At 64.7% G+C, this 230686-nt stretch carries 194 protein-coding genes, 1 tRNA gene, 1 other RNA gene, 2 pseudogenes and 1 riboswitch (1 of these 199 cut by a window edge); of the genes and pseudogenes, 64 read left to right on the top strand and 134 right to left on the bottom strand.

Features of this window, described 5'->3' with window-relative positions; genetic code table 11:
* Window positions 1–346 precede the first annotated feature (346 nt).
* Window positions 347–934: a carbonate dehydratase gene (gene can, locus ABFD92_06130; GenBank protein MEN6504098.1), complete on the bottom strand. Its 588-nt coding sequence runs from the start codon at window positions 932–934 to the stop codon at window positions 347–349.
* A gap of 4 nt (window positions 935–938) precedes the next feature.
* Window positions 939–2279 (bottom strand): chorismate synthase, encoded by a 1341-nt coding sequence (locus ABFD92_06135; GenBank protein ID MEN6504099.1) that lies wholly within the window; start codon window positions 2277–2279, stop codon window positions 939–941.
* 141 nt (window positions 2280–2420) lie between these two features.
* On the opposite strand from ABFD92_06135, the pseudogene ABFD92_06140 reads away from it, so the two are divergent.
* The 3 genes and pseudogenes from ABFD92_06140 (at window position 2421) to ABFD92_06150 (ending at window position 4255) form a co-directional block, all read left to right on the top strand.
* Window positions 2421–2543, top strand: a pseudogene (locus tag ABFD92_06140) (type II toxin-antitoxin system HigB family toxin).
* On the top strand, window positions 2540–2962 hold the full coding sequence (locus tag ABFD92_06145) for a transcriptional regulator (protein ID MEN6504100.1): 423 nt from the start codon (window positions 2540–2542) through the stop codon (window positions 2960–2962). Before ABFD92_06140 ends, ABFD92_06145 begins: the two are co-directional and overlap by 4 nt.
* Window positions 2963–3112: 150 nt before the next feature.
* Window positions 3113–4255 carry an ATP-binding protein gene (locus ABFD92_06150; protein MEN6504101.1) on the top strand — a complete coding sequence of 381 codons (1143 nt, stop codon included), beginning with the start codon at window positions 3113–3115 and terminating at the stop codon, window positions 4253–4255.
* 524 nt (window positions 4256–4779) lie between these two features.
* Here the strand turns inward: ABFD92_06150 and ABFD92_06155 are convergent.
* The 4 genes from ABFD92_06155 to ABFD92_06170 all read right to left on the bottom strand — a co-directional run bounded on the left by ABFD92_06155 (window position 4780) and on the right by ABFD92_06170 (window position 8878).
* Entirely contained in the window at window positions 4780–5691 is a 912-nt protein-coding gene (locus ABFD92_06155; GenBank protein ID MEN6504102.1) for an SUMF1/EgtB/PvdO family nonheme iron enzyme, read from the bottom strand.
* A gap of 589 nt (window positions 5692–6280) precedes the next feature.
* A complete protein-coding gene (locus ABFD92_06160; GenBank protein MEN6504103.1) occupies window positions 6281–7435 on the bottom strand; it encodes a hypothetical protein in 1155 nt (384 codons plus the stop codon).
* Between the two features lie 18 nt (window positions 7436–7453).
* Window positions 7454–8209: a HEAT repeat domain-containing protein gene (locus ABFD92_06165; GenBank protein MEN6504104.1), complete on the bottom strand. Its 756-nt coding sequence runs from the start codon at window positions 8207–8209 to the stop codon at window positions 7454–7456.
* Between the two features lie 252 nt (window positions 8210–8461).
* Window positions 8462–8878 carry a transcriptional regulator gene (locus ABFD92_06170; GenBank protein MEN6504105.1) on the bottom strand — a complete coding sequence of 139 codons (417 nt, stop codon included), beginning with the start codon at window positions 8876–8878 and terminating at the stop codon, window positions 8462–8464.
* Between the two features lie 102 nt (window positions 8879–8980).
* Between ABFD92_06170 and ABFD92_06175 the strand changes: the two genes are divergently transcribed.
* Together ABFD92_06175 and ABFD92_06180 are read left to right on the top strand one after the other, a co-directional pair.
* Window positions 8981–12979 (top strand): PQQ-binding-like beta-propeller repeat protein, encoded by a 3999-nt coding sequence (locus tag ABFD92_06175; protein MEN6504106.1) that lies wholly within the window; start codon window positions 8981–8983, stop codon window positions 12977–12979.
* Window positions 12980–13101: 122 nt separating this feature from the next.
* Window positions 13102–13791: a DUF2461 domain-containing protein gene (locus ABFD92_06180; GenBank protein ID MEN6504107.1), complete on the top strand. Its 690-nt coding sequence runs from the start codon at window positions 13102–13104 to the stop codon at window positions 13789–13791.
* A gap of 598 nt (window positions 13792–14389) precedes the next feature.
* Here the strand turns inward: ABFD92_06180 and ABFD92_06185 are convergent.
* The 3 genes from ABFD92_06185 to ABFD92_06195 all read right to left on the bottom strand — a co-directional run bounded on the left by ABFD92_06185 (window position 14390) and on the right by ABFD92_06195 (window position 16227).
* A complete protein-coding gene (locus tag ABFD92_06185) occupies window positions 14390–15025 on the bottom strand; it encodes a hypothetical protein (GenBank protein ID MEN6504108.1) in 636 nt (211 codons plus the stop codon).
* Between the two features lie 14 nt (window positions 15026–15039).
* Window positions 15040–15468 carry a hypothetical protein gene (locus tag ABFD92_06190; GenBank protein ID MEN6504109.1) on the bottom strand — a complete coding sequence of 143 codons (429 nt, stop codon included), beginning with the start codon at window positions 15466–15468 and terminating at the stop codon, window positions 15040–15042.
* A 252-nt stretch (window positions 15469–15720) separates the two neighbouring features.
* Window positions 15721–16227 carry a hypothetical protein gene (locus tag ABFD92_06195; protein MEN6504110.1) on the bottom strand — a complete coding sequence of 169 codons (507 nt, stop codon included), beginning with the start codon at window positions 16225–16227 and terminating at the stop codon, window positions 15721–15723.
* A 275-nt stretch (window positions 16228–16502) separates the two neighbouring features.
* Here ABFD92_06195 and ABFD92_06200 point away from each other — a divergent pair, with 275 nt between their 5' ends.
* From ABFD92_06200 to ABFD92_06210, 3 genes are all read left to right on the top strand, one after another.
* Entirely contained in the window at window positions 16503–17381 is an 879-nt protein-coding gene (locus ABFD92_06200; protein ID MEN6504111.1) for an alpha/beta fold hydrolase, read from the top strand.
* A gap of 480 nt (window positions 17382–17861) precedes the next feature.
* A tRNA-Thr gene (locus tag ABFD92_06205) sits at window positions 17862–17933 on the top strand.
* 72 nt (window positions 17934–18005) lie between these two features.
* Complete coding sequence (locus ABFD92_06210; GenBank protein ID MEN6504112.1) at window positions 18006–18806, top strand: PhzF family phenazine biosynthesis protein; 801 nt, start codon at window positions 18006–18008, stop codon at window positions 18804–18806.
* Between the two features lie 438 nt (window positions 18807–19244).
* Here ABFD92_06210 and ABFD92_06215 read toward each other — a convergent pair whose 3' ends face one another.
* From ABFD92_06215 to ABFD92_06235, 5 genes are all read right to left on the bottom strand, one after another.
* Entirely contained in the window at window positions 19245–20255 is a 1011-nt protein-coding gene (locus tag ABFD92_06215; GenBank protein MEN6504113.1) for a hypothetical protein, read from the bottom strand.
* A 46-nt stretch (window positions 20256–20301) separates the two neighbouring features.
* Window positions 20302–20643 carry a P-II family nitrogen regulator gene (locus ABFD92_06220; protein ID MEN6504114.1) on the bottom strand — a complete coding sequence of 114 codons (342 nt, stop codon included), beginning with the start codon at window positions 20641–20643 and terminating at the stop codon, window positions 20302–20304.
* A gap of 43 nt (window positions 20644–20686) precedes the next feature.
* Entirely contained in the window at window positions 20687–22105 is a 1419-nt protein-coding gene (gene amt, locus ABFD92_06225) for an ammonium transporter (GenBank protein MEN6504115.1), read from the bottom strand.
* Between the two features lie 230 nt (window positions 22106–22335).
* Complete coding sequence (locus tag ABFD92_06230) at window positions 22336–22677, bottom strand: P-II family nitrogen regulator (protein MEN6504116.1); 342 nt, start codon at window positions 22675–22677, stop codon at window positions 22336–22338.
* Between the two features lie 34 nt (window positions 22678–22711).
* Complete coding sequence (locus tag ABFD92_06235; protein ID MEN6504117.1) at window positions 22712–24046, bottom strand: ammonium transporter; 1335 nt, start codon at window positions 24044–24046, stop codon at window positions 22712–22714.
* Window positions 24047–24412: 366 nt separating this feature from the next.
* Between ABFD92_06235 and nifA the strand changes: the two genes are divergently transcribed.
* Together nifA and ABFD92_06245 are read left to right on the top strand one after the other, a co-directional pair.
* Window positions 24413–25987, top strand: coding sequence for a nif-specific transcriptional activator NifA (gene nifA / locus ABFD92_06240; GenBank protein MEN6504118.1), 1575 nt, complete (start codon window positions 24413–24415; stop codon window positions 25985–25987).
* Between the two features lie 116 nt (window positions 25988–26103).
* Entirely contained in the window at window positions 26104–27102 is a 999-nt protein-coding gene (locus ABFD92_06245; protein ID MEN6504119.1) for a Gfo/Idh/MocA family oxidoreductase, read from the top strand.
* Window positions 27103–27979: 877 nt separating this feature from the next.
* Here the strand turns inward: ABFD92_06245 and ABFD92_06250 are convergent.
* Both ABFD92_06250 and ABFD92_06255 read right to left on the bottom strand, forming a co-directional pair.
* Window positions 27980–29971, bottom strand: coding sequence for an ABC transporter ATP-binding protein (locus ABFD92_06250; protein ID MEN6504120.1), 1992 nt, complete (start codon window positions 29969–29971; stop codon window positions 27980–27982).
* Window positions 29968–31911 (bottom strand): ABC transporter ATP-binding protein, encoded by a 1944-nt coding sequence (locus ABFD92_06255; protein MEN6504121.1) that lies wholly within the window; start codon window positions 31909–31911, stop codon window positions 29968–29970. Before ABFD92_06255 ends, ABFD92_06250 begins: the two co-directional genes overlap by 4 nt.
* 242 nt (window positions 31912–32153) lie before the next feature.
* Here ABFD92_06255 and ABFD92_06260 point away from each other — a divergent pair, with 242 nt between their 5' ends.
* The 3 genes from ABFD92_06260 to ABFD92_06270 all read left to right on the top strand — a co-directional run bounded on the left by ABFD92_06260 (window position 32154) and on the right by ABFD92_06270 (window position 34735).
* On the top strand, window positions 32154–33158 hold the full coding sequence (locus tag ABFD92_06260) for an alpha-L-fucosidase (protein ID MEN6504122.1): 1005 nt from the start codon (window positions 32154–32156) through the stop codon (window positions 33156–33158).
* A gap of 69 nt (window positions 33159–33227) precedes the next feature.
* On the top strand, window positions 33228–34001 hold the full coding sequence (locus ABFD92_06265) for a hypothetical protein (protein MEN6504123.1): 774 nt from the start codon (window positions 33228–33230) through the stop codon (window positions 33999–34001).
* Window positions 33998–34735 (top strand): hypothetical protein, encoded by a 738-nt coding sequence (locus ABFD92_06270; protein ID MEN6504124.1) that lies wholly within the window; start codon window positions 33998–34000, stop codon window positions 34733–34735. The genes ABFD92_06265 and ABFD92_06270 overlap by 4 nt, the downstream gene beginning before the upstream one ends.
* A 198-nt stretch (window positions 34736–34933) precedes the next feature.
* On the opposite strand, the gene ABFD92_06275 is transcribed toward ABFD92_06270, so the two are convergent.
* The 8 genes from ABFD92_06275 to ABFD92_06310 all read right to left on the bottom strand — a co-directional run bounded on the left by ABFD92_06275 (window position 34934) and on the right by ABFD92_06310 (window position 42676).
* Window positions 34934–36283, bottom strand: a complete 1350-nt coding sequence (locus tag ABFD92_06275) for a carbohydrate ABC transporter permease (protein MEN6504125.1) — start codon at window positions 36281–36283, stop codon at window positions 34934–34936.
* A gap of 1 nt (window position 36284) precedes the next feature.
* Window positions 36285–37220: an ABC transporter permease subunit gene (locus ABFD92_06280; GenBank protein MEN6504126.1), complete on the bottom strand. Its 936-nt coding sequence runs from the start codon at window positions 37218–37220 to the stop codon at window positions 36285–36287.
* Window positions 37217–38935 (bottom strand): extracellular solute-binding protein, encoded by a 1719-nt coding sequence (locus ABFD92_06285; protein MEN6504127.1) that lies wholly within the window; start codon window positions 38933–38935, stop codon window positions 37217–37219. Before ABFD92_06285 ends, ABFD92_06280 begins: the two co-directional genes overlap by 4 nt.
* 227 nt (window positions 38936–39162) lie before the next feature.
* The gene (locus ABFD92_06290; protein ID MEN6504128.1) at window positions 39163–39990 is read right to left on the bottom strand and encodes an MBL fold metallo-hydrolase; all 828 of its coding nucleotides are present in this window, start codon (window positions 39988–39990) and stop codon (window positions 39163–39165) included.
* Window positions 39983–41017: an ATP-binding protein gene (locus tag ABFD92_06295; protein ID MEN6504129.1), complete on the bottom strand. Its 1035-nt coding sequence runs from the start codon at window positions 41015–41017 to the stop codon at window positions 39983–39985. The genes ABFD92_06290 and ABFD92_06295 overlap by 8 nt, the downstream gene beginning before the upstream one ends.
* Complete coding sequence (locus ABFD92_06300; protein MEN6504130.1) at window positions 41014–41862, bottom strand: ATP-binding protein; 849 nt, start codon at window positions 41860–41862, stop codon at window positions 41014–41016. Before ABFD92_06300 ends, ABFD92_06295 begins: the two co-directional genes overlap by 4 nt.
* A 47-nt stretch (window positions 41863–41909) precedes the next feature.
* Window positions 41910–42236: a DUF5320 domain-containing protein gene (locus ABFD92_06305; GenBank protein MEN6504131.1), complete on the bottom strand. Its 327-nt coding sequence runs from the start codon at window positions 42234–42236 to the stop codon at window positions 41910–41912.
* Between the two features lie 11 nt (window positions 42237–42247).
* A complete protein-coding gene (locus ABFD92_06310; protein MEN6504132.1) occupies window positions 42248–42676 on the bottom strand; it encodes a NifB/NifX family molybdenum-iron cluster-binding protein in 429 nt (142 codons plus the stop codon).
* Between the two features lie 179 nt (window positions 42677–42855).
* Here ABFD92_06310 and ABFD92_06315 point away from each other — a divergent pair, with 179 nt between their 5' ends.
* Window positions 42856–44226, top strand: coding sequence for a sigma 54-interacting transcriptional regulator (locus ABFD92_06315; protein MEN6504133.1), 1371 nt, complete (start codon window positions 42856–42858; stop codon window positions 44224–44226).
* A gap of 77 nt (window positions 44227–44303) precedes the next feature.
* Here the strand turns inward: ABFD92_06315 and ABFD92_06320 are convergent, their stop codons facing one another.
* The 13 genes and pseudogenes from ABFD92_06320 to ABFD92_06380 all read right to left on the bottom strand — a co-directional run bounded on the left by ABFD92_06320 (window position 44304) and on the right by ABFD92_06380 (window position 58793).
* The gene (locus tag ABFD92_06320; GenBank protein MEN6504134.1) at window positions 44304–45791 is read right to left on the bottom strand and encodes an NADH-quinone oxidoreductase subunit N; all 1488 of its coding nucleotides are present in this window, start codon (window positions 45789–45791) and stop codon (window positions 44304–44306) included.
* On the bottom strand, window positions 45788–47260 hold the full coding sequence (locus tag ABFD92_06325) for an NADH-quinone oxidoreductase subunit M (GenBank protein MEN6504135.1): 1473 nt from the start codon (window positions 47258–47260) through the stop codon (window positions 45788–45790). The genes ABFD92_06320 and ABFD92_06325 overlap by 4 nt, the downstream gene beginning before the upstream one ends.
* The gene (gene nuoL, locus ABFD92_06330; GenBank protein ID MEN6504136.1) at window positions 47257–49134 is read right to left on the bottom strand and encodes an NADH-quinone oxidoreductase subunit L; all 1878 of its coding nucleotides are present in this window, start codon (window positions 49132–49134) and stop codon (window positions 47257–47259) included. Before nuoL ends, ABFD92_06325 begins: the two co-directional genes overlap by 4 nt.
* 1 nt (window position 49135) lies before the next feature.
* Complete coding sequence (gene nuoK, locus ABFD92_06335; protein ID MEN6504137.1) at window positions 49136–49447, bottom strand: NADH-quinone oxidoreductase subunit NuoK; 312 nt, start codon at window positions 49445–49447, stop codon at window positions 49136–49138.
* On the bottom strand, window positions 49444–49965 hold the full coding sequence (gene nuoJ, locus ABFD92_06340; GenBank protein ID MEN6504138.1) for an NADH-quinone oxidoreductase subunit J: 522 nt from the start codon (window positions 49963–49965) through the stop codon (window positions 49444–49446). Before nuoJ ends, nuoK begins: the two co-directional genes overlap by 4 nt.
* Window positions 49966–50091: 126 nt before the next feature.
* Window positions 50092–50607 (bottom strand): NADH-quinone oxidoreductase subunit NuoI, encoded by a 516-nt coding sequence (gene nuoI, locus ABFD92_06345; GenBank protein MEN6504139.1) that lies wholly within the window; start codon window positions 50605–50607, stop codon window positions 50092–50094.
* A gap of 3 nt (window positions 50608–50610) precedes the next feature.
* Window positions 50611–51564, bottom strand: coding sequence for an NADH-quinone oxidoreductase subunit NuoH (gene nuoH / locus ABFD92_06350; GenBank protein MEN6504140.1), 954 nt, complete (start codon window positions 51562–51564; stop codon window positions 50611–50613).
* The gene (nuoG, locus tag ABFD92_06355) at window positions 51561–54287 is read right to left on the bottom strand and encodes an NADH-quinone oxidoreductase subunit NuoG (protein ID MEN6504141.1); all 2727 of its coding nucleotides are present in this window, start codon (window positions 54285–54287) and stop codon (window positions 51561–51563) included. Before nuoG ends, nuoH begins: the two co-directional genes overlap by 4 nt.
* Before the next feature lie 2 nt (window positions 54288–54289).
* The gene (locus ABFD92_06360; protein ID MEN6504142.1) at window positions 54290–55573 is read right to left on the bottom strand and encodes an NADH-ubiquinone oxidoreductase-F iron-sulfur binding region domain-containing protein; all 1284 of its coding nucleotides are present in this window, start codon (window positions 55571–55573) and stop codon (window positions 54290–54292) included.
* The gene (gene nuoE, locus ABFD92_06365; GenBank protein ID MEN6504143.1) at window positions 55566–56030 is read right to left on the bottom strand and encodes an NADH-quinone oxidoreductase subunit NuoE; all 465 of its coding nucleotides are present in this window, start codon (window positions 56028–56030) and stop codon (window positions 55566–55568) included. The genes ABFD92_06360 and nuoE (ABFD92_06365) overlap by 8 nt, the downstream gene beginning before the upstream one ends.
* Before the next feature lie 8 nt (window positions 56031–56038).
* The gene (nuoC, locus tag ABFD92_06370; protein MEN6504144.1) at window positions 56039–57772 is read right to left on the bottom strand and encodes an NADH-quinone oxidoreductase subunit C/D; all 1734 of its coding nucleotides are present in this window, start codon (window positions 57770–57772) and stop codon (window positions 56039–56041) included.
* A gap of 38 nt (window positions 57773–57810) precedes the next feature.
* Window positions 57811–58365 (bottom strand): annotated as a pseudogene (locus ABFD92_06375) (NADH-quinone oxidoreductase subunit B family protein).
* Between the two features lie 71 nt (window positions 58366–58436).
* Entirely contained in the window at window positions 58437–58793 is a 357-nt protein-coding gene (locus ABFD92_06380; protein MEN6504145.1) for an NADH-quinone oxidoreductase subunit A, read from the bottom strand.
* 295 nt (window positions 58794–59088) lie between these two features.
* On the opposite strand from ABFD92_06380, the gene ABFD92_06385 reads away from it, so the two are divergent.
* On the top strand, window positions 59089–61779 hold the full coding sequence (locus tag ABFD92_06385; GenBank protein MEN6504146.1) for a hypothetical protein: 2691 nt from the start codon (window positions 59089–59091) through the stop codon (window positions 61777–61779).
* Here the strand turns inward: ABFD92_06385 and ABFD92_06390 are convergent.
* Genes ABFD92_06390 through rimO form a run of 3 tightly spaced genes read right to left on the bottom strand, consistent with a single transcriptional unit; the run spans window position 61738 to window position 64353 of the window.
* The gene (locus ABFD92_06390) at window positions 61738–62235 is read right to left on the bottom strand and encodes a phosphatidylglycerophosphatase A (protein ID MEN6504147.1); all 498 of its coding nucleotides are present in this window, start codon (window positions 62233–62235) and stop codon (window positions 61738–61740) included. The genes ABFD92_06385 and ABFD92_06390 overlap by 42 nt on opposite strands.
* Window position 62236: 1 nt before the next feature.
* Entirely contained in the window at window positions 62237–62959 is a 723-nt protein-coding gene (locus ABFD92_06395) for a CDP-alcohol phosphatidyltransferase family protein (GenBank protein ID MEN6504148.1), read from the bottom strand.
* A gap of 14 nt (window positions 62960–62973) precedes the next feature.
* Window positions 62974–64353 (bottom strand): 30S ribosomal protein S12 methylthiotransferase RimO, encoded by a 1380-nt coding sequence (rimO, locus tag ABFD92_06400; protein ID MEN6504149.1) that lies wholly within the window; start codon window positions 64351–64353, stop codon window positions 62974–62976.
* A gap of 132 nt (window positions 64354–64485) precedes the next feature.
* Between rimO and ABFD92_06405 the strand changes: the two genes are divergently transcribed.
* Window positions 64486–64770, top strand: a complete 285-nt coding sequence (locus tag ABFD92_06405; GenBank protein MEN6504150.1) for a DUF2442 domain-containing protein — start codon at window positions 64486–64488, stop codon at window positions 64768–64770.
* A 163-nt stretch (window positions 64771–64933) separates the two neighbouring features.
* Entirely contained in the window at window positions 64934–65269 is a 336-nt protein-coding gene (locus ABFD92_06410) for a YlbF family regulator (GenBank protein ID MEN6504151.1), read from the top strand.
* Window positions 65270–65390: 121 nt separating this feature from the next.
* Here ABFD92_06410 and ABFD92_06415 read toward each other — a convergent pair whose 3' ends face one another.
* From ABFD92_06415 to ABFD92_06505, 19 genes are all read right to left on the bottom strand, one after another.
* Window positions 65391–66848, bottom strand: coding sequence for a glycosyl hydrolase family 57 (locus ABFD92_06415; protein ID MEN6504152.1), 1458 nt, complete (start codon window positions 66846–66848; stop codon window positions 65391–65393).
* 75 nt (window positions 66849–66923) lie between these two features.
* The gene (gene glgP, locus ABFD92_06420; GenBank protein ID MEN6504153.1) at window positions 66924–69065 is read right to left on the bottom strand and encodes an alpha-glucan family phosphorylase; all 2142 of its coding nucleotides are present in this window, start codon (window positions 69063–69065) and stop codon (window positions 66924–66926) included.
* A 127-nt stretch (window positions 69066–69192) separates the two neighbouring features.
* Entirely contained in the window at window positions 69193–69882 is a 690-nt protein-coding gene (locus ABFD92_06425; GenBank protein ID MEN6504154.1) for a glycosyltransferase, read from the bottom strand.
* Window positions 69883–70080: 198 nt separating this feature from the next.
* A complete protein-coding gene (locus ABFD92_06430; protein ID MEN6504155.1) occupies window positions 70081–71781 on the bottom strand; it encodes a 1,4-alpha-glucan branching protein domain-containing protein in 1701 nt (566 codons plus the stop codon).
* Window positions 71778–73499, bottom strand: a complete 1722-nt coding sequence (locus tag ABFD92_06435) for a glycosyltransferase family 4 protein (GenBank protein ID MEN6504156.1) — start codon at window positions 73497–73499, stop codon at window positions 71778–71780. The genes ABFD92_06430 and ABFD92_06435 overlap by 4 nt, the downstream gene beginning before the upstream one ends.
* A gap of 94 nt (window positions 73500–73593) precedes the next feature.
* Window positions 73594–74889, bottom strand: coding sequence for a glycosyltransferase (locus ABFD92_06440; protein MEN6504157.1), 1296 nt, complete (start codon window positions 74887–74889; stop codon window positions 73594–73596).
* 169 nt (window positions 74890–75058) lie between these two features.
* Window positions 75059–75334 (bottom strand): DUF2934 domain-containing protein, encoded by a 276-nt coding sequence (locus ABFD92_06445; protein MEN6504158.1) that lies wholly within the window; start codon window positions 75332–75334, stop codon window positions 75059–75061.
* A 161-nt stretch (window positions 75335–75495) separates the two neighbouring features.
* Window positions 75496–76665, bottom strand: coding sequence for a Rid family hydrolase (locus tag ABFD92_06450; GenBank protein MEN6504159.1), 1170 nt, complete (start codon window positions 76663–76665; stop codon window positions 75496–75498).
* A 392-nt stretch (window positions 76666–77057) separates the two neighbouring features.
* Window positions 77058–78296 (bottom strand): [FeFe] hydrogenase H-cluster maturation GTPase HydF, encoded by a 1239-nt coding sequence (gene hydF / locus ABFD92_06455; protein ID MEN6504160.1) that lies wholly within the window; start codon window positions 78294–78296, stop codon window positions 77058–77060.
* Window positions 78293–79702 (bottom strand): aspartate ammonia-lyase, encoded by a 1410-nt coding sequence (locus ABFD92_06460; protein MEN6504161.1) that lies wholly within the window; start codon window positions 79700–79702, stop codon window positions 78293–78295. The genes hydF and ABFD92_06460 overlap by 4 nt, the downstream gene beginning before the upstream one ends.
* Before the next feature lie 107 nt (window positions 79703–79809).
* Window positions 79810–81231, bottom strand: a complete 1422-nt coding sequence (hydG, locus tag ABFD92_06465; protein ID MEN6504162.1) for a [FeFe] hydrogenase H-cluster radical SAM maturase HydG — start codon at window positions 81229–81231, stop codon at window positions 79810–79812.
* Window positions 81231–82301, bottom strand: coding sequence for a [FeFe] hydrogenase H-cluster radical SAM maturase HydE (hydE, locus tag ABFD92_06470; GenBank protein ID MEN6504163.1), 1071 nt, complete (start codon window positions 82299–82301; stop codon window positions 81231–81233). The genes hydG and hydE overlap by 1 nt, the downstream gene beginning before the upstream one ends.
* Window positions 82301–83443 carry an ATP-binding protein gene (locus ABFD92_06475; GenBank protein MEN6504164.1) on the bottom strand — a complete coding sequence of 381 codons (1143 nt, stop codon included), beginning with the start codon at window positions 83441–83443 and terminating at the stop codon, window positions 82301–82303. The genes hydE and ABFD92_06475 overlap by 1 nt, the downstream gene beginning before the upstream one ends.
* Before the next feature lie 97 nt (window positions 83444–83540).
* Window positions 83541–85562 (bottom strand): [Fe-Fe] hydrogenase large subunit C-terminal domain-containing protein, encoded by a 2022-nt coding sequence (locus ABFD92_06480; protein MEN6504165.1) that lies wholly within the window; start codon window positions 85560–85562, stop codon window positions 83541–83543.
* A 33-nt stretch (window positions 85563–85595) separates the two neighbouring features.
* Entirely contained in the window at window positions 85596–86009 is a 414-nt protein-coding gene (locus ABFD92_06485; protein ID MEN6504166.1) for a response regulator, read from the bottom strand.
* 18 nt (window positions 86010–86027) lie between these two features.
* Window positions 86028–87776 carry an NADH-dependent [FeFe] hydrogenase, group A6 gene (locus ABFD92_06490; GenBank protein MEN6504167.1) on the bottom strand — a complete coding sequence of 583 codons (1749 nt, stop codon included), beginning with the start codon at window positions 87774–87776 and terminating at the stop codon, window positions 86028–86030.
* Between the two features lie 22 nt (window positions 87777–87798).
* Complete coding sequence (locus tag ABFD92_06495) at window positions 87799–91092, bottom strand: NADH-ubiquinone oxidoreductase-F iron-sulfur binding region domain-containing protein (protein ID MEN6504168.1); 3294 nt, start codon at window positions 91090–91092, stop codon at window positions 87799–87801.
* Entirely contained in the window at window positions 91085–91561 is a 477-nt protein-coding gene (nuoE, locus tag ABFD92_06500) for an NADH-quinone oxidoreductase subunit NuoE (protein MEN6504169.1), read from the bottom strand. Before nuoE (ABFD92_06500) ends, ABFD92_06495 begins: the two co-directional genes overlap by 8 nt.
* On the bottom strand, window positions 91558–92202 hold the full coding sequence (locus ABFD92_06505) for a redox-sensing transcriptional repressor Rex (GenBank protein ID MEN6504170.1): 645 nt from the start codon (window positions 92200–92202) through the stop codon (window positions 91558–91560). The genes nuoE (ABFD92_06500) and ABFD92_06505 overlap by 4 nt, the downstream gene beginning before the upstream one ends.
* Before the next feature lie 317 nt (window positions 92203–92519).
* Here ABFD92_06505 and ABFD92_06510 point away from each other — a divergent pair, with 317 nt between their 5' ends.
* The 4 genes from ABFD92_06510 (at window position 92520) to ABFD92_06525 (ending at window position 96020) form a co-directional block, all read left to right on the top strand.
* Window positions 92520–93356: a sulfide/dihydroorotate dehydrogenase-like FAD/NAD-binding protein gene (locus tag ABFD92_06510; protein ID MEN6504171.1), complete on the top strand. Its 837-nt coding sequence runs from the start codon at window positions 92520–92522 to the stop codon at window positions 93354–93356.
* Entirely contained in the window at window positions 93353–94768 is a 1416-nt protein-coding gene (gene gltA, locus ABFD92_06515; GenBank protein MEN6504172.1) for an NADPH-dependent glutamate synthase, read from the top strand. The genes ABFD92_06510 and gltA overlap by 4 nt, the downstream gene beginning before the upstream one ends.
* Before the next feature lie 304 nt (window positions 94769–95072).
* Window positions 95073–95567 carry a hypothetical protein gene (locus ABFD92_06520; protein MEN6504173.1) on the top strand — a complete coding sequence of 165 codons (495 nt, stop codon included), beginning with the start codon at window positions 95073–95075 and terminating at the stop codon, window positions 95565–95567.
* A gap of 24 nt (window positions 95568–95591) precedes the next feature.
* Complete coding sequence (locus ABFD92_06525) at window positions 95592–96020, top strand: hypothetical protein (GenBank protein MEN6504174.1); 429 nt, start codon at window positions 95592–95594, stop codon at window positions 96018–96020.
* Window positions 96021–96027: 7 nt separating this feature from the next.
* Here the strand turns inward: ABFD92_06525 and ABFD92_06530 are convergent, their stop codons facing one another.
* From ABFD92_06530 to ABFD92_06550, 5 genes are all read right to left on the bottom strand, one after another.
* Complete coding sequence (locus ABFD92_06530; protein ID MEN6504175.1) at window positions 96028–96501, bottom strand: hypothetical protein; 474 nt, start codon at window positions 96499–96501, stop codon at window positions 96028–96030.
* A gap of 80 nt (window positions 96502–96581) precedes the next feature.
* Window positions 96582–96773 (bottom strand): type II toxin-antitoxin system VapB family antitoxin, encoded by a 192-nt coding sequence (locus ABFD92_06535; GenBank protein MEN6504176.1) that lies wholly within the window; start codon window positions 96771–96773, stop codon window positions 96582–96584.
* A gap of 112 nt (window positions 96774–96885) precedes the next feature.
* Window positions 96886–98082: a glycoside hydrolase 100 family protein gene (locus ABFD92_06540; protein ID MEN6504177.1), complete on the bottom strand. Its 1197-nt coding sequence runs from the start codon at window positions 98080–98082 to the stop codon at window positions 96886–96888.
* A gap of 17 nt (window positions 98083–98099) precedes the next feature.
* Window positions 98100–99332, bottom strand: a complete 1233-nt coding sequence (locus tag ABFD92_06545; GenBank protein ID MEN6504178.1) for a glycosyltransferase family 4 protein — start codon at window positions 99330–99332, stop codon at window positions 98100–98102.
* On the bottom strand, window positions 99329–99940 hold the full coding sequence (locus tag ABFD92_06550; protein MEN6504179.1) for a PIG-L family deacetylase: 612 nt from the start codon (window positions 99938–99940) through the stop codon (window positions 99329–99331). Before ABFD92_06550 ends, ABFD92_06545 begins: the two co-directional genes overlap by 4 nt.
* Window positions 99941–100141: 201 nt before the next feature.
* On the opposite strand from ABFD92_06550, the gene ABFD92_06555 reads away from it, so the two are divergent.
* Window positions 100142–101296: an MFS transporter gene (locus tag ABFD92_06555; GenBank protein MEN6504180.1), complete on the top strand. Its 1155-nt coding sequence runs from the start codon at window positions 100142–100144 to the stop codon at window positions 101294–101296.
* A 13-nt stretch (window positions 101297–101309) separates the two neighbouring features.
* Here ABFD92_06555 and ABFD92_06560 read toward each other — a convergent pair whose 3' ends face one another.
* From ABFD92_06560 to ABFD92_06590, 7 genes are all read right to left on the bottom strand, one after another.
* On the bottom strand, window positions 101310–102824 hold the full coding sequence (locus ABFD92_06560; protein MEN6504181.1) for a cobyric acid synthase: 1515 nt from the start codon (window positions 102822–102824) through the stop codon (window positions 101310–101312).
* A 5-nt stretch (window positions 102825–102829) separates the two neighbouring features.
* Window positions 102830–103621: an ABC transporter ATP-binding protein gene (locus ABFD92_06565; protein MEN6504182.1), complete on the bottom strand. Its 792-nt coding sequence runs from the start codon at window positions 103619–103621 to the stop codon at window positions 102830–102832.
* Window positions 103618–105378: an iron chelate uptake ABC transporter family permease subunit gene (locus tag ABFD92_06570; protein ID MEN6504183.1), complete on the bottom strand. Its 1761-nt coding sequence runs from the start codon at window positions 105376–105378 to the stop codon at window positions 103618–103620. Before ABFD92_06570 ends, ABFD92_06565 begins: the two co-directional genes overlap by 4 nt.
* 127 nt (window positions 105379–105505) lie before the next feature.
* Window positions 105506–106396, bottom strand: coding sequence for an NAD(P)H-hydrate dehydratase (locus tag ABFD92_06575; protein ID MEN6504184.1), 891 nt, complete (start codon window positions 106394–106396; stop codon window positions 105506–105508).
* The gene (larB, locus tag ABFD92_06580) at window positions 106371–107165 is read right to left on the bottom strand and encodes a nickel pincer cofactor biosynthesis protein LarB (protein ID MEN6504185.1); all 795 of its coding nucleotides are present in this window, start codon (window positions 107163–107165) and stop codon (window positions 106371–106373) included. The genes ABFD92_06575 and larB overlap by 26 nt, the downstream gene beginning before the upstream one ends.
* Window positions 107166–107300: 135 nt before the next feature.
* Window positions 107301–108326: a glycosyltransferase family 2 protein gene (locus tag ABFD92_06585; GenBank protein MEN6504186.1), complete on the bottom strand. Its 1026-nt coding sequence runs from the start codon at window positions 108324–108326 to the stop codon at window positions 107301–107303.
* A gap of 16 nt (window positions 108327–108342) precedes the next feature.
* Window positions 108343–109200, bottom strand: a complete 858-nt coding sequence (locus ABFD92_06590) for a ChbG/HpnK family deacetylase (GenBank protein MEN6504187.1) — start codon at window positions 109198–109200, stop codon at window positions 108343–108345.
* Window positions 109201–109514: 314 nt separating this feature from the next.
* On the opposite strand from ABFD92_06590, the gene ABFD92_06595 reads away from it, so the two are divergent.
* Complete coding sequence (locus ABFD92_06595; protein MEN6504188.1) at window positions 109515–109988, top strand: hypothetical protein; 474 nt, start codon at window positions 109515–109517, stop codon at window positions 109986–109988.
* Window positions 109989–110172: 184 nt separating this feature from the next.
* Here the strand turns inward: ABFD92_06595 and ABFD92_06600 are convergent, their stop codons facing one another.
* The 18 genes from ABFD92_06600 to ABFD92_06685 form a co-directional block, all read right to left on the bottom strand.
* Complete coding sequence (locus ABFD92_06600; GenBank protein ID MEN6504189.1) at window positions 110173–112167, bottom strand: glycosyltransferase family 39 protein; 1995 nt, start codon at window positions 112165–112167, stop codon at window positions 110173–110175.
* Window positions 112168–112186: 19 nt separating this feature from the next.
* Window positions 112187–113224 carry an FHA domain-containing protein gene (locus ABFD92_06605; protein MEN6504190.1) on the bottom strand — a complete coding sequence of 346 codons (1038 nt, stop codon included), beginning with the start codon at window positions 113222–113224 and terminating at the stop codon, window positions 112187–112189.
* Complete coding sequence (locus tag ABFD92_06610; GenBank protein ID MEN6504191.1) at window positions 113224–114153, bottom strand: type II secretion system F family protein; 930 nt, start codon at window positions 114151–114153, stop codon at window positions 113224–113226. Before ABFD92_06610 ends, ABFD92_06605 begins: the two co-directional genes overlap by 1 nt.
* Before the next feature lie 192 nt (window positions 114154–114345).
* Window positions 114346–114618 (bottom strand): four helix bundle protein, encoded by a 273-nt coding sequence (locus tag ABFD92_06615; protein ID MEN6504192.1) that lies wholly within the window; start codon window positions 114616–114618, stop codon window positions 114346–114348.
* 51 nt (window positions 114619–114669) lie between these two features.
* Entirely contained in the window at window positions 114670–115548 is an 879-nt protein-coding gene (locus tag ABFD92_06620; GenBank protein ID MEN6504193.1) for a type II secretion system F family protein, read from the bottom strand.
* On the bottom strand, window positions 115548–117419 hold the full coding sequence (locus ABFD92_06625) for an ATPase, T2SS/T4P/T4SS family (protein MEN6504194.1): 1872 nt from the start codon (window positions 117417–117419) through the stop codon (window positions 115548–115550). The genes ABFD92_06620 and ABFD92_06625 overlap by 1 nt, the downstream gene beginning before the upstream one ends.
* 207 nt (window positions 117420–117626) lie before the next feature.
* A complete protein-coding gene (locus ABFD92_06630; GenBank protein MEN6504195.1) occupies window positions 117627–118442 on the bottom strand; it encodes an RcpC/CpaB family pilus assembly protein in 816 nt (271 codons plus the stop codon).
* Between the two features lie 267 nt (window positions 118443–118709).
* Window positions 118710–119309 (bottom strand): hypothetical protein, encoded by a 600-nt coding sequence (locus ABFD92_06635; protein ID MEN6504196.1) that lies wholly within the window; start codon window positions 119307–119309, stop codon window positions 118710–118712.
* Window positions 119310–119316: 7 nt separating this feature from the next.
* The gene (locus tag ABFD92_06640) at window positions 119317–119946 is read right to left on the bottom strand and encodes a TadE/TadG family type IV pilus assembly protein (GenBank protein ID MEN6504197.1); all 630 of its coding nucleotides are present in this window, start codon (window positions 119944–119946) and stop codon (window positions 119317–119319) included.
* Between the two features lie 84 nt (window positions 119947–120030).
* Window positions 120031–122115 carry a Tad domain-containing protein gene (locus ABFD92_06645; protein ID MEN6504198.1) on the bottom strand — a complete coding sequence of 695 codons (2085 nt, stop codon included), beginning with the start codon at window positions 122113–122115 and terminating at the stop codon, window positions 120031–120033.
* Between the two features lie 301 nt (window positions 122116–122416).
* Entirely contained in the window at window positions 122417–125128 is a 2712-nt protein-coding gene (locus ABFD92_06650; GenBank protein MEN6504199.1) for a protein kinase, read from the bottom strand.
* Between the two features lie 281 nt (window positions 125129–125409).
* A complete protein-coding gene (locus tag ABFD92_06655) occupies window positions 125410–126261 on the bottom strand; it encodes a TadE family protein (protein MEN6504200.1) in 852 nt (283 codons plus the stop codon).
* Between the two features lie 101 nt (window positions 126262–126362).
* Window positions 126363–127028: an A24 family peptidase gene (locus ABFD92_06660; GenBank protein ID MEN6504201.1), complete on the bottom strand. Its 666-nt coding sequence runs from the start codon at window positions 127026–127028 to the stop codon at window positions 126363–126365.
* Window positions 127029–127061: 33 nt separating this feature from the next.
* Window positions 127062–127268 (bottom strand): hypothetical protein, encoded by a 207-nt coding sequence (locus tag ABFD92_06665; protein ID MEN6504202.1) that lies wholly within the window; start codon window positions 127266–127268, stop codon window positions 127062–127064.
* A gap of 47 nt (window positions 127269–127315) precedes the next feature.
* Window positions 127316–127495: a hypothetical protein gene (locus ABFD92_06670; GenBank protein ID MEN6504203.1), complete on the bottom strand. Its 180-nt coding sequence runs from the start codon at window positions 127493–127495 to the stop codon at window positions 127316–127318.
* Window positions 127496–127627: 132 nt separating this feature from the next.
* Entirely contained in the window at window positions 127628–128737 is a 1110-nt protein-coding gene (locus ABFD92_06675; protein MEN6504204.1) for a CpaF family protein, read from the bottom strand.
* A 365-nt stretch (window positions 128738–129102) separates the two neighbouring features.
* On the bottom strand, window positions 129103–130650 hold the full coding sequence (locus ABFD92_06680) for an FAD-dependent oxidoreductase (GenBank protein ID MEN6504205.1): 1548 nt from the start codon (window positions 130648–130650) through the stop codon (window positions 129103–129105).
* Between the two features lie 263 nt (window positions 130651–130913).
* Window positions 130914–132086, bottom strand: a complete 1173-nt coding sequence (locus tag ABFD92_06685; protein ID MEN6504206.1) for a site-2 protease family protein — start codon at window positions 132084–132086, stop codon at window positions 130914–130916.
* 287 nt (window positions 132087–132373) lie between these two features.
* Between ABFD92_06685 and ABFD92_06690 the strand changes: the two genes are divergently transcribed.
* Window positions 132374–132775, top strand: coding sequence for a hypothetical protein (locus tag ABFD92_06690; protein MEN6504207.1), 402 nt, complete (start codon window positions 132374–132376; stop codon window positions 132773–132775).
* A 3-nt stretch (window positions 132776–132778) separates the two neighbouring features.
* Here the strand turns inward: ABFD92_06690 and ABFD92_06695 are convergent, their stop codons facing one another.
* Window positions 132779–133891 (bottom strand): glycoside hydrolase family 99-like domain-containing protein, encoded by a 1113-nt coding sequence (locus ABFD92_06695; GenBank protein ID MEN6504208.1) that lies wholly within the window; start codon window positions 133889–133891, stop codon window positions 132779–132781.
* A gap of 134 nt (window positions 133892–134025) precedes the next feature.
* On the opposite strand from ABFD92_06695, the gene ABFD92_06700 reads away from it, so the two are divergent.
* The 4 genes from ABFD92_06700 (at window position 134026) to ABFD92_06715 (ending at window position 137794) form a co-directional block, all read left to right on the top strand.
* A complete protein-coding gene (locus ABFD92_06700) occupies window positions 134026–134313 on the top strand; it encodes a DUF1330 domain-containing protein (GenBank protein MEN6504209.1) in 288 nt (95 codons plus the stop codon).
* A gap of 224 nt (window positions 134314–134537) precedes the next feature.
* Window positions 134538–134942, top strand: coding sequence for an Rrf2 family transcriptional regulator (locus ABFD92_06705; protein ID MEN6504210.1), 405 nt, complete (start codon window positions 134538–134540; stop codon window positions 134940–134942).
* 471 nt (window positions 134943–135413) lie between these two features.
* Window positions 135414–137297 carry an anaerobic carbon-monoxide dehydrogenase catalytic subunit gene (gene cooS, locus ABFD92_06710; protein ID MEN6504211.1) on the top strand — a complete coding sequence of 628 codons (1884 nt, stop codon included), beginning with the start codon at window positions 135414–135416 and terminating at the stop codon, window positions 137295–137297.
* Window positions 137294–137794, top strand: a complete 501-nt coding sequence (locus tag ABFD92_06715) for a 4Fe-4S dicluster domain-containing protein (protein ID MEN6504212.1) — start codon at window positions 137294–137296, stop codon at window positions 137792–137794. Before cooS ends, ABFD92_06715 begins: the two co-directional genes overlap by 4 nt.
* A gap of 189 nt (window positions 137795–137983) precedes the next feature.
* Here the strand turns inward: ABFD92_06715 and ABFD92_06720 are convergent, their stop codons facing one another.
* Window positions 137984–138304, bottom strand: coding sequence for a GYD domain-containing protein (locus ABFD92_06720; protein ID MEN6504213.1), 321 nt, complete (start codon window positions 138302–138304; stop codon window positions 137984–137986).
* An 86-nt stretch (window positions 138305–138390) separates the two neighbouring features.
* Here ABFD92_06720 and ABFD92_06725 point away from each other — a divergent pair, with 86 nt between their 5' ends.
* From ABFD92_06725 to ABFD92_06740, 4 genes are all read left to right on the top strand, one after another.
* Window positions 138391–140061 (top strand): NAD(P)/FAD-dependent oxidoreductase, encoded by a 1671-nt coding sequence (locus ABFD92_06725; protein MEN6504214.1) that lies wholly within the window; start codon window positions 138391–138393, stop codon window positions 140059–140061.
* 41 nt (window positions 140062–140102) lie between these two features.
* The gene (locus tag ABFD92_06730) at window positions 140103–141266 is read left to right on the top strand and encodes a Fic family protein (protein ID MEN6504215.1); all 1164 of its coding nucleotides are present in this window, start codon (window positions 140103–140105) and stop codon (window positions 141264–141266) included.
* The gene (locus tag ABFD92_06735; GenBank protein MEN6504216.1) at window positions 141266–142228 is read left to right on the top strand and encodes a tetratricopeptide repeat protein; all 963 of its coding nucleotides are present in this window, start codon (window positions 141266–141268) and stop codon (window positions 142226–142228) included. Before ABFD92_06730 ends, ABFD92_06735 begins: the two co-directional genes overlap by 1 nt.
* Window positions 142229–142377: 149 nt before the next feature.
* Entirely contained in the window at window positions 142378–143643 is a 1266-nt protein-coding gene (locus tag ABFD92_06740) for an alpha-L-fucosidase (GenBank protein ID MEN6504217.1), read from the top strand.
* A gap of 522 nt (window positions 143644–144165) precedes the next feature.
* Here ABFD92_06740 and ABFD92_06745 read toward each other — a convergent pair.
* Window positions 144166–145266: a uroporphyrinogen decarboxylase family protein gene (locus ABFD92_06745; GenBank protein ID MEN6504218.1), complete on the bottom strand. Its 1101-nt coding sequence runs from the start codon at window positions 145264–145266 to the stop codon at window positions 144166–144168.
* A gap of 160 nt (window positions 145267–145426) precedes the next feature.
* On the opposite strand from ABFD92_06745, the gene ABFD92_06750 reads away from it, so the two are divergent.
* The gene (locus ABFD92_06750) at window positions 145427–145615 is read left to right on the top strand and encodes a hypothetical protein (protein MEN6504219.1); all 189 of its coding nucleotides are present in this window, start codon (window positions 145427–145429) and stop codon (window positions 145613–145615) included.
* Window positions 145616–145872: 257 nt separating this feature from the next.
* Here ABFD92_06750 and ABFD92_06755 read toward each other — a convergent pair whose 3' ends face one another.
* Window positions 145873–146610 carry an SIMPL domain-containing protein gene (locus ABFD92_06755; GenBank protein ID MEN6504220.1) on the bottom strand — a complete coding sequence of 246 codons (738 nt, stop codon included), beginning with the start codon at window positions 146608–146610 and terminating at the stop codon, window positions 145873–145875.
* A gap of 202 nt (window positions 146611–146812) precedes the next feature.
* On the bottom strand, window positions 146813–147937 hold the full coding sequence (locus ABFD92_06760) for a uroporphyrinogen decarboxylase family protein (protein ID MEN6504221.1): 1125 nt from the start codon (window positions 147935–147937) through the stop codon (window positions 146813–146815).
* 244 nt (window positions 147938–148181) lie between these two features.
* Between ABFD92_06760 and ABFD92_06765 the strand changes: the two genes are divergently transcribed.
* The 3 genes from ABFD92_06765 (at window position 148182) to ABFD92_06775 (ending at window position 153183) form a co-directional block, all read left to right on the top strand.
* Window positions 148182–149537, top strand: a complete 1356-nt coding sequence (locus ABFD92_06765; GenBank protein ID MEN6504222.1) for an alpha-L-fucosidase — start codon at window positions 148182–148184, stop codon at window positions 149535–149537.
* 21 nt (window positions 149538–149558) lie between these two features.
* Entirely contained in the window at window positions 149559–151718 is a 2160-nt protein-coding gene (locus ABFD92_06770) for a glycoside hydrolase family 95-like protein (GenBank protein MEN6504223.1), read from the top strand.
* 106 nt (window positions 151719–151824) lie between these two features.
* Window positions 151825–153183 carry an alpha-L-fucosidase gene (locus ABFD92_06775; protein ID MEN6504224.1) on the top strand — a complete coding sequence of 453 codons (1359 nt, stop codon included), beginning with the start codon at window positions 151825–151827 and terminating at the stop codon, window positions 153181–153183.
* A 5-nt stretch (window positions 153184–153188) separates the two neighbouring features.
* Here the strand turns inward: ABFD92_06775 and ABFD92_06780 are convergent, their stop codons facing one another.
* On the bottom strand, window positions 153189–154139 hold the full coding sequence (locus ABFD92_06780) for a magnesium transporter CorA family protein (protein MEN6504225.1): 951 nt from the start codon (window positions 154137–154139) through the stop codon (window positions 153189–153191).
* A 172-nt stretch (window positions 154140–154311) separates the two neighbouring features.
* Between ABFD92_06780 and ABFD92_06785 the strand changes: the two genes are divergently transcribed.
* Together ABFD92_06785 and ABFD92_06790 are read left to right on the top strand one after the other, a co-directional pair.
* Window positions 154312–156522: a pyruvate formate lyase family protein gene (locus ABFD92_06785; protein MEN6504226.1), complete on the top strand. Its 2211-nt coding sequence runs from the start codon at window positions 154312–154314 to the stop codon at window positions 156520–156522.
* A gap of 55 nt (window positions 156523–156577) precedes the next feature.
* Window positions 156578–157744 (top strand): uroporphyrinogen decarboxylase family protein, encoded by a 1167-nt coding sequence (locus ABFD92_06790; GenBank protein ID MEN6504227.1) that lies wholly within the window; start codon window positions 156578–156580, stop codon window positions 157742–157744.
* On the opposite strand, the gene ABFD92_06795 is transcribed toward ABFD92_06790, so the two are convergent.
* A complete protein-coding gene (locus ABFD92_06795) occupies window positions 157701–158345 on the bottom strand; it encodes a hypothetical protein (GenBank protein ID MEN6504228.1) in 645 nt (214 codons plus the stop codon). The genes ABFD92_06790 and ABFD92_06795 overlap by 44 nt on opposite strands.
* A gap of 92 nt (window positions 158346–158437) precedes the next feature.
* Here ABFD92_06795 and ABFD92_06800 point away from each other — a divergent pair, with 92 nt between their 5' ends.
* A complete protein-coding gene (locus ABFD92_06800; GenBank protein MEN6504229.1) occupies window positions 158438–159418 on the top strand; it encodes a uroporphyrinogen decarboxylase family protein in 981 nt (326 codons plus the stop codon).
* 70 nt (window positions 159419–159488) lie between these two features.
* Window positions 159489–159959, top strand: coding sequence for a hypothetical protein (locus ABFD92_06805; GenBank protein ID MEN6504230.1), 471 nt, complete (start codon window positions 159489–159491; stop codon window positions 159957–159959).
* Here the strand turns inward: ABFD92_06805 and ABFD92_06810 are convergent.
* The gene (locus ABFD92_06810; GenBank protein ID MEN6504231.1) at window positions 159935–160675 is read right to left on the bottom strand and encodes a hypothetical protein; all 741 of its coding nucleotides are present in this window, start codon (window positions 160673–160675) and stop codon (window positions 159935–159937) included. The two genes, ABFD92_06805 and ABFD92_06810, sit on opposite strands and share 25 nt — an antisense overlap.
* A gap of 126 nt (window positions 160676–160801) precedes the next feature.
* Between ABFD92_06810 and ABFD92_06815 the strand changes: the two genes are divergently transcribed.
* Together ABFD92_06815 and ABFD92_06820 are read left to right on the top strand one after the other, a co-directional pair.
* Entirely contained in the window at window positions 160802–161140 is a 339-nt protein-coding gene (locus ABFD92_06815; protein ID MEN6504232.1) for a hypothetical protein, read from the top strand.
* On the top strand, window positions 161137–161454 hold the full coding sequence (locus ABFD92_06820) for a hypothetical protein (protein MEN6504233.1): 318 nt from the start codon (window positions 161137–161139) through the stop codon (window positions 161452–161454). Before ABFD92_06815 ends, ABFD92_06820 begins: the two co-directional genes overlap by 4 nt.
* A 13-nt stretch (window positions 161455–161467) precedes the next feature.
* On the opposite strand, the gene ABFD92_06825 is transcribed toward ABFD92_06820, so the two are convergent.
* Window positions 161468–161947, bottom strand: a complete 480-nt coding sequence (locus tag ABFD92_06825) for a hypothetical protein (protein MEN6504234.1) — start codon at window positions 161945–161947, stop codon at window positions 161468–161470.
* Between the two features lie 88 nt (window positions 161948–162035).
* Between ABFD92_06825 and ABFD92_06830 the strand changes: the two genes are divergently transcribed.
* Window positions 162036–163931, top strand: a complete 1896-nt coding sequence (locus tag ABFD92_06830) for a right-handed parallel beta-helix repeat-containing protein (protein ID MEN6504235.1) — start codon at window positions 162036–162038, stop codon at window positions 163929–163931.
* A 71-nt stretch (window positions 163932–164002) separates the two neighbouring features.
* On the opposite strand, the gene ABFD92_06835 is transcribed toward ABFD92_06830, so the two are convergent.
* A complete protein-coding gene (locus ABFD92_06835; GenBank protein ID MEN6504236.1) occupies window positions 164003–165316 on the bottom strand; it encodes an endo-1,4-beta-xylanase in 1314 nt (437 codons plus the stop codon).
* Between the two features lie 79 nt (window positions 165317–165395).
* On the opposite strand from ABFD92_06835, the gene ABFD92_06840 reads away from it, so the two are divergent.
* Window positions 165396–166145: a hypothetical protein gene (locus ABFD92_06840; protein ID MEN6504237.1), complete on the top strand. Its 750-nt coding sequence runs from the start codon at window positions 165396–165398 to the stop codon at window positions 166143–166145.
* Window positions 166146–166324: 179 nt separating this feature from the next.
* Here ABFD92_06840 and ABFD92_06845 read toward each other — a convergent pair whose 3' ends face one another.
* Complete coding sequence (locus ABFD92_06845; protein MEN6504238.1) at window positions 166325–167434, bottom strand: AAA family ATPase; 1110 nt, start codon at window positions 167432–167434, stop codon at window positions 166325–166327.
* 307 nt (window positions 167435–167741) lie between these two features.
* Between ABFD92_06845 and ABFD92_06850 the strand changes: the two genes are divergently transcribed.
* Window positions 167742–168296: a hypothetical protein gene (locus ABFD92_06850; protein ID MEN6504239.1), complete on the top strand. Its 555-nt coding sequence runs from the start codon at window positions 167742–167744 to the stop codon at window positions 168294–168296.
* A 16-nt stretch (window positions 168297–168312) separates the two neighbouring features.
* On the opposite strand, the gene ABFD92_06855 is transcribed toward ABFD92_06850, so the two are convergent.
* From ABFD92_06855 to ABFD92_06930, 16 genes are all read right to left on the bottom strand, one after another.
* Window positions 168313–168843 carry a type II secretion system protein gene (locus ABFD92_06855; protein MEN6504240.1) on the bottom strand — a complete coding sequence of 177 codons (531 nt, stop codon included), beginning with the start codon at window positions 168841–168843 and terminating at the stop codon, window positions 168313–168315.
* Complete coding sequence (locus ABFD92_06860; protein ID MEN6504241.1) at window positions 168840–170204, bottom strand: hypothetical protein; 1365 nt, start codon at window positions 170202–170204, stop codon at window positions 168840–168842. Before ABFD92_06860 ends, ABFD92_06855 begins: the two co-directional genes overlap by 4 nt.
* On the bottom strand, window positions 170201–170710 hold the full coding sequence (locus ABFD92_06865; GenBank protein ID MEN6504242.1) for a prepilin-type N-terminal cleavage/methylation domain-containing protein: 510 nt from the start codon (window positions 170708–170710) through the stop codon (window positions 170201–170203). Before ABFD92_06865 ends, ABFD92_06860 begins: the two co-directional genes overlap by 4 nt.
* Window positions 170711–170736: 26 nt before the next feature.
* Window positions 170737–171870 (bottom strand): type II secretion system F family protein, encoded by a 1134-nt coding sequence (locus tag ABFD92_06870; protein ID MEN6504243.1) that lies wholly within the window; start codon window positions 171868–171870, stop codon window positions 170737–170739.
* The gene (locus ABFD92_06875) at window positions 171871–172944 is read right to left on the bottom strand and encodes a type IV pilus twitching motility protein PilT (protein MEN6504244.1); all 1074 of its coding nucleotides are present in this window, start codon (window positions 172942–172944) and stop codon (window positions 171871–171873) included.
* A 114-nt stretch (window positions 172945–173058) separates the two neighbouring features.
* Window positions 173059–174834 (bottom strand): ATPase, T2SS/T4P/T4SS family, encoded by a 1776-nt coding sequence (locus tag ABFD92_06880; protein ID MEN6504245.1) that lies wholly within the window; start codon window positions 174832–174834, stop codon window positions 173059–173061.
* A gap of 2 nt (window positions 174835–174836) precedes the next feature.
* Complete coding sequence (locus tag ABFD92_06885; protein ID MEN6504246.1) at window positions 174837–175487, bottom strand: hypothetical protein; 651 nt, start codon at window positions 175485–175487, stop codon at window positions 174837–174839.
* The gene (gene pilO, locus ABFD92_06890) at window positions 175484–176050 is read right to left on the bottom strand and encodes a type 4a pilus biogenesis protein PilO (GenBank protein ID MEN6504247.1); all 567 of its coding nucleotides are present in this window, start codon (window positions 176048–176050) and stop codon (window positions 175484–175486) included. The genes ABFD92_06885 and pilO overlap by 4 nt, the downstream gene beginning before the upstream one ends.
* On the bottom strand, window positions 176047–176751 hold the full coding sequence (locus ABFD92_06895) for a PilN domain-containing protein (protein ID MEN6504248.1): 705 nt from the start codon (window positions 176749–176751) through the stop codon (window positions 176047–176049). The genes pilO and ABFD92_06895 overlap by 4 nt, the downstream gene beginning before the upstream one ends.
* Window positions 176752–176853: 102 nt before the next feature.
* Window positions 176854–177900, bottom strand: a complete 1047-nt coding sequence (pilM, locus tag ABFD92_06900) for a pilus assembly protein PilM (protein ID MEN6504249.1) — start codon at window positions 177898–177900, stop codon at window positions 176854–176856.
* A 157-nt stretch (window positions 177901–178057) separates the two neighbouring features.
* Window positions 178058–178133, bottom strand: a riboswitch (cyclic di-GMP riboswitch).
* Between the two features lie 81 nt (window positions 178134–178214).
* Complete coding sequence (locus ABFD92_06905) at window positions 178215–178541, bottom strand: 2Fe-2S iron-sulfur cluster-binding protein (GenBank protein MEN6504250.1); 327 nt, start codon at window positions 178539–178541, stop codon at window positions 178215–178217.
* 24 nt (window positions 178542–178565) lie between these two features.
* Window positions 178566–178952, bottom strand: a complete 387-nt coding sequence (locus ABFD92_06910) for an iron-sulfur cluster assembly scaffold protein (GenBank protein MEN6504251.1) — start codon at window positions 178950–178952, stop codon at window positions 178566–178568.
* A gap of 188 nt (window positions 178953–179140) precedes the next feature.
* Window positions 179141–180328, bottom strand: coding sequence for an IscS subfamily cysteine desulfurase (locus ABFD92_06915; GenBank protein ID MEN6504252.1), 1188 nt, complete (start codon window positions 180326–180328; stop codon window positions 179141–179143).
* A gap of 11 nt (window positions 180329–180339) precedes the next feature.
* Complete coding sequence (locus tag ABFD92_06920; protein ID MEN6504253.1) at window positions 180340–180780, bottom strand: Rrf2 family transcriptional regulator; 441 nt, start codon at window positions 180778–180780, stop codon at window positions 180340–180342.
* A gap of 135 nt (window positions 180781–180915) precedes the next feature.
* On the bottom strand, window positions 180916–181326 hold the full coding sequence (locus ABFD92_06925) for an Rrf2 family transcriptional regulator (protein ID MEN6504254.1): 411 nt from the start codon (window positions 181324–181326) through the stop codon (window positions 180916–180918).
* A 124-nt stretch (window positions 181327–181450) separates the two neighbouring features.
* Window positions 181451–183304, bottom strand: coding sequence for a hypothetical protein (locus tag ABFD92_06930; GenBank protein MEN6504255.1), 1854 nt, complete (start codon window positions 183302–183304; stop codon window positions 181451–181453).
* Window positions 183305–183379: 75 nt separating this feature from the next.
* Here ABFD92_06930 and ABFD92_06935 point away from each other — a divergent pair, with 75 nt between their 5' ends.
* The 4 genes from ABFD92_06935 to ABFD92_06950 all read left to right on the top strand — a co-directional run bounded on the left by ABFD92_06935 (window position 183380) and on the right by ABFD92_06950 (window position 188951).
* Complete coding sequence (locus tag ABFD92_06935) at window positions 183380–184750, top strand: lactate racemase domain-containing protein (protein ID MEN6504256.1); 1371 nt, start codon at window positions 183380–183382, stop codon at window positions 184748–184750.
* 307 nt (window positions 184751–185057) lie between these two features.
* Complete coding sequence (gene coaE / locus ABFD92_06940; protein ID MEN6504257.1) at window positions 185058–185684, top strand: dephospho-CoA kinase; 627 nt, start codon at window positions 185058–185060, stop codon at window positions 185682–185684.
* Window positions 185685–185880: 196 nt separating this feature from the next.
* Window positions 185881–187548: a transcription termination factor Rho gene (rho, locus tag ABFD92_06945; GenBank protein ID MEN6504258.1), complete on the top strand. Its 1668-nt coding sequence runs from the start codon at window positions 185881–185883 to the stop codon at window positions 187546–187548.
* A 626-nt stretch (window positions 187549–188174) separates the two neighbouring features.
* Window positions 188175–188951 carry a GDSL-type esterase/lipase family protein gene (locus tag ABFD92_06950; GenBank protein ID MEN6504259.1) on the top strand — a complete coding sequence of 259 codons (777 nt, stop codon included), beginning with the start codon at window positions 188175–188177 and terminating at the stop codon, window positions 188949–188951.
* A 134-nt stretch (window positions 188952–189085) separates the two neighbouring features.
* On the opposite strand, the gene ABFD92_06955 is transcribed toward ABFD92_06950, so the two are convergent.
* Entirely contained in the window at window positions 189086–192916 is a 3831-nt protein-coding gene (locus ABFD92_06955; GenBank protein ID MEN6504260.1) for a PQQ-binding-like beta-propeller repeat protein, read from the bottom strand.
* Window positions 192917–193151: 235 nt separating this feature from the next.
* On the opposite strand from ABFD92_06955, the gene ABFD92_06960 reads away from it, so the two are divergent.
* On the top strand, window positions 193152–195065 hold the full coding sequence (locus ABFD92_06960; protein ID MEN6504261.1) for a heparinase II/III family protein: 1914 nt from the start codon (window positions 193152–193154) through the stop codon (window positions 195063–195065).
* The gene (locus ABFD92_06965; GenBank protein ID MEN6504262.1) at window positions 195062–197476 is read left to right on the top strand and encodes a BNR-4 repeat-containing protein; all 2415 of its coding nucleotides are present in this window, start codon (window positions 195062–195064) and stop codon (window positions 197474–197476) included. Before ABFD92_06960 ends, ABFD92_06965 begins: the two co-directional genes overlap by 4 nt.
* Window positions 197477–197704: 228 nt before the next feature.
* On the opposite strand, the gene ABFD92_06970 is transcribed toward ABFD92_06965, so the two are convergent.
* Complete coding sequence (locus tag ABFD92_06970) at window positions 197705–198640, bottom strand: tetratricopeptide repeat-containing protein (protein ID MEN6504263.1); 936 nt, start codon at window positions 198638–198640, stop codon at window positions 197705–197707.
* A gap of 388 nt (window positions 198641–199028) precedes the next feature.
* On the opposite strand from ABFD92_06970, the gene ABFD92_06975 reads away from it, so the two are divergent.
* Complete coding sequence (locus tag ABFD92_06975; protein MEN6504264.1) at window positions 199029–201197, top strand: glutamine synthetase III; 2169 nt, start codon at window positions 199029–199031, stop codon at window positions 201195–201197.
* 425 nt (window positions 201198–201622) lie between these two features.
* Here the strand turns inward: ABFD92_06975 and ABFD92_06980 are convergent, their stop codons facing one another.
* Together ABFD92_06980 and ABFD92_06985 are read right to left on the bottom strand one after the other, a co-directional pair.
* The gene (locus tag ABFD92_06980; protein ID MEN6504265.1) at window positions 201623–203083 is read right to left on the bottom strand and encodes an RtcB family protein; all 1461 of its coding nucleotides are present in this window, start codon (window positions 203081–203083) and stop codon (window positions 201623–201625) included.
* Window positions 203084–203192: 109 nt separating this feature from the next.
* Window positions 203193–203609 carry an archease gene (locus ABFD92_06985; GenBank protein MEN6504266.1) on the bottom strand — a complete coding sequence of 139 codons (417 nt, stop codon included), beginning with the start codon at window positions 203607–203609 and terminating at the stop codon, window positions 203193–203195.
* A gap of 164 nt (window positions 203610–203773) precedes the next feature.
* On the opposite strand from ABFD92_06985, the gene ABFD92_06990 reads away from it, so the two are divergent.
* A complete protein-coding gene (locus tag ABFD92_06990; protein MEN6504267.1) occupies window positions 203774–204643 on the top strand; it encodes a deoxyribonuclease IV in 870 nt (289 codons plus the stop codon).
* Between the two features lie 137 nt (window positions 204644–204780).
* Here ABFD92_06990 and ABFD92_06995 read toward each other — a convergent pair whose 3' ends face one another.
* Window positions 204781–205614 carry a sulfite exporter TauE/SafE family protein gene (locus tag ABFD92_06995; GenBank protein ID MEN6504268.1) on the bottom strand — a complete coding sequence of 278 codons (834 nt, stop codon included), beginning with the start codon at window positions 205612–205614 and terminating at the stop codon, window positions 204781–204783.
* Window positions 205615–205750: 136 nt separating this feature from the next.
* On the opposite strand from ABFD92_06995, the gene rsgA reads away from it, so the two are divergent.
* The 5 genes from rsgA (at window position 205751) to ABFD92_07020 (ending at window position 210261) form a co-directional block, all read left to right on the top strand.
* Entirely contained in the window at window positions 205751–206875 is a 1125-nt protein-coding gene (gene rsgA, locus ABFD92_07000) for a ribosome small subunit-dependent GTPase A (protein MEN6504269.1), read from the top strand.
* 103 nt (window positions 206876–206978) lie between these two features.
* A complete protein-coding gene (locus ABFD92_07005; protein MEN6504270.1) occupies window positions 206979–207947 on the top strand; it encodes a hypothetical protein in 969 nt (322 codons plus the stop codon).
* Between the two features lie 35 nt (window positions 207948–207982).
* On the top strand, window positions 207983–208765 hold the full coding sequence (locus ABFD92_07010) for a sugar phosphate isomerase/epimerase family protein (protein ID MEN6504271.1): 783 nt from the start codon (window positions 207983–207985) through the stop codon (window positions 208763–208765).
* A gap of 104 nt (window positions 208766–208869) precedes the next feature.
* Window positions 208870–209574, top strand: a complete 705-nt coding sequence (locus ABFD92_07015) for a zinc ribbon domain-containing protein (protein MEN6504272.1) — start codon at window positions 208870–208872, stop codon at window positions 209572–209574.
* A gap of 24 nt (window positions 209575–209598) precedes the next feature.
* Window positions 209599–210261 carry a hypothetical protein gene (locus ABFD92_07020; protein MEN6504273.1) on the top strand — a complete coding sequence of 221 codons (663 nt, stop codon included), beginning with the start codon at window positions 209599–209601 and terminating at the stop codon, window positions 210259–210261.
* 536 nt (window positions 210262–210797) lie between these two features.
* Here the strand turns inward: ABFD92_07020 and ABFD92_07025 are convergent.
* The 5 genes from ABFD92_07025 to rpoN form a co-directional block, all read right to left on the bottom strand.
* Window positions 210798–211769: a Gfo/Idh/MocA family oxidoreductase gene (locus ABFD92_07025; GenBank protein ID MEN6504274.1), complete on the bottom strand. Its 972-nt coding sequence runs from the start codon at window positions 211767–211769 to the stop codon at window positions 210798–210800.
* Window positions 211770–211865: 96 nt separating this feature from the next.
* Window positions 211866–213002 carry a uroporphyrinogen decarboxylase family protein gene (locus ABFD92_07030; protein ID MEN6504275.1) on the bottom strand — a complete coding sequence of 379 codons (1137 nt, stop codon included), beginning with the start codon at window positions 213000–213002 and terminating at the stop codon, window positions 211866–211868.
* A gap of 69 nt (window positions 213003–213071) precedes the next feature.
* Window positions 213072–213563: a putative toxin-antitoxin system toxin component, PIN family gene (locus ABFD92_07035; protein ID MEN6504276.1), complete on the bottom strand. Its 492-nt coding sequence runs from the start codon at window positions 213561–213563 to the stop codon at window positions 213072–213074.
* Window positions 213560–213781, bottom strand: coding sequence for a CopG family transcriptional regulator (locus ABFD92_07040; protein ID MEN6504277.1), 222 nt, complete (start codon window positions 213779–213781; stop codon window positions 213560–213562). The genes ABFD92_07035 and ABFD92_07040 overlap by 4 nt, the downstream gene beginning before the upstream one ends.
* Window positions 213782–213910: 129 nt before the next feature.
* Window positions 213911–215401 carry an RNA polymerase factor sigma-54 gene (rpoN, locus tag ABFD92_07045; GenBank protein MEN6504278.1) on the bottom strand — a complete coding sequence of 497 codons (1491 nt, stop codon included), beginning with the start codon at window positions 215399–215401 and terminating at the stop codon, window positions 213911–213913.
* A gap of 218 nt (window positions 215402–215619) precedes the next feature.
* Here rpoN and ABFD92_07050 point away from each other — a divergent pair, with 218 nt between their 5' ends.
* The 4 genes from ABFD92_07050 to ABFD92_07065 are packed head-to-tail and all read left to right on the top strand — an operon-like array spanning window position 215620 to window position 218737.
* Entirely contained in the window at window positions 215620–216615 is a 996-nt protein-coding gene (locus tag ABFD92_07050) for a hypothetical protein (GenBank protein ID MEN6504279.1), read from the top strand.
* Window positions 216608–217108 carry a hypothetical protein gene (locus ABFD92_07055; protein MEN6504280.1) on the top strand — a complete coding sequence of 167 codons (501 nt, stop codon included), beginning with the start codon at window positions 216608–216610 and terminating at the stop codon, window positions 217106–217108. Before ABFD92_07050 ends, ABFD92_07055 begins: the two co-directional genes overlap by 8 nt.
* On the top strand, window positions 217101–217559 hold the full coding sequence (locus ABFD92_07060) for a hypothetical protein (protein MEN6504281.1): 459 nt from the start codon (window positions 217101–217103) through the stop codon (window positions 217557–217559). The genes ABFD92_07055 and ABFD92_07060 overlap by 8 nt, the downstream gene beginning before the upstream one ends.
* On the top strand, window positions 217556–218737 hold the full coding sequence (locus ABFD92_07065; GenBank protein ID MEN6504282.1) for a radical SAM protein: 1182 nt from the start codon (window positions 217556–217558) through the stop codon (window positions 218735–218737). Before ABFD92_07060 ends, ABFD92_07065 begins: the two co-directional genes overlap by 4 nt.
* A gap of 99 nt (window positions 218738–218836) precedes the next feature.
* Here the strand turns inward: ABFD92_07065 and ABFD92_07070 are convergent, their stop codons facing one another.
* From ABFD92_07070 to ffs, 7 genes are all read right to left on the bottom strand, one after another.
* Window positions 218837–219286, bottom strand: a complete 450-nt coding sequence (locus tag ABFD92_07070; GenBank protein ID MEN6504283.1) for a hypothetical protein — start codon at window positions 219284–219286, stop codon at window positions 218837–218839.
* Window positions 219250–219669, bottom strand: coding sequence for a UbiA family prenyltransferase (locus ABFD92_07075; protein MEN6504284.1), 420 nt, complete (start codon window positions 219667–219669; stop codon window positions 219250–219252). The genes ABFD92_07070 and ABFD92_07075 overlap by 37 nt, the downstream gene beginning before the upstream one ends.
* Window positions 219663–220490, bottom strand: a complete 828-nt coding sequence (locus tag ABFD92_07080) for a methyltransferase domain-containing protein (protein MEN6504285.1) — start codon at window positions 220488–220490, stop codon at window positions 219663–219665. Before ABFD92_07080 ends, ABFD92_07075 begins: the two co-directional genes overlap by 7 nt.
* Window positions 220491–220688: 198 nt before the next feature.
* Window positions 220689–221288, bottom strand: a complete 600-nt coding sequence (gene recR, locus ABFD92_07085) for a recombination mediator RecR (protein MEN6504286.1) — start codon at window positions 221286–221288, stop codon at window positions 220689–220691.
* Between the two features lie 101 nt (window positions 221289–221389).
* Entirely contained in the window at window positions 221390–221719 is a 330-nt protein-coding gene (locus ABFD92_07090) for a YbaB/EbfC family nucleoid-associated protein (GenBank protein MEN6504287.1), read from the bottom strand.
* Window positions 221720–221746: 27 nt separating this feature from the next.
* On the bottom strand, window positions 221747–223564 hold the full coding sequence (dnaX, locus tag ABFD92_07095) for a DNA polymerase III subunit gamma/tau (protein ID MEN6504288.1): 1818 nt from the start codon (window positions 223562–223564) through the stop codon (window positions 221747–221749).
* A 114-nt stretch (window positions 223565–223678) separates the two neighbouring features.
* An RNA gene (ffs, locus tag ABFD92_07100) (signal recognition particle sRNA large type) lies at window positions 223679–223964 on the bottom strand.
* A 310-nt stretch (window positions 223965–224274) separates the two neighbouring features.
* On the opposite strand from ffs, the gene ABFD92_07105 reads away from it, so the two are divergent.
* Together ABFD92_07105 and ABFD92_07110 are read left to right on the top strand one after the other, a co-directional pair.
* Window positions 224275–226407 carry an alpha-L-fucosidase gene (locus ABFD92_07105; protein ID MEN6504289.1) on the top strand — a complete coding sequence of 711 codons (2133 nt, stop codon included), beginning with the start codon at window positions 224275–224277 and terminating at the stop codon, window positions 226405–226407.
* A 112-nt stretch (window positions 226408–226519) separates the two neighbouring features.
* Complete coding sequence (locus ABFD92_07110) at window positions 226520–227623, top strand: uroporphyrinogen decarboxylase family protein (GenBank protein MEN6504290.1); 1104 nt, start codon at window positions 226520–226522, stop codon at window positions 227621–227623.
* 498 nt (window positions 227624–228121) lie between these two features.
* On the opposite strand, the gene ABFD92_07115 is transcribed toward ABFD92_07110, so the two are convergent.
* A protein-coding gene (locus ABFD92_07115; GenBank protein ID MEN6504291.1) for a hypothetical protein crosses the window boundary here: on the bottom strand, window positions 228122–230686 show its 3' portion. 222 nt of this gene lie beyond the right edge of the window; the window shows 2565 of its 2787 coding nt (coding positions 223–2787); the start codon falls outside the window, past its right edge — the gene reads right to left on this strand; the stop codon is at window positions 228122–228124.

Consider the following 230686-nt stretch of genomic DNA (forward strand, 5'->3'; position numbering starts at 1 on the left):
CCGGGCGTACGTTGGAGGAACTCATTGGTGTGATCGGCCAAGCTCTCAGGGCCGTGAGCGCGGAGGAGTGCCAAGGCTACTTCCGTAGCTGCGGATACGCTACAGATGATCGCTAGATGCTCTAAGAGGATTAAAAACAAGGACAGGGACTGGCAGTGTCGCGGGCGTCTCGCCCGCGCGTTGCGAGGGCATCTTGCCCTCGCCGCTTCTCCGCGGGCGAGACGCCCGCGGTACTCGCGGACGAGACGTCCGCGACACGAAAACTTTCGTCCTCGTCTCGTCCTCGTCCTCGTCGTTGGTTGTTTCTTCAGAGGCCAGGGACGGGAAGTGCGGCATATCACGAGGGTCAATCAATAGCCAAATCGTGCAGCAGTCCGTCGCGGATGTCGTACACCCAGCCATGCACGCGCACGGTCTGGCCGCGCCGGCGGGCGTCTTGCACTACCGTGGTGCGGCAGACGTTGCGCACCTGGTGGGCGATGTTCAGCTCGCAGAAGCGGCGGTTGCGCTGCACCGGGTCGGCGATAGCTGACAGCGCCGCCTCGTGCTGCTCGTAAAGGTCGCGGATGTGCCCCAGCCAGTTGTCGATGAGGCCGTGCGACTTCGCCGACAGCGCCGCCTCCAGACCGCCGCAGTGGTAATGCCCGCAGACGATCACATGCCCCACGCGCAGCACGTCCACGGCATACTGCAGAACCGACAGGCAGTTCAGGTCCGTGTGGATCACCAGATTGGCCACGTTGCGATGCACGAACAACTCGCCCGAACGCAGACCCACGATCTCGTTGGCTGGTACGCGGCTGTCGCTGCAGCCGATCCACAGGTACTGGGGCTTCTGCTGGGCCGCCAGCTGGGCGAAAAATCCCGGTTCGCGCGACTCCATGTCGGCCGCCCAGCGGCGGTTGTTGGCGAACAGGTGGTCCAGCGTCGGCATGGGATTACCGCCCGCCGGCGGCGATGCGCTCTTTGGCCGCCTGGTACCCCAGGTGCATCAGCAGGTGGTCCAGCAGCACGATGGCCGTGTAGCTCTCGGCCACCGGCCAGATGCGCCCGACGATGGTGGGGTCGCGGCGCGTGATGGCCGCGAGCTGCTTGTTCTCCAGCGTGTACTTGTCGACGGTGTGCTGGGGCTTGTCGATGGTGGGCGTGGGCTTGACCGCCAATCGCACGACGATCGGCTGGCCGCTGGCCAGGCCGCCGGTGATGCCGCCGGCCTGGTTGGTGTCGAACTCGACCCGCCCGTCGCGGCTTTGCATCGCGTCGTTAGACTGGATTCCGGTCATGTCCTTGACGGCAAAACCGGCGCCGACCTCGACGCCCTTGACGGCGCCCAGACCCAGCAAGCGTCCCAGTTCGGCGTCGAGCTTGTTGAAGACCGGCTCGCCCAGGCCCGTCGGCACGCCGGTGGCGACGACCTCGACGACGCCGCCGGAGGAATCGCCCGTGGCGGTGATTTTATTGGCCGCGTCGAGCATGGCCTGTGCGGCCGCGACGTCGGGGCAGTTGACCACGGCGTGGACGCCGTACTTGTCCAGGACGGCCTTGGGGGAGACGTTGGGCGTCTTGGCGCGGATGGCGTCGATCTCGTTTTCGATCTGCGCGAAGACGGCGGCCTTTTCGAGGAACCGCATGTCCGGGCGGATGCGCCCCTTGACGTAGACTTCCTGATAGAACGGGTCGGTGTCGTGGCGCATCGTCTTGTAGCGATTGACGCTGTCGAGGGCGGCGGCGTGGTCGGGCTGGTCGCAGCGGACGCCGGCCATCTCGCGAATGTACGAGAACACCTCGATGCCGAATGCCTTGAGCACCTGTCGGGCGACGTGCCCGGCGGCCACGATCGTGCAGGTGTATCGCCCGCTGAAGATGCCCGCGCCGATGGCGTCGTCGTCGGGACCGTACTTGGCGAAGGAGGCGTAGGAGGCGTGGCCGGGTCGCGGGGTGCGGTTGGTGTCCTGGTACTGCTTGACGTGGATGAAGTGGCGATCGAGATTGGGGATCAGGATCGTCAGCGGCGTGCCGTTGGTGTGATTGGCATTTCCGGCGCCTTCAATGGTGTCGGCGGCGTTAACGCCCGTGTAGAGGATCGGCAGGTCCGGCTCCTTGCGCGGCGAGGAGAGCTCGTCGGCGCCGGGCTTGCGCAGCAGCAGGTCGCCGTAAATGTCCTGCTCGGTCAGCAGCATCCCCGGGGGCACGCCCTGCAGGACAGCCATGAGGCCTTCCTGGTATGATCCGCCCGCGACAGTCACTTGAAACAACCGGCCTACGTGACATCCGTACATGTTGGCTCCATTCCTGTTTTGGGGCAAAAATAATCGCACAAAAGAGGCCTCCCGTCAAGGCTTCGCTGCAGAAAGCGACAGCCCCAATTGCCCTTCGCCATGGCCGGACGGAAATCGCGAAAGTTTCCCTTGCCTGGCGCCAATATCGCCGGCAATAAGTACCGTCTGATAACGGCGATTCATTACAACCGGCAACTGGCGTTCACGCTGATGGTCCTTACGCACGCGGAGTACGCCAAAGGGAAGTGGAAGGACGTGCTATGAGCAACACCGCGACAAAGAGCGACTTCCGGCGGCTGCCCAAAACCTACGATGCGCTGGTGACCATGCTGCCCCCGCGCCCGATCCATGATGACGTTGACCTCGCCAACGTCACGGAAATGATTGACCGCCTGGCGGGCTTCGACCTCAATCAAGACCAGGAAGATTATCTTGAGGCGTTGTCGACCTTCGTGGAAGCGTACGAGGCCGCGCGATTCCCGATTGACGATTCGCAGATCAGCCCCCTCGACGCGCTCAAGGCTCTGCTGGAAGACCACGGGATGACCGCCTCGGACCTGGGCCGGCTCCTGGGCAACCGGACCCTGGGCCCGGCCATCCTGTCCGGCCGGCGAAATCTGAGCAAAGCAGCCATCAAGACGCTAGCCCAACACTTCAAGGTGGAACCGGGCCTGTTCCTGTAATCGGAACCCCCAAAGCGGACAACAGCGACGACGGAGGCTTGCGGCGACGAAAAGCGGCCGCCGATCGCCGACTGGTCGAAGGCTGGTGGACTGAAGGGTGCCGCGCACAAAAAGTCTTGCAATATCGGAATGGATTCCTAAAATGCAAGAATGATCCAGCGAGAACATACGAATCTGATCCGCCAGAGGTTGAAGAAGTTCCCGGCGGTCGCCATCCTCGGGCCGCGCCAGTGCGGCAAGACCACGCTGGCCCGGCAGATCGGCGGAGCGTATTTTGACCTGGAACAGGAAGGCTCCAGAGCCCGGTTGGATGCACAGTGGAACACGCTGATGGCCGGGCGCGAGTTGATCATCCTGGACGAGGCGCAATCTGCCCCGGCGGTTTTCTCCCGGCTGCGCGGCGCGATAGACGAGCATCGCAAGCATCACGGGCGGTTTCTGCTTCTGGGCTCGGTATCCCCCACGCTGATGAAGAACGTCTCCGAATCGCTGGCTGGCCGATTGGCCGTGGTTGAGCTTTCTCCCTTCATCCTGCCCGAGCTGCCCGCCAGTCGTATGGACGATCTATGGCTCTACGGGGGATACCCCCAGGGCGGCATTCTGGACAAGGCCATGTTCGGACCATGGCAGGACTCCTACATGAAGGTGCTGATCCAGCGGGACCTGCCCGCCTGGGGCCTGCCCGCCAAGGTCAAGACCACCGAACGTCTGGTGCGCATGCTCGCGGCGCTGCATGGCCAGATCCTCAACGCCTCCCAGCTTGGCTCGGCGTTGGCGCTGGACAGCAAGACCGTCGCCGGCTACTGCGACTACCTGGAAGGCGCGTTCCTCATCCGCCGCCTCCAGCCGTACTTTGCCAACATCCCCAAGCGGCTGGTCAAGTCGGCCAAAGTCTTCTGGCGGGACTCCGGGCTGATGCATTCTTTATCCGGCATCGGCGACATCGAGCAGCTTTTCTCTCAACCGTGGGTCGGCCATAGCTGGGAAGGATTCATCATCGAGCAGACGCTGGAGACCCTCGCCGCCGTCGGAAAGCGGGCACAGGCTTTCTTCTTCCGCACTTCCGACGGATACGAACTGGACCTCGTGCTGGATTGGGGAACCGCGCGATGGGCCGTCGAGATCAAACTGACCTCCAACCCTTCGCCCGACATGATCGCCCGGCTCAACAAGACCGCCGACATGATCGGCGCGGCCCGGCGCATCCTCATTTGCCGCACCGCGCAACCCATCGAGACCGACACCCTGCTCGTCGCCAACCCGGCCGATTGGCTGAAGAAGATCGTTGCGTGATGGGGCCGCCCCGGAAAGCGGACTGGTCGAAGGCTGGTGATCTGAGATATCCAATTTCCAATTGAAGAACACCAGCGATCACAGCGGCACGGAGTCCCCTCAGATTTAGCAGGACTCTAATTTGTTCGCGTTAGCGGCGGAGCTTGCTCCGCGCGGTTGTTTCCCGGCGCCGCTGGCGGAACGGGGAGTGCGGGATTACGCGGATTAAAGGCATTAAGAGGATTGGGAAAAAGTTAGCGGTCGAGCTTGCTCGACGCGGTTGTTGCACGCCGCGGTCGAGGCCCTGAAGAAGATGAAGATCGTCCACGAGATCACCGGCAAACGCCGTGACCGCCTGTACGCCTACCAACAATACATGAAGGCCCTCGACGAAGGCACAGAGCCGCTGCCGCATTGACTCACCTGCCATTTGATCCCGTGTTTGGGCAGAGCCCGGGATATGGGTACAAAAGCTATAAGGCATCCCCGGATTCAGCCCGTCCCCGGTCAGCCAGGCGTCCCCGGATTCCGCCCGGATTCCGAGGTTATTTCCTCATTTTCCTGGCAAGTATCCCCAACCCGACCACCAGCAACCCCATCGTGCTGGGCTCAGGGATGGAAGCAACGCGAAAACCAGTGCCACGGAATTCACTTCCTGATCCAACATCGCCGCGGTTTGCGAGCGAAAGGAATGACTGGTCGTTTTGATATGACCCACCTCTCGTCATATGAAGAATGTATTCTATGTAATCGTTAGCGTACCAAGAGCTCTCAGTCCACTCGAAGACGTTGCCCATCATGTCATATGTTCCATTAAGTTCCCGACTGCCGCTTCCGACGTTCCATGGGCCATGAGAATCCGTGGCATAAGCACCTGACCAAGACATATAGTTCCACCCCGTTCCGTCTAGTCCGTTGCCTTGAGTGACGCTCTCCCCAGGACGGGTCGCATAGTCCTGCATGGTCGTTCCGTTCCAGTAAGCAGCCTTCACCCACTCATCCTCTGTAGGAAGAAAATAGTAGGCGTCTTTGTGACGGCGGAGATTAACCCCACCGGCCGCCTCGGCTGCCGTCCAATTTGCATATGTGTAATCATCCTGACCTTGAGTGCCAGTGAATTTGTAGGCCGCGTGGTGTCCTGTAGAGATGTTCAACCAGTTGACGAACTGTGCCGCCTCATACCAACTCACCATGTTTGTCGGGCAGTCATCACCTCCCCAAACCAAGGAGGTTCCATCATAAGCGCCCGTGGGATAACCTTTAACTGGACCGTACTCGGCCTTAAACTTGTTCCACTGTCCATTGGTGATCTCAAAGACACTTGTTCGGTAATCAGTCAGAACAATGCCTCGCCCACTGACAGGATTAGTGGCATTCGATATTACAACAAAGTCAATCGTGAACTGGTTAGCTCCTGTACCAAAGACATCCGCCTGCGCTCCGGAACCGGTGGCCAATACAACGATTATATATATATATATATATATATATATCCAAAATGGAAACTGGGTTTTCCCACTTTTTGCTCCTTATTCGAAATTCCTCAACGGACCTATCTATCCTGAGAGGCAAAAGCGTCTTCTTCAACTTAATGTACCAACTTCCGGTGCATTGTCAACAACTTTCCTTTGTGCGTGCTGATGTGCTGATGTGTCCGACCAAGAACAGAGCGTTGGAGGAATGAAACCGAGCGATGCTGAGAAGGGCCGGTCTGCATGAATCACCAAGGGCACGCACAACTCCGTTGTGCGTGCCGCGCGAGCGGTCCGCGCCGGTTATCCTGGCGCTGGAAGACGGAGGATTCCCCGCGCGCTCGCCCCTACAGCAAAGCGGCGGGATTGAGGCTGAAGTGCTCGGCCAGGATGCGGATGTGCGCCTTGCTCAGGCCGGGGACCGGTTAAAAGCGTCGTCGGCAACATCGAGTTTGGTTGCGGCCAAAGGCCGTGCCGGGTGCTCTGTGGCAAAGTTGTTTACACCGCCTGATGCCGCCCGTGACAGGACTGACGATTTGCCGGGCGATGCCTGACGGCCGGAATCGCGGCGGGCTCAGGGGTTCCAGCGGGCCGGGTATAGTCGGGGGCTGATCTCCAGCGGCGAGGCGGTCTTGACGGTTCCGTCGGTCTTGAGGTAGTTGACCTTGCCGAGGTGGCGGGCGCTTTTGAGAAGGATCGTTTCGGCAGTGACGGCGCTATCCAGATCGACGACGGTGGTGTCCTTGTAATCGACCAGCACGATGGGCGGGTCGTTGAAGGCGAAGCGGTTAATGCGGGAGTTGATGGCGTAGTTGGTGGAGATCAGGACCACGCCCGGGCCCGGAACGGCACTGGCGCCGGCCGGCGCCCCCCAGCCCTCGATCTTCGTGTACTGCCCGCGGCGATAGCGGATGACCGGGTCGGTGCCGAAGGCAGGCTTCCCGTCATAGTACAGGTCGTTCATGTTTCCGCACGTGTTGAGATGGGTGGCGGGATTCCATCCGGTGGTGCAGGTCACGCCTTTGTAGATCGAGGGAATAATGGCGGTATAGTTTTCCGGATCGTAATGAGATGTCGCCCAGGGCACGTAAGCGGTCCCGTCGGTGTAAACGCGGATCATCCCGTCGCTGTCGAGATTGCCGGTATGGAAGCCCAGGCTGGTCTGGTCGATGTGCCTGAGCGTCGGGTCGTCCTGGAAGTGGAAGTCGACGAAGCTGCCTCGCGAGTTGGTTCCCTGGATGGAGGTGTAGAGGGTCATGATCGGAAACGACGGATCGACCGACGCCACCAGCATCGCCTCCGGCGGGAAGTACGCCACCTCCGGGCTGGCAAAGACGGTATCCGCCGGCCAGCGCCCGATCCCGCAGTCGTACTCGAGTTTCTTGAGCTTGCTCTTGAGGGGCTGTTCCCTGACCTTGTCGGCCGGGGCCTGGGGCGTTCCGTAGGCGATGTCCTCGGGGCAGAGATAAATCGCCTGCGTCGAGACGGCGTTAGCGGGCACGCCCGGCCAGTTCGAGGCCTCGGGATAGTTGGCCTTGCCGCTGGGCCCGCCGGGGGTGTCCTTGGCCAGGACGAAGGCCTCTCCGAGCCGGCTGAGATTGTTGGCGCAGATGGTCATGCGCGTCCGGGCCACGATGGTGCCCGCTGTCGGGAGCACGAGCACGATCAGCAAGGCGATGACCAGCATCACCACCAGCAGTTCGACAAGCGTAAAAGCAAGCCGCTTCATGAGCATCTCCTTGAGCCTTTATCGCGATCCTTCGTGACGGCCGTGCGGACACGCGGCGCCGGGCGGTCCGCAATGACGCTGGCAGGGCCGGTTGGCGACAACATCCTGCGGACGCAAATCCGGCGTGACGCCCGCAGCCGCGTAGACGGGCTTGAGCATCTCTTTCCATCGCTGCACGATCTCACGCCATCGGGCCGTGTTGGCGGGCGTGAGGCCGTAGGAGATCTTGCCGTGGGTCTTGGCCAACAGGGTCTCCAGGCCGGCCATCTTCACGTCGGCCACCGCGTCGGTGTCGGCCGCCTCCAGCAGCGCCACCGTCGCCCGCGGACTGCGGCAGCATCCCAGACTCTTGAGGGCGCCGATGCGTACCTGCGGGTCGGCGTCTTGAACGGAGAGCCTCACGAGGTCATCGACCGCCGCGTCGTCGTCGAACTGCGCCAAGGTCTGCGCCGCGACGATCCGCACTCGCGGATCGGCATCGTCCAGGCCGCTGCGGACGGTGGGGCGGTGGAGGTCGGGCAAGTGGCTCATGGCGGCCATCGCCACGGCGCGCACTTGCGGCGAAGGATCATTTCCCGCGGCATACGCCAGGGCGCGCAGCGTGCCGATGGGGCGTTCCACGACCAAGGATTCAATCTGGGCGATGCGTTCCTCCGGCCGATCGCCGCGGATCAAGGGCTCTGCCAGCAATGAACTGCAGACGGCCGCTGCCGCGACCAACCCCGCACCGGCCAGAATCACCAAAATCGCCCGACGTGAAATGCCCTGTAACATATCGCCCACATCCTTCATTGGACCGAAAATGTCGCTGAAACCCAGTACAGAATGGAAGTCATGCCGCACCCGAAAGGCTTGTGCGGCGGCTATCCCAATCGGACGCGGGTATTCTACCTGCGCACTTTCCGTAGCGCCAAGGACTATTCCGCAATTGTCGATGGTCTTTTTCGAGCAATGGGTAAGGGACTATCCAACACCCAACAGACGCCGGAGACCCTCGATAAAGGACCTGCTATCGCCGTAACGTCCTTACAGCAGCGCGGCGGGATTGAGGCTGAAGTGCTCGGCCAGGATGCGAATGTGCGCTTTGCTCAACTCGCGCTGGCCGGTCAATATTCGGTGTCCGAGGCTGCAGTCGCCGAGAAGCCTGCCGAGATCCGATTCGGTCATTTCGTGCTCGGCTAGAAGACTGCGCAGCAGTTCTACCGGGGTCATCGTCTCCTGACCAACGGCGTGATGCTCCGCTTCATATTTCTCCACAAAGGTGGCGATGGCGTCAAAATAATCCTCCTGGTCTGCATTCATATCGAAGCCGGCCATCGCGTCCAATACGGCCAGCGCGTTGCGGTAGTCCACGTCGTCGTGAAGGGGGCGCGGCATGAACAGCCCCACAAGCTCGGCATAGGTTTCCGGAATGTCGTCGTGCGTCAGTGTCCTGGTTTTCATAACTGCTCCCTCCAGGCGTTTCATTCAAGATTGTCGCGTGGTGACGCTCCACAGACAAGATGATTTGCCCGCGTCGGGGGCATGCGGAGGGGGGTTACACTTATGATGGTGCCAAAGCGTCTGCTCATTGCGCGTCTGATCGCCGCTGCGCGGGGAATGCCCCGGCCTGGCACGGCCGGGGCTTTATGGGCGCTGACACTGGCGATTCTTTCCGCCGCCCTGGCCAGCGCGCAGGACCTCCCGCCGCCGCGGGCGATGGACATGATCCCGCCCGCCCAACTCCAGCGCGAGATCGCCTGGAAGCCGACCTGGGACGAAACGCTCAAGGCCAATCTCCAACCCGGCTGGGACCAGCCCGCCCCGCCGGGCGACTACCCCGTGCCGGCAAAGAGCGTGATCGCCAGCCTGCAGAACGTCGCGCTGCTGTCGGCCATGATCGCCCGCTTCCCCGCCGAAAAGGACAAGCACGCCCTGGCGTACGGCCAGATGGCCGACATCTATCACCGCATGGGCAGCGCCTGGTGGCGGAACTACTACCTGGGCAAGCTCATCGTCGAGTTCCCCGCCCGCGGCGACGTGGTCGCCCCGGCCTGCCAGAACCTCTCGATGGCCAGCCCGCGCGGGCGGTTCGAGTCGTCGGCCGTCTTCGAACCGGTCGCGCGCCAGGCCGTCGCCCTGATCGAACGCGGCGCCATCCCCGCAGACCACGCCGGCGCTGCCGCCGCCTGCAACATGCTCGGCGAGATCCTGCTGACCGACATGCGCTACGACGCGCTGGACCCGTTCCTCAAGCAAATGCAGCGGCTGGGACCCAAGTGCCCCGGCGCCGCCGCCGCGGCGGCCAAACTGCTAGCATCGGTCGGTCATGCCAAACTCGCCGCCGACCTTCAGCCGCAGGCGCCGGCCAACGCGTGGGACCCCGAGGCCCCTCAGCCTCGCACGCGCAGCGCCCTGCCCCCCCTGCCGCGCGACACGCCCCTGCACATGCGATGGCAGTCGCTGCGAAACATCAGCGTCAAGGAACCGCTCAAAGACTCCGACATCGAACTCATCCAGGACCTCCTCGACACCGCCGCACGCGGCGACGAACTCATCCCGGCAGATAAGAACACCTTCACCGCCTGCTCGGCGGCCGCCGACGAGTTCCTCACGCGCCTCGAGGACTCGGCGTTGGCGACGCTGGCGCAGTCCCAGCAGCGCAGCGCCGCCAACTTCGCCCGCAGCCTCATGCTCACGCGCGACCGCGACGAGATGGTCCGCCTGGGGCGGCGGTTCCCCTGGGCGCCGGTCGTACACGAAACGCTCCTGGATTTCGCCGAAGAGGCCCTGCGCGACGGGCACCGCCAGTGGGCGATGGCCGCCTACGCTGACGTGCTCGCGCACAGCCGCGACAGGCGCCTGCGCGTGCAGGCCCAGGCGGGGGCTTGGTTGACGCAGTCGCAGGAAGCGTGTACTCCCGCGACGGCCGCGGCTGTGCCCGACGAGGCCCAACTCACCTGGCGCGGCGCCGCTGCAACGTTGGGCGACGTGAAGAAAGCCATCTTCGGTCCTGGTGGCACAGGCTTTCCAGCCTGTGATGCACAGCCTGGAAAGGCTGTGCCGCCAGTTCGTCTGGCGCTGCCGGCGGCGTGGATGGCGGCCGAGGCCCCTCAGGAGGGTCCGCCGCCGATGCACGTTCCCTGGCCGGTCGCTCAGGTTCACGTCGGGCGGCAGTACGTCATCGCCGCGACGCACAATCGCGCGACGGGGTTCGCCTCCGGCGGCGACCAGCCGCTATGGGTCGTATCGCCCCTTGCGCCGTGGCAATTTCCTGAGCGGACCGCTGCCAAGCCGCAAGCGGCTGTTGCCCCGCCGCCGCCATCGCCGCCGGTGCCCGACGGTCCGGTTTCGCTGTTGCGAAAGGGCGACAACTGGTGGATCGAGTTTCAATGCCAACCCATCGCGATCGCCGCCGGCGCCGCGCCGAGCCCGGCCATCGGGCTGTTCCGGCACAAGGGCGCCGATGTGCTGGCGGCCGTCGAGCCGCGCAGCGGCAAGGTGATCTGGTCCAGCGCCGCCCTGGAGGGGTGGAACGCCCTGCGGCCGATCAGTCAGCCGACTCTGGCCGAGGGTCGGGGGTATCTTCTGGCGGCCGGGCCGGACGGCGAGCAGGTGCGGCTGCTGCTGACGTGCTTCGAGCCCGGCAGCGGCAGCATCGTCTGGCAGCGTCTGCTGGGCACGACGTCGGCGGACCTGCTGGACAGCGCCGTCGGCGCCGGCCCGGGCGTCTTCCAGGGGCGCGTGTATTGCTGCACGAACCTGGGGATCGTCGCCTGCTGCGACGCCCGCGACGGGGCGGTGCAGTGGCTCTGTGCGTACGACTCGGCCTGGCAGGACGTTCGCCCGCCGCGGCAAGCCGTACAGATTACCCGCCAGGGCCCCGCGCCGATCATCGCCGGTAGCGCGGTCGTGATGGCCCCGCGAGACCATACCGGTCTGCTGGCGTTCAACCGCCTCAGCGGGCAGATGCTCTGGCAGTCGCCGCTGGTGCCGTCCGACGGGATCATCGGCGCCGTCGGCGGCAGGGTGCTGGCGATCAACAACCACTGGCTGGCGGCGGTGGAAGCGGCCACCGGGCGGCTGCTCTGGTGCCGGCGATTTGACGAGGGCACCGGTTCGGCGGGGACGATCGTCCGCGACGCGGCGGTGATTATTTCCGCCCGGCGCCTGCTGCGCATCGAACCTGCCGGCGGCAAGACGATTGACGCCGCTGAATTGCCCGATGACGCAACCCAGGCGGTGGTGCTTGGCGACGGATCGGTGCTGGAGATCGCCCCGCCGGTGATCGCCGCCCCGCCGCCGGCGGCGTGGACGCCCGCGACGGCCGCAGCGCCCGGCGGCGTCGAGATCAAGAAGCTCTGGTCGCTGCCGCTGGGCAGATCGCGGCTGTTGCTCGCCGACGACGAGACGGCGCCGCAACGTTTCGGCGTGCAGAGCGGGCGATGGCTGGGCGGCGTGGAGATTGCCCCGGCGGCAAAGCTCGCCTGGCAGCGCACGCTGGATCGCCTTCCGTCGGGCGTCGAGAGCATCGGCGGGCGGCTGATTGCCCGCACCGGCGCCGAGGTCGCCGCCTTCGATGCGGCCAGCGGCCGGCGGCAATGGACCACACGACTGTCGTTTCCGCCGTACTTCCTGGCCGGGCAGGGCGACGTGCTGGTAGCCGATTCAGCCCCTGGGCGGTGGGAGCTCAATGCCGCCGCGATCGACGCCCGCTCGGGCAAGCTGCTCTGGACGCGCAGCTTCGACGACGCGCTGCGGCTGTTCCGGAGCTGGAACTCGCAAGGCCTGGCCGTTCGCCGCGGGGCCGACGGGGCGCCGGCTGTCAGCTTGTACATGCTGGCGGGCATGCTCGATGAGAACCCCAACGGCTTCCTGCTGGGCGAGGTGCGCGTGGGCGCCGCCGACGGGGCGATCCAGGAAATCTCCGCCGCTCTGCCCGGCGAGCGCGAGGCGCCGGCGTGGACGGCTTTTCGAGGCAGCGCCATCGGGTATCTCATCGGCGGCCGCGAGGCGAGCATGGCGGTGATCGGCCCGGACGGGCTGGCCCGAAAAGCCCAGTGGAACCTCCGGACCGACATCGGCACCGCCCAGGCGTACCCGTGGTTCCTTCGCATGCAGGCCGACGCGTCCTGGGCGTGCTTCAGCGAGTTCGGCAAGCTGGCGCTGATCGACGTGGCCACGGGCAAGTCCGCCGCGTATGAGGTGCCCGCCGGACCGGCCGGATCGCTCACGAGCGTGTACGCCACCCGCGTGATCGGCGACGTGCTGGTGGTCGTCGCCGGGCATAAGGCCCAGTTCATCTATCGCAAACAGCGAAAGACGCCCGACGAGCGATGGCAGCCCATCGAGCCCAAGGTCTTCGTACACCTCTTCAACCGCACCACCCGCGAATGTTTCATCAGCCGCGAGGTGGCCGGCGTCGAGTGCGGCAGATCGTGGGAAGTCGACTGGGACATGCAGGCCAGGATCCTGGATAATGCCCTTGTCGTGGCCGACTGCAACGGCGTGCATCTGTTCGCCGCCGCCTGGCCGCAAGTGCCGCCGCCGGCGGCCCCAAAGTGACTCGGGTGGCACAGCCTTTCCAGGCTGTGTTAGAACTCCAGACACAGGCTGGAAAGCCTGTGCCACCTGAGCAAGCATGGCGGCTGGACAACGGCCGCCATGGCACCCAAGAGGAGTCAGAGATGAGCTTCACTGGATTTTCGCCCGAGACGGTCGCGTTCCTGGCCGAGTTGGCCGGGCATAACAACCGCGACTGGTTTGCCGCCAACAAGCCCCGCTACGAGCAGCACGTCCGACGACCGGCGCTGGCGTTCATCGAGGCCGTCGCCGCCCCGCTGGAAAAGGCCTGCCCGTGCATCTTCGCCGACCCCACGCCCGTCGGCGGCTCCCTGATGCGAATCTACCGCGACACGCGGTTCGGCGGCGACAAGACGCCGTACAAGACGAACATCGGGATCCACTTCCGCCACGAGCGCGGCGACGACATCCACGCCCCGGGCTTCTACTTTCACCTCGACCCCAAGGAGTTCTTCCTGGCCTGCGGTATCTGGCGCCCCGAGGCCAAGCCGCTAGCCGCCATCCGCACGCGAATCGCCGAATACGGCGACGAGTGGATGAGCATCCGCAAGGACAAGAAGTTCGCCAAAGACTGGGGCAGCATCACCGGCGAGCGTCTCAAGCGCCCCCCGCGCGGCTTCGACGCCGAGCACCCCTGCATCGAAGACATCAAGCTCAAGGAGTTCCTGGGCGTCTGCGACCTGCCGCGCGAGACGATGTTCTCCCGCAAGCTTGTGGACGCAGTGGTGAAAGTCAGCGCCACCGCCCAGCCGCTGATGAAGTTCCTCTGCGACGCGATGGCGATCCCGTACTAAACCGGATATTCATCGGCGGAGATCTTGACGCGGCCTCGCTCGGCCGCAACCGTTGTTGTTTCATGCCATCCCGTGTTGTGGCTCATCGCTCATGCAACAAATCTTCGTGGGAAGAAAAGAAATGGGATGTGATCGTGATGAACTGGCACGGCCACAAGATGCCATATCTTTTCATGGCCGGGACGCCCGTGCGACTCACGGGCGAGACGCCCGTGCTACTGCAATCTTCCAAAACCTTTGTGGTCTTTGTGCCCTCTGTGGCAAGGTTGTTTCCTGGTTTGGGGTGACCGAAGGTTCATGTGTTCGACTGTGGAACATGTCCGTGGCACGTCGCGCGGCAACACGCGCGGGGCAAGCCCCGCCGCTAACGACAGAGCGCAACAGTCATCTGGAATCTGACGTTACTTTATTGCGTGGGAGGCTGCTGCCCTACTGGTAAGTACTGATCGCTGCACAGCATGGCAATAGTAATAGCTTACCTTCCCCGCAAGTAGCTGTGAAAAGTACAACAAAGTGCAAGGAAGTGCAGTGCCGGTTCTGTCAGAAGAAACGATCCGAAATCCGCAATCAAAAATCCGCAATGGCTTTCTTGGCTTGCTTACTTGAGCATGTCTGACAGGATGGCCACCACTTCGCCCGCCCGCGGGGCCACCAGGGTGACCGGGATCACCAGCATGGTCGCCGCGGCAAGCAGCAGGGCCGCCATGGCCGGGCTGTGCCTCGCATGCGAATGCGACATGGCTCGCGACAGCTCGGCCTCGAACTCCGTCGCCTGCGCCTCGGTGGCGCCGGTCATCTGGATCGTGATGTTGCGCAGCAGCGGGAAGGCGCCCAGGCGAATCATCCCGCCGGCGCCAAGGCGGAAGCTCTGGCCGCTATGGTCGAACTGCCAGCCCAGCCGTACCAGCACGCCGCTGATCATCGCTTGAGCGCAAGGGAGCGAGAGATTGTAGACCACCCATCGCGGACCACGCGGAACCAGCAGCAGCCCGCCGGCGGCAACGAGCCCGCCCGCGCCGAGCATGGCCCAGAAGGATTGCCCCAGCAGCATGACAGCCGGGATCAGCAGCAGCGGGCTCAGCGCCCCGGCCAGCAGAGCGTAGTCGCGCCGGGCGGTCAGCAGTTGCGGATGCTGTCGGGTGTTGAGCAGGCCCAGGATGAGGAAGTACAGCCCCACCGGCACCATGACGGAGGTGACGCGCATCGAGAACACCAGATGTCCCAATGCCAGCATAGTTCCTGTCCGTTCTAAACGTCGCTGATGTCGCTCGGCTGGGCCACCTTACGATACCCCAGCGCCTTGATCAGGTCCAGCACTTCCGTCCAGGTCGGGAAGGGCTTCTTGTTGACCTGCTTATATTCAGTTATAGCCTGGATGAACTCAAACTGTTCGGGAGACATTTCACCTTCTTCCGCGCTGCGGCGGCTTTCGGTTCTCCGGCGTCCGGGCCCGCGACGGCGGTCGAGCTCGCTGCGGCGGTCGCCCTCGGCGCCTCGGCGCTGACCGCGGCGCCGGTCGACGCCGGCGTACTCGACCTGCGCGACGCGCCGCTCGCCGACGAGGCGGCGATCGACGACGCTGCGCCGGTCCGGGCCGCGGCGGTCGCTGCCTTTGCGCTGATCGCTATCCTGTGGTATCGGCGTCGCGTCCGCCGGCGGCTGCTGTTGGGGATCCATGATTTTCCTCGACCCTGCCCCCCCGGGGATAAAACGTCCGTCAGAATATTATCGGCCGATTTGCCTGCCCGCCTGAACATCGCACCTGAAAATGCGTGTACCGCAGAGATCGCAGAGTTCGCAGAGAGTTTTGGGGTAACAACCAGGTTCCGGCAGATTGCTTTTGCTCCATCATCCCGATCTGCCTCAATCTTCCGTTGTTGTTTTGCCGCATCTTCTTCCTCTGCGTTCTTTGCGACCTCTGCGGTGAGATCAGTCCTCGTCATCGGCGGCGCCGCCCAGGCCGTCGTCTTCGTCGTCGTCGAAAAGCCCGCCGCCCAGCCCATCGCCGTCCTCGTCCTCTTCGTCTTCTTCGTCCTCTTCATCCTCATCGTCATCGTCGTCTTCGTCATCGTCTTCGCTGAGGACGGTGGGCGTGGCGTCTTCCTCTTCGTCCTCGTCGTCGAAGAGGTCTTCTTCGCCCTTGCGGAACTCATCGTCGTCCTGGCGGTCGGCGATGATCTCGCCGGCCTCGTCGAGCAGCACCTCGGGAACCAGCACCGGGACGCCCTGGGTCATGCCGCCCTTTCGGGCGAGGCGATGCTGCTGGTCTTCGGTGGCGACGAGTTCGTCGTCGCTGCCGATGATGGCGGGAATGTCATGGTCGTCCAGCAGCGCCCGGTAGTCTTCGGCCTCCTCGACCGAGCGGGCGAAGACCGCCGGCACAAAATCCGACAGCCCCCCTTCAAACGATCCTGACGGTTCTTTTCGTTTTGCCACGCCGCACCTCGAGTAATTATCTGGCGTCCTGAGTCGAGGACGATCAAAATATCATTCGGCCAACCGCCTGCCGGAATCCAGCGAAAATCCCGCACGGCGGCACAACCATTCCGGAAATACTACGTCCGAAAATATCTTCCCGGCTGAAGCCCATCTTGTCGATGACAAAAGTGCTCCCCGTGCGTCAGAAATTGAGTTGCCATCAGCGGCGGCCGCGATAGACTGTCTGGTTCACCCCGGAGGCCGGTGCAACGACAAGCGCCTCCCGAACGCCCATGAATAATCCCTCGACAACATTCCGCTCCCGCGGGCTCCTGGCCATCGTGTTGTTGGCCGTGGCCATGCTGGGCGGCTGCGGCGGCGCGACCGACTTTTCCACCGCCGGGCGGCTGGAGAACGGCCTGGTGCTGATCCTTCCGGGCATCGAGGGCGAGAGCGGGCTCAATCACGACATCCGCAACGGACTGGTCGCCGGCGGGGTCGACTGCGCGGTGTCGATCCGCTCGTGGGGGCGCATCCTTCCCCCGCCGTTCGGGATGCTGGCCTCGCAGGTGGACGTGATCGGAAACCGCCTGGTGGCCCGGAGCATCGCCAAAGACGTCGCCGAGTACCAGGACAAGCACCCCGGCAAGCCGGTGTACATCATCGGGCACAGCGGCGGCGGGGGCATCGCGGTCTTCGTGGCCGAGAACATGCCCGACGGGCACAAGGTCGACGGGCTGATCCTGCTGTCGGCGAGCATCTCGTCGGCGTACGACGTGACCAAGGCCCTGGAGAACACCCGCCGCGGAATCGTGAATCTGTACAACAAGGGCGACGGAATGCTGCTGGGCGTGGGAACGACGCTGTTCGGAAACGTCGACGGCATCCGCGGACCCTCGGCCGGACTGCTCAGCTTCGACGCCCCGCCCGAGAAGGCTTCGCCCTCGAAACACGAAGCGTACAAGCGCCTGTACCAGGTGCAGGTGACGCAGGAGATGAGCCTGGGCGGCAGCTCGCACACCTCCTCGACGGAACCGGGATTCGTCTCGCTCTATATCGCCCCGTGGCTGCTCTCGCCGCAATGGCCGCTGGACACCTCCGGCGGCGCCTGGAGCCTGGGCGTGCCGCCGCAGATTCCCGCGACGCTGACGCCTTCAGCCCGGCAGCGGTGAGCCGGATATTTCACCGCTTTTTACCACTTATGTCTCGTTCGTGAATTCCTGTGACGATTTGATCCGGGGGTCAAATTAGCCGCTGAGGTCGCTGAGGTCGCAGAGGGAAGAAGTAGTTTTGTCTTTTACATCCTCAGCGTCCACCGCCTCACAGAGGCGGAAGGTTTGTGACCCTCGACTGCCGCGGCGTCTGAAACCTGCCGCCTCTGCGAGGCGGGTGCTGATCAACCACCCACTTCCGGAGGCTCACGCCTCCAGCTAAATCCTGGCGTCCCTGCGGGACGCAGAACGCGCCTTTGGGGTGAACTGAAGGTTCATGATCGACTGCGGTTCAACTTCTTTGGCAAGTAATCCGCAATCCGCAATCCGACATCCGTAATCCGAGATCCGCAATCGCGGCCTCGGGCGCATTTGCCTTTGACCGCCCCGCGTTTACACGCTACAGTAAGTAGCGCGACGGTCCGATATAGTCACAGCACCGCCGACGTAGCTCAACGGTCGAGCACGGCTTTCGTAAAGCCGGGGTTGTGGGTTCGAATCCCACCGTCGGCTGTTCACGCCCATCCCCTTGTCTTCTCTTTGGCCCCTGTCGTGGTATAGTCTGTGCCACACAGGAGAGCCGACATGACCATCCCGATCTTCCACGTCGATGCCTTCAGCGCCGCGCCTTTCGCCGGCAACCCCGCGGCGGTCTGCCTGCTGGAGACCCCTGCCCAGGCGGCGTGGATGCAGCATGTGGCGGCAGAGATGAACCTGTCGGAGACGGCGTTCGTGGCCCCCGATGCGCAGGGCTATTCGCTGCGGTGGTTCACGCCGGCGTGCGAGGTGGACCTGTGCGGCCACGCGACGCTGGCGTCGGCCCACGTGCTGTACGAGCGCGGGGCGGCGCAGGCGGGCAAGGCGGTCGACTTTTACACCGCCAGCGGGACCTTGACGGCCCGGCGCAGCGGCGGGTGGATCGAGATGGATTTTCCCGCCGAGGCGGCGCGGCAGAGCGCGGCGTGCGAAGGATTGTTCGAGTCGCTGGGGATCGGGGAGGCTGCCGGCGCCGCGTTTGTGGGGCGCAACCGCTTCGATTACATCATCGAGCTTTCCAGCGAGGCGGCCTTGCGGGCGCTGTCGCCCGACTGGGCGAGGCTGCTGGCGGTGAAGACGCGCGGGGTGATCGTCACCAGCCCATCGAGCGACGATCGCTACGATTTTGTCTCGCGGTTCTTCTGCCCCGCCGTGGGCGTCAACGAGGACCCGGTGACCGGATCGGCCCACTGCTGCCTGGGGCCCTACTGGCAGGGGCGCCTGGGCAAGAGCGAACTGACGGGCTACCAGGCCTCGGCCCGCGGCGGCGTGGTGCGCGTGCGCGTCTGCGGGCCTCGCGTGATGCTGATCGGCCAGGCGGTGACGGTGACCGAAGGGGTCATTCTCTGACAGCCGATCCGGCGCTGGCAATCGGGGCGGCCGTCTCGCGCGACGCCGAAGGCGTTTTTGGCATTCGCGGGCAGGGCGGATGTTTCACCCCGACGCCGCGCGAGACGGCCGCTCTGGCTCCGACGGCATGCTGCCGCTGAGCTCGGGAGTCTTGCGCGACGCCGAAGGCGTTTTCGGCATTCGCGGGCAGAGCGGATGGCCGCCCTCGACGCCGCGCAAGACCCCCGGAAGTCCTTTCTCAAAGCCGCGATCCATGGCGACCTGCCTGCCGGCAGGCAGGCCCGCAAGAAACACAAACGCGTGTCGCCACGCCACCCCTGCCCATCATTCCATCATTCCATCATTCCATCATTCCATTCTTCCCTCCCCCTCTCCCCCGTCCTCTCCTACCCGTCCATTTCCTTCCTCTGCGACCTCTGCGACCTCTGCGGTGAATCCTCACCATCCGTAGCCGATGCTCACGCCGCCGTAGATCTCGTCGTTGAGATACCGGCGGGCGATGGCCTGGCTGTAGTTCAGGAACCCGTTGAGGTACAGCGATCCGCAGTACCGGTCGGGGATGTTCAAGGCGCTCTTGAGGTCGTAGCTGACCAGCAGACCGTAGGTGAGGTTGTTGACCCCGGCAATGTTGCCATCCTGCGGATTCTTCAGCGAGTACTTGTTGAGCCAGTTGTTGCTCCAGCCCATCTTCCACGAGGGCGTGATGGTGATGTCCTTGAGAACGGGCGTCTCGCCCATGCCGCAGTCTTTCAGGGCGAAGGGGTGGCTGATCCCGAACTCGCCGTACGACCCGCTGGGCGCCAGGTCCATGTCGAAGGCGTACAGGATGTACGGATTGAGGATCGGCTCCTTGACGTCCTTGAAGCCCAGGCTGCGCCACCATAGCCCGTCGTCAAACGACAGCTTGGTGTAGAGCTCCTGCGTGCTCGAGGCATCCGTGTTGCCGCCGGCCGCGTGGCGGTACGGCGGCAGCGAATACCAGACGTAGCCCAGCTCGGCCTTGATGCCCAGCGGCTCGATGGTATAGCCGTAGTACACGGTGTAGTCGACTTCCTGCAGGTGGCTGTCGGTCCAGGTGGTGATCTGCGGTTGACCGGCGAACCACTCGAACCAGACCGATCCGCCGATGCGCCCGTAGGCGCCCAGGTCGACCTCGGAGGCGACGGTCAACTGGTGGTTGAGCCTCTCGCCGCCCTCGCCGGCGTACTCGCTGAGGTTAATGCCGCGCCACACATAGTCGCTGGCGAGGGTGTAATCGATGGAGAAGCTGACGGGGATGGGCTTCTTCCATTCCTCGACGACCGGGGCGGTCAGCGCCGCCTTGGATGCAGCGGTCTCGGACTGCATCGCCGCCAGCCAGTTGGTTGAACCTTGTTCTTCTGCGGCGGCGGGTGCGGCCGCCATCGCGACGAAGATGGTCGAGACGATTGCACAGATTACGGACTTCATGGTCTTCCTTTCGTTGGGCCCGGTTCCTTGGGTTCGATACGCGCCGTCAGCCTATGGCGTCCTTGCCATCTTCGCCAGTGCGAATACGAATGCAGTGGGCCAGGTCCAGAACGAATATCTTTCCATCACCAATGGTGCCCGTGCGGGCGCCTTGGATGATCGCGTCGATGGTGGGCTTGACGAACTCCTCGTTGACAGCGATCTCGATGCGAACCTTCTTGAGCAGGTTCACCTCGACGTCGGCGCCGCGATACGTTTCGTGGTAGCCCTTCTGCTGCCCGCAGCCCAGGGCGTTGATCACCGACATCTTGAAGATCTCGGCAGCGTACAGGGCCTGTTTCACGTCGGTCAGCTTTTCCGGCTGTATGTATGCGATGATGAGTTTCATGGCTTGCTTGCCTTTCGTCTGCTGTGTCTACTGGGTCACTGGGTCACTTGGTCAAGAATCCCTGGAAGTCCGGGTAGGCTTCCATCCCGTGCTCGCCGACATCCAGGCCGCCGATCTCTTCGCCGCGGCTGACACGCAGGCCGATGGTCGCCTTGATCAGGTACCAGGCCGCAAACGCGATCGCCAGCGTGAAGACGGCGACCGCTCCCACGCCCAGTGCCTGTCGGCCGAGCAGTGCAAACCCGCCGCCGTAGAACAGACCGTTGCCGGTGGTATTGGGCATGATGCTGCCGTCGGCGAACAGACCCACCGCCAGCGTTCCAAACACGCCGTTGACCAGGTGGACCGACAGGGCGCCGACCGGATCGTCGATCTTGATCTTGTCGAAGAACAGAACCGCCAGCACCACCAGCGCTCCGGCGATCAGGCCGATGACCACCGAGGCGCCCACGCTGACGAAGGCACACGGGGCGGTGATCGCCACCAGGCCCGCCAGGCACCCGTTGAGGATCATCGACAGGTCCGGTTTGCCCAGCAGCAGCCAGGCCATGGCCGTGGCGCTGAGGGTGGCCGCCGCAGCGGCCATGTTCGTCGTCACGGCGATGCGACCGATGTCGTTGAAGCTCGCGGCCATCGTCGAGCCGGGATTGAACCCGAACCACCCGAACCACAGCACCAGCACGCCCAGGGCCGTCATGGACATGCTGTGCCCCAGGACCGGTTTGACCGTCCCGTCAGGGCGATACTTGCCCAGCCGCGGTCCCAGCAGGATGACGCCGGCCAGGGCCGCCCATCCGCCCACTGAGTGAACGACCGTCGACCCGGCAAAGTCCCACATCCCCAACTTTTGAAGCCATCCGTTGCCCCAGATCCAGTGACCGGTGACGGGGTACATCACCGCCACGATCACGAACGAGAACACGATAAAGGACAGGAACTTGATCCGCTCGGCCACGGCCCCGGAGACGATAGTGGCCGCCGTTCCAGCGAAGACCAACTGGAAAAGGAACTTGGCCCAGAAGGGAACGCCTGTCCAGCTCAGCGCGCTGTAGACGCCCTTGTAAGCTTCGCCCATGGCGGGGCTGTTATCGGCCCCGGAGGCGAAGAATACGCCCTTGAGACCCAGGATCCCGTTGCCGTCGCCGAACATGAGGCCCCAGCCCAGGATCCAGAACGCCATCGATGAAATCGCAAAGACGATGAAGTTCTTGGCCAGGATATTCACCGCGTTCTTGGCACGGCAGAGGCCCGATTCCACCATGCCGAATCCCAGGTTCATGAAGAACACCAGGAACGCCGCCAGCAGAACCCACACCGTATCCAGCGCGATCTTCAAATCGGCGTTGCTCGGTCCCGCCGCCGTGTCGCCCTCTGCCGCCGATACCACCGCCGGAAGCGCCAGAAGAACCAGCGCCGCCAACCTCAAAGGCCATCTCAATTTATCCGTTCTCACCATGCTCATTAGCGAACTCCCTGGGCCGCATCGCAGCCACTTTGTCGTTTCAACACTGCTTCCACGGGCATGCCGCAGGGAGATAAGCATCTTCAGTGCCAAAGCAAGGTATTGGAATGTTATGGCATGATAAACAACATGTTACGTTGATGTCGCTAGAGTTCACGCGTGGCGGGAAAGATACATAAATGTTCCATAGCATACGCCTAGCTACAATCTTGTTGCGACTCGACGACATGCTAGCCTATGGCCTCGGGCCCTTCGTCGCCAGTGCGGATCCGCACACAGCGATCCAGGTCGATGACGAAGATCTTACCGTCGCCGATGGCGCCGGTTCTGCCGCCTTCGGTGATCGCGTCGATGGTCGCCTGGACGAATGCGTCGTTGACGGCGATCTCGAGCTTGGTCTTTCGCAGCAGCCCGCCGGCCTCTTTGTGGCTGCGGTAGACCTCCGCGATGCCCTTCTGCCGCCCACGCCCCACGACGCTGGTGACGGTGACGAGATGAATCTCTTTCTCCTCGAGCCGGCGCAGCACTTCGTCGAGCCGGTCGGGCTGGATGATTGCGATAACGTACTTCATGGAAAGTTTCCTTTGGAACCGGCCCAGGCCGGAACTAGTCGATCACCGTGTATCCCACTTCCCTGTGCTGCGTCAGGTCCAGACCCACGCGCTCCTCGTGCTCGTTGACGCGAAGACCGATCACCAGGTCCACGACCTTCAAGATGATCAGCCCCATCACGAACGACCAGACGATCACGATGGCGACGGTCTTGAGCTGAACGATCAACTGCTCGGCCCCGCCGGCACCATAGAACAGGCCGTTGCGGTTGACCGCCGGGTTGGCGGCCGCCGATGCGACCAGGCCCGTGGCCACCGTGCCCCAGATGCCGCCCAGCCCATGGACGCCGAAGGCGTCGAGCGAGTCGTCATATCCGAGCTTGTTCTTGAGGAACGTCACGGCCAGCCACGGCAGTATGCCGGCGCCGACGCCGATGAAGATCGCGCCCATCGGCGTGATGAACCCCGCCGCCGGCGTCACCGATGCCAGCCCGCCCACCGCACCGGTGATCATGCCCAGCGTCGTGGGCTTCTTGTAGCAGACCCAGTCCATCGCCGCCCACGTCAGCCCGGCGACGGCGCCGGCGATATGAGTGGCCACAAACGCCCCCGCCGCCACGCCGTCGGCGTGCAGCGAGCTGCCGGCGTTGAACCCGAACCATCCGAACCACAGCAGACCCGCGCCCAGCACGCCCAGGGGCAGGCTGTGCGGCGGGCTGATCGATGACGGATACCCCTGGCGCTTGCCCATGACGATCACGGCCGCCAGGGCGGTCATCCCCGCGCTGATGTGTACGACCGTGCCGCCGGCGAAGTCCAGGACGCCCCATCCGCCGTTGAGCCCCAGGAACCCGCCGGCGCCCCAGACCCAATGCGCCAGCGGATCGTACACCAGCGTCGACCACAACAGCGTGAAGACGCAGAACGCCGAGAACTTCATCCGCTCGGCGCAGGCGCCGATGATCAGCGCCGGCGTGATCACCGCGAACATCATCTGGTAGATCATGAACGCGCTGTGCGGGACGGTATCGACATACGGCGCCTGCGGGGCCACGCCGACGCCCGAGAGCCCCATCCACTCCAGCCCGCCGATGAGCCCGCCCCACTTGTCCGGGCCGAACGACAGGCTGTAGCCAAACAGCACCCACTGGACGCTCACGATGCAGATGGCCATCATGCACTGCATCAGCACCGACAGGACGTTCTTCTTGCGGACCAGCCCGCCGTAGAAGAACGCCAGGCCCGGCGTCATCAGCATCACCAGCGCCGCGCTGATCAGGATCCACGCCGTGTCGCCGGAATTGATCGCCGGCGCCGCCGGCGCAGCAGAAGGCACTGCCGGATCGGCCAAAGCCGGCGCAGCACAGACCATGACCGCCAAGGCGATCAATACACCCGCCCCTACGCTTTTCGACGCTCTGTGCAAACGCATCCGCTCTGCCCTTTCATCCGTCAGACGTTCGTCAATGAATCCCGATGCCGCAAGCATTGCACCCGACGTGCCAAATGGAGGCATGAAGCGCAACCTGTTGCTATCGCTTTTTTTTCGTGAAGATTGCACTTTCAACGACATGGCATTTTTGTTACAAGTTTGTAGTATCGATCCAATAAACGCCTAAATCTGTCGCGCGGATCGATGCAAAGACTGAGCCGCTGAGGTCGCAGAGGACGCTGAGGATATGAAGAGATAAAACAATCTCCTTCCTCTGCGACCTCTGCGACCTCAGCGGCTAATTTGATCCTGAACGGTTGAGAAATGACTACACACCTGGACCTTGATGTCGGCGAGCTTCAACCGGACCGTCATTCGCAGAATCTGGCGGCCTTGTACGAGATCAGCAAGCTGCTGGCCAGCGGGGCCATGCAGCGGCAGATGCTCGCCGAGGTGCTCGACATTCTCCACCGCCTGCTGGCGATGCGCCGAGGCACCATCGTGCTGGTCAGCCCCGACGCCAGCGAGCTGGTCATCGAGGTGGCCCACAACCTCTCCGAGGTTCAGCAGAAAGCCGTCCGCTATCGCATGGGCGAGGGAATCATCGGCCGCGTCGTCCAGACCGGGCGGGCGGCCGTCGTGCCGAAAGTCTCCCAGGAGCCGCTCTTTCTCGACCGCCTGCACCAGCGGCGCAAGGTTTCCAAGGACGAGATCAGTTTCATCTGCGTGCCCATCACCATCGGCAGCGGCGTCGTCGGGGCGCTGTCGGTCGACCGCGTCTTCGACGAGACGATCTCGCTCAAGGAGGACGCCCGCCTGCTGTCGATCGTCGCCAGCATGATCGCCAACGACGTCAAGGCCCGCAGCGACCTGGCGGCCCAGCGCGCCGCCCTGGAGGAGGAGAACCTCCGCCTGCACGGACAGCTCCAGGACATCTTCCGCCCGGAGAACATCATCGGCAACTCCGGCGCCATGCGCGAGGTGTACCGCTCGATCCAGCAGGTCGCCGCCAGCGACACCACCGTACTCATCCGCGGCGAAAGCGGCACGGGCAAGGAACTCGTCGCCCACGCCATCCACTACTCCAGCCCCCGGGCCAAGGGGCCCTTCATCAAGGTCAACTGCGCCGCCCTCAGCGAGACGCTGCTGGAGAGCGAGCTGTTCGGCCACGAGAAGGGCGCCTTCACCGGCGCCATCGCCACGCGCCTGGGGCGCATCGAGGAGGCCGACGGCGGGACGCTCTTTCTCGACGAGGTCGGCGACTTCACCGCCATCACGCAGGTCAAGCTGCTCCGCGCGCTGCAGGAGCGGCAGTTCGAACGCGTCGGCAGCAACCAGACCCGAAAATCCAACGTCCGCATCGTCGCGGCGACCAACCGCGACCTGGAAGCCGCCGTCGACGACGGCTCCTTCCGCAAGGACTTGTACTACCGCATCAACGTCTTTCCGGTGTTCCTGCCGCCGCTGCGCGAGCGAAAGGACGACATCCTGCTGCTGGCGGACCATTTCGTCGGCCGCTACGCCACCCGGATGAACAAGCAGGTTCGCCGCATCAGCACCCCGGCGATCAACATGATGATGGCGTACCACTGGCCCGGAAACGTGCGCGAGTTGGAGAACTGCATCGAGCGGGCCGTGCTGCTGTGTACCGACGGCGTCGTCCACGGACACAACCTGCCCCCCACGCTGCAGACGCCCGACCTGGCCGACGACGCCGGCGCCCAGTCGCTGGAAGAACAGGTCGCCCTGTTCGAACGCGACGTGATCGTCGACTCGCTCAAACGCACCGACGGCAACATGGCCGCGGCCGCCCGCGATCTTAGAACCACCAGCCGCATCCTGCGCTACCGCGTCGAGCACCTGGGCATCGACTACCGAAAGTACCGGCGCGGAGGATGAGGCGATTGCGGATTTTTGATTTCGGATTGCGGATTGGAACCAAACGTCCTGCGCCACGTTAGCGGTCGGGCTTGCCCGACGTGTTACAACCGTGGCTACCTTAACTTGGTGAACAAATGAAAAAGAAGATCCGTCTGGCCATCATCGGGTGCGGGGGATTTGTGCGGTATCACGTGGCGGGCATACGCGAGAGTGTGCCCGAGGCCGACATCGTCGGGCTTTGCGACATCATCCCTGAGCGGGCTGAGAAACTCGCCCAGGAGATCGGCGAGGGGCATCGGCCGCAGTGCTTCAAGCACTACGCGGACATGCTGGCGGCAGTGCCGGTTGACGGGGTGCTGGTCTCGACGCCGCACACGCTGCACTTCGAGCACGCCTACGCCGTTCTGGCGGCCGGGGCGAATGTGATGGTCGACAAGCCGATGGTGACGGACCCGGCCGACGCCCGGCGGCTGGTCGCGCAGGCCAAGCGCAAGAAGCTCCTGTTGAGCGTGGCGATGCAGGGCGTGCATACGGCGCAGTTCGCGTATGCGCGGCACCTGATCGACTCGGGCGCGCTGGGCGAGCCGCAACTCGTCACCGGAGTGCTGGCGCAGGACTGGAAGGATTTGACGCGCGGCTGGTGGCGGCAGAAGCCGGCGCTGTCGGGCGGCGGGCAATTGTACGACAGTTGCTGCCATCTGCTGTCGGCGATGATGGTCCTGGTACACTCGCCGGCGCGGGAGGTGTTCTGCTTCGCCGACAACAAGGGCACGCGCGTGGACATCAATGCCGTCGGCGGCATCCGCTTCGCCAACGGCTGCATCGGCTCGATCACCAGCGGCGGCAACTGCGGGGCCTGGAAGAGTCAGTTGATCTTCCAGGGCAAGGAGGGCTGTTTCGAGATCGGCGCCCACGGCGGCGGCCTGAACGTTTACGGCAAGGCCTTCCCCCAGACCGTGACGGAGCCGCCTGGGAGTTGGAAGGTCAAGACCGTCGTGCCGGTGCGGAACTTCGTCGACGCGATCAAGGGCAAAGCCCCCCTCCGCTGCGACGGGCGAGTCGGCATCCTGATGGCCGACCTGATGAAAGCAATGTACCAATCCGCCAAAACCGCCCGCGTGGTGAGAGTCTAGCCGGATATTTCAACGCAGACGAACATGAACCTTCGGTTCATCCGAAACGATGAAACTGGGGTCTGCCGCGTGGCAGGGTTACTCTGCGTCCCGCAGGGACGCCAGGACTTAGCTGGAGGCGTGAGCCTCCGGAAGTCGGCGGTTGTTTAGCACCGCCTCGCAGAGGCGGCAGGTTCCAGACGCCACCGGCGGTTGAGGGTCAAAACACCTTCCGCTTCTGCGAGGCGGGAAGATATGGAAAACGTCTTCCGGAGGCTTACGCCTCCGGCTAAATCTTGGAGCCTCTTCGAGGCTCATTTTCAGAGCAGAGATCGCAGAGACCCTGACGCGGCCTTCGGCCGCAACCAAAGTTTCCGCCGCCGACGCCATTACTCAATTTCGCCGGCCGCCGTCGCCGTGGGACCCCAGGCCCCAATCCGGCCCCCCGTGAGCCTCCGTTTGGGGCCTGCCCACGACGGCCGGCGGCCTTGCCGTGCTGCATCCACGCGCCGGAGCCCATCTGCCCGAAGCTCAAAAGCGATAAACTCCCGGGGTCTGGGGCGGAGCCCCAGTTTCTTGCCAGAAAAACAAGATGTTACACCTTTGCTATGCAGAGGCGTTTTGAACCCAAGATTTACAGACAGTTACGAAATTAACTGCTGTTCGGGCAGCCCCAACCAAACCGGGAAGAGACTCTTCACGGAGGATGAATCTCGCCAAAGGGAATAGCTCGTCCTCGTCCTCGTCGTCGGTTTCTGCTTCCGAACAACCGCGCGGGGCAAGCCCCGCCGCTAACGAAACAGGTTCCATCCATCTCCCCATCCATTCATCCATCCATCCATCCATCCATTCATCCACCCACCCATTCATCCACCCACCCATTCATCCACCCGTCCCTTCATCCCCCCATCCCTTTGCCGAGGATCTCCGCCGTCTGCACTTGGGCGAACTGCATGGTGTAGAGGCGATAGTATCGGCCGCGGCGGGAGATCAAGTCTGCGTGCGTGCCTTGTTCGACGATGCGGCCGCGGTCGATCACGGCGATCAAATCCGCCCGGCGGATGGTCGAGAGGCGATGGGCGATGACGAAGCTGATGCGGCCGGCCAGGACGGTGTGCATGGCGTCCTGGATGGCCTTTTCGGTGGCGGTGTCGACGGAGCTGGTGGCTTCGTCCATGATGAAGATCTGCGGGTCGGCCAACACCGCGCGGGCCAGGGCGACGAGCTGGCGCTGGCCCAGCGAGAGTCGTTCGCCGCGGTGGCCCACTTCGGCGTCGTATCCGCCCTCGCCGGCGGCGATGAACTCGTGGGCGTGTACGAGCCGGGCGGCGGATTCGACCTCGGCGTCGGTGGCGTCCAGGCGGCCGTAGCGGATGTTCTCGCGAACCGTTCCGGTGAACAGGTGCGGTTCCTGCAGGACGATGCCCAGGCTGGACTGCAGCCAGTGCAGGCTGCGGGTGCGGTAGTCGCGGCCGTCGAGGAGAATGCTGCCGGCGGTGGGCTCGTAGAATCGGCACAGCAGCGAGACGATGGTGGTTTTTCCGCCGCCGGTGGGGCCGACCAGTGCGACGGTCTGTCCGCGGCGGGCGGTGAGGTTGAAATCTTCCAGCACCGGCTGACCGGGCTTGTAGGCGAAGCTGACGTGCTCGAAACGCACCTCGTCGATGCGGGCCGGCAGGCCGTCCTCGGCGAGTTCGAAGTTCGAAGTTCGAAGTTCGAAGTCAGAAGATGAACGTAGCAGCGGACCGGGGCGCTGCGGCGGAAGGTCTGGGCCTTGCTCTTGCTCCTGCAACGGCACCGCACCTGTGTCACTACTTCGATCTTCGAACTTCGCCCTTCGAACTTCTTCCGAATCGACGATCTCGGGCCTGGTGTTGATCAGGCCCAGGAGTCGTTCGGCGGCGGCCTGGCTGGTCTGGAGTTCGGCGAAGACGCGGGACATGTCCAGGATCGGGAAGACGAACTCGCGGGCGACGAACAGGAAGAAGATCAGCGTTTCGATCTCGATGGCGCCGCGAAGCACCGACGCGCCGCCGGCCCACAGCGCCAGGCCCGTCACGATCGTGCCGATGGTGAAGACGATCGGGTAGTACGTGTTCGACAGCACCGCGTTGCGGACGGCGGCGGCGTACATCGAGCCGCTCTGCTCCTGAAACGCCGCGAGGTTCGCCTCCTCGCGCGTCAGGCTCTTGGTGGTGCGGATCGCCGCCAGGCACTCGGCGTACGAGGCCGTCATCACCGAATTGGTCTTGCGCACGTTGCGCGAGGTGCGGAGGATCCGCTTCTGGAAGAGGAAGCTGACGGCCGCCAGCACGGGCAGGCAGGCGACGATCACCAGGGCCAGCGTCGCGTTGATGTAGAACATCGCCGCGGCCATGCCCGTCAGCAGGGCGGTGCCCCAGACGATGTCGAGGAAATCCCAGGAGACTGCGTGGGAGAGTTTGTCGCAGTCGCTGGTGAGTCGGGCGACGAGCCATCCGGCGGCGTGGCGGTCGTAGAACGAGAACGACAGATCCTGCAGGTGGTCGAACGCGCGGCGGCGGATGTCGTGGGCGAAGTTGGTCGACAGCCGCCCGGCGGCGCGGATGAACAGCCCCACCGCCAGGCTCCAGGCCGCCGCGACGGTGAAGTAGATCGCCCCCATCTCCAGCAGGCTGAACCGGTGGCCCAGAAGGGTCCATCGCTCGGGGCGCTCGCCGCGGACGATAGAGAGGATAATCCACGTCAGGATGGGAAACGCCACGTCGCACGCGGCCATCACCACCCCCAGCGCCGCCAGCCTGATCAACAGCCTGCGGTAGACAGCCACGAAGCTGAAAACGCCCCGCCACACCGCCAGGTTGAACCGGCCGGTGTACTCGTGCTCCTGCATGGCGTCGAGGTCGGTCATGCGGTCTCCTCGGCCGTCGCCAGGTCTTCGTCGAGGCGGTTCTGGATCTCCCACAGGCGGCGGTAGAGACCGTCCTGCTGGAGCAGTTCGGCGTGCGTGCCGTTCTGGACGACGCGTCCGCGGTCGAGCACGACGATGCGGTCGGCGCGCATCAGCGTCGCCAGGCGATGGGCGATCACGATCGTCGTGCGCCGCCCGCGACGCTGCTCGAGGGCGGCCAGGATAGCCGCCTCGGTCTGCGTGTCGACCGACGACAGCGCGTCGTCGAGGATCAGCACCGGCGGGTCCTTGAGCAGCGCCCGGGCGATAGCCACGCGCTGGCGCTGCCCGCCCGAGAGCGTCACCCCGCGCTCGCCCACCAGCGTGTCGTACCCGCGCTCGAACTGCACGATGGCCTCATGCACCCCCGCGGCCGACGCGGCGGCGATCATCTCCTCGTCGGCGGCGCGCGTGCGGCCGTGCTTGATGTTCTCGCGCAGCGTGCGCGAGTAGAGGAACGGTTCCTGCAGCACCACGCCGATGCGGGAGCGCACTTCGTGGCGGCTCAGGCTCGAGAGTTCCACACCGTCGAGGGTGATCGAGCCTTCCGTGTAGTCGTAGAACCGCAGCAGCAGGCTGACCAGCGTGCTCTTGCCTGAGCCGCTGGGCCCCATGATCGCCAGCGTCTGCCCCGGCTCGACCGAAAGCGACACGCCCTCCAGCACCATAGCCTGCGCATCCGCCGTGGCATGGGCGTCCCGCCCATGCTCTTGCCGTGTGGCATGGGCGTCTCGCCCGTGCTCTTGCTTTTGCACGGGCAAAACGGAGGCGTGCGAGAAATAGAGGTCCCGCACGACAATGCGCCCGACAGCCGTAGCACGGGCATCCTGCCCGTTGTCCTGGCTCGGGGAATGCATGGGCGGGACGCCCGTGCTACTGTCTTCCTCCACCGGCGCGTCGAGGATCTCGTTCACGCGGCCGATCGAGACCAGGGCCTTGCCCAGGTCCATGAGCATGCGTCCGAGCATGCGGATCGGCCAGAGCATCATGCCGACATACGCCAGATACGCGTACAGCGTGCCGATGCTGATGCGGCCCCTTGCCATGAAATACCCACCGACGACGAGCACGAGCCCCTGCTGGCCCATGGTGAGCATGTTCGAGATCGGCCAGTACCAGCTCATCAGCTCGATCATGCGGTACCACAGGTCGCGGTAGGTGCGGTTGCCGGCGCCGAACTTGGCCCGCTCGTGCTCCTGCCGCGCGAACGCCCGCACCACGCGAATGCCCCAGAGATTCTCCTGCAGAATCGCCGTCATGCGGCCTTCCGCTTCGTCCATCTCCTTGAACGAGTACTGCACGCGGGCGAAGAACACCGCCGAGAAGACGAACAGGACCGGCAGCGTCGCCAGCGAGACCGCGGCCATCGTCAGGTCCATCGACAGCAGCAGCGGCACGGCGACGGCCAGCATGATGACCCCGCGCCAGAGGTCGACGACGTGGTCGGCCAGGAAGATGCGGATGGTCTCGACGTCGCTGGTGCAGCGCTGCACCAGGTCGCCGCTCTCGCGGCGGTCCAGTTCGCCCACGCGCAGGCGCTGCAGGTGGTCGTACAGGCGGTTACGCAGCCGCCGGGCGATGTCCTCGCTGGCCTGCGCCGACCACCGCCCGCGAAGGTACGCGAACGCCCCGCTGACGATCGACACCGCCGCCATCGCCGCCGCGGCCGTCCACAAGTTCCGCGCCAGCACGGACCGCCCGCCGAGAGCCTCAATGGCGTCGCGCACAAACTGCGGGGCGTCCAGCGGACGATTCTCGAGCACGTAGTCGATCACCGCGCGGCCGACCATCGGCACGAAGTACATCGCTCCGGTCGAGATGCCCAGGGCCGCCAGGGCCAGCACATACCGCGCCCGCTGCCCGCGCATGAGCCGCCACAGGATGTTGAACTTGGACCACATAATGGATGGGTAATGCTACCCGCCAATGAGGTATAACGTAAGCCTGCACAATGATGAAAAGTGATGCATCCGGGAAAGTCGCGGCGGAGGCACTAAATGAAGAAGTAATTCGGTTTCTTGAATTACTTCTTCATTTGGCGCCGATTTCCCCTGGCATGGCAAGTATTCATCAAAGCCAAACAACGGCTTTGATAAATACTTGGTGCCTCCGCCGCGACTTTCCCTCCAAAAGGAGATCTGAAATGAGCAAAGGCGTTGCGGTTGTGCTGCTGATCACGGCGATGGTTGTTTCGCTTTGCCTGGCCGGCGGGGCGGCTATCGAGACCACGAAGATCGACGACGCCCAGCGGGCCGCACAGATCCGCGACATGCGGTTCGGCATGTTCATCTGCTGGTCGTTCAGCACGTTTTCGGGCAAGGAGTGGACCCGCGGCGTCAAGGATGTCAGCTTCTTCCGCGCCAAGAGCGTCGACACCGACCAGTGGTGCCAGGCCGCCAAGGACGCGGGGATGACGTACATCCTGTTCCTGGCCAAGCATCATGACGGCTTTTGCCTCTGGGACACCAAGACGACGGACTGGAAGGTCACCAAGGCGCCGCTGGGCGTCGACGTGCTGGCCAAGCTGCGGGCCTCGTGCGACAAGCACGGGCTGAAGCTGGCGCTGTACTTCTCCGAGGGCGACTGGACGTGGGCGGGCAAGAAGAACGCCGATCTCAAGAAGGCCCAGCTCCAGGAGCTCTGCACGCAGTACGGCCCCATCGAGTTCTTCTGGATGGACCACGCCCAGACCGACGGCGGGCTCGACCACCAGGCCACCGTCGAATGGGTACACAAGTTCCAGCCGAATTGCTTTGTGGGCTTCAACACCGGTCAGCCCGCCGGGCGGCTGTGCCTGCGCGAGCTGGGGCGCCCGGGACGACTGGGCGACGCCAACGCCTCCGAGGTCAACAAACAGGCCGAGGCCACGCACAAGGGCTACCTGGTAGCGGAGTTCACGTACCCGATCCTGCCGCCCCACCGCGGCGGGGCCATGTGGTTCTACTCGCTGCCCCGGCACGACCGGCTGTGCCACTCGGCCGACAAGATCTACAAGGACTACCTCGGGGCGGTCGAGCACGGCAACATCTTCTCGCTGAACATCGGCCCCAACTACGAAGGCCGCCTGCGGGACATCGACGTCAAGACGCTCAAACAAGTCGGCGAAATGATCCGCGCCGCAGCAGCAACCACCCGCCCGGCGCCGTGATTAACTCACGGGACGTCTGATCCTGGAACTGGGCTTCGTGGGGCGTCCCTCTCGGCTCGGATAGTAAAGTTGCCGCTGCAGGCGCCGTATGCAAGCAGCCTGCGCCACTGCGGCCGCAGTCTCTTTGTCAAAAATAACCGCAACTCGCTATGGCGATGGGACGATATAGTTTACCATGTGTGTTCCAACAACTGGAACGGACTCATCAATAATAACATAAGTCTCTATACCAAAGGGCTGTTCCAGTTTCTGGAAACTGGAACACATGGGTTGACAGCCGCTGTAGAATGGTCTATGTTCCTGACTCTGATGGAAGCGAAGAACATGAAAGCCCAGGACATCTTGATTGCACTTAAGATCCAAAGCCTCTGCGACCAATGTCGTGAGGTGACGGTGCGCGGGTTGGCCAACGAAACGGGCCTCAGCCTCTCGCAAGCCAGCCGTTCATGTCACGAACTGGAAAATGTTGGCTTATTGGCTCCGGGGGGGCGCAGAACCATTGGTGTGGCCTTGTTTGAGTTCCTGGCACATGGACTGAAATATATTTTCCCTCTGCGAGAGGAAGGCATATCTCGCGGCATGCCTACCGGTTATGCAGCAGACCCTCTTCGAGAACTGTTCTTTTCTTCTGAAGACGACTTGGTCCCGGTTTGGCCGGACCCTGAAGGTGCGGTCCGAGGAAAGCTCATTCAGCCGCTGTACAAGTCAGTTCCAATGGCGGCCAAAAGGGATCACAGGCTCTACCAGTACTTAGCATTGGTTGATGCCATTCGAGGTGGCCGTGCGCGCGAGAAGAATAAGGCCATGGAAATCCTTTCACAATGGCTGGGGAATAGCAGGTGACTAGATCGATAGAGATGCTGGAGAAGGTTGCCGAAGCTCTTGGACCACTCTTGGACGAGGTCGTCATTGTTGGAGGAACCGTCCCCGCACTCTTGGTCACAGACCCCGCCGCCCCTCCGGCCAGACCTACCAAGGATGTTGACCTCGTTGTGGATACCAGGACCTACGCCCAGCACGCAAGTTTTGAGGAAAGGCTGCGAAGGCAAGGCTTTCAGATAGCCTCGCCGCCGATCAGTCGATATGAATACCATGGCGTATTGGTGGACGTAATGACCACCAGCAAGACAATGGGCTTTTCAGACGAATGGTATCCAGAAGCCTTTGCAACAGCCGAATCAATGACGCTGCCGAGCGGTCGAATAGTCAAAATCGTCCGTTCGCCACTCTTTCTGGCGACGAAGATTAACGCGTGGCGGGAACGCGGCAAGGACGATTATCTTGCCCAAGATATAGAAGATATCATTGCCATCATTGATGGCAGACCCGAACTGATTGATGACATTAAGCAGGCTAACCCAAAGTTGCGGGCCTTCCTGGCAGAAGCGTTTAAACTGCTACTCACGGATCAAAGGTTCCTGGATGTCCTCCCCGGTCACATAGGAGGCGGAACCGTCGTCGCCACTGCCCGAGCAGATAGAGCAATTGACCTTATGAAAAGCATCACGACTCTGGGGGCGAATCACCATTTCAATCCAAGCCAATCACGAATTGGTGGCGGCGGTGCCATTGTCTAGCTGGATGCCAGGCGGGCGACTATTCTACTGTAAGTGATTGTATATTAAGCACTTATGTCGATACCGGGATCCTTGATCGTTTGAAAACAGACAAGAATAGACAAGGCACGGACAATTGTGGGATGACTGGTGCAGGTTTAAGGCACGCGTGGAGGACTTCCCAAAAACAAGTACTCTCCTGGCCTTCGATATCGGCACTTACTCTTTCACCCCGCCGAGCATGATGCCTTTGACGAAGTACTTCTGCAGGAACGGGTAGACCAGCAGCACCGGCAGGATGGTCACGATGACGGTGGCGGCCTTGATCGTGTCGGGGGCGAAACTCAACTGGTCCGGATTGATCAGTCCCTTCTCGATCAACTGCGTGCTGTTCTCTATGACAATCCGCCGCAGAAGGATCTGCAGGATCTGGAGCTTGTTGGAGAAGACATAGAGCATCCCGTCGAACCAGGCGTTCCAGTGCCCCACGGCTGTCCACAGCGCGACGGTGGCCAGGACCGGCTTTGACAGGGGGATGTAGACCCGCATGAGGACCCCCAGTTCGCTGGCGCCGTCGATGCGGGCCGACTCGGCAAGGCTCTCGGGGATCGACTGGAAGAAGTTCTTGACGACGATGATGTTGAACGCCCCCAGCAGGCCCGGAATGATGTAGACCATGAAGTTGTCCATCAGGCCGACGCTCTTGATCAGCATGTACATCGGCACCAGGCCGCCCGAGAAGATCATCGTGAAGAGGATGAAGAACGTCAGGCTCTTGCGCCAGGGCATGTTCGAGCGGCTCAGCGGATAGGCCGCCAAGGCCGTCGCCAGCACCGTCAGCACCGTCCCGATCACCGTGCGGGCGATGGTGACAAGATATGCCCAGAGGATCTCGTTATTGCGGAAGACCATGATGTACGACGCCTTGGACAAACCACGGGCGTACTGCTGCCAGTACCGCCCGCGAAGGTGCGGGGCGATCAACTCGGGATAGGCCGCATTGAGCCGCTCACGATTGAGGAAGATCACGTCGTTGGCCGACTCGCCCTGGGCTGTTGCGGCCGACAGCATCGCCAGAGTTTTGGCGTCGACCCCCGAGGCCGACCAGGCGGCGGCGTCGAAGAAATCTGCCTGTTCGAGCATCGCGTTGATTTGGGCAACCAGTCCGCTGCGCAGCGATGCCCTGTCGACCTTCGTATCGCCAGCGGCGCTGCGGCGAATCGTGTCTTGCAGCGAGGTGGAGAACCCGCTCCACATGCGGCGGCTGACATTCGCTTTTTCAGCCTTAGGAGATTCGGCCAGTGCCTTAGTGAATCGCGGCAGGTCGAGGATATCCTCGTCTCTAAGTTTTGATCCGGCACCCAAGCCGACCAGGTCGGCCATCCCGCGTGCCAGTAAAGACAAGTCGCCGGGCACAACGTGCAGGCCGGCCCGTTGCGACTCGGCGCTGCTCGAGACGGAGATGGCAAAGGTGTACAGGAAAGGATACAGCGACACAAAGGCAAACGCCGCCAGGATGACGACGTTAAACGCGCCGAAGATCTTCTCGCCTGTGGTCCTTGCTATCACTTCACCAGATTCCTTGTTCGCCTTTGCTGATCTTCTTGGTGACCGAGTTCACCAGGACGATCAGAACGAGGCTGACGACAGACTTGAACATTCCGGCGGCCGCTCCGCCGGCGAAGTCCATCTGTTCCTGCATCAGCCGGATCACGTAGGTGTCGAGCACGTCACCCCACTCGTACACGTTGGGGTTGTACATGTTGTAGATCTGGTCGAAGCCGACGTTCAGGATGCCGCCCAGCGACAGTATGAACAGCGTCACCATCGTCGGCACCAGCGCGGGCAGCGTGATGTGCAGCGTCTGCTTCCATCGCCCCGCGCCGTCGACGACGGCGGCTTCGTACAGCGTCGGGCTGATGCCCGACAGCGCCGCGAGGTAGATCACCGCTCCGTATCCCAGTCCCTGCCAGACAGCCGTGATGATGATGACGGCGATGAACCAGGCGTTGCTGGTCAGGAAGGGCACGGCCGCCTCGGGTCCGGCGATCGAGCAGATGACGCTGTTGATCGCGCCGTCGCGCGCCAGCAGCATGCGGAAGATGCCCGCCAGCAGCACCCACGAGAAGAAGTACGGCAGATACGTCAGCGTCTGCACCGTGCGCTTGTACCACCCCAGGCGAACCTCGTTGATCAGCAGCGCCAGCACGATGGGCCCGGCGAAGCCGAACACCAGCCGCAGCAGGCTGATCACCAGCGTGTTGCGGATGACCTGCGGGAACTCGTCGCCGCCGAAGAGCGTGGCGAAGTTCTCCAGACCGATCCAACGCCCGCCGAGAATGCCCTCGGAAATGCTGAAATCCTTGAACGCGATCACCAGCCCGTACATCGGGATGTAGCTGAAGACGATGAAGAACGCCACCACCGGCAGCGCCATCAGCACCAGGCCGCGGTGCTTTCGCAGCGTCGCCAGCGTGCCGAGTTTTCGGGCCACGACGCGGCTCATGGGCGCGCCCCCACAATGCCGTAGACGCGGTTCATGTCCTGAAAGAGCGCGTTGGCCTCGTCGGTCATCTGCCGCCCGCCGCGGCGGTGCCACTCCTGGGCGAACTCGTCGAAGGCCGTGATCTTAAGGTCGCCCTTGATGATCTGCGTGTAGACCGACATCTGCTTTTCGCGCAGTTTCTTGAGATACTTGGCGGCCGAGGGCACCACGTCGGGCTTGAGGAACACATCGGCGGCCCCCCACTGCCGCTTGCGATAGGCGTCGTTGAAGGCCACTTCCTCGCGGCTGCGAAACGCCGCCGTCAGTTCGACCGATGCGCCGCAGGGGCTGAAGAACGTGCCCCCCGCCAGGCCCAGGCCCACGGTGGCGGCCGATCGCTTGTTGGCGTCGGCGTACTCGGGGGTGGTCTTGAGCCCGCTGCCGGGCGTTTTGCCATCGCGGTACTCATAGTGAAGCCCGCGCTGGCCGCACTTGCTGACGAGCATGACGTTGGTCTCGTCGGGGTTCTTGTCGAAGCACGCCGCGGCCATCTCGTCCCACATCTTGAGCATGCGGATGACGAGTTGAGGTTTCTTCGCCACGCCGGCGCCGAAGACCATGGTGTTGCCCCCGCCGCCCCAGATGCGGATTCCGCGATGGCCGTTGGGCCCCTGCGGCGGCGGGCCCATTACCATGGCCGCTCGCGGGTTGTTCGCCGCCAGGTCCTTGGCCATCGAGCGGTCCAGTTCCGGATCGACCGCCCACCACACGCCGCCGTGGCTGAGATAGCCCACCTTGCCGTTGAGGAACTTGCGGTCGTTGTCCTCGCCGCGGTCAAGCTGGAAGTCCGGATGGATCAGCCCTTCCTTATACCACGCCGCCAGCAGCTCCAGCGCCTGCCGCGCCTCGGGCATCACGCCGCCGTAGACGATCTTGCCGTCGCGCTCGATCCAGTCAAACGGCAGCAGTCCCTGCTTGTCGTTAGGGGCGCCGAAGGCTGCAAAGACATCGTCGAGGTAGCGGTACCACGCGTCCGAGCTGGCCGACATACCGTAGGTGTCCTGCACGCCGTTGCCGTCGGGGTCCTCGTCGCGGAACCGCTTCAGGGCCTCGTGCATCTCCTCGAGCGTCCGGGGCACCTTCTTGATGCCGACCTTCTCGAGCCAGTCCTTGCGCCACGCGGGCGACTCGGGATACACGCCGTCGGACCAGATCGTCGGCACGCCGAGGTTGCGCCCGACCGCCTCGCCGCCGCGGCGATAGTACGAGTACATCCATGCCTGCGGGGCGGTCTCGTTGATCAACCGCACGTACGACGGAGCGTGCTTGAGGATCAGCTCGTACGGGATGGGAATGATGAAGCCGTTCCTGGCGTCCATCTGGACATTGATCGGGTCGGCCTCCCACGCCACGTCGGGCACGAAGACGCCCCCTGCCGACATCATCGGCTTCTTCCACTCGTAGTCCGGCCCGCCCAGGAAGATCGGCTTGATCTTGAGATGATAACGTTTTTCGAGATACGTCTGCAGCCAGCCGCCCTCCGTGGCATTGACGCTGTACGGCGGGCCCATCCAGGAAACGGTCAAGACCTCGTTGGGATCGTAGGCGGCCTCGACGGCCTTCCAGTCGATCTGCGGATCGGTGCTGGCCGTGCGCCGCGGGCCGTTGGCCAGGACGGTAAAAACCGTCAGTGTCGCGGCCAGGAGGGCAAACCCGGTTATCGTTTTCCAACTCATCGCTGCCGCCAGCATACCCTGCCGCCCCGGCAGCACACAACAGGCCTTTGGCGGCGGGGGGAAAGGCAGGGGGGAAAGTCGCGGCGGAGGCACCAAGTATTCATAATAGTTTTTGTTTGGCTTTGATGAGTACTTGCCTTGACCAACGGGAAGCGGCCATGAATGAAGAAGTAATTCACACAACGAATTACTTCTTCATTTAGTGCCTCCGCCGCGACTTTCCCCCGTCACGGCACGGCAATTATGCTCCCCGCGGAGCATGGCATGACGCCGGACCCCAGCTCGCGCTGCAGGCGATCGACAGCCGCCGCGCCAGTGCAGTGACAGGGCAGCAGACGCCGCACGCCCAGGGCGCGCAGCTCGGTGATCGTCGCGTCCATCCGGCCCGGCGAGGCGCTGTGCAGGTGCATCCCGCCGATCAGCGTGTGGATCGGGCGGTGGTTCGTCAGCGCCTGCACGTACCACAGCGTGTTGATCACGCCCGCATGAGCGCAGCCGAGAACCACGACCGTGCCGGCCGGCGTCTCGATGTACGCCGCCTGGTCATCCGGCAGGGCGTCGCGCTGCGTGCAGGCCTGGTCGCTGAAGAACGCTCCGCCGGTGTCCTCGAAATCGGTCAGGCGCGGGATCGGACCGGTCAGGCGCATCGAGTCCCAGACCGTGACGGGCCCGGTGATCCATCGGACCCCGGAGCCCGCCAGCGCCTCGCGGGCAGCCGCGGGCGCGGCGACATCGCGCGGCGCTCGCCCCGGCCGGGCCGACCATTTGGGCCCGATCGCCGCCGGATGAACGTACACCTCTGCCACGGAGTTCCGCAGCGCCTCGACCAGACCCCCGGTGTGGTCGTAGTGCCCGTGACTGAGGACCACCGCCTCGGCGCGGTCGAGCCGTACGCCCAACTGCGGGGCGTTGGCCGCCAACGCCGGGCCTTGACCGGTATCAAAGAGCGCGGCGCGGCCGCCAAGCTCGATCCACATCGCCAACCCGTGCTCGGCGACCAAGCCGTCGCGGCAGGCGGCGTTGTCGGCCAATACCGTGATTTGAACGTCAGCCATCGCGCGCCCTTTGGACCGATCTTTCCGAGGCCAGATTCTCCAACGCCGTATATGTGGCGCCCCAGACGCGGCGGATGTCGTCGGCGCAGCGGCCGGGGCCTGCGTCGACCACGGCGCGGCCCTGGATTTGTGCCCGCGTGACGATCGGGTCGTAGCAGACTCGCCCGGCGTTGCGGATTCCGCGTTGCTGGGCCAGCGCCTCGATGTCATCGGCCACCTGCGGGTTCAGGTCCCACTTGTTGACGCAGATCATCGCCGGGATCTTGAAATGCCTCGCCAGGTCCGCCGCACGCTGCATGTCGTGGCGTCCGCTGAGCGTCGGTTCGGTCACGATCATCGCCAGCGTCGCGCCGGTCATCGACGCGATCACCGGGCAGCCCACCCCCGGCGGGCCGTCGATGATCACCAGCTCGCACCCGTCCCGGCGCGCCAGCTCGCGGGCCTGCTGGCGAACGGTGCTGACGAGCTTTCCGGAGTTCTCCGCCGCCGGCGCCAGGCGCGCGTGAACCAGGCTGCCGACTCGCGTCTGCGAGATCATCCACTGCCCGCACAGGCGAGGGCGCAGCGTGATCGCCTCTGCCGGACAGAACCGCGCGCACACGCCGCAGCCCTGGCACGCCAGGGGGTCGATCTCGATCGCCAGCGCGGCGGCCGTGCCGGACGCTTCCATCATCGCGGCGATCTGATCGTTGGCTCGCTGGGAGCAGGAGCGGCTGCAGAAGTCACAGTCCTTGCACGCCGCGGCCGCACCCGGGCGGGCGGCCGCGCCGCGCTGAACGGCTGCAAACCGGCAGTACGCCTCGCACGCGCCGCAGTTGGTGCAGCGTTGCGGGTCGATGACAGCCTGCTGACCACTGTAGAAATCGTGGCGCTGCGTGTTCCGCGGCGCCAGGATCAGGTGCAGGTCCGCCGCGTCGACGTCGCAGTCGGCCAGCACCGCGTGGGCGCCGGCCAGTGAGGCCATCGAGGCGACGATGGACGTCTTGCCCGTGCCGCCCTTGCCGCTGATGACGACCAGTTCCTTCATCGCCCGACCTCCCGCCGCAGCGCCTCGATGAGCCGCTCGAAGCCCTGGCGGTAGTGCCCGGACAGTTCCGCCGCCAGCATACCGCGGGAATACGCCTCGGCGACCGCCCGCACGTCGGGAATCTCCGCCAGGACGGCGATGGCGTTGTCGTCGCAGTACTGCCGCAGGCGCGCGTCGCCGCTGTCGCAGCGGTTGATCACGACGCCCAAGGGAATCCCCAACTCCCGAACGGTCTCAATCGCCAGCGACAGGTCGTGCAGACCAAAAGGCGTGGGCTCGCTCACCAGCAGCACGTAGCAACTGCCGCGCACCGCCTCGATCACTGGGCAAGACGTGCCCGGCGGACAATCGATAATCGTCAGGTCCGCCTGCGGGGCGGCCGTCTTCACCGCGCGGATCAGTGGCGAGCTCATCGCCTGACCGATGTTCAGCAGCCCCTGGAGAAACCGCACCTGCCCCGCCGCGCCGGTCTGCACGCGCCCGATCTCCTGCTGGTCTTCGCGGATAGCCCCGGCCGGGCACGCCAGCCAACATCCGGCGCAGCCGTGGCAGAGTTCCGGAAAGGTCAGCACGGTCTTGTTCATCGACACGATGGCGCTGAACTGGCAGACCTCGCCGCACAGTCCGCAGCCGGTACACTTGTCGAGATCCACCTTGGGCACCGACGTAGTGACCGGATTGTCTTCGCCGATCTTCGGCTTGAGGAAGATGGCCCCGTTGGGCGCTTCGACGTCGCAGTCGAGATACGCCACGCTGCCTCCGGCCAAGGCGGCGACGTATGCCAGATTCGTGGCGATGGTCGTCTTGCCGGTGCCCCCCTTGCCGCTGGCAACCGCTATTCGCATACATTGCCCTTTCAGGCCCAGGACAGCACGCCTGCAGGCCCGCCCGGTCAGCCCTTCTTCGTTTCCAGTTCCTCGATCCTGCGGCGAACGTCGTTGAGGGCTTCCTCAAGGTATGCCGCCTGCCCTTTCAGGGCCTCGACCTTGTTCGGCGCCTCCGGTGCGGGTTGCGTCATCGTAGCACGCTGCCAACCGAGAAGACCGGTCGCGTAAAACTGGTTCCGGCAACGCCGGCCGAAACCGCCGCCCGCTCCCCGTCCCACGCCGGCGAAACCGCCCGTCGCAAAGCCTGGCGTGGCAAAGCCCGCGCAAAAACCCGCCGCTCGTCCTGTCATCGGTCCCATCCCCATCGGTCCTGTTCCGTTTCCTCGTGGCATTGCATTGCTCCTTACAGGTTGTGAGGCTCTGCGCCTCGGTCGCCGCTGCACGGGCGCGGGCGACAGCGACCGCCGCGGCGGCCTGCCTGCCATCGCCTGCCTCGCCCGCAACAGCCCGGCATCAGAAATTTGTCCCGCGTCAACTGTCCGGCGATGAAGGCCTCCAGCACCTGCTCGATCTCGCCGCAGGTCTGTGAGACCACCTCGACGCCGTGTGCGGCCAAGGCCATTTCCAGCGGGCGCGAGATGGCGCCGCAGATCAGGACCTTCGCGCCGGAGGCGGCCAACTCCGCCGCCCGCCCCTGCGGCTGCGCCGACTCCATCGCCACCGTCCGCCGCGCCTGCTCCTTGCCGGCGGCTATCTCCACAAGCAGGACGTTGGCGGCCACGTCGAAGACGGGGCTGACGCGGCCTTGCCAGAATGGAATGGCGACGTTCATCGTTGCACTGTTATTCAAATCGCATGCCAACGAACAGAGTATGGCCAATCGACCGTTTTCAGGGGCAAAACGTTAGGCATGCGGTGCGGGCATGATCGGGCAATCGTGCATTTTGATATCGTTTCCCGGGGCGTCAGTAGATATAATGCACGATTGAAATACAGGACAAACCCACCGCCATGAGCGCTAATCCCTCCGCCGATCAACGCGAAGTCGCTATCCTGGACTCGATCAACGAGGGCGTGTTCACCGTCGACCTGGACTGGCGCATCACGGCATTCAATCGTGCCGCCGAGCGGATCACCGGCGTGTCGGCCCGCCAGGCCATCGGAAGCGCCTGCTGCGACGTCTTCCGCGCCAGCATCTGCGAGACGTCGTGCGCCCTTCGCCGCACGATGACCAGCGGCAAGCCGGTCCTCAACGCCACGGCCCACATCATCAACCAGCACGGTCAGCGCGTACCCATCCGCATCTCGACGGCGCTTCTGCGCGATGGCGAGGGCACGATCGTCGGCGGCGTCGAGACGTTTTCCGATCTGCGGCAGGTCGAGCAGCTCCAGAAGGAGCTCCAGTCGCGCTACACCTTCGAGGACATCGTCGGTCGCAGCACGGCTATGACGCGCCTGTTCGAGATCCTTCCCCAGATCGCCGCCAGCAGCTCGACCGTGCTGATCGAAGGGCCCAGCGGAACCGGCAAGGAACTGTTTGCCCGGGCGATCCACAGCCTCTCGCCGCGGAAGCGCAAACCCCTGGTGGCCGTCAATTGCGCCGCCCTGCCCGACACGCTGCTCGAGAGCGAGCTGTTCGGTCACAAGGCCGGCGCCTTCACCGACGCCAAGTGCGATAAACCAGGGCGTTTTCTGCTGGCGCAGGGCGGGACGATCTTTCTCGACGAGATCGGGGACATCTCGCCGGCCATGCAGGTGCGCCTGCTGCGGGTGCTTCAGGAGCGCGTGGTCGAACCGTTGGGCGGCGTCAAGCCCGTTCCCGTGGATGTGCGGGTGATTGCGGCTACCAACAGAGATCTGTCCCGCCTGGTGCGTTCGGGCAAGTTTCGCCAGGACCTGTACTACCGCATCCGCGTGATCCACCTGAACCTGCCCAGCCTCGCGCAGCGTCGGGAGGACATCCCGTTGCTGGTCGATCACCTGATCGCCAAGTTCAGCCGCCTGCAGGGAAAGGACATCGCCGGCGTGTCCGGCCAGGTGCTCGCCAGGCTCATGGAGCACGACTATCCCGGCAACGTCCGCGAGCTCGAAAACATCATCGAGCAGGCCTTCGTCCTTTGCAGCGGTGCAATGATCGAGATGAACCACCTGCCCCCGGAACTGCGCCCCGCCTCCTGCACCCATGCCATCGCCGACGGACAACCGATGAGCCTCGAATCCGTCGAGAAGGTGTTTATTACCGAAGCGCTGGCCCGGCGAAACGGAAACCGCCACCAGGCGGCCGCCGATCTGGGCATCAACGTCAGCACCCTCTACCGCAAGATCCGCGACATGGGCGTCGAGATGCCCCAAAGCGACGGACGCGGGCGGCGGCGATCCTAACCGCGCAGTATGCACGACTAACATAACGGCCGCCGGGGCTTACGCCGCGACTCTTCCCTGTGACGGAAGCGATGCGATCATGGCAGGCGACCGATCAGCGCCAGCAGCGGTTGGGGATAAACCCCGATGCCCACCAGTGCGGCCGAGAGCAGGCACAGAGCCGCCGCGGTAGGCCACGGCGTGGATCGGGACTGGACCGACGACGCCTCGGACGCGACGTCCGCATCCTCGGCCGGACGGAACATCTCCGAGATCACGCGCAGATAATAGAACAGCCCCACGGCGCTGTTGAGGATGAGGATGACCGCCAGCGCCCACAGCCCGCCGCCCGCGCCGGCGGCCAACACGTAGAACTTGCCGACAAACCCCGCCGTCAGGGGCAGCCCCGCCAGCGACAGGAGCATCGCCGTCATCACCGCCGCCAACCACGGGCGCCGCCACGCCAGGCCCCGGTAGTCGCCCACGACGTCCACCGCCTCGCCGCGCGGACCGGTCAAAGCCGCCACCACCCCAAAGGCCCCGATCTTGGCGACGAAGTACGCCGCCAGGTAGACCCCCACCGCCACAGCCGCCAACTCACCCGCGGCCAGGAACGCCACGAGCAGGTATCCCATGTGGGCGATCGACGAGTACGCCAGGATGCGCTTGATGTTGCTCTGCCTCAGAGCCAGCAAGTTGCCGGTGATCATCGAGGCCACGGCGATAGCTGCGAAGGTCCAGAACACCGCCCCGGCCGTGGCACAGGCTTTCCAGCCTGTGGCATGGTCACAGCCTGGAAAGGCTGTGCCACTGTTCATCCGCCAGAAGTACCGCACGAGCAGGGCGAAGATCGCACCCTTGGAAACCGTCGAGATGAACGCCGCCACCGGGGCGGGGCTTCCCTGGTACACGTCGGGCGTCCAGAATTGAAACGGCGCCACGGCCAGTTTGAAACCGATCCCCACGGTCATGATCGCCATCCCCGCCGCCGGCAGCATTCCCCCGCCGCTTCCGCCGGCCAGTTCGCCCAGATTCATCGTGCCCCGCCCAGCGTAGACCAGCGCCATGCCAAAGACCAGCAAAGCCGACGACAGCCCCGCCAGCACCAGGTACTTGATGCCCGCCTCGAGCGACGCCGCCTGCTCGCGCCGGTACGCGATCATCGCAAAGAGGCTGACGCTGAGAATCTCCAGACCCAGCAGAAACGAGGCGAAGTGGCTGCTGGCTGGAAGAACGCTCGCCCCGAGCGTTGCCAGCAGCACCAGCATGTAATACTCCTCCGCCATCACGCCGGGCTTGCAATGCGCCAGATACGGCTGCGAAATCATCACCACCGCCAGGGCGGCCGACAGGATCAGCCCCATGTAGTACAGCGCGAAATGGTCGATGGTCAGCATCGCGCCGATCTGGCGCGGGGCCCCAGCCGCCGCGACCGGCAACAGCGCCAGCGCCGCCGCCAGGCCCAGCGCCGCCAGCAGCGCGCAGGCGCGGTGGCTGCGGCGGATCGAGATCGCCAGCATCACCGCCACCGCCGCGGCGCCCAGTGCAACCAGCGGCAACATCGCCTGGAAATCGCCAACGCTCATGGGCGGCCCTCCCCCGGCGCCGCCGACCGCTGCATCTGCGTCACGGCCGGCCGGGACGTGTCGAGAAACCGCTGCGGCCACAGGCCCATCCAGAAGAGCCCCGCCAGCATGGCAGCCATAGTGGCCCACTCTCGCGGGGTCAGATCGGGCAAAGTGCGCTGGTCGAGGCGCGGTCCGTGAAACGTCTCCTGCATGATCCGCAGGGAGTAGGCGGCCGAAAGCACCAGCCCCCCTGCCGCCACTGCCGCCAGCGGCGCCGAAACCTTGAACGTCCCCAGCAGCACCAGCAGCTCGCCGACGAACCCGGCCAGGCCCGGCAGGCCAAGCGACGCCGTCACCAGCACCATCGCCACCCCGCCAAGGCGCGGCGTGGCTGCCCACAGACCGCCCAGCCTGCCCAGGTCGCGCGTGTGCAGGCGCTCGTCTACCATGCCCACCAGGATGAACATCGCGCCGGTCGAGAGGCCGTGGGCAAGCATGACGATGACCGCCCCCTGCAGCGACAACTCGTTCCAGGCGAAGATGCCCAGCATCACGAAGCCCATGTGGCTGACGCTGCTGTAGGCCACCAGGCGCTTCAAGTCGCTCTGCCCCAGCGCCAGTACGGCGCCGTAGATGATCCCGATCGCGCCCAAGATCATCGCCACCGGCGCCACGTGCGGCGCCGCGGCCGGAAACAGCGGCACCGCCAGGCGCAGCATTCCGTACCCGCCGGCCTTGAGCACCAGGCCCGCCAGCAGCACGCTGCCTGCCGTCGGGGCCTCGGTGTGCGCCTCGGGCAGCCACGTGTGGACGGGCACCGCCGGCAGCTTGACGGCGAAGGAGATCAGGAACGCGACCATCAGCAGCACCGCCCAGGGCAGCGGCATGTGCGAGTGCAGCAGGCGGAGGTAGTCGAAGGTCCTCTCGCCGGTCTGGCCGGCGTGAACGATGTGCAGACCCAGGATGCCCAGCAGCAGGAACAGCCCGCCGGCCTGGGTGAAGATGAAGAACTTCAGCGACGCGTACAGCCGCCGCTGGTGCCCCCAGACGCGGATGAGGAAATACAGCGGGATCAGCATCATCTCCCAGAACACGTAGAACAGGAACAGGTCGCGGGCGAGGAACACGCCGGTCACGCCGGCAAGGGTCCAGAGCATGTTGAAGTGGAAGAAGCCCACGCGCTGCCGGATCGACCGCCACGACGCCAGCACGCACTGCACGCCCAGAAGGCCAGTCAACATCACCAGCAGCAGGCTCAGGCCGTCCACGAACAGCGAAAAGCGGATCCCCAGGTTCGGGACCCACGCCCAGTCGACGTTCAGCGCCAGGTCGGCGCCGCTGTCGGCCCAGACCGCACAGGCCAGCGCGAACTGCCCTGCGGTAGCGGCCAGGGCAATGATGCGCGCAGCGGTGGCGCTCCAGCGCGCCGCCGCCCAGGCAGCCGCGCCGCCGGCCATCGGAAGAAGGATCAGCCACAGCAGCATCATGCCAGCACCGTCATAATCGTAAGAACGGCTACCGTTCCGGCGGCGATGGCCAGAGCGTACCAGGCGATCTGCCCGGTCTGCAGGCGGGCCATCCCGCGATGCCCCGCCGCCGCAGCGTGCTCCAGGGCGATGTACAGGCGATCCACCACGTCGTGGCGGTCGAGGCGGACCAGCCACAGCAGCGGGGCGATGATGGCTTTGTTGTAAAGCCAGTCAAACCCCCACCCCGCCTGCCAGAACCGCCGCAGTGCCTCAGCGCGGGCCCCCGCCGCCTGGCGCGCCGGTCGCGTGATGAACCACGCCGCCGCGATGCCCGCCAGCGAGGCGGCCACGCCCGCGGCCTGGATCAGCGGCACGGTCCACTGCCCCACCGGCAGGGACGTCGCCGGCGGCAGCGCCCGCTCCAGGAAGTCGAAAAAGAACGCCCGTCCGCCCAGGTCGTGCGGCCACTCCAGGACTGCCGTGCCCAGGACACCGGCCGCCAGAGCGACCAGCGGCCAGAGCATCGACGGCGGCGACTTGTGCAGGTGAACGCGGTGCGGCGGGCCCAGGAACGCCAGGAACACCATGCGGAACGTGTACAGGCCCGTCAGGAACACGCCCGCAAGCGCCGCAGCGAACAGCGCCCAGTGCGACTGCGGCGAGCCATACGAAAAGTAGACGATTGCTTCCTTGCTGGCGAACCCGCCGGTCGGCGGCAGGCCCGCCAGAGCGGCTGCCGCGATCAGAAACATCCAGAACGTCAGCGGCAAAGCCCGTCGCAGGCCGCCCATCTGGAACAGGTCCTGCTCACCCGAGAGGGCGTGGATGATCACGCCGGCGCCCAGGAACAGCAGCGACTTGAAGAACGCGTGCGTGACGATATGGAAGACGCCCGCCGCCCAGGCCCCGATGCCCAGAGCCAGGAACATGTACCCGATCTGGCTGATCGTCGAGTAGGCGATGACGCGCTTGATGTCGCGCTGTGTGGCGGCGCTGACGCCGGCAATCAGGAGCGTGGCGGCCCCGATCATCGCCACCAGGAGCATCACCGGCGGGGCCAGTTTGAACAGGACGTGCATGCGGGCGATGAGGTACACGCCGGCGGTGACCATCGTGGCCGCGTGGATCAGCGCGCTGACGGGCGTGGGACCGGCCATCGCGTCGGGCAGCCAGACCTGCAGCGGCAACTGGGCGCTCTTGCCCACCGCCCCGGCCAGCAGCAGCGCCGCAACCGCGACAGCCAGCGTGCTGCCGGCGGGCCACTGCGCCGCCGCCTGCGCCAGCACCTGCTGGATGTTCAGCGTGCCCAGCTTGTCAAAGATCAGCAGCAGGCCGACGATCAATCCAATGTCGCCCAGGCGTGTGACGATGAACGCCTTGCGGGCGGCGCGGCCGTTGGCCTTGTCGCGATACCAGAAGCCGATCAGCAGATAGCTGCACAACCCCACGCCTTCCCAGCCCAGGTACACGGCCACCAGGTTGTCCGCCAGCACCAGCAGCAGCATCAGGGCGACGAAAAGGTTCATGTACGCAAAGAAGCGGCTGTAGCCTTCGTCGCCGGACATGTAGCCGATCGAGTACACGACAATGAGGAAGCCCACCACCGTCACCACCAGCATCATCACCAGCGACAACTCGTCCAGCCGCAGCGAGATCGCCACGTCCAGACCGCCCACGCGCATCCATTGCCACAGCGGTTGCGTGAACGCCCCCGCCGCCGGCGTCTGAGCGATAAACTGCCACGCCGCCGCCACCGCGACGATCATCGCCCCGCCGGCGGCGCCTGTGCCCAGTGCCGCCGCAACGCGACGCGGCAGCAGCGGGCCCAGTAACGCCAGGGCCGCAAAGCCTGCCAGCGGCAGGGCCGGAACTATCCATAGCCACTCGAGCATATCAGCCTTTCATCGTCGCCGCGGCGCCGCTGTCGAGCGTGCCCAACCGCCTGCGGAACTGCAGCAGCAGTGCCAGGCCCACCGCCACCTCGGAAGCCGCCACCGCCAGAATGAAGATGAACATGATCTCGCCGTCGACCTGGCGCCAGCCCGCCCCGGCGGCCACCAGCGCCACGCCCGCGGCGTTGAGCATGATCTCGATCGACAGCAGCATGAACAGGAGGTTTCGCCGCACCAGGACGCCGATCAGCCCCACCGCCAGCAGCGCCGCGCCCAGCAACAGAGCGTGTTCCATCGGCACCACGGCGGTCATGGGTTGCCTCCCGCGTCATGGTGACGGGTGAGATTCTCCTGCGGCCGTGCCAGGTGATACGCCCCCACCAGCGCCGCCAGCAGCAGCAGGCTCATCAGCTCCACGCCCAGCGCATACGTGCCGTACAGCGCCGCGCCCACCTCCTGGGGCGACTGGCTGGCCGCGGTGTCCTGCACCAGACCGCTGCGGGCGTAAACCCAGACCAGCTCGCCCAGCAACACCGCCGCCAGCGCCGCTGGGCCGATCCAGGTCCGCAACGCGAACATCCCGCTGGGCGGCTCGGCGCGGCGAAGGTCCAGCATCATGATGACGAACACGAACAGCACCATGACCGCCCCGGCGTAGATGATGACCTCCAGCGCAGCGACGAACGGCGACCCCAGCGCAAAGAACACCAGCGCCACCGCAAGCAGCGAAACAATCAGGTACAGCAGCGCGTGAATGGGGTTCGACCGCGTGACGACCATGATGGTCGCCGCAATGGCAACGGCGGCCGAGATGTAGAAGAGGAAGTCCATCAACCTACCGCTCCAACAACAAAGAACAACCGACGACGAGCACGATCATCCACCCATCCATCCATTCATCCATGATTCCATGATTCCATCATCCCACTCTTCCGGAGTATGGGCGAGACGCCCGTGCTACGGCATCAGGCCCATCACGTCGACGGGCGGGCGTTCGTTTTCGGATTCCCCTTTGTCCTTGTCCTCGATGGCCACGCCGGCCACTCGGTAGAAATTGTATTCGTGGTACTTGCCCGGCCCGTCGATCAGCAGGTCTTCTTTCTCATAGACCATGTTCTGGCGGTCATACTCGCTCATCTCGGCGTCGGGGGTGAGCTGTATCGCATACGTCGGGCAGGCTTCCTCGCACAGACCGCAGAAGATGCACCGCGAAAAGTTGATCCGGAAGAATTCCGGGTACCGCCGGCCGTGCTTGTCCTGAGTGGCCTGCAGGGCGATGCAGTCGACCGGGCATGCCGCGGCGCAGAGATAGCAGGCGACGCACCGCTCGCCGCCATCGGGGTCTCGCGAGAGGATGATGCGTCCGCGCCATCGCGGCGGGTACGGGCGCCGCCGATCGGGGTACGGCACCGTCGCGCGGCGGCGGAAGGCGTGCTTGAACACCAGCGCCAGGCTTCGAACGATACTGAACATCTTTCACCTCCCCCGCGCCAGCACGATCGCCCCGGTAACCAGCAGATTCGCCAGCGCCAGCGGAAACATCACCTTCCAGCCCAAGGCCATCAACTGGTCGTACCGAAACCGCGGCAGCGACCCGCGCACCAGGATGAACAGCGAGATCAAGAGCAGCGTCTTGATCAGGAACCATGCCGCCGGCGGCAGAACAGGCCCGGCCCATCCGCCGAAGAACACCGTCACCACCAACGCCGCGATCAACGTGATGCCCACGTACTCGCCCACGAAGAACACGGCGAACTTCATGCCCGAGTATTCGCTGTGAAACCCGGCCACCAGTTCGGTCTCTCCCTCGGGCAGGTCGAAGGGCAACCGCCGCGTCTCGGCCAGGCCCGCGATCAGGAACACCACCAGAGCCGCGAACTGCGGAACGCAGAACCACAGGCCCGCCTGGGCGTTGACGATGTCGACGAGACTGAACGAACCGGCCTGCACCACCACGCCCATCAGCGAGAGCCCCATGAACACTTCGTAGCTGACCATCTGCCCCACCGCCCGCAGCGCCCCCAGAAGCGGGTACTTGCTGTTGGACGCCCACCCGCCCAGCACGACGCTGTAGACCGCCATCGACGACATCGCCAGGAAGAACAACAGCCCGATGTTCAAGTCCACCACGTGCAGTCCCGGAGCCACAGGAACCACCGCAAACGACAGCAGCGCCGCGATGAGAACGATGGCCGGGGCCGCCACAAACACCGCCCGGTCCGCAAACGGCGGGGTCCAGTCTTCCTTCCAGAACAGCTTGATCATGTCGGCGGGCAACTGCAGCAGTCCCCAGGGCCCCACCCGGTTGGGCCCGTAGCGGTCCTGCCACAGCGCCAGCAGCCTGCGTTCGACCATGATCAGCCCCGGCGCGATGACCATCACCCCGGCCAGCACGACGACAACGTTCAGCAGCAATCGCCAGGTGTTCATTGCAGCCCCCCCTGCCCCGAGGCCGCCTGAATGACCCCCCAGTCCGGCAGCGACAGGCCCGGAAGGGCGGGCAGGCCCTTGGGCAGCGCCGCCACGCCCCGCGGCAGCGACGGGCGCAGCCGCACCTGGAGCTTGATGGCCACGCCCTGCACCAGCAGCACGACGCGCCCGCCTTCGTCCACGCGAAGATCTCCGGCGTCGTCGGGATTGATCGCCAGATGCGGCGGCGGCGCCAGTTGCGCCACGCCCGGCGCCAGATTGCTCAACTCGTCTGAGCCAAACGCCAAGTACGCCGGAATCACCAGCCACTGCCCGACGCGGCGCTCGAACGGCGGGGGGATGTCGCCATAGTACGCGCGGCGGTTGTCGGCGGCGGTCGTGATGACTACCCGCCCGGGGTCGCCGCCGATGAGAGGCCCGGCGACCTCGATCTGGAACTTGTTGAACGCCTGGGCGGAGTTCCAACCCGGCGCCCACGCGCGGGCGATGAGTTCCGGCGGCGGCTGCGTCTGCACACCCTCCATCGAGAACGCCAGCGGCGTGTCGACGTCCTGCGGCGGCTGGGGCTCGACCACGCCCGCGGCGGCGTGCATGGCCGTGCGCCCGCTGTAGCGGTGCGGCTGGCGAGCGACGCGCAGGCTGTCGATCCGCAGCGACGGCGACGGCGGCATGTCGGCCGCGCCCGCCAGCACAGGAACGTCCCGCGCCATTTCCTCCAGCACCTCCTGCCACCGCTGCCATGGCGCCAGCTCGAACTGCCCGGCGGCGTGAGCCAACCGCCCCAGCCACTTCCAGCTCTCAAGCACGTCGCCGCCGGGTACGAAGACCTGGAAGAAGCGCTGGGCACGCGTCTCGTTGTTGACGAGCGTGCCGTCGCCTTCGGCGAAGGTGGCCGCCGGCAGGACCACTTCGGCGCGCTGCGTCGTGGCATGGGTCACGCAGTCGATGGCGATGACGTGCCTGGCCCGGTGCAGCAGTTCGTCAATGACCTCCTTGGACGCGTGGCCGTAGAGGTTGCTCTCGACCACCAGCAGCGACTCGGCCCGGCCTTCGCGGAAGGCAGGCAAGGCGGCTTCGATATTGTCTGCCGGGATCATCGCCAGGCCCATGCTGTTGCACGCCGGAAGGGTGAACGACAGTCGCGTCTCGGGGCGTTTCCTGCGCAGGGCCCAGGCGACATTGGCCGCGGCGTAGAGAACCGAGTCGCTGCCGCAGGCGATTCCGGAGACTACCAGCGGGCGCTGCCCTTCCAGAAGCGCCTGGGCGATCCGGGCGGCCAGGTCGATCATTTCCGGCGGCAGATGCTCCACGTCGGGGGCGTCGGGGTCGATGCGGTGGGCGACGGCGAACCCGAGGCGGGCGACGTCCTGCGGGGCGGCGCGGCAGGTGGCGGTGGCGATGTCGTCCAGTTCCGTCCAGTCCGGCGAGACGATGAAGAACGGCCCGCGCTGGATCTGGATCGCCTCGCGAATGGCGACGTCTTCCCAATCCGGCAGATTGTGATGCGCCCGCGCCTCGGCGATGGGCTTCTCCAGCACCGCCTGGCGCAGCGCCAGGGCGAGCATCGGGGCGGTGTTGTACACGTCCTCGCCCAGCACCAGCACCGCGTCGGACGAGTCCGCCTCGCGCAGCGAGGCCGCCGGACAGGGCCCGTCGCGCAGGATTTCCTGGATCAGCCCCGCCAGGCGATAGTGCTCGTGCGTCATCCCGTGGAGGAAGCGGTTGGCCCCAACCAGCCGCCGCAGGGCGACGTTGGTCTCCAGCGACGCCCGCGGCGAGCCCACCCCCAGCACCTTGCCCCCGCGCAGGATCTCCGCCGCCCGCGCCAGCGCCTCGCCCGGCGAGGCCTCCTGCAGCCGCCCGTCGCGACGCACCATCGGCGTGCGGATGCGGCGCGGCGAGTTGACGAACTCGTAGCCGAAACGCCCGCGGTCGCACAGGAAGTATCCGTTGACGTCGGAGTGGTATCGCGACAGTATGCGCCGCAGCGTACCGTACCGCTCGCCGGGGATGGTGTTGCACCCGACGGCGCAGTGAACGCAGATCGACGGCGCCGTCTGAAGATCCCACTTGCGCGTGTAGTGGCGGGCCAGCGTCTTGTCGGTGAACACCCCCGTCGGGCAGACCTCCACCAGGTTGCCCGCAAAGACGCTCTGCAGCGCGCCGTCGCTGGTGCGGCCGAAGTACACGTGGTCGTGCCAGCCCATGGCCGTCAGGTCGCGCCCGCCGGCGAAGTTGCGGTAGAACCGCACGCAGCGGTAGCACTGGATGCAGCGATTCATCTCGTGCGTCAGCAGCGGACCGAGATCCTGGTTGCGGAACGTGCGCTTGGCAAAGCGCGTGCGGCGGTAGACGTGGCCGGTCATCACGGTCATGTCCTGCAGGTGGCATTCGCCGCCTTCGTCGCAGACGGGGCAGTCGTGGGGGTGGTTGAGCATCAGCCACTCGATGACCTTGCGGCGGAACGCGACGGCCTCGGCGTCGCTGATCGAGACTCGCATGCCGTCGGCGGGAGCGGTCATGCAGGCCATGACGATCCTGCCGGGGTCGTCGTCGCGGCGAAAGACTTTCACCGCGCACTGGCGGCACGCCCCGACGGAGTGAAACGCCGGATGCCAGCAGAAATACGGCACGTCAAACCCCAGCGACAGGCAGGTGTGCAGCAGGTTCTTCCGCAGGTCGGCGAAGTCGAAGGCCTTATTTTCGATGTAGATCCGGGGCATGCCTATCTCCACGGACAGCGATGCTCGCTCAGGTGCCGCTCGATGTCGCCGCGGAAGTATTGCAGGGCGCTGCCCAGGGGCATCATCGCCCCCGGCGCCAGGGCGCAGAACGTGTTGCCCGGGCCCAGCAGGCGCGCGTGCTCCTCGAGCACCTGCAGGTCCTCGTCGCAGCCGCGACCGGCTTCGATCTCCAGCAGCGACTTGAGCACCCAGGGCAGACCCTCGCGGCAGGGCGTACACCAGCCGCACGACTCGCGGGCAAAGAACTGCTCCAGGCTGATGAGCATGCTGACCGGGCAGGTCCGGTCGTCGAGCACGATCATGGTGCCGGTGCCCAGGTTGCTGCCGGCGGTGCTCACCGAGGCGAAGTCCATCCGCACGTTGACGTGCTTTTCCGTCAGAAACGCCGTCGAACCGCCGCCGGGCAGCAGGCCCCGCAGCGCGTACCCGCTCGCCATGCCGCCGGCGTGCTCGTGAAGAATCTCCCCCACCGTCGTGCCCATGGGCAGCTCCCACAGCCCCGGCCGCGCCACGCGACCGGAAGCGCCGTAGATCTTCGTGCCGCCCTCGCTGGTATGCGAAAGGTCGAGGAACCACTGCGGGCCGTGCGCCAGGATGTGCGGGACGCAACTGAGCGTCTCGACGTTGTTGACCGCGGTGGGCTTGCCCCACAGTCCGCTGGTGGCGGCGTAGGGCGGCTTGGAGCGCGGGACGGCGCGCTGGCCTTCGAGGGCGTTAAGCATGCCCTCCTCCTCCCCGCACATGTACCGCCCCGCGCTGACGTGCAGATGCACGTCCAGATCGAAGGACGAGCCCAGGATGTTGCGCCCCAGCAATCTGCCCCCGTACGCCTCGGCGATGGCTCGAAGCATCGCCGCCTGCGCCTTCTTGTATCCCCAGCGCAGGAAGATGTATGCGGCCTTGGCCTCGATCGCGTAGGCGGCGATGGTGGCTCCCTCGATCACCTGGAGCGGGTTGCCCTCGAGCAGCCAGCGGTCTTTCATGGTGCCCGGTTCCATTTCGTCGGCGTTGCAGACGACGTACTTGGGCCCCAGTTCCGGCTGACCCATTGGCACGAAGCCCCACTTCTTGCCCGTGAAAAAGCCCGCCCCGCCGCGCCCGCGCAGGTTCGACTTCTCCACCTGGTGCTGCACCTGCCCCGGCTCGAGCTTCAGCGCCGCCCGCAGACCGGCGTATCCACCGCCGGCTTGGTACTCCTCGAGCGTCAGCGCGCGGCGGTCGGGGCGGATGAGCCCTGTCAGCGGTTTGGCGTCAGGGTCAGGCATAACGCTCCAGGATCTCGTCGACCGTGTCGGCGGTCAGGTCGTGGTGCAGGTCCTCGTCGATCATCATCGCCGGCGCGTGGTCGCAGTCGCCCAGGCATGCCGAGGGCAGCAGCGTGAACCGCCCGTCGGTGGTCGTCTGCCCCAGGTCGATGCCCAGCCGCGTCTTGAGGTGCTCTCGCAGCGGCTGATATCCCATAATCCAGCAGCTCACCGAATCACAGATCAGGATCACGTGCCTGCCCACCGGGCGGCGGAAGATCAGGCTGTAGAAGGTGGCGATGCGGTCGACCTCCTCGGCCGTGACGTTAATGATGCCGGCGATGTCATGGACGGCCTCGGTGGAGACCCACCCGCGGCTGCGCTGGACGATCATCAGCGCCTCGGGCAGGGCGGCGCGGCGCCGCTCGTAGTGCGACAGGCACACCTGGATCTCCCTGATTTCCTCGTCTCGCAGCACGGTTTTCCTCAGCGATCTACGTCGGCCAGCACAAAGTCTATGCTCCCCAGCAGGGCGACCAGGTCCGGGATCAGTCCCCCCCGCGCCATCATCGGCACCATCTGGATGTGCGCGAACGACGGCGCGCGAATCCGCGTGCGGTACGACCAGTTCTGCCCGTCGCTGATGAGGTAATAGCTGCTCAGCCCCTTGGCGCCCTCGACAGTTGCACACGCCTCGCCGGGCCCGATGACCGGTCCCCAGCTCACAGCCAGGAAGTGCGTGATGAGCGTCTCGATGTCGTGCATGGTGCGGTCCTTGATGGGCGGCGTGGCCAGGGGGTGTCGGGCCTTGTAGTCGCCGGGGGGCATGTGGTCGAGGCACTGGCGGATGATGCGCAGGCTCTGGCGCATCTCCTCGACATGTACGACAACGCGGTCGTAGCAGTCGCCGTCGCGCCCGGCGGGGATGTCGAACTCGAACTGCTCGTAACCCCCGTACGGGGCGACCTTGCGAAGGTCCCAGGCCATTCCGGTGGCTCGGAGCATCGGCCCGGTGGCGCCCCACCGCAGGGCCTGGTCCGTCGACAGCGGCGCGACCCCGCGCGTGCGGGCCTTGAAGATGCGGTTCTTGAGCACCATCGCGTCGTACTCGTCCAGGCGGGCGGGCAGGTAGTCGAGAAAGCCCCTCACCAGCCCCTGCCAACCGTCGGGCAGGTCCTGCGCCACCCCGCCGATGCGGAACCAGCCCGGATGCATCCGCGCGCCGGTGATCGCCTCGGCCACGTCCAGCGCCCGCTCTCGGTCGGTGAACATGTAGAACACCGGCGACATCATGCCCACGTCCTGCACCATCGTGCCGTAGAAGACCAGGTGGCTGATGATGCGGTACAGTTCCGCCAGCATGATGCGGATGACCTTGGCACGGTCTGGCACGTCGATGCCCGCCAGCGTCTCCACGGCCATCACGTACGGAAAATTGTTCAGCACGCCGCTGAGATAGTCGACGCGGTCGGTGTAGGGGATGTAGGTGTGCCACGTCTGGCGCTCGCCCATCTTCTCGGCGCCGCGATGATGAAATCCTATGTCGCAGACGGCGTCGTCGATCTCCTGGCCGGACATTTTGGCCACGATCCGCAGCACGCCGTGGGTGCTGGGATGGTGCGGCCCGATGTTGAGGTACATGTGCTCGAACTGACCGCCGTCGCCGGCGGACATCCCCCACTGCTCGGGGCGGAACTGCATCATCTCCTCAAGGCTGGCGGCCTCGGCGTCGTCCATCTTGAACGGACCCATCTCCGTCGCCCGCGCGACGTGGTCCTTGCGCAGCGGGTGCCCGGTCCACCAGGGGGGCATGAGCAGCCGCCGCAGTCGCGGGTGCCCCTGGAAGCGCACGCCGAACATGTCGAAAACCTCTCGCTCATACCAGTCGGCGCTGGGCCACAGGTCGGTCACCGTCGCGATGGCGGGCTCGTCGCCCTCGAGGGCGGCCTTGAGACGCACCTGGCGATTGTTCTTCAGCGAGCGCAGGTGGTAGAGCACGGTAAAGTCCGACGGGGGCTGCCCGGGTCGGTGGTGGCGCCGGCGCTCGTCGATGGCGGTCAGGTCATAGAGCATTTCGAGCCCCCCGCCGGCGTCGCTGCGCAGATACGCCAGCAGCTCCGGCGCCGCCTCGGCGGGTCCCCAATAGGTTGGCACGCCGTCGGTTGTGGGCTGCACCGAGACCGCCCCTTGCGGGCAGCAGGCCTGGAGCCCCTGCTGCATCGGGTCGGGCAGTTCGTGCGTGGGCGGCGCGGGCAGTTTCATAGCGCCTCCGGCGACGGCAGGGAGCCCATTCCGGCGCGGGCGTCTCGCTTGAGGTCGCGCTGGCAGGGCAGGGGTCCGCGCGTGACGCCCTGCGGGCCGGCCAGCCAACTCAGCGGGCGGCGTTCGTTGCCGACAGCGTCTCGCAGCAGGAGCAGGCCGTTCATGAACGCTTCGGGGCTGGGGGGACAGCCCTGGATGTACACGTCGACGGGCAGAAACGAGTCGACGCCCTGGACGACGCTGTAGATGTCGTACATGCCTCCGGAGTTGGCGCACGAGCCCATCGAGATGACCCATCGCGGTTCCATCATCTGCTGGTACAGCCGCACGATCACCGGGGCCATCTTCATGAAGACCGTTCCGGCGATGACCATCACGTCGGCCTCGCGGGGCGTGGAGCGGATGACCTCGGCCCCGAAGCGGGCGATGTCGTATCGACTGGTGAGGCTGGTGGCCATTTCGACATAGCAGCACGAGAGTCCGAAGTTGAACGGCCAGAGCGAGTTCTTGCGTCCCCAGGCGACCATCTTCTGAAGGCTGCCCAGGAGGACTCCGGCGCCGCCGGAACGTCCGTCAGGCGCCCCGGAAGCATGCCCCGCCGCTTGGTGCCCGCCGCCATGTTTCACGATATACTCCCCTCATCGTCGGGCGATCGTGGATGGGTCGTGGCCGAGGCGCTCCAGTTCAGCGCGCCGACGCGCCACAGGTAAAACCAGGCCAGGATCAGCAGCGCCGAGACCATCGTAACCAGTATGAATCCGGGCCAGCCCGTCTGCCTCATGGCCACCGCCCACGTGACGAACAGGACGATCTCCAGGTCGAAGATCACGAAAAAGATCGCCACCAGGTAGAAACGAGGCGCCAAGCGCAGGCGCGACCCGCCCGTCGGGACCATGCCCGATTCGTACTGCTCAGCCGTGGCACGCTGGCGGTGGCGCTGGCCCAGCACGTGCGCCAGACCCAGCATGCCCGCCACCATCGCCAGCACCGCGGCGGCATAGACGGCCAGAGGCCACTGCGGTCCGCCGGCGTCCTGGACCGTTGCCAGAAGTAATGTCACATGCACTCTCCACCGCCACAGGCAAAAGACACCAATTATATGCAGGACATCCGCCCTCCCTCGCCGCGGCCGCGATTACCACAAAGACCAAGAGAAGTGCCCTGAAAATCTTCTTCCCCCGGCCGCTGCGGCGGCGTACTACACTTCAGCAGCATCTAGGAATGACATCCGTTTAATTAGCCGATAACGGTAGGGACTGGATGACGCCACAGCTATGAGCCGACATTATTCTCAGCAGACCTGCCGCGAACTGGCTGCGGCTTTCGATCAGCAAAACCTGATCCGCCCGATGCGCGTCACGCGCTTCGAGAGCGGGCAGGTCCTCACGTACGACGTGACGGGCGTCTGGCCGGCGCGCAAGGCACGCGTAGGTCTGGTCGTCGAGCGATTCGTCGGCGGCGGTTTTGCCGGGCAGGTATACCAGGTCACGGTCAACTCCATTGACGCCCCTGACGGCCCCGTCGCCGGCCTGAGCGTCGGCGCCAAGTGCGCCATGAAGATCCTGGTTCCTCCTTCCCGCGGTGCAGAGGCGTTTAGAAATGCCGTCTACTTCGCCGGCTTCCAGGCGCCGTTCGCCCTGCAGGTGAACCCCGCCGCCGCACGTGCCGGGGCGCTGTGGCAGAAATTCATCCGCCGCGCCGCTGCCCTGAGACTGGGCAGCGAGCAGGCCGTCGTCGACATCTTCTGCACCTTCGTCGACCCCGCGCTGGGCAGTTGCGGCGAGTTAAGCGAGTGGATCAACGGCCGCACCTGGCGCTTCGAAGCCAACGACCACCTGGACCTGCTGGCGCTATGGCGACGCGGCAAATTGCAGGACGCCGCCGAGGCCGGTTCGGCAGAATACCGGGCCAAGCGGCAGTTCATGGCCGACTTCGTGACGCTGCTGCACGACATGGGCGCCCACGAGTTCGCCCGGCAGTACGAGTGGTCGACGTGCAAGAGCCAGCCCAACTGCCTCAAGCGCCTCGAGACTGAAGGCAGGCCGGCCGAGGGACTCACGGCTGTCGATTTCCGCGCCGGTCTGGCGCTGCTGGCGTGCCTGCCGATGAGCCCGGGCGACTTCAAGCTCATCGGCAAGGGGCTTGCACGAGGCCGCCTGGTCCAGTTCGACCGCGGCGACCTGCGCAAGCTCGACGCTTTCATCGTCCGCCATCGCGAACACTTCGCCGACATGCACGACGCCCTGGCCGAACTGCGGGCCGACGAGGAAATCTATCGCAACAGCCAGATCGACCTGGCCGGCAACCACGTTCGCCTGCTGCACAGCCGCCGCCTTTGGGCGGGCATCGCCGACGCGACGGTCAACGGCTGGCGAATCAGCAATGTCATCGATGACGCCTGCGCCGCCTCGTTGAAGCGCAGCCGCCTGCGCGTGGTGCTGTTCGCCCTGGCAGGTTGGCTGGGCGTTGCCGGTGTCGCCGCCGCGGCGGGTGCGGCAGTGTGGGCGCACATAGGCGGATTCCTCAATATCACGCTGGCGGCCGGGCTGGGCGTTGGCGCCGCGGCGTTGGTTTTCGCCGGCAGGGCCGTCCGCACGCTCTGGGGCCGCGGCGACTACCGCCGCCACTGGGGCAGAGTCCTGACGAGCTTCGACTACTTCACCCGCGCCATGCGCGGGCGCATGATCGAACGGATGATCGAATGGGTCCGGGCTCTGCGCGTGGATTCACGCCACGCCCGCCAGTTTCTCCAGCAACCCTGGCGGCAGATCTATCACCTGCCACTGTCGGTAGCGCCGGTGTTTCTGCACCGCCTGTTAAGCGACGCCACGTATGCTGTGACGTTCATCAAGGGCATCGTGCTGCGCCCGGTGCAGTTGTACTTCAACCCCTCGTTGCGCGAGCAGTGGATGCGCGACATGGTCGCCGACGGCCACGCCCATGGAATGCTCAGCGACGCCGACCGCGACGCCATTCTCTCGCGACTGGGCGAACCATACATCCAGAAGTATCTCAAGTGCCTGGCGGTACACGTCTGCACGCTGCCGATCACGCAGGTGGTCTCCCTCGCCATTGCCGTCTGGTATGTGCTGAGCAATCCGCAGATGAAATGGGAGCAGGCCTGGGGCGTGGCGGTGGGCATCCTGGTGTTCTTCCAGGTCATCCCGGTCTCGCCGGGGTCCCTGGCGCGCGGGCTGTATGTGCTGTACATGGTCATCCGCGAGCGCAGCGTCAAGGACTACAACATCGCCCTGTTCCTGGGATTCTTCAAGTACATCGGGTACCTCGCCTTCCCCATCCAGATGGCGTACCGATACCCCGAGCTGTCGCGATTCATGGCCGGGCACTGGGCGACCGGGGCGGTGCATATCGTGCCGGTCTTCGGCGAGCGCGGGGCTCTGCTGGAATACGGCGCATTCAATCTTTTCTACAACCGCCCGCTGACGTTGCGGCGGAAGATGGGCGAGCGCGCGGCGCAGCGCCGCAGCCTGCCCGTACGCCTGTGGCACGTGGCGCCCGTCGCCGTGGCGACGACCGCTCTGCTGATCGGCGCCGATTTCGGCTTCCGCCGCCTCATGAACGATCTACCCCACCTGCGCGAGATCGCGGTGTGGGTCATGTGGCCGGCGCTGGCGGTGGGAATGCTCGTGGCGGGGCTGGCGGGCAACATGTCGCCTCTGCGCCGCGTCGCCTGGGCGGCGATGACGGGTGTGATCATCGGACTGCTCTACACCTTGGCGCACTGGGGCCTGGAGCAGTGGCTCGAACCGCCGCGCCTGGGCGTGTGGGAAACCCTCTGGGAGATCACCGAGAGCTTCATGAAACGCGGGTTCTTCATCGGCGTTTTCGCAATGATCGGGGCCGTGCTGGAAGAACTGTTCGTCTTCAGGAAGACCCCGCACGCGACGGCAGCCGCCCTGCCCCTACAGGCACCCGCCCTGGCAGAAGGCGTAGCGGAGCAATAGCTGCGAGGCGATATTGGCGTAAACGCCGGCGGCGATGTCGTCCAGCAGCACACCCCACCCGCGCGGAAGACGTTCACACTGCCGCGCCGGCGGAGGCTTGAGCACGTCGAAGACGCGAAAAGCCGCAAACGCCACCGCGGCCGCCATCAGCCAACCGCGCCAACCCTCGCCCAGCGGCAGCAGGAGCAGCGCCAGCGATTGGCCGGCCCATTCGTCGATCGTACACTGGCTGGGATCTTTGCTGCCGAAGCATTCTTCGCAGTGCCGCCCCCAGGCCACGCACGCCGCCGACGCCAGCGCCGCAATGACGATCAGCGTGCCGTTGACGCAGACGCCCCGCCCGCCGCTGCCCCAGGCCACGGCCAGAAAAACGACGCACACTGCTGCCGAGCCCCACGTGCCCGGCGCGATCGGCAGATAACCCGTCCCCAGCCCGCTGAGGATGAACTTGCGCATCTCAGGCCCCGTCCATCAGCAGTTTGCGAGCCTTGCCCACGTAAGCAAAGCCGCTGATCACCGTGACGACGACCGCCAGCCAGATGCAGGCGGTCTTGAGCCAGAACGCCCACGCGATGTCGCGGAAGTCGGCCAGTTGGATCAGCACCACGCAGATCGCCACCGACTGCACGAGCATCTTGATCTTGCCGGCGTAGGTGGCGGGGAACTTGACGCCGCACGATTCGCTGTAGCCCCGTACCGCCGAGACGATGAACTCGCGGGCCAGGATCACCACCACCATCCAGGCCTGGACGCCGCTGGCCATGCCTCCGTGAAGCCAGCGCGGCATGTCGGCTTCGCGAAACGCCGTGGCCCCGTAGCTGGAGAACTGCACCTTCATCACGCCGGCGATGTCCAGCGCGGCGCTGCTGGGAATTGCCGCGTACAGGTCAGGGCGCATCGCGTAGTTCGAGCCCGCCAGCATCGCGAAGGCCCCCACCACCAGCACCTTGTCCACGAACGGGTCGGCGATGCGACCGAACGCGCTGGTCAGGTTCATCCGGCGGGCGAGGTACCCATCCAGCACGTCGGTAATGCCCGCCACGATGTACAGCACGAACGCCGCCCGCAGCAACGCCGGGCCCGGGCTCCAACCCTGCTCGTATATCCCCAGCAGCACAAAGAAAACGCCCGCCAGCACGATGCGGCCGAGCGTCAGTTGGTTGGGAAGCTTCCAGTTCATTCGGGCCATGCATTTCACCGCGGTTCAACAACCAGATCGTATCCGTCGCACCCTGTGACCGTGCCGGTAACAAAACTGCCGGCCTCGCGAGGCTGCGCCAGGTAGCACACGCTGTCGATGTCGGGCGCCTGGCCGCGATGGCGGGCGACGCAGCGCCCCCTCCCGTCCCGGCCGTCAACGAGGCATTCTAAACTCGCGCCCACCGCTTTGCCATTGGCGGCGAAGGCGATTTTCTGCTGGGCGGCCATGACTGCCCGCGCCCGGCGACGTTTGACCGCCGCGGGAACCTGACCGCTCATGTCAGCCGCCGCCGTGCCCGGCTCGCGCGAGTACTCGAACACGCCCAGGGCGTCGAAGCGGAAATCCTTCACGAAACTCAGCAACTCCTCGAACTGCTCGTCCGTCTCGCCGGGAAAGCCGACAATGAACGTCGTGCGGATCGTGATGCCCTTCACGTGCCGCCGCAGCTTTTCCAGCAACCGCTCGATGGCCGACCGCGTCACGCCCCGACGCATCGCCTTGAGGATCGCATCATTAACATGCTGCAGCGGAATGTCCACGTACGGCACGATGTGGTCCGCCGCGGCCATGCAGTCGATCATCGCGTCGTCGAACCGGTTGGGATACGCGTACAACAGCCGAAGCCACCGCACGCCCCTGAGCCGATCCAACTTCCACATCAGCTCTGCCAGGTGCCCTTTGGAGTGCGGCGGCATCGACGCCGCTATAGATGTTGTTTTTCCGGCCGTCCGCTCGCGCCAATCCCACCCATAGCTCGTCGTGTCCTGTCCAATAATGTTCAGTTCGACCGCTCCGCTGGCGATCAACTCGCGCGCCTCGCGCAGCACCGCCGCCACCGGCTTGGACCTGAACGGCCCGCGGATCGCCGGGATCGTGCAGAAACTGCACCGTCGGCTGCACCCCTCGCTGATGCGCAAGTAAGCCGTGTGCGGGGCCGTCAGGCGGAACCGCCCCGCGTCGCTGACCGCCGCCGTGGCGTCGCGCGTCAACAGCGACTGTCGCTCGTTGCCGCCCATGACGGCCGCGAGTATTTTGTCGCGGTCGTTGACGCCGACAACGGCGTCGATGCCCGGAGCCAGTTCGAAAAGTTTCTCCGCGTCGCGGTTGACCAGGCACCCGGCCACCACCACCCGCCGCGCGCGCCCGCGTCGTTTCTGGGCCACCGCCTCGGCGATGACATCCAGCGACTCCTGCCTGGCCGCCGAGAGGAACCCGCAGGTGTTGACGACGATCACGTCGGCATCGTCCATTGGCGCGCCAACGACGCACCCGCCCTCGGCCAGCGAAGCCATCATCTTCTCGCTGTCGACCAGGTTCTTGGGGCACCCCAGCGAGACCAGCGCGACCAGCGTCTTTTTCGTTCTCGAAGCCATACGCAGATAATACGCCCCCGTCGCCGTCATGGCGATGCGAATTGAAAAGCCCGCCGGAGCCTGCCGCAGTCTTCCGACGGGTGCGTTTCCGCGGTATAATGCCTTGGTGAGTGGAATAGAGGGATCCTGGCCATGAACGCGATTACGGAAGTCACTGTGCTGGAGAACTATCGGTTGCGTCTGCGATTTGCAGACGGCACAACCGGGACAGTCGACCTGCCGGATCTGGTAGGCAAAGGAGTTTTCCAGCGATGGGAGGATTACGACTTCTTTGGCAGCGTCGCCATCGGGGTCTGTGGTGAATTGCGATGGGGCGAAGACATCGACCTTTGCGCAGATGCCCTCTATCTGCGGGCCACCGGTAAGGAGCCCCAGGATATCTTCCCCTCGCTCAGGAAAGATCGCGCCCATGCCTGAACTCTGTCGGTTCTACGGGATCGTCATTCCTCCGCACTGTTCTTTTTGATAGGACATGGCGGCTGCGAAAACGACTGCCAAACGCCCAAGGCGTTCGTTGTGTTTGGCGGCCGAAGCGCATACACTCTTGTGTCCGAAAATCTGACACCGGAAGGAACACACCATGAGCGCTGCGATTGTTGAACTGGCCAAACGCCTGGGCAAGGCCATTGGCGAATCCAAAGTACTGGCCGACCTGAAGGCCGCCGAACAGGCCCTGCACAACGAGCCGGGAACGGAGGACATGCTGCGGCAGTTCCAGACGCACTCCACCAAGCTCGCCGAACTGGAAGAGCAGAACAAGCCCGTCGAGGTCGAAGACAAGCACAAGCTCCAGGAACTTCACGGCAAGCTGGTGGCCTCGGCGGCATTCAAGAAACTCACGTCCGCCCAGGTCGAGTACACCGACCTGATGCGCCAGGTCAACGAGGCCATCCACGAAGGGATGGGGGAAGAGTAAAGCGGGAAAATGGAATAGTGGAATAATGGAATATTGGGGGCGGCTGCCGGAACGTTTCCCATTATTCCATTATTCCATTATTCCATTATTCCATCACTCGATCATTCCATTCTTCCAGTTCTCAGAAGTCGTGCTGCAGTATGTCCTGCGTGCGGCGGCAGAGTTCCTGGGCGTAGTCGGTCCATCGCCCCTGGCCCCAGTAGCGGTAGCAACTGATCTGCGTCATCAACAAGTGGTACAGGGCGTTGCGATATCGCGGATCGGTTGTCGGCACGCCTTTTTCCAGCACCTTCTGAGCGAATAGCGCGCTGGTTTTCTCGATGGGGCCGATGACGCTGTCGTAGCCGCGCACCCACGAAATGTTGTTGGTCCAGCTTCCGCCTTCCATATGGAAATCGTGGCGCTGGTGGCGAAGTTTTTCGATGGTCTTTTCCATCTCTTCCGGGCCGGCGCCGTCCTTGAAGTTGTCCCAGATCATCTTCTGCTTGATGGGCTGGACGGGCGTGAAGTCCTCCGGGCGAATCCCGATGCTTTCGAGATACTCCAGATACTCGGTGACGTTCACCGGAGCTGTCGCGCTGCCTGAGGCCTGTGACATCACCTCCTGATACTTTGATGGAAACTCGTTCATCATGACGCCGCCGTTTTCGCCGTCGGCGATCTGCGTCACCAGCGGCGGGATGGACTTGCCCGCCAGTTCAACGCGCGACAGGCCGCAGGCTTCGTAATACGGCTGCATCTGGGCCACGAGCTTGGTGTCGCTGCCCTGGGTCTTGACGATGGCGGTGATGCTGAGCGTCTGTCCTTTGGAGTTTCGCGCGACGAGGCGATGCGGCTGATGCGGGCGCTCGATGCCCCCGCCGTCGGCGGGGCGCTCGATGGTGTGCTCCTGCACGAGCAGCCACGTGAAGCCGCAGTCTTTGAGCGTGCGGACGAACTCATAGCACACGTCGGGATGATTGGGCAGGGCCATCTCCGACGGCGAAAACCCGCGGATGCGCGACAGGGCCTCGAGCCCAAAGATCGAGGCGAAGAAATGCTGCCATGCCCGCACGTGCAGGCGATAGTCCTGCACCGGCGTCGACGGCGCCACCGCGTGCCCCCACGGCGCGCCAAGCCATTCCACGCAGCGCCGGTAACCGCGGTCCGCCGTGATCACCCGCAAGGCGTCGATGACGTCCATCGCCCCCATCTGCAGCAGCCCCTGCAGCAGACAGCCGGAGTACTCCAGCATCACGCGCGGATTCTTGCCGTCCTCGACGAGCCTGGGAATGAACTCCCCCATCCGCTTGTAGCACCAGCGGAAGACCGGCGCGTTGTGCCCGTCGCCGATGTCCGGGTGCTCCATCATGAACTGCAGGTGCCCGATGACCTCTGCCGTGCGTACGTCGTCGCCGCCGGCGGGCACCAGCGGCTGATGCATGTGCAGGGCGATGGCGAAGGCGCTGTTGAGTCTGGCGAAATCAATGCCGCTTTCGGGAAGGTAGACTACCCCCTGACCGCTGGTGGCCTGGGCGATACGCTCATCGTGGCCGCAGACTTGGGGCATCGAATCCAGTTGGGCCGACTCGTCAGTCATGGCGATTCTCCTGTTCTTGTAGGGCACGGGCGAGACGCCCGTGCGACTCATGGGCAAGATGCCCATGCTACGTCATCATCGTGCCTGCACGACGGCGGGGCACGAGCACGGCAACCCGCCGGCGGCGGGAAGGTAGCAGTGGACGGTGTAGTCGCGGATCATTCGCGCGGCGCTGAACCGCCAGGCCAGCGTGCGGATGGCGTTCTTCTGCCGAGCGACCCACTGGCGAGGAATCCCGCTCTCGTCCAAATTATAGAACAGCGGCACCACCTCGCGTTCGAGCACCTCGTACAGCGAACCCACGTCGGCGCGATCCTGCTGCTGCCAGTCGCTGTGCTCGTCGCCGCGACCGATCGCGAAGCCGTTGCTGCCGTCATACGCCTCCGCCCACCAGCCGTCCAGCACCGAAAGGTTCAGCCCGCCATTGAGCACGGTCTTCATGCCGCTGGTGCCGCAGGCCTCGAACGGGCGGTATGGGTTGTTGAGCCACAGGTCCACGCCCTGCACGAGATGGCGGGCCACGTTGATGTCGTGATCTTCAAGAAACACCACCCGCCCCGTCAGCCTCGGGTCGCGCGCGGCATTGAAGACCGATTGGATCAGCCGCTTGCCTCCGTCGTCGGCAGGATGCGCCTTGCCGGCATAGATGATCTGCACCGGCCGCGCTGGATCGTTCACCAGCCGCGCCAGGCGGTCCATGTCGCGCAGGAGCAGGTCGCCCCGCTTGTACGCGGCGAAGCGCCGGGCGAAACCGATCGTCAGCACCGACGGTTCCAGGCACGCTCGCGGGCCGGCGACAGGGTCCGCCTCGCCGCGCGCCTCGGCGGCCTTGCGCAGGCAGCGGCGCACGTACTCGACCAGGTGGGCCTTGAGCAACTGGTGCTGCTCCCAGAACTCCATGTCGTCGATGCGGTCGACCGCCGACCACATCCCATGGTCGTCCATGCGCTGCTGCCAGTCGTCGCCCAGGACGCGGCGATACATCTGACTGACGGTCACCGCCAGCCACGTCGCCGAATGCACGCCGTTGGTGATGTGGCCGATGGGCACTTCGCTCTCGGGGCGCTGCGGCCAGAGGCACCGCCACATGCGCCGGCTGACGCGCCCGTGCAGGGCTGAGACGCCATTGCGATGGTTGGACATTCGCAGCCCCAGCACGGTCATGCAGAACTCTTCGTTGCGGCTATCGGCGTCGACGCGCCCCAGCGCCATCAGGTCGCGATGCGAGACGCCCAGTTGCCGCCGCAGGGGCCCCAGCGTCTCCTCGATCAGCGAATTGTCGAACCGATCATGGGCGGCGTCGACGGGAGTGTGCGTGGTAAAGACCGTCAGCGCCGAGACGCGGTCTTTGACATCTGCAAACGTGCGGCCCTCGCGCTGCATGAGCATGCGGCACATGTCCAGCGCGGCGAAGGCGCTGTGGCCTTCATTGAGATGGATCACGCCCGGCGAAAGGTTCAGCGCCTCCAGCGCCCTCAGGCCTCCGACGCCCAGGATGAGCTCCTGCCGCGCCCGCACGCGCACGTTGCCGCCGTAGAGCTGGCTCGTCAGGGCGCGGTCGTCGGGATTGTTGCCCTCGACATTGCTGTCAAGCAGGACCAGGCGGCAGCGCCCCACGCGGGCCGTCCAGACCGCCACGCGGATCTCCGACGAGCCCGTCGCCAGCGGAATGATCAGCCGCTCGCCGCGCTGGTCGCTCGCCTGCTCCAGCGGCAGCATCGTCACGTCGGACGCGAAGTAGTGCTCCCTCTGCCAGCCGCCGGCGTCGATGGTCTGGTTGAAATAGCCCTTGGCATAGAAGAGCCCCACCGCCACCAGCGGCAGTCCCAGGTCGCTGGCGGCCTTGAGGTGGTCGCCGGCCAGCACGCCCAGCCCGCCGGCATAGGTCGGCAGCGACTCGTGCAGACCGAACTCGGCGGAGAAATAGGCCACCGGTCGCGCTCGCAGCACGCCGGCGTGACGGGCGGCCCAGGTGTGGGAATCGTTCATGTACGCCTGCAGGGCGTGGAAGGCATAGGCGGTGCGGGCCTCGAGGGCCAGGTCGGCCGCTCGAACCCGCATGAGGTTCTGGGGCAGCATCGACAGAAACAGAGCGGGGTTGTGGTTGGACTCGCGCCAGATCGGGGGGTCCAGGTCGCGGAAGATCTCGACGATCTCCGGATGCCACGTCCAGTAGAGATTACGCCCCAGCTCTCGCAAACGGTCGATCAGGTCCATGGCGGACTCCTATGGAGTGCGGCAGCCTTAGCTGCCGCTTTGGCTGTTGTTGGGATGCATAACGACCTTCGCCTGCCGAAAAACATCCAAAGCGGCAGCTGCTGCTGCCGCACTCCATAATGCTCCATCACACCAGCTCGCGATAGATGCCTTCTGTCTGCCCGGCGATCAGGTCCCAGTTGAAACCAAAGGCCGCCTTGACCCGTCCGCGTTCGCCCATCCACCGAGCGTGGGCAAAGTTGCCGAAGGCTTCCTTGACGCCCCAGCAGATCGCCCCCGGTTCGGCATGGACGAGAAACCCGTTCTCGCCATGCTGCACGACCTCGCGCGGACCGCCGTTGTGTGTGGCCACCACCGGTTTGCCCGCCGACCAGGCCTCGAGCACCACCAGTCCGAACGGTTCGTTGCGGCTTGGGACGCAGACGACGTCGGTGCTCTTGTAGAGGTTGATCAAGTCGCTGTCGGGTCCCATGGCGCCCAGGAAGCGCACGGCGTGGGCGACGCCCAGTTCATGCGCACGGTGCTGGAGGCGCTGGCGCAGGTGGCCGTCGCCGACGAAGACGATCTTGGCGTCGCCGAAGCTGTTGCACATGTTGTTCATCTCGGTGACGAAATCGTCACACAGGTCGATCGGGCAGCGGTGGTAATGCACGCCGTGAATCTGCTGATACGTCGTCTGCCCCTGACCCAGACGCGCGAAGACATGCACCTCATTGCCGCGGCGGCGCAGGGCGGCCGCCAGTTCAGTCACGTGAACGGCCACGCCCCCGACCACGATCGAATGAAGACTTTCCCACGAAAAGATGGCTATCCGCATATCCCGCCCCTTCAGTATCCGCTTCTAATTAGCCGCAGAGGTCGCTGAGGACGCTGAGGGAGAAGGAGCAGGTGCAAGGAAGAATGAGTGGATGCCGGATGGAGGATGGTTGGATCATCATTCCACCATTCCATTCCTCCGTTTTGGCATCTTCCATCTTCCTCTGCGTCCTCTGCGACCTCAGCGGCTCATTGCGAACTAGGCGTTCCACCAGTTCAGGTCGACTTTGGGGAAGACCACGTCATGCACGTCGGCATCCTGGATTTCGAACTTCTCCACGTCGCTGAGCTTGTTGAGATACCGCGAGTCTTCGTTGAGCTTCTCGGCGATATCCGTCAGGCACTCGAAGCGCGACACGTGCTGCATGAACCGCTTGATGCCGTAGTCGACGGCCTGCCCGCGCGAAATCACGAACGGCCAGTCGCTGGCCTGGAGCAGCAGCAGCTCACGGGCGGCTTTTTCCAGCACCTCGCGCAGTCGAGGCCGATTGCGCCACGGCAAATTGTATGTCAGCTTGCCGAAGTTCGTCTCGCAGCGGTACTCAATTTCCCACATCCAGTTGACCCGGTCGTTGGACCAGACGCGGTGGTCGCCGCCCTCGCCCCACGAGCCTTCGGGCAGGGCGGCCGACTTGTCCGGCGGCTGGCGCTTGAGTATCTCGGCGGCGGTGCAGAGTTCGACGTCCGGGTCCGAATTGAGCGTGAGCATGACGTCGCGCAGGAACCGCGGGCCCTCAAACCACCAGTGCCCGAACAGCTCGGCGTCGAAGCACGCCACCACCACGCCCGAGCGGCCGGTGCGGTTGCGGTAGTCGTGCAGGCGCGACTTGACCTGCTGGCAGAAGTGCTGGGCGTTCTGATAAGTTTTGCCCGGCACGTCGTCAGGATAGTACATCTCCTTGCCGCCCAGGTCCGTCTTGTGGTTGGTGATCTTCCAATACCGCAGTCCGCGCCGCTGACCGTAGCGCTTGTGAAACTCCAGGTACACCCCGTCGGCAGGGTACCCGATGCTGCCCGACCAGACCTGCTCGCAAATCTTCGGATCGCGCGCGAAGGCGGCGATCGTCCCGGTGCCCTGCCCGTCGGAGTTCACCAGCACCGGCTCGTGGACGTTCTGCCACCCGCGACCGGGATATCTGGCGCTCTCGTCCCAGCCGACCTTTCGCCACTGGTCGTTGCGGACCCACTCGCTGCGGCTGCGCTCGATGAGGTGGTTCTCGACAAAAAAATGCGTGATGCCCTCGCGGGCCAGGAGGCTTTCCATGCCCGGGCGATTGCGCCCCTGCCCCCAGGAGACGGTCGGGTTCCAGAACCCGCTGGGGCGGTAGGCGCACTCGGGCAGCCACATTCCCTCGGGCGCAAAGCCCAGGATGCGTTTCGAGCTGGCGCGCCCCGCCCGCACCTGGGCGAGGATGGAGGAGTCTTCCAGCAGCAGCGGCATGTACGCGTGCGTGGCGTTGGAGGTGAGGATCTCGATGAGCCCCTTCTCCGCCTGGCGGGCGTAGGCTCTTGGGATGTCCGAGTCGATCTGTTTGAACTGCGCGGCGCGCTCCTGGAAGAATTTCTCCCAGAGCGTCGCGAGGTGGGCCAGATGCTTCTGCCCCTGCTGCTCGAACTCGGCGCGGTCGGAGATCGCCCGCTCGGTGCGGTCCTGAAGGTACTCGCGGAACCCCGCCTTGAAATCGTCATGGGCGAGCTGCTCGAGCAGGATCGGCGTCAGCCCGATCGTCAAGCGCGGGTTGCCCTTGAGGAACTCGCACTCCTCGATCATCGCCAGCAGGGGCAGATACGTTTCGGCGGCTGCTTCATACAGCCAATCTTCCCCATGGGGCCACAACCCGTGACGCAGGACATAAGGCAGGTGACCATGCAGTACGAGGCAGAAACTTCCGGCAGTCATTCGCTCTCCAATTGGGAGCAGGCGGACAAGACGTCGCTGGCGACGGATGCTCCCATGACAGCCGGAACCCGAGCGGGTTTGCGGCTGCCTGAAAGCAACTGGGCGACCGCCTCCAGGGCGGCGCCTCCCATCCCGGGGCCGACCTGGCAGGCCGCCGGACGCGCCGCTATCACGGCGCGCTTGGGTCTAAAGCGAACATCGCGTTTGGCGCTCTCGGCCGCGGCGGTCTTACTGACCCGCACCGTGACGGTCATCGTCGTCCCGTCGGCGCCGCTGACAATATCATAGCAGCGACCCAGGGCCGCCGTCACGTGATTCCAGTCGCCTTCGATCGTCGCGCGGCGACCGTTAAACTGCGCAGGCAGCCCGGACCCCTGGAGCGTGTCGCGGCACAGTCGCAACGCCTGGGCGGCCGCGGTGGCCACCCCACCGGCCTTGAACGACAGGTCGGCCCGGACGCGGCACGCGGCGATCGGCGGCGCGGCGGCGGGCGCGGGGGCTTGCGTGACCTCGACCGGAGCGATGCGCAGCGCCGGCGCGGGCGCTGCTGCCGCCGGCGCCGGGTCGAATACCGCTAAGGTCTGGGCGGCGATCTGCTGCCAGGTGAACTGTTCTTCGACGAGTCGACGGCCGTTGTCGCCCATCCATCTCGCGCGGTCGAAGTTGGCGAACATGGTGCCCAGGCCCCAGGCTACCGAGTCGACTCGCGGGAAGATTTTCAGCCCGGTCTGCTCGTGCTGGACGTACTCGTTGGGTCCGCCGCTTTGCGTGACGACGACCGGCTTGTGCGCCGACCACGCCTCGAGCACCACGATGCCAAAGGGCTCGTTGCGGCTGGGGACGCAGATCACGTCGGAGAGCTTGAAGAGGCTCCGCAGGTCCTGCCCGCTGCGATAGCCCAGGAAACGCACGGCGTGGGCGACGCCGCACTGGCGGGCGCGGTTTTCCAAGCCGGCGCGCATCTCACCTTCACCGGCCAGAACCAGCTTGGCGTTGGAGTAGTGGCGAAGGACCGGCGCGAAGGCCTCCATCAGCAGGTCCGGACCCTTCTGCCAGACGAGCCGGCCGCAATAGAGGATCGTCGGGTCCATGGGCCCGATGTCGAGCGTTCGGCGCTGGGTCGCCACGTCGATGTCGAAATCGAACTGGTGGGCCATGACGCCGTTGTAGACCTTGGACACCTTGGCCGGCGGCACCTCGTACATCCACTGGATCTCGTTGGCGGTGGCCTGCGAGACGGCGATCACGTGGTCGGCCCAGTACGTTCCGGCGCGTTCCTGGTCGCGCACGCGATGAGAGCGCCCGTTGTGGAACACATTGCCGCAGCGGGCGTACTCGGTGGCGTGGACCGTCATGATGCAGCGATGGTCCGGGCGCCCCTGCTTGATCCAGATCATCGCGTTGGCGGTCAGCCAATCGTGGGCGTGTACGATGTCGAAGTGCCCTACCAGGTCCTCGAGTTCGAAGACGCGGTCCACGAAGGCGCGGCACATGTTGTTTACGTCGTCGACAAAGTCCCGGTGCCCGCTATATCGGCAACGATGATAATGCACGCCGTCGATCACATCGTGGTACGGCTGGTCCGGCCCCATCCGCGTGAAGACATGCACCTCGTGCCCGCCGCGGGCGATCGCCTGGGCCAGTTCACTGACGTGAACCGCCACCCCCCCCACGGCTATGGAATGCAGGGACTCCCACGAAAGCATTGCGATTCGCATCCTCACTCTCCTGTCCGGACGTTAAGTAAATCAAAGGCAGGTCCAATGCGGACTGGCGTGGCGAATTAGGTTCCCCTGCCGTTTCTGAAGGTGATCAATTATAGACATCAGCGGCCGATCGATAGACTTCCAGACATTTTTTTGCCGCCAGGTCCCAGGTCAGCGGAGAAATCTCCCGGCGGGCCTGGTGGCACAGCTCTTGCCCCAACTGGGGATATTTCAGCAGCGAGACGACGGCCTCGGCCATGCGGTCGACGTCCCAGTAATCGAGTTTCATCGCCCCGCGGGGCAGCACTTCGGCGGCCCCGGAATTATTCGACAGCACCACCGGCACGCCGTGCTGCACCGCCTCCAGGGCGGTCAGACCAAACGGTTCGCTCACCGAAGGCATGACGTACACGTCCGACATCCGGTACGCCTGCTGGACCTCGCGCCCGCGCAGGAATCCGGTGAACCGCACGTGGCCGCCCATGCCGCGCTGGGCCACCTGCTGGATCATCGCCGGTCCCATGTCGCCCCAGCCGGCGACGACGAACCGCACGTCGCTCATCCTCTCCAGCACGCGCTGAGCGGCGTTGACGAAATACTCCGGGCCCTTCTGCATCGTCAGGCGCCCCAGGAACAGCACCGTGCGCTGACGGCGGGGCTGCGGGTCCGGCGGGTCGGCCTCGGCCGCCGGTTCGATGCCGTTATGCACCACCTGCACCTTCTCCGGCGCCACGCCATATCGCTCGACGCAGATTCGCTTGGTCAGGTGCGAGACGGCGATGATCGCCTTGGCCGCGTGCATGCCCTGGCGCTCGATCTCGTAGACCGGCTGGTTGACGTCCGGGCCAGAACGGTCAAACTCGGTCGAGTGAACGTGAATGACCAGCGGTTTGCCCGTCGCCGCCGACAGCGCCTGGGCGGCGGGATACGTCACCCAGTCGTGCGCATGCACCAGGTCGAACGACTCGCCGCGGGTCATCTCGACGCAGCGCCGGGCGTATTCGCCGATGCGGCCGACCAGGTCGCCCTCGTACCCGCCCGAGGCGCCCGTGCCGACGATTCGCAACGAGTAACCCTCCAGCAGCGTGGTGGCACAGGCTTTCGAGCCTGTGGCCACAGCCTGGAAAGGCTGTGCCACCTGCCCCTGCGACAGCGGTGCAGACTGGTATGGATTGGTGATCGATGAGGGCACGGTGGTGAACGTCACGCGCCGCGGGGCGGCAATGTGCGGCGCACGTGCCCCTTCACCGCCGTCGGGGGCATCGGCGTCGACGGCCTTGGGCAGCACGAACAGAACCTGGAGGTCCAATCGAGACATGGCCCGGGTCAGACCGTAGCAGGCCGTCCCCAGGCCGCCGCTGATAAACGGGGGAAACTCCCAACCCAACATCACTACTCGCACCGTCGCACCTGCCCGCCGGCAAGCCCACAGCCGGTGCTGCCACGAAGATCATGGCGCACCGATAGCCGTCGGCCGCATCCCTACCGGCTTTGGGATAAGCGGGCGTGCCCCTGGCCCCCCGGGCATCACCGCTGAAAGGAACCTGAGCCCACGTCGAATGTCCGTCTGTTCAACAGGACGCGTTCATCTCGGATTTCAGTTGCGTCTCGGCCTCAAACCAGTTTTCCAGATCCTGGCCGACCTGGCATCCTTTGGCTTGCCAGATGGCCTTGGCCCGCTGGGCGATCTGTTCCTGGGTGAGGCGGTTTCGTGCCGAGGCGCTTTGCCTCCGCGCCGGCTGCCGGCTGGGACTGCTCTGGGTGGTGGAAGCACTGCGCATGCTCGCGCTGCTGTCGCTGATCATGGTCGAAACGTCGCTGTTGTTCTTTCGGGTCGTTCTGGCCATCATAAAACTCCTTTTGGGTCCCGGTTCAAGACAGGTCAACTTTCCCGTCACGAATTATATTCCCGTGAACGAGCTTTCCCTGAGCCTTGGGGAAAAATCACAGCGAAGGCGGAATGGCGCCTCGACGGCCGGAGGTGGGATGATGAATCCAGAAGGTGGATCTACGACTTGTCGGTCAAAGCCATGCAGTCCAGCTCGAAGAGCAGTTCATCGCGGCAGACGTCGGCAACGACGGTCACGCCCGGAATAGCCAGCTCCCGTCGGGCCAGCGCCTCGCCCAGCAGCGGAATATCGGCGGCGTGCTTGAAGAAGAACGTCGCGTCGGCGATGTCAGCCAGCGACGCACCGGCCTGGCCGAGCAGACCGTCCACCACATCCAGCGTGGTCTCCACCTGCCTGCGCGTGTCGCCGCGATGGAGGCTGATCCCGTTTTCGTCGATGGCGGCCGTGCCTGAAATATAGATCTCGCTGGCGCCCTTGCCGCCGATGACGGTCCCGCGCGAAAAGGCCGAACCATACTTGAAGGCCTCCTTCTGCCGCGAGTTGGTCATGCGCAGAATCTCAATTGCCCCAGGTTGATCGGGGATAATTGCCAGCACGTCCATCAGGCAGGCTGCGCCGAAGGGATTCGCGCCTCCGATACCGGTGCTGGCCGGCAGCAGCAGCGGATCCGACGAACCGTCGGGCATGATCCCGATCCGTCCGTATTCCGCATTGCGGGCGGTATTGAAGGGCCCGTACCAGTCCAGAATGTCGTCGATGTAAATCCACGTGCGAACCACGTGGCGGTACGACCCGCCGCGACCGCAAAGGAGCTTCTGGACTCGCTGGATCATCCGCTGCACCTGGGCCTGGCGTGAGTTGTCGGCCCCGGCGTTGGCGTCCAGACCATGCATGTTCTGGAGCATCACCCAGACGGCACCGTCCTGGCGCCAGGTCCGCCCGGTGACGGCGCCGTCCAATTCGACCGGTTCGATTCGACACGAGGCCGGGCCGACACGCAGTTGAATTCCGCCAGGGGCAGCTTCGTGCGACTGGCCATGGATACAGGTCAGCGGACCTTCGTCAGAGATTCCGCGGGAGGCCATGGCCTTTTGCCGCTGGATCTTGAGCCCCGCCAGCAGATCGGCCGGGGCAAAAACCCGCTCGTGCATGATCTGCAGACCAAGGCGGGATACTTCGCCGGCCGCCTGGAGGTACATCTGGCCAAACGCCGAAAGCGGGTCCTTGCACGGCGTCGTGGCCCTGCAGGAGATGATGGCCGAACCGTCCGCCACCGCAGCGACGTTCGACACGGCAACAGCAGAGTGAAGCGCGGTGTATTGAACCATGGACACAGTCTCTCCTGAGCTTATCATCATACGTCGGCGTCTCTTGACATGTAGTTTAACACGTGAAACAGAAGTGGATTGCGAAGGTTTGCTACTTTTCCTTCAGACGTTAAAAATAAAAGTGGACGTGCGAGCCAAGCGTATGTCATCACAGGTCGGGGTTTGTGTGACTTTCGTTCACTCAACCCGCACGTCCATTTTCTCAACACGCATCTGCAGTGCCACTCAAATCCAACTTCGGTCCAGCATTGCATTTGCCCTCCCGGGCAAGAACTGTCAAGGTGTTCTACTGAAGATAATATCGGGTGTTGTCCTTAGCTACTTTACAATATTTCCCACTTTTCTGTTTTTTACGGGCGAAAGCCATCCGTCTTAAAGATTCTTCACGCAATTCAGAAACCCGAGGTCTTGAGATGGTGATATGCATCCAGAGCCGCGGGGAACGGTTGGAGCGCCCGCTCGAAAATGCCCAAAGAGTACGCAATCGCCAAGCCGTAGTTGGTGATGGGGACGCCGGCCTGGCGGCATCGCAGAATCCGCGAGAGCATTTCGCGTCGGTTCCACATGCATCCCCCACAATGCACGATCAGCCGGTAACCTGTCACGTCATCAGGAAAGTCATGCCCCTGCACTGCAGTGACATCGAGCTTGCCGCCGGCGTATTGCGAGAGCCAACGCGGAATTTTGACGCGACCGATGTCCTCGCCGATGGGATGGTGTGAGCATGCCTCGGCCACCAGGACGCGGTCGCCGGGTCGCAGATCTTCGATGGCCATCGCCCCTCGAACGAACTCGCTCAGATCGCCCTTGTAGCGGGCGAAGAGCACCGAGAAGGATGTCATCGGCACGGCAGGGGGCGTGTCGCCGGCGACCTTGAGGAAGCCTTGCGAATCGGTTACCACCAGGGCGGGCGGGCGTTTGAGGCGGTCCAGGGCGTCGCGCAGTTCGCGTTCCTTGACGACCATGCTGTAAGCGTCGACATCGAGGATGTCGCGCAGCGTCTGCACCTGCGGCAGGATCAGCCGGCCTTTGGGAGCTTCGAGATCGATTGGCACCACAAGCACGACCAGTTCGCCCGCGGGCACCAGGTCGCCCACGATGGACGGGGCATTGATGAACTCCTCAGGGGCCTTGGCGATCAGCGCCTCGCGCAGGTCCAGGATGCCATCGCCCGCCTTGGCGATCGTGTAGACGCAGATGACCTTGAGGGCCTTGAGGGCAGCGGTGAGTGCGTCGCCGGGGCGGCCAAGATCGCTCTTGTTGAACACGGCGATCACCGGAATCTGCCGCCGCGTGAGCTCGTCCAGGATGCCCTGCTCGAACGCGCCCCAGTCTCCGGCCGCGGCGACGATGACGCCGACGTCCGTGCGATCAAAGATCTGCCGCGTGCGCGCCACGCGCATCTCGCCCAGGGCGCCCACGTCATCGATCCCGGCCGTGTCGATGAACAGCACCGGACCGATGGGCAGCAGTTCCATCGGCTTCTCGACGGGGTCGGTCGTCGTGCCGGCCACGTCCGACACGATCGAGACGCTCTGGCGCGTCATGGCGTTGAGCAGCGAGCTCTTGCCGACGTTGCGCCGCCCGAAGATGCCGATATGCAGGCGAAATCCCTTGGGGGCCTGGTTCATGACTGCCTCCGCGGGCGCGAGCCGAGTTGATTGACGCGATCGGCTGCCGTCAGGTCGTCAAACTCCTTCTCGCTCATGAGCTGGAGGTCAAGCACGACCTGGCGTACGCTCTTGGCCCCGTCGGCGGCGAGGCGCGCGACTTCGACGGCCTTGTCGTAGCCGAGCGTCTCGACCAGCGCCGTCAGCGAAGCCGTCGCGCCGTTGACAAACTTGCGGCAGCGCTCGGCGTCGGCCTCGATGCCCGCCACGCAGTGCCGCCGCAGGATGTTGCACCCCCTGGCCAGCAGGTCCAGGTTGGTCAGCAGGCAGTCGGCCACCAGGGGCAGGAAAGCATTGAGTTCAAGACTGCCCATCGAGCAGGCCGAGGTAATCGCCTGGTCGTTGGCGCAGACTGCCAGCGCCGCCTGCGTGACGGCCTCGGGGATCACCGGGTTGACCTTGCCGGGCATGATGGACGACCCGGCCTGGCGCGGCGGCAGGCGGATCTCTCCCAGCCCCGCCTCGGGACCCGACGAGAGCAGTCGCAGGTCGCTGCTGATCTTGATGAGGTTCGACGCGCAGGCCTTGAGGATGCCGCTGACCTCGACGAACACGTCGGCGTTCTGCGTGGCCTCCACCAGGTTCTCCGCCCGCGCCAATCCAAGCCCCGTCACGTCGCGCAGGTGCTCGACGGCCTTGAAGATGAACTGCCGCGGCGCGTCGAGCCCGGTCCCCACGGCCGTGCCGCCTAGGTTCACCACGCGCAGGCGTTCTTCGCACTTGTAGATGCGCCACCGGTCGCGTCCCAGCGCCTCGGCGTAGGCGGCCATCTCGCGCCCCAGCGTCAGCAGAACCGCGTCCTGGAACTGCGTGCGGCCGACTTTTACCACATCGGCCATCGCCTTTTCCTGGCGCTGGAACTCTTCGAGCAGTGCGACCACTTCTCGTTCGAGCGAGCGCAGCATGCGGATCGCCGCGATGCGCAACGCCGTGGGATAGGTGTCGTTGGTGGACTGGTGCAGGTTTACATGGTCGGCAGGGCTGAGGGTGTCATACTCGCCCAGCGGACGGCCGAGGATCTGCAGCGCCCGGTTGGCCAGCACCTCGTTGACGTTCATGTTGGTGCTGGTGCCGGCCCCGCCCTGGAGGGCGTCGACGATCACGTGCGAGTCGAGCATGCCTTCCATCATTTCGGCGCAGGCCTGTTCGATGGGCACAGCGACGCGCTCGCTCAGACTGCCCAACTCGCGGTTGGTCCTGGCACAGGCGAGTTTGACCGCCCCGTAGGCATGGACCAGTTCCGGATGCACCGGCCGGCGGGCCAGCGGAAAGTTCTCCACCGCCCGCAGTGTGTGGATGCCATACAGCGCCGCGGCGGGTACGTCGCGCTCGCCCAGGAAGTCGTGTTCTTTTCGGTAGTCGCTCATTGTTAAAAGAGATCGCGGATTTGGGATTTCGGATTGCGGATTCGCCACGAGGCCACAGCGAAGCATCAAAGATTAATCCGCAACCCGCAATCGCCAATCCGCAATGCTCAAAAATACAGGTCCCGCTGTCCGCCTTCGCGAATGCGATGGAGCTTGTCCAGCAGTTGCTTCTTTGCTGCGTCGTCGGGCAGCTTGGCCAGTTCCTGTTCGATCAGCGCCAGACCCGCCTGGCGCGTCTGGGGGGAGGCATAGTCGACCAGGTATTCCATCAGCGTCGTCAGGGCGTTGGGCGTGCAGAACCGCTTGATGAACCCGGGGATGGCGAACTCCATGAAGTGCTCGCCCGTGCGGCCCAGGCGGTAGCACGCCGTGCAGAAGCTCGGCACGTAACCGTCGGTCATCAGCTCGCGCATGACGTCATCGAGGCTGCGGATGTCGCCCAGGGCGAACTGCTCGCGCTCCATCACCTGCGAGTCGCCCGCTTCAGTGTAGCCGCCGATCTCGATGCGGCTGCCGGCGTCGATCTGCGAGACGCCGAACTCCATCAGCTCGCGGCGCAGGGCCGCTGATTCGCGGGCGGTCAGGATCAGCCCGGTGTAGGGAACCGCCAGGCGCAGCGTGGCGATGACGCGCTTGAAGTCGGCGTCGCCCACCAGCGGCGAGCTTTCCAGCTCGACCCCGCAGGCCGGCTGGAGGCGCGGGAAGCTGATCGTGTGCGGACCCACGCCGTACGTCTCCTGCAGGAACAGCGCGTGGGCGACCAGGCCCAGCACCTCGAACCGCCAGTCGTAAAGGCCGAACAAGGCGCCGATGCCCACGTCGTCGCACCCCGCTTCGAGCGCCCGGCTGACACCGTCGAGACGGTAGAGATAATCGCCCTTGAGACTCGATGGATGCACCTTGGCGAAGGTCTCGTGATGGTACGTTTCCTGGAAGATCTGGTACGTGCCGATGTTGGCGGCCTTGACGACGCGGTAGTCGTCGACGCTCAGGGGCGCGGCGTTGATGTTGACGCGGCGGATTTCGCCATGCCCGCTGCGGACGGCGTAGACCTCGCGCACACACCGGGCGATGAATTCGGCGTCGTAACGCGGGTGCTCGCCGAAGACCAGGATCATGCGTTTGTGACCGCGGTCTTCCATCGCCCGCACCTGCGAGGCCAGTTCGTCGCTGGTCAGCGTGCGGCGGACGGCCTGGTGGTTGGAGCGTTTGAAGGCGCAGTACTGGCAGTCGTTGACGCATTCATTGCCCACGTACAACGGGGCGAAGAGCACGATGCGGTTGCCGTATACGGTGCGTTTGAGCGTTCGCGCGGCGGCGAAGATCTCCTCGACCAGTTCCTCGTCGCGGGCGGCCAACAGCACGGCGGTTTCCTGGATGCTCAGGGCCTGTTTGTCCAGGCTCTTGGCGACAATCTCGCGGACGCGGGCCGGTTCGGGCGGCGCCGCGGCCAGCAGCGTTTGAAACTGCGCCTCGTCGATGAAGTCTCGCGCATTGGAACCGGGTTGTCTCTTCTGCGTCTGCGCCACTACGATACATCCTCCTGCCTCATGCTCATGTCCCTCCCATAGCGCGGCGAATCGCCGCGTCCCTGGCCGATCGTGCGCCCGATGGACTCGACGCGGCGCGACAGGCACTGCTGGCACGCCTCGGCGGTCTCATTGATGCAGGCTTTGCCCGGATAGATCGCATACAGGCTGCGATACTTCACCGGCGTGAGGTTGGGCATCACGATATTGGCCCCGCGCTGCAGTCCCAGTTCGCGCCCTTGGGCGGTATTGATGGTCGCCAGGGCCGTCGTGCTGGGGATGTTGGCCATCGGGCACATCAGGCGCGACAGGGCCAACACTTTATACGTCATCAACTCCGTGGCAGGGACCTGATAAATGGACGCGGGCGGGGGCTCGCCGGGCGCCCCCAGCGGCGTTCCCGGATGGGCGATCCACGGCCCCACGCCGATCATGTCCAGGTCCAGCCGCCCGAACAGCTCGATGTCGTTGGCCAGCGAGCCGTAGGTCTGGCCGGTGATGCCGACCATCACGCCCGAGCCGATCTCGTACCCGAGTTTGCGCAGCGTGGCCAGCATCGCCAGACGGTCCGTCCGCTTGGAGCCCAGCGGGGGATGGATCCGCTCGTACAGCGCCGGGTCGGAGGTCTCGAATCGCAGCAGGTAGCGGTCGGCCCCGGCTTCGCGCCAGGCGGCCAATTCCGTCGTCTCCCGTTCGCCGACGCTGAGGGTCACAGCCAGGGGCGTTCGAGACTTGATCTTTCGGATGATGTCGTAGAGCCACTGGCAGGTGACGCCGGGATCCTCGCCCGACTGCAGCACCACCGTGCCGTAGCCGAGGGTGACGGCCTTGTCCGCACAATCGAGCACCTCCTGCTCAGTCATGCGATAGCGCGTGACGTCGGCGTTTTCGGCCCGCAGGCCGCAGTACCCGCAGTGGCGGCGGCAGATGTTGGAGAACTCGATGAGGCCCCGCAGGTAGACCTGCGGACCGACGAAGCGGCGCCGCTGCTCGTCGGCGGCCCTCCAGAGATTTTCCAGCCGCTGCGGGTCTTCCTCCTGCAGCCAGCGAATGATGTCCTGCCTGTCCATTATGCGTCGGAGGCTTTCTGGTGCTGCTTGAGCGTCACCGTAAATATCGAACCCTCGTTGAGGCGGCTGGCGACCGTGGCGTCGCCGCCGTTGAGCTGGGCGAGTTTCTTGACGATCGACAGCCCCAGGCCGCTGCCGGTGATGTTGCGTGTCTTCTCGTTCTTGATGCGCGTGAACTCGCCGAACAGGCGAGGCACGTCCTCCTGGGCCATCCCGATGCCCGTGTCGGACACCGTCGCGGTGACGACCCCGCCCTCGCACGCCAGCGTCACGTCCACCCGCCCGCCGTCGCGGTTGTACTTGACGGCGTTGGAGACCAGGTTGTTGAAGATGATATCCAGCTCGCCGCGGTCGGCCGTCATCTCCAGCGCCGGCGGGGCGTGAAGCTCCAGCACGATCTTCCGCGGCGCCGCCGCGGCGGCCTGGGCCTCGATCGCGTCGCGTGCAGCCGCCACGGCATCGACGGCTGTCATCTCGCGGGCCTTTTGCCCCGATTCGATGCGCGTCAGATCCAGCAGGTCGAAGATCAGCTTCTGCATGCCGTCCAGACGCACCATGCTGCGGTCGACCATGTGGTCGTAGGCGGCCAACTCGTTGCCAGCCGTTCGGTCCTTCATGATCTGCAGGTAGCCCTTGATGGCGCCGATGGGCGCCTTGAGCTCATGCACGACCACCGAGATGAACTGGAACCGGACCTGGCGTTTTTCCTGCGCCAGGCGGCGGGCCTCGCGCTGGAGCATCAGGTGCTTGGCGGCCTTGCGGACAGCCGCCCGCAATTCCTCGGGAGTGAAGGGTTTGGCCAGAAAATCGTAGGCCCCTCGCTTGGTGGCGGTGATGGCCGTCTCGAGCGAGGCGTAGGCGGTGATCATCAGCGTGAGCATGCCTTCGCTGTGCCCGTTGACGCGCTCGAGCACGTCCAGGCCGCTGATGCCCGGCAGCTTGTGGTCCAGCAGGAGGATGTCCGGGTGCGCAGCGGCGATGGCTTCGAGGGCGGCTTCGCCGCTGTCGGCTTCCTGCACCTCGATGGCGACGTCGCCGTCGATCTCGGGCAATTGCAGCACGAGCCCCTTCAACGCCCGCTGCACGCCCATGCGCATGCCCGGTTCGTCGTCAACCACCAGAACTTTTAACGTTTGCGTCATTTATTAGAACCGATTGCGGATTGTGGATTTCGGATTGCGGATTAACCTTTTAACCTAATCTGCAATCCGAAATCCCAAATCCGCAATTCCTCACGAATCATTCTCGAACTTCCCGCGGCAATGTCACTGTAAATACGGTGCCGGTAGGCCCGGCGCCCGCGTCTGCGTTCGATTTTACACCAATGTCGCCGCAATGCATCTTTACAATCCCGTACGTCACCGCCAAGCCCAGACCGGTTCCCTTGCCGATCTGCTTGGTGGTGAAGAACGGCGTGAAAATCTTCTTCATGTTATCCTGCGGAATTCCAACTCCCGTATCTTCCACCTCAATTGTGACATTTTTTTCGTCGCCGCGGACGCGGACGGTCATCTGGCCGCCGTCGGCCATCGCCGCATAGGCGTTGCTGACCAGGTTCGTCAGCACCTGCGTGATCTGGTCGCCGTCAAGTTCGGCGACGGGGTCTTCGGCCAACCGCTCAACGCTGACCTTCACGCCCTGGGGCGCGGGCAAGGCCTTGAGGGTGCGGTCGACGAGGTCATGCACGTTGACGCTCTGGCGCAGCACCTTGTTCTGGCGGGCGAAGTTGAGCAGCCCCGAGACGATGCGCTTGCAACGGTCGGCCTGTTCGGCGATCAGGCGCAGGTCGCTGCCGAGTTGGGGGTGCTTGTCGGCCTCGTCCAGCAGCAGGTGCGAGTACATCAGCACCACGCCCAGGGGGTTGTTGACCTCGTGGGCGATTCCGGCGGCGAGTTGGCCCATGCTGGCCAGCTTCTCCGACTGCATGAGGGCTTCCTGCGTGCTGGCAAGCTGTCCGTTGGAAACGGCCAGTTCCTTGACCGTCGATCGAAGCTGGTCGATGGTGTGGGGCAGGCACATTTCGCTTTCGGCCAGGCCCTTGAAGATGGCCACGGCGTGCTCGCGGCAGGTGTCGTAACCGCAGGCGCCGCAGTTGAGCTCGTCCTGGGGCTTGATCTTGCCCATGCGGGTCATGATCAGGCCGATCTCTTCGTCGAAGGGCACGGCCATCCGCTCGTCGCGGTCGGTGTACCCGCGCGAGAGGTCCAGGTGTGCGAGGCGGTCCATGTACTGGCGCCACTGCCCGTCGTCCCGCAGGCGGGCCATCTCGCGGACATAATGGCTGATGCGACCGCGGCGGCGGAAGAGCGGTTGATCGCAGCTCATGCCCGGGCCCATGATGCATCCGGTGCAGGCCAGCAGCTCCAGCAGGCGCACCTTCAGGTCTCCGCTTTCGAACTCGCGCAGGGCCTCGATGAAGTTCGTGCGCCCGTCAGCGACCACCACGTCCTCGTGCATGAGATCTTCGTTGATGCCGGCCGCCTGGAGCAGCCCGCGGCTGATGGGGAACAGCGCCCCGGCCCGCCCATGCGGCGGGTCGAAATCACAGGGCGTGATTCGGGCGACGGCTTCGGGATCGAAAGCCGTCAAACGGCAGCTCGGGGGCGTCAGGGCGCCGGCGAGCATTTCGCGCAGTTCGACGAAGGTCAGCGCTGCATCGATCTCGTCGGGCGTGTTTTCGTTGATCGCCTCGCCCTTCTTGGCGATGCATGGGCCGATGAAGACGATCTTGAGATCCTTGCCATGGAGGTGGCGCAGGGCCCGGGCGGTGGCCACCATCGGCGAGACGACGGGAATCAGGAACGGGATGAGGTCCGGATGGTACCGCTCGACGAACGCCACCACGGCGGGGCAACTGGTGGCAATGAAACGGTCCTTGTTCGTCCGTGCCAGAAGGTCGCAATAGCGCTGGGCGACCAGGTCAGCGCCGAACGCCACCTCGTTGACCCTCGTGAAACCCAGCACGCGAAGCATGCCGACAAGCTGCCTGGCGTCGAGGTCTTCGAACTCGGCGGGAAAGCTCGGCGCCAAAATCGCGGCGACGGGGGCACCGCCCTTCAGCAGGCCCTGGACGGTCTCGATGGACCTCAAGACCTGCTTGGCGCTCTGGCTGCAGACGCGCACGCAGTTGCCGCACCCGATACAGCGCTTCGGGATGACCTCGGCCTGTCCTTCGACAATCCGGATCGCCTTTGCCGGGCATTCCCGCACGCACGTGTAGCAGACGCGGCAATGCTCGCGGATCGTTTTGACGAGGGACACGGGCTCCATAGGGCGCCAGTCCCCGCCGGCGCATCAGGCATGCTGGGCCGGTTGGGGGTCCTTCAACAGTTTGTGGATCTGGGCCTTGAGCTGCTCAGGCCGTATCGGTTTGTCCATCACGGCGTCGGTCTTGACCCAGGCCCTGGCTTCGGAGGTCGCAGCGGCGAAGGAGATGCCTGTCACCGACGCCACAGCCGTCAGCAGAATCACCGGCGTGTCAGGATAAAGGCGCTTGGAGTAATGGGCCAGAACGAATCCGGAATCCTTGTGGTCCATCATCAGATCCATAATGACCAGGTCGGGCCTGCTCGACAGCAGGGCCTCTTTGCCCTCTTCCTCGCCGCCGGCCGTCTGGACAGCATATCCGTCGTTGCGCAGGATCAGGCTCAACTGTTCGAGAACGTCGCAGTCGTCATCGACGACCAAAATCGTCTTGCTTTGGCTCATAAGAATCTCGCTTGTGCTCTAGTGGTTGGAATCCGATCGCGCCGGCGCCGTCTGGTTGCGATCGTGATAATGCGTGTGCAGCAGCTCATGGCTGAGTTTGCCCAGCGGCTGGCCCAGAAACTCCTGGTAAATCCGGTTGACCCACTGGTTCTTGTGGCTGACGCGCAGCGACTCGGTGCGGTCGATCTTGTACAGGGCTTCCATCCGCAGCTTGGTGGCCTCGATGTCGGCCCCCAGCGGTTGACCGCCGCCGCAGACGCACCCGCCGGGGCAGGTCATCACTTCGATAAACTGGATGTCCTTGCGTGCTCCGGAGCGGATCTCGTCGAGCAGTTTGCGGGCGTTGCCCAGCCCGCTGACGACCACGGCGCCCACTTCCAGACCGTTGACGTTCACGTGCAGTTCCTTGGACCCTTTGAACCCGCGCAGGGGCTGAATCTTCAGCTCCGCCAGTTCCGTGCCCGTCAGCAGGAAGTGCGCGCTGCGGATCGCCGCCTCCATGACGCCGCCGGAGGCGCCGAAGAGCTTGCCGGCGGAGGACCGCTCGCCAAAGGGGGTGTCGGGCGACTCGGGCGTCATCGCATCGAGGTCCACCCCGAACATCCGCAGCAGCAGGCCCAACTCCCGCGTAGTCAGCACGTAGTCCACGTCGGCGACGTTGCTGCGCCCCATCTCGGGGCGGTTGCACTCGAACTTCTTGGCCGTGCAGGGCATGATCGAGACGCTGACGATCTTCGACGGTTCGATCTTCTCGCGCTGGGCGAAGAAGCTCTTGATCAGGGCGCCCATCATCTGCTGGGGGCTCTTGCACGTCGAAACGTTGGGGAGGAAGTCGGGGTAAAACGTCTCGACGAACTTGATCCAGCCCGGCGAGCAGCTCGTCAACATCGGCAGCGTGCCGCCGCTCTTGACTCGCTCGACCAGCTCGGAACCTTCTTCCATGATCGTCAGGTCGGCGGTGAACGACGTGTCGAACACCCGCTTGAAGCCGATGTGCCGCAGCGCCGCGACCATCTTGCCGTCCACGTCGGTGCCGGCCTTGACGCCCGCCTCTTCGGCCAGCGAGACCGAGACGGCCGGGGCGTGCTGCACCACGACGTACTTGTCAGGGTCCGCCAACGCCGCGACCACTTCATTGAGGTGGGAATGTTCCGACAGCGCGCCGGTGGGGCAGACGAGGATGCACTGCCCGCAGTTGATGCACGTCGAAACGTTAAGGCCTTCGTTGAAGGCCGTTCCCACGAACGCCTTGCTGCCGCGTCCGACGAAGTCGATGGCGGCCACGCCCTGCACCTCTTCGCAGACGCGAACGCACCGTCCGCAGAGGATGCACTTGTCGGGGTCGCGCACGATCGAGGGGCTGGAGACGTCCATATCCTGCGGGGCGCGTTTGGCCACGTGCTGGCGCTGGCGGACGCCCAGGTCCTGGGCCAGTGCCTGCAGGTCGCACTTGCCGCTGCGCGTGCAGTAAAGGCAGTCGTCGGGGTGGCTGCTCAGCAGCAGCTCGACGATCATCTTGCGCGCCTCGATGACCTTGGGGCTCTTGGTGCGGACCTTCATGCCCGCGGCCACCGGGAACGAGCAGGACGAGACCAGGTTGCCCGCCGGCGACATCTCGACCACGCACAGCCGGCAGGCGCCGCTGGGGGGAAGGCCTTCCATGTGACAGAGGGTCGGCACGTGAATTCCCTCGCGCCGCAGCGCCGTCAGAAGCGTTTCGCCTTCATTGGCTTCAATCGTTCGGCCGTCTACTTCCAGGTTTATCATGTCAATTCCTCAAGACTGCGCGTTAGTCGCGAGAGTTCAGGGGTTGGGTGAAATCCAGGTCGCATCGCAGGCAGCGTCGCGCCTCGCAGACGGCCTCGTGCTCGCTGATGGACATTTCCACCTCGGCGAAGCTACGGACCCGCTCGGCCACCGGACGCTCGGGCGCCGTGCAGCGACAGGGCGTCAGTTCGTTGTCGTCGACGCCCTCTGCCGGCGGGACGTACACGCAGGGCAGCACGGCCTTGGGCAGCACGCGCGGCGCCTTGCCGTGGACATAGCGGTCGATCATCATCGCGGCGTTCCTGCCCGCGCCGACGGCGCCGATCACCGTCGCCGGACCGCTCACCACGTCGCCGCCGGCGAAGACGCCGGGGCGGCCGGTCGTGAATGATTCCGGGTTGGTCTTCAGCGTGCCCCAGGCAGTCTTGTCGAGCCCTTCCAGGCCCTCAGGCTCGGGCTCTTCGCTGATAGCCACGATCAGCGTGTCCACATCCAGGTCGAACTCCTCGCCCGGGATGGGCACCGGCTTCTGCCGGCCCGTGGCATCGCGAGGCCCAAGCTTATTGCGCTGGAACCTGGCGCCGGTCAGCCTGCCGTCCTTGACGTGCAGTTCCAGCGGCGCAACAAGCTCTTCCAGTTCCACGCCCTCGACCAGGCCGGCCTCGACCTCGTCGGGGTATGCGGGCATCTCGCCGCGGGTGCGGCGGTAGAGCACCGTCACGCGCGTCACGCCCTGCTGCCGCAGCGCCACCCGCGCGGCGTCCATGGCGGAGTTGCCCCCGCCCACCACGGCCACGCGGCCCTTGGCCATTTCGTGCCGGTGCAGGTTATGGGCCTTGAGGAACTCCATCGACGGGATGATCCCCTCGGCATCCTCGCCGGGCAGGTCGAGCAACTTGCTCTTGTGGGCGCCAGTGGCAATGTAGACCGCCTTGTAGCCCTTGGCCAGCAGCTCGTCGATAGTGACGTCTTTGCCCAGCGTGGTGTTATAACGCATCTCGATGTTCAGGTTCAGCAGCGAGTCCATCTCGCGCCTCACCAGTCCGCGGGGCAGCCGGTACGCCGGGATCGCCGACTCCAGCATGCCGCCGGGCTTGGCTTCCTTCTCGATGACCGTCACGCGGTGACCCATCAGCGACAGGAAGTGGGCCGCCGTCAAACCGGACGGGCCCGCGCCGATAACCGCGATCCGGGCGCCGTCGGCCGTTGAAGGCTGAGCCGGCGGCGTTCCGACATGCGGATTCACGTGATCCACCACGAACCGCTTGAGCAGTCGCACCGCCACCGATTCGCCGCCGGTCGCGCCGGCCCTGCAGGCCTGCTCGCACGGGTGATGGCACACGCGAGCGCACGCGGACGGGAACGGGTTGGTCTGGCGGATAACCTTGTAGGCGTCCTCGAACTCGCCGCGACCGATGTGCGCCACGTATCGCCACACTTCGGTGCCCGCCGGGCAGGCATTCTGGCAGGGAGTTCCGACCAGGTCCTTGCACGCCCCCGCCGGGCAGCGGCGCTCGTACACGTGCGCCTCGTACTCGTCGCGGAACCACTTGAGCGTGCTGAGCACCGGGTTGGGCGCTGTCTGGCCCAGCCCGCAGAGGCTGGTCGACTTGATCATCTCGCCCAGAGCCTGCAGGCGCATGATGCCCTGGAAGCGGATCAGGGCGTCGGCTTCATCCTCCGCCCGGCGCGGGCGGGTGATGGCCTTGAGGATCTCCAGCATGTTGCGAGTGCCTTCGCGGCAGGGGATGCACTTGCCGCAGCTCTCGGTCTGGATGAACTCCATGAAGAACTTGGCGAAGTCGACCATGCACGTCGACTCGTCCACCACCACCAGACCGCCGGAACCCATGATCGTGCCGAAATTCTTCAGCGCCTCATAGTCGGTGGCGATGTCCAGGTGCGCCTCGGGAACGCAGCCGCCGGACGGGCCGCCGATCTGCACGGCTTTGCATTTCTTGCCGTTGGGGATGCCCCCGCCGACATCGTAGACCACCTCCCGCAGCGTGGTGCCCATCGGCACCTCGACCAGTCCGGTGCGACGCACCATGCCCGACAGGGCGAAAACCTTCGTGCCCTTGCTGCCGGGCGTGCCCATTCCGGCGTACCAGTCGGCGCCGCGATCGAAGATCATCGGCAGGTTGGTCAGCGTCTCGACGTTGTTGATCACCGTCGGCTTGCCGAACAGACCCGACACCGCCGGGAACGGCGGGCGAGGCCGCGGCATGCCGCGCTTGCCCTCGATGCTGTGGATCAGGGCCGTCTCTTCACCGCAGACGAACGCGCCGGCGCCCTTCTTGAGCTTGATCTCAAGACTGTTGCCGCTGTCATGAATGTTCTCGCCGATGAGCCCGTAGGCCTTGGCCTGCTCGATGGCGGCCGTCAGCCGCTCCACCGCCAGCGGGTACTCGGCACGGATGTAGATGTACGCCTTGGTCGCGCCGATGGCGTACGCGGCGATCACCATTCCCTCGATCAACCGGTGCGGGTCGCTCTCGCCGACGGCGCGGTCCATGAACGCGCCCGGGTCGCCCTCGTCGGCGTTGCAGATGAGGTACTTCTGGTCGGCCGCGGCCTTCTGGGCGAACTTCCACTTTTTGCCGGTGGGGAAACCGCCGCCGCCACGCCCTCGCAGCCCGCTGAGCTCGACGAGGTCCGCCACCTGCTCGGGCGTCTGGCTGCGCAGCACGCGCGCCATCGCCGAGTAGCCGCCCCAGGCGATGTATTCGTCGATCTTGGTTGGGTCCAGCAGACCGCTGGTCGCCAGCACCACGCGGCGCTGCTTGGCCAGGAACGGATGCTCGTCCAGCCAGGCAACGTCCTTCCACGCCTCCTGCTGCACGCCTTCGCTGCCGCGGAACTGCGCCAACGGGGCCTTGCGCAGCGGCAGCGAACCGCCAAGCACCGCCGTCAGGATTCCGGCGACGTCCTTGGCCATGACGCTGCTGAAGCACAGCCTGGTTCGGCCGGGCAACTGCACGTCGAGCAGCGGCTCCTCCGAGCACAGTCCGATGCAGCCGACTTCGACCACTTCGGCGTCGACCTTTTCGCGTTTCAGGAACGCGCGGATCGCCTCGAGCGTCTTGCCCGCCCCGGCGCCGAGCCCGCACGTGCCGGTGCCCAGGAAGATGACCGGCTTATCGACGCTCTGTCTTCGCAGCCGCGCCAGCAGCGATTCCAGGGCAGCCTTGTCGCCTTTAACAGACGCCCACGGCCCGACCTTCAGCGACTCAAGAAGCTCCGGCGCCACCGAGCCGGCGCCTTGCCAGCATCGGACAGTGCCCGCTTCGCTTACGTTTGTTTCGTTCTTAAGCATTTACAGCCTCCTTCTGGCGGCATTCCTGAATAATCTCTGCAAGCTTCCGCGGCGTGACCTTGGCGTAGAACTCACCGTTGACGCTCACCACGGGCGCCAGACCGCATGCGCCCATGCACGCCACCACTTCGAGGCTGAACATCCGGTCGCGGGACGTCTGGCCGGCCTTGAGCTTCAACTGCTTCATCGTCTCGTCGAGCACCTTCTGGGACCCTTTGACGTGGCAGGCCGTTCCGCGGCAGACCATGAAGTGGTACGTGCCCTTGGGCTGAAAGCGGAACTGGTTGTAGAAGGTCGCCACCCCGTAGATCTTGCTGGCCGGCAGCCCCAGGGCCTTGCCCACCAGCGTCACCGCCTGCTTGGACAGGAAGCCCTGAGCCTCCTGGATCTCCTGCAGGACCGGAATCAGCGCGTCCCGTCCTGCCATTGGATGCTTGGCAATAATGGCTTCGATCTCTGTGTCTTTCATCTCTGTTGTTCCTGTAATGATGCCTGCCTGCGGGCAAAAAACGCCACCTTCTCCAGTGACGTCGTCAGGTCCATGTCCTCTACAAACACCGACGGCGGCACACGGAGCCGCACCGGTGCAAAATTCAGCAAACCGCACACCCCCGCCCCCACCAGCAAGTCAACCGCGTGCTGTGCCTGGTCGGCGGGAACCGCCACGATCGCCGTATCTATCTGACGCTCAGCCACCATCGTCTGCAACTGCTCGATCGGATAGCAGCGGCAACCGTGAATCACCCGATCAACTTTGGCAGGGTCTTTGTCGAACGAGACCGCGATGCGGAGGTTCGGCCGTCGGCCTGCAAAATACGCCAGAATCGCACGACCGAGATTACCCACGCCCACCAGCGCCACTTCCTGGATGTCGGCAGCGTCAAGCAGACGGCCGATGGCCTTGATCAGCTCGCGGATTTCGTATCCTTTGGTGGGGCTTCCGGTGAACCCGACGATCATTACGTCGCGGCGCACCTGGGCGGCAGAAGCGCCGGCGGCCTTGGCCAACTCGTGAGAATACACGTAGTCGACATTTTCCGCAGCCAGGGCAGACAAGAGCCTTCTGTAGAGGCTCAGGCGGGCAACAACCTTGTCGGGAACGCGGAACATCAGGCGGGGCTTCCTCGCTCGCTTTGCTGCTGTTACATCAGTAACGCTGTGAAAACAATCACAATTATATGTTACGTCCGCATAGTGTCAAGTGATCATCTGAAAATTTTACAACTGGTGATAAATCTATGACGTAAAAGCTGTTGTTGTGGGGTTGTGAAAGATTTATCGCCGTGAAATTATTCACACGCGATTGATTTTTTAGTTGATTTGGACCCCATTTGGCGGTTGATTATGGGGTGCCTGCCGAAGGGTGTGCAGCCTCTTCATCCAGAGTCAGGATTATGCACCCGCTATGCATGCCGAAGGAGTGAGTAATGTTTGAGGTCGTTTCCAACGATAAGCTGGCGCCGGAAGTTCATCGCATCGTCATCAAGGCCCCCCGCGTCGCCAAGGCCCGCCAGGCCGGGCAGTTCGTCATCGTCCGATGCGCCGAAGGCGCCGAGCGAATCCCGCTGACGATCGCCGACGCCGACGCGGCCGCCGGAACCGTCACGCTGATCATCCAGACCATCGGCGAGGGCACGCGCGAAATCACCGCCCTGCCGCCCGGTCAGGCCATTCGAGACGTCGCAGGACCGCTGGGCCAGGCGACCGAAATCCACAAGTGGGGCCGCGTCGCCTGCATCGGCGGCGGTGTCGGAACGGCTGTGCTCTACCCGCTGGCCAAAGCCCTGGCCGACGTCGGAAATGAAGTCACCACCATCATCGGCGGACGCAGCGAACCGTATGTCATTCTCCGCAACGAACTGGCCGCTTTCTGCAAAGACGTGCTGGTGACCACCGAAGACGGCTCGCTGGGCGTCAAGGGCCTCGTCACCAACGTGCTGAAGGAAATGATGGCCGACCCGCTCCGCCGCCCCCACGCCGTCTACGCCGTCGGACCGGTGCCGATGATGGGCGCGGTGGCCGAACTGACCCGCAGCGAAAAAATCCCCACCATCGTCAGCCTCAACCCGATCATGGTCGACGGCACGGGAATGTGCGGCGGATGCCGCGTCACCGTCGGCGGCCAGATCAAATTCGCCTGCGTCGACGGCCCCGAATTCGACGGCCACCAGGTCGACTTCCGTGAACTGTCCACCCGCCAGAAAGCCTACCTGCCCCACCCCTGCCGCGCCATTGCCGCCGCAGCCGCAAAGGATTCAAAATGAGTACTGCCCCTGCCAACAACCTCACGCCCAAGCAGCGCATGGCCATCACGCGAACCTCGATGCCCATGCAGGACGCCCTCGCCCGCGCGGGCAATTTCGCCGAGGTCAACCAGGGCCTCGAAGAAGCCGCCGTCGCCCAGGAAGCCGCCCGCTGCCTGCTGTGCAAGAACCGCCCCTGCGTCGAGGGCTGCCCCGTACACGTGCGCGTGCCGGAGTTCCTCGAGAAAGTCGCCGCCGGCGATCTGTCCGGCGCCGCCGACATCCTGCACGAAGACAACGCCCTGCCCGCCATCGCCGGGCGCGTCTGCCCGCAGGAACGCCAGTGCGAGGAGCGGTGCGTCCGCGGCAAGAACGGACACCCCGTCGCCATCGGCTGGCTCGAGCGCTACGTCTCGGACTGGGCGGCCAAAAACAAAGAGCACTCGACGCAGCGCCTGCCCGCCACGGGCAAGAAGGTGTGCGTCGTGGGCAGCGGTCCGGGCGGCCTGACCGCGGCCAAGGAACTGGCCCGCATGGGTCATGATGTGACGGTGCTCGAGGCCCTGCATGCCCCCGGCGGGGTGCTGCGGTACGGCATTCCGGAGTTTCGCCTGCCCAAGAAGATCATCGACCGCGAGGTCGCCGGATTGACGGCGATGGGCGTGACCATCGAGTGCAACGTCGTGGTGGGCAAGACCGTCACCATCGACGAGATCCTCAAGCAGTACGACGCGTGCTTCGTCGCCAACGGCGCGGGGCTGCCGGTCTTCCTCAACGTGCCCGGCGAGAATCTCATCGGCGTGTACTCGGCCAACGAGTACCTCACGCGCGTCAACCTGATGGGCGCGTACCGCCCCGACAGCCGCACGCCCGTGCTCCGCGGCGCCACGGCCGTCGTCTTCGGCGGCGGCAACACCGCCATGGACGCCGTGCGCACCGCCCGGCGCCTGGGCAGCAATCCTGCCGTGCTGGCGTATCGCCGCAGCCGCGCCGAAATGCCCGCCCGCGTCGAAGAGATCATCCACGCCGAAGAGGAAGGCATCGAATTCCTCTTCCTGGTGGCCCCGCTGGAACTGCTCGGCGACGAGCACGGCCGAGTCCGCGCCGTCCGCCTGCAGCGCATGGAACTGGGCGAACCGGACAAGTCCGGCCGCCGCCGCCCCGTGCCGGTCGCCGGCAGCGAGTTCGAGCTGCCCGCCGAGGTGGTCGTGGTTGCCGTGGGCACCAAGGCCAACCCGCTGCTGACGCAGACCTGCCCGGACCTGAAGCTCAATCAGTGGGGCAACATCGAGGTGGACGAGAACCAGATGACCAGCATCCCGGGCCTCTTCGCCGGCGGCGACATCGTCCGCGGCGGCGCGACGGTGATCCTGGCCATGGGCGACGGCAAAACCGCCGCCGCGTCCATCGACAAATATCTCTGCGGGAAGTGATCCAGAAACTTTACCACAGAGGCACAGAGGGGGACGAGGCAGGGAAGAAGCAGGATGGGCGGGCGGTGTGCGTAGCGTCTGACAACGCGCCGCGGTTTTGCCCTCGCCGCTTGCGGCTTAGCAGCTTCTAACCTTCAAAGTCTCAGTAGTTGAACATTGAGGCAGTGGGGACTACAGTGGGTCCATGTTGCCACGAGTCATCTCTATCTCAGATTCCCGTCGCGACCAGGAAGACACGTCAGTCGTTGAGGCATCGGTGACGGGCACATATCACAACATGGAATTGTTGCCAAAGCGCAGCCTTATGCTGGCAAGCATGCTGGTGCTGCTGAGCAGCGCCCCCTGCTACGCCCACAGCGTTTCTCCCAGCGGCTTTGCCGTGGGGCCTCTTTCCTTTGTCCTGTTGTCTCGATGGTGGTGGGCACTGCCCGTCGCCGGGGCCATCATGCTGGAAATACTCCTGCTCTGGTTCCTTGTGAAGCAGGGTTCTCTGGGCGCGACCGCGTGGCGGGCGATCATCCTGTATCTGCTGACGCTCGCAGTGGAGTCGGCGGTGTATTTCTCGTTTCCTTCGTGGTTCTTTGACGCCGGCTTCAGCCAGGACTTTGCCTGGACCACCTTCCTGCTCGTGGCGCTGGGTCTGCTGTCGCGGATCCCTTTCACGAAGATCCTCTACACGCGAAGAAACGTCTCCTGGTCAAAGGCGATTGCCGCAGGCATTGTGCCGGGGCTTGTCAGTTATCTCTTTCTTACCGCCGTGGCATTTGCGTTAAGCCACTGGCCCACACTACTTGTTTGACAGACTTCTCCAACTAGCTTCGCAATGAGCAAGAAAGAACTAAACTGGTTGAGACGATTGATATCGTGGCTATCCGCAAAGCCGCCTCTGCCGACACCTCTTGAACTCATCGAGGACGGATTCGCGATCATCGCCGAAAAAGGTAGGATCCCTGTGCGTTGGGCGGACGTGAAGGAAGTCTTCGCCTTCAAGCGCGACATCTTCAGCGTGGATCTCATTTGCATCGGCTTTCGCACCAGCGACGAAGGCCACTACTTCGAGATCGACGAGCAGATGCCCGGTTATGACTCTGTCGTAGCGGCCTTGCCCCAGGCCTTTCCGGGATTCGACGACAACTGGTGGTGCAAGGTTGCATATCCGCCCTTCAAGACCTGTTTCTGTTCCATGTGGGGCTCCCAGAAGATGGCTGGCATATGGGAACTGGGCCCGAAGGACCTCTGCAAGGAAAGATGACCTCGCATCACTTTGACATTCCATCCCCGTCGCAACCCTGCAGGGTATGAATGGGACCGGCCTCATCGAGCACGACCTGGGCCCGCCGGCACACGTGGTCGATGCGCCGGATCAGTTCCGCGGCCGTTGCCGCTGAGAAGCTGCCATCATTGGCGATGACGGCGCTGGCCTCTTGGAGATCGGCGATGGCCCTCTCCAATTGCGGGACCTGCGAGACCACGATATCGTGCTGTTGGTTCTGCTGGAAGACTTCCAGGCGTGAAATCAAGTCGGCTGCCTTGCCAACGATCCGAAGGATCTTGCTGCCCGGCTGCAGTTCCGGCCAGACCGTCTTCAACGGCCGCCTGCGCTTATAGGGCCCATATTTAACGAGGATGAAGGAAAGCAGAACTATGGCCGCCACGATGCTGAGAATACGCAGAAATATCGCTTCGAGCATTGCCCCTTCGCCCCCGTGGGCCATCATCGCTCCGCATTCCATCGCTCGCTCCTATCTCTGAGGAGGCTTCGCGTTTCGCCTACACAACATCCAAACCACTATGCGCGACCATCAGGTCCATGTCAGTCGCGCCTCATCCGGTTGAGATTGCCTTGCCAGGCGATCTTGCCTTTCAGGGCGCGGAGCTTCTTCTGGCTATGGAACTGCACCAACAGGCGCAGCCCCGATTCGATCGCAGCACGCTTCGTCGGGCATCCACTGGACCGCAGCGCCCGCTCCATGAGCTGGTCGTCAATCATCACGTTGGTTCTCATCGGAAGTCTCCATCGATGCGTATTCCTTATACCATTGGAGCAGCGCGAAGGGGATTCTCAAAGCCCTGGTCACTGAAGTGGCCTGGCCGAAACGTTCGGAGGGGAGGGGCGATTAATCGCTCCCGCGAGAAGAGGGTGTCACGCGCATTTCGTCGAAGAAGGGCGTGCTGTTGCGGCGGACGCATTGGGCGGCGTAGTAGTACATCGCCGCGGTCCAGGTTTGCCAGTCCTGGCCATGCACCTTGCCGTCCTGCGCGCGGAGCCATTCGTTGAAACCGTACTCCAGGTTCGGATTGGCCGCGGGCCGCACCAGGCGGGTCAGTTCCATCAGTTTCTTGGTCGCCAGGCGCCGCCGCCCCGCGGCGACCAGGGCGGCGACGTAGAACCCGCAGATGAACGGCCAGATGCCGCCGTTGTGGTACGTTCCGGGCAGGTTGAACGACGCGTAGCGCGCCCGCCAGTCGGGGTCTTCCGGACGGATGTACGGAAACAGATTGGGCGGCAGATTCGGTCCCAGCTCGCCCCTGCGACGCAGCAGGCGGCAGTGTTGCTCGATCCAGGCGACCATATCGCGGGCGCGGCTGGGCGAGGCCAGGCCCGACAGGATCGCCAGCGAGTTGCCCAGCAGGTCGAAGCGGTCGCTGCCGTAGAGCTTGTACGACCAGAGGGCGTAGTACGGGCGGTGCCTGACCGTCAGTCCGGTGTGGGGCCGGCTCCGGCGGGTCAGGTCGTCATCGACGATGAACTTCGACATCAGGTCCCGCAGCAGGTCGGCCTTGTCGTGGCGGCCCATCAGTCGCAGATAGCTGTAGAGCACGGTGTTGACGAATAGGCCGTACCCCAGAACCCACTGCTCGTCGCGCCAGTCGCTGGTGGGCTGTTGGGTGACGATAACGCGGTCGCAGGGGCTCTGGCAGTCCATCCAGTCCATGGCCCGCCCGGCGGCCCGGGCGAGAAACTCCTGCTCCCCGGTGGCGCGGCGGAAGCACCCGACAGCCAGCAGAAACAGCGGGGTGGTGTCACTGGCACCGCGATTGTCGGGGTCATGCACCATCGAGGGAATGGACCCGTGCTCGGACTGGTTGGCGGCTGCGGACTCCATCGCCCGGCGCAGCGCTGCGATAAGCTTGCGATCGCCGCTGAGCAGGATGCCCGGAGCGGCGATCATCAGGTCGCGCGTGTAGGGTTCGGGGTACCCCCACCCTGCGGTGCGGAACAGGCCGTGGTACGGCCCGTGCGCATTGTGGCGCAGCACCTCCAGCGCCGCCTCTTCGGCGCGGGCGACCAGTACGGATTGCTCGGTGTTCATCGTTCAGGAACCCTTGCTCACGCTGTATGCGGCGGCGCGGACGCCGCCTGCGGCGTAGCGTTCTGTGGGCGGGCGGTCTGGGAACTAGCGACAGGACGCTCGCCCTCCCCCGCGACCCCCAGGCGCCGCGACACGATCTCCAGGAACCGCCGCGCCACCACCCGGTAGTCGTACCGTTCGACGACGCGCTTACGCCCGGCCTCGCCCATCGACGCGCGAAGCTCCGGTTTCTTCATCAGCGCCAGCAGGTACTCGGCGATGTCGTACACGCTGGCGCGGTAGTCCACCAGGCGGGGGCGCTTGAAGACGATCCGGTGGCCGTTCTTGTAGCCCTGGTCCTCGCCCACGATCGTCTCGCGCAGCAGCACTTCCTGCGCGACCCCCGCCAGCAGCGCCGTCTCGTTATGCACCAGCGTGTCGAGCATGCCCATGGCCTTGATGCCGATCACCGGCCGACCGCATGCCCCGGCCTCGATCTGCGGCATGCCGAACCCTTCCAGCCGCGACGGCGCCGCGTAGATGTCGCAGGCGGCGATCAGGTAGGGCATGTAGTTCCGCGAGACGCGGCTGGAGGCATAGATCATGTTCTTCTCGATGCCCAAGTCCGTCGCCAGTTGCATGTCGGCCAGGTTCTGCTGTTCGGTGCGCGGCTGCGGCCAGACCTTGCAGACGTACTTCCAGTCCGGCGCCTTGGCGTCGATGAGCGCCAGGGCCTGCATGACTTCCTGGGCGCCCTTGCTGGCCGCGTCGCCGCCGACGGTGAGGATCATGAGCTGGTCGTCCGCCACGCCCAGGGCCTCGCGAACGGCCCGGACCTTCGGGTCGTTGCGGTCTCGGGGGATGAACGTGTCGCAGTCACAGCCGACGGGCAGCACTTCCATGATGTCGCCGCGCAGACCGTCGCGCTGGAAGACCTGCTTGACCCATTCGCTGGTCACCAGCACCAGCGGCAGCTTCTCCAGCACCTGGCGGTAGTTGGCCATATACCCGTCGGCGACCAGCCACGGGACGGGCCTCACGCCGTAGCGCATCGGGTGCATCGCCAGGTGGGCGGTGTGCCCCCAGTACCCGATGCCCGCCACCACGTCGGGAACGAACCAGCGGTAGTACCATTCTTTCTCCTGGGCCGACTCGAAATGCACCGCGTGGGCGTCGACTCCCAGTTCGAGCAACCCCTTGTAGAGCAGATCGCCTTGCGTTGCCAGCCCGCCCGGCGAGGGCGGGTAGTCATACAGCACAAGTACTTTCATGAGCGCTGCACCTCCCGAACGTGCGGCCACACGCGGAACGCCTCGCGCGCCAGGCACGCCTGGACTTCGAAGGAATTTTCCCCGTAGCCGTAGATGTCGCGAACAAGACTCCTCTTGCGGGCCCATTCCTCCGCGCTGAGGTTGAGGGTCACATCCGCTCCAGGCCGGATCCGGCAGCGTTCTCGCGCGGGGCCGGCACAGTAGCAAAAGGTCCACAATCGCCCGCATCGCAGAACGCCTTCTCGCACCAGGCGCCGCACCTGGCGATGCACCTGCCTGTGGCGCGGATGGCCGTACTCGCCATTGGCCCCGTGCGTCAGGCACAGGTCCCACCGGCGGGCGCCCAGTTCGCGGACGATGACCTCGCCGATGTCGCGGCGCGGGTTGATCCGCCCCAGCGGATTGGCGTCGTCGACGTCGTGCATTATTCCTGCCAGGCCCAGTTGGCGGCAAACCGCGCGGAACTTCGGTGCTCGGTCGGCATCGCCGGCGCGGCAGAGGCAAAGCACGCTCCAGTCCCAGTTGAGATTCCCCAGGATAAGTCCTCCGCACCAGATGATTTCGTCATCGGGATGCGCCACGATGACCGCCGCCCTCCGGCTACCCATGCAGGAATTATATCCCCCGCCGGCGGTTCCTCTTTACCGCGAGGCCGTGAACTGGTTAACTGTTGAATTGCGGATTTTGGATTTCGGATTGCGGATTACTGCCTGGGCCACGCGAATGCTTCGCAGCTAATCCGCAATCCGCAATCTCAAATCCGCAATTCGTTAACTGGCGATGGCCAGATAGCGAGGTAGATCGCCTACATGACCAGAATTCTTATCGTCACAATGCTGGAGAGCTTCGCCGGGATCCTCGTCCAGCGGGGCATCTTCTTTTACAGCAAAGAGCATCTGGCTTTCACCAAGGTCGACAATCTCTGGCTCGCCTTGGCCACCGGCGCCCCATACGTGCTGGGGGCGCTGGCCAGTCACCCGCTTTCGCGCCGCCTGGGTGAGCGGCGGCTGTTGTTGCTGCTGCTGGTCGGGCAGATCCTCTCCCTCGTGCCGATTATCGCCGCACCGCACGCGACAACGCTTTTCATCTGTGGCGCCGTCTTCAGCATTCTCGTCGGCGTCAAGTGGCCGCTGGTGGAAAGCTACGTCAGTGCCGGCCTCGAGCCCTCCCGGCAGTTCCAGGCCGTCGGCGTCTTCAACATCACGTGGTCCGGCGCGGTCCCGCTGGCACTGGCGGCCGCAGGGTTGCTGATCTGGGCTGCCCCGTGGGCGCTGTTCGTGGCGGCGCTGGCGGTCTTCGCCCTCAACCTGCTGCCGACGCTGGGTCTGCCCGCCGTGCCCGTGCATCTGCCCGACGACCACCCGCAGCGCCCCGACGGCGCGACGCTGGGGCGATACCGCTCGCTGCTGACGGCCAGCCGCGCCCTGCTGGTCAGCAGCTACTGCCTGATGTGGATCCTCGCGGCGGTGCTTCCGGATATCCTCATCGAGTCGCTGGGCATCAGCCTGCTGCTGGCCCCGGCGCTGGCGGCGTTGCCGGACCTGATGCGCCTGGGCATGTTCATTCTTCTGACGGTCCGGTCACAATGGCACGGGCGCGTGTGGCCGCTCGTGGTCGCCGCGGCCGCGATGCCCATCGGGTTCCTGGCCATCATGAGCAGCCGGGGGCTGGGCATGGTGCTCGGCGGCGAGATCGTGTTCGGCCTGGCGATCGGGATGGTCTACTACGCGGCGCTCTACTACGCCCTGGCGAGCAAGAACGCCTCGGTAGAAGCCGGCGGGGCGCACGAGGCGCTGATCGGCGCGGGATTCATCTTCGGGCCCACGGCTTGCCTGATCGGAATCTACCTCTCCTCCGGCGGCGCGATGAGCGTGCTGACGGGCACCGTCACCGGCGTGGGACCGCTGATCCTGGCGACAACCGTCATGGCTGCCTGGCCGCTGCTGAAACTTCGCGGCCGCTGATTCGCCGCGCGGCTCAAAGCCCCACGATCGCCGACAGGCGGTCCATGTCCAGGTGCTTGCGGAAATGCTCGGCCAGCAGATCGTACTGGCTTTCGCGGAACGCGGCGATCGACTGCGACGACTCCGCTGCGAACTGATCGCCCAGGTGCGGGCACAGTTCCCTCAGAAACGCGCGGCGGAACTCGACCACGTCGAACAGCCCGTGCAGATAGGTGCCCCAGATCTTCCCATCGGCGCTGATGCAGCCGTCGAGGCCGGGCGAGGCCTTGCCATTGCGGGTGTCGATCTCCACAGCCCCCTCCATCGCGGCGGGAGGCTGCGTGACGCCCATGTGGATCTCGTACCCGTCCACGCGCTGGCCCAGGCGTCGCCACACCCCCGCCGTGCGCGTGAGCGTCTTGTCGGCGGCCAAAGTTGTCTGAAGGTCCAGCACGCCCAGGCCCGCGGTCTGTCCGGGCGGGCCTTCCACGCCGCCGGGGTCAGCGATGGTCGCCCCGAGCATCTGGTAGCCGCCGCACACGCCGCCGAGGCGCCCGCCCGCTTGCAAATAGCTTTTGATCGCCGCGTCCCAACCGACCTGGCGCATCCATTCCAGATCGCTGCGCACATTCTTGGCCCCGGGCAGAATCACCAAGTCGTACCCGATCAGCCGCCGCGGCCGGGCCAGGTAGTGCAGGTTCACCACGCCCTCGCGCTGTAGCGGGCCAAAGTCGGTAAAGTTCGAGATGTGCGGCAGGCGGATCACGGCGATATTGATCCGCCCGCTGACCGGTCCTGCCGGCGGGTCGATCAGCGTGTCCAGCGGCATGCCGTCTTCGGAATCGATCTGCACGTGGTAGAAGAACGGCACCAGGCCCAGCATCGGCACGCCCGTGCGCTCGCTCAGCCAGGCCATGCCGTCGTCGAACAGCCGCGCGTCGCCGCGGAAGCGGTTGATGATCACGCCCGCCACGGCAGAGCGGTCCTGCGGCGGGATCACGTCCAGCGTTCCGACGATCTGCGCGAAGACGCCGCCGCGGTCGATGTCGGCCACCAGCAGCACCGGCGCCTCGCCCGCCGCGGCCATCCGGAAGTTTACGAAGTCGCGCGGGCGCAGGTTCACTTCGGCACACGAGCCGGCGCCTTCCATCACCACCAGGTCGTACCGGTCGCGCAGGCGGTCGAGGCTTTGCCGCGAGGCCGCAAAGAGCGCATCGGTGTCGGCGAAGTAGTCTGCCGCGCTGCTGACGCCGACGGCTTTGCCATGCACGATGACCTGGGCGTGGATGTCAGCCGAGGGCTTGAGCAGCACCGGGTTCATGTCGACGGTGGGCTCGAGCCCGGCGGCCTGGGCCTGGACGACCTGGGCGCGGCCCATTTCGCCGCCGTCGAGGGTGACGTAAGAATTGTTCGACATGTTCTGGGCCTTGAACGGCGCCACGCGCAGCCCCATGTTTCGGAAGATCCGGCACAGGGCCGTCACGACGATGCTCTTGCCGACATCCGACCCGGTCCCCAGAACCGCCAGGCATTTTCCGCGCGGGGGCATGGTGTTCACTCCGCCGTCACGATGGGCACGGCCCGGCCGGGAACGTCGATCAGGCGGATATCCACGCCGTAGGTCTGGGCGAGCACGTCGCTGCGGACGACGTCGCCGGCCTTGCCGTCGGCGACGACGCGCCCGCCGCGCATGAGGACCAGTTCGTCGGCGAACTGAGCGGCGAGGTTCACGTCGTGGCTGACGCAGACGACGGCCATCTCCCAGTCGTGGGCGAGGCGCTGCATCATCTGGTGGATTTTTAGCTGGTGCTTGATGTCGAGGTTGCTGGTGGGCTCGTCGAGCAGCAGGACCTGGGGCTGCTGGGCCAGCGCCCGGGCGATCATGACGCGCTGCGCCTCGCCGCCGGACAGCTCGCCCAGCGTGCGATCGGCGAAGGCCAGCGTGTCGGTCATCTCCATGGCCGCGCGGGCGACGTTGCGGTCCTGTTTGGCAGCCAGGCCCAGCACGCCGACGTGGGCGAAGCGCCCCATGAGCACCAGTTCGCTGACGGTGAAGGCGAACGCCGAGGTCGGGAACTGCGGCACGTACGCCATGACGCGGGCCAGGGCCTTGCGCGAATACTTCGTGAGCTCCTTGCCGTCCAGGCGGATCGACCCGCCCTGGGGGCGCAGCCACCCCAGCAGGCACCGCAGCAGCGTGGTCTTGCCCGAGCCGTTAGGCCCCAGCAGCGCCAGCAGCCGCCCGGCGGCGGCGTTGATGCTGATGTCCTCCAGCACCGGCGGCTGGTCCGGGCGGTACTGAAAGCTCAGCCCGCGCGCCTCGAGCACGTGCGATTGGCCGCTCATGGCTCACCTCGGCGATTGCCGCGCCGCAGCAGGAAGATGAAGAACGGCCCGCCGGCCATCGCCGTAACCACCCCCACCGGCAGTTCGCCGTGGCGCGACACGGTGTCGGCCCAGCGGCACAGCGTGTCGGCGCCGACGAGAAACGCCGCACCCGCCACGGCCGTCACGATCATCAGCTTGCGATGGTCGGGACCCAGCACCATGCGGCACAGGTGCGGCACGATGAGTCCGACGAATCCGATCGGTCCGGCCAGGGCGACGGCGGCGGCGGTCATCAGCGCGACGATCGTGAATATCTCGATCCGCAGGCGATGCACGTTGACGCCGCTGGAGGCGGCGACCTCGTCGCCCAGGCCCAGGGCGTTCAGGGCGGCGCTGCGGAGCATCAGGCAGACCCAGCCGCCCAGCACCATCGCCCAGCACACCGCCAGCAGCCCCGGTCGGAACCAGAGATACTCGGGAATCTTGCCCATGCCCCAGCCGATGAACGCGATCATCTCCTCCTGCTTGACGAACTGCAGGATCACCAGGATCAGCGCCCCGTTAAAGACGTTGACGATCACGCCCGACAGCAGCAGCACGTACGGGTCCAGCCGCCCGCGACGCTGGGCGATCCCGTACACCACCGCCGCCGTCACCAGCGCCGCGGCCATCGCCAGCACCGGCGTGGTCAGCCACGTCGGAAGCACCGTCGCCACCGCCAGCGATCCGCCCAGCAGCACGCCGACGCCGGCGCCGCTGGAGATGCCCAGCAGGTACGGTTCGGCCAGCGGGTTTCGCATCAGACCCTGCAGCGCCAGACCGGCGCTGGCCAAAGCCATGCCCACAGCCGCCGCGGCCAGGATGCGATACAGGATGACGCGGTCCATGACGTCCAACCACGACGCATCGGCCGCGGCGGTGGTTGCGGACATCGCCTCGCCGTGAAACACCTTGGCCAGGCGCTCGGTGTATTGGGCCAAGTGTCCTGCCGGCATGGACCAGTCGGCGTCTTCAACCACCTCGACGCGACGCGGCCAACCCTGCCCGCGCCCCAGGTTCGTCCAGTAGCGGCGGGCGTCGTCGCTGCGGCCGGGCATGCACTGGCAAAAGACGATCTCCGGGCGCGCGCCGATGATCGATTTCGACGTCGGCTGAACCCATCCGACGTGGCTGTCGTGGAGGATGTTCGTGCCCCCGGCGGCGGTGACCATGTCGTCGATAAACGTGCCGCGCCCCGCGCTGGAGAGGTCCTCAAAGCCCAGCGCGAAGAGCACGGTCGGCTTTGGCAGATTCGCGGTCTGGCGCGTCACGTCGGACAGCTTGCTGCGGAACTCAGCGGCCGCCCGTACGCCGACAGCCGGTTTGCCCGCCAGGGCGCCCAGGCGTTCCATCGCGGCAGCGATGTCGTCGAGCCGCTCGATGCTGAACCTTTCGATCCGCAGGTCGGGGCGGATCTGCTTGATTGGCTCGAAATGTTTGAGCTCCAACTGCGCGATGACGATGTCGGGCTCGGTCTGGAGTATCGGTTGGGCCCGAATGTTGAGCGCGTCGCCGACGACGGGACGGGTCTGCCCGGCCGGCAGGCGGCAGTAGCTCGAAACGCCGACGATATGATCGCCCAGCCCCATCTGGAACAGCAGGGCGGTCACGGCCGGGGCGATCGAGACAATGCGAGGGCGAGGCGCCTCGGGGCTGGTGGCCGCGCGGCGGCAACCGGGAACGAACACGAGGCTCGCCGCCAGCAGGAGCGCCGGGATTTTGATAGCCTTGGTCATGCGAACTATGGAGTGCGGCAGCAGCAGCTGCCGCTTTTCCCTGGCGCTGTGGCGATTGAAAAACATCCAAAGCGGCAGCTAAGGCTGCCGCACTCCATAAGGGCTTTGGCGCCGCCGCGATGCATGGCTACGACACCTGCTTCAGGGCGTTGGGCAGGTAGTCCAGCAGGTCGCTGGCGATCAGCGAGACCTGTCCGAGCTGGTTGGCCGCTAGGTCGCCGGCGACGCCGTGGACGTTGGCGCCCAGGCAGGCGGCGTCAAAGAGCGGCACGCCCTGGCCGATCAGCGCCGCGATCAGTCCGGTCAGCACGTCGCCGGTGCCTCCGGTGGCCATGCCCGGATTGCCGCTGGGGTTGACGTACACCCGTCGCCCATCGGTGACGACCGTGCCGGCGCCCTTGAGCACCAGCGCCAGCGGCGGGGCCTGCAGGGCTCGCACGTCCATCCAGAACCGCGCCGCGTCGATGGCGCTGGCCATGCGGTCGGCCTGCACTTTGGCCACGCTCTTGTCGGTCAGGCGGGCGAACTCGCCGGGGTGGGGCGTCAGGACGAGCGGGCAGCGGCGGGCAGCGGCCCAGTCGTCGATCTTGTCGAGGTTGTTGAGTCCGTCGGCGTCGAGGACGACGGGCTTGTCCTGCTCGAGGATCGCCCGCACGAGGTTCTGCTGGTGGAGGCCCTGCCCCATTCCGGGCCCGACGGCCAGCACGTCGCAGACCGCGGCGGCGTTGAGGGCCTCGCGAACGGCCCGGGCGTCAATTCGCCCGCTCTCGTCGCAGCTCAGCGGCACGGAGGTGGCGCAGGGCACCAGCGCGGCGACGGTCTGCTGGATGGTGCGCGGGGCGGCAAAGGTCACCAGCCCCGCCCCGCCGCGCAGGGCCGCCCGCGTCGCCAGGGCTACCGCCCCGATCATGCCCTGGCTTCCGCCGACGATCAGCACGTGCCCGAACGTGCCCTTGTGCCCGTCGGGGCGCCGCGCCGGAATCATCGGCACGTCATTGATCCGCTCGATTTCGCTCATGGTTGTGCCCCCGCGCCGCGGCCACGTTGCGGGCGATGGTGGCGGCAATGTACCCGCCGCCGAAGCCGTTGTCGATGTTCACCGTGCTGACGCCCGAGGCGCAGCTCGTCAGCATGCTCAGCAACGCCGTCAGTCCGCCAAAGCTCGCCCCGTAGCCGATCGACGTCGGAACGCCGATCACCGGCGCCGACACCAGCCCCCCCACCACACTGGGCAAAGCGCCTTCCATGCCTGCCACCACCACGATGGCGTCGGCCTCGGCCAGGCTCCGCCGATGCGCCAGCAGGCGGTGCAGCCCCGCCACGCCGACATCATAGTGCGTGCTGACGGACTGGTTCATGATCTCTGCCGTCACGCGCGCTTCCTCGGCCACCGGGATATCGCCCGTGCCCGCCGACACGACCGCCACGCGACCGCCGGCTGGAGGCGTTTCTTCCTGGCGCAGCGTGATCGCCCGCGCCGCCTGGTGGAACTGAGCGGCGGGGTGATTGGCCGCCACGGCGGCGTACTGCTCCGGCGTGGCGCGCGTGGCCAGCACGTTGGTGCCCATGGCCGCAAGCCTGGCAAAAATCGTCTGCACGTGATCGACGGTCTTGCCCGGGCAGAAGATCACCTCGGGAAATCCGCAGCGGATCGCGCGGTGGTGGTCGATGGTGTGCTCGCCGCCGGCCTCGAAGGGCAGGTGGCGCAGCGCCTCGATGGCCTGCTCGATATTCGTCTGGCCGGACTGGACAGCCTGGAGCAGTTCTTTGAGTGCGTTCTCGTTCATGGCAGTTTCAGCGTGTCGCGGGCGTCTCGCCCGCGCGTGGCGAGGGCATCTTGCCCTCGTACAACGACCGTCTCCCTTCCGCGGGCGAGACGCCCGCGGCACTCGCGGACAAGATGTCCGCGACACAAATCCCGATCAGGCCTGTCCCGCCGGCGGCTGCGGGGCGCGCCGGACGATCCGCCGCACCGCGTAGGTATTGGCGCCGGTGGCTTCGAAGTAGATTCTCATCAGCAGCTCGCCGATGACGCCGACAGCCAGCATCATCATGCCCATCGCCAGCAGCATGAACCCCAGGGCCATCAGCGGCCCGTGGTTCTGGAAGAGGTGGAACTTCTGCCAGCCGCTGAGGACCTTGACGACAAAGCCCGCCAGCAGGATCAGCGACCCCAGGCCGCCCAGCGTGAGCCCCCACTTGCCGAAGAAATGCAGCGGTCGGGTAAGGTAGGTGGTGATGAACCGCACGGTGATGATGTCCATCGCGACGCGGAACGTGCGCCCGATGCCGTAGTTGCTCTTGCCGCTTTTGCGGCGGACGTTCTTGATGGGCACCTCGACGATCTTGGCGCCCAGGCGGGCGCAGATCGCCGGCACGAAGCGGTGCATGTCGCCGTAGAGGCGCACGTCCTCGAGCACCTCGCGACGGTACGCCTTGAACGTCGTGCCGAAGTCGTGCAGCGAGACCCCCGAGACCTTCGCCAGCAGCCAGTTGGCCGCCCGCGAGGGAATGCGCCGCATCAACAGGTTGTCGCCGCGGCGGACGCGCCAACCGCTGGCGATGTCGTAGCCCTCGTCGATCTTGCGGATGAACAGCGGAATCTCGTACGGGTCGTGCTGCAGGTCCCCGTCCATCGCGATGATCACCTCGCCGCGGGCGTGGTCGAACCCCGCCTGCAGGGCAGTGGCCTGGCCGAAATTGCGCCGCAGCTCGATGGCGGTGATGTGCCCGTCCGCCTGCGCAAGGCTTTGCAGCGCCGCTCCGGTGGCGTCGCGGCTGCCGTCATTGACGAGAATGATCTCGTAGCTCTTCTTCAGGTGGCGCATGACGCGGGTGATTCGGTTCACGAGCTTGTCTGCGATGTCGGCTTCGTTGTAGAACGGCACGACGACGCTGTACGCCGGTCGCGGCAAGAACTCGCCCTCGCCGGCCGATGAGGCTTCCATGTCAACGCTGTCCTGACTATAGACATCCATAGTGCGTCAATTCCACCTGGTGGTGCTCGAAGGCTTCCCGCACGCGCGGATCGCACAGGGCGGCCAGTTCCGCCTCGCGGCAGGACCGCAGGCGGGTCTGTCCCAGATCCGCCTCGTCGATCAGTCCGGGATGCACCATGATCTCGACGGCACCGGGGCGGACTTCGGCGGCCGCCCGGACCAGCCAGTCGGCCTGGATAAACCCGGTATGGGCGATACCCAGCATGGCGGTAGTCGCCCGCAGGTCTTCATGCCCGCGCCAGGATCGCTTCTGCCAGTGTGCCAACAGCCGGCCGACCAGTCGCTGCTTGAGCGGCGGCGTCGGCCACGATGCCCATCCCCCGGCGGGCTGTTCGTCCACCGCGCGTATAAACCGCACATTATACCGCCGCGCCAACTCGACCACACGCCTGAAAACCGCCGGAAAGGCATGGATATGCCGATGGCTGTCCAGGTGCGTCGGTTGCACGCCGCGGTCGATCGCCCAGCGGATCTGGGCCTCATACTCGGCGGCCACCGCTTCGACGAGGCGCGGCTGAATGATCAACCGCCGCAGCATCGCGGCGGCGGACCAGGCCATCTGCCCGTCGCCGTTGGCCAGGCGCCGCCCCGGTTCGCTCAGCGGCGGGCCCTGGCAGGAATTCAGATGCACGCCCACGCCCAGCCCCGGCGCCGAGGCCAGCAGCGCCACCGCTCCTTCGGCGGCGGGCATGTTAGTCATCAGCGTGGTGCTGGTGACAATGCCGTCCACGTGCGCGCGAATGATGCCCGCCGAAATGCCCGGCGAAAAACCAAAGTCGTCGGCGTTGACGATGGCGCGCTTCAATTGACGCGGCGAATGCATGAGGTAAGCATTATAATCGGTCCGGAGACCCCGCGATGCAAGAGCGGCAGGAAAGATGTAACGCCTCAGTTGCAGGGAAAAGTCGCGGCGGAGGCACTAAATGAAAAAGTAATTCGTTTCATTGAATTACTTTTTCATTTCAGACGATCAGCGAGGCCCGCGCCAAGTATTCATCAACGCCGGCAAAACGGCATTGATGAATACTTGGTGCCTCCGCCGCGACTTTTCCCTGGCCGCTCAATCGCCTATTGCACAAAGTGCTAAGGCCCCCGCACCGCCGGACCGATAGCGTGTATAGCCCCAAAGGCCCGATCATGACCGAACACAAGAAACACAGCGGCCCCTCCAAACGCGGCAAGTGGATCTTCGCCCTGGCGGCGATAGCCATTGCTGTTTTCATTGTCCTGCACCAGCGTCGCAGCCCGCCCATGCCCCCGGGCGACTGGATCGTCGAGACGAACCCCGCGGCCGTCCTTCCCAAGGCGAAAGAGCAGAACCGCAAGGTGCTGATGTTCTTCGCCTCCAAGCCATGGCTCCAGGGCAGCAACGAAGAGTTCATGATCAACGTCACGCTGACCAAGAACCGCCAGAACATCGCGAAAGCCAATGTGATCTGCGTGTACGTGCCTGTCGGGAATCTCCAGGACTCGCCCGTGGCCAAAGAGTTCAGGATCACGCAACTGCCCACATCGCTGCTGCTGAGCCCCAATGGGATCGAGATCCGCCGCGGCGAGGGCAGGATCGGCCAGAGCGACTTCAACAAGATCGTGCTCGACGGCCAAAAGTGAAGCAGCAACATTGAATGTTCTTGTTTTAAGCCATCTGCTTCTCTGCGTGCTTTGCGATCTCTGCGGTTCATGTAGTTTACGGCCTAAATCGGAATAAACCAAGTTTGGGTGCTTTAGAGGTGCTTTTTGGGTGTGGTTTTGAGGGGTTGCGGAGAACTTGGTAAAACTCGTGCGACTTATCCGGCTAGTCATCCTCTACCGCTTCCAGGTCGGCTTTCCGGACCTGTCCGCTGTTGAAGGGCTTGGCGTGGATCTGCGCGCCGTCTTTGAGTCGGATGAGGTAGAACCGTCCGAACCCGTCGGCATGCACGGGCCTGGACTCCAACACGATCTGCTCGGCCAGCAGGTCCGGAAGGACTGTGGCGGCATACTTGCCCGCGTCGGTCTTGTAGCGGTAGTATCGCTTCCCGGTGTCCGGGTTGGCGTCGGGGCCGACGGGTTCATATTGGCCCATCTCGACCAGTCCGCGATCGCACGTCACCAGCCAGCGAATGCCTTCCTTCTGCATCTGGTTCCAGCTCATCCCCAGGACGGCTTCTTTGGCCGGCGGGTCCGACAGCGACAGGATCGGGCAGAACCGCCCGTGGTAGAGGGCAAAGCCCGCTTTCTCGGCGCAGGAAGTCATCACCCGGTCGCCGCCGATGATCGCCGACGAGCGGCGGCTGAACTGACGCATCGCCTCGCCGTCGCCGTAGCGCGCCGCCTCGCTGAGAAAATGCTGGTACAGGAACATGACGCCAAGCATGCCCACGCACGCAGCCGCAGCCACCTGCCTCACGCGCCACCGCAGGCTGGCGGCGATCGCCCATGCCGCCGCCGCCAGGCCAATCGCTGCCGCCACCCACAGCAGCACATGGGCTGCCGGCGGCACGACGGCCGGCCATGGAAGCAGCGTCGCCAGTCGGCTGCCCAGGTGACCGTGCAGGCCCAGCAGCAATCCCAGCACCAGACCCGTCGCGCCGATGAGCACTGCCGCAAAGGCATAGACGTGTCGCAGGAATCGCGGCGTGCGACCGCACCGGCCGGCCAATCGCGCCAACTCGTCGATCGACCAGGCGCCCATGATCGCCAGCCCGCCGTAGCAGGGCAGCAGGTAGTCCGGTCGGAAGCCATGGGGCAGCGTGAACAGCACCACCGTCACGATGACCCAGATCAGCGGCACGTAAATGCCGCCCTCGCGCGTCAGCCACTGCCGCGCCGGCACCATCGCCAGAGCGCCCAGCGCGAAGACCGACGCCGGCAGGGCGTAATAGATCAGGCTCAAGACCACCGGCAAGGACGCCGCCGCCGGGGCGTGCTCCCCCTGCCCGGTGATGCGCTGGATAATCTCAAAATCCAGCACGCCCTTGAACTCGTCGCCCGCGCGGGCGCCCATCGCATACAGAACGGCATACACTGCGGCTGCCAGCAGTGGCAAGCCCCACCACAGGCGCAGGGTCTTGGCCGCCTGCCACCACCGCTGCCCCACCAGGCGACAGACGACGGCGAATGATTGTTTGAGCCCCACGCCATGCCCGACGTCGCCGAAACCCGGACCCAGCGCCGCGCCCAAGGCCGCCACGCCGGCAACCAGCGGCACGTTGACGATGCCCCATCCCTTGGTCAGCGCCGCCAGGATCATCGCCGTCCACAGCCCTGCCGCCCAGGCCAGCGCCCGCGGGCGCGGCGACGGGTGAAACAGCAGGCGGTCCAGGCACAGCACCGCCAGCGTGATCCACAGCGTCAGCATCATGTCGGTCGTGGCCACAAAGGCAAGCTTGCGCGCGTGCAGGGTGGTCAGCCACAGGCACGCCGCCAGCAGTCCCACGCGGCGGTTGAACCAGCGGCGCCCCAGAACATACACCAGCAGAGCGGTCACAATCGTGGCCAGACCGGTCGGCAGGCAGAACACCCAATCGTCGTGCTGACCGGTGGCCAGCACCGCCGCGGCAGCGAGGATGTTGAACACCTGCCCCTTGCGCATGAGCCCGCCGGCATGGGTGCGGGGCATGAGCACGTCGCCGGACTCGATCATGCCCATCGCCGCGCCGGCCTGCCAGAGCTGGGCATAGCGGTAGAAATTGCTGGGCGCGGCGGCGCTGTTGAGTATCACCACCAGCGCCAGCGCCGCGATGATGGCGGCGTCGAGCCCGGTTCGGGCGGGGCGGGAGGGGTTGAGACTGGCATCGCTGGCGGGCATGAGGATCTTTCTGCAGGCGCTATGGATTCTTTTTGCGGGCCTGTTCGCGAACATACTTCAACTGCTGGGCCACGCTGTCCCAGATGGGGCTTTGGCGATCGGGCACGATCCGCCAGAGCTGCTCGAACCCGCTCTGCGACTCGCGCCACTGCCTCTGGCGGGCCATCAGGCAAGCGTCGCTGTACTTCTTTCTGACCGTGGCGGTCAGTTCGTTCAGGGCCTCGCGGTAAAGCCGCTCGTCTTCGACCGTCTCGAACGTGCCCGTGGGCCTGCACGCCAGATACATCTGGAAGCTTGTCACGCAGGCATAGAGTTCGCCGTCACGGCTGGTGCGATCGTACCAGGCGCTGCGCGCCTTGTCCAGATACCCGCTGATGGTCACGGCGCTGGCGCTGCTGCGGGGCAGCTTGCGATCGAGGGCCACGCGGATCTGCTCGTCGGTCATGGGCCGCGGCGGCCCGTCGGCATTGGTGTCGCCCGGGCCGTCCGAATTCTTCTTCAGCAACCCGGCGATCATGATCAGCAGAAACAGCCCCAGGCTGATGCCCATGAAGATGGCGTACTTGCGGATCTTGCTGGTGCTCTTGGCCTCGACGGCGTCGTGTACCGCCGCGGCGCCCTGTGGCTCCAGGTCGTCGGTGACGTCGGCCTCCTCTTCCGCCACCGGCGCCGGGGGCGGGGGCGGTTCGGCGGCCGCCGGGGCGGGATGCGCCGCCTGCCAGGCGCGCACCGCGGCGATGACGTCGTCGCCCTTCTGGACGAACAGCAGGCGCGTTTCGGCGCCGAGCCCGATGGCGTCGCCGGTGTCAAGGATGACGCGCAGGCCCTTCTTGTACCGCTTGTCGTTGACGAACGTCGGCTGATCGGACGTGCCCTCGACGACCCAGCCCTCGGTGGTGAAGACGAACTGGGCGTGCTGCCGCGAGGCGTACTGCTCGTCGACGCGGATGGCGCAGTCGGGCGCGCGGCCGGCGGGCATGACGCTGTGGCGCAGCAGCAGGCGTCGCCCGCTTTGCGGTCCGGCCACGTATACGATTTCGGCGTACTTTTCGCTCATTACATGAATCCGTTCCTGACGATGCGGATGATCGCCGGGGCGAAGATGGCCAGCACCACGCTGATGAGGATCAAGAGGCTGGGCAGCAGGATTCGCACCGAGGCGACGGCGGCGGCGTTTTCCGCCCGGACCGACCGCTGCATGCGCAGCAGCGTCGCCTGCGAGTGCAGCACGGTCGACAGCGGCGTGCCGAGGTCTTCGGCCTGGATGACGCTGGCGACGATGGTCTGGAGCATTTCCAGCGGAACGCGGTCGGAGAGGTTCTTCAGCGCCACGCGGCGCGTGGTGCCCAGTTCGATCTCGGCCAGCATTGCCCGCAGCTCGACGTTAAAGGGCTCTTCCTCGTCGGCGCCGCCGCGGCGGACGACGGTGGAGACCGCCTCGGTGAAGGTCGCCCCGGCGCCCATCGCCAGGGCGATCAGGTCCAGCGAGTACGGCACGCGCTTGGCGATCAACCGGATTCGCTTGCTGGCGCGGTTGGCCAGGGCGATGATCGACGCGCCGAAGCCCACCACGCCGGCCATCAGCGGCAGCGTCAGGCTGACCCCGCCCTGGGCGACCAGGAACAGCAGCCCCGAGGCCGTCGCCAGCACCAGTCCGACCAGCATCGAGTACGCCAGGTATTCCTCGGGGGTGTAAAGCTCGGGATTTCCGCTGGCGACAAGCTTGGCCCGCAGCCATTCCTTCGCGCGGGGCATCGCCAGGCGATGGGCGATCACCAGCAGCAGCCACATGATCGGGCTCAGCGCCGCGTTTTCAAACACCGTGCGCCGGTCGGTATGCCCCGTCGCCAGCGCTGCCTGACGCTGGGGCGATATCTCGATGCGACCGCTCTGGCTGAAAATCGCCACGATCAACATCGCCGCCGAGACCAGAAAGCCCAGCCCCAGGCCCGCGGTCCAGATCAGTTGCAACGTACTTTCATTCATAGAAACAAATCCGAAATACGAATCTCGAAACGAAAACACAAACAACAAAACAACACAGCGACACTAAACCGTCACAAAGCCGGTACCGGGCTCCTGCCAGCGGTCTTTTGAAGGATTGCTCCAAAGATATTCATCAGTTCCGTCGCTTCCCCGACCAGAGCTCGCCGCTGCGTCTCCAGGGCGGCAGCCGGTTCAATATCCAAAAGCCCGCAGCCAATACCGTGACTCCTTGGCTTCTTTGCGGCTGATCTTCACGTGCATTTGAAAGTCCTTCTTGCCAAGAGACTCATTGGCCTCAATGTAATTGGCTCCCACCGATCCAGAAGAGCGGATCAACTGCTTGCAGTCTTCGATATTGGCAATGGTCAAAGTTATTCGCTTCACCAAGAGTCGAACGTCTCTCGCAAATTCAAACGTTCTTTCTTCAAGATCATACGGTTTGGACTTCTTTGCGCCAGCAGTCATCGATTTCTCGCTTCTTCCTATTTGTTTTCTTGTTGTTTTCGAATTTTCTTCTCAAATGTCGATGTCCATGATCTTGCGGATCAGCAGGAAACCCGCGACGTTGAGCACGATCATGATCAGCAGCAGCAGGTTGCCCAGCGGCGTCGTGAAAAGCTGCATCACGTACTCCGGGCTGATCCGCAGGAAGTAGATGATCGCCAGCACCACCATCGGCATGGCGCCCATGGCCCGGGCGGTGGCGCGGCCTTGGGCGGTCAGCGTCTTGACGCGGTTCTCCAGGCGCTGAATCTCGCGGATGCTCTCAGCGATGCGGTCGAGCGTTTCACCCAGGTCGCCGCCCCGCTGGCGGTGCGTCTGCAAGGCCGAAAACAGCAGGCGGAAGTCGCCCGAGCCGATCCGCTCGGCGGCGTTCTCCATCGCCTCCTCCAGCGGAACGCCGAACTCATACTCGCGCAGCAGGTGGGCAAACTCCTGCCGCAGCGGAACGGGACCTTCGCGGGCAACCAGCTCCATCGACTGCACCAGGTTCAGCCCCGCACGAACGCCTGACGTGATCGACTGGATACCGCCGACCAACTGCAGCTCGAGCTTGTCCAGGCGCCGACGGGCGAGGATCTTGATCATCGCCCACGGACCCAGCAGCCCCACGGCCCCCAGCACAATCGCCCCGAGAATACTCTCGGTGATCACCAGGCCCAGCAGCGCCAGCAGCAGCACCGCCCCCACGGACATCCAAGTGGCCGTTCGCGGCTCGACGTCGATCATCAACCGCCCCCGCAGCACCCGGTCATACTGATCTTCCCGGCGCATCGCCATGGTCCGCAGCGGCGCCCAGCCGTACCAGACGGCTGCGCCGGTGCCCACCAGGATCAGCAAGCCCGTGGCGGTCACCCAGACCCAGTTGATGTCTGCCTGCGCCAGGACGTCCATCACGTGAATACCTCGATGCCGAGAATGCCCTTGGCGAGCAATTCTTCGGCAAAGGCTGGAATATACCCGGTATGCCGCAGGCGCGAGGGTTCGCCGGCAAGTCCGTCGCGCATCACGAAAATGTCCTCGACGATGATCTGCCCGCTGTCGGGGTCGATGCCCGTGATCTCGCTGACGTGCGTGATGCAGCGCCGCCCGTCCTGCAGACGCTGGATCTGCACCACGATGTCCAGCGCCGCGGCGATCTGCTCGCGGATCGCCCGGATGGGCATCTCGACGGCCATCAGCACCATCGTCTCGACGCGCATCATCGTGTCGACGGGGCTGTTGGCATGCACGGTCGTCAGCGAACCGTCGTGGCCGGTGTTCATCGCCTGGAGCATGTCCAGCGCCTCGGGCCCGCGGCATTCGCCGACGATCAGGCGATCCGGCCGCATGCGCAGCGCGTTCTTCACCAGGTCGCGGATCAGGTAGGCGCCCTTGCCCTCGATGTTGGCCGGACGCGTCTCCAGGCTGACCAGGTGGTCCTGGGGCAGTTGCAGCTCGGCGGAGTCTTCGATAGTGACGATGCGCTCCTCGGTCGGGATGAAATGCCCCAGCACGTTGAGCGTGGTGGTTTTGCCGCTGCCGGTTCCGCCGGCGATGATCAGGTTCTTGCGCCCCTGCACGCAGGCCCGCAGGAAGGCGGCCACCGGTTCGGTCACCGTTCCGCGCTCGATGAGGTCGTCGACGGTGAAGGGGATGCGGGCGAACTTGCGGATCGTCAGCACCGGACCGGACAGGCTCAGCGGGTTGATAATGGCATTGACGCGCGAGCCGTCGGGCAGGCGGGCGTCGACCAGCGGCGTCGAGCGGTCGATGCGCCGACCGATGGGCGTGATGATGCGCTCGATGATGCTCTGGACGATCTCGTCGGAAAAGAAGCTGCGCCCGGTGTTCTGGAGCGAGCCGTCCTTCTCGATGTAAATCTTGTCGCGCCCCACCACCATGATTTCGTTGACGTTGGGCATCTCGAGCAGGTCCTGCAGCGGGCCGTAGCCCAGCACGACGTCCTCGATGTCCTTGGAGATCATCCGCTGCACGAGGTAGTCGCGCAGCTCCGGGGTGACGCGCTTGCCCAGGCGCGAGACCTGCTCCTTCCACCCCGCCTCGACCAGGGCGACGTCTTCCTTGATCGTCGTGGGGCGCAGGCGCAGCGGAAACGCGCTGAGCACGTCGCCGATCATCCGGTTCATCGCCTCTTCATGAGAGGTCTGCAGCACGTCGGAGTCTTCAAACCCGTAGCTGTAGAGCAGCTTGCCCGTGGCGCGGCGGGCCAGTTCCGTCACCGCCGACCGCCACAGATACTCCTGCACCAGGTGCGAGACCATCTCCTCGTCGAGCTGCGGGCGATACGCCACGATGATGTCCGCCAGGTGGCGCTTGATCAGGGCCACGTGCTGCTGGTCGGCCGAGACGGCCACGCCCGTGACGCGCAGGTTCAGGCGGTCGAGCAGTTCGGCGTGCATTTTCTGTTCGAGCTCGACGACGCGGCGGCGGGGCGTGACGACGCGCTGTCCGGCCTTGATGCGCTTGATGGAGGGCTCCATCATGTACAGGCTGAACTCGCCGATGCGGATTTCGTCGCCATAGTCGATGCGGCGTTTCTGCCCGCGCTCGATGGACTTGTTGGCCACCACCGTCTCGTTGAGCCCCAGCGACTCGATGAAGTAGCTGCCGTTCTCGAAGACGATGCGGCAGTGGCGTCGCGAGACGAACTGGCTGTGCAGGGTGACGTCGTTGGCCGCGTCGCGCCCGATCGAGATCGAGGCGCCGTCGACCTTGACGACCTCCCGCTGGTCGGTGAACTGGTTGGCGACCCAGACTTCCATAGTTTTTAGCCCAAAAACTTCATGAACCGCAGAGACCGCAGAGTACGCAGAGAAGCAAGTAGCTCAAAACAAGACCATCTAACGCCGCGGTCGACGTTAATCCGAAAAACAGGCTTTCCAGGCGTTCCACTTCCGTAATTCTCTGTAAGTCTCTTCATTCAAAAATACCTCTGCGGTCTCTGCGATCCCCGCGGTGAAATATCCGGGTTAGCCCCCTATCGACCGATACTCGGCGTTGCCGGCCAGTTTCATCAGTTGGGGGTTGATCGAAGCGTCGTCCTGCGCCTTGGGGGCGTCGGCGTAGGGCATGGCCAGGCGGACGCTGCCGATAATGTGCGTCATCAGGTTGACCAGTTCGGGCAGTTCCTTGGCGGGCACCTCGATGGTGATAGTGCGGTAGCTCGAGGCGACCTGTCCGACGCGCTCGGTGCCGCTGCGCAGCTCGCGCACCTGCTCGCCCTTGCCGCCGACGGCGATGACCCGCACGCCGCCTTTGAACACCTGGTACGTCCGGGCGCGCCGGTCCTCGCCCATGATCACGGCCATCACCAGCACCCGGTCATACACCCGCAGCACGTCGCCGGGAACGAATCGCGGGTCCACCTCCAGCGGAAACGCCACCATGCCCTCGGAAAGCTTCGTGGCGGGGCGGTCCTTCGCCGAGGCGTTGAAGTGGCGATACTGCACGTACTGCTTCTGCTTGATCTCTTCGGCGGCGGGTTGCCCGGAGAACTGGGGGAAGTCTCTGGCCAACACCAGATCGCCCATGCGCCCAATCTGCGAGCGCTCCACCTGCACGCGCTCGACGTCGCTTTCGCTGATGGTGGCGCCGGCCTTGATGTCGTGCGTGAACACCAGCAGCTCGACTTTGCCCTGCTGGTTTTCCTCGCGAATGTGGGAGATCTGCGCCAGGTACAGGATCACCACCGCCACGCCCAGCCCGCCGGCTACCAGCAACAGCCGCGTGTTTCGGATCCCCGAAGGCGCATCGGCCTTCGCCGTCGTCGTGCGTTCATTGACCATGGGCTCGCTACCTCAATGGGTTGGGCCGGCGAAACCAGCCCTGTCGGCGTCTATTCTCGTGTTCCGCAGCACGTTTGGCAAGGAGAGTCTCAGCAGCATGGGCGATCCTTCGGCAGGCTCAGGATGCCACGCCCATGCCACACCACGAGGGTGCCACGCACAACTCCGTTGTGCGTGTCCCTGACCGCAGCCTACCGGAAGCATGGGCGAGACGCCCATGCCACACAGCAAGAGCATGGGCGAGACGCCCATGCCACACGGCAAGCATCAAGGCCGCGAGGGCGGGGGCGGCAGTTGTGTCGCCGCCACCGTTACGCTGACCCCGCGCGAGGGGGCCGGCGCGATCAGCACCACCACCCGCCACCCGCTGCGCGTCAGCGACAGCGTGCGCTGCGAAGGCCCATCGCGATCGCCCGCCACGCTGAACCCGGCCTTGGCGCCGACGGTTTTGTAGTGCTCCGCCACGGCCGCGGCGTCGGCTGACGCAACGCGATAGCGGGCGAACTCCTCGACGTACGCCCCGACGCGCCGCTGCCAGGCGCCGCCGAGGGTCGCGCCGGCCATGGGCGCCAGGCCTGCCGGCGGACCGGTCAGCGGGACCAGACCGGCCGCCGACTCCGGGCGGCGCGCCAGTTCGACCGGGTCGCCCGCGCCGTCGGCCGGAGCGGTAGAAGGCATCTGGGCGTTCATCCACCGTGCGAGTTTGTCTGCCGCCGGCCCCTCGGGACGCTGAAAGAAGAATCGGTGCATCTGCCAGGCCAGCAAAATGCCAGCCACCAGCAGCAGCACGTACAAGGTGGCGCGCAGGCGGGGGCTCTTGCCGGCGGCCGGGGCGTGGGCGGATTTGGGGGGCGGCGAGTCGCTCATGGGCGCCTCACCATCGCATCAAATAGAGTCGGCGAAAGGCCGTTCCGACCGTGTCGCCGGGAGCGGGGATGCTGCTGAGGGCCTGGTCCAAAGACGGGTAAAACGTGTTGCTGACAAAACTGCTGGAGCCTTCCTCGAAGTACATCTGCCCGCGCCGCCACTCGAGCCCCTCTCGAATGTGCGACCACGAGATGTCGCCGTTCATGCTCGCCCAGAGCCCCACGCTGGTGGGGAACACCGTCGAGACATTGGCATAGTGGCTCTGCGGGCACTGCAGCACGTAGACGTCGCGCGCGAGCACGGCGGCCTCGGGGCCCACCGCGGTGATCTCGGTCGCCAGACGGTTCACCACGTCGCCCGTCCCGGCGGGATACTCCACCGTGACCGTCGAGGCCTGGCCGCTCAGCGAGACCGTGTTGATCTGCCCGCCCGTAGGCCAGTCGTTGGCCAGCACGCCGTGCCAGGCCGCAAACCGGTCCGCCACGATCGTCTGCTGCTGGTTCTTCATCGCCCAACCGAAGAAGAACGTCAGCACCAGCACCGTCGCCAGCAGCGGCACGACCAAAACAAACTCGAGCATCGCCTGGCCCGATCGCCGCCGGCGCTCACACTTGGTTGTCCAGGCTCTGCTGCTCATAATGCACCGTTCTCGCTGAAGCAATTTCGGCGTCGCGCCGGGGCAATTAATCCGCAATCCGCAATCCCAAATCCGCAATCGTTTCTAATGGCTTCCGTACGTATCGGGCGCGCTGCCCAGGGCCCGGAAGTATTTTACCATGCTGCCCAACTGCTCGGGGGTGACCAGGTTCTGCGGGTCGCCATTCAGCGAGGCTTCGTCGAGGCGGCTGAGCCAGTCCAAGTCGTCGCTGCGCTGCGACCAGCCCGACAGCGCCGCCAGGCGCACCCGCCAGTCCTGCGTCCACAAATCGAAGCTGCTGTTGTTGAAAACCTTCGCCTGCGCGGCCGTCAGCGTGCCGCCCAGGGGGTTGGGGTTCTGGAACTGCCCGCTCCAGATGCGCGTGTCGTTGCCCCACTGCGCCACGCCCAGAAACTGGAAGTATCGCCGGCGGTACGCGCCTTCGCTGTCGGAGGCCTCGGGCGGGTCGGCGGGCACGTAGTCGCCGTCGGAGCGGTCCAGCAGCATCGGGGCCGGCAGGGAATCGAAGGCGTCCCAGTTGCACGGGTCGGAGATCTCGATGTCGCCGCCGACGTCAATGCCGCCGAAGATGTACCACTGCACCACGTACACGTCCTGGTACGTCAACGGGCTGTTGGGGTCCGCCGGGTTTTCGCGCACCGGACGAATCCCGATCCCGGTGTCGTAGGTCGTCTGGTAGGTCCAGGTGTCTTTCCAGATGTGGTCGCAGATCTTCGGGGCCGTCCACTGCTCGGGGTCTACCCAACCGCCCGAGCGGATCGAGATGGGGTACTCGCCGTTGGTGCGGAAGGTGCCCGGCGTCATCCAGGCCGGGTCGTTGGGCGCTTTGGAGCTGACGACCTCGACCTTATAGAACAACGTCTGGCTGATGCGAACGTCCTGGCGGGCGGCTAGCGCGCGGCACTGCGCGTAGTCGACGATCCACTGGGGATAGTGGATCGTGCGAAGCTGCTTGGTCGCCGGGTCGCTGAACATGTACGTGAGCTTCTGACGGGCGATCGTGCTGTGATAGGCGGAAAAATAGCTGTCGGGCACCTGCCCGGCGTGCAACTGCTGATGCCCGCCCTCGTCGTAGGAATAGCTGTCGTTGGCCCAGTTGCCCACGTGACGCATCGCCCAGTTGTACGGGCCATACGCCATGTACCCGATCAGGATGCTCCTGCCGCCCACCGTGTGCCCGCCGCTGCCGCCGCTGCGCTGAATGACCGACGAGCCGACCGAGCGCCCGCCGGGATTGATGCTCCCGCTGCCCGAGCGAACCGAGGGCCCCGGCGTACCGGGCACAAACGTGCCCCCCTCGTGGCGGTACTGCGGGTCGCGCCATTTGTAAAGCCGCGCCCACGGACCCATGCGGTACTGGCTGGCGTCGGTCGAGCAGTCCGGGATCGCCCCGCCGTTGCCCCCGGTGGGCGAGTACACCACGCTCTGATTCACCACGCCGGTTCGCCCTTCCATCACCGGGCGGAACGATGCCAACGTGCCCCGCACCGCCGGAAGGCGCGGCGCCACGGGCACCAGGGTGGAAACGTCGGCCTTGTTAGCCTTGCCGTACTCGACCGCGTTGGCCTGCGCCAGCGCCCCGGCCGAGGCGACGGTCGCCTGCGACATCTCGTCCAGCACGACGCTCGAACGCCAGAACCCCCCGTGAGGCAACGCGCCGGGCGTTCCGCGGATCGACCAGGTGGTCGCCGTGGCCATGTCGAATCCGCTGTTGTTCAGCGCGACGTCGGCGGCGCGCAGAATGTCCCGCTGGCGGATCATCCGGTTGTCGAGCGACTGGAGCCCCTGCGTGAGATACTGTCCACCCTGGGGCTCGTTGATGCCCCGCGCCAGTTGCCCCGCCAGGGACTGCTCCCACATGTCGATCTCGTCGGCCGACATCTTCGCCGCCAGCGGCAGGGCGTCCATCACCGGAACCATGGCGATGACCCGCGTCTGCTCGCAGTTGTTCATCGCCACGCAGTTCATGCTCCGCGCCATCCACCCCGCCCCGCTGACGGCCACGGCGTCGGCAGTGTTCTGAAGCGCCAGCCGCCGGTTGACCTGGTCGGCGACGTTGAAGACATAAAACACCAGCGCCGCCAGCAGCGTCATCGCCACCAGCGTCGCGACGAGGATCTGACCACCTTGTTTAGGGCGTGGTTTCAAAGCGGATTCTCACCTACAAAGTCTAACGCCGCCGGAAGGCGGAAATTCCAAAACACGCTTAAAAGATCAAATTGGCCGGGTGGCATGGCGACACGCGTTGTTCAGCGGGTCGCCATTGCGGTGCGCTGAGCATCATGGCGACCCACAACAAACAGAACCGTGTGTCGCCATGCCACCCCTCGCCAAAAACCTACCACGGAGACGCAGAGGGCTCTGAGGAGCGAACAAAGCCGGGAACAGTTTGTTTTAGCCTCAGTGGCCTCTGTGCCTCTGTGGTATTCCTTCTGTTTAGTGCTTGTGATCAAGGCGCCGGCTGTGGTTCCGACGCTTCCACCATCGCCTGGGCGTGGGCGATTTTTTCCTTCACGTCGGGCGTGTCCATCACGTTCCTGGCCAGCTTGTAGTTGGCCAGGGCGGCTTTGAAGTCTCGCTTGTTCATCGCCTCTTCGCCCATGGCCATGAAACGGTCGTACTTGGTCTTGAGGATCTGCTTGTTGACCTCGGCGCTGTTCTTGAGACGCTTGGCACGGTCGTAGGCCTCCAGCGCCCGGTTCCAGTCCTGGGCCGCCAGCGCCACCTCACCCTCGCGCATGGCGGCGCGGTAGTCCAGTTCGCGGCGCATGGCCTTCTGTCGCGTCTCGATGATCGTGTCGCGGTCGGACTTGATGGTCTTGGCCTTGTTGTAGGCCTCGATGGCCTGCTCGAGCTGGTCGGCCTTTTCCATCGCCTCGGCCTGGGCGTACTGGATGTTGAATCGGCAATCGGTGATGCGCGAGGTCAGGTACGGATCGCGCTGGAGGGTGAGGGCTTCCTTGTACTTGTCCATGGCTGCGGACCAGTCGCGCTTGTCGAACAGCACGTCGGCCTCGCGGCGGGCGGTCTTGAACTGGCGGTTCTTGACCCAGAGTTTCAGCAGGGCCGCCGCGTCGGGGTGCTCGGGGTACTTGGCCACCAGGTCCTGCAGTTGCTTGATGGCCTGATCGTGTTTGCCGTCGGCGTCGCTCTTCTTGGCTCGTTCGTAATCGAACGAGGCCTCCAGCACGCGAATACGCTGGACGTCGGCGGCGTCGTTGGTCAGGGCCACCGCCTGGCGAAGGAACTGGATCTCGCCGACGGGGTCGTTCTCTTTTCTGGCCTGGTCGATCTTGTCGCGCAGTTGAGCGATGTTGAGCGTGCTGGACAGGTCGGCGATCTTTTTTCGCAGGCTGTTGGCGGCCTCCTCACGCTCCGCCGCCGGCAGGACGTCCTGGGCGGTTTTGCCTTCGAGCATGGCCAGGGCCTGCTGATAGGCGTCCTTGGCCTTGTCCCACCCATCCTTGTCCGTCGCCCGCGAGGCGATCTCCTTGCCCTTGGCGATGGCCTCCTGATATTCCTGGCGGAACTTGCCCACGGCGATGGCCGCATAGTGCCGGCTGAACTCGTCCTGCAGGCGCGCGTTCTCGGCGATCACCCGCCGATCCTGCTCGCCCAGGGCGTCCATCTGCTGGCGGGCCTCGACGAACTTGCCTTCGTCCAGCAGGGCCTTGGATTTGGCCAGTTGCTGGTGAAAGCTCTTGGCCGCCAGTCGCAGGTTGTCCAGGTCGGTTGTCTCCGTGCGCCCGCGCGTCCAGGCCAGCAGGGCGTCGTCCTCTTTGCCCGGTCCGGCCTGGATCGTTTCCAGGAGCTTCTTGGCCGCGTTCTGCGAGGCGGCGGCGGCGTCAAAATCCAGCTTCTCGATCGCCAGGTAGCCGCTGCACATGTGGACGTAGTAGCCGGATTTGGCCGCCTCGGAGCGCTCGCCGAAGTCGCGCTGGACTTTCTGGAACGCCGGAAGCGCCTCGGCGTACTTGCGGTCGCCATAGAAGTCCGCCGCCACCTTGTACGCGGCTTTGGCCTTTTGCCCGCGATCGGAGTCTTTGTTCATGGTGACGATCGCCGTCATGATCGCCCCGATGACAACCATCCCGAATATCGCCCCGCCGACCATCAGCTTGGTCTTGAGCGGAAGGGGCTGGCGCGGCAGGGTCGCCGTCGCCGGACCGGCGGACGGTTCCGCCGCCGACGGGAGCGCAACCTCGACCGGCTCGGGCGATTCGGGCTCTTCGTCTTCATGCATGTCCGAGGCCACCGAGCCGACCGGCTCGACGCGCCCGCGGGTGGAGAACTTGCTCTTGATGGCGCGGCCGAGAACTTCCATCGACTCATACCGCCCGGCGGGGTCTTTGGCCATCATGCCCGCGACGATCTGCGCCAGCACCGGGGGCACGGCGGGGTTGACCTCGTTGAGCGGCGGGGCCGAGACGCCCGCGCTGCCGTGCCACTTCATCCATCGCAGGCTCTCGGCGTGTTTGTCGCGGACAACGTCGGCGAAGACCTCGTCGAACCGCCGCCGCCCGGCCAGCATCTCGTACGCCACGAAGCCCAGCGAATACATGTCGACGCGCTCGTCGTTGATGCCTCCGCCCAGCAGCTCCGGGGCCATGTATTTCGTCGTGCCCAGCAGCATCGAGGTGTTGCCGCTCTTGCGGGCGGCGACGCCGAAATCGGCCAGCTTCACCCGCAGCCCCTCGCCGATGAAGATGTTGGCCGGCTTGATGTCGCGGTGGATGATGCCCGCAGCATGGACCGTGTGCAGCGCCGCGGCCAGCCGCCAGATGATCTGCAGCGCCGCCTTGACGGGCAGGCCTTCGCCCTGCTCGGCGAGCACTTCCTCGAGCGTGCGCCCCGAGACGTACTCCATGACGATGAACAGCCCGCGCGGGTCCTCGATGAGTTCGTGAATGGTGACGATAGCCGGTTGTTCGGCGCCCAGGCGGGCGAGGGTTCGCGCCTCGTTGCGGAACCGCTCGAGGAAGGCGGGGTCTTCCGCCAGGTGGGAGGAGATCTGCTTGATCGCCACGTCGCGGTCCAGCAGCGGTTCGTGGGCTTTATAGAGGATGGCCTGGCCGCCGATGCGGATGCGGCTGACGATGGTGTACTTGCCGATCTGCGTTCCGGCGGGCAGGCCGACGCCCTCTTTGTTTTCCTGAACCATGATCGCGATTCCCTGCTAACGGCAAAAAAGCCCCGGCGCATCCGGCGCCGGTCAATTCCCTCTTAGTTTACATCGGAGAACGATTCATCGCACGATACGTTTTCATCCCTCCGTCTGACTGAAGAATCAACAACCGACGACGAGGACGAGGACGACGACGAGGACGAGGGAACGTGATGGAGCGTTTCTTGTTTTCTCGTCGTCGTCCTCGTCCTCGTCGTCGTCCTCGGTTTCTTCTGCTGCTTCAATCGAAACTTCAAACCTGCCTCTTCAGGCAAGCGTTACTCAAACGTATCCGGCGTGACGAAATCGGCCACCCCTTCGTTGGTGAGCACCTGTCTGGCGCGGATCACCAGGCCCAGTTCGCCGGCGCCGAAATCGAGGTTCTGGCGATTGTCCGAGTCCATCTTGGCGAACAACCACCCCGCGTACGGCACGGAGAGGTAGAACGTGTGCTGGACCGTCACGGCGATATTTTCGTTGTCGGCGTAGAGGGTCTGCCGCCCGGCGGCGGGGTCGTCCAATTGGATCGAGGTATAGCGGTCGGCGTACTGGCGCTTGCGCGAGATGATCTCGCCGATCCACGTCGGCGCCGCGGCGCCATATTCGTCAAACAGATTCGCCAGCGGCGCGTTGAGCTCGGCGTCGCGCGGGGGAAGGTCCGGGCTCGAACACGAAACCGGCGTCACCGCCCACACCGCCGCGCGGCGAATGCGTTCGGTCTTGGCCGAGGGCGATAACCCAACAAAGTTGTGCGGTTCGTCGGCGCCGGCGTAGAGGGGCACGGTGACTACGGCCGTCCGCGCGGCGCAGTACGCCGCATAGTGTACGCAGACGTTGCCCACCATCAGCAGCGACGACTGGATCATCAGCAGCACCAGCATCAGGGCGATGGGCAGCACCATGACGAACTCGAGCATGGCCCCGCCGCCCTCGTCGGCAGCGATCGAAACGCCGGCCACTCGCGCGCCGCGCCCCAGAGCCCGCAGCACCACGACGATGCCCGCCAATCCCAACGCGGAAACGGCCCCCACCGCCACCGCCAGCGCCAGACCCGACAGCAGCCATCCGGCCACGGCTACCCCCGCCAGCGGCCAGAGCACCACGGCCAGCCCCAGCAGGATCTGTGGCAAAGGCTTTCCAGCCTGTGGCAAAGGTGGCACAGGCTTTCCAGCCTGTGTTGCCTGCCACAGCCTGGAAAGGCTGTGCCACCTGTTCCTCGCCTGCGCCATCGTCAAAACGCTCCGATGAAATCCAAAGACAACTTGCCCTGCCGCACGAAGATCTCCACCAGCGCCGCGGCCGAGCCGATGCACATCGCCAGGCCCAGGGGCACCTTGGGACTGTCAGCCCGGGCCGGGTCGGGCCCTTTGGTGCGACTGGCCAGCGACACCCACAGAAACTGGCCGATTCGCTTGAGCGTCGCGCCCGTCACGCCTCGCACCACCATCAGCGCCAAGGCCATGAAGGCCGCCACGATCAGCCCGTAAAACAGCGCCGCCAGGGCGAACCGCATGCCCGTCAAGGCTCCCACGGCGGCCATCAGCTTCGCGTCGCCGCCGTGGATGCCCCCGGCCATCGCCGCCAGCAGCAGCGGGCCGCCGGCCAAGAGCAGACCCAGCACCGCCCCGAGCAGGCCGATGGTGGCCGGGTCGTCGCCGCGGGCCGGTGTGCCCGTGAAGCCTCCCACCAGCGTGTGGCCGATGAGACCAATGGCGATCGCCGGGTACGTCAACCAATTATAGATTTTTCCGCTGCGGACGTCGGTCACCGAGGCGATGATCAGCACCACCGCCAGCACGGCGTAAGCCCACAGGACAGTCCGGGAATCCCAGAGCCGATCCCACGGGCCAACGCCGGCCAGCATGCCCGACGCCCACAGCACGCTCGCATGCACCATGAGTGCCCCTTGCGGCTGTGGCCGTCGCGGCCGTTACAGCGTCGAGGGATCGGTGCCGCCGCTGCCGCCCTTGATGGCCTGCCAGGCCTCGCCCGCCCAGCGCGAGATATCCTTCCAGAAGAAGATGATCACCGCCAACAGGGGCAGGGCCACTGCGGCGAAGATCAGCACGTACTCGACCATGTCCGCGCCGCCTTCGTCGTTGTGCAGTTTCTTGAGAGCCTTGAGCAGAGTCTTCATGTCACGTCCTCATTCGATCGGCAAGTATGCACCGGGTCCCGCGCCGACTACGGGAGCGGCAATGTCGACATAAACGTCACCAGGCGGTAGTGCTCGCCGATGACGGCCAGCAGAACCTGAAACACGTAAATCATCGGAAGCACGAAAAACACCAGCAGCAGCACCCACTCGATGGCCGTCTGGCCTCGCTGGTCGCTGTGCAACCGCCGGATTGTGCTGCAGTTCATCATGACATCTCACTACCAGGTGCCGTGGCGGGAGGGCTTTAGCCCGACAGCCACGACTGCAATGATTCAAGGTCCGGGGGTCGTGGCTCTCCGGGCCTTGGGCCCTGCGCGCCATGGCACCCTGCGCACCACTCAAACCTCCGCGAAAATCTCGCTGCAGTACTGCCACGTCCCCGTCAGCGTGCGGACCTTCGGTTCGTCGGCGAACGCCGACCGCTGTCCCGTCCAGACCAGCGTCTCGGTCGGGCGCCCGCGGTCGTCGCGACCGAAGGCGAAGATGTCGCGCAGGCGATGGCGACCGTCGTCGCCTATGGGCAGCACTTCGGACACCGCCGTGATCTTGCGATGGCCGCTGGAGAACCGCGTCATCTGCACGATGACGTCGATGGCCGAGGCGATCTGCGATCGCAGGGCGTGCAGCGGCAGTTCCACCTTGTTCATCATCGCCAGGGTCTCCAGGCGATTGAGCGCGTCCATGGGCATGTTGGCGTGCAGCGTCGACATGCTGCCGCCATGTCCGCTGGTCATCGCCTGAATCATATCCAGCGCCTCGCCGCCGCGAACCTCGCCGATGATGATCCGGTCGGGCCTCAGACGCAGCGACGAGCGGAACAGGTCCGCGATGCTCACCTCGCCGCGCCCCCACCGGTCGGGAAGGCGGCTTTCCAGGCTGATCAGGTGGTCCTGCTGCAGGTCGAGTTCGGCCGAGTCTTCGATCACCACGATGCGCTGGTGCGCCGGGATGAACGAGCTGAGCACGTTGAGCAGGCAGGTCTTGCCGCTGCTGGTGCCGCCGGCGACGAGGATGTTCTTCTCGGCCAGCACGCAGCTCTGGACATATTCGAGCACCTGCGGGGTCCAGGTGTTCAGTTCGACCAGGTGGCCGGCGTTGAAGCCCACCTTGGAGAACTTGCGGATCGTCATGCACGTTCCCGCCCGCGACAGCGGGGCCAAAACCACGTGTACGCGACTGCCGTCGGGCAGGCGGCTGTCTACCAGTGGATGCTCGGCCGTCAGACGCTTGCCGGTGTACTGCAGCACGTTGTTGACGGCCGCCAGCAGCGCCGCTTCGTCCTCGAACCGCACGTCGGTGCGCGTGAGCTTGCCGCCGCGCTCGATGTAGACCTCGTCGAAGCGGTTGATCATGATCTCGGAGACCGAGTCGTCGTGCAGGAAACCGGAGATCGGAGCCAGGAAGTGCTCGACCGTCGCGGCAAAGATGTTGATTTTCTGCTCGGGCATCTCAGGTCTCTTATCGGTGCGCGGCCGTGACCGCATTGAGGTTAACGCTCCGGAAACAAATTTATCACAAACCGAGGGAATAATTTCGCCAGTGGCTTGAGCGCTTGAGTGTAGATAGACCCCCAGCGGCAAACAAGACCTTTTGGAGTGCGGCAGCCTTAGCTGCCGCTTTGGTAGTTTTTGGGACGGGCCAGTGCGTGCGGCTGCGAACAACGACGGGTGCCACGCACAACTCCGTTGTGCGTGCCCATGTGCCTTGTGCCAAAGAGACTGGTCAATGGAAGGGGCACGGCCCTGATCCTTGGGCTCCCCATTCGCGATCTGCGCTCGGGGACACGCACAACGGAGTTGTGCGTGGCACCCCGCTAACATTGGCGCGCTTCGTCCAGCGTGGGCATTTCCGGTCGCTTGAGCAGGTCGTCCAGGCGCAGCAGGTCCAGGTCGCGTTTGCACGACGCGGCGGCGGCCACCTTGCCCGACTTGAGGTAGTACGCGATGAATGACCGCCCCGGCAGGTCGCCGTCGATGACGATTTCGTCGAACTGGCGGGCGTAGCCCAGGTAGCGAACCGACAGCTTGAACTGCGTCGTCCAGAAGAACGGGACCCCGCCGTATTGCGTCGATCGCCCGGCCATGTTCATCGCGGCGATCTGCCCGAGCTGCTCGGCCAGCCGCCAGTGCTCGATGCGGATGGGCCCGCCGCTGCGCCAGTCGGGGAACATCGCAATATCCCCGGCGGCGTAGACGTCGTTGCCGGCATGCATGGTCGAGTCGACAGTCAAGCTGCCGTCGCCGTTGAGCGCCAGACCCGATTCTTTGAGAAAGTCCGTCGCCGGACGCACACCCACGCCGACGACCACCAGGCCGGCCGCAAGATGATGCCCGTCGTCCAGAACGACAGCCTCCACTTTCTCGCGGCCCTCGAACCTCGCCACGGTGCGACCGAGGCGGAACGACACGCCGTTTTCCTCATGGAGCCCTTGGAACACGCGCCCGATCTCGTCGCCAAGGGTGCGTTGGAATGGTACGGAATCGGGTGCGACAACCGTGACGGACAGGCCGCGAGCCCGTAGCGAGGCGGCGACTTCCATGGCAATAAAGCTGGCGCCGATGACGACGGCTTTGGTTTCCTGCGTCGCGGCGGCGACGATCTTTCTGCAATCGTCGAATGTGCGCAGGGTGAAGATGTTTGCCAGCGTGGCCCCGGGCGCATCGAGCGTGCGGGGGAGGGCGCCGGCGGCCAGCAGCAGCTTGTCGTACGCCACCTCGCCGCCGCCGTCGAGGATCACGCGGCGGCCGGACACGTCGACACCTGCCGCGGCGCGGTCGAGCTGCAGCTCGATGCCCTGCTTTTCATAAAACGCAAGGCTGCGCAGATAGGGCTCGAACTCGCCTTTGGCCATGTACGACTTGCTCAGGTCCGGGCGGTCATAGGGGCGCTGGCTGTCGCGGCTGATCATGACGATTCGCCCGCAGAAGCCTTCTGCCCGCAGCGTCTGGGCGGCGGTAAACCCCGCGCCCCCGCCGCCGACGATGACAAATGCGCGGCCGTCGCGGGCGAGGTCCGGCGGCGTCAGTTGGGGTAAGCGCGACCGCTTGATTTTCTCGGGCAGCGTGACGATGAGCGCCTCGCCCTCGACGCGAAGATCGAAACGACAGAGGCAATCCTGCGCCGGCGGCTGGCGCAGATCTCCGCCGGCGGCATCGAACTGCGCGTGGTGCCACGGGCAGCGAACGCGGCCATCCTTGAGCAGCCCCTTGGCCAGCGGACCGTCGTAGTGCGTGCATTTGGCCTGCAGGGCGTAGTATTGCCCGGCGATGCGAACCAGCAGCAGTTCCGTTTCGCCGGCCTGGACAGACTTCATCTGCCCATCCTGCAGGTCATCGATGCGGCCTATCGTGAAGTCGGACATAAGTAATCCCCAGAAAACAAATCCGAAAAACGAAATTCGAAATCCGAAACAAGGAGCAAACAACAAAAAGAAAACAACGAACCGAAAAACCGGGCGGACTTGGCATCAGTCCACTAAGTCCCTGTCCAGTTTATTCGGTTGTTGTTGTTCTTTTTGGTCTGCTTTTGTTTTTGCTTCTTGTTTCGGATTTCGATATTCGATTTTCGGATTTTCCGTTTTGCTTTTTGTTTCGAATTTCGGGTTTCGAATTTCGAATTTTCTTTTCACTCTTCCGGGGGCTCGACCTTTCTGATTTCCTCGTCGCTTTCCAGCGCCATCTTGCTCGAGAGGAACTTCAGCAGGTCGCGCAGGGTAATGATGCCCACCAGCGTGCCGTGGTCGACCACCATCAGGCGGCTGGCCTGAGCCTGCGTCATGCGCGTCAGGGCGTGCATGGCGTCTTCGTTGGGCGGAATGCTGTTCTCGTCGCTGCAGGGCTGCATGATCTCGCCGACGGTCTTCATGGGCCACTGCTCTCGGGGCACCTCGCGGACTTTCTGGGTGGTGACACATCCGGTAAGCTGCCCGTCCTCAACCACCGGGAACATCTTGAAGTGGTATTGGAACACCTTGTCCTCGACGAGGTCCTTGAGGTTCAGCGACGTCGGAACCGTCACCGGCTCGGTGTTCATGAACCGGTTGAGCGGCTCGCCGTGAAGCATCTCGCGAACGAGGATCTGCTGGTAGCCCTGCTTGGCGGCCGACCGCACGAACAGGCCGATGACGATCCACCACACGCCGCCGATGACGTTTCCGCCCAGCAGCAGTTCCAGGATCCCCAGCCCCACCAGCACGATCCCAAACCCCATGCCCACGCGCGACGCCACGTGCGTGGCCCAGCGCAGGTCCTTCTTGATCGCCCACAGCACCGCGCGCAAGATGCGCCCGCCATCGAGCGGGAAGCCCGGAATCATGTTGAAAACCAGCAGGATGATGTTGATCAGCCCCACCCACTGCAGCACGCCGACGACCTCATTGGGCCAGCCCACTGCCGCCGCGCCGATGGCCGCGACGATAAACACAACCCCCAGCACCAGGCTGATCGCCGGACCGGCCGCTGCGATGAGCCCTTCGGCTTTGGGCGTCGGCGGTTCGTCGGACATCTCAGCCACCCCGCCGAGCATGAACAGCGTGATGCCCTTCATCGGCAGCCCGTACGCGCGGGCGACCAGCGAGTGGCACAGTTCGTGAATTACGATAGACGCGAACAGCCCCAGCGCCGCCGCCAGGGCCATCGCCAGGTAAGACCCCCACGCCAGGCCCGGAAACTGGGCCGGAAAAACGCCCGCCCCAAGCGACCAGACCACCAGAACCAGGATTACCAGCCAGCTCAAGTCGATCCGGACGGTAAACCCCAAAATCGTGAACAGCTTGATGGATCGATTCAACATAAACATCTGTCTCCCCCCTTCGTTCCGGCTGTTAACTCCTGGTCCGGCCCAAGAGGCGTTCGTCTGGAAGCCACTTTCAATTTTAGGCCCGCCTTCGCGCCGCTGAAGGCGCCCGCCGGAGGCGCCGCCTGCGCGTCCGAGCGGCGCGGTCGCATGATCAGGCAGATCCCGCGCAAGTCCTGTCTGCCGCCGACGCCGGTGAGGCTGTCTCTCACCACCTGCCGGAACGGGACCTATGCCAAAACAGGCAGACCGCCCTTGAACTCTTTGAGGCCTCGGCGCTACTATTTCCCATGTTCATATGGGAAATCCTTCTGTCTTCGCTATTGGCGGCCGTGCTGAGCATGGTGCTGATCCTCGTGCTTGGGCGCACCGGACCCGGTCCGCTGATGGGCTTTCTCTTCTTCTTCATCACGATCTTTCTGGCGACCTGGGGCGGCGGACTGTGGCTGGGACGCATCCGCCCTGGAGAGTGGATGGTCAACTGGATGGGCTACGTCCTGGTAGCCATGCTGCTGTGGCTGGTGCTGGCGGCCGTGCTCCCGCGCCAGACCCGAACCGCGCGGCGCGCGGACGAGACCGCCGTGCCGGTCGTGCAACCCAAAGCCGCCCAGCCGCTGGCGCTGGGGATACTGTTCTGGCTGATGGTGCTCTTCCTGCTGGGCATCATCGCGGTCAACTATTACTTCTTCTGATGATCACCGCGTGGAGGCCGCCATCGCGTCGCGGACGGCTTCGAGATATCCGTTGCCGAACACCGTATCGGGCTCCAGATAGCTCCCCTCGCTCCACTCGTTCCAGCTATTGACGGTGATCAGGCGCGGCGACAGGCGGCGGGCGTCCACGAAATCCATCGCCTCCCGCATGAACCCGCCGAAAAGCGCCGGGCTCGTCTGCGTGACCAGACCGTGCAGCGACGTCTTGAACCGCGGATTGGTGTCCCACCCGATCGACACGTGAGGATAGAACGGCACGGAGAACTCGTTGGACCATTTCGCCCAAGCCCCGACCGCCTGGCGGCCCCAGGCGTCATACGGGCCGTCGGCCGCAACGTAGTGCGCCCACTGGTAGTTAGTGAGGCTGTCGAAGCCCAGATACGAGAGCGTCTGCTCTTGCGTGCCGGCCGGGTCGTCCAGAACGCCGCCCTTGGACAACGGGACGTTGCGCCACAGGATGGCCTGGAGGTGCAAGCCGGGCAGTCCCGCCGCCTGCACGTTGGCGCGCAGGGCGTTCAGGGCGTCGCGCGCGGCATCGAGTCCGCCCAGGCCGCGGATCAGCGTGCCGACCTCATAGATCGACAGCACCGGTTTGCCGTCGATGCGATAGTACGACGGATGGCCGAAGTACCGCTCGATCAGCCGCCGCGTGGCAGCGTCGAACGTCGGCCGGTCCACCGCGCCGGGATAGATCTGCTTGTACGCGTGCGATTGCTCGAGGTCCCACAGCGTCGAGGCGTCGTGGTTGGCCCACATGATGTAGAAGCGGATATCGCCGTTGTTCCGCGCGCCGAGGAACCCCCGATTGAGCGCCTCCTCGAGGAACGGCTGATTCTCGTACCAGTACCAGTCGAAGATGAACACATTGACGCCGTGCCCAGCCGCCGCGGCGATCTTCTGCTCCATGACGCGCGGGTCGGCCTCGTCCTGGTATCCCCAGGCCGGCACGCGCGGCTGCCAGTGCCCCTCGAACTTCGGCGCGGCGGCGCGGATCGTCTGCCACTCGCCCTGCCCCTGGGGCATAAACCGCCGCCACCGAGGCTCATCGTGATACGCCGGCCAATAGTACGCCGCGATGTCGTAAGGTTGTTGCATGGTTCTTTCGCCTTGAAAGAGGGATGGACCAAGTCGGCGGGATTATACCCCGCCGCATCCAGTGGCGGCTTCTACTATTCCGCGAGCGGGCCAAGGAGGCGCGGCGGTACAATGTTCGCAAAGGAGCTACCACTATGGCAGCGTACGCTGTGTTCACGCGCGAGAGACTGCGCGATGCGGAAGAGATGAAGAAGTATTCCGATCAGGTCGGCCCGACGCTCGAGGGGCATCCGGTCAAGGTGCTGGCGGCGTATGGGCCGCAGGTGATGCTCGAGGGGGCGGGCGTCGAGGGCGTGGTGATCCTGGAGTTCCCCTCCATCGCCGCGGCCAAGGCCTGGTACGACAGCCCGGCGTATCGCAAGGTGCGCGAGCACCGCTTCAAAGGCGCCGACTACCGAGCCGTGATCGTCGAAGGGCTCTGAGGTTCACCGCAGAGGCCGCAGAGATCGCAGAGGGGAGGAAAGATGGAATACTGGAATGATGGAACTACAGGAAGAAACAGCCTGATCTGACCTCTCTTGGTCTAGTCGCCCAATATTCCAGCATTCTTTATACCTTCTTCCTCCGCGTTCTCTGCGCCCTCTGCGGTGAATCCTTGACGCCGGCGGGCATGTCTGCTACGCTTTCGCTATCCTTTGGAGCAGCCATGATCACACGGGAAGCTGACTATGCCATTCGCACGGTGCTGGCGCTGGCCAAGCGGCCGCGGGACGCGGTCGTGCCCACGGCCGAACTGTCGCAGGAGATGGACATCCCCTTCCGCTTCCTGCGGCGCATCGCGGGCAAGCTGGTGCGTTCGGGGATCGTGGCGGCCCATCGCGGCAACGGCGGGGGGCTGCGGCTGTTGCTGAGCCCGCGCGGGCTGACGCTGCTGTCGGTGGTGGCGGCAGTGGACAGCCGCAGCATCAAGCTCAACACCTGCCTGGTCCGCAAGGGCAACTGCCCGCGATCGGGCCACTGCAGCGTCCACGAGGAACTGGCCCGCCTGCAGGAGGCCCTGGAGGGGATGCTCGGTCAGGTGACGTTTGAGAAACTGGTTAAGAAACAGTAATCAGTAAAACGTAGTCAGTAATCAGTAATCGGTAAACGGTAATCAGGTTTGGGGCTGCGATGTTCGGGGGCTGCACTTTCTTGCACTTTGTTGTACTTTTCACAGCGGTTTGCGGGGAAGGAACCGCAACGCCATCGGACGAGGGGCGATCGGGGACAGCCCTCTCTACCTCGCCAGTTTCAAAAACCAGATGTCCTGCAAAAGGAAAATATTTTCCTTCTCTGGACCGATTGCGGTTTCCCCGCTGCGCCAGTGCAAAAGAATTTGCGACTTGCCCAGAATTTCTCCCCCCAGTTGTCCAGTCACTATAATTAGGCTGTCAGGGGACGAGCCGCTCCCATCTTTGAGCCCGCCGACCACCAGCGCCGATACTGATTACCGATTACTGATTACTGTTTTTTTTAAACCTCCCCTTGACTTGCCCGCGCCGAATGATACTATTCCGGTGTCATTCAAGAAAGGACCCCCACCATGACCCGCTGCGCTTCGGCTGACTCGTGCTTGTCCGACTTTCTCGCCCGCCATGGCGACGTCAACACGGCCTTCGACCGCATCGTCGAGCAGGAGGTCAAGTGCCAGTTCGGCCAGCTTGGCGTGTGTTGTCGCCTGTGCTCCAACGGTCCCTGTCGCGTCACGCCCGACGCGCCCAAGGGCGTCTGCGGCGCCACGGCAGACACGATGGTCGCCCGCGGGCTGCTGCGGTCGGTCGCCGCCGGGGCGGCGTGCTACCTGCACGTGGCCGAGTCGACGGCGCGGCGGCTCAAGGCTATCGGCGAGGGCGTTTCGCCGCTGACGATCCGCTCCAAGGACAGCCTCGACGCCCTTGCGGCCAAGCTGGGCGTCGCCGGCAAGACATGGCAAGATAATGCCCGCAACGTCGCCGACGCGATCCTGGCCGACCTGTACAAACCGCGCGGCGAGACGATGAGCCTGATCTCGCGCATGGCGCTGCCGCAGCGCGTGGCGGTGTGGGAGAAGACCGGCCTGCTCAGCGGCGGGGCCAAGAGCGAAGTCTTCGACGCGCTGGTCAAGACCTCGACCAACCTCAACACCGACGCCGTCGACCAACTGCTGCACTGCCTGCGACTGGGCATCTGCACGGGCCTCTACGGGCTGCAACTGACCAACCTGCTCAACGACGTGCTGATGGGCCAGCCGACGATCCGCCAGGCCAAGGTCGGCTTCCAGGTGGCCGATCCGGCGTACGTGAATATCGCCGTCACCGGCCACAGCCACTCGGTGTGGGCGGGGCTGATCGAGTTCCTCGAGACCCCCGCCGGGCAGCAGATCGGCAAGAGCGCCGGCGCGGCGGGCGTGCGCATCGTCGGGCTGACGTGCGTGGGGCAGGACATGCAGCTCCGCGCCTCTTCGGCGGGCGACTGTTACGCGGGGCAGGCGGGCAACAACTTCACGCAGGAGGCGCTGGTGGCCACCGGGGCGATCGACCTGGTCGCCAGCGAGTTCAACTGCACGCTGTCGGGCATCGAGCCCATCGCCGCCAAGATGCTCACCCCGCTGGTGTGCCTGGACGACGTGGCCAAGCAAACCTCAGCCGCCATGCTGGCCGACGTACACGGCAAAGAAGCGGCTTTGGCCGAACAGGTGACGCGGCTGGCCGCGGCGGCGTACGCCAAACGGCGCGGGCAGGTGAAGATCGACGTGCCCAAACACGGCTACGACGACGTGGTGACCGGCGTCAGCGAGCAATCGCTGGTGGCGCTGCTGGGCGGAACGCTCGACCCGGTGATCGACCTGATCAAGGCAGGGACGATCAAAGGCGTCGCGGGCGTGCTGGGCTGCTCGAACCTCGCCGCGGGCGGACACGACGTCACGACCGTGGCGTTGACGCGCGAGCTGATCAAGCGGGACATCCTGGTGCTCTCGGCCGGCTGCACCACCGGCGGGCTGTGCAACACGGGCTTCTGCTCGCCGTCGGCGGCGCAGTGGGCCGGTCCGGGCCTGCGGGCGGTGTGCGAAAAGCTGGGCATTCCGCCGGTGCTGAACTTCGGCCCGTGCCTGGCCATCGGGCGCATCGAGATGGTCGCCCACGCGCTGGCCGAGGCCATGGGCGTCGACCTGCCACAACTGCCGGTGGTGATCTCCGCCCCGCAGTGGCTCGAGGAGCAGGCCTTGGCCGACGGGTGCTTCGGCTTGGCTTTGGGCCTGACGCTGCACTTGTCGCAGGCCCCGCCGATTCTGGGCTCGCCGCTGGTGACGCGCGTGCTCACCGCCGACCTGGAGGGCATCACCGGCGGGCGCGTGATCGTCGAGGGCGACCCGGTCAAGGCCGCCGCCGCGATGGAAGGCGTCATCGACGCCAAGCTGGCCGCACTGGGCCTGGGGGTGGGCGCATGAGGACCAAGGTGATCCGCCGCGAGTTGTGTACCGGGTGCAAGAACTGCGAGATGGCGTGCATCGCCGCGCACAGCGAAGGGCCGGCGCTGGCGGTCTATCTGGCCGCCGGCGCGGAGGGAGCCCCTCGCCCGCGCGCCAAAGTGCAGCGCGACGCCGCCGGCGCATTGGTCCCGCAGTTCTGCCGCCACTGCAAAGAGCCCGCCTGCGTCGAGGCATGCATGAGCGGCGCCCTGGCTAAGCGCGAGGACGGGCTGGTCCTCTGCGACAGCGACCTCTGCGTCGGCTGTTACATGTGCGTGATGAGCTGCCCGTACGGCAACGCGAGGCCGTCGATGGGCCCGGACGACATGATGCTCAAGTGCGACGGCTGCCACGACCGCGACTGCATGGCGTGCGTGAAGGCCTGCCCGACCGGCTGCCTGAGCTGCGAGGAAGGCGCCGAGGCGGTGGTGTACGTCGAAGCCCAGGCGGCGCCGGCCGCGGGAGGTGAGCGATGAGGCACGTGATTATCGGACCCAGTGCCGCCGCGACGGCCGCGTCTCTCGCTTCGCTCGCGACTGCGCCCTGGGCTGACGAATTGCAGGCCTACGGCCCGCATGCCAAGGATTCGCCATTGGGCCCAACAGCATCCAAAGCGGCGTCGCTGCCGCCGCAGTCCATAGGTCGCCCGCCGCGGCGCGGGGTTGTCATCGCCGCGCCGAGGCCGTCTGCCGCTGCGATTTGAGCGTGCCGATGAACTGCTTCCACGGCGTGGCGGACATTGTCTCGGTGGTGGCGTGGCCGTACGCACGGATGATCATGGCGGCGTGCTCGGCGTCGTCGCGGCTGGGCGCTTCGATCAGATCGACCACGTCGAAGCGGCCCATCAAGGCGTAGCTGTCCTTCCAGACGACGTCCGGGCAGTCTTCCTTGATGCGCTGCTTGACCTCATCGGCGAGGGCGGGCAGATCCTGCGGGTCGCGGAAGGCGTCGGGCGAGAGCTTGCTGAGGATAACGTAGGTGTCCATGCGTCCCCCTTTCTGATGGATTATAGCGCGGCGGACGAGGAGTTGGGGCACTGAGGCGACCAGGCCGAGGAGACATACAATTCGCCATGCCTGATGTGGATGCGACACGACCGCAAGATTTGCCCGGCGCCGACGCGGTCATTGTCGGCTCGGGACCTAACGGGTTGGCGGCGGCGGTCGCTCTGTCGCAGGCGGGGCTCAAGACGCTGGTGATCGAGCAGGCCGCCACCATCGGCGGCGGCCTGCGGACGGCTGAGCTGACGCTGCCGGGGTTTCGCCACGACGTCTGCTCGGCGATTCACCCGCTGGCGCTGGGCTCGCCGTTCTTCCGCTGGCTGGCGCTGGAGCGGCATGGGCTGGAGTGGATTCACTCCCCCGCCCCGCTGGCCCACCCGCTCGACGGGCGCGAGGCGGTCGTGATCGAGCGGTCCGTCGAAGACACAGCCGCCGGCTTGCTGGGCATCGACGCCGGGGCGTACCGCGACCTGATGACCCCGCTGGTGCAGCGATGGGACGCTCTGCTCGAGGACATTCTCGCTCCGCCGCACATCCCGCGACACCCCTTCACGCTGGGGCGATTCGCCGCCAACGCCGCGCGATCGGCGCGGGGGTTGGCCCAGAGGCTCTTCGCTGGCCCGCGGGCCCGCGCGCTGATCGCCGGCCTTGTAGCGCACTCGGCGATGAGCCTGGACGCCTCCCCCTCGGCGGCCTTCGCTCTGGTCCTCGCCGCCGCAGCGCACGCGGTCGGCTGGCCGCTGCCCCGCGGAGGCTCGCAAAGCCTCGCCGACGCCCTGGCCGCGTACATCACGACCGCCGGCGGCTCGATCATCACAGGCGTCAATATCCAGAGCCTCGACGATCTGCTGCCTGCTCCTGCGTGCCACGGGCGTCCCGCCCATGCTCTTTCTCTGTGGCATGGGCGTCCCGCCCATGCTCTTTCTGTGTGGCATGGGCGTCTCGCCCATGCTCTTGGGTGGCATAGGGGTCACCCGTGCTCAGCGGATCCGGGTTCAACGATCAGGGACACGCACAACGGAGTTGTGCGTGGCACCCGTCCTCTCGTGCTGCTGGACGTCACGCCGCGTCAAGTGCTCGCCCTCGCCGGCCACCGCCTGCATCCGCGATATCGCCGACAACTCCAGCGATACCGCTACGGCCCGGGCGTCTTCAAGATCGACTGGGCGCTGGCCGAACCGATCCCCTGGCAGGCGGCTGACTGCCGCCGCGCCGCCACGGTTCACCTCGGTGGAACCTTCGACGAGATCGCCGCCTCCGAGAACGAAGTCCTGCGTGGGCAGCACCCCCAGCGGCCCTTCGTGCTGCTGGCCCAGCAGAGCCTCTTCGACCCCACCCGTGCGCCCGAGGGCAAACACACCGGCTGGGCGTACTGCCACGTGCCCAACGGTTCGACCACCGACATGACCGACGCCATCGAGGCCCAGGTCGAGCGGTTCGCCCCCGGGTTCCGCGAGGTGATCCTCGCCCGCCACACGCGCACGGCAGCCGCCCTGGAAGCGTACAACCCCAACTGCGTCGGCGGCGACATCAACGGCGGGGCCATCGACTGGCGGCAGCTCTTCTTTCGCCCCGCTCTGCGCGCCAACCCTTACGCGACGGGCTTGCCGGGGGTGTACATCTGCTCATCCTCGACGCCCCCCGGCGGCGGCGTCCACGGCATGTGCGGCTACCACGCCGCCCGAGCGGCACTGAAAGCCGCCCAATCAGCTATTAGCGATTTTGCCAGTAATCGCAAATAAGGCCCTTGCTTATTTTCGCCGTCGCAAATAAGATTCCAGACATGAAGAAGCCCTCAACTCAACCTCTCACCGGCCGCTACGTGCGATGCGCGGGCGGGGTTCGGGCGTTTATTCCCGCCCCGTTGCCCCCCGAGATCATCTGGACGCCCAAGCTGCTCCGCGCCTTGTCAGAGGCCGATCGTCTGATCGGCCAACTTGCCGGCGAAGGACGCAGCCTGCCCAACCCGCACCTGCTCATGCGGCCGTTCATCAAACGCGAGGCCGTGCTGTCCAGCCGGATCGAAGGCACCCAGGCCACGCTGGGAGAATTGCTTGCAGCCGACGCCGGGGCGGTCGTGGGTCGCAGCCCCGAGGACCTGCGCGAGGTGGGCAACTACGTGGTCGCCCTGGACCATGGCATAAAGATGCTCAAGAAGCTTCCCCTTTCCCTGCGGCTGGTCAAGGAGATCCACGCAAAGCTAATGCAGGGGGTCCGCGGCGGCGTGGCAACCCCGGGCGAGTTCCGCCGCAGCCAGAACTGGATCGGCCCGCCCGGAGGCACGCTGGCCAATGCCTCTTACGTGCCCCCGCCGCCGGATGAATTGCTCGCGTGCCTGGGCCAGTGGGAAAAGTTCCTGCACGACCGTACGCTGCCGGCGCTGGTCCAGGCCGCCCTGATGCATTACCAGTTCGAGGCCATCCATCCCTTCCTCGACGGCAACGGCCGCGTGGGGCGGCTGCTGATCACGCTGTTTCTGATCGAGCGCGAGGTTCTGCCCACGCCGCTGCTGTATCTCAGCGCGTTCTTCGACGCCACCCGCGGCGACTACTACGACCATCTCTCAGCCGTCCGCACCGACGCGGCATGGGGCGCCTGGCTGGAGTACTTCCTCAACGGCGTGGCCCGCATGTCCGCCGACGCCCTCAGCCGCGCCGAACGCATCAACGCACTTGCGGCGCAGTGGCGCGAGAAAGTATCGGCCGCCACGTCACGCGCGGCGGCGCAACTGGTCGATCTGCTGGTCGAGAACCCGTACTGGACAATCAGCAAGGCCGCCCAACGCCTGGGCGTAGCGTTTACGACCGCGCGCCGCGCGGTGGAAAAGCTCGTGCCGTTGGGCATCCTGCAGCAGACCACCGACACCCGCCGCGACCGCGTCTTCTGCGCCACGGCCATCATGAACATTCTGGACGAACCGGCCAGCATCGGAGGCGCTGCAGAATAATGAAAAGGAAAATCGCACTGATAGTGGTTCTCGTTGTGCTGGGGACAGGGGCAGCCTTGGCGCTCTTCTGGAACCGCCCGCAAGAGGAAGCCGAGGACGTAACGGCGTTGATGGCTGAGGCCTCAGTGTTATGTGATCAAGGAAAGTATTCGCAAGCCGAGCCCTTGCAGAAGCGCATCCTGGCGATCAACGAAAAGAGCCTTGGCCCGGATCATCCTGACACGGCTAGATCCTTGAATGATCTGGGCATCGTCTATCTGGAGCAAGGCCAGTATCAGCAAGCCCAACCGCTCTTGAAGAAGGCTTTGGAGACAAGAGAAAAGTCAGCCGGATCCGACTACGCCTCCATAGCGGCCTCACTAAACAACCTGGGAATGCTTCACAAACTTCAAGGTAACTATGCGGCCGCAGAGCCATTCTATAGACGGGCTTTGGCGATCCGTGAAAAAGAGCTCGGTCCTCATCATCCCTATGTGGCCCAGTCCCTCAATAACCTTGCGACTGTGTACTACGCACAGGGTGAGTTTGGTGAGGCCGAGGCGTGCTTCAAACGCGCCCTGGCAATTAAGGAAAAGGTTCTGGGCTCCGACGCCCCCGCTGTGGCAACATCTTTGGGTAATCTGGCCGAAGTCTATCGTGCCCAACGCAACTGGGCTGCGGCCGAACCGCTTTACCGGCGAGCCTTGGAAATTGACGAGAAGGCCCTTGGCAATGAGCATGCTTCTGTGGCAATCGACCTGAATAACCTCGCGTCACTTTACTGCGACCAAGGCAAGTATTCAGATGCCGAAAACCTTCTCAACAGATCCTTGGCAATCATGGAGAAAGCGCTGGGGCCGGACCATCCGAATGTGGCTGGCGTTCTCAAGAGCATGGCACTTTTATCTGAAGCAAAGGGAGACAAGGCCAAAGCCGAGACACTCAGAGCCCGTGCCGCGAAGATTACGTCACAGCCGCGCTGAGGCAATCGTCGCCGGAACGGCCGGCCCCTTTCGTTAGCAAATCAACGACGAACAGTAGTCTGCGCAATGATCAACGTGATAGACTGCCTTGAATAAATCCTTAGAATGACTGGCCTCTTTAATGTCTTCCCTTATAAAAGAGCATTTATATGCCTGATGCGAAGACCAAGCGGTACCTGGCGGCGGTGGATAAGACTCGGCCGGCGCGGATGAAGTGGTGGAACGAGGCGCGGTACGGGATGTTTGTTCACTGGGGGCTGTACGCGCAGATCGCCCGCAACGAGTGGGTCATGAACTTCGAGGCCTGGGAGAAGGACGAGTACGACGCCTTTGCCGACACCTGGAAGCCCAGGCCCCGCGCCGCTCGCGAGTGGGCAAAGCTGGCCGTCAAGGCCGGCATGAAGTACATGGTCCTGACCACCAAGCACCACGAGGGGTTCTGCCTCTGGGACACGCAGCAGACCGACTTCAACGCCGTCAAACGCGGGCCGCGACGCGACCTGGTGGCCGAGTTCGTCGACGCCTGCCGCGAGTTCGGCCTAAAGGTCGGGTTCTACTACTCGCTGATGGACTGGCGCCACGACGACGGAATGCGCTGCGGCAAAGATGAATCCGCCCGCCGGCGGTTCGTCGACTTCACCCACGCCTGCGTGCGCGAGCTGATGACCAACTACGGCAAGGTCGACATCCTCTGGTACGACGTCTCGTGGCCGCTGAGCAAAGCGGAGCAGTGGGAAAGCGTCACGATGAACGCCATGGCCCGCAAGCTCCAGCCGCATATCCTCATCAACGACCGCTCGCAGATCCCCGAGGACTTCAACACCCCCGAGGGGCAGGTAAAGCCCTCCGAAGCCGGCCGCGGCTGGGAGGCGTGCATGATGTCGGACGAGACCTCGTGGGGCTACATGCCCTCCGCCGCGGCAGACACCGTCACCGCCCGCGACATCCTCCGCATGCTCGCCACCGCCAGCGCCAACCAGGGCAACCTGCTGCTCAACGTCGGACCGGCGCCGGACGGCACGATCCCCGCCACCGCGGCAGAGCCGCTGCTGACCGTCGGCAAGTGGCTCAAGCTCAACGGCGAGGCGGTCTACGGCCGCCTGGACCGCAACAACCTCTGGGGCTCGGCGTGCGGGATCTCGTCTCTGCGCGGCAACACGTCGTACTTCTGGTGCCGCAACTGGCCCGGCCGCGAGATTCGCCTGGGCAATTACCCGACGAAACTCAAGAAGGTCTCGTTCCTGGTCAGCGGCCGTCCCATCGAGTACGAGCAGCGCGAAAAGTGCATCATCCTCAAGAACCTCCCGCCGACCAGCCCCGACAAGCTCGCCGGCGTGACGATCATCAAACTTGAGTTCGCAAAGAAACCCGAGTTCATCAATGGCGGCGCCACGACGATGGCCTTGGGCCTCTGAGAGCCGCTTTCACCGCGGAGATCTTGACGCGGCCTCGCTTCGCGCGGCCGCAACCAAAGGCGGGGTCTCGCCGCCCAGAGCCTTGAGCCGTTTCGCCGGCCGCCGTCGCCGTGGGACCCCAGGCCCCAAGCCGGCCCCCCGTGAGCCTCCGTTTGGGGCCTGCCCACGACACCGACGGCCTGATCTCGCTGCTATTGAAGCTGTCGTGTTTCTCTTCGCCACCGGGGGGGACCTCCGACGGAGTCGGCTCGGGATGGCGTTGTTGTTTCGTGCCATCCCGTGTTGTGGGTTATCGCTGATGCAGCAAATCTTCGCAGGAAGAAAAGAAATGGACGGTTAGCATCGCGCAGACCGCAGAGTTTTGTCAACGGTTCAGGGATCGAATCAGCCGCTGAGGTCGCTGAGGCCGCAGATGGAAAAGGTTGTTTTATCTTCTACCATCCTCAGCGTCCTCAGCGACCTCTGCGGCTCAATCTGCCCATGCCACAGAGACCGCGGACGCGGCGCCCGCGATTTGCGACTTCAGGCCTCCATCCACTGGCGCACCGCCTCAAAGCGGTACAGCTCGGTGGCCAGGCCGTCGCAGCCCAGCCACAGCACCATGTGGGCCTTGCGGAGGCGCGGGGTGTAAAGGCGGTCGAGCTCGCGCCATATCTCCTCGCGCGTGACGCGGGGCTTCTGGAAGACGTTGGGGTTGAAGATCGTCCCCAGCAGCACGACATCCTCGCCCAGCACGTCCAGCGCCCGCTCCGGCGGCACGTCGCCCACGCTCGGCGGCGTCAGGGCGTTGATCGCGTCGGCCCCGGTCCGCGCGATCAGCCCCAGCAGGCCCTCCAGGCGCCCGCACATGTGCAGCACCACCTTTCGGTCATGCTCGTGCATCACATCCACAAGGTCGGCGATCTGCCCCAGCGAGTACCGCTCGTAGATCGCCGGACTCGTCAGCGTCGTCGAGGTGTTCTCGACGGGGCAGACAGCCGCCACGTCCATCCGCCGCGCGATGATGCGATACTCGGCCATCCGCACGGCGTGCATCGCGTCCATCAGGGCCTCGACCTCGCGCGGGCGGTCGGCCAGCAGGTAATAGAAGTTCTCCAGGCCGATGTCCATCTCGATGAGCTGCTGCACCGGCGAGGGCTCCAGCGTGAGCATGTAGATGCCGTCGTCGCCGATGGCCGCCTGCACGCGGGCCAGCGACTCCTCCGCCGCCGGTGCGGCCGCTTCCTCGACCAGCGTCTCGCGCCACAACGCCGTCGCGCACGCCAGGTCCTCCGGCGTCGCGATGGGATACTTCACCGGATGCCCCGCCCGCCACGCCGACTCCAACGTTCCCCAGCGGCAAACCGTGCGGGTCCGCCACGTGCCGTCGCCCTCGCCCGCCGTCTCGACCGTGCATGGCGCCACCCGCCGGTACGGCATGGCCGCGCACTGGTCTGCCGCCAGCGCCGCGTTGCCGAACTGCAGAATGTCGCACCCGATCGCCCGATAGAACTCCAGCACCGGGCACTCCCGCAGCCGCCTGGGCATCAAAGACCGCCCAGCCGCATCGGCCACGGTCGTCCAGCTCAACCGGTCCGCGCCGCGGCGGTTGAGGATATTCGTAATGCACTCGCGCCCGTTCATGGAAGACATCTTACCGCGGCGTGTCCGGCGAAGTCGCTGACATTCAGCGAGCCTACGACCTGCAACCTGAATCGCGACCGATCGGCGCTGCTACAATTCACTGAGCACAGTTCAAGGCTCCGGCGATATCGGGACATGCCGGCCCGGCGAGGTGAGGAACATGAAGACGAAGATCAAGACACATGGCTCCCAGGCCGCCAAACGCTCAGCCGCCGCCAAAGGCGGCCGCAAGACCCGAAAGGGATCTCTGCCGCGACAAACGGAGTTCTGGCGTCAAGAGACACAGACCCTGCGCCACCAGCAGCAGGCGGTCAGCCTCCGCAAGAAGCCCATCGCCTACTCCGAATGAACAACGAAGACTTGCTACACAGGACACAAAGGGCGCAAAGGCCGGCTGCGTTACAGAGAAAATAAAGATTTCCCCGTCCGTCCGGCTCGGGCACCTACATCTTGGTCTATGACATCGGGGGGGCGGTGAGGTGATGCTGCAATTCCTGAATCTGGAGAGGCTGGAAAGCTTCCGGGGCCGCTATCGTGCCAAAGATGGAAGAGAAGTTGTCCTCGAACGATAGCCGCAGAAAACTCAATTTGATGTTCGTACTGCCGTTATTTCTGCGGCTCAATTCGATATTCAAGCGTGACGACGGCCTTGGCGGTCTTCTCGATTGTCGAGGTGTCGTAGACGCCGTAGCCGGAAGTATCGGTGGAGTTTCTCTTGGTGATCTGCAGAACGCCCTGCTCGGCCGAGACCAGGGCGCCGACTTTCGCGTGGCTGTTTTCGGCTAGCGCCAAGGCGCGGCGGTAGCCGTCGTCGGTGGCTTTGGCCAGCAGCTTCAGCTTGGTGTCTTTCAGGTCGCTGACGAGAAACTCCGGGGCCGTCACGCTGATGTTAATGTCTTCCTTGATCAATCCCGCAATGCTTATCGCAGCGTCTCTGATCCGCGTGACATTGCCCGAGGTCACCACGACCGTCTGGTTGGCGTCATAAAACTCCACTTCGTTGGTCTCGTTTCCCTTATCGTTGCGTTTGTTGACCTGGGTCGTCTGGATCGTGCCGGTCCCGATCTCCGATTCGACGAAGCCTTTTTGTTTCAGGTGCTCCAGGATGGCGCTGCGCCCGACCTGCAGCTTGTCGTAAGCCTCTTTGAGACTCGCACCGCGGACATGGTTCGAGCACGCAAACTTGCCGATGTCCGAAACGATATCGGCCTCGGCATAGCCTTTGACCGTGATAGGCTTCTCGTGCTTGATGTTGACGAAGAACTTCGACAGCACAACCGACGATGCAATCAATCCCAGCGCCAATATGGCAGCGGCGGCTGCCAGTTTTATCGCCTTGCCCATTTGATATTCCTTTAGGCCAGACTGTGTGTAGGCATTATCACGCCGCGACGGGAGTCTGTCACGGATAATGCCCGCCCGCGGCCTTGTCCGGCGATGAGACAAGCGAAGCAGCGGGTCTATTTTGCGAAAATGAAATTTCTTTCGCACGGAGGCGATTCGAAAAACGTCAAGCCGCCCGGCGGCGGGAGCAAGGCGTTCGCGCTCAGCCCAGGGGCGGGGCGATTTTGGCCAGGGTTTCGCCTACGACTTCGCCGTAGCGTTTGAGGCGCTGGGGGGTGGTAGCCCAGGTTGTCGGGCTTCCGGCGCAGATGGCGAAGCGGCGTTGTTTGCCGATCCCGCGGGCCTGCTCGGCCGCGTCGGCGCGCCAGAGCTCTTCGCTGCCCTGCTCGATCACCTGGAGGATCTGGCTGTTGCTGAACAGGCAGACGCCCTCCCCGACGGCGCTGCGGATCTCGCCGATGTCGTTGCGGTAGTTCTTCATCGACGACTCAGTCTGCAGGCAGTCGATCCCCAGAGCGGCCAGGTGCGGCAGGCGCGGGCCGACCCAGCCGAGGTACTCCTGCACCGCGATCATCCCCGCGTCGTGGATGGCGTCGACCATCCGCTTGAGGTACGGCAGAACGAACGTGCGGAAGTGCTCGTCGCCCAGCAGCTCGGCCCCGCAGGGGTATTCATTGATGCGAACGGCATGCATGCCGCAACGGCCAAAGGCTTTGATCCAGGCGATCGTCCCTGCCGTGGCCCGCTCGGCCAGAGCATGCACCAGCGAGGGGTTCTCGATCAGCGCCTCGTACACGCCCTCGAACGTCAGGGCGCGGTAGACGTTGCTGAAGGCCCCGCCGACGTTGCCGAAGAGAAAGACGCTGTCGCCCAGTTCCTTCGCGAGCAGGCGGGTGAAGTCAAAGCTGCCCGCGGCGAGCAGTTCGTCGACCGACTGCGGCGCCGGCTCGGCTTCGACCTCGGCGGCGCTGTGGTATCGCTGTTGGGTGACCGGCTCGTCTTTCCAGAACTCCGGGAAGGGCGTCTCGACGCCGCTGGCCAGTTCGATCAGGACCGGCACGCCGTCATCGACGCGGATGCTGTAGCGGCTGTCCTGCCCGCAGGGTCCGCAGCCGGCCATCAGCCAGTCCAGGCCGACCTGCTCGTGCATGGCCCGGAAGCACGCCAGGCGCTGGGCGTCGGAGCCGAACTGCACGTGCAACCACGTCAGGCCAAGCATCTGCGGCCAATACGGCATGAGCGAAAAGTCCGGGTACGGGTTGATAAACGGGTAGCGGTCGAACGGCTGGCCGGCGATGGCGGCTTTCATGCGCTGCAGCGATGTCATTGCGGTGCGATCCTTTCTTGCGTCTCATCCGGGAAACAGCTTGAACCGCGGAGATCGCAGAGACCGCAGAGAAGCAAGGGGGTTTATTGATACCATCTCTGCGGTCTCCGCGATCTCCGCGGTGAAATACCCGTTGGCCGGGTGCATCTATTTCAGGGCAGAGTATAGGCAACACGGCGACAATTAGCTACAGTTGGTCATACAGTAGAGGAACTTTGATCATTCCTTGGCAAAGGATTGTCAGATGATTTTCAATCGAGTACTGGTTCTGTGTCTTGCGGCCGCAATCTTGACCGGCTGCCAGAGCGAGACGATCTCTTCCGGCAGCACCCGCTGCCCCGACCGCCTCGCCCGCGACGAGCGGATGGAGTGGTTCCGCGACGCGAGGTACGGCATGTTCGTACACTACGGGCCCTTCTCGCAGTGGTACGACTGGTACGTCTCGAAAACGCTGCCGAACAAGGCCCCTGAGGGCGCCACGCCCGAGCAGCGAAAGCGCTGGTACGTCGCCGGCCTGACGCCGCAGCGCGACTTCGCCCGCCACCTCGCCCGGACGGCCAAGGCGGCCGGCATGAAGTACATCGTCTTCACCACCAAGCACCACGAAGGCTTTGTGCTGTGGGACACCAAGCTGACGGAGTTCAACTCGATGAACATGGGGCCGGGCTTCGACATGGTGGCCGAGTACGTCAAGGCCTGCCGCGAGGAAGGGCTCAAGATCGGGTTCTACTACTCGCTGTGGGACTTCAACCACCCCGACGGCATTGCCAGCAAGCATGACGACGCCTCGCGCCGGCGGTTCCTGGATTACACGCAGGGCCTGCTGCGCGAGCTGATGACCAACTACGGCAAGATCGACATCCTCTGGTACGACGGCCCGAGCCCGCTGGGATACGGCGGCGAGTGGGAAGCCCAGAAGATGAACGCGATGGTCCGCCGCCTGCAACCGGGGATCATCATCAACGACCGCTCCCTGACGGCAGAAGACTTCACCTGCTCCGAAGGGCACATCAGCGCCACGCTGCACCCCGATAGCGACTGGGAAGCGTGCATGCCCTTCCACCACAAGCTCTGGACCTGGTACCCCGCCGACTACAAGAACTACTACACCCCACGCGACATCGTCGACATGTTCCGCCAGATCGTCGCCGGCACGGGCAACCTGCTGATGAATGTCGGACCCAACCCCGCCACCGGTCACATCGGCAACGTCGAACTGGAGCGGTTAGCCGTGGTGGGCAAATGGCTCGAGGCGCACGGCGAGGCGATCTACGGCCACGTGGACCGCCCCGAGGCGCTGGGCTTCATCACCAACGACGCCGGCGGGTTCTGGACGCGCAAGGGCAACACTGCGTACCTGTGGCTGCCCAAGTGGCCCGGCGGCGGCAAAATCGTGCTGGAGAACGTGCATGGCAAGCTGCTCAGCGCGAGCATCGTCACCAACGGCGCCAAGCTGGGCATCGATCGCGCGCCCCAGGCGGACACCGAGACCGTCAAGAACGCCTCGCGCGTCACGCTGACGGGCCTGCCCAAAAAATGCCCCGACGCTGTGTGCAACTACGCGATCCTCAAGATCCAGTTCGAGACGTACCCGCGATAGAAACTCGCCGGAGATTCAATAGTGAACGCAGCCGACCACACGGGCGAGAAGATCGTCTCCGCTCACAAGGCCGTCTTCGCGCAGCCGCCCGAGAACACGCCCTGCAACGCGGCTGTCGACGGCCCGCTGCTGGGCAACGGCGACACGCTGGCAGCCCTGGGCGGCAGCGCCGAGGGCCTGCGGTTTCACATCAACAAGAACGACCTGTGGGTCATGAAGCTCCCGCACGAGTCCAAACCCCAGCCCCTGGCGGTGCTGGAGCTGTCCTTGCCCGACATGGCCGGCGCCTCGTACCAAGTCGAGCAGGCGATGCTGACGGCTGTGACGAGCGGGCGGTTCGAGAAAGGCCCGCGCACGCTGCTGATGGAGGCGTATGTTTGCGCCGTTGAAAATCTGCTGGTCGTCAAACTCGAGGCCCGCGGCGGCGCGATAGCGGCCACGATGCGTCTGGATACGCCGGCGAATGTTCTCTCGGGCGAAACGGCCAATCTCTTCGACAAGGATCAAGTGCAGGTCGCCCAGCGCGTCTTTGACAAGGATGTGATCGTTACAGCCGGGGCGGCCTGCGCTGTCAAGAACCCCGGCCCGGACGGCTCGTTCGTGCTTGAGCCGGGCAAGCCCGTCACGATTGCGGCGGCCGTGTGCAGCATTTTTGATGAGAAGGATTACTGCGCGGCCGCAATACATCAGGCGCTAAGCGTTGATGATTCTCGCCTGGCTGAGCTGCGCCAGTCGCACGAGCAATGGTGGCGGGCGTTCTGGGACGAGTCGTTCGTCGAGATCCCCGACAAGGCGCTCGAGCAGCGGTACTATCTGTCGAACTACGTGCTGGCCAGCGCCAGCCGCGTGAAGGACTTTCCGCCGGGGCTCTTCGGATGGGTGACCAACGACGATCCGATGTGGGCGGGCGACTACCACACCAACTACAACCACGTCGCCACGTTCTACGGGCTCTATGCGGCCAACCACATCGCCCAGGCCGACCCGTGCCACCAACCGTTCCTGGACGGGCTGGACTTCTATCGCCGCTGGTGCCGCGAGGAACTCGGCGTCGAGGGCGTGTACCAGCCGGTAGGCATCGGCCCCAAGGGCTCGGTGGCGTACCTGATCGCCCTGATGCAAAAGAGCAACAGCGCTTACTCCTGCGTGCCGATGGCCTTTCGCTGGTACGCCACGTACGACTTGGACTTCGCCCGCCAGGTCTGGCCCTTCGTGTCGGGGACAGCCCTGTTCTGGGAGAACTGGCTCAAGTTCGAGAACGGGCGTTACGTTATCTACCAGGACGCCGTCCACGAAGGCTCGGGCGACGACATCAACCCCATCGTCTCGCTGGGCTTCGTGCGGATGGTGATGGACCTGGCGCTGGACATCAGCCGCGAATTGGGCGTCGACGCACCCCGCCGGGCGAAGTGGCAGCACATCCGCGATCACATCAGCGACTACCCCGCCTGCACAGTGCGAGACCTGCCCGAAAAGTTCTGGCCGCGGCATCTGCCCCATGACGAGGGCACCCTGAGCCTGCCGATCTTCCGCTATACCGAGAAGGGCACGCCCTGGTGGGCCGACAACACCGTCGGCCTTCAGCACATCTATCCCGCCGGCGGGATCGGTCTCGACAGCCCGCCCGAGCTGCTCGATCGCTCGCGAAATCAGATCACCGTGATGGCGCGATGGGACGACTTCAACGGCAAGAACAGCATCTATGCAGCCGCCGCCCGCGTCGGCTACGACCCGCACGTCATCCTGGACGAGATGCGGAACATGCTGGCGGATATCGGCCTGCCCAACGGGATGATCCGCGGCAACCCGCACGGAATGGAAAACCAGAGCATCGTCCCCAACGCGATCCAGGAAATGCTGCTGCAGAGCCATGACGGCGTGCTGCGGTTCTTCCCGTGCTGGCCGGGCGAAATGGACGGGCGTTTCGGCTCGCTCCGCGCCCGCGGGGCGTTTCTCGTCTGGGCGCGCCTGGCGGGCGGGCAAGTCCGCGACGTCAAGATCCTCAGCGAAAAGGGCCGCGACTGCACGGTCGTGAATCCCTGGCCGGGCAAGCCCGTCGCATTGCACCGCAACGGCAAGGCGGCCGAAACTTTCCGGGCCGACCGCTTTGCATTCAAAACCTCCCGCGGTGAGCACCTGGCGCTGGCGCCACAGGCGGGACATACGCCATTATCTCATTGAGTTGACCCACAGATGCGAGGAACAGGAATCCAAAGATAGGGTTGTTTCGAGTCATCCATTCGCTTCCAATACGCATGAGAATCCGCAACCAACGGAAGGGTACGCCATGAACCGAGTACGAACGTTGATCATGCTGCTGGCCTGTGCGGTTCTGATGGGCTGCGGCGCCATTTCTTCAAAAACCCCCGACAGCCTCGCCCACGACGAGCGGATGGAGTGGTTCCGCGAAGCTCGCTACGGCATGTTCGTCCACTACGGGCCCTTCTCGCAGTGGTATGACCGCAACATGGCCAAGACGCAGTCGGCCCAGCCGCCGGCCGACGCCACGCCCGAGCAGAAGAGGCGGTGGTCGGTCGAGCGGCTCACGCCGCCGCGAACCTTCGCCCGCCACTGGGCCCGGACCGCCAAGGCCGCCGGGATGAAGTACGTCGTCTTCACTACCAAGCACCACGAGGGGTTCGTGCTTTGGGACACCAAGCTCAGCGACTACAACGCCATGCGGATGGGCCCGGGGTTCGACATGGTCGCCGAGTTCGCCGACGCCTGCCGCAGCGAGGGGCTCAAGGTCGGGTTCTACTATTCCCTGCTCGACGGGGATCATCCCGACGGCAGGCGATGCGAAAACGACCCTGCCGCCCGACGCCGGTTCCTGGACTACACCCAGGGCTTGCTGCGCGAGCTGATGACCAACTACGGCCGCGTCGACCTGCTCTGGTACGACGGCCCGACGCCGCTGGGATACGCCGGCGAATGGCAGTCGCAGGAAATGAACGCCATGGTCCGCCGCCTCCAGCCGGGAATCATCATCAATGACCGCTCATTGATGGCCGAGGATTTCACCTGCTTCGAGGGCTCGATCGGCGGAACGATGACTCCCGACCAGGACTGGGAATCGTGCATGCAGTTCAACTGGACCAGCGAGTCTTCGTACCCGACCTGGACGTGGTTCCCGACCCCCCCGCAGAACTATCGCTCCGGGCGCGACATCATCGATATGCTCCAGCGATGCACCGCCGGTACGGGCAACCTGCTGCTCAACGTCGGACCAAACCCCGCCACCGGTCAGATCGGTCCCGTTGAACAGGAGCGAATGGCTCTCGTCGGCGAGTGGCTCAAGACTCACGGCGAGGCGGTGTTCGGCCGCGCCGATCGCATCGAGAAACTAGCGAAGGTAACCAACGACGCCGACGGAAAGTGGACGCGCAAGGGCAACGTCGCTTACCTCTGGCTGCCCAAGTGGCCCTCCGGCGGCAAGGTCGTGCTGGACAACGTGCAGTCTGACCTGTTAGCCGCCAGCGTCCTGACTAACGGCGCCCGGCTGGACATCCAGGCGATTCCCCAAGTCGACGCCAAGGCCGGCCTGAACGTTTCGCGGGTGACGCTGTCGGGCCTGGCTCAAGAATGCCCCGACCTCATCTGCGACTACGCCGTCCTCAAGCTCGAGTTCGCCTCGTATCCGCGATAGCGTCGTCACGACTTGCGTCTCTCGAAAACCTTGAGCACCTGGTACGTCACCCAGCCGACGGCCGCCAACCCCAGGCAGAACATCGGGTAGGTCACCCACCAGGGCGCGTAGGCTTCAGTGACCTTGGTGTATTCGGACATGCCGCCGATACTGGCCACCACGTTGAGCGGCAGGAACACGACGCTCAGGATGGTCAGGCGTTTGATCAGGACGTTGAGGTTGTTGTTGACGATCGAGGCGCGGGCGTCCATGAGTCCGGCCAGCACGTTGGCGTAGATCTGCGCCTGCTCGTGGCACTGGGCGTTTTCGATGTACAGGTCGTCGACGTATTCAAGCTGTTCGGGCGTGAGGCCGGCCGTGGCGGCGTTGCGGGCGTTGGTCCGCAGGCGGTCGATCGTGCGCCCGTTGGCGGCCATCGCGTTGACGTAGTACACCAGGCTCTTCTCGATGGCGAACATCAGCAGCAGGTTGCGGTTCTCCATCGCCGACATGATCTTGGGCTCGAGCTCATTGGCCAGTTCGTTGATGGCCTTGAGGTGGCTGTAGAAATGCTGGATGCACTTGGAGATGATCCGCAGGAACAGCGTCTGCAGCGAATCGATCTTGGTGAACGGGCGGCCCTCGAAGGCCGGCTGGTCGTCCTCGCGAGAGACGATCACCAGGCGGTCGGCGTAGAGGAACAGACCCAGCGACTGCACGCCCAGGTCGTACTTGTCGTGCAGCAGGAAGCGTTTGGGGTACTTGAAGATCACGACCAGGTGATCGGTCTCAAGCTCCAGGCGGGGCAGTTCATCGGGGTCCAGTGCCGAGTTGAGCGAGTGGGCGTCGAGGTTGAACTCCGGACCGGTCAGGCGGGCCTTGTCTTCCTCCGTCGGGGCGATGAAAAGCCAGACCGGTCCGGCGTTGTCCGCCGCCTGGCTGAGTTTGCCGCCCTCGATCTGGAAGCACGTCAGCATCGCCGACTCCGCCGGATGCCCCCCGCCGCCTGCGGCGCCGCATCCGACAAGGGGATGATACCGCGCTGCACGCCGCCAGACCGAATACCTTTTTTCCACTACACAAAAACTTTCGCCGGCATTCCAAGGCTATAATGCAGCCGGATTTTCCGGACCATCAAAGGACCCCCCCGTGACCGAACGCATCAAACGCCTGCTAGCCATCACGCTGCGAAGCTGCGGCATGCACGACCCCCTCGCCGGCGAACTCGCCCGACAGGGCGACGAACGGGCCGCCGGGCTCAGCGACATCCTCCGCCAGGCCCATTCGCTGGCCCACTACTACCGCCACTGCACGCTGGTCGTTGCCGACGACGAACTGATCGTCGGCGGCGGGCTGCTCAACATGCTCCCGCCCGGAAAGAGCGGCGCCGTGGGCGAACTGCCCGCCGTGCCCATGACCGTCGAACCGCATGTCCAGGGCAGCGACCCGTTCATGACCCAGGGCCTCGTCCGCGGCGCGGGCAATCACACCTCCGTCGATTACGACACGCTGCTGGCCGCCGGGTTCCAGGGCCTCATCGACCACATCGACCGCCGCGCAGCGCGCCTGTCCGCCGAAGAATCGCCAGCCGGACAGGGTGGCATGGCGACACGCGCAGCGGGTCGCCATGGGGCATCTGACGACAAGAAGGAATACCTCGACGCGCTGAAGATCTTCGCCACGGCCTGCAGAGACCTGGGCCGGCGCTATCACGACCACGCCCTCGAATTGGCTGCCAAAGAAACCCGCCCCGCCCGCAAGGCGGAACTGGAAGCCATCGCCGCCAACTGTCAGGCCGCGACGGGCGCCGGTCCGCAAACCTTCTGGCAGGCGTGCCAGTGCCTGTGGTTCGGGTTCTATCTGCTGCCCGACGCGCCCGGGCGGGTCGACCAGTACCTCTGGCCGTTCTACCAGCGCGAGACGGCCGCAGGCACCCTGACGCGCGAGCGGGCCGGCGAGTTGATCGCCTGTCTGTGGATGAAGTATTTCCAGGTGCATGGTTTCAGCACGCCCAACATGGCCCGCCACCACCTGACCCTCGGCGGCCTGCGCGGCGACGGCAGCGACGGCGCCACCGACCTGACGGACCTGTGCCTGGAGGTGTTCGAAGAACTGCGAATCCCCAGCCCGCAGGTGGGCGTGCGCTGGCACCGCGGCATGAGGCCCCAGACGCTGCGCCGCGCGGTGGCGGCGTTGCGTAGCGGAACCGGCAGCCCGGGGTTCTGCTCGGATGAGCAGATCGTGCCGGCGCTGGTCGCCCTCGGCGTGGCGGTCGAAGACGCCCGCGACTTCGCCATGTCCGGCTGTCACGAGATCATCATCACCGGCAGAGCGCACATGGGGTCGGTCGAGTGCTTCCTCAACATGCCCAAGCTCATCCGCATCGTGCTGGGGCTCGAGCCGGCCTTTGCGCCGCTGCCGGAGATCAAACTCGACAGCATGGACGCGATCTGGCGGGCCTTGACGATGCAGATGGAACGCCTGGCGCTGTCGATGCACGACTACTCGTACGCCCGCGATCAGCATGCCGCCCAGTGGGTGGCCCTGCAGGCCTCGCTGCTGACCCGCGACTGCATCGACAATGTCAAAGGCTTCTGGCAGGGCGGCGCCCGGTACAACTTCTGCAACTGCGACATCATCGGCGCGGCCAACCTCGCCGACTCGCTGGCCGTCATCGAGCAACTGGTCTTCATCGACCGCGCCGTCACGCTCGAAAACCTCGCCGCCGCCCTCGCCGACGACTGGGTCGGCCACGAAACGCTTCGCAGCCGCGTCCTGCAGCGCCTGCCGCACTTCGGCAATGACGACGCGCGCGCCGATTCCATCGCCGCCCGCATCATCACCACCTTCTCAGACCTCATCGCCAGGCACCGCCCCTACCGCGGCGGCCGCTATACGCTGGGGACCCTGGCGGGAGTGGAGAATATGCACATCTCGTTCGGCACGGTCACCGGCGCCACCCCCGACGGCCGCAAGAGCGGGCAGACCTTCGCCTCGAGCCTCGCCCCGGCCCCCGGTCGCGACACCCGCGGCGTCACGGCCATGCTCAACTCCGTCGCCGCCCTGCCCCACCGCCTGCTGCCGACCTCGACGACGGTCAACGTCAAACTCGACCCGTCGCTGCTGCGCGACGACGAGGGCATCGACAAGATCGCGGCGCTGATCGAAGGGCACTTCCGAGCCGGCGGGCAGCACCTGCAGATCAGCATGGTCAACCGGGCGATGCTGCTGGAGGCCCGGCGGAACCCCGCCCGCTATGGCGACGTGATGGTCCGCGTCGCCGGCTACAGCGCCCCGTTCGCCTCGCTCACGCCCGACATCCAGGACGAAATTCTCGAGCGCACCGAGCACGGACTATGAAACCGCACAAATTAATCGGCTGCCGAGGCCGGTCCAGTCGAGTACATTGCCGACCATGATTCCACGCGAACGAGTACTGGCGGCCTTGGAGCACCGGGAAGGCGACCGCATTCCCTGGGGCGAGCATTTCATCGACTACAACGTGTACGAGGACATCCTCGGCCGGCCGACGCTGGTGCATTCAAAGTTCCGCGAGACGCAGGCGTACTGGGACGGGCGGCGCGACGACATTGTCGCCGACTACATCCGCGACGGGGGCGACCTGATCCGCGCGCTCGACATGGACATCTACACCGTCGGCATGATGGCGCCGAAGGGCTACGCGCCCAAGCCGCTCAAACGGATCGACCACGAGACGTTTGAGGACGAAGGCGGAAACCTCCACCGCATCTCGGCCACCACGCACGACCTGAGACCGTGGAAGATCAAGCCCAACACGGCCTATCAGCCCCCGACGCTCGAAGGCCTGCAGCAGCAGATCGACCAGTTCGATCCTAATGCCATTGGCGACCCTGCCGACTCGTGCTGGGACTGGGTGCGTGCAGCCGTGGCCGAAATGAAGCCCACGCACTACATTGTGCTGCTCTGCGGCGACCTGGAATGGCCGACCTTCGGCGCCAACGAGGAAGAAGGCTGGATGAACCTGATCCTCCAGCCGGAGATCTGCCGCAAGATCTGCCAGCTTCGCCAACTTCACCTGACGCGCGAGGTCAAGCTCTTCGCCATGCTGGGCGTCGACGGCATCATGCCCTGCGGCGACCTGGGCTCCAGCACCAGCCTCATGGCCAGTCCGCAGATCTATCGCGACATGGTCCTGCCCGTACACCAGGCGCACGTGGCGGCCGCCCACGCGGCGGGGCTGCACGTCCTCAAGCACTGCTGCGGGCACGTCTGGCCGATCATCGACGATCTGGCCGACACGTACGACGCGTACGAAGGCATCCAGGCCAGCGCCGGGATGGATATCGCTGCACTCAAGCAGCGCGTGGGCGACCGGCTGTGCCTCTGGGGCGGGATCTGGCACGAGCACATCATCGCCGGCGGCATTGACGACATCCGAGCCGACGCGGCCCACGCCTTCGCCAACGCCGCGCCCGGTGGCGGATTCATCATGGGCTCGACGCACTCGATCGCCGTAGGCGCCAAGGCCGCCAACGTGCTGGAAATGAAACGACTGGTCAACGACTGGGGCCGCTACCCGCTGGGCCACTTGCCGCTGTAGCCTGCTTTAGATATTTCTCCTGTTCCGCGTACCAACATGCCCCTTCAGGATCGTAATCGCGCCATTCTTCGAGATGGCTGTCTCGAACTCGCAGCCTGGATTTGTCCGGGGCATCAGCTTCCGCCTGCAACAATCGGATTAAAAGGTGGTCGTCGCGGCGGATCTTGATCCCAAGCGTACAATTGGTTCCTCCAAAGCGGGGGACGGCGTACCCCCCTTCATATGGAATGAGAAATACAACGACCCTATCGCCGATAGACAGGCTGTCTGCGGCGGGGCACTTCAGCACGCTAGCCGCCATCAATTTCGCTTGTTCGCTATCGGGGACGCGCTGCTGGCTATCACCAACGGCCGTATCTGCGTAAAAGAGCTTTTCGATGCGGAATGTGTAATCGTTCAGTTTCAATGATGACGGATGAGTTCCACAGGGCTGGACCGAGCTAACCGTGCCGAGAAGAACAGCCGCGGTATTTGCAGACAAGGGGCTGGGAGTATACCAGTACATGTAGCCTGCGTTATAGCACTGCTGCTCTGGAATTGAAGAGGAGCACGCAAGGCAGCACACAGCACACAACAACAAGAGTCCCGTGAATACTTTCATGGGCTTTCCCATCCCAGTTCCTGGGGCATTGTAACGCCTGGGATTGATTCAAGCAAAGAAGTGACCATAATGGCGGCGAAGAAGGAGAAGCCATGCTTTCCCGCGAACGAGTTATCGAAGTCATCAAGCACCGCAAGCCCGATCGCATTCCGCTGTACGGATGGGTGGGGTGGAATCTGCCGGAGAAGATCAACGCCCGCTGGGGCTCGCTGGAGGCCTTCGAGTCCAAGTATGAGTTCGATTACGCCCACCTCTTCGGCGGGCCGGGCACGTGGTCGGGAGAGCACCTGCAGAAGCTCGGCGCCGAGCTCAAGCGCCCCATCGAGCCGGCCGACCTGCGCGACGTGCCCACGCTGGACCCCAACGACATGGCCGCGTACGAGGGCGTGAAACAGGGGATCGCGCATCACAGGGACAAGTACGGGCGGTTCACGTACATCCAGACGCCGGGGCTGTTCGAGGCCCTCAACGGGATCTTCGGCATCGAGAACCACCTGGCGTACCTGGCGCTGTACCCCGACGACATCAAGGACGTGTACGCCCGCCAGGCGGCGTGGAACAAGGCCTTCGCGCTGAACTGCCTGGACCTGGGCGTGGACATGATCCACGTCAGCGACGACTGGGGCTCGGAGCGCAGCCTGCTGTTCTCGCCGCGCACGTGGCGCGAGCTGATCTATCCTTACCACAAGATCACCTGCGACGCCGTCAAGGCCCGCGGCGGGTTCATGAGCCTGCACTGCGACGGAAACTTTACCGAGGTGATCGACGGCGTGATCGAGCTGGGTTACGACGTGGTGCACCCGTGGCAGGAGTCGGCGGGCATGTCGCTGAAGATGTTTAAGGACAAGTACGCCAGCCGCCTGACCGTGATGGGCGGGCTGGACGTGCAGACGACGATCGGTTTTGGCAAGCTGGACTTCCTCGTCAGCGAGATCGATCGCGTGATGCGGATGTTCGCCGACGGCGGCCTGCTGTTCTGCACCACGCACTTCGTGCAGAACCACTGCACTGTGGAAGAACTCGAGTTGGCCTTCGACACGGCGTATGCTCTGGCTCGCGAAGTCACAAAATGAGCAGGGATGGATGGAATACGCAGGAATCAATGTGGATGAGGGCGGGAAGATTTAGAGAAAGGGCACGTCAATGTGGGAACTGATTGTCCCAGGCGTTAGAGGCATTCAAGCGGCTCCGCGCGCGGCTGACGCAACCCTGGCGGCCGCGATCTTGCTGCTGCAGGTCGTGTTCTACCTGACAATCTGGTGGAATTTCGTCCGAAAGGCCGGATACTCGCGATGGCACATGTTTTGGGCAGTGATACCATTCGGTTGGATCATCGCCGCGCTCGTCTTGGTCCTACGGCGATGGCCGGCCCAGTGGGAATTGATCCGCTATCGAATTCGTGCCGGTGCCGCCACCGTCGGCGATGCCCGCGCCATCCTCGGCCTTCCGCGTCGGAAAACAGTAATTCGTGCTCCTGAAATGCTGCCGCTGTACGATGCCATTGCCAAGCAGTTCGCCGGAACAGAAGTCGCCCACGAAGCCTTGGCCGAAAGACAGAACCTGACGGCCGCAGTAGCCGATTTGGGCAGTCACGCCACCACAGCAGAGGCCTGAGGATTCAGCGGGTTGGTCCGCAGCGCCAGCGAGAAGAGGTAGGGATACTCCTTCTTGAGGTGCCCCATGTAGGCGGTCCATTCACCCAGCAGGCTCATGTAGACGCGGCGCACGTCGCCGGACAGGTGGTCGATATCGCTCTGGGGCAGGCTCGACAGGTCCGGGCGGTGGCTCAACTCCTCGGCCAGGTGGAACACAGCCCAGAGCAGGTCCGTGACGCGCTGGTGTTCGAGCAGGTTAGGGTTCTCCAGCAGACGCAGCAGAAACTCCCGCTTGGACTGCAGGCTGTCCTTAAGGATGGGAAGCTGCTCGGCCTTGAGCATCATCTGAGGCTGTCGGCGGCGCAGCTTGGCGTTCGCGGCCGAAAACTGTCGCGCCGACCACTCCCCGGTGACGGCCAGGAGACCGCGGGTCGAGTCGATCTCACTGTCGCACTTTGACAGGCGCGAAATGAGGTCGTTGCCGACCTCGCTGAAGAATGCGCCGACAACCATGTTGAGCTTGCTGAACCGCTCATGTTTCTCGTGGCGCTGGAGCAGTTGGTGCAGCACGAGCGTCACCAGCAGCACCTCGATGGGCAGGAATGCGATGTCGCCGACGAGGTAGATGAAGATGTGATGCGCATCGCCGAACATCAGCCAATGCCCCAGGTACATGACGGCCGTGGCGGCGATCAACGCCGCGGCCAGGGCGATCTGCCAGCGGTAGTGCTTCATCGATTCTCCTTTGGTGAAAGAACGCGGCACATTGTATCGCCCACAGCGGCGATTGAATGCGCCCAACGGCGGCGATATACTGTTCCGCAGCCGCGCCTGCATGTGCGGCCGAAGGGAGCGTCGATCATGTGGAAGTGTCCGGCCCTGATCCTGTTGTGCCTGGGGGCGCTGGTCTGCGGCGGCTGCTTCAAAGCCGACGTGACCGTGCCCGAGGTGCCCTACTCCTCTCCGCCGCCGCCAACGCCGTCGGGGGTGATCCCGTCGGCGGTTCCCGGCGACCGCGGCGACCTGCTGCGCGAGAACCAGCAGCTTCGCCAGCGCACGGCCTGGCTGCAGGATGATACCGCGCGACTCCAGAGGAAGCAGAACTCGCTGCAGAAGGACCTGGGCAAGATCCAGGCCGACATCGACAAGGCGGCGGGCGAACGCGACCGCTACCGCCGCATAGCGGAGGGAAGCCGATGAAAACCATACCCCTCATGCTGATCGCCGGTGCCGCGATGCTGCTTTCAGCCGGCTGCGCGGACGTGACCGTGCGCAGGCCGGATCGCCCGGCGGCGGTGTACGAAAGCGCCCCGCCGGTCGACAGCGGGCAGTCTGCCGCCTCGCTGGGCCGGGAGAACGCCCAGCTCCGCGCGTCGCTGGGGCGGCTGGAGCAGGACCACCGCGCCGCCGAGGCCGCCGTGAATTCGCTCGAACGGCAGAAGAGCGCCCTGAAGCGCACGCGCGAGCAGGTCGAGAACGACCGCGACTACTACAAGAAACGCGCGAAGTCGTAGTCCCCGCTACGGCTCACGGAGCGGTCAGTGTCACCGGCGCCACCTGGACCGCCACGATCACCGGACGGTCGCGCCAGCGGTTGTAGAACTGGTCCGACATCCGCCGCTGACCGCCGAGTTCGACGCCGGCACTGGGCGACATGTCCGCCCCGAAGAGGCTGACCGGGCCGGTCGTCTGCACCTTGTCGTTGACCGACACATCCGGGACCGGGCTGTCAACGTCGACCAGCACCAGCATCTCCTCGTCGGTCGCGTCGGCCAGCAGCAGCATCCGCGGCGTGTAGATGTACTTCACCGAGCCCATCACCGTGACGGTGCGCCCCAGGTACGCCGTCGGTCTGGCGTTGATCAACCCGATGGTGGTCTGCGACTGGTCGACCAACAACGTCGGCGACGGCGTGGCCTGTGTCTGGCACCCTCCGGCCGCCATCGTGGCAACCAGAACCCCCGCCGCCATCAGCATCCACCGGCCCCTGACAGTGTGTGTGAGCATGTCAGTCCCCTCCCGATGAAGTATAGCCCGCGTGGCGGGCAGGCGAAAACGTTTGGGGCGCCGGCACAGTTGGATTATCCTCGCAGTCATGAGCACTATGGCAAATGCGGCGCCCACTGTTTTTGTCAGCCCCGGCGGCTGTGACGCCAACGATGGGGGTTCGCCCCAGCGGTCGCTGGCGACGGTTCATCGCGCGGCGGCGGCAGTGCGCGAGCTGGCCAGCGAGGGCCGCGGCGACATTGTGGTCGAACTGGCCGATGGGACCTACGTGCTCGACAGCCCGCTCTGCCTGGGCGCCCGCGACGGCGGCGCGGGCAAGCATCGCGTGATCTATCGCGCCGCCCCGGGCGCACGACCGATGCTCTCGGGCGGGCGCACTATCGGCCCCTGGAGCAAGGCCGCCCATCCGACCCTGGCCAACCTCTGGTCGGCGCACGTGCCGGACCTGCCCCCCACGCGACAACTCTACGTCAACGGGCGCGCCGCCGCGATGGCACGCGGGGACAAGCTGCGCCCGCGCGACGAAGACGGCGTCGAGGCGGACTTTGCGTTCCACAATCAGATCGAGACGGCCATCTCTAACGGCAGCGAGACGCCGGTGTATGAAGGCTACACCACGCGCAGCCTCGCAACGATCAGCACGTGGCGCAACGCCCGGGATATCGAGTTCGTCTACGACGTGGTCTGGACGCGGGTGATTCTGCCCGTGGAGCGGATTGAGCCCGAACGTGGCACAGGCTTTCCAGCCTGTGACGCCTGCGTTGTGAAAATGAAGATGCCCGCCTTCCGCGACGCCCAGATCAAGGACGGCATGCACATCGACGGGCCGGACTTCATCCAGAACGCCTATGAACTGCTGGGCACGCCGGGGCAGTGGTATCACGACCGCGCCGCGGGGGTACTCTATTACACGCCCCTGCCAGAGGAAGACATGACGACCGCGACCGTCATCGTGCCCGTGCTGGAGACGCTGCTGGAAGTGCGAGGCAGCCTGGACGAGCCCGCGCGAAACATCCGCTTCGAGGGGCTGACGTTTTCGTACACCACGTTCCTGCGGCCGCGAACGCTGGGGCACGCGGAGATCCAGGCGAACTTCCTGAAGAACCCGGCGGTGGACGTCGACCATACATCATACCTCAAGACGCCCGGCGGCGTGGTGCTCGACGCGGCGAGCGACGTGTACTTCCACCGCTGCACGTTTTCGCGCATGGGGGCCGGGGCGCTGGATATCCAGAACGGCTCGCGCGACAACGTGGTGCGGGGCTGCCTGTTCACGCAGACGGCGGCCGGGGCCGTCCAGGTCGGCGACGTGCAGGTCAGCGATGCGCACCCGGACGACCCGCGGACGATCGTGTCGGGCAACGTGATCGACAACTGCCGCCTGGTCGCCATCGGCACCGAGTTCAAGGGCAGCATCGGGATCTTCGTCGGCTACGCGGCCGGCACGGTGATCACGCACAATGAAATCTCCGAGGTGGGCTATACGGGCATCTCGGTCGGCTGGGGCTGGGGGTACTACGACCCGTGGAGCGAGCCCGACAAGCCCAAGTTCTACCGCGACGGGTGTTACCCGCGATTCGACACCCCCACGACCTGTCGCAATACGCTCGTCGAGCACAACCACGTGCATCACGTGCTCAACTCGCTCAACGACGGCGGCGGCATTTACACGCTAGGCCTGCAGATCGGGGCCGTCATCCGCGAGAACCACGTGCATGACAACGGCGCCGGCCGCGGCGGGCCCGGCGGCCTGTACCTGGACGAAGGATCCGCCGGCATGGAGATCGTGGGCAACGTGATCTACAACGTCCGCCGCCCCTACCGCCTGCACCTGACCATGCCCCGCCAGCAGTGGGCCCTCAACGAGCACGACAACTTCTTCGCCGTCAGCCCCGACGACCCGCGATTCCCCCGCAGCATCGCCGATCACGCCGGCCTGGAAGAAGACTATCGCGACCTGCTCTATGGAGTGCGGCAGCCATAGCTGCCGCTTTTAGAGTTGTTCAACCGCGAGAAACTTCCAAAGCGGCAGCTAAGGCTGCCGCACTCCACAGGTCACTTCTTCGCCTGGACGTCGAGCGAGACCTTGCCGGCTTTGCCTACGGAGAATGCGATCGGCCCCGAGGGCGTGATGATCTCGTAATCGCCCAGGTATCCGCGGAAGGTCGCGTGCCCGGCGGCGTCGGTGGTCAGGGCCTGCGGACCGGTCCACCACTTCTTCTTGATCAGGTTCATCAGCGCCGTGTACACAGGCTTGGGCGTCATGTCGGGGTTGAGCAGGCCCGAGGGGGCGTTCATCCAGGAGCGGTGTTCGCTGAAGTCCCACCACGTGATCGCTTCGACGGACGGGTGCGAGAAGAGCACGCTATAAACCTCAACAGCCTGGGCGGCCTGACTCTTGAGGCCTTGCGGCGTTGACGGCCACGACGCGCGGCGCGTGAACCAGTCGTTGTCGCGGCGCTTCATCAACTCGCCCGAAAGAATCGTCAGTTCGGTGAAGTGAATGGGCTTCTTGAACTTCGCGAATCGCTCGCAGATCGCCCACAGATCCTTGGCGCCGAAGAATCCCTTGTGCATGTGCGTCTGCAGGCCGATGGCGTCGATGCTCGCGCCGGCATCCAGACACGACTGCACCAGGTCTACGAACGCCTTGGAGTTGTCGTAGTCGTTGAGCACCAGCAGGGCCTTGGGGTTGGCCTTGCGGGCGGCCGCGAAGGCCTTGACGATCAACTGCGTGCGGCCGGGCTTGCTGCACAGCGCGGCGATGGGATTGCCCGCGCCGGCGGCTGGCATCACGACCGGCTCGTTGACGACATCCCAGGCGTCGACCGTGTCGGCAAAGTCCTTCACCTCGCGCGTGACGCGGTCCAGCAGAAGTTCCTCGACCTTTTCGCCGGGCTTTGCCGCCAGCCACGTCGGCACGACATTGTGCCAGACCAGGGGGTGGCCCTTGGCGATGATCCGATTCTCCTTGCACCAATCCGCCATGATCCGCCGCTGGGCGGCCTGCGTCTGCCCCGGCTGGGGCTCATAGCCGCCCCAGTAGAACGGGATGGTGGCAAAGTTCATCAGCGCGGCGTACCGCTGGCGGAAGGCCTGCTCCAGTTGCGGCGTGGGAAAGCGCCCCACCAGGCCGACGTTGCTGCCAAAGAGAAACTTGTGCCTCACCTGGCGCACCGTGACCTTCGCCCCGGCCAGCGGTTTGCCCTCGGGCGACAGAACCCTCAGCGTCACCTCGGCCGTACGATGCTCGCGAATGCGGCGGTCGATCTGCTCTTGCGACAGCGGGTCGGGCATGGCGTCTTCTCCCCACGCCGCGGCCGGCAACGCCATCGCCGCGACCAGGATAATCTGCACGCTTCTCGTCATCTGGGATTGTCCTTACAATGTCGTCCGTATTCCCGTCCCCACGGGCCACGCTGCCTGAGATAGCATAAGGAGCACACGCATGGAATACCACATGACGCGTCCGCAGGAATTGGCCGCCCAGCGCCGGGCCTTGCCGGTGGCGTACCTGGGCCTGGGCATCCTCGAATGGCACGGAAAGCAGAACCCGCTGGGCCTCGACGGCGTCAAGGCCGACGCGGTGGGCAAATACATGTCGGAGAAGGTCGGCGGGGTAGCCGTGCCGCCGCTGTTCTGGGGCGACCACCGCGGCGTGATCGCCGAGGTCGTCTTCGATCGCAAGGTCAGCTCGTGGCTGCCCGAGGGCGTCGGCGACCATGCCACCCCGATCGCCCAGGCCATGGGCCTCTCGCGACCCCGGCTCGAGCAGGAAGGCCGCCGCTGCGAGACCGCCGGCGGCTGGCGGCTTTGGAAGGAACTCGTCGAGCACATCTTTTTCGAGCTCGAGTCGCTCGAGTTCAAGATGATCATGCCCTACCCGGGGCACTATCCGCTGATCGGCCCGCTGCACGAGGCTGTCGAGTCGTATAAGGCCCACGGCGGGAAGTGCAAGATTTTCATCCTGATGGACCAGCTCGTTCACGGCGGCGACCACGCCGCCAAGCTCGAGACCTCAATGCTCCTGTACCTCACGCCGGGCCTGGTGGACCTGACCCAGCTCAGCGAGGCCGACACGGTCCACCTCGGCGTCCTCGGCGAAGACCCGCTCAAGACCGCCAGCGCCGAGTTCGGCCGCCAGATCGTCGAAGGCCTGGAAAAGATCGTCCGCGAGCAGGTCAAGGATCTGCGTTAGCGATCGATGCTTGGTCCGCAGCCTAATGCGACTTTTGTTACTGACGTCGGTCGAGTGAGCCGCAGAGGTCGCTGAGGACGCTGAGGATGTTGGAATCAAACAACCTCTTCCCTCTGCGACCTCTGCGACCTCAGCGGCTGATTTGATCCTCGGGGTTGGGCCGCAGAGAAACAGATTCGCTACCGAAACAGCGAGCCCAGCGGGCCGCTGTGAAAGTAGTTTCCGTCCTGGAAGAACTTCATCGCTTCGGCGACGGTGGTGAAGACTTTGGTCGCCGTTTCGGTGATGAAGGGCGAAGGGGCGGCCGTGGGGCGCCAGATGACGTAGACTTCCTTGGCGGCCTCGTGAGCGTGCTGGAGCTCGCGTTCGACGCCGCTGGAGATGCCCGGCTGCCCGCCCGCCAGGGCGGGGATCAGCGAGACGATCATGTCGGACTGGTCGATGAGCTTGAAGTCGCGAGCGTAGATCTGCCCGTCGATGTCGGGCAGGATGTCCAGCAGTTCATGCACGTCCAGCGTCGCCTGTTCGCCGGCAGGGCCCGCGGTGATGGTGCGATGCCCCTCAGCGGCCGCCTGCAGCGCCAATACGGAGAGGTACTTTTCCTCCATGTCGCTGGGGTCGAAGCAGACGAAGAACGGTTTTAGCTGGCGGCGGAAGGCGTCGATCTCGGCCAGCACGTCCGGGTTGGCCGAGACGTGCGACATCGGAAAGCTCAGGTACGCCTTTTTCATCCTGGGATTGAAGATGAGCCCCATCAGAGCGCGGGCCATCGAGTCCTCACTCCCGCGGGCGATGACGTAGCACTTGCCGCCGTTGCCGACGCCCTGGCAGAGCAGCTCGGTTGCCAGGATCTCCTCCTCGCGCCAGACCATCAGGTCTTTGAGCGTGTGGTCGCTGTGCCCGTCGCGCACCAGCCGCCAATGCACGCGGTCGACGTTGTCGACGACGATCAGGTAGAGATCCGCTTCCAGGGCGATCATCTGGTCGTAGTCGAATGCCGGGAACAGCCCGTGGCGCCAGCGGAACGTCGCGTGCGTGTTGACGATGATGTTGGCGCTGGTGCGGCAGGCGGCCAGCACGTCTTTGAAGACGCTGCGGCGCAGGCTGTTGAGTCGGGACAGGGGCAGGTCGAGGATGCGCCCGCGCGGGACGTCCGGCGCCTCGGCGTACATCATCTCGCCGATGCTCAGGAGCTTGAGGTCGCACCCCTGCCGCCGCGCCATCTCGACGCAGCGGTGCAGCAGCGGCTTGCGGTCCAATCCGACTTGTCCGGTGATGACGATTCGCATGAGGGGCACTTTAGCACAGGGGAAAAGATACGTCCACGAATGAGACGAATGGGGAGAGAGACAAAAACCGACGACGAGGACGAGGACGAGGACGAGAAGAAAGAACGCTCGTGCGTTTCGTTAGCGGTCGCGCTTGCTCGACGTGTTGACCGGTTCCGAACAACCGCGCGGAGCAAGCTCCGCCGCTAACATCGCTCAGAACGCTCGTCCTCGTCGTCGTCCTCGTCCTCGTCGTCGGTTGTTTCCCGTTGTTTCCCATTTGCATCGAGTCTGTTAGAATACGCCCCAACTACATAGGACACCGACCATGAGACAGTTCTGCCTGATACTAAGCGTACTGGGAATCATCCTGGCGGGCGGATGCAACTGGAAGGGATTCAAAAAACCCGTCGCCAACGAGCCCGGCCCGGCGGCGTACCGCCAGGCGCAGGAGCTGCAGAACGAGATCGACAAGCTCAACGAGCAATTGACCCTTCGCAGCACCCAGCAGGAAGAACTGGCCCGCCGCTGCGACGCCCTGGCCGACGAAGCGCGAAGATACAAGTTCCTCAACGAGCAGCAGGCCAAGCAGATCCGCGACATCTCCCAAGCCCCTCTTGAACGAGACGAGTACAAGCGCCTGGCCAACGACCTCAAGGCCCTCAACACCCGCCAGAGTCATCGCCTGGCCGATCTCGAAGCCGCCAACAGGCTGCTCGAAGTCAAGATCAAGAGCTTGGGCGGCGAAGCGCCCCAGATGCCCGCCTCGCCCGACACGTCCGCACCCGCCGCCACGCAACCGGCGGCCGTGCCCCTGCCGCCGTCGACGCCGCCCTCGACGCAACCGGCCAGCGCCGCATCGCCCATCGGCGGGGCGTTTTGAAAGCGCCCGCGTCCCGTCAGTAGGACTGGTTCCTGCGCAGCGCCGCCGAGCAGGTGGCGGTGTAGGTTTCATTGGCGCATGTCATCGTCAGTCGCACCTTGACGCTCTGGCACAAACCGCCGGCGTCTTCGCGGATGACGTTGAAGGTCGAAATGGCCACGTCGCCGCCGGCCTCGCCGCCGTCGCCCAGCAGCACCGCGTCGTCGACGGCGCCGTTGACCGTCCGGCGCATGTGCAGTTGCCCGCCGGTCAGTTGGTACACGATGGTCTGCAGCCCGCTGCCGTCGTCGGGCGGCGTGATCGTCAGGCTCGTCGAGGTCGAGTTGACGTTCGTGGCGGTTCGAATCTCGCGCGACATGCGGTCCATCACGGCCCGGGCAGTCTGCGCCACCGCGGCGATGCGGTTGTTCTGGGTGTAGCTGGTCAGGGCGGCCTGCAGCGCCACCGCCACGCCGGCCAGCACGATGCCCAGAACGGCCAGCGTCAGCAGCACCTCCACCAGCGTGAAACCCCGCCGCGCCGCGATTTTCGGCAGAGGCTTGCTCATGACCCACCCTCGCGATAGGTAGCGCCCTGCGGCGTCAGTGTGAAGGTCTGGACAAACCCCGCCGGGTTGGACGAGGCGTTTTGCCGATCGACCAGAATGTCCACGTTGCCGCCGACCGACGTCGTCTCCGGCGCCAGACCGATCACCGCCCCCTTCACCGTCCCGGTGGCCGTTCCGGTGAAGGTGAGCTTGTCTGCCGCAATTGTGCCGTTGATCGCGCTGAAGTTTCCGGCGAAGGTCACGTCAAACCCCGGGGCAAGGACGAACGTTCCGGTCTTGGCACGAATGGCCGCGAACTCGGCAGTGGCGGGAAGCGTCTCGACGCCATAGGCCTCGACGTTTCCGGCGAATCGCAGCGTACACGCCGACAGCGGCTGGTTGGAGGGTTCCGTCACGACCATGCCGTTGATGACGGCTTTGCCCTCAAACCGCACGTTGTTGGGCGCTTCGACATAGATGATGCCGTTGATGACGACGTCATTGTTGAAGACGGGGTTGAGCCCGGCGGCGATGCGGATGTTGGTCAGCGTCGCCACCTGATTGGGCGGCTGCGTCGTCAGGCGGTTGGTCGCCAGTGGCGCCAAGGTTGTGACGTCCACCTGGGGAAAGTCCGGCGGTTCCGCGACGGCATGAATGTGCTGGGCCATCAGCAGCGGATTGCTCGTGCCGCCCAGGCTCGGACTGCCGCTGATGACCATGAAGCGCGGATCCTGCACCACCGTGGCGTCGCCGGCGACGATCGCGCTGCCGGCGAGGCTGACGGCCACCGCGTCGCTGGTGGTGGCCGAGAGGATGCTGGCTTCGGAGGGCGAGTTGACGCCGAGGATGCGGGCGCTGCCGGAGATGCTCAGCGGTCCCCGCGACGCCAGACCGTAATTGAATGCGGCGCTGTTGCGCGGGACCAGCAGCAGTTCGATCGAGATGTTCCGCGTGAGGCCCCGGGCGCTGCCGGCGACGCTGACGCGGCAGCGATTGGGGCCGCACCAGGCGATCACAGCGGAGAAGCTGCCGTCGGGCGTGGCGATCGCGGGCACGGTAACGCTCTGCGCGCCGGCGGTGACAGCCGCCCCGGCCAGATTGCTCGTCCCGTTGAGTCGCGGGCCCAGCGCAGCAGCCATATTGGCGGCGAAGGTGGCCTCGGTGGTGTCGGCGCCAAGACGCATCCCCCGCATCCGCGTCAGCAGGAACGCCAGACCGCTTTCGGCTGACAGACGTGCCCTGGCCGCGTCGGAGAGATTGCTCGACGAGATCATGCTCAAGGCCGACGAGTTGGTCATGGCCGCGGCCAGGGTCATCATGATCGACAACAGGATCAGTGTCAGGATGTACGCAAAGGCTCGGGATGTTCGGCGGCGTTTCATTCGGTCGACCTCCGCACGGCAAGGAACGCGCTGGTGTGTACGGGCTGCCCCTTGAACGACACGCTCACCTCGACGCGGACAATATCGCTGGCGCCGTTGGCGACGGCGGCCGACAGATTATCCGGGTCGCGCCAGGTCATGGTGATGGTCTGCGACCAGCCGCTCATGTCGGTGATGGCCGATCCGTACGCGTCGCGCGGGGGGCTGTACGTGACGTTCATCAGGTCGTTGAGGTCGTCGACGAACGTCTGCGGGCTCGTGCCGTCGGGTCCGGGCGGGTTGTTCGGCGTCTGCGGATCGACGAAGGGAAGGCGCAGAGTCCACTCCCGGATCTCCTGGGCCAGGAACACCGCCTGGGTCATCTTGCGTCCGGCGCCGTTGACGGACGTGCCGCTCTGGACGGCCAGCATCAGCGCGGTGACGCCCGTTCCCAGCAAGGCTGTCGCGATGGCGGCCTCGATCAGCGTGAACCCGCCGCGCCCGCGTCGCCTGGTTGTGCGTGTCATTTAATCGCCTCAATCCTCCGGGAAAACTACTTGAACATACTGGACATCTTGAAGATCGGCAGGATGATGCTCATGGCGATGAAGCCCACGATCCCGCCCATGGCTACGATCATCACCGGTTCCATCATGCTGGTGACCGACTTGATCGTGCTCTTGAGTTCCTTGGCGTAATACTCCGACACATCCTGAAGCACGGCCGCCAGCGACCCGGACTCTTCGCCCGCGGCGATCATCTGCACGACGTTCCGCGGCAGCAGCGGGTTGCTTGCCAGCACGGTAACGATCTTTCCGCCGTCGTGGACCGCCTCGTGAACTTTCATCCACATGGCGCGGTAGAGGTAGTTGCCCGAGACCTCGGCGGTGATGCGCAGCGTGTCGAGCATGGGCACGCCCGCGGCGACCAACTCGCCCATCGTCTGGATGCCGCGGGTGATGTACAGCGCGCGGAACATCTTCTTCATCAGCGGAACGCGAAGCTTGAAGCGGTCCCAGGTGCGGCGCCCTCCGTCGGTGCGCACCCAGAAGCGGAACGCCCCCGCCGCTACCGCCACCGCCCCCAGCGGGACGTACCAGTAGTTGCGAAGGAAGTCGCTGAGGTTGAGCAGGAAGGTCGTCGAGGCCGGCAGCAGGTGCTCGTTGCCTTTGAACACCAGGGCGAACTTGGGCAGCACGAACGTCAGCAGGAAGGTCGTGCAACTGACGGCCATCGTGGCGATGATACCCGGATAGATCATCGCGCCGATGACCATGTTGCGCGTCTCGACCTGCTGGGTCTGGTACGCCGCCACGCGCTCGAGCATGGCCGCGAAGTTGCCCGACAGTTCCGACGCTTTGACCATGTTAATGTACAGCGGGCTGAAGACCTGCCGGTGGCGCGTCAGCGCCTCGGAAAAGCTCTTGCCGCTTTCCAGGTCGTGCTGGATCTGCTCGACGATGAGCCTGAAGCTCTTCTTGGTGATCTGAGAGGCGATGCCCTCGATGGCGCTGCGGATGTCGATGCCCGCCTTGATCATCACCGACAACTGGCAGGTGAAGCCCAGGATGTCCTTGAGCCCCGGACCCGGCTGCCAGTTCAGGACGGCCTTGATCTTCTCCGACGCCGACGAGCCCGCCGTCGGGGCGGCGGGGGCGGCTGCAGCGGAATATCCTACGCTTGCCATTTATGCCACTTCTTTCAGGCCCAGCGCCGCGGCCATGCGGTCGGACTTACTGGCGGCCGCCAGCGCCTGGGCGCGGGTGATCTTTCCGGTGTAGAGCAGGCCCTTGATCGCGTCGTCGAGAGGCACCATGCCCGCCGAAGCGCTGGTCTGGATGATGTTGGCGATCTCATGCACGCGATTGGTGCGGATGCAGTTTCGCACGGCGGCGTTGCAGACCATGATCTCGCACGCCGGCGCCATGCCCGGACCGTCAGCCCGCTTGAACAGCGCCATCGACACGACCGCCTGGAGCGTGTTGGCCAACATCGCGCGGATCTGGTTCTGCTGGTCGCCGGGATAAATATCCAGGATGCGCTCGACGGTCTGTGCGGCCGACTGCGTGTGCATCGTCGAAAGCACCAGGTGTCCGGTCTCGGCGGCGGTGATGGCGGCCGAGGTGGTCTCCAGGTCGCGCATTTCGCCGACAAGGATCACATCCGGGTCCTGGCGCAGGGCGTGGCGCAGACCCGAGGCGAAGGTCGGCACGTCGCTGCCCAGCTCGCGCTGCTCGATGACGCTCTTGACGTTGCGGAACTCGTACTCGACCGGGTCTTCCAGCGTGATGATGTGGCGGCTGGACGTCTCGTTGATCAACTGGATCATCGACGCCAGCGTGGTGCTCTTGCCGTGTCCGGTCTGCCCGGTGACCAGCACCAGCCCGCGGGGAAGGCGGGCGAAGTTCTCGATCACCTCGGGCAGGTTGAGCCGCTGGAAGGTGGGAACCTTGCTGGAGACCGCTCGGAAGGCGATGGCCACCACGCCCCGCTGAAAGTGGGCGTTGACGCGGAACCGAGCGCCCGAGGGGGCGGTGGTCGAGAAGTCCATGTCGCGCCGTTCCAGAAACTGCCCCCAGCGATGCTCGTCGAGCATCTGCCGGGCGAAGCCTTCGACTTCGGCGGCCGTCAAGGGCGGACACTCGCCAACCGGGGCCAGCTCGGTGCTCACGCGAAACAGCGGCGGAAGGTCCGGCACCAGGTGCAGATCGCTGGCGCCAAGTTCCAGGGTCTTCTCAAGCAGTTCGGGCAATGTCGGCATCGATGATCCTCACGTAGACACAACTCGTTAGCGGTCGAGCTTGCTCGACGCGGTTGTTTCCCTGACCGGGGAAGAAACCGCGCGGAGCAAGCTCCGCCGCTAACTGGTCCTCTCTTAACTTACTTCGGTTATCCGCATGACCTCCTGCACCGTGGTCAGTCCGGCGGCGATTTTTTCCAGACCGTCCTGGCGCAGGGAATGCATACCGCTCTTGAGGGCGGCTTTGCGAATCTGCGACAGGGCGGCGCCGCTGGAGATAAGGTCTCGCAGTTCCTCGTCGAGTTCCAGCAGTTCGTAGAGTCCCACGCGGCCTTTGTAACCGGTCTGGCGGCAGCGGTCGCAGCCGGCGCCGACGAACAGCGGCACGTCGGCGGCGTTTTGCTTTTGCATGTACGCCCGCAGCGGGGCACTGACATCGGTCAGCGGCTGGCGGCAGTTGGAGCAGATCTTTCGCACCAGGCGCTGGGCGAGCACGGCGTTCAAGGCGGCGCTGATCAGGTACGGCTCGACGCCGATGTTGATCAACCGCGTGATGCTCGACGGCGCGTCGTTGGTGTGCAGCGTCGAGAGCACCATGTGCCCGGTGAGCGACGCCTGCACCGCGATACGCGCGGTCTCCTGGTCGCGAATCTCGCCAATCATCACCACGTCCGGGTCCTGACGCAGCAGGCTGCGCAGGGCCGCCGAAAACGTCATCCCGATGTGCTCCTGCACGTTGACCTGGTTGACCGTGGCCAGTTCGTACTCGACGGGGTCCTCGACGGTCGAGATGTTCTGGCGCTGGCTGTCCATGATCTGCAGGGCCGAGTACAGCGTGGTGCTCTTGCCGCTGCCGGTAGGCCCCGTCACCAGCACGATCCCGTGCGGGCGCAGGATGTGGCGGCGGAAGCCCTCCAGCGTGTTGGCGTTCATGCCCAGGTTTTCCAGCCCGACGGTGATCGAGGTGTTGTCCAGGATGCGGATGACGCACTTTTCGCCGTGGGTCATCGGCAGCGTGCTGACGCGCAGGTCGATCCCGCGCCCATGCACCATCGCCCGGATGCGACCGTCCTGGGGCAAGCGCCGCTCGGCGATATTGAGATTGGCCATGATCTTCAACCGCGACAGCACCGCCGCGTGCATCGCCAGGGGCGGGGCCTGCTGCTCGAAGAGCATCCCGTCGATCCGGTAGCGAACCTTCAGACGCTTCTCGCCGGGCTCGATGTGGATGTCGCTGGCCGCGTCGCGCACCGCCGCCGAGATCAGGTAGTTCACATAGCGGATCACCGGACTCTCGCCGGCGATGCGCTCCAGGTCCGCGACGTCTTTGGCCGCCTGCGAGACGACCTCCACGTCGTCGTCGGCGATGTCGCGGATGATCTCTTCGACCTGCTGGGCCGGGCTGGTTGTCAGCTCCTCCAGCACGCGCAGGATGTCCTCGCCCGAGGCCACCGCCAGGCGCAGTCGCCACCCCAGACGGCGCTTCAGGTCGTCGATGAGAAAGATGTCGGCCGGGTCCGCCAGGGCGACCAGGATATCCTCGCCCTCGCGCGAGACGGGAATGACGCGCTTGGACTTGAGATAGTCCAGCGGCGCCAGAGACAGCAGGTTCACGTCGACGTCGGCGGCAGTCAGGGCCAGGTACGGCAGGTTGAAGTATCCCGCGACGGCCTTGCAGGCGGTCAGGGCGTCGATGGCGCGGGTTCGGACCAAGGCGGCCAGGACGGTGAGTTTGGGGTGGTCCTTGAGGAACTCGAGGGCCTGCTCGACCTGCTCGGGAGTGACCAAAGCGTTGTCGAGCAGCCAGCGGTGCGGACCGGGGGGCACGCGCACGACCTGCGCTGGCGGCCAGGCGTCGTCTGCGTGCCCCGCTGCGGGGGGGGTCGAGTTGTGAGCCAGTTGGGGAGCCATATTTATTCCCGCAGGGTCAGGACGCCTCGCAGGTGCTTCCATGCCAGGGTGACCTGGCGCTGTTCGATCTTGGTGACGGTCCAACCATTGAGGCTTTGCCCTTCGGTCAGCAGGTTATTGGAGATCATGGCCACGGCCCCGCTCGATCCGCTCAGGACCGACTGGAGCACCATCGCCTCGATGTGCCCGCGGGCCTGGGCCTCTTCCTTGGCGTTTTCGTCTTTGACCGGCGCGGGGGGCTTCGGCGCCGCTGCGGGGGCCGGCGGCGGAGGCGGCGCGATCGCCACGTGTACGAACGGATTGCACGCCAGGGCGTCGCGCGGAATCTGCCTCTGGCGGGCCTGGAAATAGAACGCGTTGACCATATCCTTGGCGCTGCCGCCGGCGCCGCCGAAGGGTCCCACCGCCAGCAGCGACAGCGCCTCGTCGACTCGCTGCTCGGTCTGCTGCTGGTCCGCCGAGGCCATCGACGGTCTCTCGCGCAGCGCCATCAGGGCGATCCCCCCGATCCCGGCCAGGAACATCACCACCAGCATCAAGTTGGTGCGGGCGGCCACGTCGCCGGGCCTGGCCGATCGTGTGACCGGGGCGTTAAAGGGCGTCTGGGCGTCGGTCTCGCCGGCGGCGTTGAATGGAGCATGATCGTCGGTCATGGGCGCCCTCCGGTGCCGCCCTCGAAGAACACCGACATCACCAGGTCGGTGCTGACGGCCCCTTCGGCCGCCCCGTCGGGCTTGTTGAGCGTCATCGAGCGGATCTGCATGATCCGCGGTTGATTTTCCAGCGCCTGCAGGAAGGCGTAGAGCCCCATGAAATCGCCGTCGAGTTGCACGGCGATGGGCTGCTCTGCCGGCGACATCCCCTGCTCGGTCATCACCCGCTCCTTGCGAGGCAGCGTGCGGATGCTCTTGGTGCTGAGGCGGTTGGTCTCCGCCGTGCGCCAGATCTCCTGCAGGACCTTGTCGATCTCTTTCTCGTTGGGCAGCTTGGACTGGAAGAACTCGACCGCCTTGGACAGTTCGGCGATTTCCTTTCGCAGCGAGCCGATAGTGGCGACCGCCTGGTTGATGGCTTTGAGTTTTTGCTGTTTGGCGTTGATCTCGGTCCGCATGCGCTCGTTGTGGGCGTTCTGCGGACGGAAGACGAACTGCCAGGCGCCGAAGGGGATCGCCGCCAGCAGGACCAGGATCACCAGTTCTCGCGGACCGAACTTCATGGGGCGCCTCCCTGCAAAGCCGCCATGGTAGGCGCGGGCGCCTCGGCGGCGGTCTGACCGGGGGCGATGGCGTTGATCGCGTCGGCCCCGGGGGCCAGTTCCATCGACAGGCGAAACTCGCGCACGCTGGACTGGTCGCGCGTCTTGGCCAGGCTGTAGACCAGGTCCACCCCGCGCGTCAGGGGGTTGCGGGCGAGGTTGGCGATCAGGCGGGCGACCTCCACGTCGGTCGGCGCCAGGCCGGTAATTTCGATGGCGACCTGCTGGGCGGGCGGCTGGGCCTGGCGGGGTTGGTCGGTGATCTTCTTGTCGGCCGGTCCCGCCGCGGGCGCGGCGATGACGATCTTGGACGCCACGTCGAGCTTAAGCAGGCTGGTGCCTTTGGGAAGGGCGTTGGTGATCACGCCCAGCAGCGTACTCCGCGGGACGCGCTCGATGAGGCTCTTGGCCAGCTCGGCCTTGTGGAGCATTTGCACCTTGCGGGCCTCGAGTTCGTGCATCTGCGAGATCAGCGCCGCCGCCTGCGAGTACCGCGCGTTGGTCTGGTCCCGCACGGACAGCGTATAGCCGGTGTTGCGTTCGCTGACATACGCCGCGGCCAGCACCCCGCCGATCACGACGGCGAACAGGCACACGAAAATGCGATTGGCGCGGTTTTGCCATCGCCGGCGGATATAGTCTTCAGGCAGCAGGTTCATCATGCCGATCGCCCGACCTTTCCATCATCAATTCGGTGGCACAGGCTTTCCAGCCTGTGATCTAACCTGTCAATCGCCACAGCCTGGAAAGGCTGTGCCACCAAGTCAGTTCGCATTGGCGCCCAACCCGAGCCCCACCGCCACGGCCCAATCGGGCTGCGGCCCCGAGACCTGGCCGCTGCGGCGCTTCACGCGCACCAGCGGGTCGCCGCCGGAGACCGGCAGGTTCAACTGGCGACCGAGCGACTGGCACAGTCGCGCGTCGCAGGCCCCGCCGCCGACAATCACCGCCCGCTCGACAGCCGGCGAGAGAAACACCGACTCGTAATACCGAAGACACTGTGTCAGTTCCCGCGCCAGTGGCGCCGCGGAGGCATCGATCGCCTGGTCCAGTGCGGCCTCGCCGGCGGCGGCGGGACTCTGGCGGCGGAGCCTGGCGGCCTCGGGCGCGTCGACGCCCAGCGTCTCGCCCAGCATCTTGTCCAGATCTTCGCAGCCCAGGGCGAGATTGCGGGCAAAGCGCATCGTTCCGCCTTGTGACAGGGCGGCCTGCGTGCTGTGGGCGCCGATATCCACCAGCAGCACCGTACGGGTTTGCTCGGAGGCGCGGCGGAAGAGTCGCGCGAAGCATTCGACGATCGCGCAGCACTCGATCCCCACGCCCACCACGTCCAGGCGGGCGCGTCTGGCCATCGCCAGGTACGCGTCCATCAGCGCTCGCGAGATGCTGACGGTGAGGATCTCGATCATCGGTTCGGCCTGGGCGTGCGTCTCGCCCAGCACCGCGTGGCGGATGATCGCCTGCTCGGGCGGGTAAGGCAGCTTGCCCGCCAGTTCCCCGACGATGGCCGTTTCGATATCCTCCTGGGCCATCTTGGGAATCTTGACATGCTGGACGAGCGTGTCGCACGCCGGAATCGACAGCACGCATGTACGCCCCTTGAACCGCCCGCCGCGCAGGCTGCGCCGGATGGCGTCGGCCTGGACATCCAGGCGGGCGTCGAGGTCGCCGCCGGGGGGCAGAGGTTCCGTGTGGGCGTCGACGAGAGTCAGGTCCTCGTTGACGCGATGGAGCTGGACCATCTTGAGCGCACCGGTTCCCAGGTCCACTCCGATAGGCAGGTTTTGTCCGCGCACAATCCGCAAGGCCATCGAATAACTCCTGGCGGCGCATCGTACGGGTAGGCTTCTCAGGGTGCCCGAGGTTGGGCGGCGCCGCTTGCCTCCGATCTCTTGGGTCAAGATCGGCCGCAGGCAAGGCGCACTTGAATAGCCGCTGCTCGAAGTCAGCGGACCGGATGAAAACCCTGTGGGCAGCGGCCCCGCCCGACCACGGGCCAGCCGCTTTGCGCCCCGGCCTGGCGACCGGTTAGCCTTTTTCCGCAGGAATGCAGCCTTTCACCGGTAGCTTAAGTTACAGAAGTGCCGACGGCGAATTGTCCGTACATTCGATGGCGGGTCACGATTTACTGTGGCGGGATTCGGACGGTCACATCGCCGTGGACGACGGCTTTGCAGGCCAGGCGGTCGTTCGGTTTGGAGTCGCCCATGGCGTCGAGCTGGTCGAGTTCGGCCTCGTCGGGTTCGCTGAGGTTCTCCATGCCCTTCTCGACGAGCACGCGGCAGCTTCCGCAGACGCCCATGCCGCCGCAGATGTGCATGATCCCCACGCCGTGGCTCAGAGCGATGTCCAGCAGGCTGCCCGGATCGCCCGTGCGGGCGTAAGGGTAATGCTCCTCATCCACCTCGACGGTCGCTTCCATCGGCAGATATGTCACTTTGTACGTGGCCATGTCACCTCTCCCCGGACAGCAGGATCAGAGCTTGCCGTTCTTCTTCTTCCAGTCGTTGACGGCGTCGCGGACGGCTTCCTCGGTCATCACCGAACAATGCACCTTGGCTGGAGGCAGTTCGAGCTCCTGGGCAATGTGGGCGTTGGTGATTGCCAGGGCCTCTTCGACCGTCTTGCCCTTGAGCCACTCCGTCGCCAGCGAGCCCGACGCGATGGCCGCTCCGCAACCGAACGTCTTGAAACGGGTATCGACGATGCGGCCGTCGTCGCTGATGCGCAACTGCAGCTTCGTCACATCGCCGCACTGTGTGGCGGTGATGGTGGCTGTGCCCACGGACAAATCTGCTTCGTCCATGCTGCCGACGTTGCGCGGATGCTCAAAGTGGTCCAACATCTTTTCGCTGAAAAACATCGTGGGCTCCTGAAAAGAAAATCCGAATAAACAAAAGACAAATCCGAAACAAACAACAAACCGAAAATCCGAAACAAACAACAAACGGCTAAAAGCAAACAACAAAATCTCAACCCCCGCACCGTTTGTTTTTTGTCTTTCTTGTTTGTTTGATTCTTGTTTCGGATTTCGATTTTGTTGTTTCGAATTTACTTCTTAGTAGCGATTTCGTAAAGCGGGCTCATCTCTCGCAATTGCTGGACGGCCGTGACGACTTTGGCGATCACGTAGTCCACTTCGCCCTCGGTGGTGCTCTTGCCCAGGCTGAAGCGCAGCGAGCTGTGGGCCAGGTCGTCGCCGACGCCGATGCCTGCCAGCACGTGGCTGGGCTCGAGCGAGGCGCTGGTGCAGGCCGATCCGGTCGAGACGGCCACGTCGCGCATCTTGAGCATCAACGCCTCGCCCTCGACATACGCAAACGAGAGGTTCAGCGTGTTGGGCAGGCGCTGCGTCGGGTGGCCGTTGAGCGTCACGAAGTCTACCGCCGACATGATGCCCTTCTCCAGGCGGTCGCGCAGCGCTGCGATGCGCGCGGCGTCGGCGGTCATCTCTTCGGCCGCGATCTGGCAGGCCTTGCCGAACCCCACGATGCCCGGCACGTTGAGCGTTCCGCTGCGCATCCCGCGTTCGTGCCCGCCGCCGTGCATCTGGCAGGCCAGCTTCACCCGCGGGTTCCGCCGCCGCACATACAGGGCGCCGACGCCTTTGGGTCCGTACAGCTTATGGGCCGACATGCTCAGCAGGTCGATGCCCATCGCCTCGACGTCGAGGTGTACCTTGCCCACCGCCTGTGTGGCGTCGCTGTGGAACAGCACGCCCTTGGACTTGGCCAAGGCCCCGATCTGGGCCACCGGCGCCAGCGTCCCTATCTCGTTGTTGGCGGCCATGATCGAAATCAGGATCGTCCCGTCCGTCAGCGCGGCGGCGACCTGTTCTGCCGAGACCACGCCGAACTTGTCGGGCTTGAGAAAAGTGATCGTGTATCCGTGCTGGGCGAGGTACTTGCACGGGTCCAGCACCGCGTGGTGCTCGATGGCCGAGGTGATGATGTGCCTGCCCTTTTCGGCGTACATCTCCGCGACGCCCTTGATGGCCAGGTTGTTGGCCTCGGTGGCGCCGGAGGTGATGACCATGTCCTTGGCCTCGGCGGCGATGATCTTGCCGATCTGCTCGCGGGCGGTCTCGACGGCGGCCTCGGCCTTCCAACCGAAGCTGTGGCTGTGGCTGGCGGCGTTTCCGAATGCCTCGGTCAGGTACGGCATCATCGCATCGAGCACCCGGCTGTCCAGGGGCGTCGTGGCGTTGTGGTCCATGTAGATGGGTGTCTTGACATCCATGGTGCTCATTCTTATTGCCTCGCCCCCGAAGCCACCGGTGCGACAATCTCCGCCAGCGTCACCCGCTTAAGGAAGTCCTGCAGCCGCCGCTGCACCCGGTGAACCGGATCGTGTACCGGGCAGAGCAACTGGTTGGCCTCGCTGCAGGCCGCCAAGTCGCCGGTGACGTGCGAAATGCATGCCGCCTGGCGAACCGGGCCCTCAAGCTTCGTCGAGAACTCCTCCAGCGTCACCTCCGAGAGGTGCCTGGCCAAGCGGTATCCGCCATGAGCGCCGCGCACGGACTCGACATACCCGGCGGCCGCCAACCGCTTCATCACGTTCATCATCAGGGCCTGGGGGATGCCATAGCACTGGGCAATCTCACGGGCCGTGGCCAACTGCCCTTGGGGCAAGTGCGCCAAGTGCCCCATAGCTGTCAGCCCGTAGCCGGTCTTTTTTGTCAGACCCATCACCAGAGAAATCCTTAACTCGTCCACCCATATATAGCACCCAGTAGGTGCTATTTTCAAATGCAAAAAGAAAGGAACCCAAAAAAGATCCAATAAGCCGCTTGCGGCTTGGCGGGTATTACCAGCAAAACAGGCTCAGGACGTCTGAGTCACCGGCGCGAGCAGATCCGCCAGCGACGTGGAGGACAGTTTCTCCACCAGCACCTGCTGAATATTCGTCCAGACAGGTTTCATGCTGCATTCAGACTTGCACTTGGAGGGTTGCTGCTGGCAAAAGTTGACGGCGATGGGGCCTTCAATGACTTCGATAATCTGCCGGAGCGAGATCTCGGAAGGTTCCCGCGACAGGCGATACCCGCCATTCTTGCCCCGGATTGGCGTGACGATGTCTGCCTTGGCCAGCGAGGCGAAGATCTTGGTCAGATACTGTTTTGGAAGCTCTCGCTCCTGGCAGATGCACTCCAGGGTAATCGGCCCGTTGCCATGCTTCTGTGCCAGCATGACCATCCCCCTCAGTGCAAGCTCTGCCGCCATGGATAACTTCATTGTTAAGACCCCTTGTAACTAAATAGAGACTTCCCAAGTTCCCCACCCCGCGAACATGGTCCCAGTTCCGCCCGGCGTTGTCAAGCGGAACCGCACAAAATTTTCCTAACGACTTAATTTAGCACTACTTGACCGATATAACCCGACTCAGCGCGGGCAGGAAATAGTCCTGTACGACCCGCTGCCAGCTCATCTTCATCGCCAGATCGTAGCCAGAACTGATCCGGTCGGATACAGCCGCATCTTCACGGCACAACCCGTCAACCACCAGCGCCGCGATTCGCCGGGCCTCTGCCGATTCGATCTCGTCGCGCAGGGACACCGGTATCGTTAACATCTCTGAGACGCTTGTCGGGCCATTCTGTTTCAGGAAATTGGCGATTTTTATGGAAAATCCAAAATTGTCCCTTCCAGCGGCCGCCTGTGCGAATCCGACGCATCCGCAGATGTTCGAGGGAACGCACATGGCCCCGAAGCTCAGCGGTTCGAGTTGGCTGATCCCGAAGGGTTCGTAGACGCTCATCCCGAACTCGACGTCGGTCCCGCGGCGGATATCGGCGAAGCTCATGTCCTCGGGCATGCGGTCGCCGCACAGTTCCCGCGCCCAGCCCCACTGGTTGACATGCACCACCTTGACGGCCTGGTGCTCGCGGTTGAAGTGGAGGAACATCCCACCGAGCACTTCCTCGCCGTAGCACAGGTCGGGATAGCCTTCCTCGTGGACCACCGGCCAACCGTACACCCGCTCCATGTGGCGGATGTCCTGTCCGCGCCGCTGCCCGGCCAGCGTGCCGAGCATGAAGTACACCGCCGTCTCGCCGCGTTTGGCCAGCAGCGGTTCCATCTCGTGCAGCACCCCCAGGTCGCGCCAGATCCCCTTGCTCAGCACCGGGCGGGCGACGTGGCTGAAGATCCACGTCGGTTTCTCGCCCAGCAAATTGCCCGCGTACGTCTGCATCCGCTGCAGGCTTTGGCGCTTCTCTTCCAGCGTGATCCGGGCCGCCGGAATCCCGTTGTAGACCAGGTCGATCTCCTTGGCGGCAAAATGCCGGTCGAGGAACTGCAGCTCCTCGCGGATGTAGTCGCCCACGGCGAAGACGTTGTCGCAGTGCCGCGCCGCCTTCACCAGCGCGTGCTTGTAGTTCTCGAACACGCTGGGGAAGACTTCCTCCATCGTCCGCCCCTCTCGCCGGGCGGCCGACATCACGTTGTAGAACATCGTGTCGTGACCGGGCGTCTTCTCGACGATCGGACGCGCCGAGGCCACCTCGTGCGCATAGAACACCGTGCGATATCCCCGCGCCCGCGGATGCGCCGCCGCAGCCGCTGCCGCCGCCGACAACGCCGAGCCGGCTGAGGGATCCTGACCCGCGCTGGTCGAGGGCTCGCGAACGGTCGGAGAGGAATGCCCCATCATCGCCTTGAGCACCGTGGGCATGCCCATGTACTCGTGCGAAAGCAGCACCACCTGCTCGTCGACGCCGTCTGCCCCGATCACCTTGAGCGCCTCGAAGCCCGGTTCGGCCAGACGCACGTATTCCTCGTACTCCCACACCGACTCAAAGCGGTCGCTGGCAACGGCGAACATCTTATACAGGTCCGCCTTGAACAGGTTCAACCGCTCGCGGTTGGCGTGAAAAACGTCGACCAGCAGCACCTCGGCCTGGCACGTGTGACCGTTGACGTCCTCGCGCACGCCGCGCGTGCCGTAGATGATCCCCACGTCGTACGTGCGCTCAATGGGGCGGAACTTCTCGCTCCAGCCGTCGGCGTCGATCCCGTCGAGGCTGCTATAGATGATGCGACCTTCTTCGCCAAGACGCGCGTGGGCGGGTTGGTCCGTCGAGAACAGCGGGCCCAGCAGGATCGTGCGGCTGACCGCGTCGGCGTACGCCTGTGCCGTCATCAGCCCCGAGATCACCGTCCCGATGCCCCCGATCTTCTCCACCGCCTCGTGCGTCACGTGAACGACAATCATGCGAAATAATCCTTTCCGCTCCGCTGCTACCTTAAACTACTGACAGTACGCACTGTTCCTGTAGAATGGGCGCCTATGAATCTCATCGGCCAAGGACAACCCGACGCCGCACTTACCGGCGAACAAATCGAAACCATCGTCGCCCGCCTGGCCGACCGGATCGCCGCCGACGGCAAGCGGATCCTGGTGCTGATTCCCGATCAGACCCGCTCGTGTCCGCTGGGGCTGATCGTGCGGCTGCTTCACAAGCATATCGCCAACCGGGCGGATAAGCTGGATTTCCTCATCGCCCTGGGAACGCATCAACCGCTGGACGAGGCACGCATCGACTCGCTGCTGGGCATGGCCGGCGGACAGCGAGACCGCCTGCTCAGCGGCAGCAGCGTCTTCAACCACGACTGGAAGAACCCCGGGGCCCTCAAGACGATCGGGCGCCTGACCGCCGACCGCGTCGCCGAGATCACCGGCGGACGATTCTCGATGGACGTCGACGTCACCATCAACCGCCGGGTCTTCGACTACGACCTGGTGCTCGTCGCCGGGCCTGTCTTCCCGCACGAGGTCGCCGGATTCTCCGGCGGCGAAAAATATTTCTTCCCCGGAATCTGCGGGCAGGAACTGCTGGACTTCTTTCACTGGCTCGGGGCCGTCATCACCTGCCCGCGCGTCATCGGCGTCAAAGACACCCCCGTGCGCCGCACCCTCCAGGCCGCCGGCGAAATGCTCCCCGTGCCCACCGCCGCGCTGTCCATGGTCGTCGCCCCACTGTGTGACACGGGCAAGATGGGTGCCACGCACAACTCCGTTGTGCGTGTCCCTGATCTTCAAGGGCAGAGGTCAGGGAGCATGGGCGAGACGCCCATGCCACAACTGACCGGGCTGTTCGCCGGGTCGCTGCGCGATTCCTGGTCCGCCGCGGCGGACCTCTCGGCCAAGGTCCATATCCGCTACGTCCAGACGCCCTATCAGTCGGTGCTCGCGCGGGCGCCCGAAATGTACGACGACCTCTGGGTGGCCGCCAAGTGCATGTACAAGATGGAACCGGTGATGGCCGACGGCGGCGAGTTGATCATCTTCGCCCCGCACGTGAAGGAAATCTCCTACACGCACGGGCACATCATCCGCAAGATCGGCTACCACACGCTGGAATACTTCCTGGCCCAGTGGGACCGCTTCAAGGACTACCCCTGGGGCGTGCTGGCCCACTCGACCCACGTCAAAGGCATCGGCACGTATGACACAGCCGGGCACGAAAGCCCCCGCATTCGCGTGACCCTGGCCACCGGCATCGACGAGGCCACATGCAGAGCCGTCAATCTCGGATACCGCGACCCGGCCACAATCAACCCCGCCCACTGGCAGGACCGCCCCGGCCACCTCTACATTCCCAAGGCCGGCGAAACGCTCTACCGCCTGAAGAATCCCCCCGCCTGGCAGACGTTTTAGAAGCAGTGGTGAGTGGTGAGTGGGACAGTGGCGAGCGACCCGCACCGGGTGGCATGGCGACACGCGTTGTTGTTTCATGCGGGTCGCCATGGTTAGCGCTGCATTGCCCATGGCGACCCCGATACAGCCGGTGTCGCCATGCCACCCGTCATTACGAATCTTTGCCCCTTTCTTCTTCTCTGCGTTCTCTGCGACCTCCGCGGTGAGAGGTTTTTTTCGCAGTGGCGCGTTCGTGGCTCCTACAATAAAGAGTCTCATCTGACCTTACACGTTGACTTGTCATTCCCGGCGGCGACAATCGGGGGCGATGAGCGGCGGACCATCCAAACCTGTGATTGGAATTCTGGGCGGCGTCGGCGCCGGCAAGAGCACCGTCGCCGCGGCCTTGGGGCGCCTGGGGTGCCGCGTGATCGACGCCGACGCGATCGGACATCAGATGCTCGATGACCCGGCCGTGCGCGACGAGCTCGCTGCCGCCTTGGGCGAGGGCGTTGTGGATACCAAGGGAAACATCGACCGCCCCGCTGTGGCCAAGACGGTGTTCAACAATCCCGAGGCGCTGGCGGCCCTGAACGCCGTCATGCACCCGCGCATGCGGCTGCGGATTGAAGAGCTCCTGGCCGCCGCCGGTGCGGACGAGTGCGCCAAAGGCGTAGTGCTGGACGCGGCGATCATGGTCGAAGCCGGATGGAACGATCTGTGTACGGCGATGCTATTTGTCGAGTCCGACCCTCAGACTCGCAGCGCCCGGGCGCAGGCGTCCCGCGGGTGGGATCGCAAAATGTGGCAGCGGCGAGAAGATTCACAGATTTCGCTGGACAGGAAACGCTCGATGTGCCAATATAGTGTGTACAACTGCTCTGACGTGAGTGATCTGGAGCAGCAGGTCCGCGAGGTTTTCACGAGAATTACGCACGCCAAGGGACCTTCCTGATTCGCCCTGTGCTGAAGGCACGAACGCTTCCGCCTGTTGGTCGGTTGCAGATATTCGCTGATTCTGGGGCTGACGACGCCCCACCGAGGACGAACGAAGAACATACCGCCGCCGGCTGCCCAGCCGGACGAGGGGACCGAAATCCCGCCTGTTGCCGAGCATACCTGGGCTGAAATGCCGGCTGGAGCACACGACCGTGGAGAAGAAAGCCAAGAAACGCAAATACGTCCGCAAAGCCAAGGTGCAGGAAACCGACGCGCCGCCGGCAGAAGACGTCACCCCCGCCGCACCCGTCGTCGGCGACGTTGAAGACGACGCCGCCGCCAAGGCCGCCCAGGCCGTCGAGGACGCCGCCGAAGGCATCACGCCCCCGCCCGAACCCGAGCGCGAACCCGAACCCGACGAAGGCGAAGGGCTCGGACCCGTCGATCGACCCAAGCCCGCCGCGCCCGATGAACCGTATGAAGAACCTGCCGGCGCCGATAATCGCGACCAGCAGGACAAACGCAGCGAGCATCGCCGTCGCTACGAAGCCGAGCTCGAAGGCGACGCCAGCGACGTCGTCGTCGCCGCCGCCCGCGAGACCCACGCCAAGTACGAAAAGGTCAAACGCGGCAGCCTTCACATGACCGAGCTGCAGGCCATGGAACTGGCAGACCTGCACAAGATCGCCGAGGAAGAAGGCGTCAGCAAAACGCTGCCGCGCAACGAGCTGGTCTTCGAGATCATCAAGACGCGCGTGCAGAAGACCGGCCTCATGTACGGCGAAGGCGTGCTGGAAATCCTCCCCGACGGGTTCGGGTTCCTGCGCAGCCCCGAGTACAACTACCTGCCCAGCCCCGACGACATCTATGTTTCCCCCAGCCAGATCCGCCGCTTTAACCTTAAAGAAGGCTCGCTGGTGGCCGGGCAGATCCGCCCTCCCAAGGAATCGGAAAAGTACTTCGCCCTGCTGCGCGTCGAAGCCATTAACTTCGGCAGCCCCGAAGATTCCGCCAAGCGCGGCGAGTTCGAAGAACTCACCCCCACGCACCCCGACCGCAGAATCTTCCTGGAGACCACGGCCGACGACTACTCGATGCGCGTGGTCAACCTGATTACGCCGGTAGGCTTCGGCCAGCGCATGCTGATCGTCGCCCCGCCGCGCACCGGAAAGACGATGCTGCTGCAGAAGATGGCCAACGCCATCGTCAAGAACCACCCCGATGCGCACGTGATCATCCTGCTGATCGACGAACGTCCGGAAGAAGTGACCTGGATGCAGCGCGGCTGCCCCGGCGCCGAGGTTGTCTCCTCGACCTTCGACGAAGGCTACGCCCGCCACCTGCAGATCGCTGAGATGATCCTGGCCAAGGCCAAGCGCATGGTCGAGTTCGGCAAGGACGTCGTGGTGCTGATGGATTCCATCACCCGCCTCGCCCGGGCGTACAACGCCGTCGCCCCCGGCAGCGGCCGCATCATGACCGGCGGCGTCGGCATCGACGCCCTGCAGAAACCCAAGCGGTTCTTCGGATCGGCCCGCGCGATCGAAAATGGCGGCTCGCTGACCGTGATCGCCACGGCCCTGATCGACACCGGAAGCCGCATGGACGAAGTCATCTTCGAAGAGTTCAAAGGCTCGGGCAACAGCGAGCTGTACCTCGACCGCAGACTCGTCGACCGACGCGTGTGGCCGGCAGTGGACATCTCCCGCTCCGGCAGCCGCAAGGAAGAACTCCTGCTCGACCCGGCCGAGGCGAGACTCGTCGGAGGCCTGCGAAAGGTCTTGGCCGACATGCAACCGACCGAGGCAATGGAACTGCTCCTGAGCAAACTCAAGAAGACGCACTCCAATGCAGAGTTCCTGATGTCGATGAATTTCTGACAACAGGAAACAGTAAACGGTAACCAGTAATCGGTAACCGGTAATCAGTGATTGGTATGTAATCGCAATCAAGCTCCGGGGAGCACCCGTTCCCCGGAGCTTTTTTGCGCGCCCATCGTTAGCCCGAAAACTGCATGAACCGCAGAGACCGCAAAGTACGCAGAGAAGAAATTGGCTCAAAACAAGACCATCTAACGTCGCGAGCGGCGATAATCTGAAAAACAGATTGTCCATGAGACCCACTCCGCAAAATTTCTGTAAGCCTTTTGATTCAAGACACCTCTGCGGTCTCAGCGATCTCCGCGGTGAAATATCCGGGTTAGCGGGGGGGGCTTGCCCCGCGCGTTTTGGGAGCGGACCTTATCGACCGTGGGGCACGCCAGCGGTTCATTCTGCCCCCCGGCCGCTTGCTCTTCCTTGTACTTTGTTGTACTTTTCACAGCACTTTGCGGGGAACCGCATCGGACCGCCGCCCTATGGCGCAGGAAATCAGCAGATCCATGAGCGTAACATCCCATAGCTAAAGGATTTATAGATAGGCCGGTATCAATTTTTGAAGTAACTTCTTTGACAACAATATGTTACATTAATACCCCCCTCCGGCGAGCTACTATAAGGAGACAGCCGTGAATCAGATCATCGCCTGCATGGTGACCATTCTTCTGCCCTTCCAGTTGGCTTTCGGGCAAGGGGCTGCGGCCAGCGCACCGCGCCCTGGCGGTCAGGCCGCCAGCCGGCCCACGACCAGACCTGCCGATGCCAAGGGGCCCATCGCCGTCGGGAATTACCTCAGGCCTGTTCGCGTGGCCTGTGTCGGCGACAGCATCACGGCGCGCACCGGCTTGCAGGACGGGACGCCCTACCCGCAGCAGTTGGGCAAGATGCTCGGGGGCAAGTGGCAGGTCGGCAACTTCGGCGTCAGCGGCGCAACGCTGCTCAACCACGGCGACTTCCCGTACCAGAAACAGCAGGCCTTCAAGTCCGTTCTCGCCTGGGAGCCCGACGTCGTGATCATCATGCTCGGCACCAACGACACCCAGGGGCAGAACTGGAAGTTCAAGGGCGAGTTCGCCGACGACTACAAGGACCTCATCAAGAAGTTCGCCGCCCTGGCGAGCAAGCCGCGAATCTTCATCTGTACGCCGCCGCCCACGCGAAAAGGGGGCAACTACGGCATCCGGGAGGAAGGCGTGGTGGAGCAAATCCCGATCATCAACCGCGTCGCCGCCGAGATGAACGTCGGCCTCATCGACATGTACGGCGCCCTCAAGGATCACCGCCGCCTGATCCCGGACAAGGTCCACCCCAGTACCGCCGGATCGCGCTTCATGGCCAAGGCCGCCTACCAGACCCTGACCGGAAGAGATTTCGAAGACCCCCCGCCCGCGTCGCGCCCAAAGTAGCACAGGTTGCACCGTCCGCCGAGACTCCCAGCCGCCCCTTGACGACGCACAACTCCGTTGTGCGTGTCCCAGAATGCTCAAAGCCGCAGAGCATGGGCGGGACGCCCATGCGACTCGCGGGCAAGATGCCCGTGCTACTGGGCGAGCTTGACCTCGATGCCGCACAGGAGCGGCTTTTCGCTGCCCTTGGCGGTCAGGTCGATCGTCAGGTCGTCTTTGACGTCGATGTTCTCGAAGGTCAGCACCAGCGGGCGGTCGGGGCCTGCGGCGGCGGGGTCGACGCCCTCCTTCACGCTGTTGCCCTGGAGTTTGATGTCGAAGACGCGCTTGCCGGCGGCGTCGCCGGGCCAGGCGGCAAAGTGCAGCGTGACGGTGTACTTGCCCGGTCCGTCGGCGGCCTTGCGCAGGGGGAGCGTCAGTTGCTTGATGCCCACGGCGGCCGAGGCGTAGACCCACGGCGCGGGGGCGTCTTTAACGCCATTCCAGATGGAGTTGCGGCGGTCGTACTTCTCGTCGCCGTCGAAGGCGGTCTTGTAGGGCAGTTCGACCGAGCCGCCGTACTTGTTGCGCGGAAAGGCCAGCCAGAGCTGCCCGCCGGCGTCGCGGCGGTCGCCGGGGCCGGCGATATTCAGCGCCAGCGTGCGCACGGGCGTCAGGTCGCCTGAGAACGAGTAGTCGCCGTAGACGCGGTCTTCGTCGTCATGCACCAGCGCCACGCTGCACGAGATCGGCAGCCCGCAGCGACAGCCGGTGTCGCCGGCCGGCCACAGCGCCATGCCCTCAGCGGCGATGAAGCTCATCCAGCAGTTGGGGCGGTTGCTGGGGAACAGGCTCACGCCCGTGTCCCGCGTGGTGTCGTAGTACCCAAAGCCCTCGCAGCGGAAGAACAGCGTCTCGGCCGAGGCGTTGAAGGGGCCGCAGTGCTTGTACGGCCGCACGAACCGCCAGGGCACGGTCTGGCCCGTCAGGGGGTTGGGAATAGTCTTCTTCTCGCCGGTGGCCAGGTTGTACGCCCAGGGCTCGGCGAAGATCGTGTCGCCGGCGATGACCGCGCGGCTGCGGTAGGACAGGTCCTTGAGCCAGACCAGGTCACCCGTGGCGGCCTTGCGCACCGACATGCCGCGCCCGGCGCCTTCGTTGACGTTGTACCCGGTGAAGGCTTTCCAGCCGCCCTGGTCGGACATCTGCAGCAGCAGACCCTTGGTCAGCACCAGCGTGACGCGATGGCCGCCGGTGAAGGAGCAGTCGGCGGGCTTTTGCCACTTGAGCCCCTCGCGCAGATCGAAGCCCAGCAGCAGTTGAACCGTCGCGTTGACGGGCTTGCCCTTCTTGTCGACCTGCTTGCCGCCGCCGGGGAACTTGTCGGTGAAGGGCTTGCTCTCGGCGACGGCCGCGGCGACCTGGCCGTCGGGGACGTTGGGGTCGAGGCAGTAGACCATGGCCTTGCCGCCGGTGTCGCCGGCCGTTCCGGCGACGACGGAGTTATGGCTGAACCACGGCGACTGGTGCTGCCAGAGGATCTTTCCGGTCTTGGCGTCCATGGCGAACAGCAGGTCGCTGCAAAGCCAGTACGCGACCTCTTCGCCGCGCGACTTGGGCCACTTGGCCATATCAAGTTTTCCCAGCGTGCGCGAACCGACCAGCACGCCGTCGACCAGCGCCACATAGCCCCACATCTTGGCCTTGCCGTCGGCCGACGGCGGCACTTTGTACTCGCCCAGCAGTTTGCCCGTCGCCGGGTCGAGCCGGCGGCAGGTGTCGTCTACGGCGATGAAGTAGCCTTCCGGCCCGACCGCCACGTTGCTGGGCACGTCGGCGATGTGCGCCCGCGTGGCGTTCTTGAGCGGGAAACTCCAAAGCTCGACTCCCGTGTACGCGTCGTAGGCGGTGACCGAGCTGTACGAGCAGACGAACATGCGCCCGTCAAGGGCCAGCGGCGAGGCGCCCCAGTAATGGCGGTCGACGAAGTCGGCCGGACCCGGGTCGCCGAACCACTGCACGCGGAACGGCGCCCGCACTTCCTTATCCATGCTCGATGCCGTATTGCCCGGCACAGCGTACTGGTGCGTCCACGGGCGGGCGTCTTTCAGCGGCGGGCGGATGCAGACGATGCTGCCGGCGTCGGTTTTCGCCTGGGCCAGTTCGTCCGCAGGCACAAAATCTTTCGCCGCCTGAGGCAGCACGACCGTCCCACGCACCGGCTGGGTCATGCGATAGAGCTCCTTCCACGTGCCGGGGCACTTGCCGGTCAGTACGGCCGTCTCGGAGACCACCAGCGCCGCGAAGTACTTCGTGTACGGCACGCGGTCGAGGGGCCACTGCTGCACGATCACTCGCCCGCCATACAGGCCGGCCGAGTCGATCAGCTTCTGGGCGGCGGCGACTTTGGCGGCGTCATCCGAGACGGCTACCACCATCAGGTCGCTCTTGCGGGCGATCTCCAGGGCCATCTCGCCGGTCTCGACACCATAGACCAGCGCAAAGCCCTTGCGGATCTCGGGCGCGAGTTTGAGGGCCGCGTCGGCGGCGGCCTGCATCGTATCGCTGATCTTCACGTTGGGGTCTGCGGCGGGGCGCACTTCGCCGCCGGCGGCAGCGCCGCCGGCAAAGCAGTAGATCTTGCCCGTGTCGGTCGAGACGATCAGCCGCCCGTTGGCGACGGTCAGGCTCAGCGCCGAGCCGTCCACCTTGGCGGTCCAGGTTTCTTTGCCGCTATCGGCGTCAAGGGCGGCCACTTTGCCCGGCGCTCCGACGAAGAGCGTCTTGCCCGCCAGGATGATGCACTCGGGCGCCTCCATCGCGGCCGACCAGAGTTCCTTGCCATTCTCAGCCGGGGCGGCAGCCGCGCCACCCTTGCCGCGGCGGGCCTCCTTTTCATTGACCGGCGGACCGTCGCTCGGCGGCGGCGTGAAGCGGATGGCCTTGACGGCCTTGGAGACGCCCTCGCCGTGGGGCAGGCCGCAGGAATAGACCCGCCCGGAGTCCGCGACGAGTTGCCCGCCGGGGAAGCTGCCGGCGCACTCGGTGTTGCCGCCTTCGCTCTTGAGGTTGGTTGTGTTGATGCGAAAGGCCCGCGCGCCCTCCCATCCGGTGTACAGCCATGCGTCGTCCAGCGCGGCGAACGTCCCGCCGCCGTAGTAGATCGAAAGCCGCAGCAGCGGGCCTTTGCCCGTCGCGCGGTCGTAGATGAACGGGCACAGGCGGCTGTTGGGCACGACGAGCTGGTTCTTGTTGGCCAGCAGGTACCCCTGCGGGCAGACCTGCAGCAGGCGCTGCTCGCCGGTGCTGTCATTCTTCCAGATCAGCTTGCCGGTCTTGGCGTCGACGGCGTAGAGGAACACCCCTTCGCTGGGGAAAATGCCCGCCGTGAAGTACGCGATGCCCGAGTCGACCATCACGCTGCTGCGAACCGGCCAGAGCGAGACCATCTTGCCCAGGCCGATCACGCGGCGGTCTTCCGGGGCGGCGCGGAACTTCCAGACTTCCTTGCCGTCGGCGGCGGAGAGGCAATAGATCCATCCGTCGTCGCTGCCGACGTAGACGTTGCCGGCGTCGACGGTCGGGGCCAGGCGCACGGGCCCGCCGGTGGGGTACGCCCACTTGACCTTGGCGGTGGCGGCGTCGAGGCAGTAGACCTTGCCGTCGCCGACGGAGCCGAAGTAGATGCTGTCGCCGACGGCGACCGTGCTGTCGGCGCGGTCGAAGTCGATGCGTCGTTTCTCGACGCCGCCTTCCCAGTTGGTGTGCAGCGGGTAGCCCGGCCCGAACGCCGGGTGCGGCTGGAACGGCGGGACGAATACCCACGCCTGCGTCAGCGGCAGCGACAGCGACTCGTCGGTGACGCCGCTGCGGGCGATGTCTTTGCGGAACGTGGGCCAGTCCGCCGCGGCGGCGGGGTCAGCCGCCAGCACCAGCACCGGCACGGCCATGAGAACGGCTGCAAGGACATATCTGTAAGCACGCATGAGCAAGTCTCCATTTCGCGGAAAAACGGACCGGCTCCAATTATGGCAGAGCCGGCGAACAGGTCCAAAAGTTTTCGAGAGTTTCTCGAAGCGCGCCCGGGCCTGTTTGAACAAACCGCAAAGGCTTGCTTTGCCCCTTGCTCAGGCTATGCGCCATCGCGAGAATAGTTGTCAAGGCTCCCCGGCACATTGGGGGCTTCCGCGGCTGCTGCGAGGGCGGCGGCAGGCAGTCCAAATGAAACTGGATAAAGGTCCGATCATGAGCGTGCTCGCAGGCATCGTCACCCTATTGGCTGCAGTCCTGGCCGGCGCGCCGCTGGCCGGGCAGGAAAAGCATTCCGTGGAAAAGGCCTCGTTGGACCGCGTCGCCGGGGCGATCAAGCAAGCCGGCAAGACTCATCCCTTTCTCTTTGCGGACGAGGCCGCCTTCGCCGCTCTCAAGCAGCGCTGCCGGAGCGAGACATTCGCCCGCATGGCGAGGAACCGTCTGCTCGCGGACGCTGAGGCAATCCTGCCCCTGCCGCCCAGCATGCGGAAAATGGAGGGGCGGCGGCTCCTGGGCGTTTCGCGCCAGGTGCTTGGCCGCGTCTCGACACTGGCCATGGCCTACCGCCTGACCGGCAAGGCCGCACACCTGGAACGCTGCGCCGCCGAGATGCGCGCCGCCGCAGGCTTTACCGACTGGAACCCCTCGCACTTTCTGGACGTGGCCGAGATGACGCTGGCCCTGGCGGTCGGCTACGACTGGCTTTACCACGACCTGGACGCCGCGACGCGTCAGGCCGTCGCCGAGGCGATTCTGGACAAGGGTCTGCGCCCGTCGCTCAAGAGCGGCGGGTGGGTCGGCGCGACCAACAACTGGGGACAGGTCTGCCACGCCGGGATGATCGCCGGCGCGTTGGCGCTGATGGACCGGCAGGAACCGCTGGCGGCGCAGATCGTCCACCGCGCGATCGCGAATCTGCCCCGATCGATGCACGTCTTCGCGCCCAACGGTTGTTATCCGGAAGGGCCGGGCTACTGGTCGTACGGGACCGACTTCAACGTGCTGGCCATCGCGATGCTCGATAGCGTGCTCAAGAGCGACTTCGCTCTGGCGGACCTGCCGGGTTTTGCGGCCACGGCCGACTACATGGACCTGGTCACCGGTCCCTCGGGCATGACGTTCAACTACGCCGACGGCGGCGCGGGGCGCGGCACCGACTTGGCCACATGGTGGCTGGCGCGGCGGTTCAAGCGGCCGGACATCCTGGCGTACTTCGAGAAGGACGCCTTCGTGAAGCACTGCACGTCGCGCCCGGGAAAGGGCGGCAACCGGCTCTTTGCCTTTACGCTGCTGTGGGTGCAGGACGTGCCTGACGGCCAGGCGCCCAAGGCGCCGCTATGCTGGTCGTCGCAGGGGACCGTGTCTGTCACCATTCAGCGAAGCTCGTGGGACAACGAGCGAGCGATCTTCGTGGGCCTCAAGGCCGGCTCGCCCTCGGCCAATCACGGCCACATGGATGGCGGCTCGTTCGTGCTCGACGCCGACGGCGTGCGATGGGCGCATGACCTGGGGGCCGAGAACTACCACCGCATCGAGTCGCGCAAGATGAGTCTTTGGAGCTCGGCCCAGAACTCCGACCGCTGGAAGATCTTCCGCCTGAACAGCCTCAGCCACAACACGCTGACGATCGACGGGCAGCTCCAGCAGGCCAAGGGCAGCGCCAAGGTCGTGTCGTTCCGCGCGGCCCCGCCCTCGCGGGCCGTGCTGGACCTGACCAGCCTGTACCCGCAGGCTTCGCAGATCATCCGCAGCGGCGAGCTGCTCGAAAGCGGCCAATACCGCATGACCGACACGATCAAAGGCCTCAAGGCCGGTACGCGCGTGCGCTGGGCGATGGCCACCAAGGCCAAGCCCGACGAGCTGGGCAAGAGCTCGCTCGTCCTGCGCCAGGGCGGCAAACAATTGCTCCTGACTGCCCTGCACGACAAGGCCGCCAAGTGGAAGACCTACGAGGCCGCCAAACCCGCCAACGAGTGGGACTCGCCCAACCCGGGCGTCGTGATGGTGGGCTTGGAAGCCCTCGCCCCGGCCTCGGGCGAGGTAACCTTGCAGGTCCTCTTTACCCCCGGCAGCGCGACTGCCGCCGCAGAGGATTCGCCATGAGAAGATGCGTGCTTGCAGCGGCGGCCGTGCTGGCCGCGGCGCAGGGTCTGGCTGCCCAGGAGCCCCTGACGCCTCAGGCGGTGCTGGCGGTGATGAAGCGATCGGCCGACTGGCAGTTGGCCCATTCGCCAAAACACTCCCCGACCGACTGGACGCACGGGGCGTACTACGCCGGGATGATCGCCTTGGCGGGCGTGGCCGATACGCCCAAATATCACGACGCGATGATGCAGATCGGCCGCCGCGGCGGATGGAAGTTGGGGCGGCGGGCGTACCACGCCGACGACCACTGCGTCGGCGCCGCCTGGTGCGAGTTGTACCTGCGGCACAAGGACGCGGCGATGGTCGCTCCGCTGCTCGAGCGGCTTGATGCGATCCTGGCCAAGCCCTCGGCCGCCAAGCTTGACTTCAAGAGCCCCGGCAACCAGGATCGCTGGTCGTGGTGCGACGCGTTGTTCATGGCCCCGCCCGTCTGGGCGGCTGCGAGCAAGGCCACCGGCAACGCGAAGTATCTTGAGTTCATGGACAAGGAGTGGTGGGCGACGACGGAGTTTCTCTACGACAAGGCCGAGCACCTGTATTTCCGCGACAGCACGTATTTCAAGCGGCGCGAGAGCAATGGGCGCAAGATCTTCTGGGGCCGCGGCAACGGCTGGGCCATCGCCGGTCTGGCGAGGGTGCTCCAGCAGCTTCCGGCTGACTACGCCGGCCGACCGCGGTACGAGGTGCTCTTCAAGGAGATGGCCGCCAAGGTGCTGTCGCTTCAGCAGGGCGACGGGCTCTGGCGGGCGAGCCTGCTGGACCCGGCGGGCTACCCGCTCAAAGAGACCAGCGGCTCAGGGTTCTTCTGCTTCGCCCTGGTCTGGGGCATCAACAACGGCCTGCTCGACCGCGCGACATACGAACCGGCCGTGCGCAAGGCCTGGGCCGCCCTGGCCGGCTGCGTCGACGCCGAGGGCAAGCTCACGCACGTCCAGCCCATCGGCGCCGACCCCAAGAAGTTCGACCCCGCCTCGACGGAGGTCTACGGTGTCGGGGCGCTGCTGCTGGCAGGCAGCGAGATGTACCACCTGCTCGGCGGCGCAACCCCCGCTTCGCAGCCGGCGACGGCGACGGCAAATGAGGGTGCCATGGCGGCCGTTTCTCAGCCGCCATGTACCCACGATGCCTCGCTGGACGTGGCGGAAGTCTGCTCGGAGTTCCCCGTGCGGTTCTGCCTGCTGACGCACGGGCGGCGGCAGTACGTCGCCTATTACGACGCCCAGCGCCGCATGACGGTGGCCGCCCGCGACCTGGACAGCCGCACCTGGCGGTACCAAGTGCTGCCCCAGAAAGTCGGGTGGGACAGTCACAACTACATCACGATGACCGTCGATGATGACGGCCAGATTCACCTGGCCGGCAACATGCATTGCGTGCCCCTGATCTACTTCCGCACGAGCAAACCCGGCGACATCGCCACGTTCAAGCAGGTGCCGGAGATGACCGGCAAGAACGAGAGCCGCTGCACGTATCCGCGGTTCATGCGCGGGCCCGACGGGCAACTGATCTTCCATTACCGCGACGGTGGCAGCGGCAACGGCAACGAAATCTACAACGTCTACGACTGCGCGAAGAAGCGGTGGAAACGGATGCTCGACACGCCGCTGCTGGACGGGCGGGGTAAAATGAACGCCTACTCGGGCCTGACCCGCGGGCCCGACGGGCTGTTCCATCTCTGGTGGGTCTGGCGCGACAGCCCCGACTGCGCGACCAACCACGACCCCTCCTATGCCCGCAGCCGCGACCTGATTCACTGGGAAACCGCCGACGGCAAGGCGCTCACGCTGCCGATCACCCTCGCCGCCAAAGGCACTGTGATCGACCCGATCCCTGTCAAAGGCGGCATCATTAATGGGGGGCTGAGCCTCGGGTTCGACAGCGAGAAGCGGCCGGTGGCGGCGTACCACAAGTTCGACGCCGACGGTAAGACGCAGGCGTATGTCGCGCGGTTCGAGGAGGGGCGATGGCGGCCGCGGCAGGTTTCGGCCTGGGAGCACCGCTGGCAGTTCAGCGGCGGCGGGAGCATTGGGGCGAAAATCCGCTTGGGAGGCCCGAGGCCACTCGGCGAAGGCAAGCTGGGCCTGTCGTATTCGCACTGGAAACACGGCAGCGGCGTGCTGGTGATCGACGAGCAAACGCTCAAGCCGCTGGGTGTGCAGAAGGATGCCGCGAGCCGGCCCTCATATCCAGCCCAGTGGGCCAAGCCGCAGTCGACGTTCCCCGACATGACGGTGCAGTGGTTCGGCGACATCGGCCACGCACTCGGCGGCCGCTACGTCCTGCGATGGGAAACCTTGCCGCCCAACCGCGACCGCCCGCGCAGCGGCCCGCTGCCCAAGCCGACCATGCTGCGGGTGCTCAAGCTATAGCAGGCGTGGCGGGTCAGTGCGCCATTCGGAAGATGTGTACGCCGCGGGCGTCGGTGATCAGCAGGTCCTTGTCCCAGAACCACGCCTGAATCGCCTGCGTGGGGGGACCGCTACAGCCGTACGAGTTTCGCGGCGCAGGCCGCCGCGGCCATGCTGCTGCAGGATGGGGCCAATTGCGATGCCCTGGACGTCGAGCAGCGCCCCCTGACGGAGGCCATTGCCGCGGAATCATTGCCGCTGACTGGATGAATGAGCACGTGCTCTGCACACCTGCGACCTGGATTTGTCGCCAACCTTCTCATACATGACGGCGAGTGCATCAAGGTTATATACAAGGCGCCGATCGTCGGGGCTCCATGCTTTCTCCCGGATAGCCAACGCCCGTTGATACGTTGCCGCAGCCGCCGCAAACTGGTTTTGCCCACGGTAGAGTTCCGCCAGCATGATCAGGCTTCTTGCGACCTCCGGATTTTCAGGGCCCAATGTTTTCTCACGCGAGGTCAAGGATTTCTGGTAGAGCGTTTCGGCTTTGTCGCAGTCGCCTATATTGCGGCAAATCGAACCAAGCCTGTCCTGGCTGTAGAGCGTGTCGGGGTGGTCGGGGCCAAAGGTCTTCTCCCGGATCGCCACGGCTCGCTCGCAGAATGACTTCGACTGGGCATACTGGCTCCTGGAGTCCGAGAGCATCGCCAGGGACACAAGGGAGTCCGCCACATCAGGGTGGCTGGCACCCAGGGCTTTCTCCCGAATCGCCAGGGACCGCCTCAAGAGTGGCTCGGCCATATCATATTGCGCTTGGACGTAATAGAGTGTGGCAAGGTTCTTTAGCGACGTCGCCACGTCGGGGTGATCGCCTCCCAGGGCCCTTTCGCGGATCGCCAGCGCCCGCTTGTAGAGCGGTTCGGCCGTATCGTACTTGCCATCGTCGCGATAGAGATCGGCAAGACTGATGAGAGACCGCGCCACATCCGGGTGTCCGGTGCCCAGCGACTTTTCCCTGATCGACAGTGCCTGCTGGTAGAGCGGTAGGGCTTGAGCATACTTTCGCTGCTGATAGAAAGCGTCGGCCTGCACGTCGAGTTGGGATAGCTGCTGTGCCTGCTGGTCTGTACACGATGCCGCCATCGCCAAGGCAATCACGGCTGATGCCACCCAGTATTTCATCGCTGAAACCTCCCCATCCGGATCCGCCGGCAGCGCACGGTTTTGTGACCATTGACCACCCGCCGAGGCTTGGGTGCAGCAGGACCAGGCCGCCGGCGGCGTGGGCAGGCTCCAAACAGAAGTCACCGGGGGCATTATCGCCTGCGCCGCGGCCAAATCAAGCTGTTCACAATTCCCTGGGCCGATTCCAATCTCTTCTCCCCCTCCGCGTTTTCATCCTCTTAATCTGCTTTTCTTAATCCCCTCAATCCCGCACTCCCCGTCCCCGTCCCCGCCCCCGTCCCCGACGCTGGCGCCGTAAAGGAATTTGCCATTGCCCGGCGGTTTCGGCTATGATGCCCGCTTCGCTGGCAATCGCGGGCAGGCGACTTACTAAGCGAGTGATACGATGAAGAAAGAGATTATCCAGGCGATTGCAGAGTCCACCACTGTCGGCGGCGGGATCGATTACACGTGCAAGGCCGTCAAGGAAGTCTACGGCGAGCACGTCTTCAATGAGCGCGTCCAGCGCGAGCGCCTGCCCCAGCAGGTCTTCAAGACGCTCCAGAAGACCATCGGCGCCGGACAGGAGCTCGACAGAGCCATCGCCGACGCCGTCGCCGTGGCCATGAAAGACTGGGCCATCGAACACGGCGCCACGCACTTCTGCCACTGGTTCCAGCCGATGACCGGACAGACCGCCGAGAAGCATGACAGCTTCATCTCCCCCACAGCCGAAGGCGGCGCTCTGGCGGAGTTCAGCGGCAAGGAACTCGTCCGCGGCGAACCCGACGCCAGCAGCTTCCCCTCCGGCGGACTGCGGGCGACCTTCGAGGCCCGCGGCTACACCGCCTGGGACCCCAGCAGCCCCGCGTTCATCCTCGACAACCCCAACGGCGCCACGCTGGTCATCCCCACCATGTTCGTCAGTTGGACCGGCGAAGCCCTGGACAAGAAGACCCCCCTGCTGCGATCGATGGAAGCCCTCAACAAGCAGGCCCTGCGCCTGCTGAGGCTCTTCGGAAACACCAAGAGCAAACGCGTCTACACCACCGTCGGCGCCGAGCAGGAATACTTCCTCATCGACAAGCGATTCTACTTCGCCCGACCGGACCTCGTCAGCACCGGCCGAACCCTCTTCGGCGCCCGCCCGCCCAAGGGGCAGGAGCTTGAGGACCAGTACTTCGGCGCCATCGCCGAGCGCGTGCTGGCGATCATGGCCGAGATGGAATACGAGCTCATGCGCCTGGGCGTGCCGATCAAGACCCGCCACAACGAAGTGGCCCCGGCACAGTACGAGATCGCCCCGATCTTCGAGCAGGCCAACCTCGCCACCGACCACCAGATGCTCGTGATGGAGACGCTCAAGAAGGTCGCCGCCCGCTACGGCATGGCCTGCCTGCTGCACGAGAAACCCTTCGCCGGGATCAACGGCAGCGGCAAGCACAACAACTGGTCAATGTCCACCGACGACGGCGAGAACCTCCTCAACCCCGGCGACACCCCGCACGCCAACGCGCAGTTCCTGGTGTTCTGTGCGGCCGTCATCCGCGCCGTGTACCGACACGGCGGGCTGCTGCGCATGAGCGTGGCCGGCGCCAGCAACGACCATCGCCTCGGCGCCAACGAGGCCCCGCCGGCGATCATCAGCGTCTTCCTGGGCGAGCAGCTCACCGACGTGTACCACCAGCTTGAGGACGGCTCGGCCAAGAGCTCCAAGAACGGCGGCAACATCGAGATCGGCGTGAGCATGCTGCCCAAGCTGCCCCGCGACGCCGGCGACCGCAACCGCACCAGCCCGTTCGCCTTCACCGGCAACAAGTTCGAGTTCCGCGCCGTCGGATCGAGCCAGTCCGTCGCCGGACCCAACACGGTGCTCAACACCATCGTCGCCGAGTCGCTGGATTATGTCTGCGGCATGCTGGAAGAGGCGACCAAGGGCAGCGACTTCAACGCCGCCGTCCAGAAGGTGCTCCCGCAGCTCGTCCGCGAGTTCAAGCCCGTGCTGTTCGAGGGCGACAACTACAGCGCGGCCTGGCACACCGAGGCCGAGAAACGCGGCCTGCCCAACCTGCGAAACACCGTCGACGCCCTGGCCCTGATCACCGGCAAGACCTGCGTCGAGCTCTTCGGAAAGTACCACGTGTACTCCGCCCGCGAGCTGCACAGCCGCCAGGAAATCCTCCTCGAACGCTACATCAAGGACATCAACATCGAGGCCCTGATGGCTTCGCAGATCGCCCACACGATGATCCTGCCGGCCTGCCTGCGTTACCAGGGCGAAGTCGCCGCCGCGATGCAGTCGGCCGCCGCCTGCGGCGCCCAGTGCCCCGAGCAGAAGAAGATGCTCACCACGCTGATGGAAGCCATCGCCACCTTGACCAAGACCGCCGCCACGCTCGACGACGTCATCGCCAAGCAGCCCCACGCCGCCGCCATGGAACATGCCACCTATCAACGCGACGTGATGATCCCGGCAATGGCCGCCGTCCGAGAGGCCGCCGACAAACTCGAACTGATGGTCAGCGACGACCAGTGGCCCCTGCCCAAGTACCGAGACATGCTGTTCATCCGGTAGGCAGGAACAGGCCGAAGTTCGAAATGCGAAGTTCGAAGTGGTCGTCCCCTCGGGGGCGACCACTTCTGCTATTGCGGGAGACCTTGACGGGTGCCACGCACAACTCCCGTTGTGCGTGCATGCGCCCGACGGGCCGCTAGGAATCTAGCCGGGGGCGAAGCCCCCGGAACCGTCCCCTATCTTGTACCCGCCCCAACCGGTCGGGCAGGTTGTTGCGGCGGCAAAAACCTTTCGCCCCTCCGGCGCTCTGACCGACGGGGGGCTGCGCGGCGAAAAACATGCCGCTCCGCCCCCAACTAGATTCCGTTGCCCCTTCGGGGCAAGGACACGCACAACGGAGTTGTGCGTGGCACCCATCCCTTCCATTCATCCATCCATCCATTCATCCATCCATCCACCTTTCCATCATTCCAACATTCCGAGCGTCACCCTTTAATCACGCCCATCGGGCGCAGGCGCGCGACCTTGTGGCTGATTCCCGCCGCCGCGACGCAGTTGACCACGTCGTCCACGTCCTTGTACGCGGCGGGCTGTTCCTCGGCCAGGCCTTCGCGGCTGCGGGACTTGGCGATCACGCCCATGGCGGCCAGTTCCTTGTCGATGCGCCGCCCGGCGGACTTGCGGATGGCCTCGCCGCGGCTGAGCACGCGCCCCGCGCCGTGGCAGGTGCTGCCGAAAGTTTGCTCCATCGCCGCGGCAGTGCCCAGCAGGACGTGGGAGGCCCGCCCCATGTCGCCGGGGATCAGCACCGGCTGGCCCAGGTGGCGGTACCGGTCCGGCAGGTCGGGGCTGCCTGGCCCGAACGCCCGCGTGGCCCCCTTGCGGTGTACGCACAGGCGCCGCACCTTGCCGCCGACCTCGTAGCTTTCGACCTTGGCGATATTGTGCGCCACGTCGTACACCTGAGCCATGCCAAGCTGCGCCGCACTCTTGCCGAAGAAATGCGAGAACGCCTTGCGGATCTGCTCGGCCAGCAACTGCCGGTTGCACCAGGCGAAGTTTGCCGCCGCCCGCATCGCCGCCAGGTACTGCTGCGCCTCGGGGGCGTCGAAGGGCGCGCAGACGAGCTGGCGGTCGGGCAGGTCGATCCCGTATCGCTTGGGGGCGCTCTGCATGGTCTTGAGATAGTCGCCGCAGACCTGGTGCCCCAGCCCGCGCGAGCCGCTGTGGATCATCACCGTCACGCGCCCTTGCTCAAGCCCCAGCGCCGCGGCGGCTGGGGCGTCGTAAACCTGATCGACGTACTGAATCTCGGCGAAGTGGTTGCCCGAGCCCAGCGTGCCGCACTGATCGCCGCCGCGCTTGCGGGCTTCCATGCTTACCGCCGACACGTCAGCGCCCTCGATGCTTCCCGCCGATTCGGTAGCCGCCAGGTCGTCGTCACTGGCCAGGCCGCGGTGGTGCAGATACTTCATGCCTTCGTTCAGGAGGCGGCTGATCTCGCCGCCGGAGAAGGTGTACGGCCCGCCGACGCCCACGCCGCAGGGCACGTCGCGAAAGACCTGGTTGGTCAGCGCCTCCATCCGCGGCCGCACGTCGTCGGCGGTCAGATCGCTCGTCAGCAGCCGCACGCCGCAGTTGATGTCGTAGCCGACGCCGCCGGGGGAGATGACGCCGCCGGCGTCGATGTCCATGGCGGCCACCCCGCCGATGCAGAACCCGTAGCCCCAGTGAATATCCGGCATGGCCAGCGAGGCGGCGACGATCCCCGGCAGCGTGGCGACGTTAGCCACCTGGTCCAGCCCGCCGCCGGCGACGACGTCGCCGATCAGTTCGTCGCTGGAATAGATAATCCCGTCCACGCGCATCCCCCGCGAGGCGTCGCGCGGAATCCGCCAGCGATTCCCATCCAGCCGCTCCAGCTTGCCTTCAAATTGCTTGGCCATGGTAAACCTCGGAGATCTCACCGCAGAAATCGCGGAGGACGCAGAAAGGATATTGTTGTTTCATTTCTGGACCTCCGCGTTCTCAGCGATCTCTGCGGTGAATCGCCTTTTAAATATCCAACAGCACCTGCCCTTCCCAGTGCCCGTCGGCTTCGCGAATCTCGAGCATGTGGTACGTGACGGCTTTGACTTCCGTGCCGGTCTCGTGGCGGGCGGGGTTGAGCGGTTCGCAGTCGACCTGGGCGTGTACGAAGTTGGGCTCGATCTTCATCACGCGCACCGCCGCGACGGCCTTGTGGTCGGTCTGGATCGTGTCCATGATCTTCCAGAGAAACTCGACAGCCAGGGCCTCGATATCATCGGCCCGCGCTTCGATCGTGAAGGTCTCTTTCGTTCGCACCTGCTCGCGCCGGCAAATGAAATCCGCCAGGCCTTCGGCGAAGGCCTCGAAGAGTTCGCCCAGCGTGTCGGCCGAGGCCCGCAGACCCACGTCGGCCGTGTGCTCGAATGTTTCGCAGTACTTCATATCGTTGTTCGACCAACAATCCTTCGTCCTCGTCGTCGGTTTTTGCTTCCTCCGAACAACCGCGCGGGGCAAGCCCCGCCGCTAACAATTCCGTCTTCCATCATTCCAATCTTCCTTTCCCGCTATGCTTCAATTATAGATCGAGCGCGGTTAGGATGTCCTGCATGCTTCTGGGCAGTCATCTGAGTATCGCCGGCGGAATCGAGCGCCCGCTGGCGGCGGCGGCCGACTACGGCTTCAACACCGTCGCCATGTTCCTGCGCAGCAATATGCAGTGGCGGGCGGCGCCGCTGGACGACGAGGCCGTCGCGATCTTTCGCCGCACGCGAAAGGCCCTGGGCATCGGACCGGTCGTCGCGCACGGGATGTACCTGACGAACCTCGCCGGACAGACCGAGGTGCGCGAGAAATCGCTGGCCGTCATCGCCAACGAAGTCGAGCGCTGCAGGCGCCTGGGCGTCGAGTACCTGGTGATCCACCCCGGCTCGCGAGAGGACGTGGGCGAGGGCATCGCGATGATCGCCGACGGGCTCGACGCGATCCTCGCCGAGCCGCGCGGGCCCAAGGTGCTGCTGGAAACCACCGCCGGGGCGGGCTTCACCATCGGGCGGCGGTTCGAGCACCTGGCGGCGATCATGACGGCCGCCCGCTGCCGCCCGCGCCTGGGCGTATGCCTGGACACCTGTCACATTTTTGCCGCCGGGTACGACATCCGCACGCCGGAAACCTACGCGGCGACGATGAGGGAATTCGACCGCGCGATCGGCCTGCGGCATCTGCGGGCGATTCATCTCAACGACTCGAAGAAGGGCCTGGGCAGCGGCGTCGACCGCCACGAGCACATCGGCCGCGGCAAACTCGGCCTCGATGCGTTCAGAAACTTGCTGAACGACCGCCGCCTGGCAAAGGTGCCGATGATCCTCGAAACGCCCAAAGAGAAAGACGAGCACGGCCGCGACTGGGACCTGGTCAACGCCGAAGTGTTGCGGTCGCTGGAACAACCTACCACAGAGACACGGAGTTCACTGAGGTAGAAGCAAAACAGACTGTGGAAGGATGAAAGAATCGAATATTGGGGCGGGCGATCGGACGCTTCTCCATCATTCCATCATTCCGTTCCCATCTGCGCCCTCTGTGTCTCTGTGGCAGGTTTCTAACGACTGGCCGGGAGCTAGTGGCTAAAGAACAGCGCGGTGGTTCCGGGAATCAGGATGCGGATGCTGACGAGCCCGAGAGCCCCGGCCAGACTTCGCATGATCCACCGCCCGTGGACGCGCCGCGAGAGCGCGGCCCCGACCTGCGCGCCGGCGATGGCGCCGCCGCCGAGCATGATCAATTCCGGCAGTTCGGCCCGGCCCAGCGATCCATCGATCACATGCACCAGCGTTCCCACCAGCGTCATGGCCGCCAGGATGAAGTGACTGGTCGCCGTGGCAATATGCACGGGGAAGTCGAGCAAGTTCACCATTGCCGGCACGTGGATGATCCCCCCACCGATGCCCAGAATGCTCGACGCCAGCCCCACGCCGAAACTAATCGCCATGCCCAGCGCGAGACTGAAGGCGTATTCGTGATGAACTCCCTGCGCGTCAATGATCGTCCGCTTGAATGTGGCCCAGCGACCGTGGCTGCGAGGGGCGCCGTCGAAGGTCTTGATGAAGATATAACTCGCCACGCCCAGCAGCAACATGCCAAACACGAACTCGAACACGTGTCGCGGAATATATCGAACCAGGTATGCCCCCGCCGCCGCGCCGGGAACGCCCGTCACCAGAAACAGCAGACCGCTTTTGAAATCAATGCGCTTCATCCGCGCGTACGAGTACGACCCGCTGCTGGCGTTGAAAAAGACCATCGCCAGCGAGATCGCCGTCAGCGTCGTCGGCGCGCGACTGGGGTACATCAGCAGCAGAATCGGCATCAGAATAAATCCGCCGCCGGCCCCGATGAGCGTGCCGAAAGTGCCCACCCCCACGCCCAACGCAAGCAGGTAAACATATTCCATCGTCGCCTCTATCATTACATCATGCGGCAAAGGGCTGTATCCGGCCAATCTAGTGGACCCGCCCGCCGGGGGCAAGAAGGTTTCCCGCCACTTGTGCCGCCGCGCGCCGCATGGTACAGAAACAGCGGAAAGGCTCATGGCTAAATACAAAGGCAAATCGCAGCGCCGCATGAAAGGCTGGCACCAGCGCGTCGTCTCCGGCGGCGAGGCCGACGATACCACCGACAGCCGCCGCCTGGGCTTTGGCCGGCGCGAGGTCAAGCTGCCGCCCGCGCGCCTGGAGGCGCCCCAGCAGAACCTCGACGACCTGCCCAAGACCGAGGGCATGGTCGTGGGCTTCTATCCCGGCGGCATCCTCGTGCGGAGCCTGCAGGGCACGTTGCAGTGCATGGTGGCTAAAACCTTCCGCGCCCTGGGAGGCACCAGCGCCCTGACCATCGGAGACAACGTCACCGTCGCCATCGTCCCCCACGATCAGGACGCCACCAAGGCCGACAAGGCCCGCGCCGACGGCATGATCGTCGCCCGCGACAAACGCACCAGCGTGCTGGCCCGGCCCGCCCCCCGCAGCGCCAAACGCAACGACCCCTACGCCGAAGAGGCCTTCGAAAAAGTGCTCGCCGCCAATATCGATCTGCTGGTCGTCGTCGTGGCGACCAAGAAGCCCGCCCTGCGCCGCGGCCTGCTCGACCGTTTCCTCATCATCGCCGACCGCGGCGGTCTCGATCCGGTCCTGGTCGTCAACAAGCTCGACCTGGGCGAGCCCAACCTCGAAGTGCTCGCCGACCTGGAGCACCTCGACCTGCCCATGGCCTTCTGCTCGGCCGAGACCGGCCAGGGGCTCGACGATCTGCGCGAGATCCTCGCCGGGCGGCGCTCGGTGCTGGCCGGGGCATCCGGCGTCGGAAAGACCTCCCTCATCAACGCCATCATCCCCGGCGCGCAGGGCCTGACGCGCGAGATTCGCGCCAAGGACAACCGCGGCCGCCACACCACCACCGCCGCGGTGCTGTACGACCTGCCCGACGGCGGGTTGATCATCGACACGCCGGGCATCCGCGAGCTGTCGCTGCCGCTGAGCGCCCAGGACCTGCCCTGGTATTTCCCCGAGTTCGAACAGATCGCCCCGCAGTGCAAGTTCAACGACTGCACCCACACGCATGAGCCCGGCTGCGCCGTGCAGAAAGCCGTCGAGGAAGGCCAGATTCCCGCCGGGCGATATGAGAGCTATATCCGGATGCTGGAGACCATCGAAAGATAGATCCTAGATCCTAGATCCTCGATCCCAGGGAGAAACAAGACGTTGTCTGCCGCCCCTGGGATCGAGGATCTAGGATCGAGGATCTGTTTTAAAGGAGTTTCACATGCCTCGCGACACCCAATGGCTGCACGACGCCCGATGGGGCGTGATGACCCACTTCCTCGCCCGCCTGCCCGGGCCGGCGATCGACGACCGCGTCGTGACGGCCGACGAGTGGAACGAGCAGGTGGACTCGGTCGACGTCGAGGCGATGGCCGACACGCTGGCCGACCTCGGCGCGGGGTATCTCATCCTGACGCTGGGCCAGCTCAGCGGGCATTTCTGCTCGCCGAATGCGGCCATTGATCGCATCGGCGGGATCACGCCCAGCCTCTGCTCGCGGCGCGACCTGCCTGCCGAAATGGCCCGCGCCCTGCGCAAGCGAGGACTGCGGCTCATCGCGTACATCCACTCCGAACCGCCGCATCACGAACAGTGCCGTGACGCCTTCGAGACCACCCAAGCCGCACGCGAGGCCGACCGCCGCCGCCTGGGCATGCAGCGCAAGTGGCAGAGCGTGGTCGCCGAGTGGTCGGCGCGATGGGGCGACCTGGTCAGCGGCTGGTGGATCGACGGCTGCTACGACCCGCCGATGTACAAGTCGCTGGAAGAGCCCAACTGGCACAGCTTCGCCGCCGCCCTGCGGGCCGGCAACGATCAGTCACTGCTGGCGTTCAACCACGGGATCATGTGGCCGCCCAAGAGCATCACCGACGAAGACGATTATCTCGCCGGCGAAGTCGACGGCGCCTTCTTCACCGGCTATTGGGAAGGCAGCCGCTACTGCCAGGTGCCGGCGATCTACCAGGGGGTGCGGCTTCACATCCTCTCGTTCCTGGGCACGATGTGGTGCCAGGGCGAGGCGCCGCGATTCCCCGACGAGTTCGTGATCGGCTACACCAAGTTTATCGCCAGCCGCGGCGGCGCGACGACCTGGGACGTCCCCATCGAACGCGACTGCACCATCCGCGAGACCTTCATGCCGCAGCTCAAAGCGATAGGCCAAGCCGTAGCACGGGCGTCCCGCCCGTGAGTAGCATGGGCGTCCCGCCCATGAGGACCGATGACATGAAGAAAGCCATCTGCCTGGACAGCCTCCCCGGCGGCATGAGCATCCTGGAGCGGTTCACGCTGGCAAGAGATGCCGGCTTCACAGCCGTCGAACCGGTCGCGCCCGCCAACGACCAGACGCTGGACGAGATCAAAAGCGCGGCCGAGCGCACGGGCGTAGCCGTCGCCTCGGTGATGGACATCGCCTGCTGGTCCTGTCCATTCTCCTCGCCCGACGCAGCCGAAGTCGAACGGGGCTTGGAGGCCGCGCGGCGGGCCATTGACTGCGCCGCCGCTCTCAACGCTGGCGCCGTACTGATCGTGCCAGCCGTCGTGAACGAAGCAGTGACGTACGAAGATGCCTACGAGCGATCGCAACGGCAGATTCGAGAGCTCATTCCCCTGGCGGCCGTGCGAAAGATCGTGCTGGCCCTGGAAAACGTCTGGAACAAGTTCCTGCTGAGCCCCATGGAGTTCGCCCGCTACATCGACGAACTGGCCAGCCCATGGGTGAAAGCCTACTTCGACGTGGGCAACATCCTGCTCTACGGATTTCCGCAGCACTGGATCAAAACCCTGGGCCCGCGCATCGCCCGGATTCACCTGAAGGACTTCCAGATCGGCCCAAAGGCGTTCGCCGACCTGCTCGAAGGCGACGTGAACTGGCCAGCCGTGATAGCGGCCCTCAGAGCCATCGGCTATGACGGTTGCTTGACCGCGGAGGTAGGCGTCGCCGCCGAGGACCCCGTCGCGGGCGTTCACAAAGTCAGCAAGGCCCTGGACCAGATCCTGGCGATGTAGGCCCGTAGCACGGGCGTCGTACCCGTGCAACTCATGGGCGAGGCACCTGACATATGGTATATTGCGGCCGTGATTGATCCCTCCCTTTTGAAAGGAAGCGGGCGATGAAGAAACTTATAGTGGGCATAATTGTTGTCGCGGGCGTGTCCTTGGCCTTGGCGGCCGAGAAGAAGGATCTCAAGAAGGTCGATACCGAAGCCCTGACCAATGAGACCCAAAAGAGTGCCGAGCCTTCGGAGGGCATCAATATCGTTTGGTGGGTCCCGACGGAGTTCTGGGCGGCCTCACTGGGGCAGAGCAAGGACGTCAGTGCGGCAGACGCGGACAAGATCATCACGGCGATTGAAAAGTACCTGATTGTTGCGGTTGTGCGCGCCGACATTTCCCCACTGGGCGGGTTCAAGTTCCACAGCCAGAATGTCGTTTCCAGGAACCTCAAGGCCGCCTACAAGGACAAGGAAGGAAAGGAAACGCTCCTGGTCCTGGAGACAGACCTCGATGAAGACACGAGGGTTCTTCTCGACGTCATCAAGCCGATCCTGAAGAACGCGATGGGCCGCATGGGAGAGAATTTCCATTTCTTCGTCTATAGGGGCACCGATGCCAAGGGCAGGCGGATCGTCTCGCCATACGAGAAGGGCTGCCTGACCGTGGAGATGAAGAAGGTCTCCAATGAGGCCGGCGGCAAAGTGGAGTTCAACTGCCCCCTGAACTCACTGTTCCTTCCCCGAACCTGCGCCGGATGCACAAAACAAGCCCACATAAGCTGGAACTTCTGCCCCTGGTGCGGCAAGAAACTGCCCGAGTAAGGATCGATGGCACAGGGGATGGCAATGGCCATACACTTTCGCATAGCGGCAATGACGAGGACGGGCAGATTTGCCATCGTCTATCTTGTACTGGTGACGATCCTCCTGGCATTATCGGATTTGCTGCGCATACCCAAGTTGGCGTTTTCGATGGGTGACGCTCTGATGCTGCTGTCATCGCTCATTCTATTGCTCCCGCTCGGGCTCTTTGGAGCCGCATTTATGTCCGGCCAGAGCTCGCCGGAAGTTGTTCTCGGAGGTGCTTTGCTTATCGTGCTGAATGGCTATCTATGGGGATCGATCTATTCGCATCGTGTCGAATTGAGGGCAAGGCGTCGCGGCCATGCAACTGCTGAAGCCCCTCCGGATGATTCGACGCGTCCCGCCAGGTCAAGTCTCCCCATGCATGTGGGGCTGATCATCGCCGGGCTGAATGTTTTCGGGCGGGCCTTTCTGGTGTTGATCGAGGGCAATGGCTGGCGGCGGGTTTTGTCCTTTCCACTGGAGCAACCGATGGAAAAGGCTCTGGCTGCGTTTTTCACTCTGGGTACAGGCTCCCTGAAGCCGCTCTATTTTCAGATGAGTGTTGTTGCGATCAATGCCGTTCTCTGGGGTGCAGCGACCGCGGCCGCGCTGGCGCTCTTAAGGTGGACCTGGCTCAGGTGTCGGCGACCTGCATGCCATTGAGCCAATGGCTGCCCCGCGAAACTCATGGGTAAGATGTCGCCGCCCACAATTCCGTTGTGCTCGTCAATGTGCCTGGAGAAGATAATGGCAATCGGCTGCAGCAAGTTCATCCGCAGCCACAGCGGTGCGATAGTTGATGGGAGCAACCGACAATGGACTCGTCTGGGGCAAAGAAGACGTTCGGAAGGGGCGCCTTTACCTGTCTTGGCCTCTGGACACTGGGCATTGTTGGCGCGTTTCTCTATCACTACACCTTTCCTTGGTATCATGGCCGTGACTCCTGCTGGTCATGGATATGCATCGGATTCGGATTGCTTCCATTTGGCATTTCATGGGGATGGGGAGCGACCCTCGTGTGGCTTTGGCTCAGGCCTTACCGCCCTCTTTGGAAAATATGCCTTTCGCTACTGGCGACGGCGGTTGCATTGCCCGCTGTTCTGGCAACAGGCTTCGTATGGCTGATCACACATATGGCCCCCTGATATTCTCGCCACGTACGGGCGGCACGCCCGTGCCACTCACAACGCACCACTATCCTACTGCCCCGCCATGGCGTACTTCACGGCCAGCATGCTTTCTTCCGGCGGGCAACGATCGACGGGCTTGTTGTCGCGGATGCACTGGAGGAAATAGCGATCCTCGGGCAAAAAGCCCCAGCCGGTGTCGACGGGGAGGGTTTCAACTTTGCCGGCCTGTATGACCTGCAGGCCGCCTTCGATGTTGGCGCCGAATCGCAGGGTGGCTTTTTCCATCGTCACGCAGCACTCGAAGTTGAACGGCGTGCCGACGTCCCAGCGGGCTTCGAAGATGCACGCCGGGCCGTTGTCGTAGCGCCAGTGGCTGACGATCACGTGTATGGGGTTCAGGTCGCCGCGGACGGTGGCGGTCACTTCGTCCGGGCGGCCGAACCACGCCAACGCCGTGTCGGCGTCGTGAATGTGCAGGTCCAGCGGCACGCCGCCGCTGCGGGCTTCCTCAGCGAACCACCGCCCGGGGTTGCCGCCGTAGCGGCGGAAGACGGCCGACAGCGGTTTGCCATACGTGCCGGACTTGATCAGCCTCGCGGCCTCGACGTACGTCGGCCAGAACCGCAGCACCTGCCCGACCATGAGCTTTTTGCCGCTGGCGGCCGCCGCGTCGAGCATGCGGCGGCAATCGGCTTCGTTGAGCGCCATCGGTTTTTCAGTGAAGACGTGCTTGCCGTTTTCGAGCGCCATGACGGCCGCGGCGGCGTGCAGGTCGCTGGGCGTGGCGATGGCGATGACGTCGATGTCCTTATCGCGGCACAGGCCGCTGTAGTCGTCGTAGGAGCGGATGTTCGTGGCGACCTCGACGGCCGCGGCGCCGGCATCGAAGTTAACCGCCGACATGCCGAGCTTTCCGGGCGTGCGGCGGTCTTCGATCGGGTCGGCCAGCGCCTCGACTCGCACCAGGTCGGCCAACTGCAGATAATTCTTGAGATGAAGCTGGCCCAAACCGCCCACGCCGGCAATACCCAGTCGAAGCACGATCTTCTCCTTCAAATAATTCCGCCCATTAGCGGCTGCCTCATGGCGACCCGCGGTACCGCGTGTCGCCATGCCACCCTGCGACGAGTTAACCCGTCAACCAGTTAGCGAGTCAACCACTCTAACCATCGTCTGGTAATTCGTCATCGTCCTGCGTGTGATTTCGCGGCCGTAGGGGCAGGCGGAGGGGTGCAGGACGAATCGGCTGCCGTTTTTGTCGGGGCCTTGCTCGATCGCGCGGCGGACCTTGTCCTCGAAGAGCCCGGGGGCGAGGTTCTCGATGTCGCTGGCCTCGATGTTGCCAAAGAGGATCATTTCGGGGGCGGCCAGACGAATCTCGGAAAGGGTCATGTCGCCCTGGGGCGGCGGTTCGCACGGGTCCAGGCCGTCGGCCATCTCGGCGATCATGCCCAGGATTCCGCGCAGGCGGCCGTGGCTGTGGATCCGCGGCCAGCCGCCGTGCTTGCGGATGATGTCGCACATGGGTTTGGTGTAGTTATACAAAAACTCGCGGTACAGCCGCGGGGGCACGAAGGGCTCCGAGAGATACTCCGACCCAACCACGCGCCACAGGTGTCCGGGGAATGCCTTGGCGATCTGCTCGACGCGGCTGTAGCAGCTCGGGGCAGCCTGCTCCATCAGTTTGTGAAACAGCGCCGGCTCGGTCAACGCCAGCACAGTGTAATCTTCCATGGAAAACAGCGGCGCGACGCCGCAGATCGGGTCGCCATGGTCGACCATGATGATGCCCGCCTCGCCCAGCGTCTTTTCAGCATCAAGCAGATTGCCCACATCAATGCGGCCGGGCGCGAATACCTCGGCAGGAAGCTGCAGATATGCCTTAATATCGTCAAGATCCTTGAGCAGATGCTCCGGCGTCCAGGTGGTGTTGACGTCGCGATCGCGCCGCCATGTCGAGTGCATCTGGCGCCCGGCGATGCGCAGCGTCGTGCGGCCAAATTGGCTGGCCCCTTCGGTCCAGTTTTCGGTGGTGAAAAACTCGTCGCGTGGGTTGTCGCCCGTGGGATGCTCGCGCGGCCCGGTCATGCGGATGATGTCGGTCTGCTGCTCGGCCAGGTCGATCAGCTCGCGCCAACCGGGACCATTGTAGATGTTGTACGGATCGGGATTATCGCAGTCGAGCCGCCACCCGCCGATCTCATAAAAGCTCACCGGCGGACGGTCCACCGCCTGGCCGGTCAATGTCGCCATCAGTCGCTGTCGTCGGGTCATGGCCATTTCTTCAATCCAGTTCGTCCACGAATGTCACGAATGACACGAATGCGGAAAAAGAACTCAAGCTTACCGCCGTGGCGGCCGGCGCCGGCGGATGGGTCGCAGACCCTTCTCCGTCCCGCCGAGCCGTGCGAGCTTTCGTTGCGCGACAAAAGCCTCTGGCGACTGCAACATCATCCAGAACTCCCGCGGAGACAATATCGGCATCGACGCGATTTGTCCTAGCGAGAGAACTTCCTTATCCCCGGTGACAAACGCGTCAGCTTTAGCTCCAGCCGCAGCGGACAGAATAGGCAGGTCTGCCTTGTCGGAAATGTCGAGTTCCAGTTGATCGCCAGGTTCGACGACAATGGCGTCGCGGGCAATCTCATCGACAGCCGCCCGCGCCGCATCCGCCGGGAGCGAGAATTTGCCAGTCAATACCCGCTGCAACTCGTCGAGAACCTGCCCAGAGACCAGCAATTCATGGAATTTTCCGGTTTCCCGAAACAGGTCCGCGCAAAGCCCGCGCGTGGAGAGGGCACTGGCGATGACGTTGGTGTCGAGAAAGATTCTCATGAGACGTCTTCAAAGACATCCTCATCCGTAAGGTATCCCTTGGCCTGGGCGTACGGCATGATCTTTCTGCGCAGGGTCTCGAATCGGCTGAGGCGGAAATGACGCCGAAGCGCCTCGCGCGCCACATCGCTGCGATTGCGCCTGGAACGCTTGGACTCCTGCGACAGCATCGTTTCGAGATCCTTGTCCAGCCGGATTGTCAGTGTCGAAGTCTTCATGTATTACAATGTAGTACATCTGGACGCAAGAGTCAAGCTAAGAGCGTGGGAGAAACTGGGGCATGTGCATGCGGAGCCAGTCCCCATCTTTCTTCCTGATTACTGGTCACGGATCACGGATTACTGCTTCTAGAACTGCTTGCGCTTTCGCGCCGGGGGGATGTCCAGCAGCTTGCGGTATTTCACCACCGTGCGGCGGGCGATGGTCAGGCCTTTCTCCGACAGCGCCGCGGCGAGTTGATCGTCATTGAGGGGGTTGGACTTGTCCTCGGCATCGATGACTTCCTTGAGCTTGACGCGGATGGCGTCCCAGGCGACGTCTTCGCCCTGGGAAGTGGTCTTGCCGCCGCTGAAGAACATCCGCAGCGGGAAGATCCCGCGCGGGGTCTGGACGTATTTGCCCGCCACGGCCCGGCTGACGGTCGCCACATGCACGCCGACCTTGCCCGCCACGTCGGCCATCGGAAGGGGCTTGAGCGCCTCGGCGCCTTCGTCGAGGAAGTCGCGCTGGACCTTGAAGACTTCCTCGGTCACGCGCCGCACGGTATGGCGCCGCTGGGCGATGGCGCCGATGAGCCAGTGGGCGGACTGGATGTTCCGCTGCAGAAACTGCCGCGCCGCGCTTTCGGTCTGGCGGTTCTTGGCCATGCGCCGGTACGACCGCGAGACGCGCAGGTCGGGAAAGTTGCCGTCGTCCATATCGATAATCAGCTCGCCGTCCTGCCCCACCTCCACCGCCACGTCAGGGTGGATGCCCGGCGCCGACGACTGCCCCACCAGCGACCCCGGACGCGGGTTGAGGTGAGCAAGGTTCTCGATGGCGGCCTTGATGTCCTCGACGCTGCGCCCGAGTCGCTTGGCGATCTGGGGCAGGTGGTTCATCTCGATGTCGCGCAGAAAATGCGTCACCAGTTCGGTCTCGAGCGAGACGTCGAGCCCGGCGGCCGCCTCGGCGGCAAGCTGCAGGCGCAGGCACTCGCTCAGGTCACGGGCGGCCACGCCCACCGGTTCGAGTTGCTGCACGAGCACCAGCCCCTGGCGCAGGGTCGTCAGCGGGACCGCCGGCTGGACCGCCGCGGCGATCTCCTCCAGCGGCGTGCGGAGATAACCGTCGGCGTCGACGTAGCTGATGATGAGTTCGCCGGCCGCTCGCACGTCGTCGCCGACTTCGACGAAGGCCCACTGGTCGAGCAGGTACTCGGCCAGCGACTGCCCCGGCGCAGGGGCGTTGGCCATGGCTTCCATTTTGGGGTCGCGATCGTCGCTGCTGGCCCGTCGCTGGGGTGAAAACTCGCTGGGCGAGAAGTCCGGCGAAAAGTCGCTGCCGTACTCCTCGGTCATGTCGTCGAGGCGGGTGAAGTCTTCGTTCTGCCCGTTGCCTTCCTTGACGACCAGCGGCTGTTCGCCGCGTTCGGTGGGCATCTCGTCGGGCGCCGGCGGGGCCTCGTCGTCGACGCCGGTGTCTTTCATCTCCAGCACCGGGTTGCGCTCGAGCTCCTGGTCGATGCGCTCCTGGAGCTCCATCATCGGAAGCTGCAGGATCTCCATCGCCTGGATGATCCGCGGCGAGAGCTTCATCCGCTGCTCCAGCCGCGCGTGTTGTGATACGTCGAGCCTCATCTCTACCTTATTCTACACGACCCCCGCCCCCGGGCAAGCCACGGGGCACAGCCTTTCCAGGCTGTGGGCGGGCGGCGGTGTCCGTATTGGCGTTTCACAGGCTGGAAAGCCTGTGCCACCTACGATATCGGCCCCGCGCGGCCGGCGATTGAGCAGCGCCTTGCAAGCGCCGCGGCGGCGCGATAGGGTTAGTATTCAGCTTGGGGAGCCTATTGCCCATGCATCCACAACCGGTCCCACGCCTGCCTCTTGAGCGACGAATCGCGATGCTGGTTCTGGCCTGCGCCGCCGGGGCCGGCGCGGGGCACGTCTTCGGATACGCCGGCGAAACGGTCCTGGAGAATTACAACCGGACCTTGGCCGCCGTCGGTTCCCTCTCGGGAATCATCAGTGGCATTGTGGCAGCCATCGGCTGGCACTGGGCGATGATCGTGGCGCTGCCGACGCGGCAGAAGTTCGGCTTCCTCGGGCGCGGCGTGCTGTGGGGGATGCTGGCGGGGGTCGTATCGGCCGCGGCGGTGTTCGTCTCGGTCGCCATCGCCGGGGGTGTTGGCGTTTCTCTGCTGCTGCGCCGGTTCGCGGGCTTTGGCCTGCGGTACGGCGTCTTTGCCGGGGCGTTCATGGGGCTGTATTGCGCGGCGGCGTACCTGGTGCTTGCCGGCCGCCGCGGCGACGCCCGCACGCCCGCCGTCAGCGAATGGGATCATTTCCACAACTTCCTGCCGGCGTTACGGCACCCGCTCAACGCGCTGCTGATTCTCCTGTTGTGCGCGGGCGGCCTGGTGGCGGGTTTTCTGGCAGCGTTCTTTCTCGGCATTGATGACTGGACGCGCATGTATCTGCCGCTGGGGTTCATCAGCGCGGTCATCTGGATACGCCTGGTGCTGGTCGGGCGCCTGCGCATGCCGCGGCGACAGTTGCTGCGCACGTTCTGGCGTTTCATGGCCGCGGCCGTCGCCTGGGGGGCGGTCGTCATGCCCAGCCTGTTCATCTTCGTCCTGGTCACCGGCGAGGTCTACCCGCGCCCGACGTACGACCCGCTGAGCCTCTACCTCAAGACCAGCATCGCCACCGTCGCCGCCATCGGCGCCGCCTGCGGCCTCCTGGCGGGGTTGGTCTCGCTGGCTTTCAACCTTCTCAGCGCCGGGCGATGGAACGCCCGCCCGGGACAGAAAGATCTTACTGCAATCCAGAAGGAACACTCGCATGAATGACCCGGCCATAGTCCGTCGCCGCCGACGGCTGGCATTCGCCATTACCGCCGGTAGCATTCTTATCGGGGGCGCGTGCGGCTATCTTGGCGGTGTGGCCGTGGGGTCCGGCTATGGCTACTTTGAGGTCATCGCACTGTTGCCCGTGGCATGGGGCGTCTTGTGTGGCGCGATAGGCGGGCTGGCGGCGGGCTTGTTCTGGTGCCGGTTAATGATTCATAGCCGGCTGGCCCGTACAAACTACGTAAGCTTTGGCTTTGTTTTTCTGGGCATTGGTCTGGGCCTGGTCGCAGGGTGTGGTGCAACAGTGATCCTCCATCTTGGCCTTCTTCCGCTCTACGACGATCCGTCGCAAATGATTCTGTCCGTGATGGTCGGCGGGCTGTTCTTCGGCACGCCAGCCGGACTGGGCTATGGCCTGATCGCATCGCTGCTGTGCTTCATCGGCGTCGACAGGATCCGACCATCTGCCCAAGAGGAGGCTGATCGTGCATAGAACCATGCAGGTAGTGCTTAGCATGGGAGTAATCATTGCCGGTGGGTTTGTCGGAGAATTCTTCGGCGGTTTGGCCGCGTGGGCTTACATTCCGGTCGGCAGGACAACTGCAGAAGGTAATGTCGCCTACACATTCTGCGCTGACCTGGGCCAAGCAGGGGGCTTGGCGGCTGGTGTCTTCTGGTCCTGGTGTGTGATCTGGCGGAAGCTTCCGCCTTGTAGGACCCGAGCAGGGCGAGGAGGCCTATATGGCGTCTATGCCGGCATCATAGCCACATTGATCCTGCATCTGCCGTTGATGATTGCTTTCTGGAGCGAAGTCTGGGGATTCATCCTCTTCATTCCTATTGGCATGGTGGTCGGTGCAATCGTCGGATTGATCTGTGGCTCCATATGCCAATACTCACTTCGCGCGGCCGCCCCCGATGCCGCCAAAGACTCCTCGCCATGAGACTTCTTCACCTTCCCATCGTCGCCCGCGCGTTTGGCCGGATGATCGGCAAGGTGCCGGCCGGGCACTTGTGGTATCTGCTGCGGCAGATGCGGTTCGAGAAGCCGCATCGCTTTGGTGGACAGGTGCGGTTCAACACGTTCTTTCCGCCGTATCCGTCGGCCGCGTTCGATCGGTTCTGCAACGCGGTCGTCGGGCGGCGCCGCGTGCCGTTCTCGACCTACGTCGCCGTCACGGGCCGCTGCCCCTTTGCCTGCGAGCACTGCAGCTACGCCCGCCGCGAGGCGACAGACATGCCGGCCGACCTGCTGCTGGACGTCGTGCGGCAGGTGAAAGAACTCGGCACATGCACGATCGGCTTCACCGGCGGCGAGCCGCTGTTGCACGAAGGGCTCGAGGCCGCCGTGGCGGCGGCGGGGCCGGAAATGAGCCCCATCATTTTCACCACCGGCGCGGGGCTCGATATTGCTTGCGCCCGCAGGCTCGCCCGGGCGGGCGCCGCGTGCGTGACGGTGGGCATCGAGTCGGCCGACGTAGCGGCCCACGATGCCGCCCGCAAGAGCGCCGGCTCGTTTGAACAGGCCCGCGCCGCCGTCGCGGCAGGCAATGCAGCGGGCCTGTACATGGCGGTCTCGACCACTGCCCTGCGCGGGCGCATCGCCTCAGGTGAACTGGAACGCATGTACGCTCTGGCGGCTGACTGGGGCGCGCGGGAGTTTCGCGTGCTGGCGCCGGTGGCTACCGGCGGCATCACCGGATGTGCGGCCGCCATGCTCGGGGCGAACGAACTGGCGTATCTGAGGGACTTTCATCGCCGCTGCAATCGGCGCCGCGGGGGGCCTGTCGTGGCGTCATTCGCGCACCTGGAAAGCGACGAGATGTTCGGCTGCGGGGCGGGGTATCATCACCTTTTTATCGACGCGGCAGGCAACGTCTGCCCCTGCGACCTGACGCCGCTGAGCTTCGGGAACATCCACGAGCAGCCGCTGGCGGAGATCTGGACTCAGATGGCCGAGTACTTTCCCCGCCCGCGCTGCGGGTGCCTGATGGGCAAGATCGGCGGCGACATCAACGCCGGTGCGCCGTTGCCGATCCCGCCCCAACAGAGCCGCCAGATGATTCCTCCACCGGCCGACGAGCCCCTGCCCGGCGGATACCAGCGGCTGCTGCGACCGTAGCACGCCCATATGGAGTGCGGCAGCCCTAGCTGCCGCTTTGGCAGTTTCCCGCCGTCGAACAACTTCTAAAGCGGCAGCTAAGGCTGCCGCACTCCATAATCAAAACCCCAGCACGAGAATGTCGGCCGTCGCGGCAATGCCCACCAGCACGCACTCGACGTAGATCAGTCGCAGGCCCCACTTGAGCCCGACCGTGCCGGCCATGGCCGCCGCGGCCATCGCCAGCAGCGCCGTGTAGAAATACACCCACCCGCAACCGAGCCACGCCGGGGCCGCCAGCATCGCGGCGCCACACCAGAGGATAATCGCCCCGACGCGCTGCCAGCGCTGCGGCTGGCGCTGAAGCGCCGACGGCCGCGGCGCGACAGCCTGGTCGCCTGCGGCGTCGCGAAGGTCCTTGAGGATCTGGTACCCCAGCGCCGTCAGGAAGAACCATCCGGCAAAAGCCGCCAGCGCCCACCGCCGCGGACCCGTCCACTCCCCCGCCTGCGCAACCGCCAGCGGATAGATGCTCACCGCCAGGGCGGCCACCACGAACGGTTTGACCACCCCCAGACGCTTGGACAGCAGGTTGTATCCCGCCAGCACCACTGCCACGCCGGCCAGCACCGCCATGAACGCCGGACGGGCCCACGCGGCCGCCATCCCCGAAGACGCCAGCAGCACCCGCATAGCAGCGCCCCCTCGCGCCGCCTCACCCGCCCGGCCGCCAGGGGACGACGCGGGTTGTTGATCCGGTCGGCCGCCACGTCGCACACGTCGTTCATCACGTGCCCGAACGCGATCAGCAGCGCCAGCGCCACCGTCGAGGCCGACGCCGAAGCCCACTGCGCGCCCAGCGAACCGCCCATCACGTAGACCAGCGTCAGCAGATACGTCAGCGACAGCGGCAGGGCGTAATACAGGCGGCACAGGCGAATGAAATCTAGCATGGCCGCACCCCCACCGCCGCCAGGTACCGGTGCGTGAACGCCACGCCCTCGCCGCCGGCCCGCTCGTCCATCACCTCCGCAAAGCGGGCGAAGATCGCCTCGCGATCGGCGTCCGTCGCCGCGAACTCGAACCCCGCCGCCGCCCCGGTGGCCGTGAGCCGCGCGAGCGCCGCCGCGCCGTCGGACACCTGGTACGTGCGGCTGCCCTTCCACGCCGCAACCACCCGCAGGCCCGACAGGCGCATCGCCGCCCGCAGCGATAGTGGACCGCTCAGGAACCGCACCCGCGCCGCGTGCGCCAGGGCCTGGGGTTTCTCGGCGAAGACTTTGCAGGCGGCTGCCAGCACGCCCGCCAGCGAAAACAACGAATTGTCGATGATCCCGACGCGCCCGCCGCCGGCCAGCACGCGGGCGATCTGTCGCAGCACCGCGCGCGGGCGGCTGTACCCCAGCGCCCAGCCGCAGGTGACCACATCGAAGCTCCCGCCCTTGCACGCGCGGAGATATTCCAGCGCGTCGGCCTGGACAAAGTCGCACGCATGGCCGTGCGCGGCGCGGGCAGCCGCGAGCATGCCGTCGGAGGCATCGATCCCGACGGCCCGCGCGCCGCTTCGCCGCGCGAGTTCGCCGGTGATAAACCCCGTCCCGCAGGCCAGATCGAGACACCGCGAGCCGGAAGGCACCTTCAGCCGCTCGAGCATCTCCAGCGACAGGTCCCGCATGTGCGTGGTCCACGCCTGGTCATACCCGCCGGCGATGCGGTCATAACTGCGTCGCACGAGAACGCTGGTTTCGCAGGAAGGCTTGAGATAGAGATGCATCACCCGCCACCCCAGAGCCAACCAGTGCCGTGAAGATTTTCCCTCGGAAGCCATTGCGGACGATCCCGTTGCAGGAGCATTTGACACAGTGATCATACCCGATGCGGACACGGGCTTCCAGTTCCAGACACACACCACCACGTTGTGCTGGCACCCCCATTACGCCGGGTGCCATCGCCATGGCACCCAGAGCCGAGGCTACTTCACATCGCGGCGTTCGGTGAGGGCGTCAGAAAGGATGGAGCGGCTGGAGTATTCGATCTGTCCGCCGGCGGGCAGGCCTCGGGCGAGGCGCGTGAGCTTGACGCCCGTCGGCGTGAGTTGGTCGATGATGTGCAGCGCGGTGGCGTCGCCGGTGACGGTGGGATTGGTCGCCAGGATCACCTCTCGCACGCCGCCGGCCTTGACGCGCTCGATCAGCGGGGCGATGGTCAGGTCCTCGGGCTCCATGCCCTCCAGCGGGGCGATCTGGCCCATGAGCACGTGATACACGCCACGGTACGCGCCGGTTGACTCGATGCTCAGCAGGTCCTTGGGCTGCTCGACGACGCAGATGGTCGAGGCGTCGCGCGAGGGATCGTCGCAGACGCTGCAGAGCTCGCCCTCGGCCAGGTTGAAGCAGCGACCGCACGGGCGGATCTTCGTCTTGACGTCGCGAATGGCGTCGGCCAGCGCCAGCGCCTCGGCGTCGTCGGCCTTGAGCAGATGAAACGCCAACCGCTCAGCCGACCGTGCGCCGATGCCGGGCAGATTGCCCAGCAGTTCAATCAACTTCGCGATGGTTTCACTGTATGCCATGTCGGGAACCGGAAAGTTAGCGGTCGAGCTTGCTCGACGCGTGTTGCAGCGGTCCGCTGCCAAACGCGCGGAGCAAGCTCCGCCGCTAACGGTTGATGCTCCTACCCCAACATCCCTTCCATGCCGGGAGGCAGGCCCATGTCGGTGGCCAGCTTCTTCATGACTTCGGCGGCGTACGTGACGGCCTTGTTCTGCGCGGCGCTGACAGCCGCCTTGACCAGATCTTCCAGCAGCGCCGCGTCGCCCTCGGCGAGTGCCTTGGGATCTATCCTGATGTCGATCAGCGCCCCGCGGCCATTGACCGTGGCCGACACCGCATCGCCGCCGGCCGAGGCGGAATGCTGCGACGCCTCGATCTGCGCCTGGACCTCAGGCAGCTTGCTCTTCATCTCCTGAGCCATCTTCATCATCTTGCCAAGGTTGCCGAACATGTTTGTCTCCAGGTCTGGCGTGCAGTTTTATTGTATGGGTTCCGTTGCGTCAACATCGTCGCTCGCGGCTGCAACGGTGCCGTTACCGGCCCCCTCGCGGCGGACGTCGGCCACTTCGGCGTCGAACAGGGCTGCAATCTTCCGGATAGCGGGGTCTTTGGCGATGGCGGCTCGCTGATCGGTCGAGAACCCGCCCATGGCCGGGGCGACGGGACCGGCCGCCTGCTCGGCCCCGCCGGCGGGCAGGAACTTGCAGTGGACCGGCGTGCCGGCCAGTTCGCTCAGGGCCGCATCGAGCCGGTCGCTCTGTGCCTCGCAGCGGCGGCGGACGTGTTCGTGGTCGGCCTCGTACAGCAGCGTCAGCGACTGCCCTTCCAGCGACTGGACGGCTCCGGGCCCGAGCAGACCCGCCTCCTGCATCCGCTTGGAACGAAAGAGCGTTTCGACGACCGTCTTCCAGTTCTCCGCGAGCCACGAGGCCTGCCACACGATGTTTGTCGCCGGCGAAGGCGCTGCCGCATCAAGGTCGGGCGAAGCTTCATGCGGCGGAATCGCCGCGGAAGGCGCCGAGGGCGCCGAGGGCGGAGTACGGACAGGGGCGTCAGTGGTCAGCGGGGAATTTTTTTTTTGCTCCGCGGTATCCGGAGCGGTCGCGCCCACAGCGGGTCTTTGTTGGACTGGTCGGTTCACCGACCCGGTTCCCCGGCTTGCAGGGTTCTCAAGGCGTTCGATCAGCGACGCCGGGTCGACGAACTGGTCCGCCTGCGCCAGTCGGACGATGGCCGCCTCGACCAGCGCCCGCCCGACGCTTGATCCGCGAACGTTTCGCCCCGTCGCCTGCAGCACGCTCACCGCGTACACCAGCGACGGCAGCGAGAATTTGGCAGCCAGGTCCCCCACGGTCTTTCGCTGCGACTCGGGCAGCTCGATCAGTTCGCTGGCCGGCCCGCACGTGCGGGCCAGCATCATGTTGCGGAACGTCTCGCACAGCGACTGCACGACGCTCGAAAGCGTCACGCCCATTTCCAGAGCGCCGGAAAGCTCGCCCAGCGCGTCGGCCGCGTTGCCCGCGGCGATGGCGGCCGCCAGGGCGATCATCCGCTCGTCACCGGCGGTGCCCAGCACGCGGACAACCTCGGCGTCGGTGACGCGGTCGGTGCCGCTGAGCATCTGGTCGAGCAGGCTCAGCCCGTCGCGCATCGACCCGGCGGCCGACCGCGCGATGCGGTACAGCGCGTCGTCGTCGGCAGGGACGTTCTCGGCTTTGCACAGGGCCTTGAGGTGGTCGCAGATGCGGGCGGTGGCGATGTTGCGAAAGTCGAACCGCTGGCACCGCGAGAGGATGGTGGCGGGGATCTTTTCCGGCTCGGTCGTGGCGAAGACGAACTTCACGTGCGCCGGCGGCTCTTCAAGGGTCTTGAGGAGGGCGTTGAACGCGTCCTTGGTCAGCGCATGCACTTCGTCGATGTAGTAGATGCGGTAGCGGCTGCGCGAGGGCCGGAACGCCGCGTTGGCCCGCAGCTCGCGGATCTCGTCGATCCCGCGATTCGAGGCGCCGTCGATCTCGATCACGTCGATGTCGTCGCCGCGGGCGATAGCCGCACAGGCGTCGCACGTGCCGCAGGGCGTCTGCGTGGGCTCATCCGTCGCCAGGCAGTTCAAGGCCTTGGCCAGGATCCGGGCCATCGTCGTCTTGCCGACGCCTCGCGTGCCGGTAAACAGGTACGCGTGGGCGATGCGCCCCGCCGCGATGGCGTTCTTGAGCGTCTGCGCAATATGCTCCTGCCCGACGACCTCGTCGAACGTGTTGGAGCGGTATTTTCGGGCTAGTACGAGGTAAGCCATTGGCAATTTCCAATTGGCAATTTCCAATTTCCAATTGGCCGTCGCTGACACCGCGTGTTCTCTGTGCGATGTCAATTGGCAATTGCAAATCGGAAATTGGAAATTAAAAAAGTGCCGTGCACTCCGCGTCGAGGACCTTGCACAGGGCCCGGCGCACGCGACGGCTCCAGTCAGGCAACCCTCCGGCACACGCTGACGAATCGCTTATGGCTGCTTCCTTCCGGACCTGACCAGGTTCACGTCACAGCGTTGCAGAGGACCCAACCTTCAACACCGCCGCCCACGTCGGGGGATCCTGAACCAGGAACCCTCGGCGGAGAGTTCAGTCCCGCTATAGCGGATTGCGGGTCTTGCCGACAAGTCGGCAATCAGGGCACCGCTAACGCCCCACCTAGCACGGCAACTACATTTATACCACCCTCAAGCCCCAATTGCCAGTTCCCATCCCGACAACGTGCGGGGAGTGTGCGACCGAACCTTCTGGCAGCACATAACAGCAACGACTTTGCCACAGAGCACACAGAGACCGCAGAGTAAATCCGGACCTTTTCTCCGTGAACTCTGTGGCAGGGTGGCATGGCGACACGCGTTGTTGTTTCTCGCGGGTCGCCATGGGGCTGACGAGTAGGAGACGAAATCTAATCCGCAATCCGCAATCCCAAATCCGCAATCCTGATGTATCATCCAGCGAATCTTAAGGAACCTCCGCGATGCCATTGACCGATATGCCCCCCTACCAGTATCCGCCCCAGCCGGTCTCTGCCGCCAACGCTGCGAACTGGCAGTGGATGCAGGCATTCTACGATCGAGAAGTCTCTCGCCCGCCCGAGGCCGACGAGACGCCGGACCAGGCTCTGCGGCGGGCGGCCGCGGTCAGGCCCACGCCGGAAAAACTTGCCTATCTCGACATGGAGCTCATCACCTTCCCGCACTTCGGCATGAGCACCGTGTCCGGCCATCAGCAGGGCACGGGCAAGGAAGACCCGCGGCTGTTCAACCCCCAGGCCTTCGACGCCCGCCAGTGGGTGCAGTTCCACCAGGACATCGGCGCCAAGATGATCGTCTTCGTCGCCAAGCACCACGATGGGTACGCCCTGTGGCCGACCCGGCTCAACGACTACTGCATCCGCAGCAGCCCCTGGCGCGGCGGGCGCGGGGACATGGTCGCCGAGATCGCCGGCGCCTGCCGCGAAGGCGGGCTCAAGCTCGGGCTCTACATCTCGCTCTGGGACGCCCACGACAGCCGCTGCGACAATCCGCGAAAAGGCCCCGAGCACATGACGCCCGCCCAGCGCGAGGCTTACCAGGCCTACGTCGAGCAGCAGCTCATCGAGACGCTCGTCCCCTACGGCGAGATCACCGAACTGTGGTTCGACGGCGCCGGCACCAACGGCGCGGAGGACTGGAACCGCATCTACGAGATCATCCATCGCCTTCAGCCGCGGTGCCTGGTCGCCATGTGCGGCTTCGGCGCGCGGTGGTGCGGCAACGAGTCGGCCGTCGGCGACGTGGTGAACTGGAACACCCTGCCCCTGCTGCCACAACTGCGCAGCCATCAGTGGGTGCCCTTCCACTACGAACAGTTGATCAGCAAGAACCTGCCGACCATCACCGATGACATCCAGCAACTCCGAAACCAGGAGCTGTTCTTCATCCCCCAGGAGGGCGACACGCGCGTGCTCTGCGGCGGCTGGCACTGGGATGGCCGCGGCGAGCCCCGCAGCCTCGAGTGCCTCATCGACATCTACTACGCGTCGATCGGCTCGGGAGCGGTGCTGATCCTGAGCCCCTCGCCGGACCCCCGAGGCGAGTTCAACGACCTCCAGCGGGAGCGCCTGGGCCAGTGGCGCCGGTGGATCGAGGATTCATTCAGCGACAACCTCCTCCGCGGCGCCACGCTCACCCTCAGCGGCGCAGCGGAAGATTACGACTCGCAAGACATCCTGCGCACCCAGCGCGACCGCCCCTGGTTCGCCACGCAGACAACGGACCTGTCGCTGGTGGCCGAGTTCTCCCAGCCGCGCACGTTCAACAACCTCCTCGTCGAGGAACACCTCGCCGACGGTCAGCGGATCGCCGCCTTCGTTCTCGATGCCTGGCAGGAGGGGCGATGGACGAGCGTGGTCCAGGGGCGCACCGTCGGGCACAAGCGCATCCTGCCCTTCAGCGACATCACGGCCGAAAAAGTGCGGCTGCGGATTCTGGAATCGCGCGACGCCCCGGCGCTGCGGTTTGTGGGATTGTACAAGGCCCTGCCCTACCGCCAGGGCAAGCGCACCTATACCAACGCCGATTATCGCCCGGCGCTGCCCGATCGGCCCGGCCTGCAGCGCGGCCTGGCGTGGTCGTTCTACGAAGACGCCAACAACGGCTTTCTGCCCTACCAGGAGATGTTCAGCAATCTGCCCGCGCCGAACGTTGCGCCCGTGGCGACGGGCTTTGCCGCCGAAGCGATCCAGGCCTTCAGCTCCGTCGCGGCTGATCGAGATCGAACGCAGCATTTCGCCATGCGGCTCGACGGATACTTCAATGCCCCGGCCCGGGCGGTCTATACCTTCAAGGCCGCCGCCACCAGCGGCTGCCGACTCTACATCGACCGTCAGCCCGCGATCGAAAACGACGCCTCGGCCGGCGCCGCCGCGACGGCGGACGTTCCTCTCCAAGCCGGACTGCACGCCCTGACGGTGCTGGCGTATTTCGGTTCGGCCGGCAAGGCCGCGCTGAGCCTGGAGGTCGAGTGGCCCGGCAACGCCGGCGGCGACGGATTCGGCTGGTCGTCGCAGCAGCGATTGCTGCCGCTGCTCTGCGGGGACGGGGAACAGGGACGGGGAGTGCTGGATTAATGGGATTCTATCCTCCTCCTCCTCGTCGTCGTCCTCGTTCTCGTCCTCGTCGTCGGTTCTTCGTCGCTGACATACAGTTGATTCCACCGCCAGCGGAGCATTCAATACGGCCATGAATCCCAAACGCTCACTCTGCGGGCCCGAGAAGATGTCTTCCAAGCAGCGCGTTCGGCGAACGCTGGCATGCCAGGAAGCCGACCGTGTGCCCATCAACTACAGCGGCAACGGCGATATCAACCGCCGCATGATGGAATACCTCGGCCTTGAAAGCCACGACTGGGAAGGCTTCAACCGCGCCCTGGGCGTGGACTTCCGCGGCGTCGGCGCTCCGTACACCGGCCCGCGCCTGCACGAAGATCAGCTGCCCATGCACGTCGACCCGTGCTGGGGCTGGCGCACGCGCTGGGTCGAGCATGAGTTCGGCGGGTACTGGGACTACTGCCAGTGGCCGCTCACCGACGCCGGCGTCGACGAGATCGCCCGCTGGCCGATGCCCGACCCGGACCGGTTCGACTACAGCGTCGTCGCCCCCGCCTGCCGGGCCAACAAGGACTACGCCGTGCATATCGGCCACCCCGGCCTGGCGTGCATCATCAACACTGCCGGCTTCCTTCGCACGATGGGGCAGGTCTTTGTCGACCTGATCACCGACGACGAAGCCGGGCTGCTGCTGATCGATCGCATGCTCGACGTACACTACGAAACCGCCCGCCGCACGCTCGAGGCCGCCGAGGGGGGCGTCGATTTCATGTGGATGGGCGAGGACCTCGGCACGCAGATCGGGCCCATCATCAGCATGGACCTCTTCCGCCGCCACATCAAGCCGCGCCACCAGCGGTTCATCGACCTGGCCAAACAGTACGGCCTGCCCGTGATGATCCACACCTGCGGCTCGAGCAGTTGGGCGTACGAGGAGTACATCTCGATGGGCATGAACGCCGTCGACACGCTGCAGCCCGAGGCCGCCAACATGTCCCCGGACTACCTCAAGCGCACCTTCGGCGGCCGCCTGGCGTTCCACGGCTGCATCTCGACCGCCGGCCCCGTCGCCACCGCCGGCGTGGAAGAGACGATCGCCTACTGCCGCGACACGCTGGCAACAATGATGCCCGGCGGCGGCTACTGCTTCTCCCCGACGCACTCCCTGCAAGACAACTCCCCCACCGAAAACGTGGTAGCGATGTACGAAACCGCCCACAAGTACGGCCGCTATTGATCAAACGGGTGGCATGGCGACACGCGCAGCGGGTCGCCATGGGGACAGAGAGTGCGGGCCTGCCCGCCGAAGCCTTGGCGAAGGCGGGATTACCGGGATCTCCCGTTGTCCGTCCGTTGTCTATTCTTGTCTGTTTTCGAGCACTCCAGAATCCATCCAATATCCGAAGTCTTTGTATGACAAGGTGTTACTAGCTTTTGCCGCCTCGGCTGGCGTCAGGGTAGACAATGGCGCCACCGCGGTGAATCGACAGCGCCAGGACGTGTCGCGGGCGTCTCGCCCGCGCGTGCCGAGGGCATCTTGCCCTCGCCTGACGGACATGCTTCTCCAGTGTCGCGACCGAGCCGCCCCGCAGCACTCGTCCCCAAGGGAGATGAGCGTCACCTGCCGTATCCGTCAGGCCTTGACACTCCCGCACGGAAACCCCGATTTTGAAGAACGGGTTCCACGCATAAGTGGGGCCTGAATGGCCTTTCTACAGAGCATTCTTGATCCCTTTCAGCGGAGGAAAGCAAGAACTGCCCTTGTCGCCTCAAGCTTGATTTTGGTTAGAGCGCTATTCGTGTGGGAGTTCCGTGCAGCACCGGTTGGAGCGATAAGACTGCAGAACTGGTTTCTGGGCTCGATGCACATGTAAATGAATTCGTTGCATTTGTTCCGCAGTACACAATACAGATCAGCGTTGATCGCAGTCACATCCATCCTCTTGAAGTCCCCGAGATCCACCGTCATCTTTGTCCCATCAAGTCTCTGAAGATCCTTGCGCTCAGCCAACTCGTTCAGCATCTGATAAGATTCATCTTCTGTCACTGCAATGCCATCAGCACAGCCGAGTGCCTGCCAGCTTTCGTCGCTCTGCAGGCTTGCAGGTGCGTCTGCCGCGCCCACACACATACCAAGGTTGAGCCGTAGCCCTGTGCCAATTCTGCGCCAGTATTCTTCTGGGGGACAAGCCTTTGGAAACTCGCTTGGGGTGAGTTTCAACGAAGACAGTGAAGAGTCGGATCTGAGCCAAGGAAGTACAAGGCCGGCGGAAGTCCGAGTGGAAGAAAGCAAGTACAGATCTAGGGCGAAGAAGGGGAGATTGGCTACATGCGTCCTTTCTATGTGGTTGGCCTGCTTGGCCCACTTTCCAAGCTCCTCTGTGGCTTGCGCGCAGGCACGGAACAATATCTTCGGGCCTCGGGCTTCTAACTTGGCAAATGATTCCAACAATGGCTCCGGACGAAACCCACCATCGCGTAGTGATATTAGGATGTTTAATATGCCCTCTGATAAACCCGAGGCTTGAATATTCACATCTGAAAGCTCCTTGTCAACACACTCCAGATACGAATGGAACCCAACAGCCCATCGTGTATACTCACGAATCCATCCTAATGAAAGCTGGTCCTCAGGATTCAGATGCTCTTTGTAAGTGGTGAGGGCATCGAGAACCTCCCAATAGGAGGCTATGGGATCTTTCAGAATCATGCTGTGGGATGAGAGAGCAATCAACGCCTGGTGCAGTGGGCTCTTTTGTGCTCCGCCCGAAGGAAACACGGCCTCAATGGCCCCGATTGGCCTACGGTCATAGACGAAAACGCCTATGAAAGCCCCAGCCTTCAAACTGTCGAACGCCGGATCGTCAGGGCGGAGGCAAACTCTTGGATGAGGGCCAGCCAATGGCATTGGTCCAGGGCCCGGTCTTGGCAAAGAGGGTATCTTACCCATAACAGTTACCGTCAGAAGCCCACCAAATCGAGCTTCCCAAGGCCAGACCAGCAACCCGATCGGGCAAACAGGTATTGATGGCTGACACATCTCTTCGATGGCGGCCGCATCAGCCCCATCGGCTATCCTGAACAGGAGCACAGGCGGTCTTCCCTGCATTGCGGCACCATCAAAGCGATGCTTTGAGGCAGAACGTTCCAGGAGATGAGCAACCGTATCGGAAGGGACCATATCTAGATCGATATTCCTGACTTGTATCGAGCGAATTATGCCTTCCACCAAATCCGGCAACATTTTCTTAGGTCTGAGGGCCTCCTTCTTCTTAAACCAGACGCGCTTTACAGGTTCGAGAAAGTTTGGTGACACTTGGTTCTCTTCGGCTACCTCTTCCAGAGTCACACCTTCATTGCTCCGGATAATGTCACATTTTAGCGAAATGGCCTCATCATCTCTCGAAAGAGCATATAGCGCCAGCATTTCTCGTCGCTCGGAAGATTGTCCAGCTTGCCTGTGGGGGTACTTTGCATCGTATGGAGCCCACCACATCTCTCCGATTGCGATAATAGCTTCGGCACCTGTTCTTTCAACGTCCCCGGCAATTGCACGCCAGACGAGATATTTCTCTATTTGCTCATCCAGCTTGAGGCAAATACTTAGCATGCCTCTATCGGGCAAGAGAAGAAAGACTATAGGAACATGATAGCCATCAACAAGAAATATCTCCCGCGCACACTCGAACAACCACTCACTGGTCTTACGAAGGTTTCCAGATCCCATTTGTTCTAAGGAGATGATGGGAAAACCTCCGTACTGAGCCTTCATAACCTCCTGCCCCATCTCAGAGAAAGCGACCCTTCGTGTGACCGCAATTCGGTCACCGTTTGAAAGCCGAACGCATATCGTCCGGAACTCGGGCTCGCCTCTCATATAAGCAGGGAGGTTGCCGATGTCGCCCGACTGTCCTGACTCCGAGGAGTCTCTGTCCAGTCTGAGAATATTCCGATCTGCGTCATGTAGAAGCTCTGACAGGACCCCGCAGGCATGTACCAATGCATCAAGCAACTCAAAGGCCGGCAGGTCTTCTGCAATCCACTTTCTTTCTATACGGACAAATCCGTCTTCCCGCACCTCCTGTGGTACTTGCCTTAAGTCCAGTGCGCCGATTATTTCATCAACTGAGGCAAGTGGGTCCGCTTCCATCTCAAGGGAGGTGGGCTCGAAATAACAAGCGACAACAGCAATCCGGACGGTGCTCTTAGTGATCAGGTCTCCTTCTTTCACGATTTGATTTCGTGCATCAACCAACCACGTCATGATAGGGTCGTTAGCAAGACGTTCTCGCCAGGCGCC

The sequence above is a fragment of the Planctomycetaceae bacterium genome (genome assembly GCA_039680605.1).
Taxonomy (GTDB): domain Bacteria; phylum Planctomycetota; class Phycisphaerae; order SM23-33; family SM23-33; genus JAJFUU01.

Coding starts and splice junctions, on each gene's coding strand:
- ABFD92_06135 (MEN6504099.1), bottom strand. CDS start 2,279: ATGTACGGATGTCACGTAGGCCGGTTGTTTCAAGTGACTGTCGCGGGC.
- ABFD92_06870 (MEN6504243.1), bottom strand. CDS start 171,870: ATGGCAAGCGTAGGATATTCCGCTGCAGCCGCCCCCGCCGCCCCGACG.
- ABFD92_06175 (MEN6504106.1), top strand. CDS start 8,981: ATGATGGTGCCAAAGCGTCTGCTCATTGCGCGTCTGATCGCCGCTGCG.
- ABFD92_06280 (MEN6504126.1), bottom strand. CDS start 37,220: ATGAGCCGCGTCGTGGCCCGAAAACTCGGCACGCTGGCGACGCTGCGA.
- ABFD92_06850 (MEN6504239.1), top strand. CDS start 167,742: ATGAGACAGTTCTGCCTGATACTAAGCGTACTGGGAATCATCCTGGCG.
- rpoN (MEN6504278.1), bottom strand. CDS start 215,401: ATGAGGCTCGACGTATCACAACACGCGCGGCTGGAGCAGCGGATGAAG.
- ABFD92_06530 (MEN6504175.1), bottom strand. CDS start 96,501: ATGGAATGCGGAGCGATGATGGCCCACGGGGGCGAAGGGGCAATGCTC.
- ABFD92_06560 (MEN6504181.1), bottom strand. CDS start 102,824: ATGCCCCCGCGCGGAAAATGCCTGGCGGTTCTGGGGACCGGGTCGGAT.
- ABFD92_06885 (MEN6504246.1), bottom strand. CDS start 175,487: ATGACCGACGATCATGCTCCATTCAACGCCGCCGGCGAGACCGACGCC.
- ABFD92_06695 (MEN6504208.1), bottom strand. CDS start 133,891: ATGCAACAACCTTACGACATCGCGGCGTACTATTGGCCGGCGTATCAC.
- ABFD92_07040 (MEN6504277.1), bottom strand. CDS start 213,781: ATGAAGACTTCGACACTGACAATCCGGCTGGACAAGGATCTCGAAACG.
- ABFD92_06285 (MEN6504127.1), bottom strand. CDS start 38,935: ATGAGTTGGAAAACGATAACCGGGTTTGCCCTCCTGGCCGCGACACTG.
- ABFD92_06690 (MEN6504207.1), top strand. CDS start 132,374: ATGTTCATATGGGAAATCCTTCTGTCTTCGCTATTGGCGGCCGTGCTG.
- ABFD92_06895 (MEN6504248.1), bottom strand. CDS start 176,751: ATGATGAACCTGCTGCCTGAAGACTATATCCGCCGGCGATGGCAAAAC.
- ABFD92_06970 (MEN6504263.1), bottom strand. CDS start 198,640: ATGAAATACTGGGTGGCATCAGCCGTGATTGCCTTGGCGATGGCGGCA.
- ABFD92_06380 (MEN6504145.1), bottom strand. CDS start 58,793: ATGGTGGCGGGCATGCTGGGTCTGGCGCACGTGCTGGGCCAGCGCCAC.
- ABFD92_06875 (MEN6504244.1), bottom strand. CDS start 172,944: ATGCCGACATTGCCCGAACTGCTTGAGAAGACCCTGGAACTTGGCGCC.
- ABFD92_06830 (MEN6504235.1), top strand. CDS start 162,036: ATGAGCACTATGGCAAATGCGGCGCCCACTGTTTTTGTCAGCCCCGGC.
- ABFD92_06160 (MEN6504103.1), bottom strand. CDS start 7,435: ATGAAGCGGCTTGCTTTTACGCTTGTCGAACTGCTGGTGGTGATGCTG.
- ABFD92_07065 (MEN6504282.1), top strand. CDS start 217,556: ATGAGACTTCTTCACCTTCCCATCGTCGCCCGCGCGTTTGGCCGGATG.
- ABFD92_06550 (MEN6504179.1), bottom strand. CDS start 99,940: ATGGGTAGCCGGAGGGCGGCGGTCATCGTGGCGCATCCCGATGACGAA.
- ABFD92_06450 (MEN6504159.1), bottom strand. CDS start 76,665: ATGGTTCAATACACCGCGCTTCACTCTGCTGTTGCCGTGTCGAACGTC.
- ABFD92_06260 (MEN6504122.1), top strand. CDS start 32,154: ATGAGCAAAGGCGTTGCGGTTGTGCTGCTGATCACGGCGATGGTTGTT.
- ABFD92_06595 (MEN6504188.1), top strand. CDS start 109,515: ATGACCGAACACAAGAAACACAGCGGCCCCTCCAAACGCGGCAAGTGG.
- rsgA (MEN6504269.1), top strand. CDS start 205,751: ATGGCTAAATACAAAGGCAAATCGCAGCGCCGCATGAAAGGCTGGCAC.
- ABFD92_06980 (MEN6504265.1), bottom strand. CDS start 203,083: ATGGCCAAGCAATTTGAAGGCAAGCTGGAGCGGCTGGATGGGAATCGC.
- ABFD92_06540 (MEN6504177.1), bottom strand. CDS start 98,082: ATGAACACCGAGCAATCCGTACTGGTCGCCCGCGCCGAAGAGGCGGCG.
- nifA (MEN6504118.1), top strand. CDS start 24,413: ATGACTACACACCTGGACCTTGATGTCGGCGAGCTTCAACCGGACCGT.
- ABFD92_06880 (MEN6504245.1), bottom strand. CDS start 174,834: ATGGCTCCCCAACTGGCTCACAACTCGACCCCCCCCGCAGCGGGGCAC.
- ABFD92_06640 (MEN6504197.1), bottom strand. CDS start 119,946: ATGAGCAGCAGAGCCTGGACAACCAAGTGTGAGCGCCGGCGGCGATCG.
- ABFD92_07110 (MEN6504290.1), top strand. CDS start 226,520: ATGAATCCCAAACGCTCACTCTGCGGGCCCGAGAAGATGTCTTCCAAG.
- ABFD92_06605 (MEN6504190.1), bottom strand. CDS start 113,224: ATGAGCGAAAAGTACGCCGAAATCGTATACGTGGCCGGACCGCAAAGC.
- ABFD92_06670 (MEN6504203.1), bottom strand. CDS start 127,495: ATGAACTGCAGCACAATCCGGCGGTTGCACAGCGACCAGCGAGGCCAG.
- nuoI (MEN6504139.1), bottom strand. CDS start 50,607: ATGTTCAGTATCGTTCGAAGCCTGGCGCTGGTGTTCAAGCACGCCTTC.
- ABFD92_06215 (MEN6504113.1), bottom strand. CDS start 20,255: ATGAAGTCCGTAATCTGTGCAATCGTCTCGACCATCTTCGTCGCGATG.
- ABFD92_06625 (MEN6504194.1), bottom strand. CDS start 117,419: ATGGAAGTCTGGGTCGCCAACCAGTTCACCGACCAGCGGGAGGTCGTC.
- ABFD92_06935 (MEN6504256.1), top strand. CDS start 183,380: ATGAATCTCATCGGCCAAGGACAACCCGACGCCGCACTTACCGGCGAA.
- pilM (MEN6504249.1), bottom strand. CDS start 177,900: ATGGCCTTGCGGATTGTGCGCGGACAAAACCTGCCTATCGGAGTGGAC.
- ABFD92_06840 (MEN6504237.1), top strand. CDS start 165,396: ATGGAATACCACATGACGCGTCCGCAGGAATTGGCCGCCCAGCGCCGG.
- ABFD92_07030 (MEN6504275.1), bottom strand. CDS start 213,002: ATGACCCGACGACAGCGACTGATGGCGACATTGACCGGCCAGGCGGTG.
- ABFD92_06585 (MEN6504186.1), bottom strand. CDS start 108,326: ATGGAAGCCTCATCGGCCGGCGAGGGCGAGTTCTTGCCGCGACCGGCG.
- ABFD92_07075 (MEN6504284.1), bottom strand. CDS start 219,669: ATGCTAGATTTCATTCGCCTGTGCCGCCTGTATTACGCCCTGCCGCTG.
- ABFD92_06795 (MEN6504228.1), bottom strand. CDS start 158,345: ATGAAAGTATTCACGGGACTCTTGTTGTTGTGTGCTGTGTGCTGCCTT.
- ABFD92_06525 (MEN6504174.1), top strand. CDS start 95,592: ATGAGCAAGAAAGAACTAAACTGGTTGAGACGATTGATATCGTGGCTA.
- ABFD92_06555 (MEN6504180.1), top strand. CDS start 100,142: ATGACCAGAATTCTTATCGTCACAATGCTGGAGAGCTTCGCCGGGATC.
- ABFD92_06755 (MEN6504220.1), bottom strand. CDS start 146,610: ATGGGCAAGGCGATAAAACTGGCAGCCGCCGCTGCCATATTGGCGCTG.
- ABFD92_06820 (MEN6504233.1), top strand. CDS start 161,137: ATGAAAACCATACCCCTCATGCTGATCGCCGGTGCCGCGATGCTGCTT.
- ABFD92_06705 (MEN6504210.1), top strand. CDS start 134,538: ATGATCACACGGGAAGCTGACTATGCCATTCGCACGGTGCTGGCGCTG.
- ABFD92_06740 (MEN6504217.1), top strand. CDS start 142,378: ATGCCTGATGCGAAGACCAAGCGGTACCTGGCGGCGGTGGATAAGACT.
- ABFD92_06650 (MEN6504199.1), bottom strand. CDS start 125,128: ATGGTTCAGGAAAACAAAGAGGGCGTCGGCCTGCCCGCCGGAACGCAG.
- ABFD92_06910 (MEN6504251.1), bottom strand. CDS start 178,952: ATGTTTTTCAGCGAAAAGATGTTGGACCACTTTGAGCATCCGCGCAAC.
- ABFD92_07055 (MEN6504280.1), top strand. CDS start 216,608: ATGAATGACCCGGCCATAGTCCGTCGCCGCCGACGGCTGGCATTCGCC.
- ABFD92_07005 (MEN6504270.1), top strand. CDS start 206,979: ATGCCTCGCGACACCCAATGGCTGCACGACGCCCGATGGGGCGTGATG.
- ABFD92_06385 (MEN6504146.1), top strand. CDS start 59,089: ATGAGCCGACATTATTCTCAGCAGACCTGCCGCGAACTGGCTGCGGCT.
- ABFD92_06295 (MEN6504129.1), bottom strand. CDS start 41,017: ATGAAGGAACTGGTCGTCATCAGCGGCAAGGGCGGCACGGGCAAGACG.
- ABFD92_06320 (MEN6504134.1), bottom strand. CDS start 45,791: ATGAGCGTTGGCGATTTCCAGGCGATGTTGCCGCTGGTTGCACTGGGC.
- ABFD92_06435 (MEN6504156.1), bottom strand. CDS start 73,499: ATGCGAATCGCAATGCTTTCGTGGGAGTCCCTGCATTCCATAGCCGTG.
- ABFD92_07090 (MEN6504287.1), bottom strand. CDS start 221,719: ATGTTCGGCAACCTTGGCAAGATGATGAAGATGGCTCAGGAGATGAAG.
- ABFD92_06210 (MEN6504112.1), top strand. CDS start 18,006: ATGACCATCCCGATCTTCCACGTCGATGCCTTCAGCGCCGCGCCTTTC.
- pilO (MEN6504247.1), bottom strand. CDS start 176,050: ATGAAGTTCGGTCCGCGAGAACTGGTGATCCTGGTCCTGCTGGCGGCG.
- ABFD92_06620 (MEN6504193.1), bottom strand. CDS start 115,548: ATGGACGTCCTGGCGCAGGCAGACATCAACTGGGTCTGGGTGACCGCC.
- ABFD92_06405 (MEN6504150.1), top strand. CDS start 64,486: ATGAACGCGATTACGGAAGTCACTGTGCTGGAGAACTATCGGTTGCGT.
- ABFD92_06150 (MEN6504101.1), top strand. CDS start 3,113: ATGATCCAGCGAGAACATACGAATCTGATCCGCCAGAGGTTGAAGAAG.
- glgP (MEN6504153.1), bottom strand. CDS start 69,065: ATGGACCTGATCGACCGTTTGCGAGAGCTGGGGCGTAATCTCTACTGG.
- ABFD92_06190 (MEN6504109.1), bottom strand. CDS start 15,468: ATGGATCCCCAACAGCAGCCGCCGGCGGACGCGACGCCGATACCACAG.
- can (MEN6504098.1), bottom strand. CDS start 934: ATGCCGACGCTGGACCACCTGTTCGCCAACAACCGCCGCTGGGCGGCC.
- ABFD92_06680 (MEN6504205.1), bottom strand. CDS start 130,650: ATGTCCGACTTCACGATAGGCCGCATCGATGACCTGCAGGATGGGCAG.
- ABFD92_06825 (MEN6504234.1), bottom strand. CDS start 161,947: ATGCTCACACACACTGTCAGGGGCCGGTGGATGCTGATGGCGGCGGGG.
- ABFD92_06180 (MEN6504107.1), top strand. CDS start 13,102: ATGAGCTTCACTGGATTTTCGCCCGAGACGGTCGCGTTCCTGGCCGAG.
- coaE (MEN6504257.1), top strand. CDS start 185,058: ATGAGCGGCGGACCATCCAAACCTGTGATTGGAATTCTGGGCGGCGTC.
- ABFD92_06765 (MEN6504222.1), top strand. CDS start 148,182: ATGATTTTCAATCGAGTACTGGTTCTGTGTCTTGCGGCCGCAATCTTG.
- ABFD92_06570 (MEN6504183.1), bottom strand. CDS start 105,378: ATGACCAAGGCTATCAAAATCCCGGCGCTCCTGCTGGCGGCGAGCCTC.
- ABFD92_06220 (MEN6504114.1), bottom strand. CDS start 20,643: ATGAAACTCATCATCGCATACATACAGCCGGAAAAGCTGACCGACGTG.
- ABFD92_06245 (MEN6504119.1), top strand. CDS start 26,104: ATGAAAAAGAAGATCCGTCTGGCCATCATCGGGTGCGGGGGATTTGTG.
- ABFD92_06635 (MEN6504196.1), bottom strand. CDS start 119,309: ATGAGCGACTCGCCGCCCCCCAAATCCGCCCACGCCCCGGCCGCCGGC.
- ABFD92_06535 (MEN6504176.1), bottom strand. CDS start 96,773: ATGAGAACCAACGTGATGATTGACGACCAGCTCATGGAGCGGGCGCTG.
- ABFD92_06415 (MEN6504152.1), bottom strand. CDS start 66,848: ATGACTGACGAGTCGGCCCAACTGGATTCGATGCCCCAAGTCTGCGGC.
- ABFD92_06430 (MEN6504155.1), bottom strand. CDS start 71,781: ATGACTGCCGGAAGTTTCTGCCTCGTACTGCATGGTCACCTGCCTTAT.
- ABFD92_06305 (MEN6504131.1), bottom strand. CDS start 42,236: ATGCCACGAGGAAACGGAACAGGACCGATGGGGATGGGACCGATGACA.
- ABFD92_06700 (MEN6504209.1), top strand. CDS start 134,026: ATGGCAGCGTACGCTGTGTTCACGCGCGAGAGACTGCGCGATGCGGAA.
- ABFD92_06905 (MEN6504250.1), bottom strand. CDS start 178,541: ATGGCCACGTACAAAGTGACATATCTGCCGATGGAAGCGACCGTCGAG.
- ABFD92_06475 (MEN6504164.1), bottom strand. CDS start 83,443: ATGACGCAAACGTTAAAAGTTCTGGTGGTTGACGACGAACCGGGCATG.
- nuoG (MEN6504141.1), bottom strand. CDS start 54,287: ATGCCCCGGATCTACATCGAAAATAAGGCCTTCGACTTCGCCGACCTG.
- larB (MEN6504185.1), bottom strand. CDS start 107,165: ATGAACGAGAACGCACTCAAAGAACTGCTCCAGGCTGTCCAGTCCGGC.
- ABFD92_06575 (MEN6504184.1), bottom strand. CDS start 106,396: ATGAGCGAAATCGAGCGGATCAATGACGTGCCGATGATTCCGGCGCGG.
- ABFD92_06835 (MEN6504236.1), bottom strand. CDS start 165,316: ATGACGAGAAGCGTGCAGATTATCCTGGTCGCGGCGATGGCGTTGCCG.
- ABFD92_06745 (MEN6504218.1), bottom strand. CDS start 145,266: ATGAACGGGCGCGAGTGCATTACGAATATCCTCAACCGCCGCGGCGCG.
- hydE (MEN6504163.1), bottom strand. CDS start 82,301: ATGGACAGGCAGGACATCATTCGCTGGCTGCAGGAGGAAGACCCGCAG.
- ABFD92_06490 (MEN6504167.1), bottom strand. CDS start 87,776: ATGATAAACCTGGAAGTAGACGGCCGAACGATTGAAGCCAATGAAGGC.
- ABFD92_06145 (MEN6504100.1), top strand. CDS start 2,540: ATGAGCAACACCGCGACAAAGAGCGACTTCCGGCGGCTGCCCAAAACC.
- ABFD92_06390 (MEN6504147.1), bottom strand. CDS start 62,235: ATGCGCAAGTTCATCCTCAGCGGGCTGGGGACGGGTTATCTGCCGATC.
- ABFD92_06325 (MEN6504135.1), bottom strand. CDS start 47,260: ATGATGCTGCTGTGGCTGATCCTTCTTCCGATGGCCGGCGGCGCGGCT.
- ABFD92_06425 (MEN6504154.1), bottom strand. CDS start 69,882: ATGCGGATAGCCATCTTTTCGTGGGAAAGTCTTCATTCGATCGTGGTC.
- ABFD92_07020 (MEN6504273.1), top strand. CDS start 209,599: ATGGCCATACACTTTCGCATAGCGGCAATGACGAGGACGGGCAGATTT.
- ABFD92_06310 (MEN6504132.1), bottom strand. CDS start 42,676: ATGAACGTCGCCATTCCATTCTGGCAAGGCCGCGTCAGCCCCGTCTTC.
- nuoJ (MEN6504138.1), bottom strand. CDS start 49,965: ATGGACTTCCTCTTCTACATCTCGGCCGCCGTTGCCATTGCGGCGACC.
- ABFD92_06615 (MEN6504192.1), bottom strand. CDS start 114,618: ATGACTGCTGGCGCAAAGAAGTCCAAACCGTATGATCTTGAAGAAAGA.
- ABFD92_06165 (MEN6504104.1), bottom strand. CDS start 8,209: ATGTTACAGGGCATTTCACGTCGGGCGATTTTGGTGATTCTGGCCGGT.
- ABFD92_06845 (MEN6504238.1), bottom strand. CDS start 167,434: ATGCGAATCGTCATCACCGGACAAGTCGGATTGGACCGCAAGCCGCTG.
- ABFD92_06255 (MEN6504121.1), bottom strand. CDS start 31,911: ATGTGGTCCAAGTTCAACATCCTGTGGCGGCTCATGCGCGGGCAGCGG.
- ABFD92_06660 (MEN6504201.1), bottom strand. CDS start 127,028: ATGGTGCATGCGAGCGTGCTGTGGGCGTCGGGCATGCTGGCCGGCGTT.
- ABFD92_06720 (MEN6504213.1), bottom strand. CDS start 138,304: ATGGACACCTACGTTATCCTCAGCAAGCTCTCGCCCGACGCCTTCCGC.
- ABFD92_06185 (MEN6504108.1), bottom strand. CDS start 15,025: ATGCTGGCATTGGGACATCTGGTGTTCTCGATGCGCGTCACCTCCGTC.
- ABFD92_06665 (MEN6504202.1), bottom strand. CDS start 127,268: ATGAAGACTCTGCTCAAGGCTCTCAAGAAACTGCACAACGACGAAGGC.
- ABFD92_06930 (MEN6504255.1), bottom strand. CDS start 183,304: ATGATTGTCGTTCACGTGACGCACGAGGCGGTGGAGAAGATCGGGGGC.
- ABFD92_06975 (MEN6504264.1), top strand. CDS start 199,029: ATGAAGAAAGAGATTATCCAGGCGATTGCAGAGTCCACCACTGTCGGC.
- ABFD92_06460 (MEN6504161.1), bottom strand. CDS start 79,702: ATGAGCGACTACCGAAAAGAACACGACTTCCTGGGCGAGCGCGACGTA.
- ABFD92_06170 (MEN6504105.1), bottom strand. CDS start 8,878: ATGAAAACCAGGACACTGACGCACGACGACATTCCGGAAACCTATGCC.
- ABFD92_06915 (MEN6504252.1), bottom strand. CDS start 180,328: ATGGATGTCAAGACACCCATCTACATGGACCACAACGCCACGACGCCC.
- ABFD92_06445 (MEN6504158.1), bottom strand. CDS start 75,334: ATGGCCAGAACGACCCGAAAGAACAACAGCGACGTTTCGACCATGATC.
- ABFD92_06725 (MEN6504214.1), top strand. CDS start 138,391: ATGCCTGATGTGGATGCGACACGACCGCAAGATTTGCCCGGCGCCGAC.
- ABFD92_06505 (MEN6504170.1), bottom strand. CDS start 92,202: ATGTTCCGCGTTCCCGACAAGGTTGTTGCCCGCCTGAGCCTCTACAGA.
- ABFD92_06360 (MEN6504142.1), bottom strand. CDS start 55,573: ATGCCTGACCCTGACGCCAAACCGCTGACAGGGCTCATCCGCCCCGAC.
- ABFD92_06800 (MEN6504229.1), top strand. CDS start 158,438: ATGCTTTCCCGCGAACGAGTTATCGAAGTCATCAAGCACCGCAAGCCC.
- ABFD92_06565 (MEN6504182.1), bottom strand. CDS start 103,621: ATGAGCGGCCAATCGCACGTGCTCGAGGCGCGCGGGCTGAGCTTTCAG.
- ABFD92_06510 (MEN6504171.1), top strand. CDS start 92,520: ATGTTTGAGGTCGTTTCCAACGATAAGCTGGCGCCGGAAGTTCATCGC.
- cooS (MEN6504211.1), top strand. CDS start 135,414: ATGACCCGCTGCGCTTCGGCTGACTCGTGCTTGTCCGACTTTCTCGCC.
- ABFD92_07010 (MEN6504271.1), top strand. CDS start 207,983: ATGAAGAAAGCCATCTGCCTGGACAGCCTCCCCGGCGGCATGAGCATC.
- ABFD92_06790 (MEN6504227.1), top strand. CDS start 156,578: ATGATTCCACGCGAACGAGTACTGGCGGCCTTGGAGCACCGGGAAGGC.
- ABFD92_06630 (MEN6504195.1), bottom strand. CDS start 118,442: ATGGTCAATGAACGCACGACGACGGCGAAGGCCGATGCGCCTTCGGGG.
- ABFD92_06965 (MEN6504262.1), top strand. CDS start 195,062: ATGAGAAGATGCGTGCTTGCAGCGGCGGCCGTGCTGGCCGCGGCGCAG.
- ABFD92_06985 (MEN6504266.1), bottom strand. CDS start 203,609: ATGAAGTACTGCGAAACATTCGAGCACACGGCCGACGTGGGTCTGCGG.
- ABFD92_06685 (MEN6504206.1), bottom strand. CDS start 132,086: ATGTTTATGTTGAATCGATCCATCAAGCTGTTCACGATTTTGGGGTTT.
- ABFD92_06960 (MEN6504261.1), top strand. CDS start 193,152: ATGAAACTGGATAAAGGTCCGATCATGAGCGTGCTCGCAGGCATCGTC.
- ABFD92_06955 (MEN6504260.1), bottom strand. CDS start 192,916: ATGCGTGCTTACAGATATGTCCTTGCAGCCGTTCTCATGGCCGTGCCG.
- ABFD92_06250 (MEN6504120.1), bottom strand. CDS start 29,971: ATGACCGACCTCGACGCCATGCAGGAGCACGAGTACACCGGCCGGTTC.
- hydF (MEN6504160.1), bottom strand. CDS start 78,296: ATGAACCAGGCCCCCAAGGGATTTCGCCTGCATATCGGCATCTTCGGG.
- ABFD92_06610 (MEN6504191.1), bottom strand. CDS start 114,153: ATGAATGAAAGTACGTTGCAACTGATCTGGACCGCGGGCCTGGGGCTG.
- ABFD92_06300 (MEN6504130.1), bottom strand. CDS start 41,862: ATGCGAATAGCGGTTGCCAGCGGCAAGGGGGGCACCGGCAAGACGACC.
- ABFD92_06590 (MEN6504187.1), bottom strand. CDS start 109,200: ATGCATTCGCCGCGTCAATTGAAGCGCGCCATCGTCAACGCCGACGAC.
- gltA (MEN6504172.1), top strand. CDS start 93,353: ATGAGTACTGCCCCTGCCAACAACCTCACGCCCAAGCAGCGCATGGCC.
- ABFD92_06750 (MEN6504219.1), top strand. CDS start 145,427: ATGAAGACGAAGATCAAGACACATGGCTCCCAGGCCGCCAAACGCTCA.
- ABFD92_06735 (MEN6504216.1), top strand. CDS start 141,266: ATGAAAAGGAAAATCGCACTGATAGTGGTTCTCGTTGTGCTGGGGACA.
- ABFD92_06715 (MEN6504212.1), top strand. CDS start 137,294: ATGAGGACCAAGGTGATCCGCCGCGAGTTGTGTACCGGGTGCAAGAAC.
- ABFD92_06485 (MEN6504166.1), bottom strand. CDS start 86,009: ATGAGCCAAAGCAAGACGATTTTGGTCGTCGATGACGACTGCGACGTT.
- nuoL (MEN6504136.1), bottom strand. CDS start 49,134: ATGCTCGAGTGGCTATGGATAGTTCCGGCCCTGCCGCTGGCAGGCTTT.
- ABFD92_06805 (MEN6504230.1), top strand. CDS start 159,489: ATGTGGGAACTGATTGTCCCAGGCGTTAGAGGCATTCAAGCGGCTCCG.
- rimO (MEN6504149.1), bottom strand. CDS start 64,353: ATGGCTTCGAGAACGAAAAAGACGCTGGTCGCGCTGGTCTCGCTGGGG.
- ABFD92_06775 (MEN6504224.1), top strand. CDS start 151,825: ATGAACCGAGTACGAACGTTGATCATGCTGCTGGCCTGTGCGGTTCTG.
- ABFD92_06230 (MEN6504116.1), bottom strand. CDS start 22,677: ATGAAGTACGTTATCGCAATCATCCAGCCCGACCGGCTCGACGAAGTG.
- ABFD92_06545 (MEN6504178.1), bottom strand. CDS start 99,332: ATGAAAGTACTTGTGCTGTATGACTACCCGCCCTCGCCGGGCGGGCTG.
- ABFD92_06855 (MEN6504240.1), bottom strand. CDS start 168,843: ATGAGCAAGCCTCTGCCGAAAATCGCGGCGCGGCGGGGTTTCACGCTG.
- ABFD92_06730 (MEN6504215.1), top strand. CDS start 140,103: ATGAAGAAGCCCTCAACTCAACCTCTCACCGGCCGCTACGTGCGATGC.
- ABFD92_06925 (MEN6504254.1), bottom strand. CDS start 181,326: ATGAAGTTATCCATGGCGGCAGAGCTTGCACTGAGGGGGATGGTCATG.
- ABFD92_06780 (MEN6504225.1), bottom strand. CDS start 154,139: ATGCTGACGTGCTTCCAGATCGAGGGCGGCAAACTCAGCCAGGCGGCG.
- amt (MEN6504115.1), bottom strand. CDS start 22,105: ATGAGCATGGTGAGAACGGATAAATTGAGATGGCCTTTGAGGTTGGCG.
- ABFD92_06520 (MEN6504173.1), top strand. CDS start 95,073: ATGCTGGCAAGCATGCTGGTGCTGCTGAGCAGCGCCCCCTGCTACGCC.
- nuoC (MEN6504144.1), bottom strand. CDS start 57,772: ATGCAGCAGGGGCTCCAGGCCTGCTGCCCGCAAGGGGCGGTCTCGGTG.
- ABFD92_06810 (MEN6504231.1), bottom strand. CDS start 160,675: ATGAAGCACTACCGCTGGCAGATCGCCCTGGCCGCGGCGTTGATCGCC.
- ABFD92_06290 (MEN6504128.1), bottom strand. CDS start 39,990: ATGGCTGACGTTCAAATCACGGTATTGGCCGACAACGCCGCCTGCCGC.
- ABFD92_06860 (MEN6504241.1), bottom strand. CDS start 170,204: ATGAAACGCCGCCGAACATCCCGAGCCTTTGCGTACATCCTGACACTG.
- ABFD92_07080 (MEN6504285.1), bottom strand. CDS start 220,490: ATGCATCTCTATCTCAAGCCTTCCTGCGAAACCAGCGTTCTCGTGCGA.
- ABFD92_06865 (MEN6504242.1), bottom strand. CDS start 170,710: ATGACACGCACAACCAGGCGACGCGGGCGCGGCGGGTTCACGCTGATC.
- ABFD92_06675 (MEN6504204.1), bottom strand. CDS start 128,737: ATGCCCGAGCAGAAAATCAACATCTTTGCCGCGACGGTCGAGCACTTC.
- ABFD92_06410 (MEN6504151.1), top strand. CDS start 64,934: ATGAGCGCTGCGATTGTTGAACTGGCCAAACGCCTGGGCAAGGCCATT.
- ABFD92_06995 (MEN6504268.1), bottom strand. CDS start 205,614: ATGGAATATGTTTACCTGCTTGCGTTGGGCGTGGGGGTGGGCACTTTC.
- ABFD92_07050 (MEN6504279.1), top strand. CDS start 215,620: ATGCATCCACAACCGGTCCCACGCCTGCCTCTTGAGCGACGAATCGCG.
- ABFD92_06495 (MEN6504168.1), bottom strand. CDS start 91,092: ATGCTTAAGAACGAAACAAACGTAAGCGAAGCGGGCACTGTCCGATGC.
- ABFD92_06920 (MEN6504253.1), bottom strand. CDS start 180,780: ATGGGTCTGACAAAAAAGACCGGCTACGGGCTGACAGCTATGGGGCAC.
- dnaX (MEN6504288.1), bottom strand. CDS start 223,564: ATGGCTTACCTCGTACTAGCCCGAAAATACCGCTCCAACACGTTCGAC.
- nuoK (MEN6504137.1), bottom strand. CDS start 49,447: ATGACCGCCGTGGTGCCGATGGAACACGCTCTGTTGCTGGGCGCGGCG.
- ABFD92_06600 (MEN6504189.1), bottom strand. CDS start 112,167: ATGCCCGCCAGCGATGCCAGTCTCAACCCCTCCCGCCCCGCCCGAACC.
- ABFD92_06315 (MEN6504133.1), top strand. CDS start 42,856: ATGAGCGCTAATCCCTCCGCCGATCAACGCGAAGTCGCTATCCTGGAC.
- ABFD92_06395 (MEN6504148.1), bottom strand. CDS start 62,959: ATGAACTGGAAGCTTCCCAACCAACTGACGCTCGGCCGCATCGTGCTG.
- recR (MEN6504286.1), bottom strand. CDS start 221,288: ATGGCATACAGTGAAACCATCGCGAAGTTGATTGAACTGCTGGGCAAT.
- ABFD92_06760 (MEN6504221.1), bottom strand. CDS start 147,937: ATGACATCGCTGCAGCGCATGAAAGCCGCCATCGCCGGCCAGCCGTTC.
- nuoH (MEN6504140.1), bottom strand. CDS start 51,564: ATGAACACCTGGCGATTGCTGCTGAACGTTGTCGTCGTGCTGGCCGGG.
- nuoE (MEN6504169.1), bottom strand. CDS start 91,561: ATGAAAGACACAGAGATCGAAGCCATTATTGCCAAGCATCCAATGGCA.
- ABFD92_06200 (MEN6504111.1), top strand. CDS start 16,503: ATGAATAATCCCTCGACAACATTCCGCTCCCGCGGGCTCCTGGCCATC.
- ABFD92_07035 (MEN6504276.1), bottom strand. CDS start 213,563: ATGAGAATCTTTCTCGACACCAACGTCATCGCCAGTGCCCTCTCCACG.
- ABFD92_07105 (MEN6504289.1), top strand. CDS start 224,275: ATGCCATTGACCGATATGCCCCCCTACCAGTATCCGCCCCAGCCGGTC.
- ABFD92_06815 (MEN6504232.1), top strand. CDS start 160,802: ATGTGGAAGTGTCCGGCCCTGATCCTGTTGTGCCTGGGGGCGCTGGTC.
- ABFD92_07015 (MEN6504272.1), top strand. CDS start 208,870: ATGAAGAAACTTATAGTGGGCATAATTGTTGTCGCGGGCGTGTCCTTG.
- ABFD92_06990 (MEN6504267.1), top strand. CDS start 203,774: ATGCTTCTGGGCAGTCATCTGAGTATCGCCGGCGGAATCGAGCGCCCG.